At 66.8% G+C, this 228403-nt stretch carries 189 protein-coding genes, 4 pseudogenes and 1 riboswitch (2 of these 194 cut by a window edge); of the genes and pseudogenes, 98 read left to right on the top strand and 95 right to left on the bottom strand.

Annotated features, from left to right (window positions below; all coding sequences use genetic code 11):
- Both R1Z03_RS11750 and R1Z03_RS11755 read left to right on the top strand, forming a co-directional pair.
- Nucleotides 1–286, top strand: partial view of a GGDEF domain-containing protein gene (locus R1Z03_RS11750; RefSeq protein ID WP_317359859.1) — the final stretch only. 905 nt of this gene lie to the left of the window's left edge; the window shows 286 of its 1191 coding nt (coding positions 906–1191); the start codon falls outside the window, past its left edge; it ends in the stop codon at nt 284–286.
- Nucleotides 283–1062 (top strand): SOS response-associated peptidase family protein, encoded by a 780-nt coding sequence (locus tag R1Z03_RS11755; protein ID WP_317359862.1) that lies wholly within the window; start codon nt 283–285, stop codon nt 1060–1062. The genes R1Z03_RS11750 and R1Z03_RS11755 overlap by 4 nt, the downstream gene beginning before the upstream one ends.
- Nucleotides 1063–1115: 53 nt before the next feature.
- Here R1Z03_RS11755 and R1Z03_RS11760 read toward each other — a convergent pair whose 3' ends face one another.
- The 7 genes from R1Z03_RS11760 to R1Z03_RS11790 all read right to left on the bottom strand — a co-directional run bounded on the left by R1Z03_RS11760 (nt 1116) and on the right by R1Z03_RS11790 (nt 9972).
- Entirely contained in the window at nt 1116–2018 is a 903-nt protein-coding gene (locus R1Z03_RS11760) for an alpha/beta hydrolase (protein WP_317359864.1), read from the bottom strand.
- A gap of 165 nt (nt 2019–2183) precedes the next feature.
- Nucleotides 2184–3686 carry a M20 family metallopeptidase gene (locus tag R1Z03_RS11765; RefSeq protein WP_317359867.1) on the bottom strand — a complete coding sequence of 501 codons (1503 nt, stop codon included), beginning with the start codon at nt 3684–3686 and terminating at the stop codon, nt 2184–2186.
- 79 nt (nt 3687–3765) lie between these two features.
- Nucleotides 3766–4986 carry a GGDEF domain-containing protein gene (locus R1Z03_RS11770; protein ID WP_317359870.1) on the bottom strand — a complete coding sequence of 407 codons (1221 nt, stop codon included), beginning with the start codon at nt 4984–4986 and terminating at the stop codon, nt 3766–3768.
- Between the two features lie 159 nt (nt 4987–5145).
- Entirely contained in the window at nt 5146–7122 is a 1977-nt protein-coding gene (locus R1Z03_RS11775; protein ID WP_317359872.1) for a Cache 3/Cache 2 fusion domain-containing protein, read from the bottom strand.
- A 342-nt stretch (nt 7123–7464) separates the two neighbouring features.
- Nucleotides 7465–8049: a methionine biosynthesis protein MetW gene (gene metW, locus R1Z03_RS11780; RefSeq protein WP_284397602.1), complete on the bottom strand. Its 585-nt coding sequence runs from the start codon at nt 8047–8049 to the stop codon at nt 7465–7467.
- Nucleotides 8046–9245 carry a homoserine O-acetyltransferase gene (locus R1Z03_RS11785; protein ID WP_284430566.1) on the bottom strand — a complete coding sequence of 400 codons (1200 nt, stop codon included), beginning with the start codon at nt 9243–9245 and terminating at the stop codon, nt 8046–8048. Before R1Z03_RS11785 ends, metW begins: the two co-directional genes overlap by 4 nt.
- A 160-nt stretch (nt 9246–9405) precedes the next feature.
- Entirely contained in the window at nt 9406–9972 is a 567-nt protein-coding gene (locus tag R1Z03_RS11790) for a TMEM165/GDT1 family protein (protein WP_272566381.1), read from the bottom strand.
- A gap of 11 nt (nt 9973–9983) precedes the next feature.
- Nucleotides 9984–10179, bottom strand: a riboswitch (yybP-ykoY riboswitch).
- A 225-nt stretch (nt 10180–10404) separates the two neighbouring features.
- Between R1Z03_RS11790 and R1Z03_RS11795 the strand changes: the two genes are divergently transcribed.
- Both R1Z03_RS11795 and R1Z03_RS11800 read left to right on the top strand, forming a co-directional pair.
- Nucleotides 10405–10797, top strand: coding sequence for an RNA-binding protein (locus R1Z03_RS11795; protein WP_317359876.1), 393 nt, complete (start codon nt 10405–10407; stop codon nt 10795–10797).
- 250 nt (nt 10798–11047) lie between these two features.
- Complete coding sequence (locus R1Z03_RS11800; protein WP_317359878.1) at nt 11048–11599, top strand: RNA-binding protein; 552 nt, start codon at nt 11048–11050, stop codon at nt 11597–11599.
- A 126-nt stretch (nt 11600–11725) separates the two neighbouring features.
- Here R1Z03_RS11800 and R1Z03_RS11805 read toward each other — a convergent pair whose 3' ends face one another.
- From R1Z03_RS11805 to R1Z03_RS11820, 4 genes are read right to left on the bottom strand one after another with little or no spacing between them, the layout of a single operon-like run.
- Entirely contained in the window at nt 11726–12517 is a 792-nt protein-coding gene (locus R1Z03_RS11805) for an SDR family oxidoreductase (RefSeq protein ID WP_317359882.1), read from the bottom strand.
- A 47-nt stretch (nt 12518–12564) separates the two neighbouring features.
- Nucleotides 12565–13182, bottom strand: a complete 618-nt coding sequence (gene lptC, locus R1Z03_RS11810; RefSeq protein ID WP_317359884.1) for an LPS export ABC transporter periplasmic protein LptC — start codon at nt 13180–13182, stop codon at nt 12565–12567.
- Nucleotides 13179–13790: an HAD family hydrolase gene (locus tag R1Z03_RS11815; protein WP_284424555.1), complete on the bottom strand. Its 612-nt coding sequence runs from the start codon at nt 13788–13790 to the stop codon at nt 13179–13181. Before R1Z03_RS11815 ends, lptC begins: the two co-directional genes overlap by 4 nt.
- Entirely contained in the window at nt 13790–14791 is a 1002-nt protein-coding gene (locus R1Z03_RS11820) for a KpsF/GutQ family sugar-phosphate isomerase (protein ID WP_317359887.1), read from the bottom strand. The genes R1Z03_RS11815 and R1Z03_RS11820 overlap by 1 nt, the downstream gene beginning before the upstream one ends.
- A 58-nt stretch (nt 14792–14849) precedes the next feature.
- Between R1Z03_RS11820 and R1Z03_RS11825 the strand changes: the two genes are divergently transcribed.
- From R1Z03_RS11825 to R1Z03_RS11835, 3 genes are all read left to right on the top strand, one after another.
- Nucleotides 14850–16835: a monovalent cation:proton antiporter-2 (CPA2) family protein gene (locus tag R1Z03_RS11825; RefSeq protein WP_317359889.1), complete on the top strand. Its 1986-nt coding sequence runs from the start codon at nt 14850–14852 to the stop codon at nt 16833–16835.
- Between the two features lie 132 nt (nt 16836–16967).
- Nucleotides 16968–17522 carry an adenine phosphoribosyltransferase gene (locus tag R1Z03_RS11830; protein ID WP_092742468.1) on the top strand — a complete coding sequence of 185 codons (555 nt, stop codon included), beginning with the start codon at nt 16968–16970 and terminating at the stop codon, nt 17520–17522.
- A 436-nt stretch (nt 17523–17958) separates the two neighbouring features.
- Nucleotides 17959–20556: a sulfite reductase flavoprotein subunit alpha gene (locus tag R1Z03_RS11835; RefSeq protein ID WP_317360351.1), complete on the top strand. Its 2598-nt coding sequence runs from the start codon at nt 17959–17961 to the stop codon at nt 20554–20556.
- A 64-nt stretch (nt 20557–20620) separates the two neighbouring features.
- Here R1Z03_RS11835 and R1Z03_RS11840 read toward each other — a convergent pair whose 3' ends face one another.
- From R1Z03_RS11840 to rpmH, 8 genes are all read right to left on the bottom strand, one after another.
- A complete protein-coding gene (locus tag R1Z03_RS11840; RefSeq protein ID WP_317359892.1) occupies nt 20621–21478 on the bottom strand; it encodes a hypothetical protein in 858 nt (285 codons plus the stop codon).
- Nucleotides 21479–21595: 117 nt separating this feature from the next.
- Nucleotides 21596–22090, bottom strand: a complete 495-nt coding sequence (locus tag R1Z03_RS11845; RefSeq protein ID WP_317359894.1) for a cyclic nucleotide-binding domain-containing protein — start codon at nt 22088–22090, stop codon at nt 21596–21598.
- A gap of 85 nt (nt 22091–22175) precedes the next feature.
- Nucleotides 22176–23597 (bottom strand): tRNA uridine-5-carboxymethylaminomethyl(34) synthesis GTPase MnmE, encoded by a 1422-nt coding sequence (gene mnmE, locus R1Z03_RS11850; protein WP_317359895.1) that lies wholly within the window; start codon nt 23595–23597, stop codon nt 22176–22178.
- A 140-nt stretch (nt 23598–23737) separates the two neighbouring features.
- Entirely contained in the window at nt 23738–25327 is a 1590-nt protein-coding gene (locus R1Z03_RS11855) for an ABC transporter substrate-binding protein (protein ID WP_272566396.1), read from the bottom strand.
- A gap of 143 nt (nt 25328–25470) precedes the next feature.
- Nucleotides 25471–27177, bottom strand: a complete 1707-nt coding sequence (gene yidC, locus R1Z03_RS11860; RefSeq protein ID WP_317359897.1) for a membrane protein insertase YidC — start codon at nt 27175–27177, stop codon at nt 25471–25473.
- Nucleotides 27174–27470, bottom strand: a complete 297-nt coding sequence (yidD, locus tag R1Z03_RS11865; RefSeq protein ID WP_284430579.1) for a membrane protein insertion efficiency factor YidD — start codon at nt 27468–27470, stop codon at nt 27174–27176. Before yidD ends, yidC begins: the two co-directional genes overlap by 4 nt.
- Nucleotides 27467–27991: a ribonuclease P protein component gene (locus tag R1Z03_RS11870; RefSeq protein ID WP_317359899.1), complete on the bottom strand. Its 525-nt coding sequence runs from the start codon at nt 27989–27991 to the stop codon at nt 27467–27469. The genes yidD and R1Z03_RS11870 overlap by 4 nt, the downstream gene beginning before the upstream one ends.
- A 43-nt stretch (nt 27992–28034) precedes the next feature.
- Nucleotides 28035–28169, bottom strand: coding sequence for a 50S ribosomal protein L34 (rpmH, locus tag R1Z03_RS11875; RefSeq protein ID WP_005798102.1), 135 nt, complete (start codon nt 28167–28169; stop codon nt 28035–28037).
- Between the two features lie 310 nt (nt 28170–28479).
- On the opposite strand from rpmH, the gene dnaA reads away from it, so the two are divergent.
- The 8 genes from dnaA to R1Z03_RS11915 all read left to right on the top strand — a co-directional run bounded on the left by dnaA (nt 28480) and on the right by R1Z03_RS11915 (nt 38716).
- Nucleotides 28480–29901 (top strand): chromosomal replication initiator protein DnaA, encoded by a 1422-nt coding sequence (gene dnaA / locus R1Z03_RS11880; protein WP_317359944.1) that lies wholly within the window; start codon nt 28480–28482, stop codon nt 29899–29901.
- A gap of 131 nt (nt 29902–30032) precedes the next feature.
- Entirely contained in the window at nt 30033–31151 is a 1119-nt protein-coding gene (gene dnaN / locus R1Z03_RS11885) for a DNA polymerase III subunit beta (RefSeq protein WP_284397642.1), read from the top strand.
- A gap of 140 nt (nt 31152–31291) precedes the next feature.
- A complete protein-coding gene (gyrB, locus tag R1Z03_RS11890) occupies nt 31292–33910 on the top strand; it encodes a DNA topoisomerase (ATP-hydrolyzing) subunit B (protein WP_284409883.1) in 2619 nt (872 codons plus the stop codon).
- Between the two features lie 258 nt (nt 33911–34168).
- Nucleotides 34169–35209, top strand: a complete 1041-nt coding sequence (locus tag R1Z03_RS11895; protein ID WP_317359950.1) for a hypothetical protein — start codon at nt 34169–34171, stop codon at nt 35207–35209.
- Nucleotides 35210–35218: 9 nt separating this feature from the next.
- A complete protein-coding gene (locus tag R1Z03_RS11900; RefSeq protein WP_317359953.1) occupies nt 35219–35770 on the top strand; it encodes a helix-turn-helix domain-containing protein in 552 nt (183 codons plus the stop codon).
- A gap of 116 nt (nt 35771–35886) precedes the next feature.
- Nucleotides 35887–37002: an E2/UBC family protein gene (locus R1Z03_RS11905; protein WP_317359957.1), complete on the top strand. Its 1116-nt coding sequence runs from the start codon at nt 35887–35889 to the stop codon at nt 37000–37002.
- Nucleotides 36999–38384: a ThiF family adenylyltransferase gene (locus tag R1Z03_RS11910; RefSeq protein WP_317359959.1), complete on the top strand. Its 1386-nt coding sequence runs from the start codon at nt 36999–37001 to the stop codon at nt 38382–38384. The genes R1Z03_RS11905 and R1Z03_RS11910 overlap by 4 nt, the downstream gene beginning before the upstream one ends.
- Nucleotides 38384–38716: a DUF6527 family protein gene (locus R1Z03_RS11915; protein WP_317359962.1), complete on the top strand. Its 333-nt coding sequence runs from the start codon at nt 38384–38386 to the stop codon at nt 38714–38716. Before R1Z03_RS11910 ends, R1Z03_RS11915 begins: the two co-directional genes overlap by 1 nt.
- A 488-nt stretch (nt 38717–39204) precedes the next feature.
- On the opposite strand, the pseudogene R1Z03_RS11920 reads toward R1Z03_RS11915, so the two are convergent.
- The 5 genes and pseudogenes from R1Z03_RS11920 to R1Z03_RS11940 form a co-directional block, all read right to left on the bottom strand.
- A pseudogene (locus tag R1Z03_RS11920) lies at nt 39205–40178 on the bottom strand (IS481 family transposase).
- A 143-nt stretch (nt 40179–40321) separates the two neighbouring features.
- The gene (locus R1Z03_RS11925; RefSeq protein WP_317359965.1) at nt 40322–42355 is read right to left on the bottom strand and encodes an N-6 DNA methylase; all 2034 of its coding nucleotides are present in this window, start codon (nt 42353–42355) and stop codon (nt 40322–40324) included.
- 35 nt (nt 42356–42390) lie between these two features.
- Nucleotides 42391–44943: a DEAD/DEAH box helicase family protein gene (locus R1Z03_RS11930; RefSeq protein WP_317359968.1), complete on the bottom strand. Its 2553-nt coding sequence runs from the start codon at nt 44941–44943 to the stop codon at nt 42391–42393.
- Nucleotides 44944–44945: 2 nt separating this feature from the next.
- Nucleotides 44946–45134, bottom strand: a complete 189-nt coding sequence (locus R1Z03_RS11935) for a hypothetical protein (protein WP_317359971.1) — start codon at nt 45132–45134, stop codon at nt 44946–44948.
- 582 nt (nt 45135–45716) lie between these two features.
- Entirely contained in the window at nt 45717–46583 is an 867-nt protein-coding gene (locus R1Z03_RS11940; RefSeq protein ID WP_317359974.1) for a competence protein CoiA family protein, read from the bottom strand.
- A gap of 18 nt (nt 46584–46601) precedes the next feature.
- Between R1Z03_RS11940 and R1Z03_RS11945 the strand changes: the two genes are divergently transcribed.
- The gene (locus R1Z03_RS11945) at nt 46602–47669 is read left to right on the top strand and encodes a hypothetical protein (protein WP_317359977.1); all 1068 of its coding nucleotides are present in this window, start codon (nt 46602–46604) and stop codon (nt 47667–47669) included.
- 130 nt (nt 47670–47799) lie between these two features.
- On the opposite strand, the gene R1Z03_RS11950 is transcribed toward R1Z03_RS11945, so the two are convergent.
- Complete coding sequence (locus R1Z03_RS11950) at nt 47800–48441, bottom strand: hypothetical protein (protein WP_317359979.1); 642 nt, start codon at nt 48439–48441, stop codon at nt 47800–47802.
- Nucleotides 48438–48941, bottom strand: coding sequence for a helix-turn-helix transcriptional regulator (locus R1Z03_RS11955; RefSeq protein ID WP_317359982.1), 504 nt, complete (start codon nt 48939–48941; stop codon nt 48438–48440). Before R1Z03_RS11955 ends, R1Z03_RS11950 begins: the two co-directional genes overlap by 4 nt.
- Here R1Z03_RS11955 and R1Z03_RS11960 point away from each other — a divergent pair.
- The 8 genes from R1Z03_RS11960 (at nt 48940) to R1Z03_RS11995 (ending at nt 57700) form a co-directional block, all read left to right on the top strand.
- Nucleotides 48940–49218: a DNA-binding protein gene (locus tag R1Z03_RS11960; protein ID WP_317359985.1), complete on the top strand. Its 279-nt coding sequence runs from the start codon at nt 48940–48942 to the stop codon at nt 49216–49218. The genes R1Z03_RS11955 and R1Z03_RS11960 overlap by 2 nt on opposite strands.
- Nucleotides 49219–49605: 387 nt before the next feature.
- A complete protein-coding gene (locus R1Z03_RS11965) occupies nt 49606–50364 on the top strand; it encodes a TnsA endonuclease N-terminal domain-containing protein (protein WP_317359987.1) in 759 nt (252 codons plus the stop codon).
- Nucleotides 50345–52336, top strand: a complete 1992-nt coding sequence (locus tag R1Z03_RS11970) for a DDE-type integrase/transposase/recombinase (protein WP_317359989.1) — start codon at nt 50345–50347, stop codon at nt 52334–52336. Before R1Z03_RS11965 ends, R1Z03_RS11970 begins: the two co-directional genes overlap by 20 nt.
- Nucleotides 52333–53373 carry a TniB family NTP-binding protein gene (locus tag R1Z03_RS11975; protein WP_317359991.1) on the top strand — a complete coding sequence of 347 codons (1041 nt, stop codon included), beginning with the start codon at nt 52333–52335 and terminating at the stop codon, nt 53371–53373. Before R1Z03_RS11970 ends, R1Z03_RS11975 begins: the two co-directional genes overlap by 4 nt.
- Nucleotides 53373–54110: a TniQ family protein gene (locus R1Z03_RS11980; RefSeq protein ID WP_317359994.1), complete on the top strand. Its 738-nt coding sequence runs from the start codon at nt 53373–53375 to the stop codon at nt 54108–54110. Before R1Z03_RS11975 ends, R1Z03_RS11980 begins: the two co-directional genes overlap by 1 nt.
- A gap of 468 nt (nt 54111–54578) precedes the next feature.
- The gene (locus tag R1Z03_RS11985) at nt 54579–55931 is read left to right on the top strand and encodes a hypothetical protein (RefSeq protein WP_317359996.1); all 1353 of its coding nucleotides are present in this window, start codon (nt 54579–54581) and stop codon (nt 55929–55931) included.
- A 60-nt stretch (nt 55932–55991) separates the two neighbouring features.
- A complete protein-coding gene (locus R1Z03_RS11990; RefSeq protein ID WP_317359998.1) occupies nt 55992–56444 on the top strand; it encodes an HAD domain-containing protein in 453 nt (150 codons plus the stop codon).
- Between the two features lie 137 nt (nt 56445–56581).
- Nucleotides 56582–57700 (top strand): hypothetical protein, encoded by a 1119-nt coding sequence (locus R1Z03_RS11995; RefSeq protein ID WP_317360000.1) that lies wholly within the window; start codon nt 56582–56584, stop codon nt 57698–57700.
- Nucleotides 57701–58537: 837 nt separating this feature from the next.
- Here R1Z03_RS11995 and R1Z03_RS12000 read toward each other — a convergent pair.
- Nucleotides 58538–62203 (bottom strand): P-loop NTPase fold protein, encoded by a 3666-nt coding sequence (locus R1Z03_RS12000; RefSeq protein WP_317360002.1) that lies wholly within the window; start codon nt 62201–62203, stop codon nt 58538–58540.
- A 449-nt stretch (nt 62204–62652) separates the two neighbouring features.
- Here R1Z03_RS12000 and R1Z03_RS12005 point away from each other — a divergent pair, with 449 nt between their 5' ends.
- The 5 genes from R1Z03_RS12005 to R1Z03_RS12025 all read left to right on the top strand — a co-directional run bounded on the left by R1Z03_RS12005 (nt 62653) and on the right by R1Z03_RS12025 (nt 67348).
- A complete protein-coding gene (locus R1Z03_RS12005) occupies nt 62653–63747 on the top strand; it encodes a hypothetical protein (RefSeq protein ID WP_317360005.1) in 1095 nt (364 codons plus the stop codon).
- 20 nt (nt 63748–63767) lie between these two features.
- The gene (locus R1Z03_RS12010; protein ID WP_317360007.1) at nt 63768–64466 is read left to right on the top strand and encodes a hypothetical protein; all 699 of its coding nucleotides are present in this window, start codon (nt 63768–63770) and stop codon (nt 64464–64466) included.
- A gap of 795 nt (nt 64467–65261) precedes the next feature.
- Nucleotides 65262–65477: a hypothetical protein gene (locus R1Z03_RS12015; RefSeq protein ID WP_317360009.1), complete on the top strand. Its 216-nt coding sequence runs from the start codon at nt 65262–65264 to the stop codon at nt 65475–65477.
- Nucleotides 65478–65866: 389 nt separating this feature from the next.
- Nucleotides 65867–66886, top strand: a complete 1020-nt coding sequence (locus R1Z03_RS12020; RefSeq protein WP_317360011.1) for a hypothetical protein — start codon at nt 65867–65869, stop codon at nt 66884–66886.
- A 93-nt stretch (nt 66887–66979) separates the two neighbouring features.
- Nucleotides 66980–67348, top strand: coding sequence for a hypothetical protein (locus R1Z03_RS12025; RefSeq protein WP_317360014.1), 369 nt, complete (start codon nt 66980–66982; stop codon nt 67346–67348).
- A 682-nt stretch (nt 67349–68030) separates the two neighbouring features.
- Here the strand turns inward: R1Z03_RS12025 and R1Z03_RS12030 are convergent.
- Nucleotides 68031–68186, bottom strand: a pseudogene (locus R1Z03_RS12030) (transposase); the annotation flags it as partial.
- Between the two features lie 147 nt (nt 68187–68333).
- Here R1Z03_RS12030 and R1Z03_RS12035 point away from each other — a divergent pair.
- The 7 genes from R1Z03_RS12035 to R1Z03_RS12065 all read left to right on the top strand — a co-directional run bounded on the left by R1Z03_RS12035 (nt 68334) and on the right by R1Z03_RS12065 (nt 74157).
- The gene (locus tag R1Z03_RS12035; RefSeq protein WP_272566406.1) at nt 68334–68834 is read left to right on the top strand and encodes a DUF4365 domain-containing protein; all 501 of its coding nucleotides are present in this window, start codon (nt 68334–68336) and stop codon (nt 68832–68834) included.
- Nucleotides 68831–69964, top strand: a complete 1134-nt coding sequence (locus R1Z03_RS12040; RefSeq protein WP_284409874.1) for a hypothetical protein — start codon at nt 68831–68833, stop codon at nt 69962–69964. The genes R1Z03_RS12035 and R1Z03_RS12040 overlap by 4 nt, the downstream gene beginning before the upstream one ends.
- Before the next feature lie 234 nt (nt 69965–70198).
- Nucleotides 70199–70891 (top strand): hypothetical protein, encoded by a 693-nt coding sequence (locus R1Z03_RS12045; RefSeq protein WP_317360020.1) that lies wholly within the window; start codon nt 70199–70201, stop codon nt 70889–70891.
- Nucleotides 70891–71469 carry a hypothetical protein gene (locus R1Z03_RS12050; protein ID WP_317360023.1) on the top strand — a complete coding sequence of 193 codons (579 nt, stop codon included), beginning with the start codon at nt 70891–70893 and terminating at the stop codon, nt 71467–71469. The genes R1Z03_RS12045 and R1Z03_RS12050 overlap by 1 nt, the downstream gene beginning before the upstream one ends.
- Nucleotides 71470–71534: 65 nt before the next feature.
- On the top strand, nt 71535–71762 hold the full coding sequence (locus R1Z03_RS12055) for an ATP-binding protein (protein WP_272566411.1): 228 nt from the start codon (nt 71535–71537) through the stop codon (nt 71760–71762).
- A gap of 121 nt (nt 71763–71883) precedes the next feature.
- Nucleotides 71884–72321 (top strand): OsmC family protein, encoded by a 438-nt coding sequence (locus R1Z03_RS12060; protein WP_284409866.1) that lies wholly within the window; start codon nt 71884–71886, stop codon nt 72319–72321.
- Between the two features lie 411 nt (nt 72322–72732).
- Nucleotides 72733–74157 (top strand): homoserine dehydrogenase, encoded by a 1425-nt coding sequence (locus R1Z03_RS12065; protein WP_317360029.1) that lies wholly within the window; start codon nt 72733–72735, stop codon nt 74155–74157.
- Between the two features lie 41 nt (nt 74158–74198).
- Here R1Z03_RS12065 and R1Z03_RS12070 read toward each other — a convergent pair whose 3' ends face one another.
- Both R1Z03_RS12070 and R1Z03_RS12075 read right to left on the bottom strand, forming a co-directional pair.
- Nucleotides 74199–74477, bottom strand: coding sequence for a hypothetical protein (locus R1Z03_RS12070; RefSeq protein ID WP_284400525.1), 279 nt, complete (start codon nt 74475–74477; stop codon nt 74199–74201).
- Between the two features lie 255 nt (nt 74478–74732).
- Nucleotides 74733–75215, bottom strand: a complete 483-nt coding sequence (locus R1Z03_RS12075; RefSeq protein ID WP_272566414.1) for an OsmC family protein — start codon at nt 75213–75215, stop codon at nt 74733–74735.
- Between the two features lie 131 nt (nt 75216–75346).
- Here R1Z03_RS12075 and dinG point away from each other — a divergent pair, with 131 nt between their 5' ends.
- The 5 genes from dinG (at nt 75347) to R1Z03_RS12100 (ending at nt 80496) form a co-directional block, all read left to right on the top strand.
- The gene (gene dinG, locus R1Z03_RS12080; RefSeq protein ID WP_317360033.1) at nt 75347–77545 is read left to right on the top strand and encodes an ATP-dependent DNA helicase DinG; all 2199 of its coding nucleotides are present in this window, start codon (nt 75347–75349) and stop codon (nt 77543–77545) included.
- Between the two features lie 190 nt (nt 77546–77735).
- Nucleotides 77736–78245 carry a pyridoxamine 5'-phosphate oxidase family protein gene (locus tag R1Z03_RS12085; protein ID WP_284400527.1) on the top strand — a complete coding sequence of 170 codons (510 nt, stop codon included), beginning with the start codon at nt 77736–77738 and terminating at the stop codon, nt 78243–78245.
- Between the two features lie 64 nt (nt 78246–78309).
- The gene (locus R1Z03_RS12090; protein ID WP_284430586.1) at nt 78310–78513 is read left to right on the top strand and encodes a hypothetical protein; all 204 of its coding nucleotides are present in this window, start codon (nt 78310–78312) and stop codon (nt 78511–78513) included.
- 118 nt (nt 78514–78631) lie between these two features.
- A complete protein-coding gene (locus R1Z03_RS12095) occupies nt 78632–79051 on the top strand; it encodes a CopG family transcriptional regulator (RefSeq protein WP_284406565.1) in 420 nt (139 codons plus the stop codon).
- A gap of 215 nt (nt 79052–79266) precedes the next feature.
- On the top strand, nt 79267–80496 hold the full coding sequence (locus R1Z03_RS12100) for a PHB depolymerase family esterase (RefSeq protein WP_317360036.1): 1230 nt from the start codon (nt 79267–79269) through the stop codon (nt 80494–80496).
- A 25-nt stretch (nt 80497–80521) separates the two neighbouring features.
- Here the strand turns inward: R1Z03_RS12100 and R1Z03_RS12105 are convergent, their stop codons facing one another.
- On the bottom strand, nt 80522–81523 hold the full coding sequence (locus R1Z03_RS12105) for a tripartite tricarboxylate transporter substrate binding protein (RefSeq protein ID WP_317360039.1): 1002 nt from the start codon (nt 81521–81523) through the stop codon (nt 80522–80524).
- A 97-nt stretch (nt 81524–81620) separates the two neighbouring features.
- Nucleotides 81621–82715, bottom strand: a complete 1095-nt coding sequence (locus R1Z03_RS12110) for a tartrate dehydrogenase (RefSeq protein WP_317360041.1) — start codon at nt 82713–82715, stop codon at nt 81621–81623.
- A 144-nt stretch (nt 82716–82859) separates the two neighbouring features.
- Between R1Z03_RS12110 and R1Z03_RS12115 the strand changes: the two genes are divergently transcribed.
- Both R1Z03_RS12115 and R1Z03_RS12120 read left to right on the top strand, forming a co-directional pair.
- Nucleotides 82860–83819 carry a LysR family transcriptional regulator gene (locus tag R1Z03_RS12115; protein WP_317360043.1) on the top strand — a complete coding sequence of 320 codons (960 nt, stop codon included), beginning with the start codon at nt 82860–82862 and terminating at the stop codon, nt 83817–83819.
- Between the two features lie 102 nt (nt 83820–83921).
- Nucleotides 83922–84557, top strand: a complete 636-nt coding sequence (locus tag R1Z03_RS12120) for a 3'-5' exonuclease (protein ID WP_317360045.1) — start codon at nt 83922–83924, stop codon at nt 84555–84557.
- Between the two features lie 59 nt (nt 84558–84616).
- Here R1Z03_RS12120 and R1Z03_RS12125 read toward each other — a convergent pair whose 3' ends face one another.
- Nucleotides 84617–85771 (bottom strand): ABC transporter substrate-binding protein, encoded by a 1155-nt coding sequence (locus R1Z03_RS12125; RefSeq protein ID WP_317360047.1) that lies wholly within the window; start codon nt 85769–85771, stop codon nt 84617–84619.
- Nucleotides 85772–86205: 434 nt separating this feature from the next.
- Here R1Z03_RS12125 and leuA point away from each other — a divergent pair, with 434 nt between their 5' ends.
- Together leuA and R1Z03_RS12135 are read left to right on the top strand one after the other, a co-directional pair.
- Nucleotides 86206–87903, top strand: coding sequence for a 2-isopropylmalate synthase (leuA, locus tag R1Z03_RS12130; RefSeq protein ID WP_317360049.1), 1698 nt, complete (start codon nt 86206–86208; stop codon nt 87901–87903).
- A 39-nt stretch (nt 87904–87942) separates the two neighbouring features.
- A complete protein-coding gene (locus R1Z03_RS12135) occupies nt 87943–88617 on the top strand; it encodes an aspartate/glutamate racemase family protein (protein ID WP_317360051.1) in 675 nt (224 codons plus the stop codon).
- A gap of 40 nt (nt 88618–88657) precedes the next feature.
- On the opposite strand, the gene R1Z03_RS12140 is transcribed toward R1Z03_RS12135, so the two are convergent.
- Complete coding sequence (locus R1Z03_RS12140) at nt 88658–89854, bottom strand: MFS transporter (RefSeq protein WP_317360353.1); 1197 nt, start codon at nt 89852–89854, stop codon at nt 88658–88660.
- A gap of 444 nt (nt 89855–90298) precedes the next feature.
- On the opposite strand from R1Z03_RS12140, the gene uvrA reads away from it, so the two are divergent.
- From uvrA to R1Z03_RS12185, 9 genes and pseudogenes are all read left to right on the top strand, one after another.
- Entirely contained in the window at nt 90299–93319 is a 3021-nt protein-coding gene (uvrA, locus tag R1Z03_RS12145; RefSeq protein WP_317360355.1) for an excinuclease ABC subunit UvrA, read from the top strand.
- Between the two features lie 117 nt (nt 93320–93436).
- Complete coding sequence (locus tag R1Z03_RS12150; protein ID WP_317360053.1) at nt 93437–94330, top strand: DUF6402 family protein; 894 nt, start codon at nt 93437–93439, stop codon at nt 94328–94330.
- Nucleotides 94330–94752 carry a hypothetical protein gene (locus R1Z03_RS12155; RefSeq protein ID WP_317360055.1) on the top strand — a complete coding sequence of 141 codons (423 nt, stop codon included), beginning with the start codon at nt 94330–94332 and terminating at the stop codon, nt 94750–94752. The genes R1Z03_RS12150 and R1Z03_RS12155 overlap by 1 nt, the downstream gene beginning before the upstream one ends.
- Complete coding sequence (locus tag R1Z03_RS12160) at nt 94749–95153, top strand: hypothetical protein (RefSeq protein WP_317360057.1); 405 nt, start codon at nt 94749–94751, stop codon at nt 95151–95153. The genes R1Z03_RS12155 and R1Z03_RS12160 overlap by 4 nt, the downstream gene beginning before the upstream one ends.
- Before the next feature lie 184 nt (nt 95154–95337).
- Nucleotides 95338–95469, top strand: a pseudogene (locus R1Z03_RS12165) (DUF6402 family protein); the annotation flags it as partial.
- Complete coding sequence (locus R1Z03_RS12170) at nt 95469–95873, top strand: hypothetical protein (RefSeq protein WP_284406551.1); 405 nt, start codon at nt 95469–95471, stop codon at nt 95871–95873. The pseudogene R1Z03_RS12165 and the gene R1Z03_RS12170, both read left to right, overlap by 1 nt.
- Nucleotides 95874–95893: 20 nt before the next feature.
- A complete protein-coding gene (locus tag R1Z03_RS12175; RefSeq protein ID WP_317360356.1) occupies nt 95894–96316 on the top strand; it encodes a hypothetical protein in 423 nt (140 codons plus the stop codon).
- Nucleotides 96316–96714, top strand: a complete 399-nt coding sequence (locus tag R1Z03_RS12180) for a hypothetical protein (RefSeq protein WP_317360059.1) — start codon at nt 96316–96318, stop codon at nt 96712–96714. The genes R1Z03_RS12175 and R1Z03_RS12180 overlap by 1 nt, the downstream gene beginning before the upstream one ends.
- Before the next feature lie 16 nt (nt 96715–96730).
- Nucleotides 96731–97135: a hypothetical protein gene (locus tag R1Z03_RS12185; protein WP_372588259.1), complete on the top strand. Its 405-nt coding sequence runs from the start codon at nt 96731–96733 to the stop codon at nt 97133–97135.
- 26 nt (nt 97136–97161) lie between these two features.
- On the opposite strand, the gene R1Z03_RS12190 is transcribed toward R1Z03_RS12185, so the two are convergent.
- The 3 genes from R1Z03_RS12190 to R1Z03_RS12200 form a co-directional block, all read right to left on the bottom strand.
- Nucleotides 97162–98625, bottom strand: a complete 1464-nt coding sequence (locus tag R1Z03_RS12190; protein WP_317360062.1) for a DUF1501 domain-containing protein — start codon at nt 98623–98625, stop codon at nt 97162–97164.
- Between the two features lie 38 nt (nt 98626–98663).
- Nucleotides 98664–100568, bottom strand: a complete 1905-nt coding sequence (locus tag R1Z03_RS12195) for a DUF1800 domain-containing protein (RefSeq protein WP_317360064.1) — start codon at nt 100566–100568, stop codon at nt 98664–98666.
- A 239-nt stretch (nt 100569–100807) separates the two neighbouring features.
- Nucleotides 100808–101842 carry an alpha/beta hydrolase gene (locus tag R1Z03_RS12200; RefSeq protein WP_317360066.1) on the bottom strand — a complete coding sequence of 345 codons (1035 nt, stop codon included), beginning with the start codon at nt 101840–101842 and terminating at the stop codon, nt 100808–100810.
- A gap of 226 nt (nt 101843–102068) precedes the next feature.
- On the opposite strand from R1Z03_RS12200, the gene R1Z03_RS12205 reads away from it, so the two are divergent.
- From R1Z03_RS12205 to R1Z03_RS12215, 3 genes are all read left to right on the top strand, one after another.
- The gene (locus tag R1Z03_RS12205; RefSeq protein WP_317360068.1) at nt 102069–102824 is read left to right on the top strand and encodes a response regulator; all 756 of its coding nucleotides are present in this window, start codon (nt 102069–102071) and stop codon (nt 102822–102824) included.
- On the top strand, nt 102821–104209 hold the full coding sequence (locus R1Z03_RS12210) for an ATP-binding protein (RefSeq protein ID WP_317360070.1): 1389 nt from the start codon (nt 102821–102823) through the stop codon (nt 104207–104209). The genes R1Z03_RS12205 and R1Z03_RS12210 overlap by 4 nt, the downstream gene beginning before the upstream one ends.
- Before the next feature lie 176 nt (nt 104210–104385).
- Nucleotides 104386–105492: a serine hydrolase gene (locus tag R1Z03_RS12215; protein WP_317360072.1), complete on the top strand. Its 1107-nt coding sequence runs from the start codon at nt 104386–104388 to the stop codon at nt 105490–105492.
- A gap of 88 nt (nt 105493–105580) precedes the next feature.
- Here the strand turns inward: R1Z03_RS12215 and R1Z03_RS12220 are convergent, their stop codons facing one another.
- A complete protein-coding gene (locus R1Z03_RS12220) occupies nt 105581–107551 on the bottom strand; it encodes a methyl-accepting chemotaxis protein (RefSeq protein ID WP_317360075.1) in 1971 nt (656 codons plus the stop codon).
- A gap of 106 nt (nt 107552–107657) precedes the next feature.
- Between R1Z03_RS12220 and R1Z03_RS12225 the strand changes: the two genes are divergently transcribed.
- From R1Z03_RS12225 to R1Z03_RS12245, 5 genes are all read left to right on the top strand, one after another.
- Nucleotides 107658–107981, top strand: a complete 324-nt coding sequence (locus R1Z03_RS12225) for a metalloregulator ArsR/SmtB family transcription factor (protein ID WP_317360077.1) — start codon at nt 107658–107660, stop codon at nt 107979–107981.
- A gap of 77 nt (nt 107982–108058) precedes the next feature.
- Nucleotides 108059–108565, top strand: coding sequence for an arsenate reductase ArsC (locus R1Z03_RS12230; protein WP_317360081.1), 507 nt, complete (start codon nt 108059–108061; stop codon nt 108563–108565).
- 7 nt (nt 108566–108572) lie between these two features.
- Nucleotides 108573–109604: an ACR3 family arsenite efflux transporter gene (gene arsB / locus R1Z03_RS12235; protein ID WP_317360082.1), complete on the top strand. Its 1032-nt coding sequence runs from the start codon at nt 108573–108575 to the stop codon at nt 109602–109604.
- Nucleotides 109594–110307, top strand: coding sequence for an arsenical resistance protein ArsH (gene arsH, locus R1Z03_RS12240; protein ID WP_317360084.1), 714 nt, complete (start codon nt 109594–109596; stop codon nt 110305–110307). Before arsB ends, arsH begins: the two co-directional genes overlap by 11 nt.
- Nucleotides 110308–110557: 250 nt before the next feature.
- The gene (locus R1Z03_RS12245; RefSeq protein WP_317360088.1) at nt 110558–111508 is read left to right on the top strand and encodes an EamA family transporter; all 951 of its coding nucleotides are present in this window, start codon (nt 110558–110560) and stop codon (nt 111506–111508) included.
- 36 nt (nt 111509–111544) lie between these two features.
- Here the strand turns inward: R1Z03_RS12245 and R1Z03_RS12250 are convergent, their stop codons facing one another.
- The 4 genes from R1Z03_RS12250 to pyrF form a co-directional block, all read right to left on the bottom strand.
- Nucleotides 111545–112510 carry a succinylglutamate desuccinylase/aspartoacylase family protein gene (locus R1Z03_RS12250; RefSeq protein ID WP_317360090.1) on the bottom strand — a complete coding sequence of 322 codons (966 nt, stop codon included), beginning with the start codon at nt 112508–112510 and terminating at the stop codon, nt 111545–111547.
- 5 nt (nt 112511–112515) lie between these two features.
- Nucleotides 112516–113493, bottom strand: a complete 978-nt coding sequence (locus R1Z03_RS12255) for a tripartite tricarboxylate transporter substrate-binding protein (protein ID WP_317360093.1) — start codon at nt 113491–113493, stop codon at nt 112516–112518.
- Nucleotides 113494–113624: 131 nt separating this feature from the next.
- Entirely contained in the window at nt 113625–114518 is an 894-nt protein-coding gene (locus R1Z03_RS12260; protein WP_272550340.1) for a LysR family transcriptional regulator, read from the bottom strand.
- A 43-nt stretch (nt 114519–114561) separates the two neighbouring features.
- Entirely contained in the window at nt 114562–115386 is an 825-nt protein-coding gene (gene pyrF / locus R1Z03_RS12265; protein WP_317360097.1) for an orotidine-5'-phosphate decarboxylase, read from the bottom strand.
- Between the two features lie 76 nt (nt 115387–115462).
- Here pyrF and R1Z03_RS12270 point away from each other — a divergent pair, with 76 nt between their 5' ends.
- The gene (locus R1Z03_RS12270) at nt 115463–116362 is read left to right on the top strand and encodes an EamA family transporter (RefSeq protein WP_317360100.1); all 900 of its coding nucleotides are present in this window, start codon (nt 115463–115465) and stop codon (nt 116360–116362) included.
- An 85-nt stretch (nt 116363–116447) separates the two neighbouring features.
- Here R1Z03_RS12270 and R1Z03_RS12275 read toward each other — a convergent pair whose 3' ends face one another.
- From R1Z03_RS12275 to def, 6 genes are all read right to left on the bottom strand, one after another.
- Nucleotides 116448–117641 (bottom strand): phosphoglycerate kinase, encoded by a 1194-nt coding sequence (locus tag R1Z03_RS12275; protein WP_317360102.1) that lies wholly within the window; start codon nt 117639–117641, stop codon nt 116448–116450.
- A 101-nt stretch (nt 117642–117742) separates the two neighbouring features.
- On the bottom strand, nt 117743–118078 hold the full coding sequence (locus R1Z03_RS12280; protein WP_284406531.1) for an AzlD domain-containing protein: 336 nt from the start codon (nt 118076–118078) through the stop codon (nt 117743–117745).
- Nucleotides 118075–118896 carry an AzlC family ABC transporter permease gene (locus tag R1Z03_RS12285; protein ID WP_317360105.1) on the bottom strand — a complete coding sequence of 274 codons (822 nt, stop codon included), beginning with the start codon at nt 118894–118896 and terminating at the stop codon, nt 118075–118077. Before R1Z03_RS12285 ends, R1Z03_RS12280 begins: the two co-directional genes overlap by 4 nt.
- Entirely contained in the window at nt 118893–119960 is a 1068-nt protein-coding gene (locus tag R1Z03_RS12290) for a methionyl-tRNA formyltransferase (protein ID WP_317360108.1), read from the bottom strand. Before R1Z03_RS12290 ends, R1Z03_RS12285 begins: the two co-directional genes overlap by 4 nt.
- A gap of 16 nt (nt 119961–119976) precedes the next feature.
- Nucleotides 119977–120492 carry a hypothetical protein gene (locus R1Z03_RS12295; RefSeq protein ID WP_317360110.1) on the bottom strand — a complete coding sequence of 172 codons (516 nt, stop codon included), beginning with the start codon at nt 120490–120492 and terminating at the stop codon, nt 119977–119979.
- On the bottom strand, nt 120489–120998 hold the full coding sequence (def, locus tag R1Z03_RS12300; protein WP_284406528.1) for a peptide deformylase: 510 nt from the start codon (nt 120996–120998) through the stop codon (nt 120489–120491). Before def ends, R1Z03_RS12295 begins: the two co-directional genes overlap by 4 nt.
- A 201-nt stretch (nt 120999–121199) precedes the next feature.
- Here def and R1Z03_RS12305 point away from each other — a divergent pair, with 201 nt between their 5' ends.
- Together R1Z03_RS12305 and dprA are read left to right on the top strand one after the other, a co-directional pair.
- Nucleotides 121200–122408, top strand: coding sequence for a LysM peptidoglycan-binding domain-containing protein (locus tag R1Z03_RS12305; RefSeq protein ID WP_272566511.1), 1209 nt, complete (start codon nt 121200–121202; stop codon nt 122406–122408).
- 69 nt (nt 122409–122477) lie between these two features.
- Entirely contained in the window at nt 122478–123677 is a 1200-nt protein-coding gene (dprA, locus tag R1Z03_RS12310) for a DNA-processing protein DprA (RefSeq protein ID WP_317360359.1), read from the top strand.
- Nucleotides 123678–123732: 55 nt separating this feature from the next.
- Here dprA and argC read toward each other — a convergent pair whose 3' ends face one another.
- Entirely contained in the window at nt 123733–124665 is a 933-nt protein-coding gene (argC, locus tag R1Z03_RS12315) for an N-acetyl-gamma-glutamyl-phosphate reductase (protein ID WP_284430613.1), read from the bottom strand.
- Between the two features lie 170 nt (nt 124666–124835).
- Here argC and sucC point away from each other — a divergent pair, with 170 nt between their 5' ends.
- The 7 genes from sucC (at nt 124836) to R1Z03_RS12350 (ending at nt 131970) form a co-directional block, all read left to right on the top strand.
- Nucleotides 124836–125996, top strand: coding sequence for an ADP-forming succinate--CoA ligase subunit beta (gene sucC / locus R1Z03_RS12320; protein WP_272566514.1), 1161 nt, complete (start codon nt 124836–124838; stop codon nt 125994–125996).
- Between the two features lie 15 nt (nt 125997–126011).
- Nucleotides 126012–126908 (top strand): succinate--CoA ligase subunit alpha, encoded by an 897-nt coding sequence (gene sucD, locus R1Z03_RS12325; RefSeq protein WP_092742583.1) that lies wholly within the window; start codon nt 126012–126014, stop codon nt 126906–126908.
- Between the two features lie 127 nt (nt 126909–127035).
- Nucleotides 127036–127728, top strand: a complete 693-nt coding sequence (locus R1Z03_RS12330) for a TerC family protein (protein WP_284400617.1) — start codon at nt 127036–127038, stop codon at nt 127726–127728.
- Between the two features lie 192 nt (nt 127729–127920).
- Complete coding sequence (locus R1Z03_RS12335; protein ID WP_284430615.1) at nt 127921–128727, top strand: Stp1/IreP family PP2C-type Ser/Thr phosphatase; 807 nt, start codon at nt 127921–127923, stop codon at nt 128725–128727.
- Nucleotides 128728–128780: 53 nt separating this feature from the next.
- Complete coding sequence (locus tag R1Z03_RS12340; protein WP_284400623.1) at nt 128781–129443, top strand: FHA domain-containing protein; 663 nt, start codon at nt 128781–128783, stop codon at nt 129441–129443.
- Nucleotides 129444–129696: 253 nt separating this feature from the next.
- Nucleotides 129697–130188 (top strand): pilin, encoded by a 492-nt coding sequence (locus R1Z03_RS12345; RefSeq protein WP_284430617.1) that lies wholly within the window; start codon nt 129697–129699, stop codon nt 130186–130188.
- Nucleotides 130189–130302: 114 nt separating this feature from the next.
- On the top strand, nt 130303–131970 hold the full coding sequence (locus R1Z03_RS12350) for a Wzy polymerase domain-containing protein (RefSeq protein WP_317360123.1): 1668 nt from the start codon (nt 130303–130305) through the stop codon (nt 131968–131970).
- On the opposite strand, the gene moaC is transcribed toward R1Z03_RS12350, so the two are convergent.
- A complete protein-coding gene (gene moaC, locus R1Z03_RS12355; protein WP_317360126.1) occupies nt 131948–132460 on the bottom strand; it encodes a cyclic pyranopterin monophosphate synthase MoaC in 513 nt (170 codons plus the stop codon). The two genes, R1Z03_RS12350 and moaC, sit on opposite strands and share 23 nt — an antisense overlap.
- A 171-nt stretch (nt 132461–132631) precedes the next feature.
- Between moaC and R1Z03_RS12360 the strand changes: the two genes are divergently transcribed.
- Nucleotides 132632–134176: a M48 family metalloprotease gene (locus R1Z03_RS12360; RefSeq protein ID WP_372588276.1), complete on the top strand. Its 1545-nt coding sequence runs from the start codon at nt 132632–132634 to the stop codon at nt 134174–134176.
- Here the strand turns inward: R1Z03_RS12360 and R1Z03_RS12365 are convergent.
- The 4 genes from R1Z03_RS12365 to R1Z03_RS12380 all read right to left on the bottom strand — a co-directional run bounded on the left by R1Z03_RS12365 (nt 134144) and on the right by R1Z03_RS12380 (nt 138051).
- Nucleotides 134144–134500: a phage holin family protein gene (locus R1Z03_RS12365; RefSeq protein ID WP_317360361.1), complete on the bottom strand. Its 357-nt coding sequence runs from the start codon at nt 134498–134500 to the stop codon at nt 134144–134146. The genes R1Z03_RS12360 and R1Z03_RS12365 overlap by 33 nt on opposite strands.
- 161 nt (nt 134501–134661) lie before the next feature.
- Nucleotides 134662–136332 carry a hypothetical protein gene (locus tag R1Z03_RS12370; RefSeq protein WP_317360128.1) on the bottom strand — a complete coding sequence of 557 codons (1671 nt, stop codon included), beginning with the start codon at nt 136330–136332 and terminating at the stop codon, nt 134662–134664.
- A 361-nt stretch (nt 136333–136693) separates the two neighbouring features.
- Nucleotides 136694–137170: a hypothetical protein gene (locus tag R1Z03_RS12375; protein WP_284430621.1), complete on the bottom strand. Its 477-nt coding sequence runs from the start codon at nt 137168–137170 to the stop codon at nt 136694–136696.
- 122 nt (nt 137171–137292) lie between these two features.
- A complete protein-coding gene (locus tag R1Z03_RS12380) occupies nt 137293–138051 on the bottom strand; it encodes a TerC family protein (RefSeq protein WP_284406519.1) in 759 nt (252 codons plus the stop codon).
- A 526-nt stretch (nt 138052–138577) separates the two neighbouring features.
- On the opposite strand from R1Z03_RS12380, the gene R1Z03_RS12385 reads away from it, so the two are divergent.
- Together R1Z03_RS12385 and R1Z03_RS12390 are read left to right on the top strand one after the other, a co-directional pair.
- Complete coding sequence (locus tag R1Z03_RS12385) at nt 138578–139015, top strand: DUF3717 domain-containing protein (RefSeq protein WP_317360132.1); 438 nt, start codon at nt 138578–138580, stop codon at nt 139013–139015.
- Between the two features lie 100 nt (nt 139016–139115).
- Nucleotides 139116–139424 (top strand): putative signal transducing protein, encoded by a 309-nt coding sequence (locus R1Z03_RS12390; protein WP_284400636.1) that lies wholly within the window; start codon nt 139116–139118, stop codon nt 139422–139424.
- A 159-nt stretch (nt 139425–139583) separates the two neighbouring features.
- Here R1Z03_RS12390 and R1Z03_RS12395 read toward each other — a convergent pair whose 3' ends face one another.
- Nucleotides 139584–140144, bottom strand: coding sequence for a YaeQ family protein (locus tag R1Z03_RS12395; RefSeq protein ID WP_284400640.1), 561 nt, complete (start codon nt 140142–140144; stop codon nt 139584–139586).
- Between the two features lie 86 nt (nt 140145–140230).
- Complete coding sequence (purB, locus tag R1Z03_RS12400; RefSeq protein ID WP_272566529.1) at nt 140231–141610, bottom strand: adenylosuccinate lyase; 1380 nt, start codon at nt 141608–141610, stop codon at nt 140231–140233.
- Between the two features lie 104 nt (nt 141611–141714).
- Between purB and R1Z03_RS12405 the strand changes: the two genes are divergently transcribed.
- A complete protein-coding gene (locus tag R1Z03_RS12405) occupies nt 141715–142329 on the top strand; it encodes a glutathione S-transferase family protein (protein ID WP_272566531.1) in 615 nt (204 codons plus the stop codon).
- A gap of 336 nt (nt 142330–142665) precedes the next feature.
- Here the strand turns inward: R1Z03_RS12405 and R1Z03_RS12410 are convergent, their stop codons facing one another.
- The 7 genes from R1Z03_RS12410 to R1Z03_RS12440 form a co-directional block, all read right to left on the bottom strand.
- Entirely contained in the window at nt 142666–143271 is a 606-nt protein-coding gene (locus R1Z03_RS12410) for a glutathione peroxidase (RefSeq protein WP_284430625.1), read from the bottom strand.
- Nucleotides 143272–143421: 150 nt separating this feature from the next.
- Nucleotides 143422–144624 (bottom strand): HD-GYP domain-containing protein, encoded by a 1203-nt coding sequence (locus R1Z03_RS12415; RefSeq protein WP_284430626.1) that lies wholly within the window; start codon nt 144622–144624, stop codon nt 143422–143424.
- 174 nt (nt 144625–144798) lie between these two features.
- The gene (locus tag R1Z03_RS12420; RefSeq protein WP_317360138.1) at nt 144799–149535 is read right to left on the bottom strand and encodes a hypothetical protein; all 4737 of its coding nucleotides are present in this window, start codon (nt 149533–149535) and stop codon (nt 144799–144801) included.
- 182 nt (nt 149536–149717) lie between these two features.
- The gene (locus R1Z03_RS12425; protein WP_317360141.1) at nt 149718–152822 is read right to left on the bottom strand and encodes an efflux RND transporter permease subunit; all 3105 of its coding nucleotides are present in this window, start codon (nt 152820–152822) and stop codon (nt 149718–149720) included.
- Nucleotides 152823–152912: 90 nt separating this feature from the next.
- Nucleotides 152913–154112 carry an efflux RND transporter periplasmic adaptor subunit gene (locus R1Z03_RS12430; protein ID WP_317360144.1) on the bottom strand — a complete coding sequence of 400 codons (1200 nt, stop codon included), beginning with the start codon at nt 154110–154112 and terminating at the stop codon, nt 152913–152915.
- Between the two features lie 82 nt (nt 154113–154194).
- Nucleotides 154195–155670 (bottom strand): efflux transporter outer membrane subunit, encoded by a 1476-nt coding sequence (locus R1Z03_RS12435; protein ID WP_317360146.1) that lies wholly within the window; start codon nt 155668–155670, stop codon nt 154195–154197.
- Between the two features lie 24 nt (nt 155671–155694).
- Nucleotides 155695–156378, bottom strand: coding sequence for a CerR family C-terminal domain-containing protein (locus R1Z03_RS12440; RefSeq protein ID WP_284430631.1), 684 nt, complete (start codon nt 156376–156378; stop codon nt 155695–155697).
- A 201-nt stretch (nt 156379–156579) separates the two neighbouring features.
- On the opposite strand from R1Z03_RS12440, the gene R1Z03_RS12445 reads away from it, so the two are divergent.
- Both R1Z03_RS12445 and R1Z03_RS12450 read left to right on the top strand, forming a co-directional pair.
- Nucleotides 156580–158457: a methyl-accepting chemotaxis protein gene (locus R1Z03_RS12445; RefSeq protein ID WP_317360151.1), complete on the top strand. Its 1878-nt coding sequence runs from the start codon at nt 156580–156582 to the stop codon at nt 158455–158457.
- An 89-nt stretch (nt 158458–158546) separates the two neighbouring features.
- Nucleotides 158547–158813, top strand: coding sequence for a hypothetical protein (locus R1Z03_RS12450; RefSeq protein WP_317360154.1), 267 nt, complete (start codon nt 158547–158549; stop codon nt 158811–158813).
- Nucleotides 158814–158929: 116 nt separating this feature from the next.
- Here the strand turns inward: R1Z03_RS12450 and ssuD are convergent, their stop codons facing one another.
- Genes ssuD through R1Z03_RS12465 form a run of 3 tightly spaced genes read right to left on the bottom strand, consistent with a single transcriptional unit; the run spans nt 158930 to nt 162550 of the window.
- On the bottom strand, nt 158930–160120 hold the full coding sequence (gene ssuD, locus R1Z03_RS12455; protein ID WP_317360157.1) for an FMNH2-dependent alkanesulfonate monooxygenase: 1191 nt from the start codon (nt 160118–160120) through the stop codon (nt 158930–158932).
- Entirely contained in the window at nt 160117–161298 is a 1182-nt protein-coding gene (locus R1Z03_RS12460; protein ID WP_317360160.1) for a sigma-54 dependent transcriptional regulator, read from the bottom strand. The genes ssuD and R1Z03_RS12460 overlap by 4 nt, the downstream gene beginning before the upstream one ends.
- Before the next feature lie 40 nt (nt 161299–161338).
- Nucleotides 161339–162550, bottom strand: a complete 1212-nt coding sequence (locus R1Z03_RS12465) for an acyl-CoA dehydrogenase family protein (protein WP_284409747.1) — start codon at nt 162548–162550, stop codon at nt 161339–161341.
- 430 nt (nt 162551–162980) lie between these two features.
- Here R1Z03_RS12465 and R1Z03_RS12470 point away from each other — a divergent pair, with 430 nt between their 5' ends.
- Genes R1Z03_RS12470 through R1Z03_RS12480 form a run of 3 tightly spaced genes read left to right on the top strand, consistent with a single transcriptional unit; the run spans nt 162981 to nt 165682 of the window.
- Nucleotides 162981–163979 (top strand): aliphatic sulfonate ABC transporter substrate-binding protein, encoded by a 999-nt coding sequence (locus tag R1Z03_RS12470; RefSeq protein WP_317360162.1) that lies wholly within the window; start codon nt 162981–162983, stop codon nt 163977–163979.
- A gap of 7 nt (nt 163980–163986) precedes the next feature.
- Nucleotides 163987–164829 (top strand): ABC transporter permease, encoded by an 843-nt coding sequence (locus R1Z03_RS12475; RefSeq protein WP_317360164.1) that lies wholly within the window; start codon nt 163987–163989, stop codon nt 164827–164829.
- A gap of 7 nt (nt 164830–164836) precedes the next feature.
- Nucleotides 164837–165682, top strand: a complete 846-nt coding sequence (locus tag R1Z03_RS12480) for an ABC transporter ATP-binding protein (RefSeq protein WP_317360168.1) — start codon at nt 164837–164839, stop codon at nt 165680–165682.
- Between the two features lie 185 nt (nt 165683–165867).
- Here the strand turns inward: R1Z03_RS12480 and R1Z03_RS12485 are convergent, their stop codons facing one another.
- The 9 genes from R1Z03_RS12485 to R1Z03_RS12525 all read right to left on the bottom strand — a co-directional run bounded on the left by R1Z03_RS12485 (nt 165868) and on the right by R1Z03_RS12525 (nt 175077).
- Complete coding sequence (locus R1Z03_RS12485) at nt 165868–166530, bottom strand: methionine ABC transporter permease (RefSeq protein ID WP_272566552.1); 663 nt, start codon at nt 166528–166530, stop codon at nt 165868–165870.
- Nucleotides 166502–167716: an ATP-binding cassette domain-containing protein gene (locus tag R1Z03_RS12490; protein ID WP_317360172.1), complete on the bottom strand. Its 1215-nt coding sequence runs from the start codon at nt 167714–167716 to the stop codon at nt 166502–166504. The genes R1Z03_RS12485 and R1Z03_RS12490 overlap by 29 nt, the downstream gene beginning before the upstream one ends.
- Nucleotides 167713–168543, bottom strand: a complete 831-nt coding sequence (locus R1Z03_RS12495; protein ID WP_317360175.1) for a MetQ/NlpA family ABC transporter substrate-binding protein — start codon at nt 168541–168543, stop codon at nt 167713–167715. The genes R1Z03_RS12490 and R1Z03_RS12495 overlap by 4 nt, the downstream gene beginning before the upstream one ends.
- Nucleotides 168540–169355 carry a MetQ/NlpA family ABC transporter substrate-binding protein gene (locus R1Z03_RS12500; RefSeq protein ID WP_317360177.1) on the bottom strand — a complete coding sequence of 272 codons (816 nt, stop codon included), beginning with the start codon at nt 169353–169355 and terminating at the stop codon, nt 168540–168542. Before R1Z03_RS12500 ends, R1Z03_RS12495 begins: the two co-directional genes overlap by 4 nt.
- An 80-nt stretch (nt 169356–169435) precedes the next feature.
- The gene (locus R1Z03_RS12505; RefSeq protein ID WP_317360179.1) at nt 169436–170266 is read right to left on the bottom strand and encodes a MetQ/NlpA family ABC transporter substrate-binding protein; all 831 of its coding nucleotides are present in this window, start codon (nt 170264–170266) and stop codon (nt 169436–169438) included.
- Nucleotides 170263–171684: an LLM class flavin-dependent oxidoreductase gene (locus R1Z03_RS12510; RefSeq protein ID WP_317360181.1), complete on the bottom strand. Its 1422-nt coding sequence runs from the start codon at nt 171682–171684 to the stop codon at nt 170263–170265. The genes R1Z03_RS12505 and R1Z03_RS12510 overlap by 4 nt, the downstream gene beginning before the upstream one ends.
- A 20-nt stretch (nt 171685–171704) precedes the next feature.
- Nucleotides 171705–172529: a MetQ/NlpA family ABC transporter substrate-binding protein gene (locus R1Z03_RS12515; protein ID WP_284406496.1), complete on the bottom strand. Its 825-nt coding sequence runs from the start codon at nt 172527–172529 to the stop codon at nt 171705–171707.
- Between the two features lie 30 nt (nt 172530–172559).
- Nucleotides 172560–173825 (bottom strand): SfnB family sulfur acquisition oxidoreductase, encoded by a 1266-nt coding sequence (locus tag R1Z03_RS12520; protein WP_317351237.1) that lies wholly within the window; start codon nt 173823–173825, stop codon nt 172560–172562.
- A 10-nt stretch (nt 173826–173835) separates the two neighbouring features.
- On the bottom strand, nt 173836–175077 hold the full coding sequence (locus R1Z03_RS12525) for an SfnB family sulfur acquisition oxidoreductase (protein ID WP_317351239.1): 1242 nt from the start codon (nt 175075–175077) through the stop codon (nt 173836–173838).
- Between the two features lie 331 nt (nt 175078–175408).
- Between R1Z03_RS12525 and R1Z03_RS12530 the strand changes: the two genes are divergently transcribed.
- The 3 genes and pseudogenes from R1Z03_RS12530 (at nt 175409) to R1Z03_RS12535 (ending at nt 183363) form a co-directional block, all read left to right on the top strand.
- Nucleotides 175409–182074 carry a DUF3320 domain-containing protein gene (locus tag R1Z03_RS12530; protein ID WP_317351241.1) on the top strand — a complete coding sequence of 2222 codons (6666 nt, stop codon included), beginning with the start codon at nt 175409–175411 and terminating at the stop codon, nt 182072–182074.
- Nucleotides 182075–182256: 182 nt separating this feature from the next.
- A pseudogene (locus tag R1Z03_RS24955) lies at nt 182257–182403 on the top strand (DUF4236 domain-containing protein); the annotation flags it as partial.
- Between the two features lie 159 nt (nt 182404–182562).
- On the top strand, nt 182563–183363 hold the full coding sequence (locus tag R1Z03_RS12535) for a hypothetical protein (RefSeq protein ID WP_317351244.1): 801 nt from the start codon (nt 182563–182565) through the stop codon (nt 183361–183363).
- A 225-nt stretch (nt 183364–183588) separates the two neighbouring features.
- Here the strand turns inward: R1Z03_RS12535 and R1Z03_RS12540 are convergent, their stop codons facing one another.
- From R1Z03_RS12540 to glnE, 9 genes are all read right to left on the bottom strand, one after another.
- Nucleotides 183589–184359 carry an ABC transporter ATP-binding protein gene (locus R1Z03_RS12540; RefSeq protein WP_317351247.1) on the bottom strand — a complete coding sequence of 257 codons (771 nt, stop codon included), beginning with the start codon at nt 184357–184359 and terminating at the stop codon, nt 183589–183591.
- Between the two features lie 17 nt (nt 184360–184376).
- Nucleotides 184377–185705 (bottom strand): acyl-CoA dehydrogenase family protein, encoded by a 1329-nt coding sequence (locus R1Z03_RS12545; protein ID WP_317351248.1) that lies wholly within the window; start codon nt 185703–185705, stop codon nt 184377–184379.
- A 35-nt stretch (nt 185706–185740) separates the two neighbouring features.
- On the bottom strand, nt 185741–187072 hold the full coding sequence (locus R1Z03_RS12550) for an ABC transporter substrate-binding protein (RefSeq protein WP_284424465.1): 1332 nt from the start codon (nt 187070–187072) through the stop codon (nt 185741–185743).
- A 61-nt stretch (nt 187073–187133) separates the two neighbouring features.
- Nucleotides 187134–188189, bottom strand: a complete 1056-nt coding sequence (locus R1Z03_RS12555) for a branched-chain amino acid ABC transporter permease (RefSeq protein WP_317351256.1) — start codon at nt 188187–188189, stop codon at nt 187134–187136.
- A 4-nt stretch (nt 188190–188193) separates the two neighbouring features.
- A complete protein-coding gene (locus R1Z03_RS12560) occupies nt 188194–189090 on the bottom strand; it encodes a branched-chain amino acid ABC transporter permease (protein ID WP_284424463.1) in 897 nt (298 codons plus the stop codon).
- The gene (locus R1Z03_RS12565) at nt 189090–190007 is read right to left on the bottom strand and encodes an ABC transporter ATP-binding protein (RefSeq protein ID WP_317351259.1); all 918 of its coding nucleotides are present in this window, start codon (nt 190005–190007) and stop codon (nt 189090–189092) included. Before R1Z03_RS12565 ends, R1Z03_RS12560 begins: the two co-directional genes overlap by 1 nt.
- A gap of 123 nt (nt 190008–190130) precedes the next feature.
- Complete coding sequence (gene sfnG / locus R1Z03_RS12570) at nt 190131–191288, bottom strand: dimethylsulfone monooxygenase SfnG (protein WP_317351262.1); 1158 nt, start codon at nt 191286–191288, stop codon at nt 190131–190133.
- A 48-nt stretch (nt 191289–191336) separates the two neighbouring features.
- Nucleotides 191337–191915 carry an FMN reductase gene (gene msuE / locus R1Z03_RS12575; RefSeq protein WP_317351265.1) on the bottom strand — a complete coding sequence of 193 codons (579 nt, stop codon included), beginning with the start codon at nt 191913–191915 and terminating at the stop codon, nt 191337–191339.
- A 421-nt stretch (nt 191916–192336) separates the two neighbouring features.
- On the bottom strand, nt 192337–195156 hold the full coding sequence (gene glnE / locus R1Z03_RS12580; RefSeq protein WP_317351267.1) for a bifunctional [glutamate--ammonia ligase]-adenylyl-L-tyrosine phosphorylase/[glutamate--ammonia-ligase] adenylyltransferase: 2820 nt from the start codon (nt 195154–195156) through the stop codon (nt 192337–192339).
- Between the two features lie 102 nt (nt 195157–195258).
- On the opposite strand from glnE, the gene R1Z03_RS12585 reads away from it, so the two are divergent.
- The 4 genes from R1Z03_RS12585 to R1Z03_RS12600 are packed head-to-tail and all read left to right on the top strand — an operon-like array spanning nt 195259 to nt 203001.
- Complete coding sequence (locus R1Z03_RS12585) at nt 195259–199518, top strand: YhdP family protein (protein ID WP_317351270.1); 4260 nt, start codon at nt 195259–195261, stop codon at nt 199516–199518.
- Nucleotides 199518–200333, top strand: a complete 816-nt coding sequence (locus tag R1Z03_RS12590) for a carbon-nitrogen hydrolase family protein (protein WP_317360363.1) — start codon at nt 199518–199520, stop codon at nt 200331–200333. Before R1Z03_RS12585 ends, R1Z03_RS12590 begins: the two co-directional genes overlap by 1 nt.
- Nucleotides 200330–202372 (top strand): nitrogen regulation protein NR(II), encoded by a 2043-nt coding sequence (locus R1Z03_RS12595; RefSeq protein WP_284430663.1) that lies wholly within the window; start codon nt 200330–200332, stop codon nt 202370–202372. Before R1Z03_RS12590 ends, R1Z03_RS12595 begins: the two co-directional genes overlap by 4 nt.
- Nucleotides 202372–203001, top strand: coding sequence for a response regulator transcription factor (locus tag R1Z03_RS12600; protein ID WP_272566580.1), 630 nt, complete (start codon nt 202372–202374; stop codon nt 202999–203001). Before R1Z03_RS12595 ends, R1Z03_RS12600 begins: the two co-directional genes overlap by 1 nt.
- A gap of 86 nt (nt 203002–203087) precedes the next feature.
- Here R1Z03_RS12600 and R1Z03_RS12605 read toward each other — a convergent pair whose 3' ends face one another.
- The 4 genes from R1Z03_RS12605 to R1Z03_RS12620 all read right to left on the bottom strand — a co-directional run bounded on the left by R1Z03_RS12605 (nt 203088) and on the right by R1Z03_RS12620 (nt 205648).
- Nucleotides 203088–203735, bottom strand: a complete 648-nt coding sequence (locus R1Z03_RS12605; RefSeq protein ID WP_284430664.1) for an OmpA family protein — start codon at nt 203733–203735, stop codon at nt 203088–203090.
- Nucleotides 203736–203867: 132 nt separating this feature from the next.
- Nucleotides 203868–204344 (bottom strand): hypothetical protein, encoded by a 477-nt coding sequence (locus tag R1Z03_RS12610; RefSeq protein WP_317351281.1) that lies wholly within the window; start codon nt 204342–204344, stop codon nt 203868–203870.
- 78 nt (nt 204345–204422) lie between these two features.
- The gene (locus R1Z03_RS12615) at nt 204423–205367 is read right to left on the bottom strand and encodes a hypothetical protein (protein ID WP_317351284.1); all 945 of its coding nucleotides are present in this window, start codon (nt 205365–205367) and stop codon (nt 204423–204425) included.
- 128 nt (nt 205368–205495) lie between these two features.
- Nucleotides 205496–205648, bottom strand: a complete 153-nt coding sequence (locus R1Z03_RS12620; RefSeq protein ID WP_317351287.1) for a hypothetical protein — start codon at nt 205646–205648, stop codon at nt 205496–205498.
- Between R1Z03_RS12620 and R1Z03_RS12625 the strand changes: the two genes are divergently transcribed.
- On the top strand, nt 205647–206807 hold the full coding sequence (locus tag R1Z03_RS12625) for a murein transglycosylase A (protein WP_372588147.1): 1161 nt from the start codon (nt 205647–205649) through the stop codon (nt 206805–206807). The genes R1Z03_RS12620 and R1Z03_RS12625 overlap by 2 nt on opposite strands.
- Nucleotides 206808–206953: 146 nt before the next feature.
- The gene (locus R1Z03_RS12630; RefSeq protein ID WP_284430667.1) at nt 206954–208153 is read left to right on the top strand and encodes a hypothetical protein; all 1200 of its coding nucleotides are present in this window, start codon (nt 206954–206956) and stop codon (nt 208151–208153) included.
- A 16-nt stretch (nt 208154–208169) separates the two neighbouring features.
- Here the strand turns inward: R1Z03_RS12630 and R1Z03_RS12635 are convergent, their stop codons facing one another.
- The gene (locus R1Z03_RS12635; RefSeq protein ID WP_317351289.1) at nt 208170–209165 is read right to left on the bottom strand and encodes a hypothetical protein; all 996 of its coding nucleotides are present in this window, start codon (nt 209163–209165) and stop codon (nt 208170–208172) included.
- A 576-nt stretch (nt 209166–209741) separates the two neighbouring features.
- On the opposite strand from R1Z03_RS12635, the gene R1Z03_RS12640 reads away from it, so the two are divergent.
- The gene (locus tag R1Z03_RS12640; RefSeq protein WP_317351291.1) at nt 209742–210977 is read left to right on the top strand and encodes a hypothetical protein; all 1236 of its coding nucleotides are present in this window, start codon (nt 209742–209744) and stop codon (nt 210975–210977) included.
- A 30-nt stretch (nt 210978–211007) separates the two neighbouring features.
- On the opposite strand, the gene R1Z03_RS12645 is transcribed toward R1Z03_RS12640, so the two are convergent.
- The 4 genes from R1Z03_RS12645 to R1Z03_RS12660 all read right to left on the bottom strand — a co-directional run bounded on the left by R1Z03_RS12645 (nt 211008) and on the right by R1Z03_RS12660 (nt 216294).
- On the bottom strand, nt 211008–212171 hold the full coding sequence (locus R1Z03_RS12645; protein WP_317351294.1) for a hypothetical protein: 1164 nt from the start codon (nt 212169–212171) through the stop codon (nt 211008–211010).
- 248 nt (nt 212172–212419) lie between these two features.
- Nucleotides 212420–213802, bottom strand: coding sequence for a hypothetical protein (locus R1Z03_RS12650; protein WP_317351297.1), 1383 nt, complete (start codon nt 213800–213802; stop codon nt 212420–212422).
- 132 nt (nt 213803–213934) lie between these two features.
- A complete protein-coding gene (locus R1Z03_RS12655; protein ID WP_317351300.1) occupies nt 213935–215656 on the bottom strand; it encodes an MFS transporter in 1722 nt (573 codons plus the stop codon).
- Between the two features lie 137 nt (nt 215657–215793).
- A complete protein-coding gene (locus R1Z03_RS12660) occupies nt 215794–216294 on the bottom strand; it encodes an Lrp/AsnC family transcriptional regulator (protein ID WP_284409690.1) in 501 nt (166 codons plus the stop codon).
- Between the two features lie 182 nt (nt 216295–216476).
- Between R1Z03_RS12660 and R1Z03_RS12665 the strand changes: the two genes are divergently transcribed.
- From R1Z03_RS12665 to R1Z03_RS12690, 6 genes are all read left to right on the top strand, one after another.
- Entirely contained in the window at nt 216477–216635 is a 159-nt protein-coding gene (locus tag R1Z03_RS12665) for a hypothetical protein (RefSeq protein WP_284406471.1), read from the top strand.
- Nucleotides 216632–220204: an indolepyruvate ferredoxin oxidoreductase family protein gene (locus R1Z03_RS12670; RefSeq protein ID WP_317351308.1), complete on the top strand. Its 3573-nt coding sequence runs from the start codon at nt 216632–216634 to the stop codon at nt 220202–220204. The genes R1Z03_RS12665 and R1Z03_RS12670 overlap by 4 nt, the downstream gene beginning before the upstream one ends.
- A 284-nt stretch (nt 220205–220488) precedes the next feature.
- The gene (gene yajC / locus R1Z03_RS12675; RefSeq protein ID WP_284400752.1) at nt 220489–220824 is read left to right on the top strand and encodes a preprotein translocase subunit YajC; all 336 of its coding nucleotides are present in this window, start codon (nt 220489–220491) and stop codon (nt 220822–220824) included.
- Nucleotides 220825–220907: 83 nt separating this feature from the next.
- A complete protein-coding gene (secD, locus tag R1Z03_RS12680; protein WP_272566597.1) occupies nt 220908–222800 on the top strand; it encodes a protein translocase subunit SecD in 1893 nt (630 codons plus the stop codon).
- A 12-nt stretch (nt 222801–222812) separates the two neighbouring features.
- The gene (gene secF / locus R1Z03_RS12685; RefSeq protein ID WP_272566599.1) at nt 222813–223766 is read left to right on the top strand and encodes a protein translocase subunit SecF; all 954 of its coding nucleotides are present in this window, start codon (nt 222813–222815) and stop codon (nt 223764–223766) included.
- Between the two features lie 36 nt (nt 223767–223802).
- Complete coding sequence (locus tag R1Z03_RS12690; protein WP_317351313.1) at nt 223803–226130, top strand: DUF1631 family protein; 2328 nt, start codon at nt 223803–223805, stop codon at nt 226128–226130.
- Between the two features lie 51 nt (nt 226131–226181).
- Here R1Z03_RS12690 and recX read toward each other — a convergent pair whose 3' ends face one another.
- Nucleotides 226182–226646: a recombination regulator RecX gene (recX, locus tag R1Z03_RS12695; RefSeq protein WP_317351316.1), complete on the bottom strand. Its 465-nt coding sequence runs from the start codon at nt 226644–226646 to the stop codon at nt 226182–226184.
- 77 nt (nt 226647–226723) lie between these two features.
- Nucleotides 226724–227815 (bottom strand): recombinase RecA, encoded by a 1092-nt coding sequence (recA, locus tag R1Z03_RS12700; protein ID WP_284400760.1) that lies wholly within the window; start codon nt 227813–227815, stop codon nt 226724–226726.
- Nucleotides 227816–227955: 140 nt separating this feature from the next.
- Here recA and R1Z03_RS12705 point away from each other — a divergent pair, with 140 nt between their 5' ends.
- Nucleotides 227956–228403 carry the 5' portion of a MarR family winged helix-turn-helix transcriptional regulator gene (locus R1Z03_RS12705; protein WP_284430677.1) on the top strand. Its footprint extends 56 nt past the window's final position, so 448 of the gene's 504 nt are visible here — the first part of the coding sequence; the start codon lies at nt 227956–227958; its stop codon lies beyond the right edge, outside the window.

Here is a 228403-nt window from a genome sequence, read left to right on the forward strand (position 1 = left end):
GTTCGTGCTGATGCTGTGCAACACCCAGCCGGCCGATGCCAGCGCGCTGCTGGAGCGGGTGCGCCAAACCGTCTCGGCGCTGCGGCTCACGCATCCGGGCTCGGCGCCGATCCACCTGACCGTCTCCATCGGCCTGGCGCAGCACGTGGTGGGCGAGTCGATCGAGCAGACGCTGGAGCGGGCGGACCGCGCGCTCTATGCGGCCAAGGCGCAGGGGCGCGACCAGGCCGTGTGGGCACCCCTGTGCGAAGCGGCGGGCGAGGGCGCAGGTACGATCCCCGGATGACCACGCGCTACGAGACCCTGCCCCTGCCCGAAACCTACCGCGAGGCCTTCGGCGTGGAGCCGCCGGACACGCGCGGCGAACGCTACGTGAAGCCCCGCAAGCCCGGCTTTTTCATCCGCGCCGTGGCGCCGCCGCCGGGCACGCCCGGGCCGGTGCCCACCGATCCCCTGCCGGGCGATGCCGAATCGGCGGCCGGGACAGATCCCGATGCCGCTCCCGATGCGGACGGCGCCCCCCGGCTGGCGCGCGAACTGGTGCACGCCCAGTGGGGGCTGGTACCGCACTGGGTGAAATCGGCCTCCGACGGGCGGCTGCGCGCCCCCAAGCTGGTGAACGCGCGCTCCGAGACGGTCTCCACCGCCACGCCGTTCCGCGAGGCGTGGCTGAAAGGCCAGCGCTGCATCGTGCCCATGGCGGCGTTTTTCGAGGACGACTGGCGCAGCGGCAAGGCCGTGCCCACGCGCATCGCGCGCGTCGATGGCCTGCCGATGGGCGCGGCGGGGCTGTGGGCCCGCTGGACCGGCCCCGAGGGCGAGGAGCTGGTCAGCTACACCGTGCTCACCGTGAACGCCAACAGCCATGCGCTGATCCACCGCTACCAGCCGCCCGGCAGCGAAAAGCGCATGCCGGCCCTGCTCAACGAAGGCGCCTACGGCGCCTGGCTGTCGGCCCGGCCGGAGAAGGCGCGGGAGTTCATGCGCCAGTACCCGGCCAACTGGCTGCTGGCCAACCCGGTGGAAAGCAAGGCCGACAAGGGGCCTCCCGCTTTCCTGTGACCCGGCCCCGCCGGGGCTTCTGCAAATTGCTATTAAAAATGTAGCAATATGCCCTAGTGGTTATTGTGCTGGAGCCCGATTTTGCTCCAGGCCGCTGGCGCGGGGCAGCGGGCGTCCAGCCATTGCTGCAAGGCCGCGAACACCGGTGCGGCGTGCTCCGGGCTTTCCTTGAACAGTTCGTGGTACGCCAGGGCGAACTCCTGCGCGTGCACCACGCCCGGCGGAGCGGCGCGGGCGAAGGCCCGGCTGCCGGCGGGGTTGACCAGCCGGTCGGCGCCCGCCCACATCAGCAGCGTGGGCACGCTCCACTGCGCGGCGCGGGCCACGACGGCCGGGCCGGTGTAGGCGATGAAGCGCGCGAGCCCGGCACCGACGCGGTCGTGGCACCGCGGGTCGGCGCGGTAGGCCGCGATGACGGCGGGGTCGTGGGACAGGTGGGCGGGGTCGATCCCGGTGGCCAGGCGCAGGTTCGGCAGCACGCGGGGCAGGGTGGCCACCAGGAACTTCTGCGTCCAGCTCAGGCCCGGGTCCAGCGCGGGAGAGGAAAGCACCAGCGCCTCCACGGGGCGCAGCGCCTGCGCCACGAAGCTGGCGGCCACCAGCCCGCCCAGGCTGTGGCCCAGCAGCACCAGCGGCTGGCCGGGTGGCATGCGGGCCCGGGTGGCATCGACGATGTCGGCCAGGTCCACCATCAGCCGGTTCGGGGGCGTGAGGGCGCCGCGCAGCCCGCCCGATTCGCCATGGCCGTATTGGTCGTAGCCGCGCACGGCAAAACCCCAGGCGTTCAGCCGCCGGGCGAGCCGGTCGTAGCGGCCCACGTGCTCGCCCAGGCCATGCACCAGCAGCACGGTGGCGCGCGCGTCGGCGTGCGGCAGCGGCCAGTCCTGCAGCGCGAGGTTTTCGCCATCGGCGGCGGTGAAGGGGCTGAGGGTGGAGGGAGCGTCGGGATCGACCATGCGAAGGGGGCTAGGGCCTGTCGGAAAAGGCGCGCCATGTGGTGGCGCGCCCGGGAAAAGGGGTGGGCGCGGCCGGCGTCAGCAGCCCATGCGCTGCGCGCCGGGGCGCGGGCGGGTTCTGGCGATGGCCGCGGCCACGGTGGCGGCGGGCAGCGGGCAGCGGCTTCAGGCGGCCGCGGCGGTGGCCGTGCCGTCCTGGGCGCCGGCGGGCGGCAGGCTGGCGATGACCTGCGCCACGGCGGCGGTGAGCTTCTTGGCGTAGGGCACGTGCAGGAACTCGTTGGGGCCGTGCGCGTTGCTCTTGGGGCCCAGCACGCCGCAGACCATCATCTGCGCCTTCGGAAAGCCCTGGCTCAGCATGTTCATGAGCGGAATGGTGCCGCCCTGGCCGATGTAGCCGCACGGCGCGCCGAAGTGGGCCTGGCTGGCGGCATTGAGCGCACCCTCGAACCACGGCGCGGTGTCGGGCGCGTTCCAGCCGCTGGCCGCGCCGCCGCCCTCGAAGGTGACCTTGGCCTGGTAGGGCGCGTTGTCCTCCAGCAGCGCCTTCATCTCCTGCACGCACTGCGCGGCGTCCACCAGCGGGGGCAGGCGCAGGCTGAGCTTGAAGGCGGTGTAGGGGCGCAGCACGTTGCCCGCGTCCTTCAGGGCCGGAAAACCCTCGGCGCCGGTCACGCTGAGCGTGGGCTCCCAGGTGCGCTTGAGCAGGGCCTGCACCGGGTCGGTGGTGGTGGGCAGCGCGAAGGTGGTGGAGCCGCCGCAGTCGTAGTGCGCCCAGGGAAAGCGCTTGTACACCTCCTCGCCCAGGATGCCGGCGGTGGCGCGGGCCTGCGCCAGGCGGTCGGTGGGCACGTCGCAGTGGAAGCTGGCGGGCAGCAGGCGGCCGGTGGCGCTGTCCTCGAGCCGGTCCAGCACCTGCCGCATGATGCGGAACGACGAGGGCACGAGGCCTGACGAATCGCCCGAGTGGATGCCTTCGGTGAGGATCTCCACCTTGAGCGTGCCGCTGGCCATGCCGCGCAGGCTGGTGGTGAGCCACAGCTGGTCGTAGTTGCCGGCGCCGCTATCGAGGCAGATCACCAGGGCCACGCTTCCTAAGCGGCTGCGCAGGAGGTCGATGTAGGGCAGCAGGTCGCCCGAGCCGCTTTCCTCGCAGGTCTCGATCAGGCCGACGATGCGCGGGTGCGGCACGTTCTGGCGCTTGAGCTCCTGCACGGCGGCGATGCTGGCATACACCGCGTAGCCGTCGTCGGCGCCGCCGCGGCCGTAGAGCTTGCCGTCCTCGTACTTGGGCGTCCAGGGCCCCAGGTCCTTGCGCCAGCCCTCGAACTCGGGCTGCTTGTCCAGGTGGCCGTACATCAGCACGGTCTGGCTCGACTGGGGCTGCGTGGCGGCCACCTCGAAGAACAGCACCGGCGTGCGGCCGGGCAGGCGCACGATCTCGAGCGTGAGGCCCGCCACCTTCTGCGCTTCGACCCAGTTCGCGGCATTGCGCAGCACGCGGTCCAGGTATCCGAGCTGCTCCCAGTCGGGGGCGAAGCCGGGCGACTTGGCGGGGATCTCGATGTATTCGGTGAGCTGGCGCAGGATGTCGCCGTCCCATTGGCGGCTGACGTGGGCCAGGGCTTCGGCGGGTTGCAGGAGATCGGGGGCGGTGCGGGCGTTCATGGCGGTTCCTCGGGGGCATTCCAGGAAAAGATCCTGCCACCGGCCGCGGCATCCGGCGGGCGCGCCGGTGCGTTGCAGTTCACCGCTCCGGTGGAGGAAGGGTTTCCGGATTGTCGTGCAGTGCGGAGGCGGGCACCACCCCGCGCAGATCGCCCGCGACGGCAACGCGGTTGCGTCCGCTGCGCTTGGCCTCGTACATGGCGCGGTCGGCGGCGGCGATCAGCATGTCCCAGCTGTCACCCTCCTCGATGCGTCCGCCGAACACGCCGATGCTCAGGGTGACCGGCACGGTGTGCCCGCCCAGGTCGAAGCGCGTCTGCTCGATCGCCCGGCACAGCTGGATGGCCAGCTGCCGCGCGCCGTGCAGCGGCGTGTCGGGCAGCACCACGAGGAACTCCTCGCCGCCGTAGCGCCCGATCATGTCCTGCGCCCGCAGGCGCTCGCCCATGGCGTCGACCACGCGGCACAGCACCTGGTCGCCCACGAGGTGGCCCAGCCCGTCGTTGATGCGCTTGAAGTGGTCGATGTCCACCATCATGAGCGACAGCGGCTCGCGCGTGCGGATGGCCCGGGCGATGTCGCGGTCCAGCGCGGCGATGGCCGCGCGGCGGTTGGCCACGCCCGTGAGCGGGTCGCGCGCGGCCATGCGGCGGTTGGTGTCGTCGGCGCGGTCGCGCGCCATGAAGATGAAGCCGAACGACGAGGCCTGCACGGCGATGAAGGTGGACAGGAACGTGGCGTGCTGCAGCCAGCCGCCCTGCAGCAGCCCGTTCAGCGGCATGGCGCCCGTCGCCGCGGCCACGGCGCGCACCACCAGCACCGACATCTGCAGCACGATGCCCAGCGCCACCAGGCCGGCGCCGCGTCCGGGCGACGGATAGCGCCACAGCGTCCACAGCACCAGGGCCAGTTGCGCGGGAAAGACCACGCCCGCCAGCATCAGGCGCATTTCGTAGTCCTTCAGGAACGCCACGAACAGCGCCAGGGTCAGCACGACCGGCCCGATCAGCCGCCCCCAGGGCAGCGGCCGGCGGTGGAACTGGCACACGGCCGCCAGCAGGCAGGCGAACACGCTGGACAGCAGGCCGTTGGCGGCCACGATGGAGAGCATGTCCGGCACGCGGCCGCGCAGGGCCAGCAGCACGTAGGCCAGCGACTGCAGCACCAGCGCGGCGGCCCACAGGCCCAGGCCGTCGCGGCGGCGCTCGTGGCCGACCAGCACCAGGCAGGCGGCCATGACGACGGAACCGATGACGGTCATCGCCAGCAGCGTGGGCAGATCGATGGCAAATGTGGGCATGTCGGGTGCGGCGGGGCGTGCCGGCCAGGGCAGCTCGGGGGCCGCAGCATATACCACCGCACCGGCCGGCCGGTTGGCGCGGGTGGGTGGATGGGCGCGGCGGCGCAGCGCGGCGCCGCCGCCGTTGGTGCGCCGCTTGGCGCGGGGGGCGCGTTCCGCTCAGCCCGCGGCGAGGGCGGGACGTGCGGGCTGAGCGAGCGGCGTGGCCTGCGCCGTGGTCAGGCGGAACACCTGCACGGCATCCGCCAGCTGCGACGCCTGGTCGCGCAGGCTTTGCGCCGCCGCGGCCGATTCCTCCACCAGCGCGGCGTTCTGCTGCGTCATCTGGTCGAGCTGATTGACGGCCGTGTTGACCGTGACGATGCCGTTCGACTGCTCGGACGCCGCGGCGGTGATCTCCCCGATGATGTCGCCCACCCGCTGCACCGAGCCCACGATCTCGCCCATGGTGCGCCCGGCGTCCTCCACCAGCCGGGTGCCGGCCTCCACCCGGGCCACCGAACTGCCGATGAGCGCCTTGATCTCGCGCGCCGCCTCGGCGCTGCGCCCGGCCAGCGAGCGCACCTCGCTCGCCACCACGGCGAAGCCGCGGCCCTGCTCGCCCGCACGGGCGGCTTCCACGGCGGCGTTGAGCGCCAGGATATTGGTCTGGAAGGCGATGCCGTCGATCACGCCGATGATGTCCGCGATCTTGCGCGAGCTGGCGTCGATCTCGGCCATGGTGGACACCACTTCGCCCACCACGCGCCCGCCGCGCTGGGCCACCTCGGCGGCCGATCCGGCCAACTGGTTGGCCTGCCGCGCGGCATCGGCCGACTGGTGCACCGTGCCCGTGAGCTGCTCCATGCTCTGCGCCGTCTGGGCGATGCTGCTGGCGGCGTTCTCGGTGCGCGCCGACAGGTCCTGGTTGCCGGTGGCGATCTCGGCGCTGGCGGTGGTGATGCTGTCCACCGCCGTGCGCACCTGCTGCAGCACCTGCAGGTAGCGCTGGCGCATGCCCTCCACCTCGCGCACCAGGGCGCCCATTTCGTCGGCGCGGCGCGTCTCGAACGCCTGGGTGAGGTCGCCCTGCGCCACCAGCGTCACGGCGCCGGTCAGCTCGCGCAGCGGCTCGCTCACGCCGCGGCGCACCATCGCGAAGATGCCCGCGCCCACCACCGCCAGGGCGACGGCCATCACCAGCCACACCGCCCCCATCGCACGCCGCTGGCTGGCCAGCGCTTCGTGGTCGGACACCTCGGCCACCACCTGCCAGCCCGAGCCGGTGCGGGCGCTCAGGGCCCACGGGTCCGCGCCCTGGGCGGGCAGCAGCGCGGCGGCCTGCGGCACGGAGCCGTCGGCGCTGACGTTCAGGGCGGCGAGGAAATCGGCCGCGCCCGGATAGGCCTCCAGCACCTTCTTGCCGCGCGCCGTGGGGTGCGCGACGAACACCGCATCCTGCGGGCCCTTGCGCGGATCGATCACGTACATGCCGCCGTGCTCGTAGAACTGCATGCTGGCCACCTGCTTTTGCATCTGCTCCTGGAAGGCCGACAGGTCGTTGCCCACGAACAGGATGGCGATCACCTTGCCCGCCGCATCCTTCACCGGCGCGTAGTGCGCCATGTACGGCTTGCCGAACAGCATGGTGCGGCCCGTGTAGGGCTGGCCCGCGAGCACGGGCGCGTAGGCGGGGCTGGCGCGGTCGAGCAGGGTGCCCTGGGCGCGTTCGCCCTTTTCGTTCTTGACCGAGGTGGTGATGCGGATGAAGTCCTCGCCCTTCCTCGCGAAGACCGTGGCCACGCCGCCCGTGTCCTGGCTGAATTTGTCCACCGTGCCGTAGTCGTCGTTCACCGCGACGCCGAAGCTCGTCAGTTGCCCGCTGGCCTCGTCCAGTTGCATGCTGGGGTCGAAGCCGCGCTGGAACGCCTGGGCCGAGCGGCGCACCAGTTCGCGGTTGGCCTCATCCACCGCGTTGAGCGACTGGCCTACCGCATCCACCGCATCGCGCACACCTTCGGTGATCTGCGTGCGCGCGGCCTTCGTGGTGATGAGCGAGATCGCGATGCCCACCGCAATGAGGGCCAGCGCCACCAGGGACAGGGCCAGCAGGGTGACGCGGCGGGCGACCGATCGGGTGCGGACGGGTGGAGTCATGGCGGTTTTTGGGGTTCGGTCGCAGGGAAGGGAGACGGGGCGGATGCGCTGCGGAAGACGCCGCCCCCATCGTAAGCAACCGTAACTTTGGCAGGATGAAGGCATTCCTTTAAGGGAAAACCCTATGTACTGAGGGATTTAGTCTGCTTGGCAGCAGCGATTTCGGGGGCGAAAAATGCCTCCAGGGCATGTTTTTCTAGGGCGTATTGCTACATTAATAATAGCAATCGGATGTTCGAGTGTTTTGTAGTGCTCGTGACACTTCCACGGTGTTGGCGACCCGGTGCGGGGGAGCTTGGGCACGTGGGACAGCGCCCGACGCAGCCCCGTGCCCCGCGCCCGTCAGGCGTGCTCGAAGTGGAACACCGCCGTGCCCGCCAGGGCGTTCGGCAGGAAGCGCACCTCGCGCCCGTCCTGCAGGCCGAACGCGTCGATCACGCGCAGGGCGTTCTTGTGCGCCAGCACCTCGAAATCCTTGAACGTGCCCACGCGGATATTGGGCGTGTCGTACCACTGGTAGGGCAGCCGGCGCGTGACGGGCATGCGCCCGCGCAGCACCGACAGCCGGTTGGGCCAGTGGGCGAAATTGGGAAACGCCACCACGCCCGCGCGGCCCACGCGGGCCGTCTCGCGCAGCATCACCTCGGTGTTGCGCAGGTGCTGCAGCGTGTCGATCTGCAGCACCAGGTCGAACGAGTTGTCGCCGAACATCGCCAGCCCCTCCTCCAGGTTGAGCTGCACCACGTTCACCCCGCGGCGCACGCAGGCGAGCACGTTGGCGTCGTCGATCTCGATGCCGTAGCCCGTGCAGCCGCGCTCGCGCTGCAGGTACGACAGCATCGCGCCGTCGCCGCAGCCCAGGTCCAGCACCCGCGCGCCGTGCGGCACCAGCCGGGAAATCGCATGCATGGTGGCTTTCTCGGTCATGCGAACTCCTTGGCGATGCTGTCGAAATACGAGCCGACGACGCCCATGTAGCGCGCATCGTCGAGCAGGAAGGCGTCGTGGCCGTGCGGTGCGTCGATCTCGGCGTAGCTCACGTCGCGGCGGTTGTCGAGCAGCGCCTTCACGATCTCGCGGCTGCGCGCGGGCGAAAAGCGCCAGTCGGTGGTGAAGCTCACCAGCAGGAACCGGGCCGTCGCGCGCGCCAGCGCCAGCGTGAGGTTGCCGCCGTAGGCGAGCGCGGGGTCGAAGTAATCGAGCGCGCGGGTGATCAGCAGGTAGGTGTTGGCGTCGAAATACTCGCTGAACTTGTCGCCCTGGTAGCGCAGGTAGCTCTCGATCTGGAACTCGATGTCCTGCGTGCTGTAGCGGTAGCCCGGCCCCGCGCCGGGCGTGCCTGGGGCGGCCGGCGCACCGCCGGCGGTGCCTGCCGGCAGCGTCTCCTCCATCACCGTCTGGCGCAGCTGGCGGCCGAATTTCTCGTTCATCACGTCGTCCGACAGGTACGTGATGTGGCCGATCATCCGCGCGATGCGCAGGCCGCGCTGCGGGATCGCCCCGTGCCGGTAGAAGTGCCCGCCGTGGAAATCCGGGTCGGTCACGATGGCCCGGCGCGCCACCTCGTTGAAGGCGATGTTCTCCGCCGTGAGATTGGGGGCGCTGGCCACCACCACCGCATGGCGCACGCGCTCGGGGTACTGCAGCGTCCACGACAGCGCCTGCATGCCGCCCAGGCTGCCGCCCAGCACCGCCGCGAGCTGCTGCACGCCGATGCGGTCCAGCAGGCGGGCCTGCGCGTTCACCCAGTCCTCCACCGTGACCACGGGGAAGTCGGCGCCGTACACCTCGCCGGTGTCCGGGTGCGTGTCCATCGGGCCGGTCGAGCCGAAGCACGAGCCCAGGTTGTTGATGCCGATCACGAAGAAGCGGTTCGTGTCCACCGGCTTGCCGGGGCCGATCATGTTGTTCCACCAGCCTTCGCTCCTGGGCTGGCCCTCGTACACGCCCGCCACGTGGTGCGAGGCGTTCAGCGCATGGCACACCAGCACCGCGTTGGAGCGGTCGGCGTTGAGCGTGCCGTAGGTCTCGAAGGCAAGGGTGTAGTCGCGGATGGCGCCGCCGCCCTGCAGCGGCAGCGCGTCGGCGAAATGCAGGGACTGGGGCGTGGCAATGAAGGACATGAAAAAACCCGGCGTCGCTAAAAACGAGGCCGGGTCGGTGTGTCTGTCACTTGGCGGACGGGTCTTTAGCGGTATTTATAAAGCGCCCGCAAGCTATGCAAATCGGCGCGAGGGGCACTATACCAAAGCCCGGGCCCGCCGGCCATGGGCCCGTGCGCGTTCAGGCCGCGGGTGCGAAAAGCGCGATCAGCCCCAGCGCGAGGAAGATCACCGCCGACACCATGTGCACCGCGCGGATCGGCACCCGCCGCGTGATGCGCTCGCCCAGCCAGACCACGGGCGCGTTGGCCAGCATCATGCCCAGGGTCGTGCCGGCCACCACCCACCAGTAGGCGCTGTAGCGCGCGGCCAGCATCACCGTGGCGACCTGGGTCTTGTCGCCCATCTCGGCCAGGAAGAACGCGATCAGCGTGGTGCCGAACACGCCAAAGCGCGGCGCGCCGCCCGATGCGTCGTCGTCCAGCCGGTCGGGGATGAGCATCCACACCGCCATCGCGATGAACGACAGCCCGAGACCCCAGCGCAGCACCTGCGGGCCCACGACGGTCGTCACCCAGGCGCCCACGGCGCCGGCCAGCGCGTGGTTGGCCAGCGTGGCGACCAGGATGCCGAGCACGATCGGCCAGGGCTTGCGAAAACGCGCCGCGAGAACGAGGGAAAGGAGTTGGGTCTTGTCGCCCATCTCCGCGAGGGCGACGATGGCGGTCGAAACGAAAAAGGCTTCCATTGGGGGCAGGGAGTTGTCCGGCCGGACAGGTCGCAGAGCATTGACTGCACCCCGACGCCGGCCTTTGGGATCGGTGTGCAGTCAATGGTCTCGCCCAGTTCCGATGGAACCGCATGCACCACAGGCCGCGCAGGCCCGAGTTTGTTGATGCATGCCCCCGTGCGGTCTGTGCGCCGGGCGGGCTACTCCCCAAAGACGGGCCGATTGTAACGATGCGCTTCCAGCCTTCGGGTAAATACCCAACGAAAACGTTGCAGGCGCGCCAATTTTCGTGCTTGGACCCCGAATAGATGGTTAATAATGGGCCTTGCCTTTCTGCCAAGCAGGAACGCAAGTAGCGGTGATTGGTCGGTTTCGCGTCTTTGAAGTCGTCACAGGTTTGTTGATTGCGTCGGGCTCCATCGCGTTTTCTTGTTTTTTTAGGAGTCCTTCATGGGCAACAAACTCTACGTGGGCAACCTGCCCTATTCTTTCCGCGACGACGACCTGCAACAAACGTTCAGCCAGTACGGCACCGTGGTGAGCGCCAAGGTCATGATGGAACGTGACACCGGCCGCTCCAAGGGTTTCGGCTTCGTCGAAATGAGCAACGATGCCGAAGCGCAAGCCGCCATCCAAGGCGCGCATGGCCAAAACTTCGGCGGCCGTGACCTCGTGGTCAACGAAGCCCGTCCGATGGAACCCCGTCCCCCCCGCAGCGGTGGCGGCGGCTTCGGTGGCGGCAATGGCGGTGGCGGCGGCTACGGCGGTGGTGGCGGCCGCAGCGGTGGTTTCGGCGGCGGTGGTGGCGGTGGTGGCTACGGCGGTGGCCGCAGCAGCTACTAAGCTCACGCTGACAGCATTTCAAAAAAGGGTCCTTCGGGGCCCTTTTTTCATGGCTGAGCCAGCGCGTTTGGCCCGTGTCCGGCACCTTGCTTTTTTGCGGAATTTATGGCCCATAATGCATCGGCGAGATATTTTTCGCGTCGACGTTTGCGGGGATCCGTCAGTTTCGCGCATGGGACATCTTTGTGATTCACTGGCTGCGTTTTCGGGACTCCATCGCTTTATCAATGTGTTTTTGAGGAGTCCCGTGATGGGCAACAAACTGTACGTCGGCAATTTGCCGTACTCGGTGCGTGACAGTGACCTGGAGCAGGCCTTCGGCCAATTCGGAGCCGTGATCAGCGCCAAAGTCATGATGGAGCGCGACACGGGCCGCTCCAAGGGCTTTGGCTTCGTCGAGATGGGCAGCGACCCTGAAGCGCAAGCCGCCATCCAGGGCATGAACGGCCAGCCCCTGGGCGGCCGCAGCATCGTGGTGAACGAGGCGCGACCCATGGAACCCCGTCCCCCCCGCAGCGGCGGTTTTGGCGGCGGTGGTGGTGGCGGCGGTGGATACGGCGGCGGCGGTGGTGGTCGCAGCGGTGGCGGTGGCTACGGTGGCGGCCGCGGTGATGGCGGCGGCGGTGGCTACGGTGGTGGTGGCCGTGGCGAAGGCGGCGGCGGTGGTTATGGCGGCGGCGGCGGTCGCGGCGATGGCGGTTTCCGCAGCCCCTATGGTTCCGGTTCGCGCAATGGCGGCGGCGGTGGCCGCAGCGGTGGTGGCGGTGGCGGCTACGGTGGTGGTGGCAACGGCGGCTACTGATCCTCTCCCGCAGCGAGGGCCGTTCCCATCCGTGAAGGCTTCTCGCGCCCACAAAAAAGGCCCCTTGTCAGGGGCCTTTTTTGTGGGCGCCGCCGGCTGGAACCCTGAGGCGGGCCCCGTGCCCGGTCAGTGCGGAGCCCCGCTTTTTTGCCGGTGCTTTCTCGGGCGGCCCGACAGCAGGCGGTCGAAAAGCCCGTTCGGCAGCACACGCAGCAGCTTGGCCACCACGCCCATCTGCCAGGGAATGACGCGGTAGCTCGCGCCCGCGCGGATCGCGGCGAACGCGCGGTCGGCAAAGTCCCCGGGCTGCATCAAGAAGGGCATGGCGTAGCGGTTCTGCCGGGTGAGCGGGGTGTCGATGTACCCCGGGCACAGCGTGACCACCCGCACCCCCGACGAACGCAATTCGCCCCGCAGGCTTTCGCAGTAGCTGATGACCGCCGCCTTGCTGCCGCAGTAGGCGCCGTGGCCGGGCAGGCCCCGGATGCCGGCGACGCTGCCGATGCCCACGAGCGCCCCGCTGCCGCGCTGGGCCATCGCATCCACGAACGGCTGGAACGTGGCCGCCATGCCGATGTTGTTGGTGGCGAAGGTGCGGGCCATCACGTCGATGTCCTCGCGCACGGCAGTGTCCATGCCCACGCTGATGCCCGCGTTGGCGATGACGACATCGGGCACCCCTTGCCGGGCCATGCAGTCCTGGCCCGCCGCCACGATGCTGTCGGGCTGCGCCACATCGGCGCTATAAATTTGATAGCTATCTGCCGGGATGTTGCTTGCGCTGGCCCACGATTGCATCTCTGCCGTGCGGCGGGCCACCAGCGCAAGCCGGTACCCCGCCTGGTGAAAGCGCAGTGCGAGCGCCTGGCCGATGCCGCTGGATGCGCCGGTGATGAACACCAGGGGGCTGGAAGGCATGGGGGCTCCTGAGGGGTGGTTAGGCATCGTGCGCCGTCCGGTGCCGGTCACTTGCCGGGTGGCGGCATCAGCATGCCCTTCACGCGGCCCTGCAACTGCATGATCTGGCTGAGGTTGTTGTAGTCCATGGTGTCCGCGGTGAACTGGTCCTTGCCCCGCGTCAGCGTGACTGGCTGGTTCGACTGCACCCGTTCGTCGTTCAGCCACGCGTGCAGGAACTCGCCCCGGAACTGAAGGCGCGGCAGCGGCTCGCGCCCGGGACGCACCAGGGGCTCGCGGGTGACGATGGCGTTGCCGAACAGTTGCACCTCGGAACCGTCCGCATTGGTGAGCGCGCGGTCGGCCGTGGCGATGGTCAGGCGGCCATCGGGCGCGACCGAGCGCATGTGGGCCTTGTCGATCTCCAGCGTATCGGTGTCCAGGTAGTGGCGCGCGAAATCGCCGCGGACATCGCTTTGCAGCCGGCCGGTGGCATCGAAGCTCTTGACCGAGAAGGTCTTCATGAAATAGTCCGGCTCGTGCGTCAGCGGGCGCTCCTGCACGGGCTTGGCCGGTGTGGGCGCGTTGCGCACCAGCCACCACGTGCCCAGCGCCATGAGCCCCATGAGGGCCACGGGAAGGTAGATGGACAGCCGGTCCCAGCCCCGGCGCAGCGTGGCGATCATGCGGTGTAGGCCTCCAGCAGTTGGGCATAGCGGCCACTGGCCACCAGCAGCAGGTCGCAGAACTCGCGCGCCGCGCCGGCCCCGCCCGCTGCGGCGGTGACGTGGTGGGCCACCGCACGGGCCTCGATGTGGGCATGGCAGGGCGCGCAGGCGAGGGCGCAGCGGCGCATCAGGGGCAGGTCGGGCCAGTCATCGCCGATCACGGCGGCCTGCGCCCAGTCGAGTCCCAGTTCGGCCAGGATGGATTCGGCGGCCGGACGCTTGTCTTCGGTGCCGAAGCGGGCATGCACCACGCCCAGGTTCTTCAGGCGCAGGCGCAGCGCGGGGGCATCGCGGCCCGTCACCACGGCGGGGGTGATTCCGGCCTTTTGCAGCAGCTTGATGCCGTGGCCGTCGAGCGTGTGAAAGCGCTTGAGCGTCTCGCCGGCTTCGCTGAAGTACAGGCCGCCGTCGGTGAGCACGCCGTCCACGTCGAAAAACGCCACGCGCACGCCCTGCGCGCGCAGCAGCAGTTGCGCATCGAACTGCAGGGCGGGCCGCAGGGGCGGCAGCGGCTGGCTGGCGGGCGTTGCCGCCCCGGCCGTGGCGTGGGCGAGGGGCTGGTCCATCAGATGACCTTCGCGCGCATCAGGTCGCCGATGTGCACCACGCCGATGAGAAGGCCGTCGGGATGGGCCACCAGCACGCTGGTGATGGCGTGGCGCTCCATCATTTCGGCGGCGTCCACGGCCAGCGCGTCGGGGGCGATGGTGCGCGGGCCGGGGTGCATGACCTCGCCCGCGGTCGCGCCGCGCAGTTCCGCGCCGGCTTCGATGCGCCGGCGCAGGTCGCCGTCGGTGAAGATGCCGAGCACGCGGCCCGCATCGTCCACCACGGCCGAGGCGCCCAGGCGCTTGGCGCTCATCTCGCGCATGAGTTCGCTGAACGATGCGCCGGGCGCCACGCGCGGGATTTCTTCGCCCGAGCGCATGACGTCGCTCACGTGGGTGAGCAGCTTGCGGCCCAGGGCCCCGCCGGGGTGGGAGCGCGCGAAGTCTTCGGACCGGAACCCGCGGGCGTCCAGCAGGGCGACGGCCAGGGCGTCGCCCATGGCCAGCTGCGCGGTGGTGCTGGCGGTAGGGGCCAGGTTGAGCGGACAGGCCTCGCGGTCCACGCTGCAGTCCAGCACCAGATCGGCATGGCGCGCCAGGGTGGACTGAAGCCCCCCGGTCATGGCCACGAGCGGCACGCCCAGGCGCTTGAGCACGGGCAGCAGCACGGTGAGCTCGGCGCTTTCGCCGCTGTTGGAAATGCCCAGGACCAGATCGCCCGGCGTGACCATGCCCAGGTCGCCATGGCTGGCTTCCGCAGGGTGCACGAAAAAGGCGGGCGTGCCAGTGGAGGCCAGGGTGGCGGCGATCTTGCGGCCGATGTGGCCGCTCTTGCCCATGCCCATCACCACGACGCGCCCCGTGGTGGCGAGCACGCGCTCGACGGCACTGGCGAAGCTCGCGTCCACGCGGGCCGACAGGCCGGCCAGGGCGGCGGCCTCGATATCGAAGGTTTCGCGGGCCAGGCGCAGCGCCTGGTCGGCATGGAAGGGCGCAGGCGCGGCGGGGGCGGAAAGCATGCGCGGATTCTATCGGCCGGACCATGGGCCTGCGCCGCGCCTGGGCTAGCATCCGTGCATGTCCTCACTTGCCTTGACGTTGCTCTACCTGCTGGCTGCCGTGCTGGGGGTGGTGGCGTGCCGCAGCCTCAAGCTGCCGCCGATGCTGGGCTACCTGGCGGCGGGCATCCTGATCGGGCCCCATGCGCTGGCGCTGGCCCAGAACTCGGAAGGCGTGCGCCACCTGGGCGAGTTCGGCGTGGTGTTCCTCATGTTCGCCATCGGCCTGGAATTCAGCCTGTCCAAGCTGCGCGCCATGCGCCAGTTCGTGTTCGGCCTGGGGCTGATGCAGGTGGCACTCACCATGGCGGCCACCATGGCGGGTGTGCTGCTGCTGTCGCGCTACGTGGGCGGCATCTGGGACATGGGCTGGCAGACGGCGCTGGCCCTGGCCGGCACGCTGGTGATGAGCAGCACCGCCATCGTGGTCAAGCTGATGGCCGAGCGGGCGGAGCTGGAGAGCGAGCACGGCCGCCGCGTGCTGGGCATCCTGCTGTTCCAGGATCTGGCCGTGGTGCCGCTGCTGGTGCTGATCCCGGCGCTCGGCTCCCGGCCGGACCAGCTGTTCGTCGCGCTGGGCCTGGCGCTGCTCAAGGCCACGGTGCTGGTGGGCGTGCTGCTGGCGGGTGGCCAGCGGGTGATGCGCTGGTGGCTCACGCTGGTGGCGCGCCGCAAGAGCGACGAGCTGTTCATGCTGAACCTGCTGCTCATCACGCTGGGGCTGGCCTGGCTGACCGAGACGGCGGGGCTGTCGCTGGCGCTCGGGGCCTTCATCGCCGGCGTGCTGGTGTCCGAAACCGAATACCGCCACCAGGTGGGCACGGACATCCGGCCCTTCCACGACGTGTTGCTGGGCCTGTTCTTCATCACCGTGGGGATGATGCTGGACTGGCACATCCTGCTGGAGCGCTGGGCGCTGGTGCTGCTGCTCCTGGTGGTGCCGTTGCTGGTCAAGGCCGGTGTGATCTTGGTGCTGGCGCGCGGCATGGGCGCCACCACGGGCGTGTCGCTGCGCACGGGGCTGTATCTGGCGCAGGCGGGGGAGTTCGGTTTCGTGCTGCTGTCGCTCACGCAGGAGCACGGGCTGGTGCAGCCCGCGCTGATGAACCCCATCCTGGCCGCGATGGTGCTGTCGATGCTGGCGACGCCGTTCCTCATCCTGTACAGCAACCGCATCGTGATGAAGCTGGTCGCCAGCGACTGGCTGCAGCAGTCGCTGCAGATGACCACCATCGCACGCAAGTCGATCAACACCAGCAAGCACGTGCTGATCTGCGGCTACGGGCGCTGCGGCCAGAACCTGGCGCGGATGCTGGAGCGCGAAGGCATTCCCTACATGGCGCTGGACCTGGACCCCGACCGGGTGCGCCAGGCCGCGGCGGCCGGGGATTCCGTGGTGTACGGCGATGCCACGCGGCTGCAGGCCCTGATGGCGGCCGGGCTGGTGCGCGCCAGTGCCGTGGCGGTGACGTACCTGGACATTCCCGCCACGCTCAAGGTGCTGGCCAATACGCGCGAGCACGCGCCGCAGGTGCCGGTGGTGGTGCGAACGCAGGACGACCAATACCTCGACAAACTGCAGGCCGCCGGCGCGACCGAGGTGGTGCCCGAGGCCATCGAAGGCTCGCTGATGCTGGCCAGCCATGCGCTGGCGCTGGTCGGCGTGCCCATGCGGCGGGTGCTGCGCCTGGTGCAGGACCAGCGCGACGCCCGCTACAACCTGCTGCGCGGCTACTTCCACGGGGCGGACGACGACACCGTGTCCGAGCGCGACCAGGAGCGGCTGGCGTCCATCACGCTGCCCCCCGGGGTGCGGCCGCTGGGCCAGGCGCTGGGGCCGCTGGCCCTGCAGGCGATGGGTGTGCGGGTGGTGAACCTGCGCCACAAGGACGGCCGCATGTCCCAGCCGGACGATGCCACGGTGCTGGCCGAAGGCGACACGCTGGTGCTCTCGGGCCACCCCACGGCGCTGGCGCTGGCGGAAGACGCCTTGCTGCGGGTGTGAACGCCTGGCAGCCGCAGGCGGCTGCCCCGCCGATACACTGCATTCCTTCCCTTCTTTCCCTCCCCCTGGCGTGGTGGCACCTGTGCGGCCGTGCGCGGGCGGCCTTTTCCTTCCAGCCTTCTCCACCGCGCCATGCAAGCCCTCAGCGTCAACGAATACCTTCGCCAGCACATCCGCACGGTGCCCGACTGGCCCGCGCCGGGCGTGCAGTTCCGGGACATCACTCCGCTGCTGCAGGACCCGAAGGTGTTCCGCGTGCTCATCGATGCCTTCGTACACCGCTACATGGACCGGGCCCTGCGGCCCGATGTGGTGGCCGGGCTGGATGCGCGCGGCTTCATTCTGGGCGCGGTCGTGGCCTACGAACTGAACGTGGGCTTCGTGCCGATCCGCAAGAAAGGCAAGCTGCCCTTCACCACGGTCGAGGAAACCTACGAACTGGAATACGGCAGCGCCACCGTGGAGCTGCATGCCGATGCCGTGAAGCCCGGCGACCGCGTGCTGCTCATCGACGATCTGATCGCCACGGGCGGCACGATGATGGCGGGCAAGAATCTGCTGGAGCGGCTGGGCGCGACGGTGACCGAGGGCGCGGCCATCGTGGACCTGCCCGAGCTGGGTGGCTCGCAGCGCCTGCGGGACGCGGGCCTGCCGCTGTACACGCTGGTGGACTTCGCCGGCCACTGAGCGCGGGGCGGGCGGGGGGAAGGCGGCCGACCGGGCCCGCCACAGCCCCTGGATGGGCAGGCGCGATAAAATTAGCAATCATTCTCATCCGGCGGATTCGTTCCGGCGTTCGGCTGGAGACCGCCGCGGCGTGGGCCGTTGGCGCTGCTGCAGATGGAATGGCTTTTTCTCGTTCGCTTCTTTCCTGGGTTCCGTCCGCTATGTCCCGCCTTGTCCCGTTCGACCCGCGCCGCTCCGGCCTGCGGGCTGTCTCTCTTTCCGCCTCCGGCCTGGCTCTGGCGCACGCCGGACCTGGCGAAGGGGCGGGCCTGTGAACCGCGACGGCGCCACATCCCAGCCGCTGGCCCAGAGCGCTGGTGCATTGGCCCCTGACGGGGCTTGCCAGCCGCAGGGCGGAGAATTGGCGGATCGGCGCGCTCCATGGCGCCGGCTGTCGCTGCCCTCGCTGCGGCAGGCGTGGTTCCAGGTGCACTGGTTCCTGGGCATCACGGCGGGGACCGTGCTCGTGGTCATCGGCCTGTCCGGGGCGCTTCTGTCCTTCCATGAGGAAATCCTGGACGCCCTCAACCCCGGCGTGCGCCAGGTCACGCCGCACGCCGGGCCCATGCTCACCCCGCAGCAGATCATGGATGCCGTGGCGCACGTGCCCGGCCACCCGCGCATCAGCACCCTCACGGTGCAATCGCAACCCGGCGCGGCGGCTCGGGTGATCTTCCAGGCGCGTCCCGGCGAGCGCCGGGGCGACACCGTCTACGTGCACCCCTACACCGGCGCGCTGCAGCCGGTGCTGAAGGGGCAAGACGCCTTCGAATGGATCGAGGCGCTGCACCGCTGGCTGCTGCTACCGCGCGACTCCGGCCGCGTGGCCACGGGCGTGCTCGCGCTGTGCCTGCTTGCGCTGTCGCTCTCGGGCCTGTACCTGCGCTGGCCGCGCCACCCGCTGCGCTGGCGCACCTGGCTCACGTTCGATCCGGCGCTCAAGGGCCGCTCGTTCCTGTGGGCGCTGCATTCGGTGGTCGGCACGTGGGCGCTGGTGGTGTACCTCATGCTCACGGCCACCGGGCTTTACTGGGCGTTCGATGCGGTGCGCGACACGGTGGACGGCTGGGCCGGCATTCCGCGCCCGGCGCGCACGGCAGCCCCTGCCCCGCGCGCGGGCGGCAAGGCCGGGCCCGATGCCGCTGAGGCCGCGCCGCTGGACCTCACGCGCGCCTGGCGCACGTTCGAGCAGCGGGCAGGGCCCTGGACCCAGGCCAGCCTGCGCCTGCCGGCGCGGCCCACGCAGGCCGTGCAGTTCACCTGGCTGGCCACGGATGCAACGCATGATCGCCAGCGCAACCGGATGTCCATCGAGCCCTTGACCGGCGAGGTGCCGGTGGACGACCGCCATGCCCAGCGCAGCGCCGCGGCACGCGCGCTCGCCACCATCTATCCCTTGCACATGGGCACCTACTTCGGCCTGCCCGGCCGGGTGGCGGTGATGGTGGCCAGCCTGGCCATGCCGCTCTTCGCGGTCACCGGCTGGATGCTTTACCTGAGGCGCCGTCGCCAGCGCCGTGCCACGGAGGCCGCGCGCGTCGCCCACGGGCAGCCCGCACCACTGGCGGCAGGCGGTGCGGCGCAGGGCGCCGACACGCTGCTGGTCGCCTACGCCAGTCAGGCCGGCCAGGCCGAGCGCATGGCGCTGCAGAGCGCGGCCGCATTGCAGCGCGCCGGCTTGGGTGTGGCCATGCAATCGCTGCAGGCGCTCACGCCCGCGATGCTGGCCGGGCACCGCCGCGTGCTGCTGGTGGCCAGCAGCTTCGGCGAGGGCGAGCCGCCCGACAACGCCCGCCGCTTCGCCCGGTTGCTGGCGCAACAGCCACCGGACTCGCTGCAGGGCGTGCGCTACGGCCTGCTCGCGCTGGGCGACCGCAACTACACGCGCTTTTGCGGCTTCGGCCACGCCCTGGACGAAGGCCTGCGCCGGGCGGGCGCCGTGCCGCTGTTTCCGCTCATCGAAGTGGACGACGCAGATCCTGCGGCCCTGGCCCGCTGGAGCGAGGCCCTGGCCGCATTGGACGGCGTGGCGCATCTGGCCCTGGAGGGGGCGTTGGCGGAAGGCGGTATGGCGCCCGTCTACGCGCCGTGGCGCCTGGAGCGGCGCGATTGCCTCAATCCGGGCAGCCTGGGCCACCCCTTGTTCGAGGTGTCGCTCACCTCAGGCACCCCGGCCGAATGGCATCCGGGCGCCTTGGTGGAGGTGCTGCCGCGCCACGCGCCCGAGGCTGTCGCGGCTTGGCTGCAAGCCGCGGGTGCCGATGGCGCTGCACCGGTGCAGCATGGGGGCGTCAGGACCACGCTGGCCGAGGCCCTGGCGGTGAGTGTGCTGCCCCCGCTGCCGTCGGGCGCGGCAGAGGTCCATGCCCAGGCCTGTGCCGATGCGCTGGTGGCCCTGGCGCCCCGCACCTACTCCGTGGCCTCCCTGCCTGGCGACGGCGCGCTGCAGCTGCTGGTCCGCCAGGAGCGGCATGCCCAGGGGCTGGGGCTGGCGTCGGGCTGGCTCACCGCCCATGCCCCGCTGGGTGCCGAAGTGGCTTTGCGCCTGGTGGCCAATCCGCGCTTCGATGCCGCCCCGGGCGACGCACCTTGCCTCTTCATCGGCAATGGATCGGGCCTGGCGGGCTTGCGCTCCCACCTGCGGGCCCGGGTGCGGGCGGGCCACCGGCGCAACTGGCTGCTGTTCGGCGAGCGCCAGCGGGCCCATGACAACCTGTGCGCCGAAGAAATCGGTGGCTGGCAGAACCAGGGCTTTCTCGAACGGCTGGACCGGGTGTTCTCCCGCGACGGGGAGGCCCATCGCCATGTGCAGGACCGGCTGCGCGATGCGGCGGGCCCCTTGCGCGAATGGATCACGCAGGGCGCGGTGGTCTATGTGTGCGGCAGCGCCGAAGGCATGGCGGCCGGCGTGGACGCGGCGATGGTGGAGGTGCTCGGCGTCGATGCCGTCGATGCGCTGATCACCGAGGGCCGCTACCGGCGCGACGTGTACTGATCCGCTGCAGGCCGACACGCGGCGGCGGCTGGGGTGATGAGGCCCGTGCCGCCGCTGGTACGGCTCAGCGCAGGTCGCCGTACTGGGTGTTGCTCAGATCGGGCGAGCGGGCGTCGCTGCCCGGCATTTCCGTGTCTTCGAAGCCGGTGGGCGTCGAAGGCAGCAGCGGTCCCGAGCGCGTGGACACCCCCGTGCGCGGTGCCGGTGCGGGAGGCTTGGCCGCGGCGGCGTTGTCCAGGGCCCGCTTGAAAGCTGCCACTTCGTCGGCCTCGATCGGGTCGAACGCCTTGGCAGGGGCGCGGGTCGGCGGCGCTGGGGGCACCAGGGGCGCGCTGCGCGGCGCGAGCAGCGGATCGATGGGCGGGGCAGCCACGGGTGCGGGGGCCGGCGCGTGGACCGGAGGGCGCGCCACCGGGGCCGGCACGTGCGGCACGGAGGGGCCGGCCACGCCGTGGGGCGCAAGGCCCTTGCTGGGCATGCCGACGGCCACGTGGTCATTGATGCGCCAGTACACGGCGGTCACCAGAATGTCGAAGCGGGTCTTGGCGGTCTGGGCGATGAGCGCCTCGATCTCGCTCAGGCGGACGGTCTCGCCGCCGTATTCGCGGGCCAGGTCCATCATCACCAGGAACTGGCGGCCGCGCTGGTCCAGGGACAGCACCTTGAATTTGTAGCCCGCGGACAGCACGCCCGCGCGGACCATGGCATCGCGCACCACGGTATAGAGCAGTTCGCGCCGCTCCATGCGCTCGTTCTTGCGGTTGGCCGCGTGTTCGGCCGCAGGCTCGGCCGTCGGTTTGCCGGGGCCGCGTCCGGGCACCAGGGGCACCGTGGCGTCTGCATTCAGCAGACCGGAGGGCTCCACCGCCGGGCGCTGCCGGGGCGCAGGGGGTTTGCGGTTGAACCAACTGAAAAGTGACATGCCGTGCCTTTTTCGGATAGCGCCAAAAGTTCGAAAACGAGTGTAACGCGCGCTCCGGGAGCCAATGGCTTTCCCGCGTCCGCAGGCCCCGGCACGGGCCCGATGGAGGCTCAGGTGTCAGGTCGCAGCAACACGCCGGCGGCGGTTGCCGAGGCGCTTGGACAGCACCGAACCCATGGCCATGGCCAGGCTGAGGGCCACGGCCGGCTGGCGGTTGGAGAGCTCGGAAAACCGCAGCGCCGTCAGGTTCCAGAGCTTGGACGGAGCGCCTGCCTGCACGGTGGCGGTGCGGGGCTTGTGCGAGAAGAAGGCGCTCTCGCCCACGACGGAGCCGGGGCCGACGATCGCCAGGCGCAGGCGGTCTTTTTCGTCTTCGTAGTGCACGCTGAGGCTGCCGCTTTCCACGAAGTACAGCGTGCGGTCGCTGGCGCCTTGCGTGAACAGGGTGTGGCCGGTGGTGAGCGACATGGGCAGCAGGTAGCCCGACAGCAGGTCCCATTGCTCCGTGGTCAGCGGGTTCATCATGCTGTCTTCCGCTGGCGCCTGGGCAATGGCCTGCACGAGACCCGTGAGGTCCATTTTGGGGGTGTGGGATGACAGCACAGCATTCATAGTGGCGCGGAAGTTAAGCCCGATGCGTTCGGTGCACAAGCACTCTTTACCACTCCTTACAAAACGCCACCGTTCCGCGGGTGCGTCATTTTCCGATGCAGAAGCTGGAGAAGATCACGCCCAGCAGATCGTCGGAGGTGAATTCCCCCGTGATGGCACTGAGGGCCTGCTGCGCCAGCCGCAGTTCCTCGGCCAGCAGATCGAGCGCCGGGCCCGGCGAATGCAGCTGCGCCGCGGCCTCCATCAGGTGGCCGTCCACTGCCTGGAGCGCCTGCACATGCCGCGCGCGCGCGATGTAGATGCCCTCGGGGGCCGACTGCCATCCGGCCACGTCCAGCAGCAGGCGGCGCAGTGCGTCCAGCCCGTCGCCCGTGCGGGCCGAGAGGTGGGCCGCCGGCCGGTCCGCCATGGCGGCAGCCCTGTGGCCCGGTACCTGATCGGTTTTGTTCCACACGTCGATCACCGGCACATGGCCGGGCAGCGTCCGGGCGATGGTGCCGGCGATGTCGGCGTCGGCCGCCCGGTAGTCGGCCGCATCGGCGCGCGTGAGGTCGTGCAGGAAGAGCACGGCGTCGGCCGCGGCGATTTCGTCCCAGGCGCGCGCGATGCCGATCTTCTCCACCTCGTCGTCGCTCTCGCGCAGGCCCGCCGTGTCGATCACGTGCAGCGGCACGCCCTCGATCTGTATGGTCTGCTGCACCTTGTCGCGCGTGGTGCCGGCAATGGGCGTGACGATGGCCAGCTCGGCGCCGGCCAGGGCATTCAGCAGCGAACTCTTGCCGGCGTTGGGCTGCCCGGCGATCACCACCTTGATGCCCTCGCGCAGCAGCGCGCCCTGGCGCGTGCGCTGCATGACGGCGGCCAGCGTCTGCTGCAGATTCGACAGCTGCCCGCTGGCGTCTGCCTTGCGCAGGAAGTCGATTTCTTCTTCGGGAAAGTCGAGCGTGGCCTCCACCAGCATGCGCAGGTGGATGAGCGCATCGCGCAGGCGGTGGATCTCGTGCGAGAACGCGCCCGCCAGGGAGCGGCTGGCGCTTCGCGCCGCGGCTTCGGTGCTCGCATCGATCAGGTCGGCAATGGCTTCGGCCTGCGCCAGATCGATCTTGTCGTTGAGGAAGGCCCGTTCGGTGAACTCGCCCGGCTGCGCCAGGCGCAGGCCGGGCAGGCGGGCCCGGCCGCTGGCCGCATCGGCCTGGGCGGCGGCTTCCAGGCAGCGCGCCAGCAGCAACTGCAACACTACGGGGCCGCCGTGCGCCTGCAGCTCCAGCACGTCCTCGCCCGTGTAGCTGTGGGGCGCGGGAAAGTACAGCGCCAGCCCCTGGTCGATGGACTGGCCGGCCGCATCGCGAAAGGGCAGGTACGTGGCTTCGCGCGGGCGCAGGACGCGCCCGCACAGCGCCTCGGTGAGCGGTCCCAGGCCCCGGCCCGAGACCCGCACGATGCCCACGGCGCCGCGCCCCGGTGCGGTGGCGATGGCGGCGATGGGGTCGGAGTGGCGGGGCAGCATGCGATGGGGAAGGGGGTGGGGACGGGGCATGATAGCTGCGCTGTTCGCATGCCGCGGCCGCCTGCACGGGGCGCGGAACCGCGCCCGCAAAAAGACAAAGCCCGCCAGGGCGGGCTTTGCGTTCGGTCCGATCGGAGGGCTTACTTGATCGTGGTCCAGTTGGGCATCGGGCGGTCGTCCGCGCGGTGCAGCGTCTCCACGCCCTTGCGCATGGCCCAGGGGCGGATCTGGTGGTGCAGGGGCAGGTAGTAGTACTCGTCCTTGACCAGCTTGAGGGCATCGGCGATCAGCGCGTCACGCTTGGGCGCATCCATCTCCACCTTGATCTGGCTGATCATTTCGTCGAGCTTGGCATCGCTGAAGCGGCCGCCGTTGTAGGTGCCCGCAGCCGTCTTGCCGGCCTTGGTGGCCATCAACGAATCCAGCGAATAGAGCGAATCGAACGTCGCCACGCCCCAGCCGAACAGATAGGCGCTCACGTCGTTGTTCATCACGCGGCTGACGAACTGGGCCATGGGGGCGGCCTGCAGCGTGGTCTTCACGCCGATGCGCGTCCACATGGCAGTGACGGCCTGGCAGATCGCTTCGTCGTTCACATAGCGGTCATTGGGGCAGTCGAGCTTGAGCGAAAAGCCCTGGGGGTAGCCCGCGTCGGCCAGCAGCTTCTTGGCGGCTTCGACGTCGTACTTGGCGGCACGCTCGTCCAGGCTCTTGCTCCAGCCGTGGACCATCGGCGCGACCATGGTGCCGGCAGGCACCGACAGGTTGCGCATGGTGCGGCTGTGGATGCCGGCCGAATCGATGGCCTGGTAGAGCGCCTGGCGCACGCGCTTGTCCTTGAGCGGGTTCTTGCCCGGCGTGCCGGCACCCGGCAGTTCGTCGCGGAACTGGTCCAGGCCCAGGTAGATGGTGCGGTTCTCGGCGCCTTCGATCAGCGTGATGTCGGGGCTGGACTTCATGCGCGCCAGATCCTGCGTGGGCGGATCGACGACGAAATCGACCTGGCCGGAAATCAGCGCGGCCGAGCGCGTGGCCGCCGACTTGATGGGGGTGAACACGACTTCGTCGATGTTGCCCTTGGGCTTGTCCCACCAGTCCGGGTTCTTCTTGAGCGTGACCTTCACGTCGGGCTGCCAGCCCACCATGATGAAGGGGCCGGTGCCGTTGGCGTTGCGCGAGGCGAAGTTCTCTTCCTTGCCGGCATAGTCCTGCGCCTTGGTCGAGTTGTTCTTCTCGGCCCAGGCCTTGTTCATGATGCGGGCCTCGGTCAGCTCGCGCAGCAGCACGGGGTTGGGGCCCTTCAAGATCAGGTCCACGGTGAAGTCGTCGACCTTCTTCACTTCCTTGATGCTCTGCACGGCGGACTGCATGTTCGAGGGGGGCGTCATGGCGCGGGTGAGCGAGAACACCACGTCGTCGGCCGTGAACGGCGCACCGTCGTGGAATTTCACGCCCTTGCGCAGTTCGAAGCGCACCTGCGTGGGGGAGATCTGGGTCCACTTCGTGCCGAGCGCGGGCTGGATCTGGTACTTCTCGTCATAGCGCACCAGGCTTTCGTACACCTGCTGCAGGAAGGCATGCGTCGTCTGGTGGTTCTGGGCGTGGGGGTCCACGGTCAGGATGTCGTTGGCGCCGGCCCACCGCATCGTTGCGGCATGGGCCGATCCTGCTGCCAGCAGGACCGCGATGCCCAGTGCGCTCCATTTGAAAGTCGTACGCTGCTGTTTCATTGGCCAGGTCTCCTCGTCGGTTAACGAAAGTGGATGAAAGATGCCGCAGGGGGCAAGCAAGCATCGTACCCAATGAAAAACGGCCGCTGGATAGCGGCCGTGGAATGTGTCGCAAACGCAGCGCGTCCGCGCTGCATTGCGGGTCAGCGGAACTTCGGTAGGTTGAACTGCGGCGGCACGCCCATGCGCGTGTTGATGATCCACTGCTGCGCGATCGACAGGATGTTGTTCGTCAGCCAGTACAGCACCAGGCCCGCCGGGAAGAAGAAGAACATCACGCTGAAGATCAGCGGCATGAACCACATCATCTTGGCCTGCAGTGGATCGGGCGGTGCGGGGTTCAGCGCGGTCTGCAGCAGCGAGCTGGCGGTCATCAGCAGCGGCAGGATGAAGAACGGGTCGGGCGAGGACAGGTCCTTGATCCAGCCGATCCACGGCGCGTTGCGCATTTCCACGCTGGACAGCAGCACCCAGTAGAGCGCGATGAACACGGGGATCTGGATCATGATGGGGAAGCAGCCGCCCATCGGGTTGACCTTCTCCTCGCGGTAGATGCGCATCATCTCTTGCTGCATCTGCTGCGGCTTGTCCTTCAGGCGCTCGCGCATCTCCATGATCTTGGGGTTGATGGCCTTCATCTTGGCCATGCTGGCGTACGCCTTCGCGTTGAGCCAGTAGAACGCGATCTTCAGCAGGAACACCAGCGCCACGATGGACCAGCCCCAGTTGTTCAGCACCTTGTGCAGCTGGTCGAGCAGCCAGTACAGCGGCTTGGCCAGGATGGTGAGCCAGCCGTAGTCCTTCACCAGTTCCAGGCCGGGGGTGAGCGATTCCAGCATCGTCTCGACCTGCGGGCCGGCGAACAGGCGTGCGTCCACCGTCTTGGACTGCCCCGGCGCGATCTCGCCGACCGGGGTGATCATGCCGACCGAGTACAGGTTGGTGTCCACCTTGCGCACGAACAGGTCGCGCTGCACGTCGTTGCCCAGCAGCCAGGCGCTGGCGAAGTAATGCTGCACCATGGCCACGTAGCCGTTGGTGGAGGACTTGTCGATCTCGGCCTTGCCGGTCTCGATGTCCTTGAACTCGACCTTGTGGTACTTCTTGGCTTCGGTGTAGACCGCGGGGCCGGTGAAGGTCGAATAGAACGACGACTCGCCCGGCGGCTTGTTGCCGTCGCGCACCAGCTGCAGGTACAACTGGGGCGACACGGGCGCGGTGCCGGTGTTCACGATCTCGTGCTTCACGGCCACGTCGTAGGCGCCGCGCTTCACGGTCCAGGTCTTGGCCAGCTTCACGCCGCCCAGGTCGGCGGATTCGAAGCGCACGCTGATCTCGTTCTGGCCGTCCTGCAGCTCGCGGTTGCCGGCCACCACCGACATCGCCGTCTTGTGCGTGGGGTAGGCGCCGCCGATCAGGCCGGTCTGCGCCACGTACACGCGCTGCGCGCTTTCATCCAGCAGCATGAACGGCTTGGACTTGTCGGCCATGTCGGGGTACTTGAGCAGTTCGCCATGCGTGAGCGAGCCGCCTTCACTGTCGAAGGTCAGGCGCAGCACGTCGCTGGTCAAGGTGACGCGCTGGCGCTGGGCCGCCGCCGCAGGCTGCGGCACGCCGCCCGGCACTTGCTGCGCATTCGCGGGCGCCGCCGCGGCCGTGGGGGCCGGCACGGTGGAAGCGCCGGCGGTGCCAGAGGCGGCCGGCGCCGAAGACGCGGGCGCCACGGCGGCAGGCGTTGCACCGGGGAAGAAGGTGGCCTTGTGGCCGTTGTGCACTTGCCACTTGTCCCATAGCAGAACCATGGAAAAGCCAAATATCACCCACAGGATGGTGCGGCGAATGTCGTTCATGAAGACTTCTTCGGTGAGGAGGGGGTGGAGGACGTGGAAGGAGACAGGCGCGAGAACAGGCGCAGTGCGCGGGGCGGTTCTTCGGGCACCGGATCATGCCCTCCATCGCACCAGGGCTGGCACCGTGCCAGACGGTGCAGCGTCAGATAAGTTCCGGCTGCGGCGCCATGGCGTTCAAGTGCCTGCAGCGAATAGGCCGAACACGTGGGCTCGAAACGGCAGGCCGATCCGAGCCAGGGGCTCAGCACCAGCCGGTAGCCACGCACCAGCGCCATCAGCAGCGCGCGCATCATGACACAGGCGCCGGGGCGGGCTGGGGCGCCGCTGCCGTCGGTGCCCCAGCGGCCATTGCAGCAGCGCCGCCGCTGCGCCGCACGGCGTAGCCGAACAGCTGCAGCAGTTCGGCGCGAACCGCCTGCTTGAGGGCATCGGACGTGGCGCTGGTGAACTGCTTGCGGTCGAACGTCGCCCGCAGGCGCACCACGTGCGCGGCCTGCGGCAACTGGGACTCGAACGAGGCGGCCACGGCATGGATCTGCCGCTTGATGGTGTTGCGGGTGACCGCGCGGCGGGCCCAGCGCTTGGGCACCATGGCGCCCATCCAGACGCCGGGCGGCTCGGCCATGCCAAACAGGGCCTGCGGCCCTTGCACATGAGGCAAGGGGGCGGGCCCTGTGAGAGGTGCGGGAGGCGATGCGGCCGCTGCGCCGGTGGGAGCGAGACCCAGTCGGTGCAGTGCGAAGTGTGCGGTGCGGGAGACCGTTCCCCCGGCCATGGCGGCCTGGAACTGCGGACGGGTTTTCAGCCGTTGCATGGGAGGGTTCCCGCCCGGAACCGGGCCGAGTGCCGTGGCGGCCTTAGACGGCCAGGCGCTTGCGGCCCTTGGCGCGGCGTGCGTTGATGACGGCACGGCCGCCGCGCGTCTTCATGCGCACGAGGAAACCGTGGGTGCGCGCACGGCGCGTCTTGGAAGGCTGGTAAGTACGTTTCATGGTCAATGTCCTTGAGGGTTAGGTTCCGGGCGCAACTCGCAAGATGCGGGTTCCAGGCCCTCCGGATGCGGCACTTCGATCAAGATCAAAGCGCTTGGCCCGGGCGTTATTGCCCTGAACGCATTCAGGGAAACCGGCGATTATTGCAGGCTTGTGCCGGCGTGGCAATGGCGAGGCGGCAGTACAGGGGGTTTGCGGCGCGTGTGGCGCGCGCCGTGGGCGCCCTGGCCGAGGTTGTGGATAACCCTTTGAAAAGGTACAATCTGCGGCCCTGAATCGTTCCTCCTATCCACAACAAGAACCGCCATCAATGACCGAGGAACCTTCCCGCAGCCCCGACAACGACCCAGGCGCCGATGCCGGACAAGGACTGTGGCAAGCCTGCGTCGAGCAGCTTGCGCAAGACCTGCCGGAGCAGCAGTTCAACACCTGGATCAAGCCGCTCACCGCCCAGGTCGCACCCGACTTCTCCAAGGTCACCCTGCTGGTGGCCAACCGCTTCAAGCTCGACTGGATCCGTGCGCAATACGCCGGCCGCATCGCGGCCCTGCTGGAAGGCCTCTACGGCCAGCCGGTGTCGCTTGAGTTAGCGCTCGCTCAGCGTGAGACCATTGCCCGCACTTATGTGCGCTCCACGCCGACGGGGCAGGTGGTGTCGTCCGAGCCCACGCCCGCCGCGGCGCCCAGCGACGAGCCGGTGGCTGGTGCCTTCCGCTCGCGTCTGAACGCCGCTCTCACATTCGAGACGCTGGTCGAGGGCACGGCCAACCGCATGGCGCGCTCGGCGGCCATGCACGTGGCGGGCTCGCCCGGCCACCTGTACAACCCGCTTTTCATCTATGGCGGCGTCGGCCTGGGCAAGACCCATCTGGTGCACGCGGTGGGCAACAAGCTGCTGGCCGACAAGCCCGACGCGAAAGTTCTCTACATCCATGCCGAGCAGTTCGTGTCGGATGTGGTTAAGGCGTACCAGCGGCGCACGTTCGACGAGTTCAAGGAGCACTACCACTCCCTCGATCTGCTGCTGATCGATGACGTGCAGTTCTTCGCGAATAAAGACCGCACGCAGGAAGAGTTCTTCAACGCGTTCGAGGCCCTGCTGGCCAAGAAGAGCCACATCGTGATGACCTCGGACACCTACCCGAAGGGCCTGGCCAACATCCACGAGCGGCTCGTCTCGCGCTTCGACTCCGGCCTCACGGTGACCATCGAGCCGCCCGAGCTGGAAATGCGCGTGGCCATCCTGATCAACAAGGCCCGCGCCGAAAGCGCCGACATGCCCGAGGAAGTGGCCTTCTTCGTCGCCAAGAACGTGCGCAGCAACGTGCGCGAGCTGGAAGGCGCGCTGCGCAAGATCCTGGCGTACTCGCGCTTCAACCAGAAGGAAGTCTCCATCCAGCTCGCCCGCGAGGCGCTGCGCGACCTGCTGTCGATCCAGAACCGGCAGATCTCGGTGGAAAACATCCAGAAGACGGTGGCCGACTACTACAAGATCAAGGTCGCCGACATGTACAGCAAGAAGCGCCCGGCCAGCATCGCCCGGCCGCGCCAGATCGCCATGTACCTGGCCAAGGAGCTCACGCAAAAGAGCCTACCCGAGATCGGCGAGCTGTTCGGCGGGCGCGACCACACCACGGTGCTGCACGCGGTGCGCAAGATCGCCGGCGAGCGCCAGCAGCTCACCGAACTGAACCAGCAGCTGCACGTGCTGGAGCAGACGCTCAAGGGTTGATGCCGAAGTGGCCCCGCACCCCCACGGAGCGCGCCCGGTTCACGGGCAAAATGGCGTACTGGACGGCATGAGGGGGCATGGCCCATGCCGCCGTCCTGGCACGTTTCCCAAAACCACCAAAGGTTGACGACATGATTGTCCTGAAGGCAACACAAGACAAGGTTCTCGCGGTTCTGCAATCGGTGTCCGGCATCGTCGAGCGCCGGCACACCCTGCCCATCCTGGCGAACGTGCTGATCCGCAAGACGGGCAACGCGCTGCAGCTGACCACGAGCGACCTGGAGATCCAGATCCGCACCACCGCCGAGCTGGGCGGCGACACGGGCGACTTCACCACCACGGTGGGCGCGCGCAAGCTGATCGACATCCTGAAGACCATGCCTGGCGACCAGACCGTGAGCCTGGAGTCGAGCCAGTCCAAGCTGATCCTCAAGGGCGGCAAGAGCCGCTTCACGCTGCAGTCGCTGCCGGCCGAGGACTTTCCCCTGGTGCAGGAATCGGCCGCCTTCGGCCCCGCCTTCAGCGTGCCGCAGAAGGTGCTCAAGGATCTGCTGGGCCAGGTGTCGTTCGCCATGGCGGTGCAGGACATCCGCTACTACCTGAACGGCATTCTGTTCGTGGCCGAAGGCCAGCAGCTGAGCTTGGTCGCCACCGACGGCCACCGCCTGGCCTTCGCCAGCGCCACGCTGGACGTTGAAGTGCCCAAGCAGGAAGTCATCCTGCCGCGCAAGACCGTGCTGGAGTTGCAGCGCCTGCTGTCGGATGCGGGCGGCGAGAACCAGCCGCACATCGAGATGCAGTTCGCCAACAACCAGGCGAAGTTCACGTTCGGCGGCATGGAGTTCGTCACGAAGCTGGTCGAGGGCAAGTTCCCCGACTACAACCGCGTGATCCCCAAGAACCACAAGAACAGCGTGACCCTGGGCCGCGCCCCGCTGCTGGCCAGCCTGCAGCGCACCGCCATCATGACCAGCGACAAGTTCAAGGGCGTGCGCCTGAACCTGGAGCCCGGCACCCTGCGCGTGGCGTCCAACAACGCCGAGCAGGAAGAGGCCGTGGACGAACTCGACATCGACTACGGCGGCGACACCATCGAGATCGGCTTCAACGTCACCTACCTCATCGACGCTCTGGCCAACATGGGCCAGGACATGGTGAAGGTGGAGCTGTCGGACGGCAACAGCTCGGCGCTGCTGACCATCCCCGAGAACGAAACCTTCAAGTACGTCGTGATGCCCATGCGCATCTGATGCACCCGCCTTCCAGCGCCGGGGGTGAGTGCTATGCTTTTTGTAGCTACATGCCCTAGAAGAATATGCGCTGGAGGCCGATTTGACCCTTATTGAACATTCAGGAAACCCCCCGGTTTCCACGGACCCCAAGGCCATCCATGACCGCTGAGAACACCCTGCCCGAGCCTTCCTCCGACGGCGCGGGCGAAGCGCAGCCCTTCACCAAGATCGACACCCAGCAGGCGGGCGCCAGCGAAGGCTACGGCGAAGGCGCGATCCAGATCCTGGAAGGCCTGGAGGCCGTGCGCAAGCGCCCCGGCATGTACATCGGCGACACGTCCGACGGCACGGGCCTGCACCACCTCGTCTTCGAAGTGGTGGACAACTCCATCGACGAGGCGCTGGCCGGGCACTGCGACGACATCGTCGTCACCATCCACTCGGACAACTCCATCAGCGTGACCGACAACGGCCGCGGCATTCCCACCGGCGTGAAGATGGACGACAAGCACGAGCCCAAGCGCTCGGCCTCCGAGATCGCGCTGACCGAACTGCATGCGGGCGGCAAGTTCAACCAGAACAGCTACAAGGTCTCGGGCGGCCTGCACGGCGTGGGTGTCAGCTGCGTGAACGCGCTCAGCAAGATGCTGCGCCTGACGGTGCGCCGCGAGGGCAAGGTGCACGTGCTCGAGTTCAGCCAGGGCTTCGTGCAGAACCGCATCATCGAGACCGTGAACGGCGTCGAGATCTCGCCCATGAAGGTCATCGGCGACACCGACAAGCGCGGCACCGAGGTGCACTTCCTGCCCGACACCGAGATCTTCAAAGAGAACAACGACTTCCACTACGAGATCCTGGCCAAGCGCCTGCGCGAGCTCTCGTTCCTGAACAACGGCGTGCGCATCCGCCTCAAGGACGAACGCACCGGCAAGGAAGACGACTTCTCCGGCGCCGGCGGCGTGAAGGGCTTCGTCGGCTTCATCAACGCCAACAAGAAGGTGCTGCACCCCACCGCGTTCTACGCCACGGGCGCGCGCCCGGCCGAAACCTACGGCGGCATTCCCGGTACCGAGATCGGCGTCGAGGTGGCCATGCAGTGGAACGACGGCTACAGCGAACAGGTGCTGTGCTTCACCAACAACATCCCGCAGCGCGACGGCGGCACCCACCTGACCGGCCTGCGCGCCGCCATGACCCGCGTCATCGGCAAGTACATCGATGCGCACGAACTGGCCAAGAAGGCCAAGGTCGAGGTGAGCGGCGACGACATGCGCGAAGGCCTGTGCTGCGTGCTGAGCGTGAAGGTGCCCGAGCCCAAGTTCAGCAGCCAGACCAAGGACAAGCTGGTGTCCAGTGAAGTGCGCGCGCCGGTGGAGGACATCGTCGCCAAGACGCTGACCGACTACCTGGAAGAGCGCCCCAACGACGCCAAGATCCTGTGCGGCAAGATCATCGAAGCCGCCCGCGCCCGCGAAGCCGCCCGCAAGGCCCGCGAAATGACGCGCCGCAAGGGCGTGCTGGACGGCATGGGCCTGCCCGGAAAGCTGGCCGACTGCCAGGAAAAAGACCCCGCGCTGTGCGAGATCTACATCGTCGAGGGCGACTCCGCCGGCGGCTCCGCCAAGCAGGGCCGCGACCGCAAGTTCCAGGCCATCCTGCCGCTGCGCGGCAAGATCCTGAACGTGGAAAAGGCGCGCTACGAAAAGCTGCTGACCAGCAATGAAATCGTCACGCTCATCACCGCCCTGGGCACCGGCATCGGCAAGGCCGCGGTGGAATCCGGCAAGAGCGGCGTGGACGACTTCGACGCCGCCAAGCTGCGCTACCACCGCATCATCATCATGACCGACGCCGACGTGGACGGCGCCCACATCCGCACCCTGCTGCTGACCTTCTTCTACCGCCAGATGCCCGAGCTGGTCGAGCGCGGCCACATCTACATCGCGCAGCCGCCGCTGTACAAGGTCAAGGCCGGCAAGGAAGAGCTGTACCTGAAGGACGCCCCCGCGCTCGACACCTTCCTGCTGCGCATCGCGCTCAAGGACGCCAGCGTGACCACCGGTGGCGCCAGCCCGCAGACCCTGACCGGCGACACCCTCACCGCCCTGGCGCAAAAGCACCAGCTCGCCGAGGCCGTCATCCACCGCCTGTCCGCCTTCATGGACAAGGAGGCCCTGCGCGCCATCGCCGACGGCGTGAGCCTGAACCTGGACACCGTGGCCGACGCCGAAGCCAGCGCCGTGCAGCTGCAGGCCAAGCTGCGCGAGCTGACCACCAACGGCATCCCCGCCGAAGTGGCCGGCGAGTTCGACGTGCGCACCGACAAGCCCATCCTGCGCATCAGCCGCCGCCACCACGGCAACGTCAAGAGCAGCCTGATCACCCAGGACTTCGTGCACGGCGCCGACTACGCCGCCCTGGCCGAAGCCGCCAGCACCTTCCGCGGCCTGGTCGGCGAGGGCGCCAAGGCCCTGCGCGGCGAAGGCGAGAAGCAGAAGGAAGAAAAAGTGTCTGACTTCCGCCAGGCCATGGCCTGGCTGATCTCCGAGGCCGAGCGCACCACCAGCCGCCAGCGCTACAAGGGCCTGGGCGAAATGAACCCCGAGCAGCTCTGGGAAACCACGATGGACCCCGAAGTGCGCCGCCTGCTGCGCGTGCAGATCGACGATGCGATCGAGGCGGACCGGGTGTTCACCATGCTGATGGGCGACGAGGTGGAGCCGCGGCGGGACTTCATCGAGACGAATGCGTTGCGGGCGGGGAATATCGATGTTTGACGTTGTAGGTTCTCGTTGATCTTGCAAATATTCTCAGCACTTGCAAATAGCGCTAAACAAAACGCCCAATCATGTTGGGTGTTTTTTAGTTTGATCAACGAGAGCATCCCGCGTCCCGCCCAGTAGTACCCTCATCTGCAGGTTACCGGTCAATCCAACACGTCTTGCTTTTCCGCTCGCGAAGACCTTTATCATCGGAAGATGTGGTGGCACCTACTGACATATCTCGGCAAAAATCCTGGTACTAAAGCCAAGGATATGGCCGCCGTTCTGGGTCAGGAGAAAGCTGCAGTCAACAAGATCCTGTACGAACACAGCGACAAGTTTCTCCGAAACGATGACTTTGAATGGTCGGTGATTGGCTCTGAAGAGCTACAAATAGAGTTCCCCAAAGACACATGGCTGTCTTCCAAGGATTTCGAGGCCATCCTTTCTAGAAGCTGCACGCCTTGGCATGATGACTGCGAAAGTGTGGTCTTCGTGTTCAAAAAGGAGTCCAGGCTGCTGCTCGACGCGCTTGCCAGGCTGCTGGCACTATGTAATCAGCTTGACGCTGCGGGAAAGCGAGTGTCTCTGGATTTCAGTGAATGTCTTAGCACCCGCAGCTACCTTGATCGAATGGACTTCTTCGAAGTGCTCGGATCGAATATAGCGGTCCTTCCAAAGCGGCCGAATGCTCGACGCGGGGCACTCTATCAAGGCAAAAACGATGGCGTAATTGAGCTCCGCACCATCGACCCGGCAGAGCCGAACAACGAGATTCCACGTCTCCTAGAACGTAGCTTCGTAAATTGTGTCAGCGAGAGCTACTCGACGCTGGCCTTGACCGTCATCGGCGAACCGTTCAAAAACGTGTTGGATCACTCACACTCAAGTCTCGCAGGCTTCGCAGGATTGCAGGCCTATAGACAAAGAACACGTATCCAGGTGGTGATTTCTGACAACGGGCTGGGTATCGTCGGCACGCTTCAGCCTATCTTGCATAGGCGATATCCAGACATCGCGGCGCGCATCACAAGGTCAAACGAACATTCAGGCATCGCCTTGCTCAAGGAGGTGTTTTCCACGGGCCAAATCAGCCAAGTAGATGAGGATGGCCGAGGCACGGGTCTGAAGATGTCGGGCGACCAAGCTCGGAAATATCACGCTAGGATTTCTGTGCGACAAAAAGACTTTGAACTATGCATCGACCATCGGCCCGAACGTATGCGCTACACCCCATACACGAACCTAGTTCGTATTGATGGTACTCATATCAGCTTCGACTTCAAGCTTGACGGACGTACAATCGGCGATTAAATTAACTATATGAACCAGAACTCCATCGTTGTGAAGCTTCGGACATTCACGGATAGCGATAGGCCGTTCGGGAACAGCGAAGGTAGGGATACCTTCCGAAAGCTATCGGATTTTGTAGAGGGAAAGCATGGTGTGTGCGTCTTCGGCATCTCGTTTGATGGCATCACCGCAACGGACGCTTCCTTCGCACGTGACAGTGTTGTTTCGCTGGCTAAGCAGCTTAGAGGCGAGCGGGGCTTCTATCTCACCGACCTTAAGAACCGCGACCTTATCGACAACTGGAGCTATGCCGCTAAGGCGAAAGATCAGCCTTTGGTGATTTGGTCAGGCCAGCAGTTTGAGGTGATAGGCCCTGACCTCACGCCCGCGACTCGCACCTTAGTCGAGTACGTTCTAGGCAAAGGGGAAGCGCTTGCCTCCCAAGCTGCAGCTGACCTGGGCATTTCTGTTCCCAACGCAAGCACCCGGCTCAAGACGCTGGTGGCCCAAGGCTATCTTCTACGCGTCGAAGAAGGTGCCGAGTCGGGCGGCATCGAGTTCAAGTACAAGCCAATCCGCTGATTCTGATTAAACTGCTTGCATTAAGCAGAAGTTTTAGTGTACGATCTAACCCAGCTCGAGGCATCAAGTCGCGAGCGAAGTTAAACAGCTTCACTGAAGCAGAAAGGTCTACCAATATGGAAACGACTCTCCCCGCCGCAGCTCCGCTCGGCACCGCCAACGCTCAACCACACGATATTCACGTGATCCGTGATGAACTATGCGTAGTCGAGGCTGTCCCTGTGCCGCGCCACTCTCTAGAAGGGAAGGACATACTTGCCGCCGCAGGCCGTCCGGCTGACGCCGACCATATCGTGCTGCAGGTCCTCAAGACCGGCGGTCTCGAAACCATCCGCCTGCACGAGCAGGCAAATCTTGCGCTGGGCACCAAGTTCGTCTTGGCTACCGGCGACCGCCTCTACCGCTTCGGCGTCGGCGAAGACTCCTACGAGTGGCCCTATCGCTTCATTTCCGGCCAGTTGATCCGTGAGCTGGCGGCTGTGCCCGACAACCAGCAAATCGAGATCCTCCGCAATGGTGTTGCAGCCGTGGTGCTGCCAGCCGAGCGTATTGATCTCGCTGAACCCGGCGTTGAAAATTTCGCCAAGGTCACCAAGGTCTGGAAGCTCAAGGTCCACGGCGTGATACAGGAATGGGACAAGCCCGAGGTCAAGGTTGCGGACGCGCTGGCTCGCGGAGGTTACGACCCGAAGTCGTGGGACATCCTGCTAATCGTGCAGGGCGAGAAGACGAAGGTGACGCCCGACTACGTGGTCGACCTGCGCACCCCAGGGATCGAGAAGATCCGCCTGATGCAGCGCACTGTCATCAACGGCGACGGCCAGACGCTGGCGGCACGCCGTCAGTTCAAGGTGTTGGCCGACGACGAGAAGTTTCTCGACGACCTCGGTCTGCGTTGGGAGACTGTGCTCGAAGCCGAACGCCGCTGGCTGCTGATACACGACTACCAACTACCGGTCGGTTATGCGCCCTCGGTGGTCACCCTGGCTCTTGATATCCACCGAGATTACCCGGTCACTCAAATCGACATGTTCTACTTCACGCCGTTCGTGCGCCGCGCCAACGGCGCCGAGATCCCCAGCACTCAGGTGAGGGCCATGATTGGTGGCATGGAGTTCCAGGGTTGGTCGCGCCACCGTACGGAGGCCAGTAAATGGGATGAGCACACCGACAATGTGCGGTCCCACATGGTGCTGGTCGACACCTGCTTGGCCAAGGAGTTGGACGAATGATCCCGCGTGCGACTCTGACCCTGACGGTGGCCGCGCATGCGCAGCTGCTGGCTCACCTCTTCCCCGGCGACGGCAAGGAGGCAGCAGCTATCCTGATCTGTACGCGCGTGCCTGGCCCGCGCCTGCGGATCCTGGTCCGTGACGTTATCGAAGTGCCGCACGAGGCCTGCACCAACCGCACAGACCGCACGTTGGCTTGGCCGGGCAGCTATGTCGAACAGGCGATTGATGTCGCGGAACGCGATCGCCATGGCATCCTGCTCCTGCACTCCCATCCCGGTGGCTACGCGGCGTTCTCCGATACCGACGACGAAAGCGACCGCAGCATCATGCCCTGCATCTTCGATGCGTTCGAAGGGCTGCACGGTTCCGCGGTGATGCTGCCCAATGGCTGCATCTTCGCAAGGCTCTATGACCAGCACGGCAGCCACACGCCCGTGGACATGGTGTCGGTCGCCGGCGACGATATCCGCTACTGGTGGCGCGACGACCTCCTGAACTCAGCGCAGCGCCCGATGGCCTTCACGTCCGACATGACCAGCGAGCTTTCGCGGCTTACGGCCTGCATCATCGGCGTGTCCGGCACCGGGTCCCCTGCGGCAGAGCAGGTGTGCCGCCTGGGATTTGGGCGCGTGATCGGTATCGACTTCGACCGTATGGAGCGAAAGAACCTCAATCGGATACTGAATACCACTCTCGCCGACGCCGTCGCCGGCCGCTCGAAAGTGGTCACGTTCAGTGAACGCGCCAACCAGTACCGGGAGGTGCCCTACTTCGAGGGGGTAGATGCCAACGTCATGACAAGGGGCGCGGTGCTGGCCGCCGCGCAAGCCGACGTCATCTTCTGCTGCGTTGATTCGCTCCGGGGGCGCATGGTGGCCGACCGCATCGCGGCCGCCTTCCTGCTGCCGCTCATCGATATCGGCGTCGCAATTCCAACCCGGACAATGGGGGATGGTGTCGCCATCGCAGAGGTTTGCGGCCGCATCGACTACGTTTTTCCGGGCGGCAGTTCTCTGCGTGACCGTAGTGTCTACACGCCCGAGACGCTGCTTGCCGAATCGCTAGCCGAGGTGGATCCTGCGGCTCACGCCGAACAGGTGAAAGCAGGCTACATCCAGGGGCTGCCGGAGCAGGCACCGTCCGTCATCGCGCTCAACATGCGGGCGTCCAGCGCCGGGGTGCTGGAATTCATTGCGCGTGCGTACCCCTACCGCCATGAGCCGAATGGTCTCTACGCCCGGACGGACTTCATGCTCGCGGAAAACATTCAGGAATTTACGGCCGAAGATGCCTTCAAAACGAAGCCGACATCGCTGCTTGCCAGCGGTGCAGCCGAGCCGCTGCTGGGCCTGCCGGCGCTTAGCACGGAGGGCGTCTGATGCGCTGGGTCAGCGGTTTCTGGCAGGCGCTTAAGGCATGGGCCGCGCCAACCCGCCGGGTCGCGGTGGTCGTGGAGGGCGACACGCCCACCTCGCTGCCGCGACTTGACCTCGTGCTGCTCACCGAGGGGGGTGAGCCATGGTCAGCGGTCATGCTTTGCCCCTGCGGCTGTGGTCAGACTGTCGAGCTCCCGCTTCTGCCCCAGGTTAAGCCGAGGTGGAGTCTGGAGGTCGACGCCCAGGGGCTGCCGACACTACGTCCTTCGGTCTGGCTGACGGGCGGGTGTAGGTCGCATTTTTTTCTGCGCAAGGGGAAAATCATCTGGGTGTGATGCGCCGAGAAAAATATCTAGCGCTAGTTTCAACTCGGAGCCATTGGATTGGCCCCACCGAAAGTGGTGGTGAGCTTCTTTGCTTTGCTGGCGAGTGACCGGAGATGTCAGATTGCAGCAGTTCGTTCACCGAATCCAAAGAATGGGATGTGATAAGTCGAGTTCAATCAGCGAATTTCCTCTTCAACGGTTTTTGTTTATTGTTCTACCGATGGATGCAGAGCATCATTTCCTTGGCGAGATATTTGACTAAAGTGAAGGTGCCGTGAATGACGAAGTCACGCGGAATGCGGGCGTACCAGTTCTCGACCAGGTTGAACCACAACGAATATGTTGGGGTAACTTATTCAGCGTACCGACAGCAGCCTCTGCTACCGCTGCGCTCTACGAAAACTGGGGTGCAAACATGTAAACCGAACTGCCAGTTGCGTGCGTTGGAGAATGGCTTAGGTTGGCTCGCGCCCTTTCTCGGTTGCGGTCAAAAGTACCTAGCTGTCGCATACCGGACGGTTATATGGCCGCTTGAGAAACAGGTGCGGGTGAGATGCGTGCCACTCCTTCATGGCCTGCATCGGCGTACTGCGTTTGAGCGCTGACTGCGGCAACTGGTGGTTGTACAAGGCCACACAGCGCAGCAAGGTCTGCTCCATGTCTTCGCGGCTGTTGAACCTGTGGGTCTTCAGAACATAAGCAATGCGGCCGTTAAACCGCTCAACCACGCCGTTGGTTCTGGGCGTCCTGGGCTTGTGGTCAATCGGTGCTCTACGCCCAGCTCTTGGCACAGTTGATCTAACTCATGGTTGCCGCTGGGTTCGCGTTCCTTGCTAGCAAACAGACGGTCCGTGAACTCTTTGCCGTTGTCGGTCTGTAGTCTGGTGATCCTGATAGGACATGCCTTGTGCAATGCCTTCAAAAAGGACTGCGCACTGGCGGCTGTCTTGTTGGTCTTGAGTTACACGAACACCCATCGGGTAGCCCATTGGATGCCGACGAACAGGTAGCGCCGTTGCGATTCGTCCTGCATCTTGGGCAGATACTTCACGTCCATGTGCACATAGTCAGGCTCGTAGCTCTTGATGGCCTTGTAGGCCACCGCAGGCTCCTGGGGCTTGAGGGCCTTGATGCTCCCCACTCCATGGCGGCGCAAGCACCTGTCCAGCCCGGAGCGTGAGACGGGTTGGCGGAGAAACTCCCGTGTCACGGCCAGCGGGTCATCCAAAGGCAGCAGCAAGGTACGCCGCAAGTGAACCACCACTGTTTCTTGTGCTGGCGTGAGCACCGTCTGCGGGTGGTGGGCAGTGTGAGAGCGGTCTGCAAAGACGGAACGCGTCTTCCACTTGTAGACCCTCTGCTCAATGATCCCAAAGCGCTGAGCCAGGACGCTGGCGGGTTCATCACTGGGTGCGATCTCGGCACGCACGGCGGGCGTGGTGCGGGCGTTCTTGTGCAGGGCTATCAACATGGCTCCACTCCCTGGATGGATTGCAAGGACTCTATCAACTCTTGCAGATTCGCTCGGGCCATGAAGATTGGATAGCGTTTGGAGTCTATGCAATCGTCCGGGATGCGACACTTAACTTTTAACAGCGATCCAAAAAAAATTTATTATGAGATATTCAACGAAGGGGATACTTCTTGAATGGCTAGCAGTTTTCCAATCTGCTTCCTGATCTCCGATACAACATCCTCGGATGATGGAATGCCAAAATTGATCTCATCCCCAATGGCGCTCAGCTTATCGGCAGCTTCTTTCGCTAAAATTCCGCGGACTATTCTTCTTTGCTCGTCGATGTGTGGCAATGGAATGAGAATTTTTTTTAGCGCATTCTCGTCCAAGGTGACATTCGTGGCTCCGCACATCATCGGTACCAAGAGCTCATCTTTGAACTTGGATAAGTACTCATGGACGTATCTGATCTCTACTTCCTCAGCATTCATTGCTTCTAGACAGCACATCGTATCTGCTAGAGCAAATTTGCCTTCTTGATAATGTAGGCGCTTGATGTCGGCCTTACCATGACCCGAAGATGAAACGAGCGGGATGCAGCTAGCTTTGAAATCAAACGAATAATCTACCGACGCCTTCCTATCTGTTGCAGGAACCACGAGCGGAAATTCACCAGGAGGTGTGTTCATATTTGAATGTCTCCCCCTGTGAATATAGCAAAGCTTGCCGAGTTCTTTTGCCCCCGGCATACGTTTTCGAAGATCTTGAAATGTGCGTTCAAGCATGTACCACCTTCCAACTAGGTGACATCCAGCAGAAGCGAGAATATTTTCTCTGCTAACCATGATAAAGCTCGGTCGTGAAATTTGAGAGGTGTCTTCTAGTTTTCCTCGCCTGAAATTCTCTATCAGCTCTAGGGCCGAAGGAAGTTCGTTGTCCTCAACGGCTTGCCTTGTGTCTGTTTGCGTATACCCATCCGCACCAATGTTAATGAATAAAATTCTCTCCGTACTTTTGGCGAATTGTTTGTCAATGATAAGAATATGCGTTTTAACACTAGCGTACGGTTTGAAAACGCCGTGAGGTAATTCAATAACTGCGATCAAAGATTTTTCTTGAATTAATCGCCTCCGCATCCCGACGTAAGCCGATTGACCAACAAAGACAATGCCTTCAGGAACAATTACTCCGGCCTTCCCTATGGGTGACAAGTGTTCTGCAATATAGTCAAGGAAAAGTAACTCAGCGCGCTTCGACTGTAGGCTGAATTTTTTGTGCGGTTTGATCCCACCCTTTGGGGTCATAAACGGTGGGTTGGCTAAAATTGCGTCATAGCTCTCTTGCCAGTGATCCTCCTGAGTTAAGGAGTCATACTCTTCGACTAGTGGCGATCGGAAGCCGTGTAAATATAGATTTACTAATGAAAGCCTCACCATATCGGGTGAAATGTCGAAGCCTTTGATGTTTTGGTGAATTCTCTGACGCTCAACGGGAGTCAAAAGACTCCCGCTATAATGCATTGGGCTTTCAATTGATGTCTCCGCAACTGAAGCTCCTTGCTGCATTTGCCAGTTGTTTTGCTCTTTGATTGGCGAGTTCTCCCGGAGGATGTGCTTGTACGCCGAGATCAGAAATCCCGCAGTGCCGCAAGCGGGATCCAGAATCCTGTCATTCTTTTTCGGTCCAACGGCTTGGACTACGAAGTCAATGATATGGCGCGGCGTGCGAAATTGACCTGCATCGCCTTGGCTACCCAACACTGAAAGCAGATATTCAAAGGCGTCACCCAATCGCTCGGAATGGTCGTAGGAGAATCCATCGATTTCCTTCAAAAACGCCTTCAGCGTTTCCGGGTCGCGGTACGGCAGGTACGCGTTTTTGAAGATGTCTCGGAACAGCGCAGGCAGGTGCGTATTCTCGGTCATCTTGCCAATGGCCTCAGAGTAGAGGTTCAAAGTGTCCTGGCCGCCCAGGCTAGGCGCCAGCAGTTTGCTCCAGCTGTATTTCTCAAAGCCATTGACGAAGAAGCTGCGCTTGCCGCCGAACTCTTCTGACTGGGCATCCATGTCGTCCATGAACTTGTAGATCAGTGCGATGGTGATCTGCTCGACCTGACTTTTGGGGTCGGGCACCTTGCCGACGAGGATGTCTCGGCAGGAATCGATTCGGCGTTTGGTGTCGGTATCCAGCATGGTGTTGTTCTTCTAGCTCAGCCGCCTACGGCGGCTTACATAAATTGGTTTAGCGGTACGTAGTCTTTGACGTACTCAGGTATGCCTTCGCGCCACTCAGACGGCACAGCACGTAGGTCACCCACGCCGAAGGCCGGGTTGACGTTCAGCTCGCCAAAGCGCTTGTCGTCGATGATGGCCCGCAGTGCTGCATCGGTGGCATACGCCTTGAAGAAGTACTTCATGGCCAAGACCGCTGCACCCTGGTCTTCAGCCAGCTTGCTCTGGTTGGCCAGCAGGAACTCCTGGAATTCATCTTCCAGCAATTCATCTTTGCTCTTGAAGTATGGGATCAGGCCGAAGATCTTCTGCAAGATTTCCTTCAGACTCAGACGCCGATCTACTCCAGCTGCGCGACGCAGCTTTTCCAGGTTGAAGTACTCTGTCGGTTTGTCGAACAGATGGCTGGCCACATAGTCTAGGGCCAGCTCCCACTGCTCGTTTTCAACTTGATGTTGCAACACTGGGTCTGCCTTGACCTGCTCCTCGAATTTCTCGAAAAACATTCGATCGATTTTCATGCCTTCGTGGCCGATTTGGTGCTCGGCTACATGGTGCATGGCATCGACGCCTGTGTGCTCGTACATGCCAGTAGTTCGCGGAGGTGGTGGTGGCTCACCACCCTGTCCATCACCCTCAGCACTTCGGGCCGGGAGCTTCAGAACCTCGTCGTAGTCGAACTTTTCCTCGAAGTACTCGCAGTTGGCGAAGAAGTCGAAGAACTTGAACCGGGTCTTTTCAGGCTCGGTGATCAGTGGCTTCAGATCGTCATCGAACAACTGCTCAAGGAAGTTGTGCTTGCGAGTGCCGCGCCCTTTGATCTGCACAAAATCGGACGGCGAGTACACCGGGCGCATCAATGCCAGGTTCAAGATGTCCGGGCAGTCGTACCCAGTGGTCATCATGCCCACGGTGACGCAGACGCGTGCCTTGCTGGTCTTGTATGAGGCATTGAAGTTGCCCCAGCCCAACAGGTTGTTGTTAGTGAAGTTGATGGTGTACTGCTGTGCATCCGCCACGCTGGATGTGACCTGCACCGCAAAGTCTGACTGGTACTTGCCGGGCCAAAGCACTTCCGCCAGCTCGTTCAAGTCCTGGGTGAGCTTGGCTGCATGGTTTTGACTGACTGCGAACACCAGACCCTTGCCGAACTCGCCTGTCACAGGGTCACGCAGACCGTTCTTAATGAAGGTCTGGCAAAGCAGCTCGTTAGTTGCATTGGAGAAAAACTTTCTCTCGAAGTCCTTAGAAACGAAGCTTTGTTCCTGCTGCCCATCCTCGCCGACGGGAGCCATCACAGCATAGCCCTGCTCGGACAACAGCTTGGTGGTGATGTCGGTCCTGGCATCGACCACAACAGGGTTGATCAGGAAGCCGTCCTTGACGCCATCCAGCAGCGAGTAGCGGAAGGTAGGCTGCCCGGAATCGCAACCGAAGGTGCGGTATGTGTCCAGCAGCAGGCGGCGCTCGTGCTCGCGCGGGTCGCGGGTATTGGGCTTATTCGCGTCAAAGCTCTTCAGATAGTCGCGCGGTGTCGCTGTCAGGCCAAGCTTGTAGCCAACGAAGTACTCGAACACCGCGCGGGCATTGCCGCCGATGGATCGGTGGGCTTCGTCCGAGATGACCAAATCGAAGTCAGTGGGCGAGAACAGGCGCTTGTATTTGTTGTTGAACAACAGCGACTGCACCGTGGTGACAACGATCTCTGCTTTACGCCAATCGTCACGGCGTTCTTTGTAGATGACTGTGGCGTAGTCGTTCTTCAGATAGTCCTTGAACGCCTTGGCAGCTTGATCCTCCAGCTCTAGTCGATCCACCAGAAACAGTACGCGTCTGGCGTTGCTCGTGCGAAGGAACAGCTTGATGACGGCAGCAGAGGTCAGAGTCTTGCCAGTGCCAGTCGCCATTTCAAATAGGAAGCGGGTAGCCCCACCCGCTACGGCAATTTGAATTTCATTCAGTGCTTGCTTTTGATAAATGCGTAGAAAGCGGAGCTTGTTTTTCGCTATGAAGTCCTGACGTTCGTCAACATTGAGCCACCCGGCCTCTCTTTCGTAAGCAGGCATTTGGGTTTGGATAATGTAGTCGCACCCGATTGATTCAGCGACCAGTCGCTTCAGATCAGGCTCAAACTTCCGGTAACTCTGGAGGGAGTCAGGCGAAGGGAAAACAGTAATGACGTGCGGATTCCCCTGCTTTAAGTCCCAGAAGTAGTGAAGGTTACCGTTTGAAAGGATCACAAACCGGCAGTTCAACGACCTAGCATACTTGCGCGCCTGCTCCTTGCCCACTAGAGGATTCTTGTCTTCAGACTTGGCTTCCAGGACAACCTGCGGAAAGCTCTTGTTGTCCAGAAGCAGGAAGTCAACAAAGCCGTTTTTGGTTGACTCGAAGTTCTCGCCCAGATCGTTGATTTGGTCCTGGCTCAGCTTGACATTCGGCTCTAAAGCCACGTTAGCTTTACCCTTGGCATCCTCGAAAAAGCGCCAACCAGCGGACTCCAGCAGCCTATTGATCTTGATGCGCGCTTGCGCTTCGGCTTTCGCCATTCTTATGCGCCTCCGTCAGCTGGCTTATGTTGATTGCCCAGCTTGAGGTGGTGCGCACGGGCGTATTCCAGCACAAGGATTTCGATCATAGAAGCAACTGATCGACGCTCACGGTCAGCCGCTAAGCGCAAGAGCTTCTTGATATCGGCGGAGGTGCGGATGGAAAGGCTCTCGTCTTTCAGGCGTGACATGGAAGTTGTCTCCTCAATGGGGCCATGCAAATGTACTGCCTTTGCGATGGCCATAGCGCGTAGTGCAATTGGCGTGCGCAGGTTTGCGCAGCGGTGGAGTCCGCGAGAAATGTTCCTTGAATGCGAAATCCGGATTATTCGGACAAGGAGGCAAGCTGAGGCATACTTAACGCTGAACGAATGCAATCCGATGCGTCTTCCAGATCGTTGAAGGGTAGCTAGCTGCTAAGTCGAAAGCCGCGCTATGCTCCAATCGACAAGCAATTGGCCACGCCGAGCCTCAGGCGCGAAAACCGGCTGGCGCCGGCTTTCCCCTCGCGCGTCAAGTGGTATGCCACATGCCAAAGCAAATGAGTTGTTGCGCGTCATGTAGCACCTGCCATACGGCGCCTGGGCGTGGGGCAGGTGCGAACTACAGTGGCGTTGGGCCATGGCTTGTTGATTTCCACACAGAAGTGCTTCCCTAACCCAGTTCGCTTCTAGAAACAAATAGTTTATGCCGTTCATGGTGCGAAGCTCATTGCAGTAGGTAGGCTCGCCATGTGTTCACATGCCGCCAAGCGCTCCAAGTCATGTTCGGCACTATGCGGCTGAAGCAATGGTGCGCAGCTGCAACCGAGCCTCCTGCGCCCTGAAGCGTGGAATGACCCAGCTATGGTACGCCTCACGGTACCGACCAAAATGTGCGCGTGCGACGGTTCGTACAACAGAGACAACGTCTGGGTCATATCGCACCGCTTTGATGGCGATATCTCCGCTGGGCAGCTCTTTTACCGATATCCAACGTCCATAGATCGTCACGATTTCCTCCGGGAGGAAGCGTTGCGTAGGGGCGTTCTCAGCAGAAGCATCTACCGGCTGCTCGGCCTCAACGTTCTCGGGCCAGAGCCAAGCTTTTCCCGCAACATCTTCCAAGATGGCATGTTTGACTTTGGCAACATCAAAGGCGGTGGGGGTGAACGCACAGAGATCAATCTCCAAAGCAGGTAGTTTTAGTTGCTCATAGGCTAGGCACTTGTCCGCACCGCAAAAAGACGAGTAGGCGACTTCAATGGCCACCGTCACCCCTGCAGCCGTCGCCGCCAACAAGTCGGGCCGCAACTCTTTAACAACAACTTCCTCCTCGATGTCAGTGCATGCCAACAGGATAGATGGATCTAACCGTCCGCCGAATCCCAGCGCTTGAGATGCAGCGGGAGTCACTGGGACTACCAACCCTCGGGCTTCGATGACTACTCTCTTGGCAAAGCGGTGCAGATCTGATTCGTAGTTAGAAGCGCAGGGTTCAGCGTTCGAGCTGTGCGCAAAGTGATGCTCCCTGAGTTCGCCCTGCCGGGCAATAACCGGTTCACCGCAAACAGCACATCGGCAATCACAGGCCAAGCCACGCTCGACCTCGCTCACATGAACAAAGCGATTGGATTCGTGCAATGCGAATAGTGACAACATAGGGATTCCAAGAGTTGAGTGAAGGAAAACCAAGTGTTGCGATCCGAATCCCTGCCAACCAGCCCTGAACCGGTTGCCAACGGGTTGACCCAGCCCACTTTTCGCGATCTGTTGCTGTGTCTGCGCGACTGGCTGGACGTACAGCGCGATGAAGCCACGGCATCGAGGCTTGTGCGCGCATTGGTGAGCGAATCCATCACCCTAAGTGCCAATTCCAAGGGGGGACAGCCGCCTGAATTCGATGCACAGGAGCTCACCGAGGCTTGCGATATGCCGGAGCAGGAAGACTATGAAGCGTCCTCGACCAAGGTCAAAAACGCTAACTTGACCCGTTATCTCGAAAGTCGCCGATCAAGCGTCGAAGCCTTCTTTGAGGGACGAGGTTTCCGCCATGCGCTTCGACTAAAGAAACTGTCTCCCGGTGGTCGGCATCGTGCGCGATGGCTACTGGAGGTCTACTCAATCGAAAACAATGATGACGCTGCGGAGGGACGACCCGATGATCAACTGGTTGAAGTCCTCTCAGATACCGACAAACAACAGATCAAGTACGAGTACGCTGAAGCAGGCTTAGTGAAGTGCTCATTCATCGCTAAGCCACTGCTTGGCAAAGGATCGTTCAACATCAAATCAGTTCGGGGCTTGGCATTTGGGAGCACCATCCTCTTGCCCGCGCTGTGCGTACTGTCACTGGCAGGAGTTGGGTGGTTGCACCTTTTTGTCCATCGGCCATTGGCAACTTCCGACCTGGCTTTTGCCGTATTGGCAATTTTGATCAGTTGGATTTTGGGAAAAGCAATCCGCGATGGCTGGTGGCTGCTTTCAGATCGAATTGCTCCGGCGTCGGAGCTGCTGGTCAGTTGGAAGGAAGCTCCCGCTCAACTGGAAAGCTTCAGGGCGGGGGACGAACGCGTTATCGGTTTGGTTCGGTACACAGCCACTTGTCCCGAGTGCTCAGCAGCGGTTGAGTTGCGTTACGGGGAGGGTCAAGAACGGCGTCGGCTATTTGGCTGCTGCGTGGAGTCACCCCAAGAGCATGTGTTTACCTTTGATCGGGTTACCAGACGCGGCAGGCGTATTAGATAACCGTACTCAGCCAAGCCATTGAGTCCTGGTTGCAAACCGAACTGTGTCGGGCAGGGCGCGTATCACAAGGCAGGGTTCATCTGCACCATCCGTTTGTGAAGAGACCGCGTTAGTGAGAATCGTTGCAAAGCTAACGTTGATGCTGACGCTGCTCTTGCATTGAAATGACAGTAGCACTCTCAACGTTGTGCTGCACCCCAATGCGCTCAACGGTTTCGCCCGCGCTCGCTGCAGCATCAAGCGCTCGAGTCGTATACAAGCCCCATCCCGGCCAAATCAGCCAAAAGAAGAGCGTAACCCCCCCTGCGATGGCGGCCTTTATCTCCCATCTGGCAGGTGAGGAGGCGACTTGGGCCATCAGCATCAGCCAAATTGCCAGAAAAATCCCCAGAGCAGACATCGCGAGAAGCGTATAGCCCCAACCTCGACGAACCTGCACCTTGTGGTTGACCCGAACTACATCTCGATTCAGAGCCAGGACTCGAAGGTCAGACCTGGATGCCCCGGCCCGTTCGCTAGCCTCAAGGACGCGAATGACAACAGGATCGGAAGGTCTCCAGTACATGGCGCCCTTTACAAGCTTGCGATGCCGCTCAGTGAGCTGACGCACAGGCATTGAGTCCTCACCGAACTCCTCCAAAGCATCTGCCAGCTTTTTCTCATTGCGCCGAATTTGCCATCCTGTCCACCAGACGCCGGACCAAAAGCGATCACGCGCTTTAAGAAACCCTTTGGCCGCATCCTTCAATCTAGAAGCAACAGTCATCATCAAGTGCCCGTCAGCCTGCGTAGTTCATTACGCAAGGAATCCAGGCTCTGGTCTTGACCGCTTTTGTCCTTGAGCGACGCACACAACAATTGAAAGAAGCGAGCTCGAACCTCCAGTGGCAGAGGCGCGCCATCTTCATCTACGCAAAACTCATCCACGATCCGATAGATGTTCAGCAGCGCTGGGTAGCTGACCGTCAGTGTGTCGCCACCGGCAGCGGCCTGCCGCGAGCCGATGACCAAGTACGACACATCAACACCGATTCCGCGCAGCTTTTCTAGGTAAGCCACATCGGGGGATCGGATGTCGGTCTCATAGATGTGCTGAGTGGTGCGGGCAACACCACCGACGTCGGCAAATTGCGTCTGACTTAGCCCCAGCCGCTCTCGCTCTTCTCTTAGCCGGCTCCCGAACGATTGGGAGTTGACGCAGCCGGGCGGTTCGCTATGATGTCCTGAATTCAGAACAAACTTGCCCGTTTTCGAAACTTTTTGACCCGTCATGACGCAAATCGTACCAGTTTGTACCGTTGCTGACGTCCGCGCTGAGTTCAAGAAACGTGGGATCAGCGTGAGCGAGTGGGCACGTGTGCGCGGTGTTTCCGCCCAATTGACCTATCAAATCCTTGCCGGACGCAAGGCTGCCATCCGAGGTCAAAGCCACGAAATCGCAGTTTTACTGGGTCTGAAACCCGGTCTGCTTGGCAATGCCGATGAACTTCGGTTTGCTCACACTCCATCTATGACCGACTTGGCAGATAGCCAGTCCGAACAGCCATAAATTCATTTCTCGGCAGCCCAAGGCTGCATTCCCCGCAATGAAGAAACAACCAATCTCGTTCAAGGAGCCCAGCATGTCGCCGTAACTGCCAGCTGGGAAAGCACAACGCCCCGAAACCGTTCCAGCGGTAGCGGGGCGTTTTGACGTGCAAGCAAATGGTTCTGCTTGTCTGCATTGTCCAAACGTACAGACGCGCTGTCAAGCGCGAGCGCTGCGGGCCAACTCGCGCCTACGTACTGCTCTCCCACTCCCCAAAAAAGCTCAATTTCGTCCGCCGCACTGCGGCGGTGGCTATGTGCGCGCCCCTCCGGCGCAGTGGAGTGAAAACATGACTGCAAACCTATGACTTGAGACGGCCCTCGCCGTCACTTGACACCCTGCGAACCCATGGCCTACGTCCATAGAAAGGCAGCGGTTCGCAGTCCAGTTCATTTATTTCAGCGGCATTTGCCTCTCACTTTTTACAGGGGCAGGCCCGACCATTCCTCAAAGAAAAACATGAGAGCAAGAAAAGTCATAACCCGCAGCGGGCGCGGCATCCGGGGAAAGTTTCCCAGCAAAAAACTGCAAAAGCAGGTTCATTGGGAAACGCTTCTTGAGCGGGATGCAGCGCTGCTATTCGAGTTGCACCCGCTCATTGCGTGGTACCAGGAACAGCCGAGCAAAGAGACGTACTACGACGAATGCGGAAAAGTCCGCATCTGCTATCCAGACTTCTTGCTCCGCCTCGCCGACGGAAGCGAGGCGTGGATCGAAGTGAAGCGCAAAGTTGATCTTTCACGCACCAAGATTAAGCAAAAGCTCGAACTGATCGCCCTTCGGTTCGCCGAGCAAGGACGCAGCTATCGAATTCTCAGCGAGGACCAAATTCGCCGGGAGCCGCTACACACCAATCTAGAAGAGCTCTGGAAGGCCACGAGAGCCGTCCGGACTGACACGAGCGTGCATTCAATCGTGAACGGTCTGAGCAACCACCGGCTTTATACGACGGCGGAGCTATCGGTACTTTTGGGCGACGAACAAGTTGTCCTTGCGCTCATCGCGCGCGGCCAGCTGCGGACAAATCTGGAGCTGCAGCTCACCCCAGCGAGCAAAGTATGGACCGCACTGAACAAGGAGGCCGGCGATGGTGCGTTTCTCCTTTAGAAAGGGTCTTCGATTCCTGCAGGGCACGAAGATCTGGACGCTTCTCAAGCGTACGGCTACCTGCAAATTGCAATTCGAACACGAAGACTCTGGCGACATCGAAGTCTTGACGGAACAAGAGGTGTATCGACGCTGGTCCGATGCGACCTGGGTGGTGGACGAAACTTCACTGGGGCCGACCAAAGAGCTGATCTACCTCGCTACACCCCAGGATCTGCGATCGCTCAAACCCGACGAGCAAACAGAAGTTAAACGCAGGCTCGAATACCTGAACCGAGCGCAGAAGCTCATGATGGAAACGCCTAAAGGCTTTGTCTGCAGCCCGGAACGCCTAACCAGAGCAATACAGGTCATCGCCTCAGAACAGGGAGACAAAGCGCCTCCAAGTTGGTCTTCGCTCTGGCGCTGGTGGACTTCGTTTCGCGCGACCCGGTGTTATTCCAAATTGGTGGACGGCCGCTGCCGCAACCATTTCAAAACTGATCCTGTTCAGTTTAGCGTTTTTGAAGAAACGGTGAACGAAGTCTTCCTGAACAGACAGCGCATGCCCGGTAAGGCAGTGGCGGACGGTGTGGCAGATCGCTTTGCGCGGATGAACCGCAGCCTGCCGCTTGATCAACAGCTCAAGCCGCCATCCAAGTCCACCATATACAGATGGCTGAACACGCTATACCGGGCCGTAGTGGACAGGGCGAGGGAGGGCGGCTCCTACACAGAGCGGGAGCTCCGCATTGTCACAGGGACGATGCAGGTCAAAGACATTTTGGAACGATGGGAGATCGACCATACGCCGCTTGATGTCCTTGTCGTGTGTCGCATCACGCGGATGGTCTTAGGTCGGCCATGGCTCACCTTGGTGATTGATCGCAAGAGCCGCATGATCATGGGCTTCTACATCAGCTTCCATGCTCCCTCCGCCTATTCGGTTCTATATGCGTTGCGCATGGCAATCCGCCCCAAGGATGAACTGGTCGGATCCATCAAGGGGATCAAGAACCCCTGGCCCGCACGCGGTCTGCCCGGAAAAGTCGTGGTGGATAACGGCATGGATCTGCACTCCGATGCTGTCGATCTGTTCGGTTTGGAAGCGGGAATCGAGATTCAATTTTGCCCAGCTGCGCATCCCGAGTTGAAAGGTGCAATTGAGCGAGTCTTCGGCACCCTCAGCAGGGACTTGTTTCATCAAATGCCTGGTACCGTTTTTCACTGTGTTGACGAAAGGCGTGACTATCCGTCGGAGGAAACCGCGGCCTTGGACATCGACACCGTAACCCACATCCTCGTCAAGTGGGTTGTGGATGTCTACCACTGCACCCCTCATAAAGGCTTGCAGGGCAAAACACCTTTATTTGTCTGGCAAGAACTCGAAGGAAAACGAGCCTTTGATTTGCCTGCATACCCGAGACAGCTTGATTTAATGGTCGGTCAAATCGCTACTCGGACACTGTTTCACTATGGGGTTGAGTACGACCATGTTCGCTACAACTCTCCCATCCTAGGCTCGCTTCTTGAACGCTCGCGCGAAAAGCTTGTGGTCCAGATCCGGGTCTATGAACACGACATTTCGTACGTCGACGTACTGATGCCCAGCACGGATGAATACATCCGTGTCCCAGCGAATGACCAAGAGTACTGCGAAGGTCTGAACCGTCACTCTCACCTGCTCGTGCGGCGGCAGGTGGTCAAACGCTTTGGCGATGAATGGACCCAGCAACAGCTGCGTGAAGCCAAAGCAGAGATCCAGCAAATGATCGCCGACGCGTTACGCTGTCACAAAACTGCAAAGCGCAAAAAAGCCGCAGCCTTCTCGATGCAGGACAGCGATGGCGCAACCGCAGCCCGCGCAAGCGAGGCCATGGATCAGGCGCTCCAGCCTCTGATACTGGAGAAAGCTCCACCGCTTCCAGTCCTGGCTCAGTCTACGTTGCTCCCCAAATTCAACATCAGTACCCAAAGCCTGGAGATGGCATGAGCAAAATTGCTGAACTCCGCATGCTTGGGCTTACAGGTACTGCAAGGTCCAAGAACCAGGCCCACTACGTGTTCACGGTACGTGATCGCATCATTGAACACGACAGCTTTACCAAGGCAGTGCGAGCTATTGCGCTAGCGCATGAAAGATGGACGCTCGCCAAGGTTCCAGGGGCGCTGCTGATCTACGGCCAGAGCGGCTGCGGAAAGTCAACTGTCCTTCGATACTACGTGCAGCAGTTCCCACGCCAATCCACTCCTCGCAAAACGATCATCCCCGTGCTGAGGGTGGTGGCGCCCGAGTCCCCCACGGTGCGTTCGTTCACGGAAGCAGTGCTTGTAGCTCTGGGCGACACGGCCGCTGCCCGTGGTTCCGCTGCCGTGAAAACCCAGCGCATCATCCATTTCGTGAAAGAGTGCGAGATTCAGCTGTTACTGATTGATGAATTCCATCACTTCTGCGACAGCAAGCGCCCTGAGTACCGGCGAGTGACTGACTGGCTGAAAAACCTCATCAACGAATGCGGTGTACCTGTCGTGCTCTTTGGTTTGCCACGGGCAATTTCTGCGCTGAATTCCAATGAACAACTCAGGCGTCGATTCTCTTCTCCCATACATCTTGCGGAGTTCGGATTCGCTACTGCCGAAGAACAACTCACCTTCCGAAGCGTTCTTCAACACCTGCAGTCACTCATGCCCTACCAAGAGGGGTTGGATTTGAGCGATTCCGAGGTGGCAATGCGCTTTCACTTCGCCACCAATGGCTTGATCGACTACGTAGTCAAAATCATTGATGAATTGGTGATTGCATCGGCTCGTAATCCGCACCCCACTGTGGACTACAACGCCCTGCAACACGCATTCAAGGTCCAGGTTTGGGCGGATGTTCCTGATGCACTCAATCCATTCAATCCGGCCATCACACCGCGACGGCTGGACAAAGCAAACGAGCCATTCTCTATCTGGGATGACCCCACTGCCTACACACTCAGCCAGCGCGCAAGGGCTGCAACCGGTTCAGGAAAGCGGAATAAATAATGGAGAGCAGCCTCCCCAACCTGTTGCTGACACCACCACTGGAAGCAACAGAAAGCCTACGCGCCTACATGTACAAGGCGGCGTTAGTGAATGCATATCCACGTCTGTACGTTGGCAATGCGCTTGCACTCGCGCAGTGGTTTGTGAGTCTCGTTGAAAACCGAGACCATGAGCTAAGCCAGAAACTCCGTTATCGATTGACACCGGAGCCGACCACCAGCGGCAAAGCGTCTTTCTTCTACCTAGGAAAGGACCAGCTACCCATATCTGCGATGCGCACCAGTGCCCGCAACGTTTGCCCACACTGTCTCTCCGAGGAGCCGTGGTCTCGCGGTGAATGGGAACTGAAGGCATACATCGCGTGTGAAAAGCACGGCGTGCGTCTTCTGGAGAAATGCGATCAGTGCAAACGCAAGCTTTCTTGGGATCGAACAGAGCTCTTGCATTGCTTCTGCGGCCGATCGCTCACCGACGTACCAACGCAAGGCGCGCTGAGTTGGGAAACGAGGTGGTCCGTGCAAGTGGGGATTTCGGTCCGTGAATCTATCAACAGGATCCATCGCGCGGCATCGGATGGATTTATTGATCCCCCAATTCGCCTATTCAAGCTTTTGGAAATGGCCGATGTGATCCGGGCAGGTTATTACTACGCAAGTAACTATGGGGACGGATCGATACCAGACTTCAGCAAGTGCACGGACCATGCCGGGCTCAACAATCTTCGGGCTCTGACCTGATCGACCAGTGTGTCGATCAGGCGCCTTATGACTAGCTTACTGTTACGACCATCCCCGCTCGAAGCAGAGGGTCCGAGCAGCTATCGCATGAGACTGGCTGATTCGAACATGTTGCCGTTCAGTGCGATTGAGCAGGAGGACATGTACGGAGTCGAGGATGACCCAACCGCCACGCAGCTCTGTCTGCGATGGCTTTGTCTGCAAACAGACAAAGCTGTGTGGCTCCATCGCAGAGCCCGCTGGTGTCCGCGATGCCTGGGCGATCACGGCTTTGGGCGTGTAGGCTGGGAGCTGCTTTTTGCAGACGCGTGCGCCTCTTGCGGAAGTTGGCTCGTGGACGTTTGCCACCAATGCGGCGTCCCAGTTACGTGGAGTCGGTCATCCATGACACGTTGCCGATGCAACGCCAATCTCTGTGACGCTCCATCGAGCGCCGCGCCCCAAGCAGTTGTTCGATTGAGTCTATCCATGGAACAGCTGGTACGAGGCCTTCCGGAAACGGAAATGCCGGAGCTCAAGCGGCTGCTCCCACAGCAATGCAGCCGATTGGTTCGATTGCTTGGCGTATACGGTTCTTCCCAACATGCGCGGGCACCGCAGAAGATTGCTACAGCAGAAGCTCTCGATGTCTCCTGGACGGTAAGCACCGTCGCGGCCGAAATGCTGGCGACCTGGCCAGCAGGGCTTCACCATATGCTGGAGCGCCAGAGCGACCTGGCCGCAGGTCACGCGAACTCGGGACGATTGCCGGCCGTCTTTGGTGGGTTCTACCGAGCACTTTACGGGGCCTTCAAAGATCCGGAGTTCGACTGGGTGCACGCGGCATTCGAGGACTACATCGCTGGTCATTGGTCCGGCGCAATGGGCCGACGAAACCTTCGGATGCCTGAATCACTATGGTCAAGGTTGAACTGGGTGCCGATCTCAGCGGCCGCTTCGCAGACTGGTCTGTCGAAACGGCGGATATCGGAACTGATAGATCAGAACGATCTTCAATCTGCACGGCGAACCACGGCGTCAAGACGCGAGTTTGTGATGATTCGTCAGGCAGATATCCAAACCTTGGTCAGCGCCAGAACCGACGAAGTCTGCTTGGCGGAAGCATCTTCGGTTATGGGGGTAAAGCGACAACGGTTGAGCAGGCTATTACCCTTTCTCTGTACTGATGCCAAGAAGTCAACCTTGCATGGCACTCCGTGGCTCATTCCAAAGGATTGGGTTCACAAATGGACTGAAATGCTCGAAGCACTGGCCGAGCACGACACAGTCCCTTCCTGGGCAACTTCTCTGGATCAACTGCTGCGCTATGGCCCCTTGGATGAGCAGCGACTCTGCATTTTGTTGAGGGACGTTGAAGCCCGAGATTTCCAGCCCATCGGCCGCTACACAAAATCTGCTGGTTTGGCAGGGCTTTTGTTCCATCGCGGTCACCTTCTCGAAAGGTATGGAGGCCAGCGGAGCACCATCTTGCCCATCCCCGGCGTCGCTGCCCGACTTGGCGTGAAGCAGGAGGTGGCATATGCCTTGGTGAACCTCGGCCTCCTAGAGGTCGAGATATACACCTGCGGTCGTCGGCAGGCCCAAGGAGTGAGCATAAGGTCGCTTGAGACATTTCACACTGTCTACGTATTGGCCGCCAATGTGGCCAAGTCGTTGGGCCGTTCTTCTCGCGCGGTGATCAAGGCACTTACCGACGACGCCATCGAACCGATCGCAGGTCCTGCACTGGGGAACTGTAGACAGACCGTCTACTTGCGGAAAGACCTGGAGACGGTCCCATGGCTTGCTAAAGGGAGCGGGGCAAAGCCTAACCTTTGGTAGCGAAGCAACCGGTCCCCCGATGCGACGACCTTCATTGTCAAACGAAATAAGAGAAATCTCATGCCTATACTTTTTTTGGATTTCGATGGCGTGCTTCACCCTGAGCACTGCCATGAATCTAAACACTTCTGCCTCCTACCCGTGCTGGAGAATGTCGTACGACAGGTCCCGGAGCTTGGACTGGTCATTGCGAGCACCTGGCGCTTGCAAGTCTCGCTAGACGAGCTGCGCATGCACTTCACCCCTGACGTAGCAGCCCGAATCGTCGGTGTGACGCCGCAGTTTTGTAGCTTGAATGATGTCCCAAGCACCTTGGTCAGCTACGAGAGGGAGGCAGAGTGTCACGCATGGTTGTGGGCCAACCATATTCCGCACGTTGGATGGCTTGCTGTCGATGATCGCTCTTGGCTCTACAGGCCGTTTTGCAAGTCGCTTTTTTTAGTGAATGGCAAAGAGGGGCTGACTCGATCCACTGCAGAGCAGCTGTTGGTCAGACTACAGCAGTTGTTGTAGTGCAATGCCGGCAGGTCAATCTCGATGAAGGATTTTCCCAGTGTGGTGGGGCATATATGCCAGTCGAAGCATCTACGGTATTTGGTTACCGTGAGAACGACTCGCTCGAGGATAAGCGACACGGCGTTGCTTGAACAATGTCCGGCTCTTCTCAATATCTCACACCAATGACAACTAAGCCTGCCTCAAATCCACCAGAGTTCTACCTCGAAGTGTCCATAACGAATGCGCTACTGGGCCTCAATGCCACGCCAGCGGTCAAGCCAAGAGACGCTACCCCTTCGCTCTGGGACATCTCTAAAGCGCTTCACGACGTCGCGGACCAGATGCTTGAGGGCGCACCAATTGGACACACCGCGGTCAGTGATCGTTACGTTGCCAACTGGCAATTCAGTGGAACTTTTGACAACCCTGGCCTGCCAGAAGGCCAACCAGCGCCTCAGTCTATGAGGGAACCGAATCCGGAGCTAGAAGGCGACGGGGAGCGAGATACTCGCCCCTTTGATGAGTTTGAAGAATCCGAGATCACGCACGTGAGTGGCTTTCGCATTCCGGACCCGCAGCCGGTAGCAAAGGCGTCTAGAAAGAAGAACGCACGACCCATCTATCGCTATATGCCCTTCAAGCCCGGTAGCCTCGCTGGGGAAGGAAGCTGGCAGGCAGCTGCCAGAGCGCTCAATGTCTTCGCGGTGCTACACGCAGCCCATCGCGGCCCTGAGAAGCTCAAAGTCAAAGATCTCCGGCCATTGTTTTTCCGTAGCAGCAGCGACCTCATTACATATCGTGAGGGCTGGAAGGCCGGTCGGTTCTGGAGTGTCGAAGCGTTTAAGAAGGCAGTGTGCGCGCGCGAGAAACACACAGGGGGCCTCATCAGCGAGCACGTGATGCCACGCAGCCAGACTTTGATGAGGGCTCTCAAAATTGAAGACGCTGGGGAGGCTGCGGAATTCGTCTGGAATAGCAGCTTCGAATGCGTGGTGACTTCTGCGGAAAATAATGAGCTTACACGTCAGGATGTCACGCGCCCGAGGAGCGAGATATGGCTGTTCGAGAACGGCCCGTGGCAGCGGTACGCTGGAACAACCATTCGCATCTTAGATGTTGCATGCAGTGGGCAGAGATGGCTGACACCGGAGGATCGTGAAACGCTACAAAGTCTGGATCTCCTCGCGGAATGGGATGCGTCGCTTCTCAACCATGCCGACCCCGAGATCCTCGCTCAGTGGGGCACTTACGTTCCCGTGGAGAAGAGGTAGAAGCCACCAGCTACAACGTTCCCTAGGGAATCCGCGCGGAATGGCCGCCATCTTTCGAACCTGCAGTGAAGCCTGCGGGCAACCCGGCTATATCCGAAGACTACTGGCGGCTGCGCACCAACGGTATCTGAGTTTCAGAGCCTGTCAGGGGGCATGAATCCATAAACCTATCGAGCGCTCGCTGGCTCGCCCGCTGGGGAGTTAACTGGCCGAAACGAGCCAATGTGCATTGCACCACTCATGCCGCTACCTAGTACCACGCCCGTTAGCAGTTGCTCAACGACTGGATGGCGACCAAAGTGAGTTTGGTGCTTGACCGCCACCTGCAGCGGTCGCTGCAAAGTTAGCTTCCACCAAACTACAGGCACAGGCTGGTTGCAGACAGTGGCCCTAGCCGCTAAGAGTGGCTGCTACCGACCCATTCCAGCCCTTTGAGTTGCTTGGACTGGACGCCTAAAACCAGCCGTTCATAGATAAGCATCACGCTGATGCGCGCCGCGGAAATGACAGTACGCTCGCAGTTTAAGGCGGGCTTCCGGTACGCCAAGGCCGGGGCTATCCTGTCGGATCTTTTAGGCCGGTCATGACTAGAGAGCTCGACCGGTTCTCAGCCGCCGAAGAGCCTGTCGAGACCCCGCCGCGCCGCGCCCATGCTAATGGCGGCGATGGACGCGCTGAATCACCGCTACGGGGTGCGACTCGGTAAGGCTCGGCAGCACCGGAATGGACACTAACGGCGCCGAGCCCGTGGTGTGGGCCACAAGCGGGAACGCCGCTCTCCGCGCTACACAATGATGTGGAACAAGATGCCCACTATTGGCACCTGAGGGACTGGCTTCAGGTCCTGCGACGCGTGAGATCGAACGAGAATCGGCCGACGATGGTCAGCCAGTGCTGGACTCGTTCGATGGGCAGGTCCCGGGCATCGTCGGTGATCAGACCTCCCAGTGCTTCCTTAATTCCGTTAGCGACATGATGCCGGCCCTCCGGCGGGTGTAGCAGCGCGTCGTGCAGACGTCCGTCGGAGGGCTGTTGCGCGAGGAACTCGAACCACTGCGCCGCGCGATGCGGCGACGAGATCTGCTGGGCCAGCAAGATCATCGCCATCCGGAACTCGCCAGGGAAGTTCGCGGAGCCTTCGAAGCGCGCCAGCTCGTTGGCCGGTACCGTGGCCTTCATGATGCGATAGACGTTGCTGAATCGCTTGGCTGCCCGGGGCGACGGGATGAACGCGTGCAGACGCTTGGCGTACTCGGTTTCCCAGGCCTGAATCGTCAACGCGGCCTCGTCCAAAATCGTGTCCGGCGACTCGTCGCTGGTGCCGGCCTGCTGTGGCGCCGGCGTGAACGCATTCTCGTCCTCGGTGACCGCCTTGGATACTAAGGAGGCCGAGGTGACATTCGGCTGTTGGGCCAGCCAGCTGGCCTGATCCTCGGGGACGGTCACGTCCCGCGGAATCGTCGGACCGGCCGTCGGGGCTTTCGGCTCCTCAGGTGTCGCCTCGGGCGCGGCCGGGGCCAAGACGTCACCGTCGCCGGCCGGCTTAAGCAACGCGTCCATCATCTGCCCGAAGCCGCCATCTGTCATCGGCCGCAGGGCGTAAGGAATCTGGAAGATCTTCTCCAGGTAATGCTGCGGCGTGGCCGTCCAGTGCTCGGCACCGTCATCCCCCTCCTGCTCCTGCTCCTGCTCCTGTGCCAGCTTCGCGACGTGGTCGTCGAACTGCTTGAAGTGGCTGGACAGGGAGTGCAGGAGCCAACGCGAATCCACGCCCACTACCACCACGAACAGCGGATAGGCCAGCAGCAGGTGGACGGCCTGCAGCACTTCGACCACCTTGTCGGCTGGGCAGCGGTCCAGATCGTCGATGTACAGCACAATGCGATCAAGCTGCGCAGCCTCGCCCTCCTTGGGCTTGAGCCGGTCGACCAGGATCTCGAAGTCGCGCCGGATCGTCGTGAAGATGCCCAGCTGCTTGCGGTAGTCGTCGGACTTGTGTCGGTCGCTCAGGAAGCGCGCCAAGCTGATCTTCTCGCGCTCGGTCTCCAGCCGTGTGATCTCCACCTGAGCCGCGGCGACCTGTTCGTCGGCGGCGACCTTGGCGGCCTTGGCCTTGTCGACGTCCCCCTGGAGCTGCGTCTCCGATGTAGGGACTTCCTGGCGCTTGGCCTGTAGGAGCTGGTTCACCCAGTCGCGCGCTGACTCCAAGTCCTTCCTGCGTTCGCTGAAGCTCGCCATGGCCTTGCGCAGCCAAGTGGCGGAGCCGGCAAGCACGGCGGTGATCTGCGCGGAGATCGCGCCAAGCTTGACGAGCCACGTCTGGTCCGCCGTCACCCACCGGTTCACTGCCACAGAAACCAGCGGAATCACGATCACGGCGGCCAGCAGCGCCAGCCACAGAGGCCTGCGCGATTCCGTGGTGACCGACCGCGCGAGGCTGACAGTGACATCGGCCTGTGACCGAAGTTCCGACAACGCGGACTGCCAACTTTCTGCGGCGTCGGTGAGATTCTTAATTCCCACGCGTGTCGCAATCTCCTTGATGGCCTTCTTCGCCGTGTCGTCCTTGTCGATCAGGCGCTTCCAGTCCTCCGCACCCAACTCGGTGACCTTGACCGGGCGTTGCTGGCGCTCGGCTTCCGCCGTCGCCAGTTGTTCGCTCTTGATGCGCAGCTCCTCGCCGGCCTGATCCGCCTTGAGCATCGCACTCTGCTGGTCATGCACCGCCTGAAGCATCTGCCGGTCGATCTCCTCACGCTGTTCGGCCGGTGACTTGAGCCCCTGCACGCGGTTGTGCAGCTTCTCCAGCATGCAGCTGACCAAGCTCGCCCACAGATTGCTGTCGGCGTAGTGCCAGGCGTTGAACTCGATGTGCTCCACTTCCTTGCAGAAGGGCGAGTTGCTCCCCTGACGCTTCGCCTGTAGGGAGAAGGCTTTGGCTTGGCGCCGCATCTCGCCCATGAAGAAGCTCTTGCCCGAGCCCCAGTCCCCGAACAGGCCGATGGCCAGTGGTGGGCTCACGTCGTGGGCCGTCATGATGGCGGCGAGTGTCCGGGCCTCGGCGGTGATGCCCAGGCGATCGGTGACTTCGTCCGCCTTGTCGCTGTGGAACCCCGGTCGGTGCCGCGCGCGGCTGGGCGTCTCTTCGTTCAGGCGACGCAGCTGGTTCAGCAACTGTTCGGCCGAGTACCGCAGCTGCGGGTCGGACAGGCACTGCTTGAGCGCCCCGATCGTCTCCGCGGGTGGCAGCAGACTCAGCAGATGCACGAAGTGCTCGCCCGCCTGGTAGGCCGAGCCGGCCGTCGTCGTGACGATCTCCCGCGTGACGCGGGCCGATGTCCACCGATCCAATAGGAGGGGCGCCGCGGCCTTGGCCATCGGCGGCGGGGTGAAGGCGTAGAGCACGTCGTACGCGAGTGCCGTATTGCTGGCCGACGAGAACAGCATCTCGGTTAGTACCGGTGCCAACGGTGGCACCGGGACGATCCGCAGGGGTCGTAGCACCTGCCACAAGTCCCCAAAATCGCTGGATTGAAGCCGATTTGTGAGCTCCTCAATGAGCTCGGGCTCGGACGACCGGAGCATGAGCTCGGCCAGCAAAAGGATCTCGGGTTCCTTGTCGCCCTGGGCGAGATCGATCGCGTCATTCGCGAAGCTCACCTCCCGGCCGTAGAGTCCCGCCAGCGTCCAGAATCGCACATCGCGATCAGGCTCTACGGATTCCTGCAGGTGCTGAAGGATCAGATCGGCGTTGCCTTCGGCATCCAGTTGGATCAGCGCGCTCAGCATCCAGCCCCGGATTGACGCCAGTCGCTTTGGTGAGCGGACGGCGGCTGCGAAGTTTTCCTCGGTCCCTACGGCGAAGTCGCCGCGCAGATGCCTGCGAAGGATGTAGGCGACGGCGCTGCGGTCATTGGCATGCAGGCTGTTGAGCTGCCTCAGCGCGTCCAAGCGCTCCCGATCGCTGCCGTCCTTGAGGATGTGCAGCACATGGGCGATGCGGGCGCTGGTCAGCGGCTCGTCAGACCGGACGTTGGATGTCAGGGAAGAATCGCGCCCAGTGCGAGAGAGCGGTTCCATTTCGTTCGGGCTCTCGTTGGCTTCGCGGATCGCTTGGACCAGTTGCGCTAGCTTCGTGTCGTCGTGCTTGGTGAGGTCGACGTAGAGCAATCGGCTGAAAAGCCCGCCGAGTTCGCGCCCGGCGGCTTCGGAGACGACGCCGATCCGGACGGGGAGAATCCGCCGCCCGGTAGTCTGGAAGGTCGCAACCTGCTGCAGCTGGGTCTCGCCCCACCCTCTGTCGCCAAGGAACACCACCATGCAGCGTGCGTCGCTGAGCGCAGGTCCTTCGTCGATCGGATCGCCCGGCTTGACCTTGTCATGGAAATAGTGGGTCCGAAGTCCGTACTGCTTGAGCTGCTCGTTGATCTCCGAGACTCGGGTATCGCCTTCCCGGTACGAAAGAAAGGCGTCAATCGGCGCGTTGTCCTGGATCGCTTGCACTGTGTACTCCCTGTCGTATGGTCTACCGCTGCGGTCTCGACTTTATCGGTGCAACGCTGCGTGTGGGGCAGGGATTCCGCCAGAGCCACTGGCCGGCTACGCAGCGTCTGCGTCGTCGGCTTCATCGAACACCACGCGCAGCGCATACGCCTGCAGGATAGCTGCTCGCCTCTCCCGCCATCTTCGTAGCAGTGCCCCCAGCGCCACTGGACACGTCGATACCCGAATGGGTGACCACATGCAAGACATTGTTTGCTGATGACCGGGCCTTGCGCATGATCGAGTTCGTTTCAGAGCGGACGAGCCCAGATTTCCACGGCGACATGTCGGCGAAACGGATGCACTCTATGCATATGAGCAGTCACGCTTACCAGCGTATTCTTTGCGACCATGGCCATCCACTCGACCTTTGCCAGACTTCATAATTGCGGCCAAAAGGAGGGAAGGAAATGCCGGTTGAACTTGGTGTTTGGCGAGTTGATCAGGGGTTGCAAGCCGTGCTGCATCAGCCCATGGCTAACGAGAAGAAGCTAGAAGACCTGATTGAGGCGAACATCGCGGTGGTTGCGCCGCACCTCATGGTCATCGGCCGGCAAGTCCAGACCAGCTATGGGAAGTATGTCGATCTTCTGGCGATTGACCGGGCCGGAAACCTGGCAATCATTGAACTCAAGCGCGACATGACACCGCGCGATGTAGTAGCCCAGGTGCTGGATTACGGCTCTTGGGTCATTGGCCTGCAGAGCGATCAGATCGCGTCCATCTGGGGTAACTACGTCGAGAAGTACCGCCCCAGCGACAAGGGCATGAGTCTCGATCAGGCGTTCTGCAAACGGTTCGGCTTGAAAGAAATGCTTGATGAGCTAAACACCGAGCATGAGCTGATCATTGTCGCCAGTGCTTTGGATGACAGCACCGAGCGAATCGTGGAGTACCTCGCTGGCTACCACGGAATCAACATCAATGCTGTTTTCTTTCGGATGTTCAAGGACGGTGATCGTGAGTACCTCACACGCGCCTGGCTTCGTGACCCGACGGAAGATGCGTCCGATTCGCCCGATGCACCAGCCAACAGTCATTGGAACGGTGAGTACTACGTTTCCTATGCCGGCGAGAATCGCGAGTGGAATGAGGCCCAGAAGTACGGCTTCATTGCGGGCGGAGGCGGGACCTGGTACAGCAACACCCTACAGATGCTGTCTCCTGGAAATCGTGTTTGGGTAAACATCCCGGGCACGGGATATGTCGGCGTTGGAGAGGTGACAGGTCTCAGGGTGCCTGTAGATGACTTCACGTTTGACGAGAACGGCTACACCAAAAAGATCACCGACACCGATGCCGTCATCGCCACCCGGACCAAGTACGCGGAAAGTCCGGAGAACGCGGAGTACCTAGTGCCTGTGAAGTGGATCAAGACTGCGCCTGTCGCCAACGCGATCAAAGAAAAGGGCTTCTTCGGGAACCAGAACACCGTTGCGAGGCCAACCTCACCCAAATGGCTACATACCGTGGCGCGGCTCAAAGAACGTTTCCAGATCGACTAGATATCGCTGGAGACTGCACTTTGACAGGTTCTTCTTCAGCTCCGCAAGACTCTCCTTGCAACGATCCTGTAGTTGCGCTCGCTGATCGATCCGACGAGTTCGAGGACGCCATACTGGCCTGCTTTCCTTCTACAGGTGTGGTCCTGGCCATTGAGTCCGAACAAAACCAATTGGCCTTGAGCGCATGCCACCTGTGCATTGAGCATTCCAAGGTAGTAAAAACTGCATTTGCCATTGACGCCCCGAGCTCTGCATGCGGAGTTCTTCGCCTTCAATATGAGGCGCTGCTGCGGGCCTCATGGCTCCTCTTCGCGGCAACTCCAGCACAGATCGAAAAGCTAGGCAGGGAACTGACGCCGGAAGCCGAGCTTGCAGCCAAAACTCTCCCGACTGCTGGTGAGATGCTCTCAAAGGTGTTGGCAGCAGCCCCGGCAGGGTTGACTGCGCATCTGGCGGAGTTCAACGAGTATTCACGACACGCCTTGAACTCGTATGTCCACAGCGGGATTCACCCGCTTCGCCGAGTGCGTGAGGGATTTCCGGTGGAGATGGCGCTGAATCTGATTCGAATCTCCAATGGGCTCATGCACATGGCTTACCGAATGCTTGCCATGCTCATGGGGTTACAGCGGCGAATGGACAAGGTGACGCACTTGTATCAACAGTTCACCGATTGCTGCCCAATGGCCCCATCGGGTGAAGCGTCTGCAAAAAGCTAGGTCCTGCGAGCTAGATTTTCCCGGCTGTGTTTGGATAGAGCTCAGGGCGTCCCAGCGATCCTTATTCAATTACCCATACAGTGTCCACTCCGCTTGTCGAGAACATGCATCAGCAGCATGCCCTAGAGCGTTGAGTTCAGTTAAGAAGTGGCCCTCATCCGCTAGACGGCCAGTTTTACGAGGAATTGACACTCAAAGCATCCACCCTGAAATTAAATCTCCCTTCCTGTTCTGACTGGAGGTTCACCATGGAAAAGCGCTGGTGCAATGCGTGCGGGGAGTCGTTTGAACCCCGACCCCAAACCCCTCACCAGTTGTACTGCGCGAAGCCAGAGTGTCAGCAGTCACGCAAACGCTTGTGGCAAAAGACAAAGCGTAAGACTGACGAGGACTACCACGAGAACCAGGCTCAGGCCCAGTCTAGTTGGCGCAGGGACCATCCAGATTACTGGCGCCGTTACCGTGAATCACACCCCGAATACACCGCGGCCAATCGGCAACAGCAGAAGCAACGCAATGCTCGGCGCTCCTCTTCTTTGCACGCGTCCCCAATTGCAAACAGTGACGCGTCACTAAAAACCTTGCCCGTATTGGGCATATTCAAACTCATCGCAATCGCCCCAACCACGTTGGCAGGAAAACATGAATGGATTGTCCAAATCAGCTTGGCGCCTTGATTCAATTCTGAGACGTGTGATTGCAAAGAGAGGACTTCATCGCCAACAGATGATGACGCTGGTAGTGTGGTGTTGCCGTTACTGACCAGGGAGATGTTTCCAGGTATCCGCCAACACGGTGACTGCCAGCTACACCCGTGCGATGCTCGCAGCGACACCCGAAGAAATGCTGGTCGGCGGCAAGAAGACGGTTCGCAGCGCCGCGATGTCACAAGAGCAGGTGGCACGGATGGAAAACGAGATGACCAACCTGTTTGGGGCAGTACAAGCTGGCCGAGCAATCGCACAGCGAGGACATGCTGAACTTGATGATCGCCCGAGGCTACATCGTTAAGCTCGTAGACAACGCGCGCGTGCTGAGGTACATGCAGACCCACTTCCCAGAGGTCTTGGAAGAATTCGCCAAGATCGTGGAGATGACGACCGTGGAAACGTGAGCGCGTTACGCTTGTCCCCGCGAGGGTGGCGCTAGCATTGGCCCCGAGGCAGCGATCAGCTTCTGCTGCCAATTTTCCCGAACCGCGCAAAGTCCTCCAACTTCTGTTTTGGAAAACACATCTATTGACAGCTAGCTCGTCTAGCTGATAATCGAGATGTGGACCTTACGCTTGATCGGGTCTTGTCCACGTTAAAACAGCTTCACATACCACTCTCACAGGACTTCCTGGGCGTGTGCGGGATGCTTACCGGTCTGTCGCACTCGCTCCAATTGGAATTCCTGTCATGCATTGCAAATTGCAATCAGGTGGCGGTGCGCCGTCGTCTGAAACCAAGCGATTACTCAAGCCTATCGGTGAGGCTGTACTCGCAGAACTAGTTGGTCGTGGTCACACTCTTGTGCTTTCTCATGCCCAAGAGCTCGTAGCGGCTGGGTTTGGGTTCCACACGCAAAAACTGTTGCTTCAGAGCGGAGCACGTTTTGTCTCATCTTCAACTGCGCATACGGACGGACACAGTCAGATCCGAACTGCAGCGATTGAGCGCCGCTGCCGTGCCCTCATGCCTGGCATCAGCGAAGTTGAGGTTCTGTCAATTGGCATGCGTGTCACTGATCACCTGTGCCAAAGCAATCTTGTGATTGATGCACAGGATGCCTTTCTGCATCCTTCCACGAAGTCACAAACAATTTTGTGTTCGCTTGCAGCCGACTACGACACGTTCAGGCCGGTGAATGCTTCGGTGGCAATCCACGCAGGCATCCTGCCAAAGTTCGAACTTGCAGGATTTCGGTCTATTGATGTTCACAGGCTCAAGAGTAGCGGCGCTCTTTTTGGTGACGCGACGCATCTTGCAGACGGTGTTGTGTCAAAAATGGTTCGTCTTTGGATGTCGGCACCGCCGGACGCTGCACGATTCCCAGCGCCATATGAAGACCACTACCAGGGCCATGATCTGAGGCTCATGCCAGACGCGCGGGACTCAACATTCGCAAGACTCGGTGCCGGTTTCTGCTTGGTAATGCAATCGCAATTTGGTAGCCGCAGGCAACACGGACCGGACGCGACCGTAAACACCACCTTTTTCACACCGGTCGCCGAGTTCGCGGCTCGTTCTGGTTGGTATTTCACTTGGGTGATGTCGTCATCGATGACACATCTTTCGCAGACAAAATGGCGCGACAGAGGTGCCCCACTGTTGGACTTGGGCAATTGCCCCCTCGTCGAGTACTGCGCGAAGTGCGATCAGCTCCATAGCGCAGATAGTCCACCGTTCTTCGCCCATACGGGCTGCAACCGACACTAGTTGCCTGTAGCGTACTGCTGGTTGCGCTATGAACAGGCGCACGTAATCGAACTAAGAATTTTTACCCGCATTGCCCTCCCCAAGGAGACCCAAATGACAACTAAACTTCCTGCAAACATCAACAACAATGCCCCCGCTTTGCCTGTGTCGGCTGACCTACTTTTGAGTCAGTTCGGCAGCATCAATGAAGCGTTCAAAAACATGAAAATCCGAAACGCTGAACTGGAGGATGGCACTCGGTTTGATCGCGACATAAAGACAGGTAAGACCATTCTCATTAGCAATGGCGTCGCCGTAGTCGAAACACCAGAATCGATCCAAGTCATCATTGCAAAGCCCGATGTGCCTCGGACTCAAGCAATACGCGCACTAGATACCCCCCCTACCTTCACTCAAGAACAACAGGGCGCTTTTGTGGAGCGCTCCCAAGCATGGGTCTCGACGAATCAGAACCAAGAATAGCTACCCCAAGGCTTGCGGGACTTCCGACAAGGTAACGCTCAACCCATCGGAGAATGCCGCCTGCTTTGGTCGAGAATAGCCCTCTGACGCCTGCTCTAGAGAAGCAAAAATCGGAGGTTTCGAGGGGGCGGTGCGGGAAAATTGGCAATTCGACCCCGGTGCCTGCGAAGGTATATAGGATCTTCGCAGGTTTGTGAGAATGCTTCTTAGATCCGTTCCTACTGGACCTGCAAATGTCATTGGTTCGCAAGGCTCTGGGTTTGCAGGTTCAGTGAGAACCTACAGACGTTTGTGTGGACGCGAGCAACGTTTTGCCGTTCTGAACGCAAAGCTCTGCCGGTCGTCGTGGTATCTGAGGCTCGCATCGGGCATTCAGCCACTGAAAAACATGACGCATGAAGGTCCGGCATTGCCGGGCTCTTTTTTTCGCGTGCTCCTAAATGGCCCGGTACGTCATCCGCGACAAATACCGCGACTACACCGAGCACACCCCGCTCAATTAGCGATCACTCCAACGTCGGCACCCATTCGGTGGCTGAAGTGCCCTCCATCGAGCTGATTCGCAGCTACGAAAAGCTGGAAAAAGATCCGACCTTCCGCTGGTCGATGCGTATCCCGTAGGGGGACCTTCGACGCCCTACTTCGCGGAGACATCTACAGCCTAGGTGTGTTGCTGTATCAACTGCTGACCGGACACCGCATAGGCCTTGATCCACTTGTACAGGCTGTGCTGGCTCACGCCGATTCGGGTAGACACATCGGCCACCCGATGGCCTCGCTCCGTGATCTGCTTGACCGCTTCGATCTTGAATTCTTCGGGATATGGCTGCTTTGTCATGGCACCTCCTATTGGGCCTCAGGTTTGAGGCTCGAAGGTGTTTAGTTCAGCCGGGGCGATTCAGTCTCAGATAAACCGGCAGAAGCTTAGGCGTGCCTCAGGCTAATATCTCGCTACGGCCCGAAAAGAGGCCGCAGGAGCGCAGGGATGGAGATCGGTAAACGGAAGGAGCTGTTCAACGTCGCGTATGTCTGCGCCCTGGCGGCGCAAGCTGGGTTGAACTACGAGTCGCTGTTTGTGGATGACGATAGCGTTGACATCACGCTCGTCGCAAGGAACTTCCCGGGTGGGCTGCTGAGGAACCCAAAGATCGACCTTCAGCTCAAGTGCACCTCCGGGCACTACCTGAGCGGAGAGGTCATCAAATTTCCTCTCAAGAAAAAGAACTACGACGACCTCCGTGGCGAGAACGTTGTTAGTCCCCGCTACCTTGCGGTTCTACTGGTACCTGAGACCCCGGAGGACTGGCTGCATCATCACGACGGGCACATCTCACTTCACAACTGCTGCTATTGGACCTCAATTCGGCACGCCCCTGACAGCACCAACACGTCGCAGGTCGTGGTGGAGGTGCCGCTTGCCCAGCGTTTGACGACGAGCGCGTTGATCGAGTTGATGAAGCTGGCCAGCAACGGGGAATCGGCATGAACGGCGGCGTCGCTCGTAAGCGTGAGCCGGTCTCACTTTCGCAGCTGCAGTCCTATCTTGTTTCGAAGCAATGGGGCATGGAGGGCGCGCTTCGGCAGGTCGCCACCATCTGGCGTCGCTCAGACGACAGCAACGCGGAGGTCGTGCTCCCGGCCGCGGAATCGCTGAAAGACTTCGAGCAACGGATCTCAGATGCTCTCAACTCGATAGCCGAGCATGAGAGACGGCCAGTTGGCGAGGTGCTCATCGATGTCAGACGAGCCTTCGCCGACCTGATTGCGGTCCGCGTCATTCATGACGACACCAGCGAGGGGACGATTCCAATCAACGATGGCGTCCTGCTTGTGGCACGCGCACGGGACATGCTTAAGTCCGCTGCTCTGGCCTTGTACGCGAAGCGGCGGCAGTTTTCCGGTCACCCGACCGACGAAGCCAAGGCCTACCTCGACTCGCTGCTTCTTGGTCAGACTGAGATTGGCAGCTATGTCATCAACGTTTTTGCACCGATCCCGCCCGCCTCAGCCAGCTCAACCCCGGAGGGCGTTCCGACCGTGCCATTAGCGACCGCAGTCACGGCAAGTCTTGCCTCAGGCCTTGAAGCTCTGTCTGCTGCAACGACCGATTACGGCCAGCGCCATGACCTGACTGCCTTCGATTCAGCGGTACAGCGCGGGGCAAGCTCGAACTTGTGCGACGCATTGCTTGGACTCAGCGGGCAGGATCGTAAGAGGGCCTTCGAGATACGCATCTCGGCGGCCCGAAGCCCCATGTTTGAAGGCGAGAACAAAGTTTTCGCATTTGACGCGAAGCAGGTGACCGCGCTCGCGAAGGCGTCGGAGTACTACAAGGACAATTACGTCTTACCTGATCGAACGGTCACTGGAGTTATCAAACGGCTGGACCGACCGGTAGGCAGTGAGACTGGTACGGTGATGGTGGCCACAAAGGTCACGGACCAAGACAAACACGTCGCGATTGAACTTGGCGTGACCGACTACGACCTGGCCATCATGGCGCACCGGCAGCACGAGGTCGTTAGCTGCGCAGGCGACATTCATGTGACGCCTCGGACCGCCAAGCTGCTGAACCCGAGGGACTTTCGTGTGCTTAAAAGCGGAAGCCTGTTCTGATTTCGACTGTCGGCGCTCAGATCGCGCTAGTGCAAGTTCAAGGCGGGGTTTCCGCGCTGGCGCCAGATCTGGCGATGTGATGGGAAGCATCGAGTGGGCATGTGGTGGGCCGAAGGACTGCTTTTACCCGAGCCAGAAGGTTATTCCAAGAAACGAGTTGATCAAAAGTTGTATGACGCGCTGGTTAAAGTCCGCGTCAATTGAATGACCAAAAAACACAGGGAGGTAGACGAAATGAAAGACCCCTACGAAAACATCCTGATCGGCAATTTCCTCTACAGCCTGGGGCTCGTGATCGGGCGGCGGTTTCCGGACAAGCCGTTGCCGGGGGTGGTGAACCTGCTCCAGCAGACGCCGCTCGACGGTCCCTTGGGGGATGTGCTGCTCCGCTATCCAGGCGTCATCCGGCTGATCGAGTTCAAGCGGGCGTCCAACGACAGCGACAAGGAGTCGGACAAGCTCGACACCCTCAAGCTGTCGCTTGAAAACGAGCCGGCGCTGCAGCAGGTGTCCCGCGCCATCCATTGGTACGTGGAGTCCTCCAAGGGGCCCTTGGACTGGCGCACCCGGGTCTGCCCCTACCTGGACTTCGCCGGGGGCCAGAGCCCTCCACTCGACTTTCAAGCATTCACGCAATCGCTGGCGGAGACGGTGGGAAAGGCGCAGGCCGAGGAGTTTCCCGATGCCCTCATCCAGCGCTATCTGGACGCGGTGGCCGCTTTCTCCGGCAAGTCGGGCACGTCCTCATCGGGGCTGCTGGTGTCCGTGGGCCAGGACGGGACGCTGCACTACATCGCGCTCGAAAGCATCCGGGAGCTGCGCCAGGAGTTGCAGGTCCACCGGCAGCAGGCGGACGAGCGGAGCGCCAGCATCGCGCAGGAGCGCGCCCTGGAGCACAAACCCCAGGGGAAAGGCCTGTCTCTGTGATGAACGATGCACAACGCAGCGTGGAGCGCATCCACCAGCTGTCCGACATGCTGCAGTCGCTGATGCAACAGGCGGCGGTGCTGCAGCAAAAGGCCGATGCCTCCATGGTCCAGTCGCGCCAGGCCTCGGACGCGCTGAAGCGGGCCAGCGACCGGCTGCCCTTGACCGTGGGCGCCACCATCGAAACGGTGCTCGAGCCGGCCGCGGAAAAAGCCGCGGCGAAGATGACCGCCACCTGGGCCCAGGCGAACGCGGCGGCCGCCGAGGCCACGAGGACCTTCGCAGCGGCGCAGGAAACGCTGCAGTGGAAGATGCTGGCGTATGCCTGCACGGGGGCACTGGCCGTGGTGGTCCTGATCGCGGCGGCGATGGCCTACCTGTCTCCGACCGAAAGAGAGCTGAAGGCACTGCGCGCCGAGCGGCAGACGTTGTTGGCCGACATGGATCGGCTCAGGAAGGCGGGCGCGGGACTGGAGGTCGCGCAGTGCACTCACCAGGGTCGGCCGAGGACCTGCGTGCGCGTGGATGCCCAGTCTCCCCGATTCGAAGGGGGCTACCTGCTTGTGCCTGCACGGTAGGAAGCGGCAAGATCCCGAACGTCCCTTCCGCTTCTTCTCCGTTTTCTTTTCTTCTTCGTTTTGCGATGAACGCCCCGCGCAAGGCCCTGCCCCGCATCGATCCCGCCCGCTGCACCGGCTGCGGCTGGTGCGTGGCCGTGTGCCCGCCGCATGTCCTGTCGCTGCAGGTGCCGGGCCCGCAGCCGTGGGGGCGCAAGCAGTCGGTGCTGCACGATGCGCCGGCCTGCACGGGGTGCGCGCTGTGTGCGGTGCGCTGTCCGTTCGATGCGATCGGCATGGTGCGCACCGGTTGAGGGCTGCCCGCGGGTGCTGTAGGACAAATCGCGTCAGGCGTCGGGGCGCTGGGCCCACCCGCGATCGGTTCCATGCATGTTGTGATCGCGTCTTGTTTGTTCACCGCACAAGGAGCACCGCATGTCCGAAAAATCCGCATCCGTCCATTGGGAAGGCGCTGGCAAGACCGGCCAGGGCCAGATCAGCACCGAGACCGGCGCGCTCAAGCAGCACCCCTATGGCTTCGGCAGCCGCTTCGGCGACGACCGCAAGGGCACCAATCCGGAAGAGATCGTGGGCGCGGCGCACGCGGCCTGCTTCACGATGGCCTTCGCGTTCGCCTGCGAGAAGGCCGGTATCTCGACCGAGACCCTCGACACCACCGCCAAGGTGCGGCTGGCCAAGGAGGGCGAGGGCTTCAAGATCGACCGCATCGCCCTCACGCTGACGGCCAAGGTGCCGGGCGTGGACGAGGCGCAGTTCCAGAAGATCGCCGCCGAGGCCAAGGCGAACTGCCCGCTGTCCAAGGCCCTGGCGAGCGTGCCCGAGATCACCCTGACCGCCACGCTCCAGGCCTGACGGCAGGCGCCGTGCCGCCGTGCCGCCGCGCGGCCGGCGCCGCGCATTGGAGCCGAAATGGCCTCCAGCACAATCGATGCTAGGGCATTGTGCTATCAATTAAATAGCATTAGGGCGGTGGTTGTGGGGCGTGCATCGCGTCCTGTACACTTGCCGCCCATGTCGTGCCGTTCTTCCTTTGCCACCGTCGCTCGCGTTGCCCGCCCGGGTCGCGCTGCGGTGTCGCCCGCCACCGCGCGGGCCCGGATGAACGCACGAATGATTACCACCATTACCACCGCGGCGACCTAGCCTTGGTGCAGGGTGGCCGTCCCGGCGGCCACCTGGTGTCATTCCCTCCCCGAACGAACCCAGCCTGGCAGCTGGGTTTTTTGTTGGCCGTTTTGTGGCCCGTTTCTGGAGAGAGTGAGCATGTTCAACGACCCCCACCTGAGTCCCTGGTCCGCCAGCCCTGGCGAGGCCCGCGCGCCCATCCCCACGCAGCGTCCGCTGCGCGTGGGCATGATCGGCATCGGCACGGTGGGCACCGGCACCTGGCGGGTGCTGCGCCGCAACCAGGCCGCCATTGCGGGGCGCGCGGGCCGGGGCATCGAGATCGTGGCCGTGGCGGCGCGCAACCTGGCGCGGGCTGCCACCGTGCTGGACGGCGCCGAGGGCGTGGAGCTGACGGACGACCCGCTGCGCGTGGCGACCCACCCCGGCGTGGACGTGGTGGTGGAGGCCGCTGGCGGCACCGGCCCGGCGCGCGATTGGGTGCTGGCGGCCATCGCGCACGGCAAGCACGTGGTGACGGCCAACAAGGCGCTGCTGGCGGTGCACGGCAACGAGATCTTCGCGGCGGCGCAGCAGCGCGGCGTGGCGGTGGCCTACGAGGGCGCGGTGGCGGTGAGCATCCCCATCGTCAAAGCGCTGCGCGAGGGCCTCACGGCCAACCGCATCGAGTGGGTGGCCGGCATCATCAACGGCACCACCAATTTCATCCTGACCCAGATGCGCGACGAGGGGCTGGACTTCGCGGCGGCGCTCGGCCAGGCGCAGGCGCTGGGCTATGCCGAGGCCGACCCGTCGTTCGACGTGGACGGCGTGGACGCCGCGCACAAGGCCACGCTGCTGGCGGCCAACGCGTTCGGCATGCCGGTGCGCTTCGAGCGGGCGCACGTGGAGGGCATCCGCGGGCTGCAGGCGATCGACGTGGCGTGCGCCCAAGCGCTGGGCTTTCGCATCAAGCTGCTGGGCATGGCGCGGCGGAATCTGGAGGTGGGCGAGGGCGAAGACCAGGGCGTGGAGCTGCGTGTGCACCCCGCCCTGGTGCCCGCACGGCACTTGCTGGCGCAGGTGGACGGCTCGATGAACGCGGTGCTGGTCAAGGGCGATGCCTGTGGCGTGACGATGTACTACGGCGCGGGCGCAGGGTCCGAGCCCACCGCGTCGGCCGTGGTGGCCGACCTGGTGGACGTGGCGCGCCTGGCGGCCGACGGCAGCGCCGCGCACCGCGTGCCGCACCTGGCGTTCCATCCGCATGCGCAGCAGGACCGGGCGGTGAAGTCCATCGGGGATGTGCGCACGCGGCATTACCTGCGCGTGCCGGTGGCGGCGGGGCGGGCGGATGCCATCGGGGTGGTGTCGGAGCACCTGGCGCGCGCTGGGGTGGCGGTGCAATCGCTGAAGGTGCACGCCGTAGTGGCTGCGCAGGGCGATGCGGCCGTGGACCAGGTGCTGGCGCTCACGCACGAGGCCGCCGATGCGCAGGTGCAGGCGGTGCTGGAGCAACTGCGCGAGGTGCCGGGCCTGTGCGTGCAGGCGCCGGTGCGGCTGCGGGTGGAAATGCTGGAGTGACGACGGCGGCGGCGCGCGTGCGCGGCCCCGCCGCCGTCCGCTCAGCGCTTTTGCTTCTGGTAGGCCTCGTGGGCCGGCTTGCCGCGGTCGGTGTCCTGCAGGCCGCGCTGCACGTCCTTGTAGGCCTGCTGCATCTCTTCGGATGGCTCGCCGCCGGTCATTTCCACCGCCTGATCGCGCTCGTGCGGCAGGCGGGGCTCGGGGCCGTCGGGGTTCTTGCTGTCGGCGTCGGGGGCGGGGTGCGACTGCGTGGTGTCGACGCGGCGCTCCTTGCGCTCGGGCACCGGGGTCTCGGAAAGGGAATCGCGGGGGGTGGACATTGGGGGGGCTCCTGTCGTGTGGCTGTGCCGGAAAGGCATGGCCTCGATGCTAGGAAAGCCCCCCGGTGGCGTCTGTAGGCGGGTGCGCACAGCCGGCGACGGCGGGGGCGATTTGAAGCCTTTCAGGCCGCTGGCGCAATCAATACTAGGGCGTATTGCTATTAATTGAATAGCAACCGGGTGGTGCTCCGGCAAGCGGCCGCCCGCCGCGGCGGTGGCGGCCCCGCGCGCAATCCACGGCGGGATCGAAGCCCCTCAGGCCGCGTCCGCCGTTTCCAGCACGGGCGCGCAGTCGATGCGCGTGCGGACCGAGTTGGCGAGAAAGCACGCCGCGTGCGCCCGGTGGTGCAGCGCCTCCAGCGCCTCCTGGCTGGGCGCGTGGGCCGGGTCGAAGCGGGTGACGGGGCGCAGCTGCACGTGGGCGACCACGGGGCGGCCCTGGTCGTCCGGCGCCATGGTGCCCACGGCGTCGTCGCGGTAGTGGTCCACGCGCCAGCCGTCGCGGCAGGCCAGGTCCAGGAACCACAGCATGTGGCAGCTCGACAGCGCCGCGACGAAGGCCTCCTCCGGGTCCACCGCGGCTGCGTCGGAGTAGGGCAGGGGCACGACGTGCGGCGAGGACGACGCGGCGACGGTGGCCCCGCCGTCGAACTGCCATTGGTGGGCGCGGTGGTAGCGCCGGTCCAGGAAGGCGTCGCTGCCGCGCTGCCAGGTGATGGAGGCCAGGTGTTCTGCCATGGGGGTCTCGTTTCGGTCGGTTGGAGGGATGGGGAACGAAGGGACGCCCCGGGAGTTTAGGGACCTCCGGCCGTGCCCTGTCGAGAACCCGAACCGTTTCCGGGGCCGGCCCGGGCATGCCACACTACTGTATGTCTCAACAGGAATGGGCCGCGCAGGCCCTGCAGTCTTTCGATGCGGTGGTGGGCGCCACCGAGGGGTTCCGCAGCCGCGCCGGCCAGCGGCGCATGGCCGAGCAGGTGGCGCACACCTTCAGCGTGGCGCAGCTGGGCAAGGTGGAGGAGGGGCCCGACGGCGAGGCGCCGCCGCCCACGCGCTCCATCGCCGTCGTGCAGGCGGGCACGGGGGTCGGCAAGTCGCTGGCCTACAGCGTGCCGGCCATCGCCATGGCGATCTCGCGCGGCACGCGGGTGCTGATCTCCACGGCCACGGTGGCGCTGCAGGAGCAGCTCGTCAACAAGGACCTCCCGGCCCTGGCCGCGCGCATGGAGCAGCCCTTCAAGTTCGCCCTGGCCAAGGGCCGCGGGCGCTATGTGTGCAAGCTCAAGCTGGAGCGGCTCGCCGGCACGGGCGAGGCCCATTCGCCGGAGGAGGAGGACCTCTTCGCCGAGGAAGAGGCCGCCACCCGCGCCGCCCGACCACGCCAGGAGACCGAGGCGCGCATGAAGTTCTACGCCACCATGGCCGACGTGCTCGCCAAGGGCGCCTGGGACGGCGACCGCGACAGCCTGGAGGTGCCGCCCGAGTCCGAGGTGTGGAGCCCCGTGGCGGCCGAGGCCAGCTCCTGCACCGGCAAGCACTGCCCGGCCTTCAGCCAGTGCACCTACTACGACCGGCGCAAGGCGCTGGTGGCCGCGCAGGTCATCGTGGCCAACCACGATTTGCTGCTGTCCTCGCTGGGCGCACGGCTGCTGCCCGAGCTGGACAACTGCCTGCTGGTGCTGGACGAGGCGCACCACCTGCCTGCGACCGCGCTCGACCAGTTCGCGTGCGAGGCCGACCTGTCCCGCCTGACCTGGATCGACCGCCTGGCCAGCCGCGCGCTGCGCATCGGCGCGCTGGTCGAGGTGGAGGAGATCGCCGACATCCCCAACCATTCCGCGCGCCTGCGCGCCGCGCTGCAGGACGTGGCCCGGCTGGTGATGGACGTGTACGGCGAGCAGCTGCGCGCCCCCAGGCCGGCCTGGGGCGGCCGCGCCCGCCCGCAGGCGCCCGGCATACCCACCCGGGCCCGCGTGGCCGGCGGCGTGCTGCCCGAGGCGCTGGTGGAGCCGCTGGGCCAGATGGCGCACCACGCCGAGGGCTTTCTGAACGCGCTGCGCGCCATCGCCAAGGCCCTGCGCGCCGAGATCCGCGACAAGCCCGACGAGGCGCGGCGCCTGTCCACGCTCTATGCCCAGGTCGGCGCGCTCGCGCCCCGGCTGGAGGGCGTGCACGCCACCGCGCAACTGCTGCTGCAGGACGCACCCGAGGGCGCCGTACCCGCCGCCAAATGGTTCACGCTGGAGGTGGAGGGCGATTTCATCGTCGTGAAGGCGCACGCCAGCCCCATCCTGCCGGGCAACACGCTGCGCCACCACCTGTGGTCGGCCGTGCGCGGGGCGGTGCTCACCTCGGCCACGCTGACGAGCTGCGGGCAGTTCGACTTCTTCCTGCGCGAGGCGGGGCTGTTCGGCGACGAGACCGTCACCACCCTGGAGGTGCCCAGCCCGTTCGACTACGCGCTGCAGGGCACGCTGATCGCCACCGAGACCGTGGCCGACCCGCGCGAGGCCCAGGCCTTCACCGCCGAGATGGTGGATGCGCTGCTGACCGACCTGGCCATGGTCGAGTCCGGCGCGCTGGTGCTCTTCACCTCGCGCGACCAGATGCGCCAGGCCGTCGATGCGCTGCCCACCGCCATGCGCGGCAGCGTGCTGGTGCAGACCGCGCTGCCCCGCACCCAGCTGCTGGCGCGCCACCGCGAGCGCGTGGCAAGCGGCGAGCCGTCCATCATCTTCGGCATGCAGTCGTTCGGCGAGGGGCTGGACCTGCCGGGCGCGCTGTGCGAATCGCTGTTCATCACCAAGCTGCCGTTCGCCCCGCCCGACGACCCGGTGGGCGAGTCGCGCGCCGAATGGCTGCGGGCGGCGGGGCGCGACCCGTTCAGCGAACTGGTGGTGCCGGCCACGGCCATCCGCCTGGCGCAGTGGGTGGGCCGCGCGATCCGCACGGAGGAAGACCGCGCCCACGTGTACTGCTACGACAAGCGGCTGGTGCGCACGTCGTACGGGCAGCGGCTGCTGAAGGGGTTGCCGCCCTTCGCGCTGGAGCGGCGCCCGGCGGCCTGAGCCCGGCCCGCAGGCGCGGGCCGGCCGGCCCCGGCGGCCCGCGCGGAGATGTCGGACATGCCCCACAGGGCCCCGGGCCGCGAGCCGACCGTGGGCGCAGCAGGGCCCCCCTACATTGGGACCTCCCTCCCGCGCCGAGCGCCCTGTGCGCGCGGCGTTCGGCCTCCTTCCCTGCTTGCCGGAGACACCCATGAGCAACGACGACACCACTTCCCCCCACGCCACGCTGTGGCGGCTGATCAAGGACATCCGCTTCGGCATGCTCACGCACCGCGCCGCCAGCGGCATGCTGCATGCCCACCCGCTGACCACGCAGAACAAGGACATCGACGAACAATCGCAGCTGTTCTTCTTCATCCCGCGCGACGGCGAGCTGTTCGAGCGCCTGCGCTCGGACAGCCAGGTCAACGTGACCTACTCCAACCCCGAGAAGGACAGCTATGTTTCGCTGTCCGGCGCGGCCGGCTTCATCGAAGACATCGCCAAGAAAGAGGCGCTGTGGTCGCCCATGGCGAAGGCCTGGTTTCCGGACGGCGTGAACGACCCCAACCTCGTGCTGCTGGCCATCCACATCAGCCACGCCGAGTACTGGGACGTCAAGGAAAGCAAGATGACCCAGCTGTTCAAGATGGCCAAGGCGGCCGTCACGGGCAACCCGCCCAAGGACATGGGCGAGCACAAGGAACTGTCGCTGTCCTGAGCGCAGCCGTTCGCTCCCCCATCGATCCCATCGTTTCATTCCCCCGTTCGCAAGGAGACACACCATGGCCAACGACAAGCAGGAGCCCGGCAAGGGCAAAGTGGAAAACGACCACAACCGCCAAGGCAACCAGGAGCCCACCCAAAAGAACGAAGCCCAGCGCACGCCGGAAAGCCGGCACGACCGTGATGCCCACATTGGCAGCGGCAACCAGGTGCAGTCGCGCCAGGGCGCGGCAGGCAGCGGGGGCGGGCGCGGCGCCGGCTGAAGCCGCTGCACCCCGGCAACGACAGGGGCCTTCGGGCCCCTTTATTTTGGGCGGATGCCCTTGAAAGATTCCATAGACCATCCATTTACCATCCAATCGGATGGAAAAACGAGGTTTTATGGCAACGACGGCACTCGAGCGCAGCAACAAGGTTCCCGATTCGGAAAAGGTGACGATCAACCTGGGGTATGTGGACCTCGGCCACATCGACCTGCTGGTGTCCGAGGGGTTCTATTCGAACCGCACGGACTTCATCCGCACCGCGATCCGCAACCAGCTGGTGGCCCAGGCCGATGCGGTGCGGCAGGTGGTGGCCCGCAAGACGCTGGTGCTGGGGCTGCAGCGGTTCGGCCGGGCCGAACTGGAGGCCGTCCAGGCCGCAGGGCAGACGCTGGAGATCCGCGTGCTGGGCCTGTGCACCATCGACGACGACGTGCCCCCTGCATTGGCCCAGGCGACCATCGCCTCGGTCCATGTGCTGGGGGCGCTGCACGCCAGCGCGGCGGTCAAGGCCGCGCTCGCCGGCCGCATCGGCTGACACCCACCGGCACGCGCCGGTGGACACGACGACAAGGGACGGACCCGCGCCTTCGGCGCTGGCGACCGGACCACCATGGCAGACCGGCCCGATTCGAAGGCGGCGGCGAGACAAGAGACACGACGAGACGAACGCGGCACGCATCGCCCCCGGGGGCACCGGTGCCGCCCCCGCACGCCAGGGCCCCCGCGGCCCGCTTTTCGAAAGGATTCCCCATGGACTGGAACAAGAAGGTCAAGCAGCTTCTGAACGAGGTCACCCCGCTGATGCGCACCGGCCAGCTCGCCGATGCCACCCGCGCCATCCAGCAGGCCCTGGCCGGCCAAGGCACGGCCGCAGCCACCGCGGCGGGGAGCGCTGCCGCCGGCCGTGTGGCGGCCTGGCGCGAGCGCTTCGGCGCGGCGCCCAGCAGCCCCGCCGCGGCATGGAAGGCCCCCTTCGGCGCGCCCGACGTGGAAGACGCGGTGGTCGTCGACCGGCCGGCCGCCCCGGCGTCGGACGCGCACCGGCCATCGCCGTCACCGTCGCCTCGCAGCGCGAGAGCCGAATCCCCTGGCAGTTTCACGCGGGTGGCCTTCGCCGGCCCGGCCGGCGCGCCGCAGGACCACTACTACCTCAGCGTGCCCCCCGGCGCGGCCGCGGGCACGCCGATGCCGCTGGTGCTCATGCTGCACGGCTGCACGCAGAACCCGCAGGACTTCGCCCTCGGCACCGGCATGAACGAGGCCGCCGCGCCCGCGAACGCGCTCGTGCTGTACCCCGCGCAGGCCCAGGGCGCCAACGCCCACGGCTGCTGGAACTGGTTCCGCCCGCAGGACCAGCAGCGCGGCCACGGCGAGCCCGCCACGCTGGTCGCCATGGTCCGCGATGCGATGGCGCGCCACCCCGTGGATGCCCGCCGCGTGTACGTGGCGGGCCTGTCCGCCGGCGGTGCCATGGCCGCGCTGCTGGCGCGCGAATACCCCGATGTGTTCGCGGCCGTGGGCGTGCATTCGGGCCTGCAGGCGGGCGCCGCGCACAACGTGATGGGCGCGCTGTCGGCCATGAAGAGCGGCGCCAAGGGCACGCCCGGCCCGGCATCCCCCGCCCGCGAGGACGGGGCCGGCGCCCCGCCGCTCATCGTGTTCCACGGCGATGCCGACGAGACCGTGCACGCCCGCAATGGCGAGCAGCTGCTGGCCGCGGCGCTGCGGTCCGCGCCCGGTGCCCGGCCCGAGGCCGAAACCGGCCAGAGCCCCGGCGGCCAGCGCTACATGCGCACCGTGTACCGCGCCGCACCGGGCAGCGGCCCGGGCGCGGTGGTGGCCGAGCACTGGCAACTGAACGGCGCGGGCCATGCCTGGGCCGGGGGCCACGCGCGGGGCAGCTACACCGATCCGCGCGGGGTGGACGCGACGGCGCAGATGCTGCGGTTCTTCCTGGAGCACCCCCGCGCCGCCGGATGATCGGGCGCGAGGCGCGGCGGCGGCGTCAGTCGATCACCACCTTCGCGTCCGCCACCAGCCGGGCGAAGCGCTCGGTTTCGCTGCGGATCTGCTGGGCCATCTGCTCGCGGGTGTTGCCCACCGGCTCGGCGCCGATGTCGGCCATGCGCTTTCGGAACTCCGGTGACTGGATCACCTTCACCATCTCGGCGTTCAGCCGGTCCAGGATGTCCCTTGGCGTGGCCGCCGGGGCGAGCACGCCGAACCACGTCCCCAGGTCGAAGCCTTTCAGGCCCGCCTCGTCCAGCGTCGGCACGTCGGGCAGGGCCGAGGAGCGCTGGAGGGTGGAAACCGCCAGCGCCCGCAGCTTGCCGGCCTTGATGTGCGGCAGCACGGGCGTGATGGTGTCGAACGACAGGGTGATCTGGCCGCCCAGCAGGTCGGTGGCCAGCGGGCCGCTGCCCTTGTAGGGAATGTGGCCGAGCGACGTGCCGGTGAGGCCCTGGAACTGCGTGCCGATCAGGTGCTGCGCGGTCCCGTTGCCGTTGGAGCCGAAGGTCAGCTTGCCCGGCTGCGCCCTGGCCTGGGCCACCAGGTCGGCCACGGTCCTGGCCGGGTTGTCGGCGTGCACGACCAGCACGTTGGGCACCAGCGCCACCGTGGTGATGGGGGCCAGGTCCTTCTGGAAGTCGTAGGGCAGTTTCTTGTACACGCTGGTGGCGATGGTGTGGTGCACCGCGCCCATCAGCAGGGTGTAGCCGTCGGGCCTGGACCGGGCCACGTAGTCGGCGCCGATGGTGGCGCCGGCCCCCGGGCGGCTTTCCACGATGACGGGCTGGCCGAGCGACACCGTCAGCTGGTCGGCCAGCGCCCGCGCCAGCACGTCGGTGGTGCCGCCGGCCGGAAAGGGCACCGTCAGGCTGATGGTCTTGGTGGGCCAGGCGGCCTGGGCGAGGACGCTGCCGCTGGCCAGCACCGGGAGGGCGGCCGCGAAAGCGTGCAGCAGCACCTGCCGCCGCTGGCGCGCGGGGAAAAGTTTCGGGGCCATGCTGGTCTCCTGGGAGAGCGCTCTGCGGCGCCTGGGGGATGGCCCGCCGCTACGCGGTCGGGCGAAGGACGGAACGGATGAATGAAAGAAAAGGATTTCAGGCGGCCAGCCGCTGCGCCTGGCGGGTGCCGGCCAGGTGGTCGCACACCGCCTGCGTGACCTGGGCCGTGGTGGCCTGGCCGCCCAGGTCCCGCGTGTGCAGGGCCGGGTCCGCGGTGACGTGTTCAATGGCCCGCATCAGGCGCCGGGCGGCGTCCGCCTCGCCCAGGTGTTCGAGCAGCATCACGGCCGACCAGAACGTGCCCACCGGGTTCGCCAGGCCCTGGCCCATGATGTCGAAGGCCGACCCGTGGATGGGCTCGAACATCGAGGGATAGCGCCGCTCGGGATCGATGTTGCCGGTCGGTGCGATGCCCAGGCTGCCCGCCAGCGCGGCGGCCAGGTCGCTCAGGATGTCGGCATGCAGGTTGGTGGCGACGATGGTGTCCAGCGTGGCCGGGCGGTTCACCATGCGGGCCGTGGCGGCGTCCACCAGTTCCTTGTCCCAGGCCACGTCGGGAAAGTCGCGCGAGACCTCCAGCGCGATCTCGTCCCACATCACCATCGCGTGGCGCTGGGCGTTGCTCTTGGTGATCACGGTGAGCTGCCGGCGCGGGCGCGACCGGGCGAGCTGGAAGGCGTAGCGCAGGATGCGCTCCACGCCCACGCGGGTCATGATCGACACGTCGGTGGCGGCCTCGATCGGGTGGCCCTGGTGCACCCGGCCGCCCACGCCGGAGTATTCGCCCTCCGAGTTCTCGCGCACGATCACCCAGTCCAGCTGCTCGGGCGTGCAGCGCTTGAGCGGTCCGTCGATGCCCGGCAGGATGCGCGTGGGCCGCACGTTGGCGTACTGGTCGAAGCCCTGGCAGATCTTCAGGCGCAGGCCCCACAGGGTGATGTGGTCGGGAATGTGCGGATCGCCCGCCGAGCCGAACAGGATGGCGTCCTTGCCGCGCAGGGCGTCCAGCCCGTCGGCCGGCATCATGGCGCCGTGCGCGCGGTAGTGGTCGCCGCCCCAGTCGAAGTCTTCGAACTCGAAGCGCAGCGTCTCGTCGGTGGCGGCCAGGGCCTGCAGGACCTGGCGGCCGGCGGGAATCACTTCCTTGCCGATCCCGTCTCCGGGAATGGTGGCGATGGCGTAGGTGGTCATGGGTGGTTCGGTCGAAAAGCGTTGGGGACCGCGCCACTCTAGGCACCGCCGGCCTTTCGGCGCGGGGCTATAGTGAAACCATTGTTCACCTGGATTCAACAATCCAGCCGCCCGCCCACCCGCTTTTTTTCCTGCCGCCTGCCCATGCCTGCCGCCCACGCCCTTCCCGCCATCCAGCCGGCCGACCTGGGGTTTTTCTCGGTGCTGGCCAGTTGCGGCAGCCTGAGCGCGGCCGCGCGCGAGCTGGGCATCACCACGCCGGCCGTCAGCAAGCACCTGGCGCTGATGGAGGCGCGCGTGGGCGTGCCGCTGGTCAACCGCACGACGCGCCGCATGGGCCTCACGCCCGAGGGCGAGCTGTATCTGGCGCACGCGCGCCGCATCCTGGGCGAGATCCACGACCTGGAAGAGCTGCTGGGCCTGTCGCGCGCGACGCCGAAGGGCCTGCTGCGGGTGAATGCCACGCTGGGGTTCGGGCGCCGCCACATCGCGCCGCTCATCTCGCGCTTCGCGCGCCTGCACCCGCAGGTACAGGTGCAACTGCAGCTGTCCGTGAACCCGCCCGCGCTCACCGACGATGCGTTCGACGTGTGCATCCGATTCGGCGCGCCGCCCGAGGCGCGCGTGATCGCCAGGCACCTGGCGCACAACCGGCGGCTGCTGTGCGCATCGCCCGACTACCTGGCGCGGCACGGCACGCCGAAGGTGCCCAACGACCTGGTGCACCACAACTGCCTGGGCATCCGCCAGGGCGAGGAGGCCTACGGCGTGTGGCGGCTCACGCGTGGCCGCGGGCGCCGTGCGGTCACCGAGTCGGTGAAGACGCGCGGCAGCCTCACCACCAACGACGGCGAGATCGCCGTGCGCTGGGCCCTGGAAGGGCACGGCATCCTGATGCGGGCCGAGTGGGACATCGAGCGCCACCTGCGCAGCGGGCAACTGGTGCCGGTGCTGCCCGCCTACAGCACGCCCGATGCCGACATCCACGCGGTGTACCCGCAGCGCCACCAGTCCGCGGCGCGGGTGCGGGCCTTCGTCGATTTCGTGGCGCAGGCGCTGTCGGACCGGGGCCGGGCCCGCGGCGGGGAAGGCGACACGGAGTGAGCCCCCTGCTGCGCGGCCTTGGCGGCGCCTTCGCGCCGGCCGGTCCGGGCACTTCGCCGAAAATGCGGGCATTCCGCACGCCGACCCCTTTGCCGCCCCGCCATGTCCCTCATCGCCGTCATCGATTTCGAAACCACGGGCATCTCGCCCGGCCAGGGCGCGCGGGCGACCGAAGTGGCCATCGTGCTGCTGGACAACGGCCAGGTGGTGGACCGCTTTCAGAGCCTGATGAACGCCGGCGCGTGGATTCCGCCGTTCATCACGCAGCTGACGGGCATCACCAACGCCATGGTGGCCGCCGCACCCGATGCGGCGCAGGTCATGCGCGAGGCGGCGCGCTTTGTGGGCGGCACGCCCATGGTGGCGCACAACGCATCGTTCGACAGCAAGTTCTGGGCGGCCGAACTGGGCTGCGCGGACCTGCCGGCGCCCCATGCCTTCGCGTGCACGGTGCTCCTGTCGCGGCGCCTGTACCCGGAGGCGCCCAGCCACCAGCTGGGCACCATCGTGGGCCACCTGGACCTGCCGCGCGCAGAGCGGGCCCACCGGGCCCTGGCCGATGCGGAGATGGCCGCGGCGCTGCTGGGCCGCATCCAGCACGACCTGCGCACCCGCTGGGGGGTGGCCGACCCCGCGCATGCCCTGCTCATGGGCCTGCAGCGCTGCGCGCGGCCCGCGTTGGGCAAGTGGTTCGCGCAGCACGGCGCGGCGGTGGCGAAGGCCACCGCGGGCGTTTAGCACCGCTCCGGGCCCCGTTTCGCGGGGATGCCCTGGGGCTCAGGGGGGCCCGGCTTTGGTCAGTAGCGCGCGCGCCCGAAGCTGTCGAGGATGGCGATTTCCGTGAACAGGCTGCCTTCGCGTCGGTTGTTCAGGAACGACACCTCGTAGCCGCCCAGATCGATGCGCGGCAGGCGCGACAGCGTCTCGGCCAGCGCCCGGCCATCCACGCCCCCGCTGCCGCTGCGCGGCACGGCCTTGATTCCCTGGCCGATGGTCTTGGCCACGAGGAAGCCTTCGAACGCCGCCAGCGAGGCGATGCTGGCGCTCTGCTGCGCTGCCTGCATGGCCTGGCGGAATTCGCGCACCACCGGAATCGACTGGTTGGTGAGCGCCGGGAACACCTGCGTCATGCCCACGCCGCGGGCGTTTTCCGCACCCACGGCGTCCACCAGTTTCACGGGGTCGAGGTCGGAGATGCCGACCACCTGCGCATGCCCGCCGGCCGCGCGGTAGGCCTTCACGAAGGCGCTGCCCGCGGCTTGGCCCGCCACCATCACGATCACCTGCGCATCGGCCTTGAGCAGCTTGGCCAGCGCGGGCTGGATGTCCGACGAGGTGCGCTCGTAGGGCTCCTTGGCGACCAGTGCCAGCTTGCGCTTCGACAGGGCCGCCGTGAGCGCCTCCAGGCCCTTTTCGCCATAGGCGTCGTTCTGGTAGAGCGCCGCGAACTTGGTCATGCCGATGGCGTCGCCCATCTGCGCGACCAGCTTGGTCAGCTCCGTGCTGTAGCCGGCGCGCACGTGAAAGACGTAGGGGTTCACCGGCTCGCGGATGACCTGCGAGCCCGAGCGCGTGGGAAACAGCGGCACGCCGCTGTCCTGCGGCAGCTTCGCCTCGATCAGCGCCTGGGTGTTGCTGGTGGCGAAAGAGATCAGCGCGGCGGGCTTCATGGCCAGCAGCTTGCGGGCGCCGGCCAGCGTCTTCTCGGGCTTGAATTCATCGTCTTCCACGACGAGCCGCACCTCCAGGCCGGGAAATGCCTGGCTCTTTTGCGCCTCGGCAAAATAGGTTTCCACCCCCAGCACCACCTGCTTGCCCACTTCGGCGGCATTGCCTCCGGTCAGCGGCGCCACCATGCCGACGATGACGGGAGGGGCCGCGCGGGCGGCCGAGCCGATCCAGGGAAGGGCCAGCGAGGCGCCCAGGCGGGTGGTGAATACACGGCGTTTCATGGAACGTGCTCCTGTGGAGGGCAGACAGCAGACAAGGGCGCCAACGCGCCCGGACGAACCGATGCAGAAGAACCGGCACGCCCTTTGCAAATGCAAGAACGTGCGAAATGTATGACCCATTGTTAATCAGTTTTTGTGGCGTTTTGGCGCCTGTGGACGTGATTTGATCGTCCTGTGCTAGGATTTGCCGCTATGCAACGCAATCTGCTGCTATCCCCACTATCGCTAGGCCTAGTGCCTGGCCGGGGTCTGCCTGCGTTCGCCATCACCGTTGCCTAAAAGCGCAACACCGATTTCCCCCTGACCCCGGCCCGCGAACCAGCCTCCACCCATGGTGGAGGGCTGCAGGGGATGTCGTTCACCGTTCACCGTTGATTCGACCCGTGCCCCAGTGCTGCCTTGCAGCACGGCACACACCGTTCGTGGAGCCTCTCATGATTTCCAAGCCCGCTACCAAGTACCAGCCCATCGCCCCCATCGCGTTGGCCGACCGCACCTGGCCTTCCAAGACCATCACCCGCGCCCCCATTTGGTTATCCACTGACCTGCGCGACGGCAACCAGGCGCTGTTCGAGCCCATGAACGGCGAGCGCAAGATGAAGCTGTTCCACGAACTGGTACGCATCGGCTTCAAGGAAATCGAGGTGGGCTTTCCCGCCGCATCGCAGACCGACTACGACTTCGTGCGCCGCCTCATCGACGAGGGCCTTGTGCCCGACGACGTGACCCTGATGGTCATGACGCAGTCGCGCGCCGACCTCATCGAACGCACCGTCGAGGCCGTGCGCGGCGCGCCGCGCGCCATCGTGCACCTGTACAACGCCACCGCGCCCGTGTGGCGGCGCGTGGTGTTCGGCATGAACGTGACGCAGGTGATGGCGTTCATCGACCAGCATGTGTCGCACCTGAGGCGCCTGACCGATGCCCAGCCCGAAACCCGCTGGACGCTGCAGTATTCGCCCGAAACCTTCAGCGCGACCGAGCTGGAAGTCTCGCTCGAAGCCTGCCAGACCGCCATCGCCGCCTGGGGCGTGGGCCCGGGTCGCGAGATCATCATCAACCTGCCCACCACGGTGGAAAACGCCACCCCCAACGTGTTCGCCGACCAGATCGAGTGGATGCACCGGCGCCTGAGCCCCCGCGAGCACATCGTGCTCTCGGTGCACCCGCACAACGACCGCGGCACCGGCGTGGCGGCGGCCGAGCTGGCCATGATGGCCGGCGCCCAGCGCGTGGAAGGCTGCCTCTTCGGCAATGGCGAGCGCAGCGGCAACCTCGACGTGGTGACGGTGGCGCTCAACCTCTACACGCAGGGCGTGCATCCGGGGCTCGACTTCTCCGACATCAACGCCGTGGCGCGCGTGGCCGAGGAATGCACCGCGCTGCCCGTGCACCCGCGCCACCCGTACGTGGGCGACCTGGTGTTCACCTCGTTCTCGGGCTCGCACCAGGACGCGATCAAGAAGGGCTTCGCCGCCCACGACCCCGAGGGCCTGTGGCAGGTACCCTACCTGCCCATCGACCCGGCGGACCTCGGCCGCACCTACGACAGCGTGATCCGCGTCAACAGCCAGTCGGGCAAGGGCGGCATCGCCTTCCTGCTGGAGCGCGAGCGCGGCGTGGTCATGCCGCGCCGCATGCAGGTGGAGTTCAGCGCGGTGGTGCAGCGCCAGACCGATGCCAGCGAGACCGAGATGACCGGCGCCACGCTGTGGTCGCTGTTCCAGGCCACCTACCTCGACACATCCGCGGGCGTGCCCGGCGCCATCGTCTGCCATGCCCACCGGCTGGCCGACGATGGCCGGGGCATCGAGCTGGACGTGACCATCGACGGCACGCGCCAGACCCTGCAGGGCCAGGGCAACGGCCCGATCGACGCCACGGTGGACGCCCTGGGCCTGCCGCTGCGCGTGCACGGCTACGAGGAGCGCGCGACCGGCTCCGGCGCCGATGCGCAGGCCCTGGCCATCGTGGAGGCGGCCCTCGACGGCGTGCCCGGCGCGACCTTCGGCGTGGGGCTGCACCACAACATCGTCACGGCGTCGGTGCATGCGGTGGTGAGCGCGGCCAACCGGCTGGCGCAGCGTCGGCAGGCAGTGCCGGCTGCGGCTGGCGTTCCGAGCGAGGCGTGAGGCTTAGCCGGGAAAGCCAGCCCAGCGGTGTCCGTCGCCATGTGCCCATCACCTACCAAGCCCAACCCCCCGCGCATCGCGCTGATCCATGCCCTGCCGCATTCCGTCGAGCCCATCAACGCCGCCTTCGCGCAGCAGTGGCCCGAGGCGCTGCGCATGAACCTGCTGGACGACAGCCTCTCGGCCGATCTGGCGCGCTCGGGTGCGGGGCTGGATGCGGCCATGCACGACCGGTTCCTGCGGCTGGCGGACTACGCCGTGGGCACGGGCGCACACGCGCTGCTGTTCACCTGCTCGGCCTTCGGGCCGTGCATCGAGGCGGTGGCGCGCCGGCATGCGGGGCTGCCGGTGCTCAAGCCCAACGAGGCCATGGTGGACGACATCGCGCAGGCCGCCGGCGAAGGGGCCGTGGGCCTGATCGCCACCTTCGCACCCACGCTGGCCTCCATGCCGCCGGAGTTTTCCGCGCACGTGGCGCTGCACACGGCCCTGGCCGACGGCGCGCTCGACGCGCTGAACCGGGGCGATGCGGCGCTGCACGACCGGCTCATCGCCCAGCAGGCACTTGCGCTGCAGGCGCAGGGCTGCCGCCGCATCGCGCTCGCGCAATTCAGCATGGCGCGCGCCCGGGGCGCATGCGAGGCGGCCACGGGGCTGCCGGTGTTCACCACCGTGCACAGCGCCGTCGCGCGGCTGCGCCAGCGGCTGGGCTGAAAAGAAAAAAAGGTGGACACGCCGGGCGGCGCAGGCGCGCTCAGTGCCCCGCCGGTGCGCCGCCCGCCTGCCGGCCCACCGGCCGCAAGCCCCAGCTGGCGGCCAGCCATACCGCGCACAGCAGCGCCGTCACGGCAAAGAGCTGCGGCGTGCCGGCCCACTTGGCCAGCGCGCCGCCCAGGGCTCCCCCGGCGAACAGGCCCAGCGACTGCAGCGTGTTGTAGGTGCCCAGGGCCGCGCCGCGCAGGTGCGGCGGCGCCATGCGCGAGACCAGGCTGGGCTGGCTGGCCTCCAGCGCGTTGAAGCCGCAAAAGAACACGAACAGCAGCAGCCCCAGCGCCCACAGCGCGGGCACGGCGCCGGCCGCAGCCGCGCCGCCCAGGCCCAGCTGCACCAGCAGCACCAGGCCGATGGCGGCCAGCAGCGATTCGCGCAGGCGGCCGCGCCGCTCCAGCGCGAACAGCCCGCCCATCATGGCGAACGACAGCACCACGGCGGGCAGGTACACCTGCCAATGCGCGGCCTTGGGAAGTCCCGCCTGCACCAGCAGCGCGGGCACGGCGACCCACATGGCCATCTGCACCGTGTGGAGAACGAAAACGCCCAGGTTCAGCCGCAGCAGGTCGGCATGGCGCCACACCTCGGCCAGGCGCCCGCGCGGGGCGTCGGCATGGCGCGCGGGCTCGGGCGGCACCACCCACAGCACCACGGCGATGCCGCCCAGCGCCAGCGCGCAGGTCAGCCCGAACAGGCCCGCCAGGCCGATGTGCGCGGCCAGCACGGGGGCGGCGACGAGCGCCACGGCGAACATCAGCCCGATGCTGCCGCCCACCAGCGCCATGGCCTTGGTGCGCACGGCATCGCGCGTCTGGTCGGCCAGCAGCGCCGTCACGGCGGCCGACACTGCGCCCGCGCCCTGCAGCGCCCGGCCGGCCAGCAGCCCGGTGAGCGAGTCGGCCAGCGCCGCCAGCAGGCTGCCGGCGGCGAACACGGCCAGGCCCAGCACGATCACGCGCTTGCGCCCGAAGCGGTCGGACGCCATGCCCAGAGGCAGCTGCAGTACCGCCTGCGTGAGGCCGTAGATGCCCATGGCCAGGCCGACGAGCGCGGGATCGTCGCCGCCCGGGTATTTGCGCGCTTCGAGCGCGAACACGGGCAGCACGAGGAACAGCCCCAGCATGCGCAGCGCGAAGATCAGCGCCAGCGCGAGGCTGGAGCGGCGCTCCAGCGGCGTCATGGCGGTGGCGTTGGACGGGGGCGAGGCGGTGGCGCCTGGACCTGGAAGGTGGGTGGAGGAATCCGGCACGGTGGGTGCGCTGAGGGCCTGAAGCCAAAGCCGCGATTCTCGCCCATCGCCCGCAGGCCGGAACCGGCGCCACCGCGCAGGCATTGACGGCCTGGCGAACCCGTTTTCGCCGCTGCGGGCAAAAAGGCCACCATGCCGGCGGATTCATTGCCCTGATTGCTATTAAATAAGGAGCAGATGGTTTTCCGGCCCGCCGCCGGACCGCCCCCCGCCCGGCAGCAGGGGCCGGGTGGCCCTGCGGACGGCCCGCGCCGGGGGCGTGGCCTATCATGGTGGGTTTCCCCGCCCAGAGCCGCGCCCACCGTGAACCACTCCCCCTTCTCCCGGCCCGCCGACGATGGCGACGCCCCTGCAGCGCCGGCCGCCGGCCGCTACCTGGGCGCCGCCCTGCAGCAGGCTCGCATCAGCATCCGCGGGGCGCGCACGCACAATCTCAAGAACATCGACCTGGACATCCCGCGCAACCAGCTGGTGGTGATTACCGGGCTGTCGGGCTCGGGCAAGTCCAGCCTGGCGTTCGACACGCTTTATGCCGAGGGCCAGCGCCGCTATGTGGAGAGCCTGTCGGCCTATGCGCGGCAGTTCCTGGGCCGGCTGGACAAGCCCGACGTGGACCTGATCGAGGGCCTGTCGCCGGCCATCTCGATCGAGCAGAAGGCCACCAGCCACAACCCGCGCTCCACCGTGGGCACGGTGACCGAGATTCACGACTACCTTCGCCTGCTGTACGCGCGCGCCGGTACGCCGTACTGCCCCTACCACGGCCTGCCGCTGGCTGCCCAGACGGTGAGCCAGATGGTGGATGCCGTGCTGGCCCTGCCCGAGGACACCCGCCTCATGGTGCTGGCCCCGGTCGCGCGCGACAAGAAGGGTGAGTTCACCGAACTCTTCGCGCAGATGCAGGCGCTGGGCTATGTGCGCTTTCGGGTGGACGGCACCATCTACGAATATGAAAGCCTGCCGCAGCTCAAGAAGACCGAAAAGCACGACGTGGACGTGGTGATCGACCGCCTGAAAGTGCGCGCCGAGATGCAGCAGCGCCTGGCCGAAAGCTTCGAGGCGGCCCTGCGCGTGGGCGGCGTGGAGGGCAACGGCCGCGTGCTGGCGCTGGAGATGGATGGCGGCCAGGAGCACCTGTTCTCCAGCAAGTTCGCCTGCCCCGTGTGCAGCTATTCGCTGGCCGAGCTGGAGCCGCGCCTGTTCTCGTTCAACTCGCCCATGGGCGCCTGCCCAGCCTGCGACGGCATCGGGCAGCAGGAGGTGTTCGATCCCGCGCGCGTGGTGGCCTTTCCGTCCTTGAGCCTGGCCAGCGGCGCCATCAAGGGCTGGGACCGGCGCAACGGCTACTACTTCGCCATGCTGGAGAGCCTCGCCAGGCACTACCGCTTCGATGTGGAGGCACCCTACGAATCGCTGCCCCCGCCGGTGCAGCAGGCCGTGCTGTACGGATCGGGCGAGGAGGAGATCGCCTTCAACTACGTGCTGGACAGCGGCGCCAACAAGGGCAAGGCCATCGTCAAGAAGCACCCCTTCGAAGGCATCCTGCCCAACATGGCGCGGCGCTACCGCGAGACCGATTCGGTGGTCGTGCGCGAAGAACTCGCGCGCTACCGCAGCACCCAGCCCTGCCCCGAATGCCACGGCGCACGGCTGCGGCTGGAGGCGCGCCACGTGAAGGTGGGCGAGGGCGAACAGGCCCGTGCCATCTACGAGGTGAGCCACGCCACGCTGGCCGACGCGCACGCCTGGTTCTCGCAGCTCAAGCTCACCGGCGCCAAGGCCGAGATCGCCGACAAGGTCGTGCGCGAGATCGGCACGCGCCTCACGTTCCTGAACGACGTGGGGCTGAACTACCTGAGCCTGGACCGCAGCGCCGAAACCCTCTCGGGCGGCGAGGCGCAGCGCATCCGCCTGGCCAGCCAGATCGGCTCGGGCCTGACCGGCGTCATGTACGTGCTCGACGAGCCCAGCATCGGCCTGCACCAGCGCGACAACGACCGCCTGATCGCCACCTTGCAGCACCTGCGCGACATCGGCAACAGCGTGATCGTGGTCGAGCACGACGAGGACATGATGCGCGCCGCCGACCACGTGATCGACATGGGCCCCGGCGCCGGCGTGCACGGCGGCCGCGTGATGGCGCAGGGCACCTACGACGCGGTGCGCGGCCATCCCGATTCGCTCACGGGCCAGTACCTGTCGGGCACGCTGTCCATCCCCGTTCCCCCGCGCCGCACGCCGTGGCTGCCCGTGATGGAAGGCACCCCCGCGGCCCCCGAAGCGGCGAAGAAGGGCAAATCGCGCTTCCCTGAAACCGAGGCCAGCAAGCGCCGCGCGGAGCAGCGCGCCGAGCGCCAGGCCGAGCACCGCGCCACCCAGGGCCGGCTGCAGGCCCTGCGCGTGGTTGGCGCCACGGGCCACAGCCTGAAGAACGTGAGCGTGGAGTTCCCCGTGGGCCTGCTCACCTGCGTGACCGGCGTCTCCGGCTCCGGCAAGAGCACGCTCGTCAACGACACGCTGTATGCCGCCGTGGCGCGCCAGCTCTACCGCGCGCACGACGAGCCCGCGCCGCATGAGGCCATCGAGGGCATGGAGTATTTCGACAAGGTCATCAACGTCGACCAAAGCCCCATCGGCCGCACGCCGCGCAGCAACCCCGCCACCTACACCGGCCTGTTCACGCCGATCCGCGAGTTGATGGCCGAGGTGAACACCGCCAAGGAACGTGGCTACGGGCCCGGGCGCTTTTCCTTCAACGTGGCCGGCGGCCGCTGCGAGGCCTGCCAGGGCGACGGCGTGGTGAAGGTGGAGATGCACTTTCTGCCCGATGTGTACGTGCCCTGCGACATCTGCCACGGCCAGCGCTACAACCGCGAGACGCTCGAAGTCCTGTGGAAGGGCAAGAACATCGCGCAGATCCTCGACCTCACGGTGGAAGACGCCTTCGCCTTCTTCAAGGACGTGCCGACCATCGCGCGCAAGCTGCAGACGCTGCTGGACGTGGGCCTGTCGTACATCCGCCTGGGCCAGGCCGCCACCACGCTCTCGGGCGGCGAGGCCCAGCGCGTGAAGCTCGCGCAGGAATTGAGCAAGCGCGACACCGGCCGCACGCTCTACATCCTGGACGAGCCCACCACCGGCCTGCACTTCGCTGACATCGACCTGCTGCTCAAGGTGCTGCACCAGCTGCGCGATGCGGGCAACACCATCGTCGTGATCGAGCACAACCTGGACGTCATCAAGACGGCGGACTGGATCATCGACATGGGCCCCGAGGGCGGCGCCGGCGGCGGCACCGTGGTGGGCGAGGGCACCCCCGAAGACCTGGCCGCCAACCCGGCCAGCCACACCGGGCGGTACCTGGCGCGCTACCTGCCGTCCACAGCGCAGGGCTGATCGATAGTTACGTTACTTTCGGTGGCAAATCAGTTGCCCCGAACCGCGCCGTGCGCCGGTTTTTACCCCCAGAATCCGCGGTTCTAAAAACAACCGAAGACGGAACGGGGAGGTCCCATGAACAAGGGCATGGTCCAAGTGGACCAGGAGCGCCTGCGCGCGCAACTGGAGAAAAAACTGCCGCCCAAGGTGCGGCTTTTTCAACTGGATGACATCCCGGTGGTGATGCGCTCGCGCATGGGGTGGCCAGTGGCGGCGGCGTTGATGGAGCGGTGGTTTCGGGGGGCGGCGTTTGAGATGCCGGGTCCGATGAAGCGGGGTGAGGTTGTCAACCGGCCCAGCACTCTCAGTGCGGCGCAATTGGATGAGAACACCGTTTCCATGGCCTGGGCGCGTGGTTTCGCAAGGGTGAACGCCGCCATGGCAAAACTGCAATCCCAGTGGGCCACTCCAGCTGGCGTGGTGCAACTGAAAAAAATCGTCAGGGAACAAGGCTTGGGTCGCCTGGGAACGCAAGAGTGGCGGTTGGGCGACCTGTCAAAGCCCGCGAAAATCCTGGACGAAACCTGCCAAGTGAATTACCTGGGGTTTGGCCGACTCAGCGATCCTCTGGACGATTTCTATGGGGCCATGGGCGAGGCCACCCTGAAAGTGGCCGTATCAGGCATGGTGACGCCGAAAGGAACTGGAAAAACTTCGATTGCCATCGACGAATTGGGTTTCTATCTGCGAGACGCCTACGATTTCAACGATGGCGAAAATTCCTTTCTTTCGCAGCCCCTGGGCTTCTGGGGTTTCGGGGGCGTCGAACGACTCCAGTGGGGTTCAGGCGTCTCCATCTCCGAGCAATGGGTTCAGGAGACAGATGCTCAAGTACGAAGCCACACTTACCTAGTGCAGAACACGGACTTTCGTCGCTGGCGTGCGTTACACGGCAGGGGTGGCGATTTCATCGTCCTTTCGAACGTGCACCGTGTGCAGCTTCCTTTTCCGATTCACATGGAGTGGTGATGCCCTGGAAAGATTTGAAAAAAGTGCCATGCATCGCGTGGTGTCTGGCCATCAACGCATTGCTCTTCGTAGGGTGGCATGTCTATGCCCCGACTTTTTTGTACAGCGACAACAGCCCGCACATGACCTATCGCGTGGATGTTTACAACGCCTCGATTCTTCAGAGAATCATTCACTACAACTTCGGAATGCCTGCGATCGTGCGGCTGTACAGGGTGGAGCCCAGGGCGCTACTGGCCGAAAGCCATGTCGTTGATATGAGCGCAGGAAATGGCAGTATCAGTTGGCATACCGCTCCTCCGCTCGATTTCAATGAGGTGTATGCGGGCCATGGCGTGCTGTTCGAAAACATACCCTCTGAATGCCCCACCCAGGCACCGCCGCCGAGCTGTCCGAACCGGCCAGAAACGGAATCACGATGAAGCACTTCGCCTGGAGCAAGATCCCTTGCATCGTCTGGTGCCTGGCGTTGAACGCTGCGCTGTTTCTGGCGTGGTACTTGTCTACGCCGGCGCTCTACAACCGCTACAACAGTCCTCTGCATACCTATCGACTGGAAATCTACGATGCATCCTGGTGGCAGCGTGTGCAGCACCTGGATTCAAAGAAGCCTTCTGTAGTCCGTCTCTACCATTCCGATTCTCAGGCGTTGTTGGGGACCAGCCCGGTGGTCGACCTTTGGCGCAACGATGCCATCGTCTGGAGCGTTAACTCGCCGGGAGACGACAACCATGTGCGTGTGGGGAAGGACGTGCGGTTCGACAAACTTCGGTCCGAGTGCGCGCCGCCGTCTCCCCTACGCATCTGCGAGCAACAGCAATAAGCCATGCGCCGCAGCGGTGATGAATTCATTGGATGTTGGCCCCACTCCAAGAACCCCATGCTCACCGGATACGCCGCCCCACCAAGATTCCCCAGGCAACACCCAACCTCTCCATATTTGCTACCAGCGCGCCATCGTCGCGGCCTGCCCGCGATGGGCACATGAGAGCGAGACCAAAGCGCGTGGTCACACTTACCTTGTGCAGAACGAAGACTTTCGCAAATGGCGAGCAAAGCATGGGCGCGGCGGCGACTTCATCGTCCTGTCCGATGTGCACCGTGTGCGCCTTCCTTTTCCGATCAAGCTGGAATGGTGATGAAACTGTCAGATCTTCGTAAAGTCCCTTGTATCGTTTGGTGCCTTGCACTGAATGCGATTATTTTTTTGGTCTGGTACGCGGCGACCCCCACTTTTTTCGATAGTGAGAACAGTCCTCACCGCGTTTACCGCCTGGAGTTCTACAAGGCATCAATCGTTCAGCGTGTCATCCATTACGACTACAAGATGCCTTATGTGGTGCGTCTTTACCGGGTTAATTCCAGGACATTGCTCGGTGAAAGCGAAGTGGTCGATCTCTGGATGAATGGCGAGACCAGTTGGCATTTGGATGCGCCGGTAGCCACTAACAAAGTTTACGTAGGGCGGGATGTGTTCTTCAACAACATTCCTTCCGAATGCACGGACCCTACTTTGCCACCAGATTGCCCTGCCAAGAAGTGAAGCAGATCAATGCCGGACCCATGATTTTCTCTTGTAGAGATGGTGAAAAACCTGTTTTCAATAGAGGCTCGTGCTTCGTCCGGTGCTTGGCGGTGACGGCCCTCTTTGTCATGGCTTGGTACGCCATGACGCCCACATTTTTCGACAGCGAAAACAGCCCGCATCGCGTTTACCGCCTGGAGTTCCATAAAGCATCTCCCTTGCAAAGAATCGCCCATCTCGATTTCAAGATGCCCTATGTCGTGCGCTTGTACAAAATCGAGCCCAAGACGCTGCTGGGTGAAAGCGAGGTGGTCGATCTCTGGCTGAACGGCGAAATCACGTGGTATCTGAATTCTTCGGTGGACCGGAACGAAGTGCGCGTCGGCAGGGATGTCTTGTTTGAAAAAATCCCAGCGGAATGCACACCTGCGTCACCGTTGGTCAGTTGTCCCAAGCCTTGATGCGCCCTTTGAAAAAAATCCCGTGTGTCGTGTGGTGCCTGATGCTGGGTGGTTGTGTTGTTTTGGGGTGGCGCGCCACTTCCCCTACGTTCCTGTACAGCTACAACAGTCCTCATGAAATCTATCGCCTTGAGTTCCATCGGGCATCGATCCTGCAGCGCATCGTCCACCACGATTTCAGGATGCCTTTCGTCGTCCGGCTATATCGTGTTTCGCCCAAAACGCTGTTGCGAGAAAGTGAAGTCGTGGACCTTCAAGGTGGTGGGCAGTTCGACTGGCACCTTGATCCACCAGTCGCTACCAACAAGGTGTATGTAGGCAATGAAGTGGTGTTTGAGGGCATCCCCTCGGAATGTGGCGACCCACCGCTTGCCAGTGGGTGTCCCGCCAAGCCTTGATGAAAGCGCGCCGGCCGTGAGCGAAACTGTGCAAATCAGGAAAACCACCCTCGGATGGGGTACGGCCCTGGTAGCCCTCGCTGCTTTCGCTTGGTATGCCTCAACACCGACTTTTTTCGACAGCGAAAACAGTCCGCATCGGGTTTACCGACTGGAGTTCTACAAAGCATCGATCCTCCAGCGCGTCTTTCACCACGACTACAAGATGCCTTACGTGGTGCGGTTGTACCGCGTGGATTCCAGAACTTTGCTGGGTGAAAACAGCGTGGTCGATCTATGGCTGAATGGAGAGACCTACTGGTATCTGGACCCGCCGATGGACATGAAGAGAGTGCGTGTGGGGCGCGATGTGCTTTTCGACAACATCCCCTCCGAATGCACGGACCCGACACGGCCACCGGATTGCGGCCCCCACAACTGACGCTTGCTAACCCACCGCGCCACCCATCACCCCAAGAATCCCAGATTCACCGGATACGCCGCTCCCCCGAAATTCCCCAGCCTCGGCAGCACGCCGGTCATCTCGGTGTTCGCCACCCCGAACCACCGCGCCATCGTGGCCGCGTACTGGTCCACGGCGGTGCTGGGCAGCAGGCGGCCCTGGCCCACGTGCCACTGGTCTTCGCTGCCGCTGCCGTTGCCCACGCTGATGGGTGGCGGCGTGCCGTAGAAGGCCGCGCCGCGCACGGCGCCGCCGACCACGAAGTGGTGGCTGCCCCAGCCGTGGTCGGAGCCGTCGCCGTTGGACGTGAGCGTGCGCCCGAAGTCCGATGCGGTGAAGGCGGTCACCTTGTCGGCCACGCCCAGCTCCACGGTGGCGTTGTAGAACGCGGTCATGGCGCTGCTCACGCGGTCCATCAGCACGGCCTGGCCCGAGACCAGGTTGTCGTGCAGGTCGAACCCGCCCATCGACACGAAGAACACCTGCCGCCGCGTGCCCAGCGCGCCGCGCGCAGCGATCAGCCGCGCCACCACCTTGAGCTGGTCGGCCAGGGGGTTGCCCGTGGGGAACGCGGTGGACACGCCCGCGCCCGCGAGCGCGGCGGAGATCTGCCCTTCCGAGCCGATGGAGCGCTGCGTCACGCGCGCGTATTCGGCCTCCATCGCGTGGGCGCTGGCGGCCTGCACCAGCTCGCTCAGCACGCCGCGCACGGCGCTCGATCCATAGACGTTGTTCTTGACCCCGTTGATGGGCACGGCGCCGCTGGTGCTGATCTGGTATTGCAGCGCCTGGTCGCCCGAGAGGAACACCGCGTTGCCGCTGGCCGAGATGCAGGTGAACAGCGAGTTGGTGTTGGCCGACAGGGCGAGGTCGCCCAGGTTGCCGCCCCAGCCCACGGTGGAGCCTTCGGCGCCCTGCGATTGCCACACCGACTGCTGGTCGTTGTGCGAAAAGAGCTTCGGGGGCAGCGGGTAGGTGCGGCGGTCGGCACTGGCGTACTGCGCCCGCGTGAGCGGCACCACCAGCGGCCCCACGTTGAGCTGCACCGCCGCGCGCCCGCTGTTGAAGAGGCCGGCCATGCCGGTCATGGCGGGGTGCAGCGCGTACTGCAGGCCGCCCGCGAGGACGCTGGCCGGCTGCAGCACGGTGCCGCCCAGCGCACTGCGACCGAGCGCGATGCCGCCCGCGGCACCGTCCGCGCCGCCGCCGCGGATGGTGGCGTACTGGGCGTAGCGTGCGCTGTCGTAGGGCACGACGGTGTTGGCGTAGTCGTTGCCACCGTACAGGAAGACGCACACCAGCGCCTTGTAGTCGTTGGCTTCGAACGCCGCGGCCTCGCCTAAAGCGGCGAGGTTGAGGGCGAACGGCAGCGCGGTGCCGGTGGCGGCCAGCTGGGCCGAGCGCCGCAGGAAGGCGCGGCGCGTGTGGCGGGCCGGGTCGATGAAGGGGGTGGACGGGTTCGTGGGCATGGGCGTGTTCCGTAGGCGTGTCCGTGGGGCAGGGGCGGTCACTTCTGCACGAGGTATTCGGGGCTGGCCATCACCAGCAGCACGGCCGCGGCGACGCGGTTGAGCTGCACGGCGGCGGTGCTGCTCGCCGTGACGGGCGTGGTGTTCAGCGCGGCGGCGATGCGGCCCTGCGTGGCGGCGGACACCTGGCCCGCCGACAGCAGCAGCGCTGCCTTGCGCACCAGGGCCGTGGCGTCGGCCACCAGCGGCAGCAGGTTGGCGTAGGTGCAGGCGATGTCGAAGCCGTTGCTCGCGTTGCTGACGTTTTGCGGCAGGTCGGGCGCGTTCACGAAGATGCCGTTGCGGATGGCGTTCTGCATGAAGTTCAGGTAGCCGCTCACGCTGGTTTCGTTGACGATCTGGAACTCCGGCGCGACCTGGCCGTTGGCGGCCATGGCGGTGGCCGGCGGCACGTAGCCGGGGCGAAAGAAGTTGAACACCGACCCCGCGCGCATCGGGCTTTGCCCCAGGCGCGTGGCGGGGTCGCTCAGGTCGCCGATCTTCCAGCTGCCCTGCGCGGAGCGCAGCCCGAAGGTGCGGCCCCATTGCACGAAGCGCACCATGGGCTCGCGCAGGCGGCCGAACTGCGGGTTCGCCAGCCCCGTGGCGCTGCGTGCTTCGGTGTCGAGCAGCACGGCGGCCACCACCGCGCGCAGGTCGCCCCGGGTGCCGCTGCCGTTGTTGGCGAACGCCGCCGCCACGCGCGCCACGTAGGCGGGGCTGGGGTTGCTGGTCACCAGGCGCTGGATGAGCTGGCGGCCGATGAAGGGGCCGACGTTGGGGTGGTTGAAGAGGGTATCGAGCGCCGTCTTGAGCGCCGCCTCGCCGGGCGTGCCGGCCCCGACGGTGGTGCCCAGGAACGTGGCGGCCAGCGTGGAATGCCGGCTGGCGGTGAGCACCATCGGCAGCCGGGCCTGCTGCGGGCTGGGCACGGTGCTGGTGCCCACGGTGGTGGGCTGGTTCTGGCTGCGGTCGTAGTCGTAGCCGGTGAATACGCGCGCCAGGTTGCTCACGTCGGCGGCGGTGTAGCTCTCCAGCCGGTTGCCGCTGCCGTCGCGCTGCTCGGTGCCGTCGGCGTTGAGCTGGTACAGGCCCAGCGTGAACAGCTGCATCACTTCGCGGGCGTAGTTCTCGTCGGGCTGGCGGCCGGTGCGGGCGTCTTCCTTCTGGTTGCCGCGCGTGTTCAGGTACACGCCCATGGCCGGGTTCAGCGTCACGGCCTCCAGCAGCGCGCGGAAGTTGCCGAGCGCGTGCGTGTTGAGGACGTCCCAGTAGCCGGCGGCCAGGAAGGCGTTCCAGGTCTGGTCCAGGCCGTTGACCGAGACCACCATGATCTCCGACAGGGCCAGCGCCACGCGCTTGCGCACCGCGTCGCCCGCGGTGAACAGCTGGTTCCACAGCATGAAGTCGGCCGGGTAGGCCGCGTTGTAGAAGCGCGTGTCGGCATTGGCCACGCCGTAGCCGCGCTGGGTGAGCCAGTCGGTGCCTGTGGTGCCGATGGGCTGGGCGAACTGGTTGGCCAGCCAGGCGGCGTAGCCCTGGCCGCGCACCTCGGCGATGGATTCGTCGGTGGCCGAGAACTGCGCCTGCAGCAGAAACCGCGCGGCCTCCTCGTCGGTGGCCGGGGCGTTCACGGCCCCCGTGCCGCCGCCCGAGGGCGCCGGGCTGGGGGCGGGGCTGCCTGTCGCAGGCGGCGCGCTGGTGCCGCTGTCTTCGCTGCCGCCTCCACCGCCACCGCAGGCGGCCAGCAGGGCGGCCGCCAGCGCGGCGGCGCCGGCGGCCGGGGTGTTGGAAGGCAGCGAGGGGGCGGGGGACGGGGCGGGCTGCGGGGCCGGCGATGGGCCTGATGAGTGGGGCGCAGGGTGGTCGGCGCCGGGGGCGGGTGCCGCGGGGGTCAGCATCATGGGCGTCTGTCCCGGGCGAACGGGAGCGTGGCGGATGGGGACACGGGCATCGCCGGGGCGTCGGGGCGACGGCGGCGCGCGAGGAGGGGCAGGAATTTTTGGGAACGGCGCGCCCGCCCATTCCGATGACAGGCCGATGCAGCTGTTACATCCGGTCTGTGTCCGGTTGTTACCGCCGCAGCGGGGCGCGCCGGTCCGCTTCCTCGGCCGCCATGCCCGGCCGGCGCCCGGCCGCGCCGTCAGCGCCCCAGCCGCCGCGCCACTTCGCCGTCGAGCGAGGCCATGAACGCTTCCACGGCGCGCGTGTAGTCGCTGTCCAGGCCGAGGGTGCCGTTGATGTCGCCATGCGAGAGCGCCTGCGGCAGCACCTCGGCGCGGCTGCCGGCCTCGCGCACGCGGCGGGCCATGTGCACGGCCTGCTGGCACGGGTGGTCCGGGCGCACGGTCGAGCACACGAACTGGAACGGCGCCGCGCCCGGCACCAGCTGGTCGTAGGGCGACAGTGCCGCCCAATAGGCCGGGTCGTCGCCGAAGGCCTCGTCGTAGAGCGCGGCGTGGTGCGCCCCCATGAGGGCGGGCAGGTCCAGCACCGCGCTGTCCAGCGACACCGCGCCCAGCCAGGGCGCCGCGCCCGCGCGCTGCGCCAGCGCCGGCTGGGCGTTCAGCAGCGCCACCAGGTGCGCGCCCGCCGAATGGCCCATGAGCACGGTCCGGGTGCCGTCGGCCCCCCACTGCGCCGCCCGCTGCTGGACCGTGGCGAGGGCCGTGGCCACGTCGTGCGCCTGCAGCGCCACGCCCGTGTCCGGCAGCAGCCGGTAGTTGACCGACACCAGCACGAAACCGAGCGGCACCCAGCGCGCCACCTTCTCCTGCACCACGCGCTCCATGGCCTTGTCGCCCGTGCGCCACGCGCCGCCGTGGACCATGAAGAGGATCGGCGCCCGTGGCCCGGCGGCCGGCCGCGCGGAGGCGGGCGGCAGGTACACGTCCATGCGTTGCAGCGGGTCGTTGCCGTAGGGCACGTCGAAGAGGCGCTGCACGCCTTCGGGCAGCCGCGAAATGCTGCGGGGGCTCTGCTCTCCCAGCCACCCGACGGTCTTCAGGCCCCCGCCCCCGGCCCAGCGCCCCTGCCAGGGCCCCTGGGCCTGCGCCGGCAAGGCCCATGCGGCGCCGGCCAGCAGCAGCGCGGCCACGAGCGGGTGGCGCAGCCCAAGGGGCGCAAGGCGGTGGGACGGCGAGTGGGTGGCGGTATGGGCGGGGGCGTGGGCGGTCATGGCATCGGACTCCTGGGAGGGCAGTGGCGGTTGGGTGGGGCGCCGTGCGCGGATCGCTGCGCCCTCGCCTCCACTGTGCCGCGCCACCGTTCCAAAACGATGGCCCGCGCATTCCAAGTGATGACAAACCATGACCGCTGCGCCAGCCCTGTCATGGCCTGACACGGGCATGCCGATGGCGCCGCGGGCCGGCCCTACCATCGCGGTCAATCACAGGGGTTTTTCCATGACCGATGCGCTGGCCCGGATTCTGGTGGCCGATGACGAACCCGACCTGCGGGCGCTGCTGGAGCGCTATCTGGGCGACCACGGCTACGCCGTGCGCACGGTCGACGGCGCCGGCCCGCTCGACCGGCTGCTGGCGCGCGAGCGCTTCGACGTGCTGGTGCTGGACGTGATGATGCCGGGCGAGGACGGCCTGGCCATCTGCCGCCGCCTGCGCGCGCAGGGCGAGACCATTCCCATCCTCATGCTGACCGCACGCGGCGACCCGGTGGACCGCATCGTCGGCCTGGAGATGGGCGCCGACGACTACCTGCCGAAACCCTTTCAGCCGCGCGAACTGCTCGCGCGCATCCAGGCCATGGTGCGGCGCCAGCGCATGCTGGGTGCGCACGCCGGCCCCGCGCCCTCGGCCGGGCGCGTGGCGTTCGGCGATTTCACGCTGTGGCTGGACGAGCGCCGGCTCGAGCGCGCGGGGCAGGACCTGCCCATCACCACCGCCGAATTCGCGCTGCTGCGCGTGCTGGCCGGCTACCCGCACCGCCCGCTGGGGCGCGACCGGCTCATCGCGCTCGCCCACGGGCCGGCGCATGCCGCCACCGACCGCAGCATCGACGTGCAGGTCATGCGCCTGCGCAAGCTGATCGAGGCGGACCCGGCCCGGCCGCGCCACATCCGCACCGTGTGGGGCGTGGGCTACGTGTTCGTGCCGGATGCCACGGCGCCGCCGCCCGCCGATGGCGCGGAGGCCGCCCCATGAGCGCCCCGGCCGGGTCCGCGACCGGGGCGCGCCGCGCGCGCTGGCCGCGCAGCCTGCTCGGGCGGCAGTGGCTGCTGGTGGCGGCCCTGGTGGTGCTGGGCCAGCTGTGCGCGGCCTGGGTGGCACGGCAGATGGTCCTGCGCCCCCGCGCCGAGCAGGTGGCCGAGGGCGTGGCCCGCCATGTCGATGCGCTGCGCGCCGGGCTGGCCGCGCTGCCGCCTGCGCAGCGGGCGGCCTTCACCGACGCCTTCAACCGCCGTGCCCGGCAGCTGGCCGGCACGGCCGCTGGCGCCGCGCCCGGCGCGCGGCCCTCGCCCGTGGAGCGCACCTTCATGCAGGCCGTGGAGCGCCGCCTGGCGGCCGATCCCGACCGCGCTGGCGCCGCCACCGCCCCCCGCTGGCGGCGCGACGAGGCCGGCGGGCTCGTGCTGCGCGTGTCCTTCGACGGCGCGGACCACTGGCTCGGCCTGCCCGGCCTGTTCCCCACGCGGGAGGCCACGGGTGCCTGGCTGATGGCCACGGTGGCCGGCATGCTGCTGGCGCTGGCCGCGGCCTGGTGGCTGCAGCGGCACCTGCACCGGCCGCTGGCGCGCGTGGTGGCGGCGGCCCGGCGCATCGCGCGCGGCCAGCCGCCGCCGCTCCTGCCCGAGGAGGGGCCCGAGGAACTCGCCACCGTCAGCCGCAGCATCAACGCCATGGCGCTCGCCCTGGCCCGTGCCGACCACGACCGCGCGCTGATGCTGGCCGGCGTGTCGCACGACCTGCGCACGCCGCTCACCAAGCTGCGCCTGGGCGTGGAGATCGCGCAGCCCCGGCTGGACGGCGACCTGGCCGCCAGCATGGCGCGCAGCATCGACGAGATGGATGCCATCGTCGGCCAGTTCCTCGATTTCGCCCGGGTGGGCGAGGCCGAGGCCCCGGTGCGCGAGTCGCTCGACGCCCTGGTCGACGCCGTCGCCCAGGCCCAGGCGGACCACGGCCGCACGGTGCGCGTGGAGCCGGGCGGCGCCCCGCCGCTGCCCCTGCGCCCCCAGGCCCTGCGCCGCGCCGTGGACAACCTGGTGGAGAACGCCTGGCGCCACGGCGCCGCCCCCGTGGTGCTGCGCACGGGCGGGGCTGCGCAGGGGTCGGCCGCGTGGATCGAGGTGCAGGACGGCGGCCCGGGCATCGCGCTGCAGGACCTCGCCCGCGTGCGCGAGCCGTTCGCGCGCGGCGGCGCGGCGCGCTCGGGGTCGCCGGGGGCGGGGCTGGGCCTGGCGATCGTGGAGCGCGTGGCGCGGGCGCACGGGGGCACGCTGGAACTGCATGCCGCGCCCGGGCAGGGGCTGCGGGCGCGCATCGTGCTGCCGCGGGAGAACGGCGCTGGCGGACTGGAAAAGGATTAGCGCAAAATAGGGCGCCAGCGCAATCAGTACTAGGGCATATCGCTATTTAATTGATAGCATTTCCCGGGCCGATCTGCACCGGCCCGGCGGTTTCGGTTCCTGGCGCCGGCAGGGACCGCTGAACCCATTCCGCGCCCCACCACGCTGCCCCTTCCATTCCATTCCATTCCATGCCGATGCCTTTGCGAACCCTGTGCGGCGCGGCCCTGCTGCTGCTCGCCAGCGCGTGCACGTCCGTCCCACCGGCTTCGACGGCGCCCGCGCCCGCCGCCTTTCCCGGCGCATCGTGGGAGCCCCAGCCCGTCGCGGAGCAGGGGCCGGCCTGCCGCCGCGGTCTCGCAGCCACCGGCGACTACCTTCGCACCCTGGACACGACCGCCCTGATGGCGGTGCAGGACGGCCGGGTGCTGTTCGCGTACGGCCCGGTGGAGGCGGTCAGCATCGTGTTTTCGGTGCGCAAGAGCGTGCTGTCGATGCTGTACGGCCCGCCCGTGGCGGACGGCACCATCGACCTCGACCGCACGCTGGCGGACCTGGGCATCGACGACACGGGCGGCCTGCTGCCGATCGAGCGGCAGGCGACATTGCGTGACCTGCTCACCGCGCGTTCGGGCGTCTACCATGCGGCCGCCAATGGGGGCGACGACGCGGCGGCTGCGCCGGCGCGCGGCTCTCAGGCGCCGGGCCGCTATTTCCTCTACAACAACTGGGACTTCAACGCGGCCGGCACCGCCTTCGAGCGCATGACGGGGCGCAGCATCTACCAGGCCTTCGCGGACGATCTGGCCGCGCCGCTGCAGCTGCAGGACTTCGACCCGGCACGGCATGTGCGCAGCGGCGATGCCCGGCGGTCGGAGCACCTGGCCTATCCCTTCTTCCTGTCCACGCGCGACATGGCGCGGCTGGGCCATCTGATGCTGCAGCAGGGCCGCTGGCGCGGGCGGCAGCTCGTTCCCGCGGACTGGGTGGCGCGGATCACGCAGCAGACGACGCCAGCCTCGCAGATGCACCCGGCGCACACCGCGCGGCGCGGCTTCGGGTACGGCTATTTGTGGTGGCTGCTGCAGGAGCCGCCGGACTCGCCCCTGGCAGGCGCCTACATGGCCTGGGGCGTGCACGGCCAGTACATCCTGGTGGTGCCGAAACGGCAGATGGTGATCGCGCACAAGCGCCAGGTGCCGGTGGCGGGCGACTGGAACGTCAGCTGGGTCGGTCCGAAGGCGTTCCTGCACGCTGCCCGCCTGCTGGCGGCCGCGCCCTGCCGGGCCGGCGAGGCGCCCTGACCGGTCCGCGCTGCCGCCGGGGTCGGCAGGGAGGGCCGGAAAGGGCCGCGAAAAATGCCACCAGCGCAATCAGTACTAGGGCATATTGCTATAGAATTTGTAGCGTATCGCCCGGCTGTACCACCGCGTCCCCGGCCCCCAGCCGGAACACTCCCGCCGCCCGCACCAGTTCCTCCGCCTGCGCCCGCAGGCTGTTCGCCGCGGCGGCCATCTCCTCGACCAGCGCGGCGTTCTGCTGGGTGGCCTGGTCCATCTCGGTGACGGCCTCGCCCACCTGGGAGACGCCCAGCGACTGCTCGTGGCTGGCCGCGCTGATCTCGCCCATGATGTCCGTCACGCGGCGGATGGCGGTGACCACATCGGTCATGGTGCTGCCCGCCTGGTCGGCCAGGGCGCTGCCCTGCGCCACCCGTTCCACGCTGGCGCCGATCAGCGCCTTGATCTCCTTGGCCGCCTCGGCGCTGCGGCCGGCCAGGCTGCGCACCTCGCCGGCCACGACGGCGAAGCCCCGGCCCTGCTCGCCCGCGCGGGCGGCTTCCACCGCGGCGTTCAGCGCCAGGATGTTGGTCTGGAAGGCGATGCCGTCGATCACGCCGATGATGTCGCCGATCTTGCGCGAGGCGGCGTGGATGCCCTGCATGGTCTCCACCACGCGCGTGACCACGGCGCCGCCCTGCACGGCCACGGTGCTGGCGTGTTCGGCGAGCTGGTTGGCCTGCCGCGCGCTGTCGGCGTTCTGGCGCACGGTGGCGGTCATCTCCTCCATGGAGGCGGCGGTTTCCTCCAGCGCGCTGGCCTGGGCCTCGGTGCGGGCCGACAGGTCCATGTTGCCCTGGGCGATCTGGGCGCTGGCGGTGGCCACGCCCTCGGAGCCGCTGCGCACCTGCGCCACCATGGGCTTGAGGCGCGCGCGCATCTGCTGCTGCGCGGCGATGAGCCGGCCCACCTCGTTGCTGCCGTGGGTGGTGTCCTCGCCGCTCAGGTCGCCCGCGGCCACGGCGCTGGCCAGGTCCACGGCCTGCGCCAGCGGCCGGGTGATGGAGCGCACGAAGACCGCCGCCAGCCCGCCCGCGAGGGCCAGCGCCAGCGCCATGGCCAGCGCGGCGACACCCAGGGCGCGCTGGTGGCGGGCCACGCGCTGCTGCAGCGCGGCCTCCAGGCTGGCCATGGCGGTGGCGTTCAGGGCGCTCAGCGCCTCGATGGTGGCCGAGAGGTCGTCGAAGTAGTCCTTGGCGGGCAGGGTGATCTCGGTGGCCTGGAGCAGCCCCCGGTCGGCCAGGCCGCGCGATGCAGCCACGCGCTGGCGCACGGCCGGCACCTGGGCGCCCAGCGCCTGCCGCAGGCCGGCATCGCCGGCCATGGCGCGGTCGAAATTGCGGAAGGTGCTTTCCTCCAGCTCGCCCACGCGCTGCTGCAGCGCCTGCAGCGAGCCCTTGCCTTCGGGCGGCAAGCTGGCGCGCGCCAGATAACCGGCACCCTGGCCGCGCAGCAGGCCGATTTTTTCGCCGAGCAGCGGGGCGTAGACCAGCGAGGCCTGGATCAGGTCCTGCGTGGCGGTGTCGGGATCGGTCTGGAAGCCGTAGGCGTGCAGCAGCTCCTCGCTCACCCGCAGCAGGTCGGCCACCAACTGCGTGTGCCGCGCCAGGGCCTGCGCGGCGGGCAGCGCACGGGCCGCCACGGCCTGCTCCAGCGCGCGCCAGGCCTGCGCTGCGTCGGCCCAGGCCTTGACCTGCGCCGCGGGGGCCGCGGCGGCCGCCATCTGCCGGTCGGCCTCGGCCAGGGCCTGGTTCATCGCATCGCGCACGGCGGGCCGGCGCGCGCCCAGCACCTCGTCCCCGTTGAGCATGGCGGCCGACAGGCCCCGGTGCACCTGCAGCCACTGCGCGGCCTGGTTGACCGCGATGATGGCCGGCGCGCCCACGCTCTCATGGCGCGCATCGCCGATCTCCTGCAGCGCGCCGCGCACGTACAGCCCGGTGGGCAGCGCGGACATCAGCACGGCGATCACGCCGAGGATCAGGAATTTCTGAAGCAGGGTGAGGCGGTGGAGGAGGGGCATTTTGTGTAAACAAATGTTTGGCTCTGGGGTCTAGCAAGACATGTGCCTTTGCTCTTCTCGAAGGGCTTTCGTTTTAATAATTCAATGATTGTTGTATAGTCGAATCATGAATGAATCCGATGTGGTCCAAGCCCTGGCTGCCCTGGCGCAGGCCGTGCGCCTGCGTGTCTTTCGGGCGCTGGTGGTGGCGGGCGAGGACGGCCTCACGCCCGGCGCCCTGGCCGAGCGCCTGGAGATCGCGCCCAACACCCTGTCGTTCCACCTCAAGGAGCTGACGCATGCGGGCCTCATCAGCCAGGAGCGCCAGGGCCGCAACCTGATCTACCGCGCCGCCTACCCCGCCATGAACGCGCTGCTGGCCTATCTCACCGAAAACTGCTGCCAGGGCGCGCCGTGCCTTCCCGCCGGCGCCAACGCATGCCTGTGCTAGCCATGCCGGCCACGCGCGGCCTTCAGCCACTTCGAGCCCTCCCGCCCCATCGCACTGCCGGCCATCCGGAGCCCTCCATGATCCACACCCCACGCGCCCTCAACGTCCTTTTTCTCTGCACCCACAACTCGGCCCGCAGCATCCTGGCCGAGGCCCTGCTCAACGACCTGGGCCAGGGCCGCTTCCATGCCTATTCCGCCGGCAGCCACCCGCGCGCCCACCAGCGGCCCAATCCGCTGGGCATCCAGGTGCTGCGCAGCGCAGGCATTGCGACCGACGGCCTGCGCAGCAAAAGCTGGGACGAATTCGCCGCGCCGGGGGCGCCTGCCATGGACCTGGTCATCACCGTCTGCGACAGCGCGGCCGGCGAGGTGTGCCCGATCTGGCCGGGGCACCCGGCCACGGCCCACTGGTGCCATGCCGATCCCAGCGAAGGTGGCGGCACCGATGCCGAGAAGCTGGGCGCGTTCCGCAACACGCTGCACGCCATGAAGCGGCAGCTGGAGCGGCTGGTCGCCCTGCCGCCGGACCGGCTGGACCGCGCCGTGCTGCAAGCCAGCGTCCGGCAGCTGGCCACCGATTGAGGACGCCATGCAGAAATCCGGCATGGGCGCGTTCGAGCGCTACCTCACGGTCTGGGTGGCCCTGTGCATCGTGGCGGGCATCGGCCTGGGCCAGGCCTTTCCCGGTGCGGCCCGCACCCTGGGCGGCTGGGAAGTCGCCCGGGTGAACCTGCCGGTCGGGCTGCTGATCTGGGTGATGGTCGTTCCGATGCTGCTCAAGGTGGACTTCGCGGCCCTGGGCGAGGTGCGCCGCCACCTGCGCGGCATGGGCATCACCCTGTTCGTGAACTGGCTGGTCAAGCCGTTTTCCATGGCCTTCCTGGGGTGGCTGTTCATTCGACAGTGGTTTGCGCCCCACCTGCCGGCGGACCAGATCGACAGCTACATCGCGGGGCTGATCCTGCTGGCCGCGGCGCCCTGCACGGCCATGGTGTTCGTGTGGAGCCGCCTGGCCGGCGGCGATCCGCTGTTCACGCTGTCGCAGGTCGCGCTGAACGACAGCATCATGGTCGTGGTCTTCGCGCCGCTGGTCGCCTTCCTGCTGGGCCTGTCGGCCATCGCCGTGCCGTGGGACACCTTGCTGGCCTCGGTGGTCCTGTACATCATCATTCCGGTGGCGCTGGCCCAGTGGGGGCGCCGGGCCTTGCTGGCGCGCGGGCCGGCCGTGTTCGAGGCGGCGCTGCAGCGCATCGGGCCGTGGTCCATCGCGGCCCTGCTGCTCACGCTGGTGCTGCTGTTCGCCTTCCAGGGCGAGGCGATCCTGGCGCAGCCGCTCGTGATCGCGCTGCTGGCCGTGCCGATCCTGATCCAGGTGCTGTTCAACTCGGCGCTGGCCTACGGGCTCAACCGGGCGGCCGGCGAAACGCACGCCATCGCCGGCCCGTCGGCCCTGATCGGCGCGTCCAACTTCTTCGAGCTGGCCGTGGCCACTGCCATCGGCCTGTTCGGCTTTCACTCGGGGGCGGCGCTCGCCACCGTGGTGGGGGTGCTCATCGAGGTGCCGGTGATGCTGCTGGTGGTTCGGGCCGTGAACGCGTCCAGAGGGTGGTATGAATCCTGATCTTCCGAACGTCGACGCCGCGCTGCTGCACCCGGTCGATCCGGAGCGGCTGTTCCCCGCGCAGCGCGCCACCCATGCCCCGCGCATCCTGCTGCTGTACGGCTCGGTGCGCGAGCGGTCCTACAGCCGGCTGCTGACCGAAGAGGCGGCGCGGCTGCTGCGGGCCCTGGGCGCCGAGGCGCGCATCTTCGATCCGCGCGGCCTGCCGATGCCGGACGCGGCGCCCGACGATCACCCCAAGGTGGCCGAGCTGCGCACGCTCGCCCAATGGGCCGAAGGCATGGTCTGGACGTCCCCCGAGCGCCATGGCGCGATGACCGGCATCCTCAAGATGCAGATCGACTGGATTCCGCTGTCGGTCGGCGCGGTGCGCCCCACCCAAGGCAAGACGCTGGCGGTGATGGAGGTCTCGGGCGGCTCGCAGTCGTTCAACGCGGTCAACCAGATGCGGGTGCTGGGCCGCTGGATGCGCATGGTCACCATCCCCAACCAGTCCTCCGTGGCGAAGGCGTTCCTCGAATTCGACGAGGCCGGCCGCATGAAGCCGTCGAGCTACTACGAACGCGTGGTGGATGTGATGGAAGAGCTGGTGAAGTTCACCCTGCTCACGCGCGGCGGCGCGGCCTACCTGGTGGACCGCTACAGCGAGCGCCGGGAAAGCGCGCAGGCCCTGTCTCAGCGCGTGAACCAGCGCAGCCTCTGAGCGGCCAGCGGGAGCGAGTGCCGCAGGCGGTGCCGCGCAGGCCACGCTGTCCCGTGCGGCCACACGCCAGTCGGGGCCGTGCGGAATAATCGACCGCTTCGCCCCCTCCCCCCTCCCCCGCCCCCTTTTTCTGCGCCGGCCTGCCGGCGAACCGCCGCATGCCCAGCCCCGCGTTTTTCTCCACCTTCGCCGCACCGCGGCGCCCTGGGCGGCACCGCCCCACCCGCCAGCCGGGCCGCAGGGGGGCCGCATGAGCGCGGTGGCTCGGGCGCCGGTCGGCGATGCCATGGCCACGCGCGACGTGCTGGCCGCGATGGCCGTGGTGGTCATCTGGGGGATCAATTTCGTGGCGATGAAGTGGGGTCTGCGCTACTTCACGCCGTTCCAGCTCGGGGCCGTGCGCTACCTGTTCGCCGCGCTGCCGCTGGTGTTCTTCCTCAAGCCGCCGCGCATGCACTGGCGCTGGGTGCTGCTGTTCGGGCTGTTCCAGGGCGTGGGGCAGTTCGGCTTCGGCTTTTTCGCCCTGAAGCTGGGGATGACGGCAGCGCTGGCCAGCGTGCTCATGCAGACGCAGGTGTTCTTCACCGCGCTGTTCGCGTTCGGCATCCTGCGCGAGCGGCCCGGGCGGCCGCTGGTGGTGGGCATGGCGATCGCGGCGGTGGGCCTCGGATGCTTCGCCATGAACTTCATCGGGCCGGGGGCCACCGGCACGGGCGTGGGCGGGGCGACGATGGTGGGCATCTGCCTCACGCTGTGCGCGGCCGCCTCCTGGGCGGTGTCCAACATCGTCTCGCGCATGGTGCAGCGGGCATCGCCGGGCTACAAGCCGCTGTCGTTCGTGGTGTGGAGCAGCCTGGTGCCGGTGCTGCCGTTCGCGGCGCTGTCGGCCCTGACCGATGCGGACGCAGGGCGCTGGCTGCACTGGGACGCCTGGGCCGCGCTGCCGCCGGTGGCCTGGGGCGCGGTCGCCTACCTGGGCTGGGTGGCCACCATCGTCGGCTACGGCCTGTGGACGGGGCTGCTCACCCGCTACCCGGCCAACCGCGTGGCGCCCTTCAGCCTGGGCGTGCCCGTGGTGGGGCTGGCCGCCGGGCTGCTGGTGCTGGGCGAGGTCGTCACCGCCTGGCAGTGGGCCGGCGTGGCCTGCGTGGTGCTGGCGCTGGGGTGCGTGGTGCTCGGGCCGCGCTGGGCGCGGCGCTGACCGGGCCTGGTGCCGGGTCAGCGCCGGTTCAGCGCGCTACAGCGGCCGGCGGCGGGCGTAGCGCACCACCGTCACCCCCGCCCGCGCCTGGCGCGTGGAGGGCATGACGAGCACGCAGTCGTCGTACGGCGTGGTGACGGGTTCGCCGTCGTTGTCGCCGATCACCGTGCCGGCCTTGGGGATCACCTCCAGGCCGGTGAACGGCTGCGTGAAGCGGAAGGCGCTGCTCTTGGCGACCACCGGGCCGGTCACCTCCAGCACCCACTGGCGCGGCGCATCGGGCTGGCGCCAGCCGGGCAGCAGCGCGGCCAGCGCCTCGGGGTGGAGCACCTGCGCCGCCGCCAGGAAGCGCACGCACTGGTCGTAGGCCACGGTGCGGCTGGACAGCGCGCCATGGAAGCCGCATTCCACCAGCAGCGAGTGGCGGTCGCCCGCCTGCGCGTCGGGCAGTCCGAAGTGCCCGTAGTCGCGCATGCGCACACCGTCCTGGTGGCCCGCATCGGCCACGATGTGCTCGGGCGCGCCCATGCGGCGGGCCAGCTCCAAGTTGCGCGGGTGCAGGCCGGTCAGCAGGAGCGGCGCCCCCGGCTCGTGCATCGAATGCAGGTCGAGCAGCCAGTCGGCGCGCGCCACGAAGGGCCGCAGCGCGGCGGCGCGGCGGCGCTCGCGCGTGTCGCCCGCCTCCATGCGCTCGTCGGTCCACTGGCGGTTCATGTCCTGGTCGGTGAAGCGCGAGGCGTCGTGGTCGGCCGGATCGAAGCGGTCGAAGGCCTCCAGGTTGCAGAACGCCAGCGTGAGCGCGCCCTGCTGCGGGCGCAGCCCCGCCGCCAGCAGGCCCTGCAGCGCCCAGGCGCCGCACAGCTCGTTGCCGTGCACCAGGGCGCTGATGAGGACATGGCGGCCGGGCAGGCCGGAATCGAAGTGCCACACGCCTTCGGTGCCGGTGTTGCCGGCGCGCCAGGGCGTGAGGTCGGGGGCGGTGAGTGCGAAGGTCCGGGGCATCAAGGTCACTCCTCGATCTTGGCGAATTCGACGATCTTCTGGTATTTGGCCACTTCCGAGGCGATGAACTGGTCGGCGTTCAGGCTGGTGGAGGCCACGATCGAGCCGGAGGCTTCCATTTTCTTGCGGAAGTCGGGCGACTGCAGCGCCTCGTTCAGCGCCTTCTTGAGCTTGTCGTGCACGGGCTTGGGCAGCTTGGCCGGGCCCATCAGGGCGAACCACACGCCGATGTCCACGTTCTTGTACTGCGGCAGCTCGGCCAGCGCGGGAATGTCGGGCGTGATGGCCGAGCGCTTGGCCTCGGTCGTGCCCAGCGCGACGACCTTGCCGCTCTTGATGTGGGGCAGGCCGCTGGAGAGCACGAACACGCCGAACTCCAGGTTGTTGCCCAGCAGGTCGTTGGTGAGCGGGGCCACGCCGCGGTAGGGGATGTGCGTCATGAACAGCTTGCCCTGCTCCTTGACCATCTCGCCCGCCAGGTGCAGCGAGGTGCCCACGCCCGAGCTGCCGTAGCTGTACTTGCCGGGGTTCCTGGACACGCGCTGCGTGAATTCGGCCGCGTTCTTCACGCCCGAGCCGGTGGATGCCACCAGCACCAGCGGCTGCGAGGCGATCACGCCGATGGCGGTGAAGTCCTTCACGTCGTACTTGACCTTCTTGGTCACCAGCTTGTTGATGGCGATCTCGTTGCTCGCGCCCACGAGCAGCGTGTAGCCGTCCGGCGCGGCGCTGGCCACCTTCTGCGCGCCGATGGCGCCGCCGGCGCCGCCCACGTTCTCGATCACGACCGGTACGCCCAGGCGCGCGCCCAGTTCCTGCGCCACCGTGCGCCCGGTGAGGTCGGTGCTGCCGCCGGGCGGGTAGCCGACGACGATGGTGATGGGCTTGCTCGGGTAGCTGTCCTGCGCGGCGGCGGGGCCGGCGGCCAGCAGGGCGAGGCCGCACAGCAAAAGCGTGCGGCGGAAGGCGGGGTGGGCATGCATCGGAGTCTCCTGGTGGGGTGTGGGCCGATTGTGCGAAGGCAGGCAGGGCGCGGGGGTGCCGAGTCGGCACGCCATGGTGCTGTTTCGGCACGCGGGCGCCAAGGGGGCGAACCCGATGACGGCGCGGGCCGTCACCGCGTGGCGATGGCGTGCCAGATCGCCTCGGCCTGCGTGCTCAGCCGGCGCTTGGGCCGGTACAGCCGCACGTCGAACTTCGCCTCCATGCTGCGGTCGCCCGCCTTGGCCAGCCGGCCGGCCTTGCAATCGGCATGCACCATGGACCACGGCAGCCAGGCCACGCCCAGGCCCTTGTGCACGTATTCGTATTGCGCATCGGCCGAGTCGCACTCCACCGTGCGCTGCAGGCGCTGCGTGACCGGGTGGTGCGCCAGCTGGTCCTCCACCAGCCGGCCCAGCGCCAGCGTGCGCGCGTAGGCCAGGTAGGGAATGGGGCCCGCGCCCGCCAGCGGGTGCAGCGCCGCGCCCTGCGCCGTGGCGCGCGACACCGGCACCAGCCGGTCCGAGGCCAGCGTGATGTGCGAGAACTGGCGCGCATCCAGCCGGATGGCCAGCGCCGGGTGGTGGTAGGCGATGGAAAAATCCGCCTCGCCGCGCTCCAGCAGGGCCACGGTGTCGGCCAGCGCGCGGGTCAGGATGCACAGCTCGCAGTCCTTCATCACCGGGCGCAGCCGCACCAGCAGGTCGGCCACCACGGTGCGGGCCAGCGTGCGGCCCGTGGTGAGCGTCACGGTGCGCGCCTGGCGCCCGGCCACCGCGCGCAGTTCCTCGTGCGACTGCGCGAGGTTGCGCGCCATCTGCTCGGCCGTGTCCAGAAAGACCTGGCCCGCCGCCGTCAGCCGCACGGGGCCGCTGCCGGGCTCGACCAGCGGCGTGCCGGCCCAGGCCTCCAGCGCGCGGATGCGGCGCCCGAAGGCTGGGTGCGTCACGTGGCGCAGCTCGGCCGCGCGCGTGTAGCTGCGCTCCTGCGCCAGCACGATGAAGTCTTCCAGCCACTTGAGCTGCATGGCCGCCGGTGGTTGAGCGAAGGGGCTGCGGGGCGCGCGGCGCTCAGGCGCGGGCGGCGTTCAACGTGTCCCGCGTGGCCAGGGCCACGGCGCGCGCGGCTGTGGCGAAGCCCTCGCCCTCGGCCGCGTACAGGATCGCGCGGGACGAGTTCACGAGGATCGGGCCGCCCTCGCGCCGCCCGGCACGCACCGTGGCCGCCGCATCGCCGCCCTGCGCGCCCACGCCGGGAATCAAGAGCGGCAACGTGGGCGCCAGGGCGCGCACGCGCTCGATCTCGGCGGGGTAGGTGGCGCCCACCACCAGGCCCAGCTGGCCGTTGGTGTTCCACGGGCCCTGGGCGAGGCGCGCGACGTGCTCGTACAGCAGCGGCTGCCCGTCCACGCTGGCCAGACGCTGGCTTTGCAGGTCGTCGCCGCCCGGGTTGGAGGTGCGGCACAGCAGGAAGGCGCCCTTGCCGTGGTAGGCCAGGTAGGGCTCGATGGAATCGAAGCCCATGAAGGGCGAGAGCGTCACCGCATCGGCGCCGTAGCGCTCGAAGGCCTCGCGGGCGTATTGCCCGGCGGTGGAGCCGATGTCGCCGCGCTTGGCGTCCAGCACCACCGGCACGTGCGGCGCGGTGGCGCGCATGTGGGCCATCAGGCGTTCGAGCTGGTCTTCGGCGCGGTGCGCGGCGAAATAGGCGATCTGCGGCTTGAAGGCGCAGGCCAGGTCGGCGGTGGCATCGACGATGGCGGCGCAGAAGTCGTAGATCTTGCGGGCGTCGCCGCGCATCGCTGCGGGAAACCGGTCCGGTTCGGGGTCCAGGCCCACGCACAGCATGGAGTCGTTCTGCGCGGCCGCGCCCTGCAGCATGTCGATGAAGGTCATGGGGCGCGATTTTAGGGGGCGGGGCCGCCGGTGGCGCCGCGAGCGCCGCCGTGCCCGTCCCGGCACAATGCCGCGCATGCCTGCCCTGTCCCCCCGCCAGCTCGTCGCCCTGATCCTCGTCACCCTCATCTGGGGCTTCAACTGGCCGGTCATGAAGCTCGGCGTGGCGGGCTTTCCGCCGCTGGCCTTCCGCGCGATCTCGCTGTGGCTCGGCCTGCCGGTGCTGGCCCTGGCGCTGGTGCTGCTCAAGGCCCCGTTCGCCGTGCCGCGCAGGTACTGGCTGCCGCTGGCGGGCCTGGGGCTCGTCAACATGGTGCTGTGGCACGCCTTCAGCATCACGGCCATTCCGTCGCTCTCCAGCGGGCGCGCGGCCATCCTGGGCTACACCATGCCGATCTTCTCGGCCGTGCTGGGCGCGCTGTGCTTCGGCCACCGCCTGGCGCCGCGCGCCTGGGCGGGCGTGGCGGCGGCGGCCGGGGGCGTGCTGCTGCTGCTGTGGCACGAACTCAGCCAGCTCGGCGGCCGGCCCGTCGGCGTGGGGCTGATGCTCACCGCCGCCGCCTGCTGGGCGCTGGGCACGCAACTGCTGCGGCGCAGCACCCTGCCGCTGCCAGTGCTGACCCTGTCGTTCTGGATGACGGTGCAGAGCACCGTGGTGCTGAGCCTGCTGGCGCTGCTGCTGGAGCACGACCGCTGGCACGCCCCGTCCGCCGTGGGCTGGGGCGCCATCGCCTTCAACGCGGTGCTGGTGCTCGGCTTCGCGCAGCCGGCGTGGTTCTTCCTGGTGCGCGGCCTGCCGCCCGTGGCGTCCACCTTGAGCGTGATGATGATCCCGGTGCTGGGCGTGTTCAGCGGCGCGGTCTGGCTGGGCGAGCGCCTGCACTGGCAGGATTGGGCGGCCGTGGCGCTGATGGTGCTGGCGATCGCCTCGGTGCTGTGGCCGCAGCGCCCCGCGGCCACAGCGGGTGCGGCATGAAAAGTGCCTCCAGCACAATCATCACTAGGGCATATTGCTATTAATTCAATAGCAAAAGAGTGGCGGGCGTGAACCCGCCGCCGGCTCAGCCCTGGGCGCGCTTTTGCAGGATCTCGAAGGCCGGCAGCGTCTTGCCCTCCAGCACTTCCAGGAAGGCGCCGCCGCCGGTGGAGATGTAGCCCACGTCCTTCTCGATGCCGTACTTGGCGATCGCCGCCAGCGTGTCGCCGCCGCCCGCGATGCTGAACGCGCTCGATTCGGCGATCGCCTGGGCGATGGCCCGGGTGCCGTTCTCGAACGCGGCGAACTCGAACACGCCCACGGGCCCGTTCCACACGATGGTGCCGGCCTGCTTGAGTTGCGCGGCCAGCTTCTTCGCGGTCTCGGGGCCGATGTCCAGGATCAGGTCGTCGTCGGCCACGTCGGCGGCCGCCTTCACCGTGGCGGGCGCATCGGCCGAGAAGGTCTTGGCCACCACCACGTCGGTGGGGATCGGCACCTCGGCGCCGCGCGCCTTCATGGCGTCGATCACGGCGCGGGCCTGGTCCAGCAGGTCGGGCTCGGCCAGGCTCTTGCCGATCGGAAGGCCGGTGGCCAGCATGAAGGTGTTGGCGATGCCGCCGCCCACGATGAGCTGGTCCACCTTGTCGGCCAGGCTCTTCAAGATGGTGAGCTTGGTCGAGACCTTGCTGCCCGCCACGATGGCCGCCAGCGGCCGCGCGGGGTGCGCCAGGGCCTTGGTGATGGCGTCGATCTCGGCCGACAGCAGCGGGCCGGCGCAGGCGGTCTTGGCGTATTCGGCGATGCCATAGGTCGTGCCCTCGGCGCGGTGCGCGGTGCCGAAGGCGTCGTTCACGTAGATGTCGCAGAGCGCGGCCATCTTCCTGGCCAGCGCGGGGTCGTTCTTCTTCTCGCCGGGGTTCACGCGGCAGTTCTCCAGCAGCACGACCTGGCCGGGCTGCACGGCCACGCCGTCCACCCAGTCGGCCACCAGCGGAACCTCGCGGCCCAGCAGTTCGCCCAGGCGCTTCGCAATGGGGGCGAGCGAGTCGGCGGGCTGCAGCGTGCCCTCGGTCGGGCGGCCCAGGTGGCTCGTCACCATGACGGCGGCGCCGGCGTCCAGCGCCATCTGGATGCAGGGCACCGAGGCGCGGATGCGCGTGTCCTCGGTGATGTGGCCGGCGTCGTCCTGCGGCACGTTCAGGTCGGCGCGGATGAACACGCGCTGGCCACGGGCCTGGCCTTGGGCGCAGAGGTCGGAAAAGCGAAGGATGTGCATGGATCGATGGGGCCGGCGGGCGGCGCGGGGAGGGTGGAAAACTGCGCCGCATTGTAGGTGCGGCCCCGTGCCCGGCCGTGTCGGCCGGCGCCGCCCGTGGGCTACCAGCCCAGGCCGATGTGCAGCGGCAGGTACACCACCATGCCCACGACGATGGTGCCCAGGATCCCGCGGCGCCAGAAGTAGTAGCCGGCGGCGCACAGCACGGACGGCAGGCGCGCGTCCTGCAGCGTGCCGATCAGCTCGCCCTGCGCCATGAAGATCTCCGGCGCGATCACCGAGGCCAGCGCGGCCAGCGGCGCGTACTTGAGGCCGCGCTTGAGCCAGTCGGGCAGGGGCAGTTCGCGCTCGGGAATCATGAAGAACGCGCGCGACACCACCGTGATCGCGGCCAGGCCCAGGATGGCGATGGTGGGTTCGACCCAGGACCAGTTCATGGGTGGCGCTCCTCGCGCAGCGGCACCACGTCGCCGTCCTGCACGTGCTTTTTCTCCTCGGGCGGCAGCGCGCTCTCGGCCGGCACCAGCAGCACCTCGGGCTTTCGCAGGTGGCGGTCTACCGTCTCGATGATGAGGCCCACGGCCACGGCCGCCGCGATCGCCACCAGGATGTTCAGCTTGAGCGGCAGCGCGAACGCCGCGATGGCCGCCGTCATGGCCACGCCCGTGGCCAGCCAGGTGGCGCGGTCGAACAGCATGGACAGCATCACGCCCAGCAGCGCCAGGACGCCCGCGAAGCCCAGGCCCCACGACAGCGGCACCACGTTGGCCAGCAAAATGCCCGTGATCGACGGCACCTGCCAGGACAGCCAGTTGATCGACGCGGCGCCCCAGAAGTACGGCACCTGCTCGGGCTGCGGCGTGGGCTGGGGGTAGCGCTTCATGAACGCGACGAAGATCACGTCGCCGCTGAAATACCCCACCGCCAGGCGCCGGCGCAGCGGCAGGTGCGCGAAGTAGCTGCGCCATAGGCTGCTGAAGATGACGAAGCGCAGGTTCACGCACGAGGCCGTGAGCCACACCACCCACAGCGGCGCGCCGACGGCCATCAGCGGGATCACCGTGAGCTGCGCGCTGCCCGCGTACACCGCGAGCGACATGAAGATCGCCATCGGCACCGACATGCCGCTCTTGACCATGGCCACGCCGGTCACCAGCCCCCAGGCGCCCACGCCCACGCTGGTGCCGAACATGTCCAGCACGCCCTGGCGGTAGGCGGGATCCCGGACGAGCGCGCCCAGTCCCCGGGCGCTCATTCCCGCGCCCCGGCCGGCGCGCCGCCCCCCAGCACCATGCCGGGCGCGAGCGCGAAGCCGCGCAGGAAGTCGGCCACCGGCAGGCGCTTGCCGCCCGCGCGCTGCAGCGTGGTCAGGCGCAGCGCGCCGTGGCCGCAGGCCACCGTCACGCCGGCATCGTTCACGGACAGAATCTGCCCGCAAGGCATGGAATCCGCCGGCATCGTGCTATCGATTTCGTAGCTCCACACCTTGATTGACTCGCCGTCCAGCGTGGTCGATGCGCCGGGAAACGGGTCGAAGGCGCGGATGCGCCGGCCGATCGCCTCGGCGGGCAGGGCCCAGTCGATGGCGCTCTCGGCCTTCTCGATCTTGTGCGCATAGGTCACGCCCTCGGCGGGCTGGGGCGTGGCGGCCAGGCCGCCGCGGGCGGCGCGCTGCAGCGCCTCGACGACCATGCGGCCGCCCAGGTCGGCCAGCCGGTCGTGCAGCGTGGCCGTGGTGTCGCGCGGGCCGATGGCGGTCTTTTCGATGAGCAGCATGTCGCCCGTGTCCAGGCCGGCATCCATCTGCATGATGGTCACGCCCGTTTCGGCATCGCCCGCTTCGATCGCGCGGTGGATGGGCGCGGCGCCGCGCCAGCGCGGCAGCAGGCTGGCGTGGATGTTCAGGCAACCCAGTCCGCGGGCCCCCACGCTCCCCGCTGCGCGGGGTTCGCTGCCCCCCGAGGGGGCCTTCGCGCCTTCGGGCGGCCGGGCGGCGCTCATCCTGTCCAGCACCCACTGCGGCAGGATCAGCCCGTAGGCGGCCACCACCATGGCATCGGCCCCGGCGGCGACCAGCGCATCGCGCGCGGCGGCCGCGTCCTCGGGGTACTTGCCGTCCAGGCGCAGGCTGCGCGGCTGCGCCACGGCGATGCCGTGCTCCAGCGCGCATTGCTTGACGGGCGAGGCCTGCAGCTTCATGCCCCGGCCGGCGGGGCGGTCGGGCTGGGTCAGGACGAGGGGGACGGTGAAGCCGGCGTCCAGCAGGCGCTGGAGGGCGACGCGGGCGAAGTCGGGTGTGCCGGCAAAGACGATCTTCATGAAGGCGGTCGCGGCGTCAGAATCCCAGCAGATCGCGGGGATCGGGCTCGTCCGTGAACATCACCTTCACCACCACGCCGCGCGGGTCGATGTGCACGTGGCCGAAGCGCCGGGTGCCCAGGTCGTCGCGGAAGCGGTAGGTCCAGATGTCGCCGTCGAAGCGCGCTACCTGCTCCACGCGCATCGGCGGGCCGAAGGTGCGGCGCACGTCGTCCACCGTCCAGCCGGCCGGAATGCCGGCCAGGTTGTTGAAGGTGAGCACCTGGTCGGTGCGCACGAGGCGGCCGCCGGCATCGAAGTCCATGTGGTACACCTGCCGGCCCGCGGGCTGGGTGGTGTACAGCAGCCGTTCGCCGCCACCGGGCAACGGCGTGACGGACACCGGCGGGCCCAGGTTCTGCAGCACTTCGGCGCGCGAGGCGCCGGGCTTGACGAAGTCGGGCGACGCGCACGCGGTGAGCACGGCCGCCAAGCCGATGGCGGCCACGCCGCGTGCCACGGAGGAAAAGGAAAGGGAGCGCCAGGCGATCATGATCGTGCCTCACGTTGCTGCTTGAGCATCTTGGTCTTGATGCGGTTGCGTTTGAGGGGCGAGAGGTACTCGACGAACACCTTGCCCAGCAGGTGGTCCATCTCGTGCTGGATGCACACCGCCAGCAGGCCCTCGGCCTCGACCACGCGGGACTGGCCCTGGGCGTCCAGCGCCCGCACGTGGACCGCGGTGGAGCGCGCCACGCCATCGTAGATGCCGGGGACCGACAGGCAGCCTTCCTCGCCCACGGTCTTTTCCTCGCTGGCCCAGATGATCTCGGGATTGATGAAGACCTGGGGCTGGTCGTGGTCCTCGGAGACGTCGATGACCACGATGCGCTCGTGCACGTCCACCTGTGTGGCCGCCAGGCCGATGCCGTTGGCGTCGTACATCGTGGCCGCCATGTCGTCCAGCAGGGCGCGCACGCGGTCGTCCACGGCCTGGACCGGCTTGGCCACCGTGTGCAGGCGGGGATCGGGGTAACAGAGAATAGGAAGAATGGCCATGGCGAACCCGGAAAGATGTCGCTATTTTCGCCACTTTTGATGAGAGCAGCCGCCGGCCGCCGCAATAATCGTTGCCCAATCAAGGGCTTGGGCTGAGAATCCGAGAAGATTTGTAACGTATCAACCGGCGGGTTTTGTAACCGACAAACACGCGCTGGCGCCAGCGAGGGGCGTTTCGCAATGCATGACAAGAGGAACAACATGACGGCATCCACAGGCTTGCGGCCCACGGCGCTGGGAGCGCTGGCTTTTCTGGCCGCAGCCCTGCTGACCGGCCCCGCGCATGCCCAGAACTACCCTGTCACCACCGATCAGCGGGCCACCGCCCAGCAGGTGGCCTCCCGGGGCGTGCCGATGTCGGAACTGGCCGCCAACGCGCCGGACACCTATGTGGTCAAGCGCGGCGACACCCTCTGGGGCATCTCGGGCATGTACCTGCAGCGCGCCTGGCGCTGGCCCGAACTCTGGGGCATGAACCTGCAGGCCATCCCCAATCCGCACCTCATCTTCCCCGGCCAGACGCTGTACCTGGAAAAGGTGGACGGCTATGCCCGCCTGCGCACCAGCCCGTCGGGCCAGGTGCCCAATGACACGGTGCGCGTCTCGCCCCGCACCCGCACCGACAGCCTGGCCGGCACCGCGCTGCCCACCCTGCAGCCCCACCTGATCGAGCCGTTCCTCGTCGAGCCGCTGGTGGTGGACGAGCTCACGCTGCAGCAGGCCCCGCGCATCGTCGCCACCGTCGATGAACGCGTGCTCATGGCCAGCGGCGACCGGGCCTACGTGCGCGGCGCCACCGGCAATCCGCTGCGCCTGGGGCCCGGCGTGCCGCGCCAGTACCGCGTGTTCCGCAATGCCATCCCCATGAAGGACCCCGAGTCCGGCGAGATCCTGGGCTACGAAGCCCAGTACGTCGGCAAGGCCGAACTGGTGCGCGGCGAGACCACCGAGGAAACGCGCGATCCCAAGGGCGAAGTCACGCTCGACGTGGTGCCCGCCACCGTGGACCTGAGCAGCGCCAAGGAAGAAATGCGCGCCGGCGACCGCCTGCTGCCTGCCCCCGCGCGCGGCTACGCCAGCTACACGCCGCGCGCGCCGCAGGCCCCGGTGGATGCGCGCGTCGTGTCGCTGTACGGCAGCTCGGCCGTGGCCTATGCCGCGCAGAACCAGGTGATCGCCATCAACCGCGGCACCCGCGACGGGATCGAGGCCGGCCATGTCCTCACGCTGCTCACCAAGGGCGAGCGCATCAAGGACAAGACCGACGAGAACAAGGCCATGATCAAGCTGCCGAGCGAGGCCAACGGCGTGGGCATGGTGTTCCGCACGTTCGATCGCGTCTCCTACGTGCTGCTGCTGCAGGTGCAGCAGGGCGTGCGGGTCGGCGACCGCCTCGTCAATCCGCAGTAAGCCCTGCGGCCCTCTCCAGGGGCGCCTTGGCGGGCGCCCCGTGGCCTCGGGATGCCTGCTTTGACCTCCATGGATCGGGACGAATTGGCCGCCTGGCTGCGGCTGGCGCTCACACCCGGCGTCGGCAATGGGGCCGCGCGCCGGCTGCTGGCCGCGTTCGGGCTGCCGCAGAACCTGTTCACCGCATCGCCAGCGGCGCTGCAGGCCTGTGCCACGCCCGCCCAGGCGCGGGCCCTGGGCACCGTGCCGCCCACGCTCGAGGCGCTGGTCGAGACCACGTGGCAGTGGCTGAACGGTGCGGCGCCGGGCCAGCCCGCCCGCCAGATCGTCACGCTGGGCGATCCGGCCTATCCGCCGGGCCTGCTGGCCACCGAAGACCCGCCCCTCATGCTCTACCTCATGGGGGCACCCCGGTTCCTGGCGCAGAGGACACCCTGGACGACCGAGCGTTGCATCGCCATCGTGGGCAGCCGCAATCCCACGGCGCAGGGCGCCGACCATGCACGGCAGTTCGCGCGGGCGCTGCGCAGCGCCCGCCTGTGCATCGTCTCCGGCCTGGCGCTGGGCGTGGATGCCGCGGCGCACGAAGGCGCGCTGGATGGCGGGGTGGACGGTGCCGACGACCTGCCCGCGACCCTCGCCGTGGTGGGCACCGGGCTGGACCGCGTCTACCCGCGCAAGAACCTGGACCTCGCCCACCGCATCGCGCAAAACGGCGTGCTGGTGAGCGAATACCCGCTGGGCACGCCGCCGCTGGCGGGCAATTTCCCCAAGCGCAACCGCATCATCGCCGGGCTGTCGCAAGGCACGCTGGTGGTGGAGGCGGCGCTGGCCTCGGGCTCGCTGATCACCGCCCGGCTGGCCGCCGAGCAGGGGCGGGAGGTGTTCGCCATTCCCGGCTCCATCCACGCGCCGCAGTCCCGGGGCTGCCATGCGCTGATCCGGCAGGGGGCCAAACTGGTCGAGTCCGCGCAGGACGTGCTGGAAGAGTTGCGCTTGGTGCCCTCCGAGGCACCGAGGACCGCGCCCGCATCGCTGGCGCCCTTGCCGCGCAGCAATGGCGATGGCGACAGCAGCGAGGGGTTGCCGGCGGGAGAGCACGCGCCACTGCTGCAGGCGCTGGGGTTCGACCCGACCGGCCTCGATGCGCTGGTGGCGCGCACCGGCATGGATGCCGCGTCGCTGCAGGTCGCGTTGCTCGAACTGGAACTGGACGGGCAGGTGGCCCGCCTGCCCGGCGGGCTCTTTCAGCGCATGGGGCGCGCCTGAGGCCGGGCGCACGGCATTGCGGTGGCGGCGCCTCCGCCCATCACGCCACGGCCCATCACAGGCCCAGCATCAGCTTCAGGTTCTGCACCGCCGCGCCGCTGGCGCCCTTGCCGAGATTGTCCAGGCGGGCCACCAGCACCGCGTGGCGGTAGTTTTCATTGGCGAACACGCGCAGTTCGAGCTGGTTGGTGTCGTTGAGCGCCAGGGCGTCGAGCTTGCCGTCGTCCGTCGGCGGCAGCACCTTGACCCACTGGTCCGGCGTGTTGCTCTTGGCGTAGTGCGCGACCAGGGCGTCGTGCAGGTCGGCCGCCTTGGGCGCGCCGGGCAGCAGGTCCAGGTGCAGCGGCAGCTGCACCAGCATGCCCTGCTGGAAGTTGCCCACGGCCGGCACGAAGATCGGCCGGCGGGTCAGGCCGGTGTACTTCATGATCTCGGGCAGGTGCTTGTGCGACAGGCCCAGGGCATACAACTCGAAGGCCGGGGCGGCGTTTTGCTCGTAGGCCTCGATCATCGTGCGGCCGCCGCCCGAGTAACCGCTCACCGAAGGCAGGGCCAGCGGGAAATCGACCGGCACCAGGCCGGCCTCCACCAGCGGGCGCAGCAGCGCGATCGCCCCGGTGGCATAGCAACCGGGGTTGGCCACCCGCGTGGCCGATGCCACGGCATCGCTCTGGCCCGCGGCCAGTTCGGGAAAGCCGAACACCCAGCCCGCCACCGTGCGGTGCGCCGTGCTGGCGTCGATCACCTTGATGCGGCGGCCACTGGCCTTTTCGATCTCGTCCACCATGGCCACGGTCTCGCGGGCGGCATCGTCGTGCAGGCACAGGATCACCAGGTCCACGCCGGCGATCAGTTCGCGCTTGGCGGCCGGGTCCTTGCGCCGCTCGGGCGCGATGCTGACCACCTGCACCTGCGGCATCGCCTGCAGGCGCTCGCGGATCTGCAGGCCCGTGGTGCCGGCTTCGCCGTCGATGAAGACTTTGGACATGGAATGCTCCTGCAAAAGATGGCCGTGGCGGCCCGCCGTGGTACGTGACATCCGCAAGGGGATGGTGCATCGCAGCATGATACAGTCGCCGGTTGCCATGTCACCCGCCCGCGGCCAGACATCTGCTCATGGCAAACGGGTTACCAACATCCTTCCCTGAGAGAGACCTCATGAAGATTCACGAATACCAAGGCAAGGAAATCTTGCGCAATTTTGGTGTGCCCGTTCCGCGCGGCATCCCTGCTTTCACGGTGCAGGAAGCCGTGGAGGCTGCCCAGAAGCTCGGCGGCCCCGTGTGGGTGGTCAAGGCCCAGATCCACGCCGGTGGCCGTGGCAAGGGCGGCGGCGTGAAGGTCGCCAAGACCATCGACGATGTCAAGCGCATCTCGGGCGAAATCCTGGGCATGCAGCTCAAGACGCACCAGACCGGCCCCGAAGGCCAGAAGGTCCGCCGCCTGTACATCGAAGACGGCGCCGACATCAAGAACGAACTGTATGTCTCGCTGGTGACCGACCGCGGCACGCAGAAGGTGGCCTTGATCGCTTCCAGCGAAGGCGGCATGGACATCGAGGAAGTGGCGCACTCCACGCCCGAGAAGATCATCACCGAGATGATCGATCCCCTGACCGGCATCACCGCCGAGCAGAGCAAGAAGGTGGCTGCAGCCATCGGCCTGACCGGCGCGTCCATCGACCAGGCCGTGGACATCTTCGCCAAGATCTACAAGTGCTACATGGAGACGGACGCTTCGCTGGTGGAAATCAACCCGCTGAACTGCGACTCCAAGGGCAACCTGATGGCGCTGGACGCCAAGTTCAACTTCGACGCCAACGCGCTGTTCCGCCATCCTGAAATCGTGGCCTACCGCGACCTGGACGAAGAAGATCCGGCCGAAGTGGAAGCCTCCAAGTTCGACCTGGCCTACATCAGCCTGGACGGCAACATCGGCTGCCTGGTGAACGGCGCCGGCCTGGCCATGGCCACCATGGACACCATCAAGCTGTTCGGCGGCGAGCCGGCCAACTTCCTGGACGTGGGCGGCGGTGCCACCCCCGAGAAGGTCACCGAAGCCTTCAAGATCATGCTGAAGAACCCCAAGGTCGAAGGCATCCTGGTCAACATCTTCGGCGGCATCATGAAGTGCGACACCATCGCCACCGGCGTCATCACCGCCTGCAAGGCAGTGAACCTGAACGTGCCGCTGGTCGTGCGCATGAAGGGCACCAACGAAGAGCTGGGCAAGAAGATGCTGGCCGAATCCGGCCTGCCCATCATCGCCGCAGACACCATGGCCGAAGCTGCGACCAAGATCGTTGCTGCCGTCAAGTAAGCCCGGAGAACACACATGTCGATCTACATCAACAAAGACACCAAGGTCATCACCCAGGGCATCACGGGCAAGACCGGCCAGTTCCACACCGAAAAGTGCCAGGAATACGCGAACGGCAAGAACGCCTTCGTGGCGGGCGTGAACCCGAAGAAGGCCGGCGAGTCGATCTTCAACATTCCGATCTACGCCTCCGTCAAGGAAGCCGCATCGCAGACCGGCGCCACCGTGTCGGTGATCTACGTGCCGCCCGCAGGCGCCGCCGCTGCCATCTGGGAAGCCGTGGAAGCCGATCTGGACTTGGCCATCTGCATCACCGAAGGCATTCCGGTGCGCGACATGCTCGAAGTGCGCAACAAGATGAAGGCCAAGGAAGCCGCCGGCGGCAAGAAGACGCTGCTGCTGGGCCCCAACTGCCCCGGCCTGATCACGCCTGACGAAATCAAGATCGGCATCATGCCCGGCCACATCCATCGCAAGGGCCGCATCGGCGTGGTGAGCCGTTCCGGCACGCTGACGTACGAAGCCGTGGCCATGCTGACGGAAGTGGGCCTGGGCCAGTCGAGCGCCGTGGGCATTGGTGGCGACCCCATCAACGGCCTCAAGCACATCGACGTGATGAAGGCCTTCAACGACGATCCCGACACCGATGCCGTCATCATGATCGGCGAAATCGGTGGCCCGGACGAAGCGGAAGCCGCCCAATGGTGCAAGGCCAACATGAAGAAGCCGATCGTGGGCTTCATCGCCGGCGTGACCGCGCCTCCCGGCAAGCGCATGGGCCACGCGGGCGCGCTGATCTCCGGCGGTGCCGACACGGCCGATGCCAAGCTCGCCATCATGGAAGAGTCGGGCTTCATCATCACCCGCAATCCTTCCGAGCTCGGCAAGCTGCTCAAGGCGCAGCTGAAGTAATCCGTAAGCAAAACTACGGACGAAAGGGGTTTGCAGCCCCGATAAACTGCGCTCTCCCATAAAAGAAGAGGCGCCCGAAACCCTGGTTTCGGGCGCCTCTTTCATTCATAACACGGAGATACCTCGCATGGAATTCCTGCACACGGCCGACTTCTGGATCGGCCTCGTCAAGATCGTCTGGATCAACATCATCCTGTCCGGCGACAACGCCGTGGTCATCGCACTGGCCGCGCGCTCGCTCCCCCCGCATCAGCAGAAGAAAGCCATTTTCTGGGGCTCCGGCGCCGCCGTGGTGCTGCGCATCGTGCTGACCGTGGTGGCCGCCAAGCTGCTGGAGCTGTCTTTCCTGCAGATCATCGGCGGCTGCCTGCTGCTGTGGATCGGCCTGCAGCTGATGACCGACAGCGACGAAGACGGCGAAGGCTCCCAGTCCGGCGGCGGGCTCATGGCGGCCGTCCGTACCATCCTGATCGCCGATCTGGTGATGAGCCTGGACAACGTGATCGCCGTGGCCGCCGCGGCCCACGGCAACATGGTCCTGTTGATCCTCGGCCTGGCCATCAGCATTCCGCTCGTCATTTTTGGCAGCACGCTCATGATCAAGCTCATGGAGCGCTTTCCCATCATCGTTCTGTTCGGAGCCGGCCTGATCGGCTGGGTGGGGGGCGAGACCATCGCCAGCGATGCATCGCTGCACGATGTTGTCCTGGCCCATCCTTCCTTGCACTATGTGGCGGCCGCTTTGGGCGCCCTGTTCGTGGTGGGCGCCGGAAAATTCCTGCAGGCGCGGGCGCAGCAAAACTCGGCGGCGGCCGGTTGATGCGGTTGTACCTCCGGTAGCCCGATGAAAACTTGGGGTCGGCCGACCCCGAGGCCCTCTCGGCGGCGGGTCCGTCGTCTATGATGCGGAACGCGACGCAACAGGGCACGACATGGGGGATTTTCAAAAAACTGCAACAGGGACTGCGCACACCGCTGGCGCAGCTTTGCTTCTCCCTGCGCCGGGTGAAGCATGACCTTGGGAATCAAGCTGAACTATCAGTTTTGCGCCCGCACCGACCAAGGCCGGGTGCGCTCGAACAATGAAGACGCCGTGATCGCGGACGCCAGCGCGCAGCTGGCGGTGCTCGCCGATGGCATGGGCGGGTACAACGCGGGCGAAATCGCAAGCGGCATGGCCACCAGCCTCATTCACGACGAAATGACCCAGTGGCTGGCGCAAGCCGGCCCCCGTGCCGCGTCGACGGAAGTGCGCCGAGCGCTGGAAGACTGCGTGGAGCGGGCCAACCACGCCATCTTCGATGCGTCGCTCTCCCATCCGCAGTATTCGGGCATGGGCACCACGGTGGTGGTCGGCGTTTTTCTGGGCGATCGCCTGATCCTCGGGCACATCGGCGATTCACGGTGCTATTGCCTGCGCGGCGGTGTGCTCAGGCAGATCACGCGCGACCACTCCTGGCTGCAGGAACAGGTGGATGCCGGCATCCTCACGCCGCAAGAAGCGGCGATATCAGGGCAGCGCAACCTGGTCACCCGGGCCCTTGGCGTGGAAAGTGCTGTACTGGTCGAAATCAATGAGTTTCCCGTGGAGCCGCAGGATCTGTTCGTGATGTGCTCGGATGGCTTGACCGACATGGTGGACGACGATCAGATTCAAGCGCTGGCCCTGGTACAGGAACCCCTGGAGGACAAAGCCGCCCATCTGATCGAAGCCGCCAATGCCCGGGGCGGCCGCGACAACATCAGCGTGCTGCTGGTGCAGGCGGGATCCATTGAGAGGAAGCGCGGCTTGATGTCGCGATTTTTGCGTGCCGATTGAAGTTGAATCAGCCACCTGGCCGACCATCGCAATGAAAGAATGAGGAATTGATCATGCCGAAAATGATCGTGTCGATCGACGGAGTCGTCATCAAGGAAGTCCAATTGACGAAGGAGCGTACGACCCTCGGCCGCCGCCCCTATAACGACATCGTCATCGACAACCTGGCCGTCAGTGGCGAACACGCCGTGCTCCATGTCTCGCCCGACGAGGTGGAGATCGAGGACCTCGGCAGCACCAACGGCACCTACGTGAATGGGCAACCCGTCAAGCGCCAGCCGCTGCGCAACGGGGACACGGTGGAAGTGGGCAAGTACAAGATCCGCTTCCTGCAGGAAAACGAGGGCGAAAACTTCGAAAAGACCATGGTGTTCAAGCCCGGCATGGTGCCGCCACGGCCTTTGACCTCCCGTTCCGCCCCGCTGTCCGCCGCCGGGTCGACGCCCGCTCCGGTCTTGAGCGCGTCCATCCGGGTCTGCTCAGGGGCGGCTGCAGGGCGCGAGGTGGCGCTGGTCAAGGTGGTAACCACCATCGGCAAGCCGGGTGTGGCGGTTGCGTCGATCACCAAGCGGCACCATGGATTTGTGCTGTCGCACGTGGAAGGCGCGCAGCGGCCTCAGTTGAATGGCGCCGTGATGGCGGATGAACCGGTGCTGTTGAAGAGCGGGGACCGCTTGGCGCTGGCAGGGACGGAGATGGAGTTTGTCCAGGGCTGATGGGTTGGTATCAGTCGGCTAGAGATGCAGCGGGATTCGTAACTCACGCATCTGCTTGTGACAGGGGTGGTGGACAAATTTGTCACAAGTGCCAGGGATGGAGCGATTCAGATGGGGTTCCCTGGCCTGTTCCCCTGGGGTTTCTCTGTTTTGACGGATAGGCCGCGTTGGCATGGAACCTGCTGAGTTGATGGCGGACCTGGAGAATTCTTCTGCAGGTTTTTATTTGCAATCGACCTCCTAGGAGAGATGTATGAAGCGCAATCTGCAAAAGGGTTTCACCCTGATTGAATTGATGATCGTGGTGGCGATTATCGGTATTCTGGCTGCTGTGGCCCTGCCAGCTTACAAGGACTACACCATCAAGGCGCGCATGGCCGAAGTGGTTCTGGCCGCTTCCCAGTGCCGCACGACCATCAGCGAAACCATCCAGAGCATGCGCACCGACGCGACGCTGTCGGGCACGAATGCCTTCGGTTGTGATGCCACTGGCCCCACCAAGATGGTGGCTTCGATCACTACCGATGCAACCACTGGCATCATCACTGTCGTGCCGCATGCATCCAACCTGGGTGTGACGATGGCAAGCACCGACACCATCACGCTCACGCCTAAGAAGGACAGCGGCGGTAACAACTTTGCACTGGGCACGGCCACCACTGGCGGTCAAGGCTTGCAAGTTTATGAGTGGATCTGCAAGAGCACGGGCGTGGCTTTGAAGTACGCCCCTGGTTCTTGCAAGTAATCAACGAACGCTTGGCGTTTTTACTAGAAAAAGGGGGCTTCAGCCCCCTTTTTTCATGGTCTTGAAGATTTTATGGCTCCGACCTCGTCCTCCCGTTCTATATCGCTTCCTGCATTGGGTGCGTTGATCTACGCCTTGTGCTGGCTATTGCCCAACCACCACGAGCCTTGGGTTGACTTCTACGCCGATGCTTGGGCGGCCTGTGCGATGTGGGGCCTCGGCGCTATGGTGCTCTGGCGGATCAACAAAACGCAGCCGGTGGCTTGGCACGTCCTTCCTCTAGCGGTTTTGGCGTGCTGCGTGATCGTATGGGCGCAATACGCGGCGGGTCTGGTGGAAGCTAGAGGGGTGGCGTGGACCAGTTCCCTGTATTTGATAGGGTTGGCCCTGACCATGCTGGTGGGGGCTGCGCTGGAGCGGTGGCGGCCTTCGCACGGTGCCGATTTTCTGTTCATGGCGGCGCTGGTGGGGGCGTTGGGATCGCTGCTGATCCAGTTCCAGCAATGGCTGCAAATCGACCCCGGCAGCGCGTTCTGGCTCTTCCTTCCTGCCCCTCCCGAGCGCTTTCATGCCAACCTGGGGCAACCGAACCAATTGGCCAGTTTGCTCTGCCTCGGCGTGCTGGCGTGCGCGTGGCTGCATCAGCGCAGCCGATTGCCTGGCCTTGTGGCCTGGTTCCTGGCCGTTTTGCTGGCGGTCGGACTGGCGCTGGCGGAGTCGCGCACGACCTGGCTGGTCGTGTTGTTGTCCTTGGCGATGCTGGCCCTGTTCCGCAAACGCCTGGCCATCACGCGGGGCGTCATGGTGGGCGCGTTCACCTGGACCGGCATGTTCGCGGTTTTCCTCGTTGCGTTGCCCCATGTCGATGTGTGGCTGGGACGGGCGTCCCAGCTGCGACCCGTGCGGAGCATCTCGAACCTGGAACTGCGCCTGGACGTCTGGATGCACCTGTGGGAAGCCGTATGGAGCCGCCCCTGGTTTGGTTTTGGCTGGATGCAAACCAGTTTTGCGCAGTTCGCTCCGAACCCCTACGACATGGTCACGGCGGGGACGCACCGGCATGCCCACAACCTGCTGATGGATCTGCTGGTTTTCACAGGGATTCCGCTGGGTCTGGCTTTGTGCACAGTGCTGGTCTTGTGGACCGTTCTTGCGATCCGTCGCATGGCCCAGCCAGAGCACCTCTGGATGTTCCTGTTCGTGGCCGCGCTGGGTGTGCACGCCATGCTGGAATATCCCCTCTACTACGCCTACTTCTTGCTGCCATGCGGCCTCATGCTGGGCGCGTTGAACGAGGCACTGCGGTTCAAGCCCGTCGGGCAGACGGGGCGTTGGCCGATCGCCATCATGATGGGAGTGGCTGGCGTGGGATTGGCCATCACGATCCATGACTACCTGCGAATCGAAGACGATTTCTTCTCTCTCCGCTTCGAGCGCCAGCAATTGGCCGCGCCCTCGGATCGCCTGGCCCCGGAAGTGGTTTCCCTCACGCAGTTGCAGGACTTGATGTGGCTTATCCGGGTCAGCCCCGGCAAGGCGCACTCCGAGCAGGATCTGGTCCGCGCTTCACGGACCACGAAACTATTGCCCAGCACCATCACCCTCTACAAGCTTGCCGCAATGTACGGTGCGGCCGGCAAAACCCAGGAGGCGGAATATTGGGTCGTGGTGATGACGCGCTTGAACCAGCCCAGCCAGAATCTGGTCGCCGAGTTGCGCCGCCAATGGGATGAACAGGCCGCGGTCTATCCGGAGATGGCTAAGGTGGCGTGGCCGAAGTAGGGGGTGTTTTCCAGTCGGATTTGCCGCCGAGTTTTTTCGCCACCCTCACGCCGCTGATCTCCATGTGCTTGTCCACTGCCTTGCACATGTCGTACACCGTGAGCAACGCGACCTGGGTGGCCATCAACGCCTCCATCTCCACGCCCGTCGGCCCCACGGTTTCCACGGTCGCCGTGCATTCGATGCCGACCCCCTCGGATGCGGTCGCAAACGTCACGGCGATGCGCGTCAGCGCCAAGGGATGGCACAGCGGAATCAGATCGCTGGTCTTTTTCGCCGCCTGAATACCCGCGATGCGGGCGATGCCCAGCACGTCACCCTTCGCAGCGGTGCCGGACTGGATGATGGCCAGCGTTTCCGCCTGCATCTCGATGCGGCCGGTGGCGACGGCAACGCGGTGCGTGGCCGGCTTGGCGCCCACATCGACCATGTGGGCCTGGCCCAGGGCGTCGAAGTGGGTCAGGCTGGAGGGAGTGGGGGTATCGCTCATACAAGTACTGGGGATTGCACGCGGGTCATTCGCCGGCAGGGAACATTCGGGGGCCAGGGCATCATACGGTCATGTGTAGCGGCCAGGGCCGGGGTGGCGTGGCTGAATCAGTGCAGGAGACTTTGCGTGCCATTTGATCGAAAACGGCCTCTGGTGCTTGTGCGTCAGGCGGTGGCCGCTTCCCTTTTCATCGTGAGCGGTGTGTGCGGCACGACCGCCGTGCATGCGCAAGCGGGCCTGCCCACGCTGGGCGACAGCTCCGACCTCACCACCGCCCAGGAGCGCCAGCTCGGCGACCGCATCATCCGCGAGCTGTACCGCGATCCGGATTACATCGACGACGCCGTGCTCAACGAGTACGTGGACAGCATCTTCCAACCCCTGGTGAAGGCGGCGCGCGAGCGCGGGGAGCTGTCCCCCGAACTGGACGAGCGCTTTGCCTGGGAGATCCTGCTGGGCCGGGACCGCACGGTGAATGCCTTCGCGCTGCCGGGCGGCTATTTCGGCGTGCACCTGGGATTGATCGGCGTGGTGTCCACGCGCGACGAGCTGGCGTCGGTGCTGGCGCACGAGCTGAGCCACGTCACGCAGCGCCACATCTCGCGCCTGATCACGCAGCAGAACCGGCAGACGCCGCTGATGCTCGGGGCTCTGGTGCTGGGCGCGCTGGCCGCCAGCAAGAGCCCCAATGCAGCCCAGGCGCTGATGATCGGCGGGCAGGCGGTGGCGGTGCAGAACCAGCTGAACTTCTCGCGCGACATGGAGCGCGAGGCCGACCGCATCGGCTATGGGCTGATGGCGCCGGCCGGCTTTGCGCCGCAGGGGTTCGTGGCCATGTTCGACAAGCTGCAGCAGGCCAACCGCATCAACGACAACGGCAGTTGGCCCTATTTGCGCAGCCACCCGCTGACCACGCAGCGCATTGCCGACATGCATTCGCGGTTGCCTCCAGGGGGCGCCGCCGCCGCACCGGCCACGCCCACGCTGGAACACGCGATGATGGCCGCGCGCGCCCGCGTGCTGTCCCGTCCGGGCGTGGATGTCTGGCGGCAGTGGACGACCGAGCCGCTGGGCACCGGTTTCGCCGCCCAGCCGTTGCCCCGCCGGGTGGCGGCCTGGTACGCGGCGGCGCTGAGCGCCAGCCAGCTGCAGGACGTGCCGGCGGCGCGCACCGCACTGCGGGGCTTGATGGAGGCGGTGCGCGGCGATGCGCCGGCGCTGCGGCAGGCGAAATTGCTCAGTGCGGAAATCGAATTCGCGGCCGGAGACTTCCAGGCCGCATTGCTGCAGTTGCCAGCGCAGGCGACCCTGGCTTCTTCAGCGAGCCCTGCAGTCCAGTCCGCTGCGCCGACGGGGCGGCCGGAGATGCTGCTGCGCACGCAGGCCCTGCTGCGCACGGGCAATGCCCAGGAAATGACCGGCCCGCTGCAGACGCGGGTGGCGACGCATCCGCACGATGCCACCGCATGGCATCTGCTGGCGGCGGTGTGGCAGCAGCAGAACCACCCGCTGCGCGCGGTGCGGGCCGAGGCCGAGGCGCATGCGGCACGCTACGACTACCAGGCGGCGGTGGACCGGTTCAAGGCGGGCCAGGACCTGGCGCGCAAGAGCGGCAGCCGGGGCGGCGACGCGGCCGACTACATCGACGCGTCGATCATCGAGACGCGTCTGCGGGCCGTCGATTCACTTCTTAAGGAACAGGCCGCCGAGCGCTGATTCGATGAGCACGCCCAGCACCGAATAGATCAGCGAGCCGACCAGCGCCGCCGCGAAGCCCCGTACCTGGAAGCCGTCGCCCAGCACCGTGGCGGCGGCCCAGAACATGAGCGCGTTGATGACGAAGAGAAACAGCCCGATGGTGAGGACGGTGACCGGCAGCGTCAGCACCACCAGCACGGGCCGCAGCACGACATTGAACAGGCCGATGACGAAGGCGGCAATGAGCGCGCTGGTGAAGCTTTTCACCTCCACGCCGCTGTACACGTAGGCCACGAACAGCAGCGCCGCAGCGCTGAGCAACCACTTGAGGATGAGTTTCATCATGGCGCGGGAGCATAGCACCCGCATGCCACGGCTCGGCGGATTCGCTGGCCTGTCCCCGGCCCGCGAATGCGCTCAACCGCTGCGTTCAGGCGCCAGCGAAGCGATGGCTTCGTGGGTTCTTCGGGCGAGGCTTGCTGTCCGGCAGCCTGACCCCCGCTTCAGCCATGCGTTGCGGATGACGTTAGCAACGGTTCCCTGGCCTGGCTTTCCTGGGCGACCGCCCGGAATGGACGCGTCAGCGAACTCATGGCAGACGAGGCGCTTGAGGCAGCGACCTGTCCGACGAAGCCCACGCTGTCGAGCACCCCCGCCATGGCGGTGAGGGCCGCGCCTCCGACGTGACGCAGCAATTCGTTGTGAGGCGCGAGCCTCGCGACGATGGCCTCCTCGTCGATGGTCGGTTGCAGGCCGCTCGTCTCACCCGCTCCGCTCTCGAGGTCACCGATGTTTGCAGCAGAGTGTTGGAGCAAGTCCCCGATCACATTCGCGAAGCGCTGGTGATCGCTGGACACGATACCCGGGACGCCGGTCTGAGAGATGGCGGCAATGACATTCATGCCAATCATCTCGATCGGTGCAAAAGCGGTGCTGCGCAGGATGCGCAGCGCCGCTTCTGGAAGCGCACCGGTGACCATGCCACCGAGGAGGAAGGGCACGAGCCCCACCGCGAGTGCGACGCCCATCGACTTCTTGCCGATCACCGTACTGGGCTCCATCTTGAGTGCCAGTTCGGTGGCCAGATGGATGGCTTCGTCTTGTGCGACGCCCTCGGGCAGCTTCATCACGCCGCTGTGGACCGCGTGCTCGACGGCCTCCTTGACCGACTCACGGATCTCAGCAATCTCTCCAGGCACGCCCGCCGCCGCCGAGAGGATGGCGACCTCGGTCGTCCCCACGCCGATCAGCGCAGCGACAGCTCTCGGTAGACGAGCGGCGTTGTACTCGAGCAAGTTGTTCGGCAACGCGCCGATGGCCGACACGACCCCGGCAGTGAGCGCCTCGCCGAGCTTTTGCATGAATGGGAAGGGATCGCCACGGTCATTGGCCATGCGCTTCTTGACCGTCATCGTGTCCGCCGCCTCGATCGCGACCATGGGCGCCGCGTCGATCACGGACGCCGGCAGGCCCCACGCCACGGATGCGAAGCCAGAACCCAGCAGCGCGAGCTTGGCCTTTGGTGCCGCCACGAGCTCCCACAGCGAGCCCAGCCCCGAGCTGACGGCCAGGCTCGAGCCAAGCAGCTTGAGGTCGATGCTCTTGGCCGTAGCAAGCTGCAGCAGTCCTGTGGCAGCCATCTTCAGCGACAGGTCCGGCCGTGCGGCAAGCCGGTCCTCGATCAAGGATTTCAGTGCGGGCAAAGACGATTCCATCCTCGGACGTGCCTCCCGCAGCAGCGGGATGATCCGGCCGCGAAGGTCATCGCCGATCGCCTGCTCACCGCGAGCAATCACGCCGAGTAGCAGCGGGATGGTGGCGTGCTCCATCGGGGCGCTGAGGTCTTCGCCAAGCGCCGCCTTGAGGCTGTCCAATGTGTTTCCACCGTTGGCGCCCAGGCGAAGCGATAGCGTCGGCTCCTTGCCAGCCAGGGCCATGAATTTCAGGCCGGGCACTTCGGCAGGATCGATCGCCAGGGACTCCAGCAGCTTCTGGGTCACCGGGTTTTTGGACGTGAGTTGATTCCCCTCCACGCGAACAGTGCCCTGATAAGACGGGCCGGGACGGCTGTCGGATTGCAGATCGGCAAGCCGATCCGCTTCAATGCGAGGGCCCAGGCTGCTCGTGGAGGTCAGCGACTGACCTTTGGGCCGAATCGGAGGTCCGGACTCCATGGTGGACGGACGGGGCGAGCCGGGACGCGATGAAGGCTGACTCGCCGGCTGCTCGGGCACGGAAGAGGTAGAGGCGACGGAGGTGGAGACCAAGGGAGCAATCTGCATGGGTAATCTTGAGGCTGGAGGTGAGTGAAAAAACCTCCACCATCGCGTAGCCGCGCCAAAAATAACCCAGGGATCGCGAAGTCCAGTCTCCTTTCACGAAGTGCCTCGCTGCAGCAAGATCCCCGGTTGTCGCGGGTACCCGGAACCTCCGCGACGCACCGGACGCAACAGGTCGTCAGCCAGCACAACTACGTCATGTGTGCAGGACAGGCCCTTGCGCGTCACTGCTGGGCAGCAAGGCCGTGGGGGAGGATCACTCCGCCACGAACATGAACATCGCGCCCAGGCCGGCCAGCGTGCCCGGCAGGGACCAGCGGCGCGGCGATGGCTTGCGCGTGATGTTGACGGGGGCGGCCACCGCCTGGACGGGCGCCGGCGCGGCCACTTCGTCCTGCTTGGGGCGGCGTGCGTCGATCACGGGCACGGCGCCGTGTTCGGCCTGCAGCTGGGTGAGCAGATCGGCCAGCGGGCCCTTGGCCAGCACGGTGCTGGCCTGCACCCCCTCAGCCTGCAGCCAGGGAACGATCTGGCCGAACAGCTTGTCGGCCCACTTGGTGCGCCAGTTCTCGCGGGCGCTGTGGCTGACCCACTTGCTGATGCGGTGGGTCATGCGCGGCGCGCAGGCCACCAGCACCCATTCCGTTTTCTCGGCCGAGGCGCGGTGAGACAGGGGCGCCAGGACCTGCCGGGCCTGCTCGGCGTCGTCCACGTAAACGATGACTTTGTTCATGAGGCTTCCTTGTGACCTGGCAGGGGTGCCGTTAGCAATGGGGAGAGGGCCGGGCGAAATGGCCGGACGCCTGGCGGCGCCCGTGCCGTTTCGCCCAACGTTCGTCGTCAAGGCCTGCCCGCTCAGCCGTGGGCGGCCGGAGCCGCTGCGGCGCGGCGCGAGGCGATGGCCTTGCCGACCACCAGCACCAGCAGGGCGCCGGCGATGTGCGCGGCCCAGTACAGGGTGTCGGAGATCACGGCCAGGCCTTGCGCGTCGAGCGTGCCCAGCTTCGGTGCCCAGCTCCAGCGCTCGGTGTTGACGAAGATCGGGTCGGTGACCAGCATGCCGCCGGCGATCCAGCCCAGCAGCATGCCGCCGATGGTGATGATGATGGGGAAGCGCTCCATGAGCTTGATGACCAGCTGGCTGCCCCAGACGATGATCGGGATCGAGATCAGCAGGCCCAGGACCACGAGCAGCATCGAGTGCTCGCCGGCATTCTGGGCGGCGCCGGCGATGGCGATCACGTTGTCCACGCTCATCACCAGGTCGGCCACGATGATGGTCTTGATGGCCGCGAACAGCTTGTCGCTGCCTGCCACGTCGCCGTGGCCGTCTTCGTCGGGTGCCAGCAGCTTGATACCGATCCACACCAGCAGCAGCGCGCCCACGAACTTGAGGAACGGCAGCGCCAGCAGCGTCATGGCGAACGCGATCAGGATGACGCGCAGGATGATGGCGCCCGCGGTGCCCCAGATGATGCCCTTGGTTCGCTGGGCGGGTGGCAGCTTGCGGCAAGCCAGCGCGATGACGACCGCATTGTCGCCACCCAGCAGGATGTCGATGATGATGATCTGCCCCAACGCGACCCAGAACTCGGGTGAAGTCAAGAAGTCCATAAATTCCTCAAAAGCAATGGCCGGGAGGAGGAGCCCGCTACCCCTGTAGCGCCGGGCCCCTCCGGGAACGGGGGCTGACTGCGGAGGTGACCTGAGGCACGCCCGCGTTGCGCGGAGCGTTGTTCGATAGGGACGGCCTTGATCAGCCCGCGCAGGGCCCATCAAAGGTCTCGCTCGGTCCGCCATGCCGTGCATGGATGGACCCGGCCTGCCGGAAGCTTGCGCTTCGTACTGACGACAGGACCGACAAGCCCAGCCGCCCCGGGCGGTGTGCCTGCCGGATGTCTGCTGGGTTGGGAGCTACTCCCCTTCGAAGCCGGCATTGGAACACAGGGGCGAGCGGCCGTGCAAGCGAACGTGTCCCGCGCGCCGGGACGGTTTTGAGCCAAACAGGCCCCACGCCGGCGTTTTCATTGCCTTTGCTGCTATCAATTCGCGAGTGTTCTGCGGGGCAGCTCGGAGGCCGTCGGGCGCCGCGGGAGCGCACCCGGGCAGCGGTATGATCGCGGCCCCCTTTCGCACACCCATGGCCGTCCTGCACATCACCGACATCGAAGCCGCCATCAACCATTGGCGCGCCCGGTCGCCGTCGCCCGACGGCGTGACGCTGGCGCCCGAGCTGGTGGCGCTGGCCGAGGTCTACGCGCTGATGGTGTACTGGCACGAGGACGAAGCCGACGAGGCGGGCTTTCCCCCGGCGGCCATGGCAGCCTGGCGCGCCTGGTACGAGACCACGCCCGACACCCCGTGCATCGCCATCTGCTCCACCAGCCAGGGCGACGAGCAATGCAAGGGCTGCGGCCGCAGCTTCGCCGAGGTGCAGCACTGGCTGGCGATGACGCCGGTCGAAAAGCGCACCGTGTGGCGCCGCATCACGCTGGAGAGCTCGGCATGGCGTTTCAACCGCTACGCCGAACGCGCGGCGGAAGGCAGCGCCCCGGCCGAGGCCAAGGCGCCTGCCTGAACGGCGTCGGGGGGCGTTGCGGCCCCCGGTGCGGGGGGATGGGCGGCGCCATGGCTTTCCCGCCCTTTACGGGCTGCGGGACAGCGGCTATGGTGGGTTCATGCTCCGTCTGACCCAGGCCCCCAACATCGCGATCGCCACCCTGTGGGCCGACCTGCTGCGCGAGGGCGGCATGCCGGCGTCGGTGCAGCGGCAATACCTGGGGGCCGCCGCCGGGCACCTGCCGCCCGACCAGTGCCTGCCCGAGATCTGGCTGGAGCACGATGAGCACGCCGCCCGCGCGCGGCAACTGCTGCAGGCGTTGCAGAACCTGCCCCAGCGCCGCTGGCTGTGCGGGTGCGGCGAAATGGTGGAGGGCGGGTTCGAGCAGTGCTGGCAGTGCGGCGCGCTGATGCCGCAGCCGGCTTGAGCTCAGATAGCGCCGCATGCCATCGGGCGGGCCGGCGCGGCGTGTGGCCGGCCGCACGCTGTGATGCTCACTTATTGATAGCAATAAGCCCTAGTCGATCATGCGCTGGAGGCCCATCAGGCTTCAAACCCCACCGACCTGGCACCCCCCGTGGCCGCGTCACTTCCAGCGCTGGGGCTCCACGTGCACGCTGCCCAGGTTGCTGCTCAGGGTGAGCGCGCCCTCCTGCACCGTGGCCTGCAGCTGCATGCTGCGCTCCGCGAGCGCGGCCAGGGCCTGCGAGGCCTCGGCGGGCAGGCGCCACACCTGCAGCTTGTCCAGGCGCGACAGCTTGGTCTGGATGCCTTTCCACCACACCTCGGCGGCATGGTGGAAGCAATACACGATCACGGCGTCCGACTTGCTGCAGGCCTTGGTGAGCGGCTTGTCCTCGGGCTGGCCGACCTCGATCCACAGGCGCTTGCGGCCGGTGAAGTCGGTCAGGGAGACGTCCGGGTCGTCCGGGTCGGACAGTCCCGCGCCGAAGGCCAGGGTGCCGTCGCCCTGGCACACGGCCTGCAGCTGGTGGGCGTGGAGGGCCAGCGCCGCCAGCCGCACCATCATGCGTTCGTCGGTTTCGCTCGGGTGGCGGGCCAGCGTGAGCGAATGGTCGGCGTAGTAGCTGTTGTCGATGTCGGCGATCTGCAGGTTCGCCTTGAAGATGGTGGACTTGATGGCCATGGGCTGGTGCTCACAAAAATATAGCAGTCCGCGCCCGATGGTGGGGCACGGACCGGCAAAAGGGCTTCAACCCCGGCGGTGGGCGGTCAGACGCGGCGCGCCAGCTCGGCGGCCTTGCCGATGTAGCTGCCGGGCGTCATGGCGAGCAGGCGCTCTTTTTCGGCCTCGGGAATCTCCAGGCTGCGGATCAGCCCGTGCAGGGCCTCGGCCGTCACGGTCTTGCCGCGGGTGACTTCCTTGAGCTTTTCGTAGGCCCCCGGCACGCCGAAGCGGCGCATCACCGTCTGGATCGGCTCGGCCAGCACTTCCCAGGAGGCGTTCAGGTCGTCCGACAGCGCCTCTTCGTTCAGTTCCAGCTTGTTCAGGCCGGTCATGAGCGAGGTGTACGCCAGGGCCGCGTAGCCCAGTGCCACGCCGATGTTGCGCAGCACGGTGCTGTCGGTCAGGTCGCGCTGCCAGCGGCTCACGGGCAGCTTCTCGGACAGGTGCTTGAGCAGCGCGTTGGCCAGGCCCAGGTTGCCTTCGGCGTTCTCGAAGTCGATCGGGTTGACCTTGTGCGGCATGGTCGAGGAGCCGATCTCGCCGGCCTTGAGCTTTTGCTTGAAGTAGCCCAGGCTCACATAGCCCCAGATGTCGCGCGACAGGTCGATGAGGATGGTGTTGGCGCGCGCCACGGCGTCGAACAGTTCGGCCATGTAGTCGTGCGGCTCGATCTGGATGCTGTAGGGCTGGAAGGTCAGGCCCAGGCCCAGGGGCTCGGGCGTTTCCACCACGCGCTTGCTGAAGGCTTCCCAGTCGAAGTCGGGCCAGGCGGACAGGTGGGCGTTGTAGTTGCCCACGGCGCCGTTCATCTTGCCCAGCATCTTGACCGAGGCCACGCGCTCGCAGGCGGTCTGCAGCCGCACGACCACGTTGGCCAGTTCCTTGCCCACCGTGGTGGGACTGGCGGTCTGGCCGTGCGTGCGGCTCAGCATGGGCACGGCGGCGTACATGTGGGCCATCTCGCGCAGCTTGAGCACGATGCGGTCCAGGCCCGGCAGCACGACCTGGTCGCGGCCGGATCGCAGCTGCAGGGCGTGGCTGGTGTTGTTGATGTCCTCGCTGGTGCAGGCGAAATGCACGAACTCGGCCGCCTTCTCCAGCTCGGGGCGGGCCTCGAACTTGCCCTTGAGCCAATATTCCACGGCCTTCACGTCGTGGTTGGTGGTCTTCTCGATGTCCTTGATGGCGGCCGAATCGGTTTCGGAAAAATTCTTCACCAGCCCCAGCAGGTAGGCGCGCGCGCCGGTGGTCAGGGGCTTGAACTCGGCGAAGCCCGCATCCGACAGCGCGATGAACCAGGCCACTTCCACCTGCACCCGGCGGTGCATGTAGCCGTGCTCGCTCATGATCGGGCGCAGGGCGGAGAGTTTGGCGGCGTAGCGGCCGTCGAGGGGCGAGAGGGCGGTGATGGTGGACAGGCTCATGGGCGGGGATTGTAGGTGGCGCTGCCTGTAAGCTATCCAAGGCAAGACTGCCCATAAAATCAAGCGGCCTTGTCCCCGTCCCCTGCCGTGCCCGGAAGAACACCATGAAATTGATCGGATCCTCAGCCAGCCCCTATGTGCGCAAGGTGCGTATCGTGATGGCCGAGAAGAAGCTGGACTATCGCTTCATCGAGGAGGACGTCTGGGCCGAGGACACGACCATCGCCACCTCCAACCCGCTGGGCAAGGTGCCGTGCCTGGTGATGGAAGGCGGAGAGGCCGTGTTCGATTCACGCGTCATCGTCGAATACCTGGACACCCTCTCGCCCGTGGGCCGGCTGATTCCCACGCAAGGCCGGGAGCGCGCCGAGGTCAAGACCTGGGAGGCCCTGGCCGACGGCGTGATGGACGCGGGCGTGCTCGCCCGGCTCGAGTCGCGCTGGGCCGGCCGCCAGGAGGGCGAACGCAGCCAGGCGTGGATCGACCGGCAACTCGGCAAGGTCGAGGCGGGCATCAAGGCCATGGCCCAGGGCCTGGGCGAGAAGCCCTACTGCAGCGGCATCCACATGAGCCTGTCCGACATCGCCGTGGGCTGCGCGCTGGGCTGGATCGGCTTTCGCTTTCCCGAAATCGAATGGCGTGCCGAGCATGCCAACCTCGCCCGGCTGCTGGACAAGCTGGAGCAGCGCGTGAGCTTCGCCGACACACGGCCTGCCTGATCGATCGCCCCGGCCCTGAGGCGCTGACTGACCAAAAAGCAGCGCCCACAAAGCCAAAAGCGCGCAACCTGCGAAGGTTGCGCGCTTTGTTTTTGGCGGAATAAAAAAGTTGCGAAGCGTCCCGAAACGAATTTAGAGAGGGAGGGAGGAGAAGCGCTTCAGGGTTTCAGTTGAACCACCAGGGTTCAAAAGGCTTCGCAACAGTAAGGGGTTGATCGGGGGGCAAGCGTCGCCGCCTGCACTGGTTACTAGAGTAGTGACGATCCCGGGAAGTTCCAGAGGGAAGGTGGTTAAAACCATCAGAAAATGTAACTATTTCCATATCACGGAACTGCTTCAGAACGGTGACGTTTTCGGGCGCCCCGCGTCCAGTTGCTGCTCGATCGCGCGCACCAGCCGGGGGTCGCCCGGCTCCACCACGCTGGCGAAACTGCCGACCACCTTGCCGTCCCGGCCCACCAGGTACTTGTGGAAGTTCCAGCGGGGCGCCTCGCCGGCCTGGGCTTTCAATTCCCGGTACAGCGGCGAGGCGTCGGCCCCGACGACCCGGCTCTTGGCGAACATCGGAAACTTGACGCCGAAGGTGTTCTCGCAGAAGTCGGCGATCTGCGCATTGCTGCCGCCCTCCTGGGAGAAATCGTTGGAGGGGAACCCCAGCACCACCAGCCCCCGGTCCTTGTAGCGCGCGTGCAGGGCCTCCAGCCCCTGGTACTGCCCCGTGAAGCCGCAGTAGCTGGCCGTGTTGACGACCAGCAGCACCTTGTTGCGGTACTGGCACAGTGGCTGGGGCAGTTCGTCCTGCAGGCGCAGGGGGGTGTGGCGCAGCAGGGGCGGGCAGGTGCCGTCTTCCGTCGCGGCCGCCGGGCCCGCGGCCCGCGCGGGAAGGCCGGACAGGGCGAGCGGCGCAGCCGCCAGGGCAAGGCAAAGGACTCGGCGCAGCATGAAGGTCTCCTTGTCGATGGGGCGCCACAGGCAGTGGATCACGCAATGGGGGGCGGCCCACGAACGAGTTTGGCGCAAATCGGCGGAAAAGTCCCGCCCCCGCGCGCGCCAGGAGGCCGCCGCTGACAGGAGCGGCCCTGGGAAACGTTCTCAGACCAGGCTGAGCAAGCGGTTCAATTGCAGTTGCACGCGCACATCGCGCTGGGCGATGGCGCCGGTCACCTTCCAGGCGGGCTGGGCGGTGTCGCGCGGAATGAGCTCTCCGGTGGGCATGCCGTTGCGGTTGAGCACCACGGCCACGCGCGGCGTGGTGGCGCTGCCGCCGCGGCGCAGGGTGACGGCGATCTCCTGGCTCACCAGCCGCACGAACGCGCCCGGAGGGTACACGCCCAGGGTTTTCACCAGGGCCGAACCGGCTTCATCCACCTGGTGCGATTCGTCGTAGTAGCTCGCCTGCATCGCCGCGGTGACGGGCATCGGCGCGCGCGAGGCGCGCGGGGCCAGGCGGGCGCCGAACACGTCCGCCCGCTGGATCAGCCGGGCGATCTGCTGGCCTTCGCTTTTGTCGGCCAGCGGGCCCGGCGAGCGGTGGTGGTGGCAGCGCACGGCTTCCAGCCATACCGGGTCGTGCACGCCCAGATGGCGCAGCAGGGTTTCGGATCGGGTGGCATGGCTTTCCACCGCGGCGATCTGCTCCGAGGTGAGCGGCTGGGCCTGCACGGCCAACTGGTCCTGCAGCGCGGTCATGGCGATGTTCATGGACAGCGCCGCGCGCCCGGTCTGCATCACGCGCTCCACCGGCCAGCGCAGCTGCTCGACGGCGACCAGCATGCACACGCAGGCCACGAGCATGGCGTGGGTGCCGCTGTACTGCCGGGTTTCGTGGCCGGACAGGTAGATGAGGGCCAGCAGGACCGCGTCGGGGCTCTGGCGGCAGTGCAGGGCGAGTTCGCGGTGCAGCGCATCGAAACGGTCGGGAAAGTCATGCGCCTGCGGCGCGCGCAGCAGCTGCGTGGCCCGCAGCTGCAGCCCTGGCCAATCGGGCGGGCCGCCTTCGACGCGGTCGCGCGAGGCCTGGGCGCCAGCGCTGATCTTCATGGAGGCGATCTGCCCGAGCGAGGTGTCGGACATCAGCATTTGCTGCAGCTGCGCCAGATAGGCGCGGTGGCTGTCGCCCGATTCGTCGGTGTCCACGCACAGCTGCAGGCCGCGCGACAGGAGGACGTCCAGCTCGTTGCGCGTGCGGATCACGTAGCCTTTTTGCGCCAGCAGCACGCCATCGGCCCCGCGCAGGATGAAGGGAAGCGGGGAGCCGAGCTGGATCGATTCGATGTTCAGCGCAACGAGGTTCATGGTGAGTCGCCGCATTATGGGCGCACGGGTGCGCCTTGAAAGCCGGCGCAATGGCGGGAACCCATCGTTGTTCGCCGGTTCCTGGTGGCCACCCGGGCGGTGGCGTGGGCAGCGGAAGGGGCTGTGCGGGGTCGTGGAGGCCGCCGGGAATCCGCGGGTGGAGGGGCGGTGGTCTCAGAAGGGTTCCTTGAACAACTGGCCCAGCGTCGGTCGCTGTTGCTGGACGGGGGGGTCCACGGCCTGCGCTTCGGGTGTCTGCGGGGTCGGTTCGTCCTCCACCGGCACTTCGGGCGCCGGCGGCTTGTTCACGCCGTCGTTGGCCCGGGTGAAGAGACCCTGCGCTTGCTGTTGCGCCTGGGCCGCGAGCTTGGTGGCCTGGGCTTCGGCGCGTGCGCGCCAGACCGCCTGGGGATCGGCGGCGGCCGCCGGCTTCCGTTCGATTTCGACTTCCGTTTCAGGATCGGGCCTGGGCTCGGGGTTCTGTGCCACCGGGGAGAATTTCGGCGCCCATCGGGCCGAGTGGTCATCCGGGGCCGCGGCGTGCTGCTGCGGGGTGCGGCCCACCTGCTGGGAGCCTGCCGGCAGGAATTCGTGCAGCCGGGTGGACTCCGACGCCGCCTTGCCCTGCAGCATGCCGAGGGCAGCGCTCTGCGATGCCTCGTCCTTGGCCTTCGTCTTGAATTGCAGGTTGTTGGCGGTCCAGGCGTCGTGGCTGTCCAGCAAGGTGCGCACCTTGGCCCGGTAGCCGTCGGCCTTGGCCTGCTGTGCCTGCGCAATCGCCTGCTGGCGCGCTGCCTCGGCCTGCTGGGTGGCCGCCAGGTCCCGCAATCGTGCCGCGGCCTCTTGCTGGGCCAGTGCCTCGGCGGGCTGGCCCGCGGCAGCGGCCCGCCGGATGGCGGCCTGGGCCTGCTGGCTTTCCATGGTGGCTCGCCGGGCGGCTTCGGTCGCCTGCTGCGCTGCGGCGGCGGCTTTCTGGCCCGTCTCGGTGGCTTGCTGTGCCAGGCCCTGCAGCTTGTCGTAGGCCTCAGCCGCCTGGGGGCGCAGCTTGGTCACCACGGAAAACGTCATGCCAGGCGCGCTGGCCTGTGCGGCCTGGACCAGGGTGTCCTGCAGGCGCAGCCAGGCGCGGCCGGTCTTTTCTTCCGCCGAGGCATGCGGCACGCCGTCGCGTGCGGCCATGACCGAAACGAACTCGTGCATCCGGGGTTCGAGCTCGGCCAGAAAATCATCCAGGTCTTCGAACTCGCGGATCATCTGGGTCTGGTCGGCCCAGGTTTCGCCATGGCGGGTCGTCATGCGCAGCGTGGTATCGACCCCGCTGTTGGCCAGCTGCTTGCGAAAATCCAGCCCGGCCCCGCGCGCCTGGGCGGCCCTTTCCGGATCGTGCCTGGATGCCGGCACCAGCCCCAGGCTGGCGTTGGCGCTCGCACGGACATCGGCCCGGTGCTGCGCTGACAGCTTGTATTCCTCCACATTCAGCCCCGAACGGCTTTCCGTCTGCACCGAGCGCGAACGCTGGTTGCTGCTGGCGACCCCCGCCTGCACGCCGACGCCGATGGCGCGCCGCGTGGCCTTGCGGTCGTGCTCGTCGCGGTCCCGCGGCCCGCGCGCGCGGACCATGGCGTTGGCGCCGATGGCCATCTCGGACGTGCGGCTGCGTTTGGTGTTGGACAGCTCCGCCACGGCCAGCGCAGGAAAGTGCTCCAGCAGGTGGGCCAGCGGGTCCATCTCCAGGGCCCCTTCCGTCGATGCGCCGCCCCCGTGGGCCATGGCAATGAGCGCATCGGCGAAGTGCCGCCGCAAGGTGTCCTCATGGGAGGCGGTGCGCTGCATGCGCAGGCTCACGCCCTCGGTGCGCGAGATTTCGCCGCCGGCCTCCAGGCGCATGTCGAAGCGCAGCGCGATGCCTGCTTCGTCATCGCCCAGGTTGAACTCGTGGTCCTGGTTCCCCAGCTCGCGCCGCAGGCCCACGCTGAGCCCCACGTTGGCGTTCTTGGAGTCCGCCGTGGCGATCTGCATCTGCATGGCCGCACCGACCATGTTCAGGTCCATCGAGCGCTCGTGCCCCAGGCCGATGCCCGCGATCGGCGTGACGAGTTCCGGCGTGGCGGTGGTCACCGACACGGCCTTGCCCAGTTCCAGCCGGGCCAGCCGCGCATCGCTGCTCTTGATCTTCTCGCCCAGGCTGATGCGCTGCGACAGCGATTTCATCACTTCGGCCGCGTCGGCCGGGCCGCGCAGGTCGTTGAACAGCGTGATGGTGTCGGACACGCACAGCTCGAAGCGGTTCACGTGCACGTCCCGCTGCAGGGCCTGCAGCGCGGGCGCCGCCGTTTTCACGGTATCGGCCACTGTGCGGGGCGCGGTGCTGCCGGAGGCCGCGCCGGTGGTGGCCGCAGGCGGGCTCCATGGCACGGCCAGGGCCGCATCGACCAGGGTGCGCATCAGCCGGCCCGCATCGTCGCCCGATTCCTTCATCTGGGACCAGGCGCTGCGCACCGAAGCGGGCCAGGCGTCCTGCACCTGGTCCAGGGCCTCTTCCCGGGACGGCCGCTCGCCCTCGGGCAGGGTCTTGAGCCAGTCCTGGGTGAGCTTGCTTTCGATGGCCTCGAAGGTGTCGATGCGCAGGGACCGCAAGGCGGCCGCGGGCTTCACCTTGGCCAGCAGGTCGGCCGACACCACCATCAGGTCGGCCAGTGCCCGGGTCTGCGGCGCTTCCACGCCGGCCGCGGCCCTGGCCGCTTCGGCAATCTCGTGGAAGCCGCCGATGGCTTCGTGGGCGATGGCATCGGTGCGCAGGCCCCGGGCGACCTGGGTGGGGCCCACCGTGGGCGACAGCGTGCCATCGGCCAGCGCGCGCAGATCGGTGTGCTCTCCCAGCACCCTCAGGATGTGCCCGACATTGGGGCGGCTGCCGCGCAGCGATTGCCAGTCGGCGGCCAGGCCCGGGGGCAGCCCGGCCATGCCCTCGGCCCCCAGGTGGGCCTCCACTTTCTGGAAAAAGCCCTTGCCCAGGTGCTTGAGCGTGTTCTGCGAAGGGGCCGGCGCGCTCCCGCCCAGCCCCAGCTCCTTCAGCACCCCGAGCATCAGGGTTTCGGCCGGCAGCGCGCCGGCCCCTGCGCGCGCTTGGAGATCGATGCGCAGGTCGGTGGCGGTGCGGTGCAGCGATGCCACGGCTTCGTCGCGGCGCGGCAGCATGCCGTTCTCGCTGGCGGCGGCGGTCATCTTGCGCATGACCGATTTGCGCCACATCGTCGGCTGCGCGCCAGGCAGCCAGGACGCGATGGCGGGCAGCGCAGGCGCGAGCAGCCCTTCCATGCCCGCCGAGTTCTTGACGATGGCCTTGGGCAGCCCGCCCGTCAGCCAGTTCTGGAACCGCCCCATCCGCCCGGACGCCGCGCGCGCGTTGCGCTGGCTGGTCTGGTCGAGCGCGCCGTCGCTGAACTGCAGCAGCCGCTGGCGCACGCGGTCGTAGCTGGATCCCGGCGCCTTGGTCGTGAACCCGTTCTGCAGGCAATGGAACGCGGTGCGCTGCGCCACTGTCCGCTCGGATTCGGGCACCGGGTGGTGCCGTGGCTGGGCCAGCTCGACCGCATGCGCCACTGCGTCGCGCAGCAACGCCATGTCCGCCGGGGCTTCGGCCGACCCGGGGCCCTCCTGCTGCCGGGACGACTGCAGATGCAGCATCGCCGACATGGCCACTTGCAAGGCATCCTGCCGGGTCCCGGCGGCGGGAGGGTCCGTCATCCTGGCCAGCAGGCGCATGCCGCCTGCCGGCCTGGCGATGGCGCACGCCAGGCGCGACAGCGGCTGCAGGTCGGCGCGGGTTTCGTGGTCCGGTGGGGAAGGCTGCAGGGCGTCGTGCACCAGGCCGACCAGCCGGGCCGGCGAGCTGTGCGACAGGTTTTCCATGGCCGTCGCCAGCCCCTCGGGATCCCCGGCAAAGGTGTCGCGGGCGGTGTTGATCAGCAGCTCGACGGCCAGCACGTCGGGCACCTTGGTGCCGTGGTTCAGGGCCGCGACCAGCGTGTCGGTGGCTGCTTGCAGCCGGGGCTGCAGGGGCTCGGGCACGCCCGAGAGCAGTTCGGCGACCATCCTGGCGTTGGCGGCGGTCGCCGCGTCCTTGGAGCGCTGCTCGGCGGCCTTGGCGGCGTCGGTCAGCTGCTGCAATGCGCCTTCCGTGTTCACGCGCGCGCCACCGGGCAACGCGGCCTGGGTGGCCAGGTGGATGGTGGCCTTGGCCTTCTCGGCATGGACCAGGCCTTCCAGATGGCCCAGCACGATGGACTTCGTCTCCGCCGTGGCGCTGCCCTGGCTGCTCTGGCCCCTTGCCTTGAGGCCCCCGGCTTCATAGAACATCTCCAGCGCGTCGCTGGGCACGCTGGCAGGGCCCTTGCCCAGCGACAGCACGGACAGCGCCTGCTGGGCCCAGTGCGCCGCCGTGCCCGCGATGCCGCCGTCCCGGCCCGATCCTTCGGTACCGGGCGACTGGCCGGTCTCCACCTGGTGCAGTGCCTCCTGCACGGCCTGCGCCAGCCCGGTCTTGGTGGCGTTGGGCAGTGGCACCCGTCCGTCCGCCTCGAACCGCGGCGCCTGCACCTGGTTGTGCCGCACCACCGGGTGCTGGGTCTGCGTGCCCACCGCCAGCGGGCCCAGGCTGGCGTTGGCCGTGGTCTTGCCGCCCTTCCAGAGGCTTTTGAGCTTGGACAGGACGGTCCGGTCCGAGCGCTGCGCCATGTTGGCGGTGGTGTAGACCGCCGCCGATCCGCTCTTGCCGCGCGCAGCGAGCCCCTCCGGCCCCTTCAGGCTGGCGCTGCGCTCCGGGGCATCCGGGACCGGGGACGCAGGCCGTGCGGGCGTGGACGGAGGCCGTCCGGCCGGCTGGATTTCCCCTGAACTGGTGGCACGCATGGTCTTGTCTCCCTGGAATTCTTCTGGAATCCCATGGTTGTATACAAGTCCTGGCAGCCTTCCCGGTGATGCGAAGCCGTGCATCTGCACGCGAAAAGGCCGCCGCGCCTTGGGCGCAGCAGCGCAAACCCTGTGCTAGAGGGGCGGGCGGCACCGATGGCAGGGCGCCGCCGCGCCGCCACTCACAGCGGGTGCGGCGCTTCGGGCGCGCGGGGTGCCTGGGGGGCTGGTGGGGGCCGCCGCATCACCCGGCGCTGAAACCACTGCGCGAAGTCGTCCACGTAGGTGAACACCGCCGGCACCACCAGCAGGCTGAGCACGGTCGAGGTGATGAGCCCGCCGATCACCGCCACCGCCATGGGCGAGCGAAAGCTCATGTCGGCGCTGCCCAGCGCCAGGGCGATGGGCATCATGCCGGCGCCCATGGCGAGCGTGGTCATGATGATGGGCCGCGCGCGCTTGTGGCAGGCATCCAGCAGCGCGTCCCAGCGGCTCATGCCCTGGTCGCGGCGCGCCACGATGGCGTACTCCACCAGCAGGATGGAGTTCTTGGTGGCGATGCCCATCAGCATGATGAGCCCGATGAGCGAGGGCATCGAAAAGCTCTTGCCCGCCACCAGCAGCGCCACGAACGCCCCGCCCAGCGACAGCGGCAGCGCCGCCAGGATGGTCACCGGCTGCAGGAAGTCCTTGAACAGCAGCACCAGCACGAGGTAGATGCAGATCACGCCCGTGAGCATCGCCAGGCCGAAGCTGGCGAACAGCTCGCCCATCATCTCGGCATCGCCCACGTCGATCAGGCGCACGCTCGCGGGCAGCTGGGCGACGGCGGGCAGCTGCTTGACGGCCTCGGTCACCTCGCCCAGGCCGCGCGCGCCCAGCTCGATCTCGAAGTTGACGTTGCGCGAGCGGTCGTAGCGGCTGATGACGGCCGGCCCGCCCGCCACCTCCAGCGTGGCGACCTCGCCCAGGCGCACCGGCCCGCGGGTGCCGGGCACCGTGAGGCGCTCCAGCACCGACAGGTCCTCGCGCGCCGCGTTGTCCAGGCGCACGACGATGGGCACCTGGCGCTGCGCCAGGTTCAGCTTCGGCAGGTACTGGTCGTAATCGCCCACCGTGGCCACGCGCAGGGTCTCGGCGATGGCGCTGCTGGTCACGCCCAGGTCGGCGGCGCGCGCGAAGTCCGGGCGCACGGCGATCTCGGGGCGCACCAGGCTGGCGGTGGAGCTCACGCCGCCGATGCCCGGGATGGTGCGGATGCCGCGCTCGACCGCCTGCGCGGCCGTGGCCAGGGCCTGCGGGTCTTCGCTGGCCAGGGCCAGCACGTACTTGTCGTTGGAGCCGCCCAGCCCGATCTTCACGCGCACGCCGGGCAGGTCTTCCAGCGCGGCGCGCAGCTGCTGCTCGATGACCTGCTTGCGCGGGCGCTCGCCGCGCGGGTCCATGCGCAGGGTGAGCGTGGCCTTGCGCGGGTCGCCCACGCCGGCCCCGGCGAACGGGTCGGCGCCGGCCGAGCCGCCGCCGATGGTGGTGTAGATGCTCGCCACGTGGCCCACGCGCTGCACGCGCTCGGTGGCCTGCGCCACCGCCACGCGGGCATCGGCCAGCAGGCTGCCGGGCGGCAGCTCCAGGTTGACCTGGGTCTGCGCGTTGTCGTCGGCCGGGATGAAGCCCGAGGGCAGCAGCGGGATCAGCGCGATCGAGCCGGCGAAGAACAGCAGCGCGCCCAGCAGCGTGATCACGCGGTGGCGCAGGCACCAGGCCGAGGCGCGCATGTAGGTGCCCAGCCAGCGCGGCTCCTTCTCCTGCGCCACCATGGGTTTCATGAGGTAGGCCGCCATCATGGGCGTGAGCAGCCGCGCCACCACCAGCGAGGCGAACACCGCCAGCGCCGCCGTCCAGCCGAACTGCTTGAAAAAGCGCCCGGCGATGCCGCTCATGAACGCGGTGGGCAGGAACACCGCGATCAGCGTGAAGGTGGTGGCGATCACCGCCAGGCCGATCTCGTCGGCCGCCTCCATCGCCGCCTGGTAGGGCGACTTGCCCATGCGCAGGTGGCGCACGATGTTCTCCACCTCCACGATGGCGTCGTCCACCAGGATTCCCACCACCAGCGACAGCGCCAGCAGCGTGATGATGTTGATGGAAAAGCCCAGCAGGTGCATGCCGATAAAGGCCGGGATGACCGACAGCGGCAGCGCCACGGCCGAGACGATGGTCGCGCGCCAGTCGCGCAGGAAGAGCCACACCACGACCACGGCCAGGATGGCGCCTTCGTACAGCAGGCGCATGGAGCTGTCGTACTCGTCGCTGGCGATGTCCACGAAATCGACCGTGCGCGTGAGGTGCAGGTCGGGCCGCTCGGCCTGGAGCTTGTCCAGCGCCCGCTGCACGCCCGCGCCCACCTCGACCTCGCTGGCGCCGCGGCTGCGCGAGACCTCGAAGCCGATCACCGGCTTGCCGTCCAGCAGCGCGGCGGTGCGCTGCTCGGCCACGGTGTCGCTGATGGTGGCCACCTGGTCGAGCCGGATGTGGCGGCCGTCGGTGAGCGGGATGTCCATGGCGCCGATCTCCTGCGCCGTCTGCACGGTGGCGATGGTGCGCACGGGCTGCTCCGCGCCGCCGAGGTCGGCGCGGCCGCCCGCGCTCTCGATCTGCACCTGGCGCAACTGGCGCGACACGTCCGCGGCCGTGGCCCGCAGGGCCTGCAGGCGCAGCGGGTCGAGCGACACGCGCACCTCGCGCGACACGCCGCCCACGCGGTTCACCGCGCCCACGCCCGGCACGGCCAGCAGGCGGCGGGTGAGGGTGTCGTCCACGAACCACGACAGCGCCTCGTCGTCCAGGCGGTCGGACGCGATGGCGAACGCCAGGATGGGCTGGGACGACAGTTCGAGCTTGGCGACGATGGGGTCGCGCAGGTCGGCCGGCAGGTCGGCGCGCACGCGGCTCACGGCCGAGCGCACGTCGTCCACCGCTTCCTGCACCGGCTTTTCGAGCTGGAACTCGGCCGCGATGGTGGCCGTGCCGTCCACCAGGGTCGAGGTGATGTGCTTGAGGCCCTGGGTGGTGGCGATGGCGTTCTCGATCTTGCGCGCCACGTCGGTTTCCAGCTGCCCCGGCGCCGCGCCCGGCAGCGACGCGGTGACCATGACCACGGGCAGGTCCATGTCGGGAAAGTTCTGCACCTTCATCGCGTGGAACGACAGCATCCCCGCGAAGGAGAGCAGCACGAACAGCATCGCGGCCGGAATCGGGTTTCGGATGGACCAGGCGGAGAGGTTCATGGCAGGTCCTTGCGGGCGGCAGCGGGGCCGCGGTGGCAACCGGGCAAAAGCATGTTTTGCTCCTTATTTAGTAGCATGATGCCCTAGTGCTTATTGTGCTGCAGGCATTTTTGATGTGGATGCCGCGGGCCGGGGCGCCGGCGCGGACGCCGCTGCTGCGGGCGCTGCGGCCTGCACGCGCACCAGGTCGCCGTCGTTCAGGAACGCGCCGCCGCGCTCGACCACCGTCACGCCCGGCTGCAGGCCCGAGACGATCTCCACCCGGTCGCCCGTGCGCTGGCCGGTCTGCACGCGGCGCATCACCACGCGGCTGCCCTCGCCGATCTCGAACACGCTGCTGAAGCCGTCGCGCACCACCACCGACGACTGCGGCACGCTGAGCGCATCGCGCTGCCCCAGCAGAAAATCGCCGCGCGCGAACATGCCTGCGCGCACATCGGGGTGGATGGGCAGGTCCACATAGACCAGGCCGTTGCGCGTCTGCGGATCGACGGTGGGGGCGATCATGCGCACCGTGCCCGGCACCTGCGCGCCGCTGGCGGCCGTCACGATCACCTGGCTGCCGGGGCGGATGCGCGGCAGGTCGTTGGAGGTGACCTCGGCGCGCCATTCCAGGCGGCCCTTGCGCACCATGCGAAAGAGTTCGGTGCCCGCGCCCAGCACCGCGCCCACGGTGGCCGTGCGCGAGGAGATGACGCCGCTGTCCGGTGCCAGCACCTGGGCATGCTTGAGCCGCAGCTGCTGCGCGTTGAGGGCCGCCTGCGCCGCCTCCACGCGGGCCTGGGCGGTCTCGCCGGCGGTCGAGTACTGCTGGATCTGCTGCTGGCTCAGGGCGCCGCTGGCCTGCAGCGTGCGGGCGCGCTCGGCGTTGGCGGCGGCCTCGGCGGCGCTCGCGCGGGCCTCCAGCAGGCTCGCCCGGGCCTGGGCCACGTCGGCCTGCAGCGTCTCGGGCGCGAAGGTGGCCAGCACCTGGCCGGCGCGCACCGTGTCGCCCACGTTCACGCGCACGTCGGTCAGGCGCAGGCCGCTGCTTTCGGTGCCGATGCTGGCCTCCTGCCACGCGGCGACGTTGCCGTTGGCGGGCAGGCGCTGCGCCAGTGAGGTGCGCGTGGGCTGCGTGGTGGTGACGGTGAGCGCGGGCCGGGGCTCGCCGGCCTTGGCGCTTTTGGCATCGTCCGCCGCGCGCGAGGGGCCGGCGGCCATCAGCGCGCCGGCGGCGGCGAGCACGCACACGGCCAGCACGGCCAGCGCCGCGGGGAGGGAGGAGGGGGTGAATTTCATGCGCTGCATGGGGGTTCCATTCATGCGGTCAACGACGGCGACTGAAGACAAAGCGGGAGATGGGGGCGAGTGCGCGGAGGTGCATGGCGGCTCACTGGGCGGGCGTGGCGGAAGGGGCCAGGGTCGATGGGGGCAGGGGCGCCGCAGCGGCGGCCTGCGGGGTGGCCTCGGCCTCCCAGCCGCCGCCCGCCGCGCGGTACAGGCCGATCCAGGCTGCCATGCGCTCCTGCCGCAGGGTGATGAGCGCGGTCTCGGAGGCCAGCGCCGTGCGGCGCGAATCCTCCAGCTCGACCAGGCTGGCCAGCCCGCCGCGCCAGCGCGCCTCGGTGGCGGTGAACGAGGCGCGGTAGCCGTCCGCGGCGCGCTGCGCATCGGTGCTGCGCGCGGCGGTGCTGGCCAGGCGCACCAGCGCCTGCTCGACCTCGCTCACGGCCTGGCGCACCGTGCCGCGGTACTGCTGCACGGCCGCGTCGTACTGCGCCTGGGCGGAATCCACCTGCGCCGCGCGCCGGCCCGCATCGAAGATCGGCAGCGACAGCCCCACCGGCCCGATGGACCAGGTGTTGGAGGTGATGCTGGCCTCCCCCGTGCGCACCCAGCCGCGGCCCACCGAGCCGCTGAGCGTGAGGCGCGGCAACTGCTGGGCGCGGGCGCTGCCCACGTCGGCGCTGGTGGCCGCCACCTCGCGCTCGGCCGCGTACACGTCGGGCCGCTGGGCCAGCACGCGCGCCGGCAGGGCCTCGATGGCGAAGAGCGCGTCGGGCGCCGGTGCCAGCGGCGCGGCGGCGGCGCGGGCGCGCAGCGCGGATTCGTCCCGGCCGGTGAGGGCCACCAGGGTCTTGAGATCGATCTCGCAGGCCATGCGCTGCTGCTCGGCGCGCACGCGGCCCTCGGCCTCGCTGGCCTGCGCCAGGGCGAGCGTGGCGGGGGCGGTGAAGCCGGCCCGCTCGCTCAGGCGCGACAGCTGCGCGGTCTGCCCGCGCGAAGCGGCATCGGAGGCGGCCACCTCCGCCAGCGCCAGGCACTGGCGCCAGCTGCTGTACTGCGTGGCGACCTCGGCCGCGACGGAAACGCGGGCCTCGTGCCACTGCGCCTGGGCGCCGGCCAGCCGCTGCAGCGCGGCCTGGTTGGCGGCGGCGTTGCCGCCGAACAGGTCCACCTCCCAGCTGGCCTGCAGCGCGGCCTGGGCCGTGCTGGCCAGGCCGCCCACCTGCTCGTTCACGCCGCGGCTGGCGCTGGCCTGCCCGTCCAGCGAGGGCAGCAGCGCGGCGCGCGCGCTCACCCGGGCCGCGCGGGCCTGCGCCAGGCGCGCCCGGGCCTGCGCCACGCTCGGGCTGATGTCCTGCGCCGAGGCGATCAGCTCGGCCAGCAGCGGGTCGCCGGCGCGCTCCCACCAGCGGGCCAGGTCGGCCACGCTGCCCTCGTGGGGCAGCGGCGCCTGCCAGCCGGCGGGCGTGGGGGCCTCCACGCGCGGGGCGGGGCTGGGAACGGCGCAGGCGGCCAGCCACAGGGGCAGGGCGAGGGCCAGCAGGGCGCGGGAGGGGCGGTGCGTTGGGGGTGTTTTCATGGGCAACCAGAAAAAGGCATGGCGCTAGCGGGGGGCCGCGGCCGGCGCGCGCAGCGCCTGCTCGGCCGCCACCATGGCGAGCGCGTATTCGGTGAGCCGGCCGGTCCAGGCGTCCACGGCTTCGGGGGTGGCCAGCAGTTGCGGCTCCATCGCGGCCAGCACCTCCTGCTGGCACCAGATCTGGAAGGCCAGGCCGGTGATGGCCAGCACCAGCCGGTGCAGGTCGTCGTCGGGGCCGGCCACGCCCAGGTGCCGGCCCAGCAGCCGCACCATGGCGTCATGGGGCTGGCGCACGTCCTGCTCCAGTTCCTTTTCCCACTGGCTGGTGGGCTCCAGCATCTCGCGGATGTGCAGCCGCATGAACTGGCGCGCCATCTCGCCGTGCTGCAGCGGGGCCAGCACCCCGCGGAAGTAGCGCTGCATCGCCTCGCGCAGGTCGAGCCCGTCGCGGGTGAAGTCCGCCACCAGCGAGGGCATGTCGCCGAACGGTTCGGAAAACAGCGCGGCATACAGCGCTGCCTTGTCGCCGAAGTAGTAGCTCACGGCCGCCACGTTGGCCTGGGCGGCCTGCGCGATGGCGCGGATCGACGTCTTGGCGTAGCCGTGCTCGGCGAACAGCCGCAGCGCCGCATGCAGCAGCCGCAGGCGGGCCGTGGGGGTGCCGGCGGCGGCGTCGGCCGGGGCGGCGGGAGGGTGGGGGGGAGACATCGCGGCGGATTAGACCACGATAAATCAAACGTTTGTTTTAAATCTCGGGGCCGCCGTGGGCGGCGGGCGTGGCCGAGCCGACACACCGGTCGAAATCAACCGGGTAGCCGACATTTTTTGTCGGCTTTTTCTGGCAAACTTTTTGTTGCAAACGGTGTGGGGTTGTGGTCCGCCGTGGACCGGTTCAATCAAGGGGTTGGCATGTTCAGGAATCTTTCCATCCGGGTGGCGCTGCTGCTGGTGCTGCTGTTCTTCACCGGCGCGCTGCTGGTCTCGGTGGGGGTGGGCTGGGTGGGCACCCGCGCCGGCGTGATGGCCGGCGAAGTGCAGGACCGCACGACCCGCGACATGCTCGCGCTCAAGCAGGCCGAGATCCGCATGTGGGACAACCGCGTCGCCCTGGCCGTGGGCCACCGCAACGTGCTGCGCGGCGACCCGCCCGACAGCGTGCGGTCGCAGACCACGCGCGCCGAGAAATCCATGCAGGAGGCGCGCCCCATCCTGCAGTCCGTGGCGCAGGGCCTGCCCGCCGACTGGGCGCAGGAGCGCCAGCTCGCCACGGCGATGGTCACCGCCTTCGACGCCTACGCCGCCCTGGTGCAGCGCGGCGCCGTGGGCCTGGCCGGCGGCAACGAGGCCGAATACAGCGGCAAGGAGATCGTCGCCCAGCGCAACAAGCTGCTGGCGGACATGGAGGGGCTGATGAAGCAGCTCTTCGATGCCGAAGGCCAGCGCGGCAATGCCCTGCAGGCGCAGTCGGTGCGGCTGCTGCAGATCGCCGAGATCGCGGCCGGCGTGCTGGTGGTGGTGGGCGTGGTGCTGGCGGTCCTGTGCTGGGTGTTCATCCGCCGCAACGTGCTGGCGCCGCTGGACGACGCCGGCGCGCTGCTGGAAAAGGTCGCCCAGGGCGACCTCACCACGCGCATCGAGGTGCGCTCGTCCAACGAGATCGGCCGCCTGATGGGCGCCGCGCGCACCATGCAGGAGGGCCTGGCGCGCATGGTCACGCAGGTGCGCCAGGGCGTGGAGGAGATCCACACCGGCTCGCGCGAGATCGCGCTGGGCAACGGCGACCTGAGCGGGCGCACCGAGCAGCAGGCCGCGTCGCTGGAGGAAACCGCCGCCAGCATGGAGCAGCTGTCGTCCACCGTGAAGCAGAACGCCGACAGCGCGCGCCAGGCCAACCAGCTGGCCGCCAGCAGCATGGCGGTGGCCCAGCGCGGCGGCGCGGCGGTCGGCGAGGTGGTGGCGACGATGCAGGAGATCGCGGGCAGCTCGCGCCGCATCGCGGACATCGTCGCGGTGATCGACGGCATCGCCTTCCAGACCAACATCCTCGCGCTGAACGCGGCCGTGGAAGCGGCGCGTGCCGGCGAGCAGGGCCGGGGCTTCGCCGTGGTGGCCAGCGAGGTGCGGGCCCTGGCCCAGCGCAGCGCCACCGCCGCCAAGGAGATCAAGGGCCTGATCGACGAGTCGGTGGGCAAGGTGGGCGCGGGCTCGGCCCAGGTGGAGCGCGCGGGCGCGACCATGCAGGAGATCGTGGCCTCGGTGCAGCGCGTGACGGACATCATGGGCGAGATCTCGGCCGCGTCCACCGAGCAGTCCTCGGGCATCGACCAGGTGAACCAGGCCGTGGTGCAGATGGACCAGGCCACGCAGCAGAACGCGGCGCTGGTGGAAGAGTCGGCGGCGGCGGCCTCGTCGCTGGAAGAGCAGGCCAAGCGCCTGCGCGAGGCCGTGTCGCAGTTCCGCGTGGACGCCGGGGCGGTGCCGCTGGCGGCGGTGGCGGCCGCGCCTTCGCGCAGTGCGGCCCCGGTCGCGGCACCCGCCCGTGTGGCGGCCCAGCCGGTGCCGCCGCGCCCGGCCGTCTCGGCCACGCCTTCGCCCGCTGCGGCCGCATCGCCGGCACCGAAGCCGGCTGCGAAATCCGCGGCTCCCTCCACCGCCAAACCCGCCGCGAACGCGCCCGCGCTGTCCGCCCCCGCCACCAAGTCCAAGGCGCCTGCCGCGCCGGCACCGGCGGCCCCTCGGGCCACTGCGCCGTCATCGCGGTCGGACGATGATTGGGAAACCTTCTAGGACGATCTAGCACCCTCCGTGCATGCTTTGGGTGCCGAAGCGGGGGGCTGTCAGCGCAAGCGGGCCGTGGGTGCAATTTCAGGAAACCGATGAAATCCTCCAAGTACGAACGACTGGGCTACTGGACATGCGTGCTGATCCTCGCGGGTTTTGCTTTGGCATGTTCGATGGGCATTGCCAACAGCTTGAGTTCGGGAAAAGTGCAGGCGCTTTCAAAAGCGGGTGCTGGGCGCACCATTTTTCAGTCTTCAGATCCCGTCGGGTTTTACGCCGCGCTGGTGCCGTACATGCTCATCTGCGCGGCTTTCGCATGGGGGGCGCATTGGATTTGGTCAACGTACCTTCGCCGACAGTAATGGTCGCCGACACGCGTTGGACTCGCTTGCGAAAGAGGCGTGGCCGTTCCGTGAATCGCCATCGGATCTTGGTGTTTGCTATTAATTAAATGGCTGATATGGCTTTTTCCAGCGGTTTATAGAGCGGTCTCCGGCACAGGCGCTGCCGCTGATTCCGCCGCCGGCCGGCTCGCCCGGATGTCGAACGCGCCGCCGGTCAGCGACTGGTCGCGCAGCGTCACCGCCTGCCGGCCGGGCAGCAGCGGAAACACCAGCTCGGCGAAGCGGATGGCTTCTTCCAGGTGCGGGTAACCCGAGAGCACGAAGCGGTCCACGCCCACGTCCACGTATTCCTGCAGCCGCTCGGCCACCTCCTGCGCATTGCCCACCAGCGAGGTGCCCGCGCCACCGCGCACCAGGCCCACGCCGGCCCACAGGTTGGGGCCCACCACCAGCCGGTCGCGCCGGCCGCCGTGCAGCGCGGCCATGCGGCGCTGGCCCTCGGAATCCATGCGCGCGTAGTTCTGCTGGGCGCGGGCGATGTCGTCGTCGGTCAGCCGGCTGATGAGGCGGTCGGCATCGGCCCAGGCCTCTTCGCTGGTCTCGCGCACGATGACGTGCAGGCGCACGCCGAAGCGCAGCGGGTGCCGGTCGAGGTCGCGGCCTGCGGCGGCGGCGCGGGCGCGCACGTCGGCGATCTTCCCGGCCACGGCGGCGGGTGGCTCGCCCCAGGTCAGGTAGGCATCGACATGGCGCGCGGCCAGCGCGTGCGCGGCAGGCGACGAGCCGCCGAAGTACAGCGGCGGGTAGGGCTGCGTGGCCGGCGTGAAGAAGTTCTGCGCGCCCTGCACCTTCAGGTACCGGCCTTCGAAGTCGACCTTCTCGCCCTGCAGCAGCCGGCGCCAGAGGGTCAGGAACTCGTCGCTGGCGGCGTAGCGCTCGTCGTGGCTGTAGAACACGCCGTCGGCCGCCAGCTCGGTCGCATCGCCGCCGGGCACCACGTTCAGCAGCAGGCGGCCGGGGCCCAGGGCCTGATCGAGCGAGGCGGCCTGCCGCGCCGACGCGGTGGGGTTGCCCAGCGAGGTGCGCAGGGCCACCAGCAGCTTGATGCGCTGGGTGACGGGCACCAGGCTGGCGGCGGTCACCCACGGGTCCAGGCACGAGCTGCCGGTGGGAATGAGCAGGCCGTCGTAGCCCAGCTGCTCGGAGGTCACCGCGATCTGGCGCAGGTAGGCATTGGTGGGCGCGCGGCCGAAGTCGGAGGTGCCCAGGTAGCGCGTGTCGCCCGAGGTGGGCAGGAACCAGAAGAGGTCGGGGGTCGGACTCATGGGGAAGGGCTTTCGGAATCGGTGTCGGATGGGAATTCGGCGGGTGGCGCGCCCGCATCGGCGCCGGCGCGGCGCGGCGCGCCGACCTCGCCCAGGCGGATGAGCCGCGCGCGCACCACGTTGCGGCTCAGGCCCAGCACGCGTGCGGCCTCGCTCTGGCTGTAGTGGCACCAGCGGAAGACTTCCAGCAGCACGGCGTCTTCCACCGTCTGGTAGAGCGCGGGCACATGCGCTTCGCACAGCTGGCGCACGGCCTGGCGCAGCAGCGGCAGGCCCGGGGGCGAGGGGTTCGGCGCCTGCGGCGGCGCCGCTGGCGCCGCTGGCGCCGGGGCTTCGGGCTCGGTGCCCGGCCGCGTGGTGCCGGACAGCCGCAGATCGGCGGCGTCCAGCGTGCGGCCATCGCCCAGCAGCAGCGTGCGGTGGATGGTGTTTTCCAGCTCGCGCACGTTGCCGGGCCAGGGCGCCTGCTGCAGCGCGCGTTCGGCGGCGGGTGTGAGCTGCGGGCGCGGGTAGCCCAGGCGCCGGCTGTAGGCGTCGATGAAATGGCGCGCCAGCGGCACGATGTCGCCCGGGCGCTCGCGCAGCGTGTGCACCTCCAGGCTCACCACGTTCAGGCGGTAGTACAGGTCCTTGCGAAAGCGCTGCTGCAGCACCAGCGCCTGCAGGTCCACCGACGCGGCGGCCACGATGCGCACGTCGATGGGAATGGGCTGGCGCCCGCCCACGCGCACCACCTCGCGCTGCTGCAGCACGCGCAGCAGCTTGTTCTGCACGGCCAGCGGCAGGTCGTTCACCTCGTCCAGGAAGATGGTGCCGCCATGGGCTTCCTCGAACCAGCCGGGCTGCGCCCCGAAGGCGCCGGGGAAGGCGCCGCTTTCATGGCCAAACAGCTCCGAGTCCACCAGCGCTTCGGAGAACGCGCCGCAGCCCACGGCCACGAAGGGCGCGGCGCTGCGCGGGCTGCGGCTGTGCAGGTAGCGCGCGATCAGTTCCTTGCCGGTGCCGCTCTCGCCGGTGATCAGCACGCCGGCGTCGCTGGGCGCCACCTGCTCCACCTCGGCCAGCAGCGCCTTGGAGCGCGGGTCTTCGAAGATCCACGCCAGGCCGGCCTCGGGGGCGGCGGGCGTGGCGGTGGCGGTGCGGGCCGGTGCGGCGGGCCATGCGGGGAGGGTCGCCATGGTCTTCAGCCTGGAGTTTGAAAGCGATCGTGCCGGGCGATCACGAATAGAACGACGGCGCCGGCACCCTGGCGTGCAGCGCCCAGTCGCCCAGCTCCTGCAGCTTGTAGTCCACCGGGTCGTGCAGCGTCTGCGTGCGCAGGTTGCGCCAGAAGCGGTCCAGCCGCAGCGCGCCGTGCGTGGCGCGCGCGCCGGTGGTCTCGAAAAGCCGGCTGGTCACGTCCAGCCCCACGCGGGTGGAGGCCACCTTGGCCGTTGCCACGGCCACCGCCACGCGGCCCCGGCCTTCGGCGTCCAGCGCGTCGCCTTGCGCCCAGGCCGCATCGAACGTGGCGGCGGCCTGCGCGGCCAGCAGGCGCACGCTCTCCAGCCCGACGAAGAATTCGCCGTAGTGCGACTGGATGTACGGGTCTTCGCTGGCGCGTTCGGCGGGCGAGCGGAACCAGGGGCGCGACTCGTTCAGCGTGTAGTGCCGCGCCTGCGCGAACGCGCCCTCGGCCAGGCCCAGGAACAGGTGCACGAACACCAGCTGCGCCAGCAGCGGCCGCAGCGACGAGCGCGGCGTGGTCAGCGGGCCGGGGTCGCGCAGCAGCTCGCTGCCCTCCACGCGCACGTTCTCGAACAGGGCGCTGCCGCTGTCGGTCTGGCGCTGGCCGAAGCTGTTCCAGTCGCCGTTCAGGGTGATGCCTGCGCGGGCCGTGGGAATGGCGGCGATCAGCAACTGGCCGGTGTGTTCGTCGATGCCCGAGGCGACCAGCATCTCGGAATCCAGCGCGCCCGAGCAAAAGCTCTTCTTGCCCGAGAAGTCGTACCAGTCGCCGATGCGGCGCACGGCGGTGCGCGTGTCCAGCGGGTTGAGCGCGTTGCCCCAGAACCATTGCTTGCGCGCTGTCTGCTCCAGCCATGGCACCCACTGTTCGGGCCGCGCGAACAGGCGCACGGTGGCCAGCAGCAGGTGGTGAAAGCCGTAGACGTGGGCCAGCGAGCTGTCGGCCTGCGCGAGGGTGCGCACGGTCTGCAGCGTGGTCGCCCAGTCGGCGCCCTGGCCGCCCTGCGCGGTGGGGATGGAGAGCGACAGCAGGCCGCTGGCGCGCAGCGCATCGCGCTCGGCCTTCGGCGTGCCGCCGCGGGCATCGCGCTCGGCAGCGGTGGCGGCGAAGCGGTCGGCCAGCGCCTGGGCGGTGGGCAGGGGCGAGGCGGGTGCCGTGGGCGGGGCTTCGGGCGGGTGCAGTTGGGGGTCGCGTGAGGACATGGGTGGGGCGCCGGCAAAGGGGTGGGGGCGGTCAGGGGCCAGGGGCGCCCGCCGCCGCGAGTGGGTCCAGTGTGCGCAGGCGCGCGGGCTCGCCACATGCGGAATTCGCGCGTGCTTATGCGGTTTTTGGCCGATGCGCGCGCCGCGGCCTGCCGGGCGGGCATGGGGCGCGGTGCAACCCGCGTCGCCGTGGGTTGCACCGGCCCGCCGCGCCGTGCGCGCAGCGGCCTGCTGGGTGATTCGTGCGCAATTTGCTGCTTGCCTGCGGCGGCTGGTGCAGGCCAGCCGGCCGGTTTTCAGGGGCGCGTCAGGGGCACGCCAGGGGCGGCAGGTTTCTCATAAAAATAGACGAATAACGTTCTTGGCCGTGCGGCAAGCCGCGCCCGATACTGCGCCGCACCCTCACCGCATTCACCGGGAACCCACCACCATGCAACGACGCACCCTGCTGTCGGCCGGCGCCGCAGCGCTGGCCGGGCCCCTGGCCTCGCACACCGCGCACGCCGCGCAGCCGCTCAAGGAACTGCGCCTGGACTACGCCACCTATTCGCCCTCCAGCCTGGTGCTGCGCCGCTTCGGCTGGCTGGAAGAGTCGTTCAAGCAGGACGGCACGGCCGTGAAGTGGGTGTTCAGCGCGGGCAGCAACCGCGCGCTGGAGTATTTGAATGCGGGCAGCATCGACATCGGCTCGTCGGCCGGGCTGGCCGCGCTGCTGTCCAAGGCCAACGGCAACCCGATCCGGGCACCGTACATCTTCTCGCGCCCTGAATGGACGGCGCTGGTGGTGCGCAAGGATTCGCCCATCCAGTCGGTGAAGGAACTCAAGGGCAAGAAGGTCGCCGCCACCAAGGGCACCGACCCGTACCTCTTTTTGCTGCGTGCGCTGCAGGTGGCCGGTTTGAAGCGCAACGACGTGGAGATCGTCGCGCTGCAGCACGCCGACGGCCGCACCGCGCTGGAGCAGGGCCGCGTGGACGCCTGGGCGGGGCTCGATCCGCTGATGGCCGCCAGCGAGCTGGATGCGGGCTCGCGCCTCATCTACCGCAACGTGGCGTTCAACACCTACGGTTTTTTGAACGTGCGCGAAGAGTTCCTGGCCCAGCGCGCCGCCGAGACGCGCCGCGTGCTGGCCGGCTACGAGCGCGCCCGCCAATGGATCCTGGCCCACACCACCGAGGCGGCCAGGATCCTGTCGGAGGAGGCCAAGGTCAGCCTGGAGGTGGCGCTGCTGCAGCTCAAGCTGCGCACCGATCTGTCCAACCCGCAGCCGTCGCAGGAACACATCGCCGCGCTGCAGGGCGCCGCCCCGCTGCTGTTGTCCGAAGCCCTGGTGCGGCCCGGCACGGCGTTGAACCAAGTGGTCACCGACCTGGTGGACACGCAGTTCGCGCGCAGCGTGACGAATGCGCCGGCGGCGTCGCCGGCCTGACCGCGCCATGTCCGCCCACCCGCAGGAATGGTCCGGCATCGGCCCGGCCGTGGAGACCGCCCGCACCGCACCGCGCCGCCGGGGCTGGAGCGTGCTGGGCACGGGCTGGATCCTGCCGGCCGGGGTGGTGGCCGTGTGGGAAGGCGCCGTGCGCGCCGGCTGGGTCAGCCCGCACCTGCTGCCCGCGCCCACCGAGATCGTGCAAACGTTGATCGCCTTCGGCGGGCAGGGCCTGGCCGGCCATGTGCTCGCCAGCAGCGCGCGCGTGGCGGCGGGCTTTGCCATCGGCACCGTGCTGGCCATCGCCATCGGTGCGCTGGTCGGGCTCTCGCGCCGGGCCGAAGGGCTGCTGGACCCGACCTTCCAGGCGCTGCGCGCCATTCCGTCGCTGGCCTGGGTGCCGCTGCTGCTGCTGTGGCTGGGCATCGACGAGGCGTCCAAGATCGCGCTGATTGCCATCGGCGCGTTCTTCCCGGTCTACATGGGCGTGGCCTCGGGCTTTCGCGACGTGGACCGCAAGCTGGTCGAGGCCGCCCGCATGTACCGGCTGGGCGCCGTCGCCATGGTGCGCCGCGTGCTGCTGCCGGCCGCCCTGCCGGCGGTGCTGACCGGGCTGCGCAACGGCCTGAGCCTGGCGTGGATGTTCATGGTGGCGGCCGAACTCATCGCCGCCACGCGCGGCCTGGGCTACCTGCTGACCGACGGCCGCGAGATGGGCCGCGCCGACATCGTGCTGGCCGCCATCGTGCTGCTGGCGCTGCTGGGCAAGGTCACCGACACGGGCATGGCCTGGCTGGAAAAGCGCCTGCTGGCCTGGCGCGACACCTATGACAGCACTGCGCGGGACTGAACCAACGATGACTGCATTGCAAGACGCCATCGCTCCAGCGTCTCTCGCTGTGGACGGCCCGCTGCTGCAGGCCCAGGATGCGCAGGGCGGCCCGCTGCTGCAGGCCCAGGATGCGAAGGGCGGCCCGCTGCTGCAGGTCCGCGTGCGCCGCAAGGCCTACGGCGACAAGCCCGTGCTGCAGAACGTGCCGCTGGACATCGCCCCCGGCGAGGTGGTCAGCCTCGTGGGCGCCAGCGGCTGCGGCAAGAGCACGCTGCTGCGCATCGTCGCGGGGCTGGACACGCAGTACGACGGCCACGTGCGCCTGGCCGGCGAGCCGCAGCAGGGCATCACGCAGGACATCGGCTTCATCTTCCAGGAGCCGCGCCTGTTCCCCTGGCTCACCGTGGCCGAGAACGTGGCGTTCGATCTGGGCCGCGCCGGGCGCAGTCACCCACAGGTGCGCGAGCTGCTGGCCGAAGTGGGGCTGGCGGGCTTCGAAGACCGCTTGCCGAAGCAGCTGTCCGGCGGCCAGGCGCAGCGCGTGGCCATCGCCCGGGGCCTGTTCACGCGGCCGCGCCTGCTGCTGCTGGACGAACCCTTTTCCGCCGTCGATGCCTTCACCCGCGCGCGGCTGCAGCAACTGCTGGCCGAGGTGGCGCGCCGCCACGGCCTGGCGCTGCTGCTGGTCACGCACGACGTGGACGAGGCGCTCCTCCTGAGCGACCGCGTGGTGGTGCTGGAGGCGCGCGCCGGCGCCGAGCTGCAGGTCATCGACAACCCGCTGCCCCGCCCGCGCCGGCGCGAAGACGAATCGCTGGGCGCCCTGCGCGTGCGGGTGCTGGATGCGCTGCGGCACGCCCACGCGTTCTGACGAACGAGCCGGGGCGCGGCGGCACATCCTCGCACTATATTTTTGATAGCAATATGCCCTAGTTGATCATGCGCTGGAGGCCGATTTGGCTTGTAAATCCCTGGAAGACGGGCTGCTGACGCGCATCCCGTTTCCCCAGGCGTGCAGCCAGCGCCACGGCGGCTCCACCGGTCACCCGCCACGCGCTACCGGCTGCGCAGCCAGCGCACCCACCGGTCGCCGCTGAACTGCACCAGCGACACCAGCGCGATCAGCACGGCGATGACGATCAGCATCACCTGCGTGTCGAAGCGCTGGTAGCCGTAGCGGATAGCCAGGTCGCCCAGCCCGCCCGCGCCCACCGCGCCCGCCATGGCGGACGAGCTGATCAGCGCCACCAGCGTGATGGTGAAGCCGCCGACGATGCCGGGCAGCGCCTCGGGCAGGTACACGTGCCAGACGATGTGCCACTTGCGGCAGCCCATGGCCTGCGCGGCCTCGATCAGGCCGGGGTCCACCTCGCGCAGGCTCACCTCGGCGATGCGCGCGAAGAACGGCGTGGCACTGATGGCCAGCGGCACGATGGCCGCCCACACGCCGATGGTGGTGCCGGTGACCAGCCGCGTGAACGGAATCAGCGCCACCAGCAGCACGATGAAGGGCGTCGCCCGAAAGCCGTTGACCACGCTGCCCACGCCGCGGTGGATGCGCGGCGAGGCGAGGAACCCGCCGGGCGCGGTCACGATCAGCAGCACCGCCAGCGGAATGCCCGCCACGAAGGCGATGGCGGCCGACGTGCCCACCATCGTCAGCGTGTCGAGAAACGCCTGGGTGTAGCGCTCAAAGGGAATGCTCAACGTCAGCGACATGGCCGATCACCTCGATGGAATGGGCAATGGCGCCAGGGCCTTGCACCAGATGGACGAAATCAGGCAGCGTCACCGTGCCGGGCAGCGACACGATGAGCCGGCCCTGCGCATGGCCGCGAATGCGGTCCACGCCGCCGTGCACCAGCCTGACGGGGCTGTGCAGGGCCTGGGCGATGCGCGCGAAGTCGGGCTCCAGCCCGCCCTCGCCGGTGTAGCCCAGGCGCAGGATGCGCTGGTAGCCGCCGTGTGCCGGTGGCTCGGCCTGCAGCCGCCCCTGCAGATCGTCGGGCAGGCCGTGCTGCAGCGGCGCCAGCAGCGCGCGCGTGGCGTCGTGCTGTGGCGCGCCGAACACCTTCCACACCTCGCCCTGCTCGGCGATGCGGCCCTGCTCCAGCACCAGCACCTGGTCGGCGATCTCGCGGATCACGCTCATCTCGTGCGTGATGAGGATGACGGTGATCCCTAAGCGCCGGTTGATGTCGCGCAGCAGCTGCAGGATGGCATGCGTGGTCTCCGGGTCCAGCGCCGAGGTGGCCTCGTCGCACAGCAGGATCTCCGGCGCCGTGGCCAGCGCCCGGGCAATGCCCACGCGCTGCTTTTGCCCACCCGACAGGCGCGCGGGGTAGGTGCGGTGCTTGTCCGAGAGGCCCACCAGGGCCAGCAGCTCCTCGACCCGCTGGTGGATGGCGGCGGGCCGCCAGCCGGCCACGCGCAGCGGCAGGGCCACGTTGTCGTACACCGTCTTGGCGGCCAGCAGGTTGAAGTGCTGGAAGATCATGCCGATGCGCCGGCGCAAGGCCACCAGGCCGTCGTCGTCCAGCGTGGCGATGTCGGTGCCATCCACCCGCACGCGGCCCGAGGTGGGCGATTCCAGCCGGTTGATGGTGCGCAGCAGGCTCGATTTGCCCGCGCCGCTGCGCCCGATGATGCCGAAGATGCTGCCGGCCGGGATCTGGAGGCTGATGTCCTCCAGCGCCGCCACCGGCCCGGCGGACGACGCGTACACCTTGCCGAGCTGCTCGAAGATCACGGAGCCTGATGCAGCGCCGGCCTCCGCCGATGGCGCAGGCGGCGGTGCCGCCCCGGCGCGGGGCTGCGGTGCCCCGGCAGGCGCCGTGGCGGGCGAGGGGGCCGTGCCGGCAGCGCTGCGCCAGACGGGGGAAGGGGAGGCGGCGGTCAGGCTCATGGCGTCTTCCAGGGCAGCGTGTACAGCTTGGGGTCGTTGTTGAAGCGCGCGGACACCACCTCGCGCACCTTGGGCGACTGCTGGAACAGCTGCACGAAGCGGGCGATCTTCGGGTCCTGCACCTTGTCCTTGCGCGCGACGAAGCCCATGGCATAGAACGAGTCGTCAATGCCCGAATACAGCAGCGCGCGGCTGGCCTGCTCCTTCTTGCCGGCGTTGACGAAGTAGCTGGGCCACACCACGGCCAGGTCCACGTCCTGCAGCGAGTGGATGAGCTGCGGGCCCTCGATCTCATAGAAGCGCAGTTTCTTCGGGTTCTCGACCACATCGTTCACGCTGGCACCCACGGCGTTGCCCTGGCGCAGCTTGATGAGCCCGGCCTTCTGCAGCAGCAGCAGGCCGCGCCCCTGGTTCACCGGGTCGTTCGCCACCGACACCTTGGCGCCGTCGGGCACGTCCTGCAGGCGCTGGATGCGGTTGGAATAGATGCCGATGTTCTGCAGCAGGCCCAGGCCCACCAGCTGCAGCGCATAGCCGCGCTCCTGGATGGCGTTGTTCAAAAACGCCTGGTGCTGGAAGAAGTTCAGGTCGATGTCACCGTTGTTCACCGCCTCGTTGGGCAGCGTCCAGTCGGTGAACTCGACCAGCTTCACCTCCAGGCCCTGGGCCTTGGCCTCGGCCACCACGGCCTCCACCGCGTCGGAGGTGACGCCGGGCGTGGAGCCGATGCGGATCACGTCGGCCGCGTGCGCGGTGAGGGCGGAGGCGGCCAGCAGCCAGCCCAGGGCGGCGGCCTTGAAGTGGAAGAAGCGGGGCGCGCGCATCATTGCTGGGTCCAGGTCAGCACGTACAGGCGCTTGTCGCCCGCGAAGGCGCGGTCGATGGCCGCCTTCACCGCGTCGGAGTTCTGGAACACCTTCACGAACTTCTGGATCACCGGGTCCTGCGTGCGGTTGGCCTTGACCACGAACTGGATGGCGAAGCGCGCGTCTTCCACGCCCGAATACGCCAGCCCGCTGGACGGATCGAACGCCTTCGACGCCACGATGAAGTGCGGGTAGCCCTGGGCGAGGTCCACGTCCCCGGTGATGCGCACCAGCTGCGGGCCTTCCACCTCGACGAACTTCAGCTTCCTGGGGTTCTGCACGATGTCGTCCACCGTGCCGACGAAGCCCACCCCGGGCTTGAGCTGGATGAGCCCCGCCTTTTGCAGCAGCAGCAGGCCGCGGCCCTGGTTCACCGGGTCGTTGGCCAAGCCGACCTTGCCACCCACCGGCACCTCGTTGATGGTCTTGTGCTTGAGCGAATACAGGCCGATGTTGGCCAGAAAGCTCGTGCCCGCGCTGGCCAGCTTGAAACCGTTCTTCTGGATCGCGTTATCGAGGAACGGCTGGTGCTGGAAGAAGTTGATGTCCAGGTCGCCCGAGTCCACCGCCACGTTGGGCGTGGTCCAGTCGGTGAACTCGGTCACCGTGACGTCGATGCCCTGCGCCTTGGCGTCCTTGGCGGCGGCCGCGATGGCGTCGGCATAGACGCCCGGCAGCACGCCGATGCGCAGCTTGTCGGCCGCATGGGCGGGCAGGGCGCCCAGCACGGAGAGGGCGAGGAGGGGGGCGAGAAAGAGGCGATGGAGTGGCATGTCAGGGGCCGCGGCAGGCGGTCGTTGGGGTGGGAGGAATCGAAGGTGAGGAAGGCGTCGGGGGCGAGTCCAGGAATGCGTCAATGCGCGGCCTTGGCGAGCCACGGCAGGCTGTAAAGCCGCTCATTGCCGGCGAAGGATTTGCCGATCTGCGCGCGCACGGCGGGCGAGTCTTGATAGACCTTCACGAAGCGCTGGATGCGCGGGTCCTGCGCGTTGTCCTGGCGCGCGACGAAGCGAATCGCATAGGCCAGATCGTCGATGCCCGAATACAGCAGCGCGCTGCCCGCCACCTGGGGCTTGCCGGCATTGACGTAGTGCGCCGGGTAGCCCTGCGCCAGGTCCAGATCGTCGAGGGCGCGCACCAGCTGCGGGCCTTCGATCTCGGCAAAGCGCAGCTTCTTCGGATTGGCCACGATGTCGTTCACGCTGCCGCGCGCGCCCACCCCGGGTTTGAGCTGAATGAGGCCGGCCTTTTCCAGCAGCAGCAGGCCGCGGCCCTGGTTCACCGGGTCGTTGGCCACGCCCACGCGGGCGCCGTCCTTCAGGTCGGCAAAGCGCTGCACCTTGAGCGAATACAGGCCGATGTTGGGCAGCAGCCCGGTGGCCACGCTGACGAACGCATAGCCGCGCTCGCGGATGGCGTTGTCCAGAAAGGCCTGGTGCTGGAAGTAATTGAGGTCGATGTCGCCCGCGGCCAGCGCGGTGTTGGGCGCGGTCCAGTCGGTGAACTCGATGACCTTCACGTCCAGCCCCTGCTGGCGCGCCTCCTGCGCGGCGACCTGCACGGAATCGGCCAGCGAACCGGGCGTAACGCCGATGCGCAGCGGTGGCGCGGGTGTTTGCGCGGTTGCCGTCGCGGCAGCGAAGGCCGCGAGCCAGGAAAGAAGGCGTTGGACCAGGCGTTTCATGGCTGTGCTTCCAGGGCAGGATGGGGTTGGGGCGGCCGGTGGGCGGCGGCGCTGGGGGCCTGGCGCCGAAACGCATCCGCCGCATGCCGGGCCGGCAGCCGGTCGCCCTCGCCGAACAGGCGGCTGCGCAGCGTGCCTTCGGCGTAGGCGGTCTTGTAGACGCCGCGGCTCTGCAGCTCCGGAATGACGAGGTCGATGAAGTCCTCGTAGCTTTCGGGCACCACGGTGCGGCTGAGGTTGAAGCCGTCCACGCCGGTCTCGGCCACCCACGACTGCAGTTCATCCGCCACCTGCTGCGCATCGCCCACGATGGCGGGGTAGCGGCCGCCCAGCGAGAAGAGTTCGAGCAGCTTGCGGCGCGTCCAGCCGTGCTGCTGGGCCGTGCGGGTGGCCGATTCGATGGCGTTGCCGGGCGAGTAGTCCACCGGCGCGTCCAGGTCGTACTGCGCGAAGTCGATGCCGGTGCTGGCCGCGAAATGCGCCAAACCCGCTTCGCGGCTGGCGTAGCGCAGGTAGTCCGCGTGCTTCTCGCGTGCCTCGGCCTCGGTGCGGCCCACCACCACCGCCGCGCCCACGAAGACCTTCACGTCATCGGGCCGGCGGCCGGCCCGCACCAGTTGCTCGCGCAGGGCCTGCACGGTCTTGCGCGCAGCCTCTTTGTTGGGGGGCGAGATGAACACGCACTCGGCATGGCGCGCCGCGAACTGCTGGCCCCGGCCCGAGCTGCCGGCCTGGAACAGCACCGGCGTGCGCTGCGGCGAAGGCTCGCTGAGGTGGTAGCCCTCCACGTCGAAATAGCGGCCGTGGTGCTGCACTGGGTGCACACGCGCCGGGTCGGCGAACACGCGTGCGGCCTTGTCGCGGCGCACCGCGCCGTCTTCCCAACTGCCCTCCCACAGCTGGTAGAGCACCTCCAGGTATTCGTCGGCGCGCTCGTAGCGCTCATCGTGCGGCAGCTGCTGCGGCTGGCCCATGGCGCGCGCGGCACTGTCGAGGTAGCCGGTGACCACGTTCCAGCCGATGCGCCCGTTTGTCAAATGGTCCAGCGTGGAAAAGCGCCGCGCCAGCAGGTAGGGCGCCTCGTACGACAGGTTCACCGTCACGCCGAAGCCCAGGTGCTGCGTGGCGGCGGCCATGGCCGGCACCAGCAGCAGCGGGTCGTTCACCGGCAGCTGGATGGATTCGCGCAGCGGCACGTCCACGTTGCCCTGGTACACGTCGTAGGTGCCCACGATGTCGGCCAGGAACAGGCCGTCGAACAGGCCCCGCTCCAGCGTGCGGGCCAGATCGGTCCAGTAGGCCAGCGTGCGGTAGTCGGTGCTGCGGTCGCGCGGGTGCGTCCACAGGCCGTGGTTGATGTGGCCCACGCAGTTCATGTTGAACGCGTTGAGCAGGATGTGGCGCTTCGCTTGTGTCACGGTCGGTCCTTGTGCCGGTCTCAGCGCTTCAGCCAGGTCAGGCGGTAGAGCTTGGAATCGTTCAGGTAGAAGGCGTGGATCGCCTTGCGCACGGCGTCGGAGTTTTGGTAGATGGTCAGGAACTGCGCGATGCGCGGGTCCGCCGCCTTGTCCTTGCGCGCCACGAACTGGATCGCCCAGGAGTCGTCCTCATAGCTGGTGTAGGCCAGCCCCCGCGTCGCATCGAACGCCTTCGACGGAATGATGAAATAAGGAAAGCCCTGCGCCAGGTCCACGTCCTGCGTGGCGCGCACCAGTTGCGGGCCTTCGATCTCGATGAACTGCAGATTCTTCGGGTTGGAGCGGATGTCGGCCTGCGTGCCCAGCAGTCCGGTGTCGGGGCGCAGCGTGATCAGCCCGGCGTGCTGCAACAGGCGCAGGGCGCGGCCGATGTTGACGGGATCGCTGGCGATGGCGACCTTGGCGCCGTTGGGCACGTCGGCCAACGATCTATGCTTGGTGGAGTACAGCCCCAGGTACGACAGGATGCCGGGCTGCACGCTGACGAAGTTGAAGCCCTTGCTGCGCACGGCGTTCGCCAGGTAGTTGCTGTTCTGGTAGTAGTTCAGGTCGATGTCGCCCGACTCCAGCGCCACGTTGGGGGTCGTCCAGTCGGTGAACTCCACCACCTGAATGTCCAGTCCCTGGGCCTTGGCCTCCTTGGCCGCCACCTCGACCGAGTCGGCAAAGATGCCCGGCACCACGCCGATCTTGAGCGGTGCGGCCAAGGCGCTGCCGGCAAACAGGGCCGCGCCGATGAACGTGGAGAACGTGAAAAGAGCGTGCAGAAAACGGCGTGGCTTCATGGTCGTCGCTGGGTCTTTGAAAGAAAAAAATCAGATCGCGCCGTGGCGCGGCGGAATGCGGCCGTTGAGGTGGAAATTGCCGATGGCGTGGTACTTCCAGCGCACCGGGTCGTGCAGCGTGTGGGTGCGCGCGTTGCGCCAGAAGCGGTCCAGGCCCTTCTGGCCCGTGGTGGCCGAGGTGCCGCCCAGCTCGAAAAGGCGCGTGCCGGCATCCAGCGAAGCGGTGGTGGTGAGCGCGCGCGCCTCGGCCACGGCAATGGAGGCCTCGGCCACGCTCTGCTCGGTGGGGTCGGCCTGGGCCGCATCGACGAAGCGGCCGGCGCGGCGCACCAGGGCCTCGGCCGCGCGCAGCCGCACGGCGGTCTCGCCCACCTGCTGGATGAGCAGCGGGTCGTCGGCGGCGCGCTCCACGCGCGCATCGATCCAGGGCCGGGCATGCTCGCGCACGAAGGGCAGCGTGGCCGCGAGGGCCCCCCGCGCCAGCCCCAGGTCGATGGCCGCGTGGAGAATCTGCGCCAGCGGGCCGATGGGGGTGGGCCGCTCGAAAGATGCGAGGAACGGCACGACCCATTCGGCCTCGACCCGCACGTCGTCGAACTGCACCGAGCCGCTGCCCGTCACGCGCTGGCCGAAGCCGTCCCAGTCGTCGGTGACGTGCACGCCCTCGGCGGTGCGTGGAACGAAGGCGAGGTAGGTGACATCGCGCCCGTCTTCCCTGGCCACGACCAGCGTGGGAATCCAGTGCGCATAGAGCGCCCCGGTGCAATAGAACTTGCGCCCCTGCACCCGAAAGCCCTCGCCATCCGGCACCAGGCGGGTGCGGCGCTGGAAGTCCTGGTGGCCGATCTCCGCCAGCGCATTGCCGAAGCGATCGCCCGCCAGCACGCGGCCGTAGAAGAAGCGCTTTTGCGCGTCGGTGCCGCCCACGCGCAGCACCTCCAGTGCGTAGAAATGGTTCTGCGGAATCTGGCCGATGGAGCCGTCGGCCGCGCTGACCAGCGCCGTGACCTCGGCCAGCGTGCCGGCCGATACGCCCGGGCCGCCGTACTCGCGCGGCACCGTGATCGCCCACAGGCCGGTGGCGACGAAATCGTCCAGCGCGTCCCAGGGCAGCAGGCGCTCGCGGTCGCGCTGGGCCGCGCCGGGGGCGATGCGCGCGGCATAGCGCTGCGCGGCGGCAAGGGCCTCGGTGTCGGTGGCGATGCGATGCGGCGGCCGCGCCGCGGGCAAGGCCGGGGCGGGCTCGGCCGGCGTGGGCGCGGCTGCGAGCGGTTCAATGGATTGCAACAAGGCCATGGGTTCGCTCTCAGTTCCAGGAATGCCGCGCGGGCAGGGCGCCGTTCAGGCGGTGGTTGCCGATCAGGTGCAGCTTCCAGCGCACGGGGTCGTGCAGCGTGTGCACGCGCGCGTTGCGCCAGTGGCGGCCCAGGTTGGGCGCAGCCCGCGTGGCGGCTGAGCCGGCCAGCTCGAACAGCTTTTCGCTCGCCTCCAGCGCGATGCGGGTGGTCAGCACCTTGGCCTCGGCCACGGCCACCGAGGCGCGGGCGCTGTCCTCCGCGCTGAGGGTGGCCTGCGCGGCCAGGGTGTCGAACAACTCGCCGGTCTCGCGCAGCACTTCGCGCGCGGCATGCAGGTCGATCTGCAGGCGCCCCACGTCGGCGATCACGTAGGGGTCGTCGTGCGCATGCTGCACGCCCGAATCCACCCAGGGCCGGGCGCGCTCGCGCACGAAGCGCTGCGCATCGGCCACGGCCGCTTCGGCAATGCCCTGGTCGATGGCCGCCTGCAGCAGCTGCGACGAGGGGCCATAGAGGCCCGGCCGGTCGGCCAGCTGCCACAGGGGCAGCACATCGTCGGCATCCACCGGCACGTCGTCGAACACCACGGTGCCGCTGGCGGTGGTGCGCTGGCCGAAGGCGTCCCAGTCGTCCACCACGGCCACGCCCGGCGCATCGCGCGGCACCCAGGCCTGCACGGCGCGGCCCGCGTCGTCGAGCGCCCGCACGGGAATGCGGTGCGCAAACAGCGCGCCCGTGGAATAAAAGCGCTTGCCCGTCAGGCGCAGGCCGTGCGGCGTGGCGCGCAGCCGGGTGCCGCTTTGCAGGATGGTGGCCGCGCCGTCCACCTTGCGCTCGGGCCCCGCATTGCCCAGCCGGCGGCCGGCCAGCACCTCGCCGTAGAAGCGCTGCTTCTGCGCCTCGGTGCCGATCTCGCGCAGCACGCCCAGCACGCCGAAATGGTTCTGCGGAATCTGCCCGATGGACGGATCGGCCGCGTTCAGAATCACAAACACCTCGGCCAGCGTGGCGTAGGACACCTGTGGGCCGCCGTAGGCGCGCGGCACGGTGATGGACCCTAAGCCGCTGGCGGACCAGCGTGTGAGTTCGTCCCAGGGCAGGCGGCGATCGCGGTCGCGCTCGGAGGCGCCGGGGGCGAATTCAGCCGCCAACCGGTGGGCGGCGGCGATGGCTTGCGCATCGGTGGCGATCCGCGCCACGTCGGTGGGAATCTCGGGCAGGTGTTGTTGCAGTGCCGGTCTTGCAGTCATGCCCCGATTGGAGGGCGAGAGGCGGCTGCGTGGTGCGAAGGAATCGGCGCATCGATATGCGGGATTCGTTGGGGGGATTCGCTGCTGGGGAATGCGTTGGAAGAGTTGTCGCTGATGGGCGTTAGGCCGTGTTCGTTGCGGTGGGATGCCACGACACACTGTGGGATTGAGGCGGAAGCGGCCAAGCTCCCGTAAGCCGCTATAAGCGTAAGTCCGCCAACGGCCGCTATGGACGTACCCCATCAACCTGTCATTTGACCAGTAACAGTCAATTAATATTTGTTACAACGTTACCCACGCTTCACAATATGCGGAGCAAAGGAGAACGTACATGACAAGGGAGTCAGGTCCATTGAAAGAGGCTGGTACGCCTGAAAATTCTGTTGTTACAGAGGCGCCACCTCCCACGGTTCGATTGCAGATCAGCGCTGCGAAAAAACTAAACCTCGCAGCCTTCCAGAACGCGGTACCCGCGTTGCACGAGTTAGTGATCGTCAATGAGACCTTGTCGCTGATCAGCGAGTTGACCGTTCAATTGATTTCCGAGCCGGCCTTCGTAAAGCCTCGCGTCTGGAATGTGGAATCGGTCGGCGCAGGCGAGAGCTATCACCTGCGTGATCTCGACGTTCAGCTGGATGGCGCCCTCCTTTCGCGCTTGACGGAAGCTGAAACAGCTTCTCTGCGCTTCGAATTGCGCAGTCGCAAGCAATCGGATGAAGTTCTTGCAAGGCACGAGTCTGCTGTAGAACTTCTGGCGCGAAATCAATGGGGCGGTATTGGTCACCTGCCAGAGATGGTGGCGGCATTCGTGCAGCCGAACGACCAAGCTATCGACCGGTTGCTCAAAAGTGCCGCCTTGGCATTGCAGACGGGAGGAAGGTCAGGGTCGATCGATGGCTACACCCATGGCTCGAAACGGGCATGGGAGCTGGCGTCGAGTATCTGGGCTGCAGTGCTGCAGCGCAAGCTCAACTACGCGCTGCCGCCCGCCAGCTTTGAGCACGCTGGGCAGAAGGTTCGCAGTCCTTCACAGGTGCTTGATGGTGGATTAGCCACCTGTCTTGATCTTGCGCTGATGTTCGCCGCATGCCTGGAGCAGGCACACCTCAACCCCTTGCTGATATTCACACATGGTCACGCATTTGTCGGTGTATGGCTACGGGACGAAGAGTTTTCTACGTCTGTGGTCGATGACGTCACAGCGGTGAGAAAGCGCTTGAAGCTACAGGAAATGTTGGTCTTCGAAACAACCCTCGCGGCTCAGGGAAAAGCTGTGAGTTTCAGCCAGGCCATCGCCAATGCAAACCGTCAGTTGTCAGAGGAGGAAGAAGACAAGTTTGAACTGGTCATCGACGTGAAGCGCGCGCGCATGTCACGGATCAAGCCGCTGGCTCAGGCGCACGCTACAGCAGAGGCGGTATCAGTTGAGGCGGAACCAGCGGGAACGATCAGTATTGAGGATGCCCCGGACCTACCAGACGACGCCATCACAGATACGCCGACATCTGAACTTGATCCCAAAGACCGACTGGCCCGGTGGCAACGCAAACTGCTCGATCTGTCTCTACGAAACACACTACTGAACTTCAAGCAGGGTAAGAGAGCTTTGCTGCTGGACGTGGCAGCACCAGAACTGGAAGACACCCTGGCAGAAGGGCAAACAATCAAGCTGCTGCCCAGCCCTGCACTCATGCAAGGGCAGGACCCTCGCAGCCAACAACTACACGAGGCCAGAAGCCTTGAAGACCTCCGCAAAGCGCATGCAAAGGACGCCCTGAAGCGCCGTGAGGTATGCATTCGGCTGGAAGATCAAGAACTGGAAGGACGCTTGGTTGAGTTGTATCGAGGCGCCCGCAATGCGATGCAAGAGGGTGGTTCCAACACACTTTTCATCGCGCTCGGGTTCCTGGTCTGGACCCGCCCTGAAAAGACGGACTCTCGGGTCAAAGCCCCCTTGATCTTGTTGCCCGTCACTCTGAACCGCAAAAGCGCCCGGTCGGGGTTCACGCTACAAGAACATGAAGATGAAGCGTTGTTCAATCCAACGTTGGTCGAGATGCTTCGGCAGGATTTCCAATTGGAGTTGGGTATTGCCGCTGGGGACCTGCCACGTGATGAGTCTGGTCTGGACATCGCTGGTATCTGGAAGCGCGTTCGCAACGCCATCAAAGACATCCGGGGCTGGGAGGTCAGCGAAGACGTTGTACTGTCGATGTTCTCCTTTGCTAAGTACCTGATGTGGAAGGACTTGTCAGATCGCACCGAAGACTTGCGCAAGTCGCCAGTGGTGGCACACCTGATCGACTCGCCGCGCGAACCATACCCATCCACAACGCCCTTCCCCGAGGCCCGGAGGCTGGACACCGAATACCCACCTCAGCAGGTATTCAGCCCACTCCCCGCAGATTCGTCCCAGCTGTCTGCCGTGATGGCTGCAGCCAGAGGCAAGGACTTTGTTTTGATCGGTCCGCCAGGAACCGGCAAGAGCCAGACCATCGCCAACCTGATCGCCCAATGTCTGGCTGAAAACAAGCGCGTACTTTTCGTGGCTGAAAAGATCGCTGCGCTGGATGTCGTCTTCCGCCGCCTGCGCGAAGTCGGGCTGGGGGAGTTCTGCCTCGAATTGCATTCAAATAAGAGTCGTAAGCTCGACGTACTGAGCCAGCTCCAGAAGTCCTGGGAGTCCAAAGGTGAGGTGGACGCTGCCACCTGGGAAGCCAAGGCGCGGCAACTGGGTCAAGTACGCGAGCAGCTGTCCACCTATGTTGAGCGCCTTCACCACCGCCATAGAAACGGTTGGACGATCTTCAAAGCCATCGGGTGTGTCGTTGGAGGCGATGCGTTGCCGGACCTGCGATTCGGCTGGGCATCTCCGCGTGCGCACGACGAGGCTGCACTGACCGAACTGCGCAATCTCGCCGGTAGGTTGCAGGCCAACGCGGCGGCGGTTAATCCTGATCGGTTGCTGACCGGCCCACTGGTGCCTGTGCACGTCACGGAATGGTCCGCCAAGTGGCAACAGGAAATGGTCAGATCCGCGCAAACACTGCAAACCACTTGCCGTGACTTCCAGTCGGCAGTACAAGCCCTCGGGCAAATGCTCAGCTTGGAATGGCCAGCACTGCATCGTCAAACCCGTTCGGCGCTCGGTGTACTCGTCAAGGCCTTGCCTCAAGCATCGGCTCAAGATTGGAGTTTCTGCGCGCTGCCTGAGAGTGAAACCATCTGCGCTGCCTTGAAAACCGGCAATGATCTGCTCGGGCAACACCGGGAAATCTCGTCGAAGATGTCCCCTCCGTGGCAGGCAGAGCTGCAGAATCGCTTGTCCCGAGCGCTCGCCTTGCTCGACACGCACCGAAACCTGCACTCGGAACTCGGAACGCCCTGGCCACCTGCCGTCAGCGATGAAATCGAACGCGGGGTGCAGTTGATTGAGGAAATGAGCCAACTGCGCGCTGGTCTTTCCGTGAAGTACGGATCAGGTGTGGGACAGCTCAATGTGTCGCAGCTGCAGCGCGATTGGGCTAAGGCTGAAAAGGCGCTATGGCCAATGTCTTGGCTGGGCAAGCGAAAAGTGCGCAGCTTGCTTGAAGGGGTCATCGACGGCACCGGTGAGCCACGTGTTGCCGATGATTTGGCTGCGCTCGTGCGCATCAAGGGCCTACGTGAAGAAGTCCAGCAACTGAATCCGGGTGCTGCTGCTGAAGGCTTGTGGGCTGGCATCAAAACTCGGGTTGATCACGCCCGCAGCGCCTTGAAAGCTAACACGGCTCTGCATGCCGCACGTATGCGCAAGCCATTCACGCTGGAGGGCCTGGGCGCAGCTTCAGAGGGGTACTGCGGCGAGCGTTGGACACGCGAGGTCCAACGCCTGAAGAGTTTGTTGGACCTGGATCATGGTTTGGCCGAGTGTGCATCGCTCTCGGAAAGCAGCCATGGACTTTGGCAAGGGCACTACACCGATTCCGCACTTCTTCGCTCAGCGCTCGCATTTGAACGCGAGCGATTGGCCTTGCTTCAAAGGGGCATGTTGCAGGCACCGCATCAGGAGGTGGCCGAAGGGCGATGTGGCCCCGCCCTAAAGCAGCAGCATGAGTGGTTGCAGAGACGCGGTGCGGTGGAGGCACGGCTGCTTTCCATGGCTGGTCTCGCTACCGAATGCCCTGGGGTCTGGAGTGCATTGGATACCGACAGCGACGGGATCGAGCGAGCAATGAAGTTCCATGCTTCACTGAAGACTGGCTTGACCGGTCTTGGTCTGGATCCTTCTGCCGCTGCCGAGGCGTATCGCAGCTTGCATCAGGTGCTAGCAACGCGCCGCTCTGATCTGGGTGACTCTGGAGTGATTGGGCAAGCCTGTCACGGGGTCATAGCGAAGCTCACTGACCTCAACCGCGCGACAGAACAGTTTTGCGACAACGCCGCGCAGCCAGACACCGTCCGTCTTGTGATCGCAGGCCTTGAGCCTGTAGAGTTGGTTGAGATGGCGGTGCAATTGGAGTCTCATCACCACGGCCTGCACGCGTGGTGCGCTTGGCGCCACGCACAGGTCGATGCGCGCAATGCAGGACTCCCTGCACTGGTGGGCGCTATCGAGGTGGGTGACGTGACCCCAGCACAGGTGCCCGCCGCGTTCGAAGTGAACTACGCTCGTTGGTGGCTGGCCGAAGCTGCGGATGAAGACGAGGTTCTCAAGCGATTTGTCTCCGCTGAGCACGAGCTTCGTATCCAGGAGTTCCGCGCCTTGGATGACGAGTTCACCAAAGTGTCCCGCGAGTGGATTCGCGCCAAACTGTGCGCCAACCTGCCGGCAACCGACAACATCCAACGCAACAGCGAGTGGGGCATCCTGCGCCACGAGATCACCAAGAAGAAACAGCACAAACCGTTGCGTCAACTGCTGCAAGAGATTCCGTCGGTGGTGTTGCGGCTGACCCCTTGCCTGCTGATGAGCCCGTTGTCGATTGCGCAGTACCTCTCAGCCGAGGCCAGCAACTTCGACCTAGTTGTGTTCGACGAGGCGTCGCAGATTCCGGTGTGGGACGCCATTGGCGCCATGGCCCGTGGTAAGCAGGTTGTGATGGTTGGAGACCCGAAGCAACTGCCGCCCACCAACTTCTTCGGCCGCAGCGAAGGCACTGACGGTGACGACGACGTCGTGGAGGGCGATCTGGAGAGCATCCTCGACGAGTGCCTGGGTGCCAGCCTGCCCACGCGCAACCTGTCATGGCACTACCGTTCGCGCCACGAAAGCCTGATCGCCTTCAGCAACCACCGTTACTACGGGGGGGGCCTCGTCACTTTTCCGTCTCCCGTCACCGACGACCGCGCCGTCAGCTTTCACTTGGTGACGGGACGCTACGAGAAAGGGGGAGCCCGAATCAATCAACCAGAGGCACAAGCCCTAGTGGCGGATCTAGTCGGTCGACTCAAGCACCAGGGCTTTCGGGAGTCAGGTCTGACCATTGGTGTCGTGACATTCAACTCTGAACAGCAGGGACTAATTGAAGACTTGCTTGATGCGGAGCGCCGAAAAGACCCTGGCTTGGAACCCTACTTTTCTGAAATGGAGCTCGAACCGGTGTTCGTAAAGAACCTGGAGAGTGTGCAGGGAGACGAGCGAGACATCATGTACTTCTCGATCACCTACGGGCCAGACATGGCAGGTACCGTGTCGATGAACTTCGGCCCACTGAATCGCGACGGTGGTGAACGGCGCTTGAACGTGGCTGTGACCCGCGCCCGGCATGAGCTACGGGTTTTCTCCAGCCTTCGAGGGGAGCAAATGGACCTGTCTCGCACCAAGGCGGCTGGCGTGCGTGATCTGAAGCACTTCCTTGAGTTTGCAGAATTCGGGCCTCGCGCATTGGCAGAAGCGCACCACGGCAGTCAGGGTGATTTTGAAAGTCCTTTCGAAGCCGTTGTGGCCACTGCGTTGGGACGAAAAGGTTGGCAGGTGCACAGCCAGATTGGTGCTTCGTCGTTCCGCGTTGACCTGGGCGTGGTGCACCCGGACTTTCCGGGTCGCTATCTAGCGGGAGTTGAATGCGACGGTGCAACCTACCACCGCTCTGCTACCGCACGCGATCGGGACAAATTGCGCGAACAGGTTCTACGTGGACTTGGCTGGGAAATCGTGCGCATCTGGTCTACTGACTGGTGGGTGAATCCGGGCGGGACCCTGGAGCGTGTTCACGCAGTGCTAACTGAACTGCTTGAGAAAGAACGGGGACAGCGAGCCAGTGAAGCCATCGAGCGACCTGACGATGCAGCCATCGAGCCGAGTGGTACAGATATCAAGCCTAGCCTTGACGTGATCAACGAGACCGAAGCAGCTATTGCACGCGCTGCATCGGGCCTTCGGCTGCCCGCTGTTAGCGCTCCGTTGGAAGCCGCAGCGCAGCCAGAGGTGGTCTATGCGCGCGCGGCATCGCCTTCACCAGTTGCGGAAAACAAGGCCCCTGACGACCAAACAGATCACCGTTTTCAGGCATCGCAACCCAGCGATGCGGTACCCGCCAACACCATCTCTGCTGACTTGTTCTACGAGCCCAGCTATGACGCGGTGTTACAGCAAATGGTCGATTGGATAGTCACCCGTGAGGGACCAGTATTAGATACAGCTCTGGCCCGACGCATCGCGCGGGCCCATGGTTTTCAACGAACGGGTAGCCGGATTCAGGAACGGATCGAGAGGGTCGCGCAACAGCGCTTTAAAGCCACAGAGGAAGCCGGTGGAACCTTCTACTGGCCTCGCGAACTTGAGCCATGCGAGGAAATACCTTTCCGTCGTCCAACAGACGATGAAAGCGCTCGCAGCGTAGAAGAAATCTGCACGGCGGAGCTTTTGTCGCTCGCTCGCTGGGTATTGCACCGAGGGCTCTCAGAACAAGAATCTGTCATAGCAATGGCTCGCGAGTTGGGTATGCAGAGGCTTCGCGAGGCAAGCCGCATTCGACTTGAAACCGCACTCCTGATGGGACGCGAATTCAAGTAGTTTGTAGATGCTTCAGGACATTTCGGAGCTGTGTTAATCCAGAGGGCGTTGTTGCACAAACAGGCGTCATTGCGCTGGTGGCTACGTGCAAAAGAGCAACATGTTTGGCGATTGGACGCGAACAGGTGAAGGACGTAGCCACTGGCCTATCTTTCGCTACAAATCATCAAGAGAGGGACTATATGGGATTGAGTTTTTCGCGCAGCGTCCGATTTGGAGGGGTGCGCTTCAATTTTTCTGGTTCGGGCATAGGGGTTTCGGCGGGCATCAAGGGCTTGCGCGTTGGCACAGGGCCCCGTGGGGCGTACATCAGTGCAGGTGTTGGCGGGTTCAGATATAGAACCAGCTTGGGCGGAAATCGCAAGTCATTTGCGGCGTTAGCTGCGACCGACCAAATGCGCACACCCATGCCGCACGTGTCGCCACCATCTACGCCAGACTCGAACATCGTTCATTCTGTGGAACACGATGTGCAAAGCGTTCTAACCTTGGCCGATTCCAACGGTGACGAACTGCTCGATGCCATGAACGAACAGGCGAAGAAAGTGCAACTCTGGCCATTCGTTGGTGTAGGGCTTCTGCTTCTCTTCATCTGGGGTCGGCAGTTCGTGCAAGGCTGGCCGTCGTGGATAGTGTGGACTCTTTTTTTGCTCGGAGTTGCGCTAACTGCATGGGTACGCCATCGGGATCATATGAAGCGATTGACGGTTCTTTTCTTTGAGCCGGACGACAGGACGACACAGGCGTTCGCTGCCGTTGTCGAGGCAGCAGAGCGGACAGGCTCCATTCACAAGCTTCGCTCCGTTCTAGAAACTTCCATGTACGCAGACTCAAAGTACACAGGTGGTGCGGCGCACGGGTTGAAGTTCGGTAAATCGTACAGTGTGGTAGGTCAAGCGCCGGGGGTCTTGGCCAATGTGGACGTGCCCGTCTTGACAAGTGGCCGAACGACATTGGCTTTCTATCCGGACCGCGTGCTTGCCTTCCAGGGAAAGGCGGTCGGTGCCATCAGCTATGTAAATCTGAATGTAGAGAGCTTCCCATCACAGTTCATTGAGCATGAATCAGTACCTCGCGATGCGACTGTCGTTGAGCACACATGGCAGTACGTGAACAAGAAGGGCGGGCCTGACCGGCGATTTAAAAACAACCGACAGCTCCCTGTCTGCCGATACAACAGACTGCACCTTTCTTCGGGCCACGGCCTCGACGTTCGGCTGATGGGGTCCCGCGATGGCGCGTTCAACGATTTCGCCCAGGCAATTCAACAGCTCGCGCGATTACATTGAAGTGGCTACAGGCAAGAATGGCCTCTTGCCTAAGCTGCTACTACGACAGCAGTTGGCAGATAGCACACGCTTGACGACCAAGGTTGGATGACTGCAATCAGCCTTCAGCAGACTTCGAGGTGAGCTGGGCGTCCTTGATGGACTTGTCCATTCAGCCGGCTGCGCCGCTCCAGTCCGCCTCCACGCCATTAATGATCACGCTGCCCGATTCGGTCAACCGGCAGCTCACGCTGCGAGTGCCTGCGCGCCCTGACCGAAGTAAAAGTGCCTTATTTCGTCCCGCTCCCGCAGCGCATCCGCAGGCCCCGACAGCACCGCCTTCCCCGCATCCAGCACCGTAGCGCGGTCCGCATACTGCAACGCCACCGCAGAGTTCTGCTCCGCCACCAGCAGCGTCAAACCTTCCTCGCGGTTCAGCTGCTTCAACTGCGCGAAGATCTCCTGCACCACGCGCGGCGCCAGGCCCATGGAGGGCTCGTCCAGCACCAGCAGGCGCGGGCGCGACATCAGCGCGCGGCCGATGGCGGTCATCTGCTGCTCGCCGCCGGATGCCAGGCCCGCGGGCGTGCGGCGCTTGTCGCGCAGGCGCGGGAAGAGGGTGTACACCCGCTCCAGGTCGTGCGCGATCTCGCCGCGCCGGGCGCTGCGGCCCAGGGCGCCGGTGACCAGGTTGTCCTCCACCGACAGGCTGGGAAAGCAGTGCCGGCCTTCCAGCACCGGCACCAGCCCGGCGCGCACCAGGGTGGCCGGGCTGGCGTGTGCCACGTCCTGCCCGTCGTAGGTGATGCGGCCGGCGGTGACCTGTCCGCGTTCGGCCGGCAGCAGGTGCGACACGGCCTTGAGCGTGGTGGACTTGCCGGCGCCGTTGGCGCCCAGCAGCGCGTGGATCTCGCCGGCACGCACCTCGAAGCCCACGCCGTGCAGCGCGGCGATGGCGCCCTGGTACACGGCCTGCACCGCATCGACCTTGAGCAGTGCGGGGGCTGGGCTTGCCATGGCGTTCACTCGCCCACTCAGGCCGCGCGGGCCAGGGGCCGCGCCTGCGCTGCATTGGCTGCGCCGGCATCGGTGGCCGGTGCGGGCGCCACCGCCGCGGGCCGGCCGGGGCCGGCGCCGATCTGCCACACATAGGGCGGCTCGGTGCCGTTGATGTGCCAGTCGCCCACGATGCGCGCCTTGTAGATCACCGGGTTGTGCGACGCCACGGTGCGCGCGTTGCGCCAGTGGCGGTCCAGCGACTGTGCGCTGCTGGCGGCGGAGGCGCCCAACCCGTTGAAGAACTGGCTGGCCGCGCGCAGCACCAGGTCGGTGAGCGCCACCTGGCCCTGCGCGGATTCCAGCTCGGCCTCGATGTTGGCCTGCTTTTCCTGCTCGGGCGTGCCGTGCCAGTGAGCGTCGTAGGCGCGCTGGGCGGCAAACGCGGCGCGCACGGCGGTGGCTTCGGCCGCATAGGCGATGGCCGAAACCTCGCCCACCACCTGCTGCACCTGCACGTCCTGCGCCACGCTGGGCGCGTTGCCGGTGCTGAAGATGCGCTTTCGCCCGCGCACCTGGGCGGCCGCGTCGCGCGTGATGGCGCGGGCGATGCCGGCCAGCGTGGCCAGGTGGAACAGCTGGTAGAAGGCCGTCTGGTACTTGAACCGGTCGGTGAACAGGAAGATGTTCTCTGGCTCCACCTCGGCGTTGTCGTACACCGAGGTGCCGCTGCCGGTGGTGCGCTGGCCGAATCCGTCCCAGTCGTCGTGGTGCGTCACGCCGGGCTGGCGCGCGCGCACGGCGGCGATCACGTCCAGTCCGTCGCCGTCGCCCGGGCCGTCGCGGCGGGCGTACAGGTCGATCCAGTCCGCGAAGATGCTGCCGGTGCTGTAGAACTTGCGGCCGTTGACCACCCAGCGCCCGTCCGCCTTTGGCGTCACGCGCGTGATCACATCGCCGATGGCCACGTTGCCCACTTCGGTCCAGGCGTTGCCGGCCAGGTCGCCTTCGGAAAATCGCCGCAACCACACGATGTTGGCCGCGTCACGCGGCGCGTTCAGGCGGTCTTCGACGAAGGCGAAGTGCCCGCGCAGCGCCTGCACGATGTTGGAGTCGGCCTCGGCCAGCTCCACCAGCAGCTGAAAGAGTTGCGGCAGCGTGGCGCCGTCGCCGCCGTGCTCCACGGGCACGCGCAGGGCGCCGAAGTGTGCGTCCTTGAGCCACTGGATGGCGTCGTGGCCCAGCTGGCGCTGCTGCTCGCGCTGCAGCGCCGTGGCCTGGATGCGCGCAAAGATGGGGCGGTATTTTTCGGCAATGGCTTCGTAGCCGGGGCCGAGGATGGAAGGGGTGCGGTAGAGGTCGGTCATGGCGTCGCTCCGGGTGGGGTGAAGAAGGGGGCGGGTCAGTCGTCGATGCTCTGGCGCACCTTCACGTTCTTTTCCTTGGCATAGGCCAGGGACGACTTTTCGATGATCGGGCGCAGCAGCTTCCAGTCCGGCGCGATCCAGTCGGAGACGACCTTCCACTGCGTGCCGTCCCACTGCTGGAAGGCCACCCGGCCGTCGCCTTCGTGGTTGTCCCAGGTCACATGGATGGAATGGAACAGGCCCTTGGCGCCCAGGGCGGCGGCGCGGGCTTCGTCGATCTTCAGGTTCTCCAGGCCCCAGCGCACTTCGTCGCCGGTGAGGGTGCGCTTGCCGAACTTCGCCTGCGCGATGCGGATGGCCTCGACGTTCAGAATGCCGTTGAGCACGCCCAGGTTGTGGTACACGCTGCCGATGCGTTTCTTGTCCTGCAGGTTGCCCTTGCCGGCGTCATAGACGGTCTTCACGATGTCCTGCAGCACGGGGTATTGCGTGCCGGGCGCCACCGAGGTGATGGCGACATAGCCCTTGGCGGCGTCGCCTGCAGGAATCACGTCTTCCTCGGAGTTGGACCAGATGTTGCCCACGATGCGGTCGGCCGGAAAGCCGGTCTTCTGCGCGGTCTTGAGCGCCACCGGGTTCATCACGCCCCAGCCGCGCAGCACCACGAAGTCGGGCTTGGCACGGCGGATGGTCAGCCACTGCGACTGCTGCTCGTTGCCGGGGTGCGGCACCTCGATCTGCTGCACCGTGAAGCCGTACTGCTTGGCCAGCAATTCATAGATTGGAATGGTCTCCTTGCCATAGGGCGAGCCGTGGTACAGCACCACGATCTTCTTGCCTTTGAGCTTCTCCGTGCCGCCCGCCTTCGTGCCCAGGTAGTTCACGATGCCCGAGGTCTCGCTGTACGGGTTGACCAGCAGCGGGAAGATGTACTTGAACACGCGCCCGTCGGTGGTGTCGGTGCGGCCGTGGTTGATGGTGAGCAGCGGCACCTTGTCGGCCGTCACCCGGTCGATCAGCGCGTAGGCGATGCCCACCGACAGCGGGTTCCACGCGGCGATGCCGGGGCGGGTCTTGAGGCGCTCGTACACCTCCACGCCGCGCTCCACCTCGTACTGCGTCTCGCCTTCTTCCCACGTCAGCTTGACGCCGCCCACGCCGCCGTCGCGCGTGTTGACGAGGTTCAGGTAGTCGATGAAGCCTCCGAAGAAGCCCGTGCCGCCGGCTGCATAGGGGCCGACGCGGTAACTCTGCAGCGGAAAGAACTGTTCCTGGGGTTTGGCGGCCTGGGCCTGCGCGGCCTGCAGCCCGGCGAGTGCCAGCGCGGCGGCCAGCAAGGCGGTTTTCAAATGGCGGACGAGGGACATGCGATGCGCTCCTGTGGAGAGAAAGGAAGAGGGGAATGGCGGGGTGCGGGAAAGGAACCGGTCAGGCGCCCTGCGGGGGCGGCGGCCGCGTGCGCTGCAGCCGGGCGACTGCCCGTTCCCACAGCGCCGCCAGCCCGCGCGGCTCGGCGATGAGAAAGCCCACGATGAGCGCGCCGAGAGCGATGCGCTGGCACAGCTCCAGCACGCCCGAGTCGAACCACGCGCCCAGCAGCAGGCTGCCCAGGCGCGAGAGCAGCAGCGGGAACACGACGATCAGCGCCGCGCCCAGGAAGGCGCCGCGCAGCGTGGCCAGGCCGCCGATGATGATGATGAAAAGGATCTGGAAAGAACGGTCGAGGTTGAAACCCGCCGGCTCCACCGTGCGCAGATAGACGAAGCCCCACAGCACGCCCGCCACGCCGATCACGAAGGAAGACAGCGCAAAGGCCAGCAGCTTGGCGCGCAGCACCGGCACGCCGATCACGCGGGCGGCCAGCTCGTTGTCGCGCACGGCGATGAAATGGTGGCCGGTGGGCGTGCGCGTCACACGCCAGACCAGCGCGGTCAGCACGGCCACCACGGTCAGCGCGAAGAGGTAGCGGCCTGTGGGCGTGCCGAAGGCCACGCCTGCCACGGCGATGGGCGGTGCGTCGATCACGCCCGAGGGGTTGTGGTTGCTGAACCAGCCGAACTTCGTCAGGGCCCACTGCACGAAGAACTGCGCTGCCAGGGTCGATACGGCCAGGTAGAAGCCACGCAGCCGCAGGCTGGGCAGGCCGAACACCACGCCCACCACCGTGGCGGCCACGCCGCCCAGCGCCATGGCCGCCAGCAGCGGCAGGCCCTCGACGCGCAACTGGAAGTTGTAGGCCGCATAGGCGCCCACCGCCATGAACGCGGCCGAGCCCAGCGAGAGCTGGCCCGCGTAGCCGGTCAGCAGGTTCAGCCCCACGGCGGCCAGCGACAGGGTGAGGAAGGGAATCAGCAGCGCGTCGAACACGTAGTCGGTGGCGAGCAGCGGCACCACGCCGTAGGCCAATGCCAGCGCGATGGCGGGCGTGGCCCACAGGGGCCAGGGGGTGCGATGGGTGCCGGGTTGAAGGGTGGGGGTTGCCATGGCGTCAGGCCCTTTCCACCGGCCGCTGCCCGAACAGGCCGCCAGGCCGCACCAGCAGGAACAGCAGCGCGGCGGCGTAGGCGAACCAGCTTTCGATGCCGCCGCCCACGTAGGCGCCCAGGTACACCTCGGCCAGCTTTTCCAGCGCGCCGATGATGAGCCCGCCCACGATGGCGCCCAGGATGGAGTCGAAGCCGCCCAGCACCAGCACCGGCAACGCCTTCAGCACCACCAGCGACAGCGAGAACTGCACGCCCAGCCGCGCACCCCACAGCAGCCCGGCCACCAGCGCGATCACGCCGGCGGCGGACCACACGGTGGCCCAGATCACCGGCAGGCGCAGGCCCACAGCCAGGGCGGCGAAGGTGTCGTCGGCCACCGCGCGAAAGGCCAGGCCCACGCGGGTGTAGCGAAAGAACGCAGACAGCACCGCAACCATGACCGCCGCCACGCCGGCCGCGAACAGGTCGAAAGTGGAGACCAGCACGCCCGCGATCTCGATGGGCGCATCGGAAACGCCCAGCTCCAGCGAATGCACCTGCGTGCCCCACACCAGCTGGGCCACGCCCTCGATCACGTACGACAGCCCCAGCGTGGCCATGAACAGCGTGATGGGCGGCTGGTTGACCAGCGGGCGCAGCACCACGCGTTCGATGGCCAGGCCCAGCGCCACCATCAGCGCGAAGGTGATCGCCAATGCCAGTGCGAACGGCAGGCCGCGCTCGACCAGGCTCACGAAGGTCAGCGCCGCGAACAGCAGTTGCGCGCCCTGCGCGAAGTTGAGCACGCCCGAGGTCTTGTAGATCAGCACGAAGCCGATGGCCACCAGCGAATACATCACGCCGGACAGCAGCCCGCCGATCAGCACCTCGGCAAGGAAGGCGAAGTCGAAGCCTTCCATCACGGCGCCTCTGTTTCGGGTGGGGAGGTTTCCTGGTCGTGCGCCACGCCCAGGTAGGCGTCGATCACGGCTGGGTCCTCGCGCACCTCGGCGGGCGTGCCGTCGGCGATCTTGCGGCCGTAATCCAGCACCGCCACGCGGTCCGACAGGCCCAGCACGATGCCGATGTCGTGCTCGATCAGCACCACCGCCGCGCCGTGCCGGTCACGCGCGGCGCGGATGAGCGCGGCCATCTCGCTCTTCTCGCCCGCGGTGGTGCCGGCCAGGGGTTCGTCCAGCAGCAACAGGCGCGGGCGTGCCACCAGCGCGCGCGCCAGCTCCACGCGCTTTTGCAGGCCGTAGGGCAGGCCGCCGGCCAGCCGGTCCTGCACGCTGCCCAGCCCCAGGAAGTCGATGGCCTCGCGCGCCTGTTCGCGCGCATCGCGCCACTCGCGGCGCGCCCGGCCCCAGCCCAGCACCTGCTCGGCAAAGCTGGCGCGGGCGGCGTGCACGCGGCCCAGGGCGATGTTGTCGCGCACGGAGAGGCCCTTGAACAGCGCCAGGTTCTGGAAGGTGCGCGCCACGCCCAGGTGCGCCAGCCGGGGCGTGGGCACCTGGGCGAAGGAATCGCCGCCGATGCGCACGCGGCCGGCGTCGGGGCGGTACAGGCCGCTGATGATGTTGACCAGCGAGCTCTTGCCCGCGCCGTTGGGCCCGATGATGGCGCGCAGCTCGCCCGGGGCCACGCGCAGGTCGATGCCGCGCAGTGCGTGCACGCCGCCGAATGACAGATCGATGCCCTGCAGTTCGAGCGCGGGCGGGGCGGCCGGTGGCGGGGTGCCGCCCGTGACCGCGCCGGCGCGCTCGGCGCTGCGGCGCGGTGCAGCGGGTGCCGTGGCGGGCGGGGCCAGGGTGCCGTCGAACAGGGTGCTGGACATGGTGGTTCAGGGCTTTCCGGGCCAGGCTGCGCCCGGCGCCGCGTCGCGCAGGCGAGCGGCGGGAGGGCGGGGGCGCCAGTTGGAGGGTGGGCGGCGGCGGGTGGGGCGTTGTGCCTGTGCGGGTCAGGCGGCCACGGCCTCGGCGGGCTCGCCGATGGCGGCCCTGGCGGGTGCGCCCAGCCCCCGCGCTTCCAGCTCGCGCACCAGCGGCAGCACCTTCTCGCCGAAGTACTCGACTTCTTCGATGAAGTGCAGGAAGCCGGCCAGGATCAGGTCCACGCCCACGGCCTTCAGTGCCACGATGCGCTCGGCGACTTGGCGCGGCGTGCCGATGAGGTTGGTGCGAAAGCCGTCGTTGTATTGCACCAGGTCCTCGAAGGTGGATTTGGCCCAGTTGCCCTCGCCCTCGGGCGAGGCCTGGCCGGCCTGCTTGGCCGCGTCGCCGAAGGCGTGCACGGCCTCCACATGGGCGTGGTCGATGATGTCCTTGAGCACGGCGCGGGCCTCTTCCTCGGTGTCGCGGGCGATGACGAAGGCGTTGATGCCGATGCGCACGCGGTGGCCCGTCTCGGCGGCCTTGGCCTGGATGTCGTCGATCTGCTTTTTCACGCCCTCGGGCGTGTTGCCGTTGGTGAAGTACCAGTCCGACACGCGCGAGGCCATGTCCCGCGCGGCGCGCGAGCTGCCGCCCTGGAAGATCTCCGGATGGGGCTTTTGCACGGGCTTGGGGCTCAGCGTGTAGTTATTGAAGCGGTAGAAGTCGCCCTTGAAGGTGAAGTTGTCCTGCGTCCAGATGCCCTTGAGCGCGCGGATGAATTCCTCGGAGCGGCGGTAACGCTCGTCATGCTCCAGCCACGGCTCGCCGATGGCCTGGAACTCGCCCTTGAACCAGCCGCTCACCACGTTGATGGCGATGCGCCCGGCACTGATATGGTCGATGGTGGCGATCTGCTTGGCCACCACGGCCGGGCTCCACGGCCCGGGCAGGATGGCGGCCAGCACCTTGAGCTTGGTGGTGGCGTGCAGCAGCGCCTGGCTGAACGACACCGACTCGTGCTGGTATTCGGCGCCATAGCCCGCGGTGAAGCGGATCTGGCTCAACGCGTAGTCGAAACCCGCCTTCTCGGCCGCCTGCGCCAGGCGCTGGTTGTATTCCAGGCTCCAGTCGGTGCGCTGGGCGATGGTGCTGACCACCAGCCCGCCGCTGACGTTGGGCACCCAGTAGGCGAAGCGGATGCCGGCGGCGGAGGAAGAAGAAGCGGAAGTCGTGTCGTGGCTCATGGCGATGCTCCTGGACAGAGGGAGGGGGAATGGGGTGGCCGGCGGGGTTCAGGCCGCCCGCGCCAGGCGCAGCGCGGGCGCGGCCTGCGGCGCGATGCCGACCAGGGGCGCCGCGCGCTGCACCGCCAGCACGATGCGCTCGCGCAGGGCGGCGCTGGCGATCTCGTAGCCCTGGAAGTCCTGCTCCGAGGCATACACCCCCAGCGGCAGCGTGCGCGCCTGGAAGAAGCTGAACAGCGGGCGCAGCTGGTGGTCGATCACCAGCGCATGGCGGTCGCTGCCGCCGGTGGCGGCCAGCAGCACGGGCACGTCGATCAGCGCCTCGTGGTGCACGAAGTCGAACAGGTGCTTGAACAGGCCCGTGTACGAGCCGCGGTAGACCGGGCTGGCCACGATCAGCAGGTCGGCCGATTCGATGGCGGCCAGCTCCGCTTCGACGGCGGCCGGCAACTGGCTGCGGTAGAGCGCGCCGCCGATCTGCGGGGCCAGCGGCCCCAGCTCGATGGTGTGCGCCTCGATGGGCAATGCCTCGCTGAGCGCGGCGATCAACTCTTCCACCAGCACCAGCGTGCGCGAGGGGCGCTGCACATTGCCGGAAACCGCCACTACCTTGAATTTGCGCGTCATGGGATCGAACCTTCCTGGTTTGCCCGGCGCGACCATCGCGGCGGGGGGATGGAATGGATTGAAGACCCAGCGGCGCGCCAGCGCTGCAAAGGAATCGGCGCATGCTTATGCGGAATCCGTGCGTGCCGGCAAGTGGTTGATTGGCAAGGGAAAACCCGGAAATCCGGGCCGATGCGCGGGGCGGCGGCGCCACGTGGCGGCCGCACCGCGTGCCGGGCCCGCCTGCCCGCCCAGCGGCAAATTGCGCAGTTTGCTGCTGCCGTGCTGGCCCGGGCGCAGGCCGGCGGGACAGAGGGGGGCGGGCCGGCCGGGCGGCGCGTGCCTGCCGCGCCGTTGGGGCCGGTTGCTATTATTTATATAGCAATCAGGGCATATTCCACTACGGCGTCGGGGCGAAAAGACCCCGAATGCCGGTGGGGGATCAGCCGGTGAACACCGCCCGCCACAGCGCCAGCACCGCGTCGCGCTCGGCCTGCAGCGTGGCGGGGTCCACGCGCGTGGGCTGCTCGTTCAGGCGGGCGCGGTGCTGCACCTGGCGCAGCGTGCGGTAGGCCGTGGCGGCGGCCGTGCCCACGCCGTCGGGCAGGAAGCCGGCGGCCTCGGCGCGCTGCAGCAGGGTGATGTTGCCCCGGTTCTCGCGCAGGCTGGGGTGGGTGGCGGACTGCGACAGCACCAGGTACTGCAGGGCGAATTCGACATCCACCATGCCGCCCACGCTGTGCTTGACGTCGAACTGCCCGGCCGGCACCGGGTGGGCGGCGCGCACGCGCTCGCGCATGGTGACGATCTCCTCGCGCAGCGCGGCGGGGTCGCGCGGGGCGGTGATGACGGCCTCGCGCACCGCGTCGAAGCGCTCGCGCAGGTTGCGGCCGCTGCCCGCGGGCGCCTCGCTGCCTTCGGGCAGGGGCGCGAGCGGGCCGGCCGGGGCCAGGTCTTCGGTGCCCAGCAGGAAGCGCGCCCGCGTCATGGCCTGGTGCTCCCAGGTCCAGGCGGTGTTGCTGCCGCGCCGTTGCTGGTAGTTGGCGTACGCGGTGAAGCTGGTCACCAGCAGGCCCGAATTGCCGTTGGGCCGCAGGGCGGTGTCGATCTCGAAGAGGTCGCCCTCGGCGGTCTTCACCGTGAGCCAGTTGATGAGCTTGCGCACGAAGGCCGAATACACCTCGGGCGCGCGGTCGTCGTCGTCGTCGAACACGAAGACGATGTCCAGGTCGCTGCCATAGCCCAGCTCCTTTCCGCCCAGCTTGCCGTAGCCGATGATGGCGAACTGCGGCACCTCGCGGTGGCGGTTCTTCAGGCGGCTCCAGCACCACTGCGCGGTCACGCGCAGCACGCTGTCGGCCAGGGCCGAGAGGTCGTCGGCCACCTGCTCCACGGTGATGCGGCGCTCCACGTCGCGCGCCAGCGTGCGGAAGGTCTCGGCATGGTGGGCGCGGCGCAGCAGGTTCAGCAGGGTCTCGTCGTCGTCCTCGCCGGTCGATTGCAGCGAAGCGATGCGCAGCCCCAGTTCGTGCTCGAAGTCCTGCGGCACGAAGCGTTCGGCCAGCAGCGCGTCGCCCGCCAGTTCGTCGATCACGCCGGGGTGCTGCAGCATGTAGCGGGCGGGCCACTGCGCGGCGCCCAGCAGGTGCAGCAGGTGCTCGTGGACCGAGGGGCGCTCCAGCAGCAGCGCCAGGTAGATGTCGCGGCGCAGCAGCGATTCGAGCCAGCCGATCAGCCGCACCACGGCGTCTTCGTTGACCTGGCCCTCGGCCAGCCAGCGCGCGGTGCGCTGCACCAGCCGCAGCAGCCGCTCGCGCGACTCGTCGCTCAGGGACTGCACGCGCGGGTGCGTGCGCCATTCGGCGACGCGGGCACGCACGGTGGGCGGCAGTTGCTCCAGCACCGCCTCCAGCTCGGGCGCGGCGGGCGCGCGGGCGCGCGGGCCGCCGCAGCCGCCCTTGGTGCACTGCTTCTTGCCGGCGCCGCCCAGCAGCGTGTCGAACTCCTGCGCCACCAGTTCGCGGTGCGCATCGAGCTGGTGCAGGAAGGCGCAGGTGCCCAGGCCCAGGGTCTGGGCGATCCAGGCCAGGTCGTCGTCGCGCGTGGGCAGCACGTGGGTCTGCTGGTCGTCCAGGTACTGGATGCGGTGCTCCACCTGGCGCAGGAAGGTGTAGGCCGCGGCCAGCGCCTCGGCCGTCTCCTGCGGCATGAGGCCGGCGCGCGCGATGCGCTGCAGCGCCTCCAGCGTGGGGCGGCAGCGCAGCTCGGGGAACTGCCCGCCGCGCACCACCTGCAGCAGCTGCACGGTGAATTCGATCTCGCGGATGCCGCCGCGCGAGAGCTTCACGTCGTTGGCGCGCTCGGGGTGGCCGGCGCTGCGCTTGGCGGCGTGGTCGCGGATCTGCCGGTGCAGCGAGCGCAGCGCGTCGAACACGCTGTAGTCCAGGTAGCGCCGGAAGACGAAGGGCAGCACCACCCCGCGCAGGGCCTGCACCGGCTCGCCGATGACGCTGCTGCGCGGCGCGACCACGCGGCTCTTGAGCCAGGCGAAACGCTCCCATTCGCGGCCCTGCACCTGCAGGTATTCCTCCAGCGCGGCCAGCGACACGGCCGCCGGGCCGGAGTTGCCGTTGGGACGCAGCGCCAGGTCCACCCGGAAGACGAAGCCGTGCTCGGTGGTGTCGCCGATCAGGCCGTAGATGGCCTTGACGGCATGGCCGAAGTATTCGTGGTTGGAGATGCGGTTGCGGCCCTCGGCGTTGCCTGCGGTCTCGCCGTCGTGTTCGTACACGTAGATCAGGTCGATGTCGCTGGACACGTTCAGCTCGCGCGCGCCCAGCTTGCCCATGCCGATGATCCACAGCTCGACCGGCTGGCCCTCGGGGCCGCGCGGGGCACCGTGGCGGGCGTCGAGCGCTTCGCGGGCCTGCACGCAGGCCTGGTCCAGGGCCAGTTCGGCCAGCTCGGTGGTCGCCCGCGTGATGTCGGCCAGCGGCGCGCCCTGTTCGCAATCGAGGCGCACCAGCCGCTCCATCACCACCTGCCGCAGGATGCGCAGGGCCGTGCCGGTGTCGTGCCCGCGGGCCCGCAGGGCGGCCAGCGCCTCGGCCATGGTGGCCCGCGTGGGGGCGCCGGGCGGCAGCACGGCGAACGCGTCGGCATAGCGCCGGTGCAGCCGCTGGTGGAAGCGGGAATGGCTCGCCAGCGGGCCGTCGACGGCGGCGCTGGGGATCTCTGGAACGTCAGTGCAAGACAGCGGCATAGCAAGGGCCCGGGGCCTGAAAACCGTACATAACGACACCGTTTGATGCTGAACCCGCACAGCGGGCGCGGGTCATAATTCCCTTCGCATCCCAACCCACCAATGATTGAACAGCCACCGAACCCCTCACGCCTGCTCCGATGCCTGGCAGGTCTTGCGCGGTGGTCCCTGGGCCTGCTCATCGCCTTCTGGCTGCTGGTGGCCGCCGCCTGGGGGGTGCTTCACGGCTGGATTGTGCCGCGTATCGGCGACTTCCGTCCGCAGCTGGAAGCCCATGCCACACGGGCGCTGGGGGTACCGGTGCGCATCGGTGCGCTGTCGGCCCGCTCCGAAGGGCTGGTGCCCACCATCGAGCTGAACGACGTCGCCCTGCTGGACCCCCAGGGCCGCGAGGCCCTGAAGCTGCCGCGCGTGGTGGGGTCGCTGTCGCCGCGCTCGGTGCTGCGCATGGGGTTCGAGCAGCTGTACATCGAACGCCCCGAACTCGACGTGCGCCGCATGGCGGACGGCCGCATCTTCATCGCGGGGCTGGCGTTCCGCCAGAGCGCGGGCGGCGACAGCGCCGGGGCCGACTGGCTGTTTTCGCAAAGCGAGGTCGTGCTGCGCGGCGGCACCGTGCGGCTGACCGACGAGCAAAGCCAGGAGCCGCCCCTGGCGCTGGGGCAGGTGGACCTGCTGCTGCGCAACCGGGGCTGGCGCCACGGCATGCGGATCGAGGCCACGCCGCCGCCGCAGTGGGGCGACCGGTTCAAGCTCACCGGGCAGTTCCGCCAGCCGTTCCTGACGACGCACGGCGGGTCGTGGCAGCAGTGGACGGGGCAGCTGTTCGCCGATTTCTCGCGCGTGGACGTGTCCCGGCTGCGCCACCATGTCCACATCGACGGCGTGCAGGTGGCCGAGGGCCGCGGTGCGCTGCGCGCGTGGGTCGATTTCCAGCGCGGGCAGTTCGTCGGCGGCACGGCCGACCTGGCCCTGGCCGGGGTGAACGCCCGCCTGGGCGAGGGGCTGGAGCCGCTCGCGCTGCAGTCCGTCGCCGGCCGGGTGGGCGGGCGGCGCCTGTCCGACGGGTTCGAGTTCTCCACCGAGGGCCTGCAGTTCACCACGCAGGATGCATTGCGCTGGCCGGGCGGCAACCTCACGGTGCGGCACACCGGCGTGCAAAGCGGCCGCGAGCAGGGCGAACTGCGCGCCGACCGCCTCGACCTGGCCGCGCTGGCGCAGATCGCCAGCCGGCTGCCGCTGGATGCCGCCGTGCATTCCGCCCTGGCCGACTACACGCCGCGCGGGCTGGTGGAGGAGGTCAAGGCCACCTGGCGCGGCCCGCTGCAGCAGCTGCAGCAGTACCAGGCGCGCGGCAAGGTGACCGGGCTGGCGGTGGCCGACCAGCCGCGCGCCGAGGGCGCGGCCTCGCACGTGCCCGGCCTGCGCGGCGCGAGCGTGGAGTTCGACGTGTCGCAGGCGGGCGGCAAGGCCACGCTGGCCCTGGCGGACGGCGCCCTGGTGCTGCCCCACGTGTTCGAGGAAGGCACGGTGCCGGTGGACCAGCTGTCGGCGAACGTGCGCTGGCAGATCGAGGGCGAGCGCATCGCGGTGCAGGCCAGCGACCTGCAGTTTTCCAACGCCGATGCGCAGGGCGAGGCCCGGCTGAACTGGCACACCGGCGATGCCGAGCGTGGCGGTGCCCGGCCGCGGTTTCCCGGCGTGCTGGACCTGTCCGGCAGCCTGAGCCGCGCGGACGGCACCCGCGTGCACCGCTACCTGCCGCTGTCCATCCCGCAGGAGACGCGCCACTACGTGCGCGACGCGGTCACCACGGGCACGGCCAGCAACGTGCAGTTCCGCGTCAAGGGCGACCTGCACGACATTCCCTTCAACACGCCCGGGCAGGGCGACTTCCACATCGCCGCGCGCGTGAAGGACGTGACCTATGCCTATGTGCCGCCGCGCCTGCAGCATGCCAACGAGGCGCCCTGGCCCGCCCTCACCGAACTCACCGGCGACCTGATCTTCGACCGATCCACCATGGCCGTGAAGGGTGCCAGCGGCAGCTTCGCCGGCACGCCGAAGCTGCGCGTGAACAAGGTGGAGGCGCGCATTCCGGACCTGGCCCACACGGTGGTCGCGGTGAACGCCGATGCGCGCGGCCCGCTGGCGGACATGCTGTCGTTCGTCACCACCTCGCCGCTGGCGCGCCTGACCGGCAATGCGCTGGACAAGACCACCGCCAACGGCACGGCCGACCTGCAGCTGGCCCTGTCGCTGCCCGTCAGCCACATCGACCAGTCCAAGGTGCAGGGCAGCGTGACCCTGGCGGGCAACGACGTGCGCATCGCACCGGAGGCCCCGCCCATCGGCCGCGCGCGCGGCACCGTGCAGTTCACCGACACCGGCTTCACCCTGGCGGGCGTGCAGGGCCGCGCGCTGGGGGGCGACCTGCGGCTGGAGGGCGGCATGCGGTCCCTGCCCGCGGGGGCGTTGCCGGTGGAGTCCGCCGTGCAGGTGCGCGGCCAGGGCGTGGCCACGGCCGAGGGGCTGCGCCAGGCGTCGCAATGGCCGGGCCTGGCGCAACTGGCCCAGCGCGCGAGCGGCAGCACGCCCTACACGCTGGCGCTGGGCGTGCGCCGGGGCACGCCGGAGGTGCAGGTGACCACCACCTTGCAGGGCATGGCACTGGACCTGCCGGCGCCGCTGGGCAAGACCGCCGAGGCCCTGATGCCCGTGCGGTTCGAGACGCAGCTCACGCGCGAATCGCTGGCGGCGGCAGGGAGCGGCAACGGCAGCGGCGGTGGCAATGGCACCGGTGCGGCGCCCCTGCACGAACACATGGCGCTGGACCTGGGCGCGCTCGGCTCGGTGACCTATGTGCGCGACATTGCCAACGCCGCCCAGCCCCGGGTGCTGCGCGGCGCCATCGCGCTGGGCCTGGCGCCCGGCGAGGCGGCGCCCCTGCCCGAACGCGGCGTGGTGGCCAATGTGCAGATCGGCGAGCTGGACGTCGATGCCTGGCAGGCGGCGCTGATGGGCAATGGCCCCGCGCGCTCGCCCCTGCTGGTGGCGCCACCGGCTGCCGAGTCCGCATCGGCGGCCAGCACACCGGCGAGTGCCGCGCCCGCTGCGGTGGCGGGCAACGGAACGGGCGCCGCTCCCGCGCCTTCCGTCTCGCCCATGCAGGACTACCTGCCCACGCAACTGGCCGTGCGGGCCCGTCAGGTGGACTTCCAGGGCCGCACGCTGCACGGCGTGGTCATGGGCGGCTCGCGCGAGGGCAGTACCTGGCGCACCAACGTGGACGCCCAGGAGTTGAACGGCTACGTGGAGTTTCGCCAGGGCGCCGGCAGCGGGCCCGATGCGGGCTCCGGCCGGGTGTTCGCCCGCCTGTCGCGCCTGGCGGTCCCGCAGAGCGATGCCAAGGAGGTGGATGAACTGCTGGCCGAAGAACCGGCCGCCGGCGCCGGCACGCTGCCGTCGCTGGACATCGTGGTGGACGATTTCGTGCTGCGCGGGCGGCGCCTGGGCCGCATCGAGATCGAGGCGCAGAACCGCGGCGGCGACGGCGCTCCGCGCGAGTGGCGGCTGTCCAAGTTCAACATCGTCACGCCCGAGGCCACGCTCACGGCCAACGGCAACTGGGCGTTGCTGGGCAGCGACGGCGCCGCCGATGCGCGCCGCCGCACGGTGATGAACTTCAAGCTCGACATCCGCGACTCGGGCGATCTGCTCACACGTTTCGGCATGGCCGACGTGGTGCGCCGCGGCAAGGGCCGCATGGAAGGGCAGGTCGCCTGGATGGGCGCGCCGCTCACGCCGGACTACCGCACCATGTCGGGCCAGATGAACGTCAACGTCGAATCGGGCCAGTTCCTCAAGGCCGATCCGGGCCTGGCCAAGCTGCTGGGCGTGCTCAGCCTGCAGTCGCTGCCGCGCCGGCTCACGCTCGACTTCCGCGACGTGTTCAGCGAAGGCTTCGCGTTCGACTTCGTGCGCGGCGACGTGCGCATGGAGCAGGGCGTGGCCACCACCAACAACCTGCAGATGAAGGGCGTGAACGCCGCCGTGCTGATGGAGGGCAGCGCCGACCTGGACCGCGAGACGCAGGACCTGCACGTGGTCGTGGTGCCCGAGATCAACGCCATGACGGCCTCCCTCGTGGCCACGGCCATCAACCCGGTGGTTGGCCTGGGCAGCTTCCTCGCGCAGGTCTTTCTGCGCGGGCCGCTCATCCAGGCGGCCACGCAGGAGTTCCGCATCGACGGCACCTGGACCGATCCGCGCATCGAGCGCGTGCCCCGGCGCAAGCTGGGCAGCGCCGACCCCGCCGCCCGGCCGCCCACGGCCGAGTCCCCCACCGGAGACAAATCATGATGAAAGCCGCCGCATTGCAAATGGTGTCGGGCCTGCACGTGCCCGGCAATCTCGAACAGGCACGCCACCTGCTGGAGCAGGCCGCCGCCGAAGGTGCCGAGCTGGCCGTGCTGCCCGAGTATTTTTGCGCCATGGGCGCGCGCGACACCGACAAGCTCGCGCTGCGCGAGCCCTACGGCGAAGGCCCCATCCAGCGCTTTCTGGCCCAGGCGGCCCGGGAGCTGGGCCTTTGGGTGGTGGGCGGCACGCTGCCGCTGCAGTGCGAGAGCCCGCACCACGTGCGCAACACCTCGCTGGTGTTTTCGCCGCAGGGCGAGTGCGTGGCCCGCTACGACAAGATCCACCTGTTTCGCTTCGACAACGGGCGCGAGCGCTTCGATGAAGCCGCGGTGATCGAGGCGGGCAACACGCCCGTGCGCTTCGAGCTGACCGCGCGCGACGGCACCCTTTGGCGCGTGGGCCTGTCCGTCTGCTACGACCTGCGTTTTCCCGAGCTGTACCGCCAGCATGCACGGGCCGGGGCCGACCTGCTGCTGGTGCCCAGCGCCTTCACCCACACCACGGGCGAGGCCCATTGGGAGTTGCTGCTGCGCGCCCGCGCGGTGGAGAACCTCGCCTATGTGCTGGCGCCGGCGCAGGGCGGCCTGCACGAGAACGGCCGCCGCACCTGGGGCCACAGCATGGTGGTCGATCCGTGGGGCGCCGTGCAGGCGCAGGTGGCCGAAGGCCCGGGCGTGGCCCTGGGCGTGCTCGATGCGGCGCGGCTGCAGCAGGTGCGCCAGCAGCTGCCGGCGCTGGACCACTGCATCCTGTGACCGACGGCGAGCCGTTCCTGTGGCCCTGGCACCGCTGGCGCAGCGCATGGAAGCGCTGGTCGCTGTGGGCCCTGCTCGTGCTGCTGGTGGCGGGCATGCTGGTCACCCAGGTGTGGCTGGCCGGCCGCTACGAGGCGAGCGAGGTGCAGAACCGCCTGGACCGCGACGCCGCCGATGCCGTGGCCGACATCCGCCAGGGCTTCGCCCACAACCTGCAGAACCTGCAGGCGCTGCACGTGGGCACGCCGGACCTGGCGAGCTGGGAGTCGCGCGCGGCGGCCTTGCTGAGCGTGCGCCGCGAACTCGTGCGGCTGGAATGGCGCAGCCCCACGCTGGAAGTGCGGGCCCATGTCGAGACCCCCTACCGCCCGGTGCAGTGGGACGCCGAGATGCGCAGCGGCATGCATTCCAACATCGCGCTGGCGTGCGCCAACGCGCGCCGCGTGTCGGGGCCGTCGTACTCCGGCAGCTACTTCCAGCCCCAGGGCGACGGCCGCGGCTCCGAAATGATGGAGCTGTGCCTGCCCCTCATGCAGGATGGCCGCAACGAAGGCTTCGTGGTGGCCACCTACTCGCTGCACAACGTGCTGATCGACCTGGTGGTGCCCAGCCTCAAGCGCGGTCAGGAGGTGTCGTTCACCGAAGCCGATGGCACCCGCCTGGCCATGGTGGGGGCCAGCCGGCGCGGCACGCGCCTGTTCAGCGCGCAGCAGCTGTTCGACCTGCCGGGCGCCACGCTGGTCCTGCGCATGGACAGCTGGCACAGCGCGCCCAGCGTGTTCCCCAATGTGCTCACCGCGCTAGTGACCGCCATGTCGATCGCCCTCGTCACCGTGCTGGTGGTGCTGGTGCGCGACAACCGGCGCCGGCTGCGCGCCGAGCGCGACCTGGGCGACGCGCTGGCGTTCCGCAAGGCCATGGAGGACTCCCTGGTGACCGGGCTGCGCGCGCGGGACCTGCAGGGGCGCATCACCTATGTGAACCCGGCCTTCTGCGAGATGGTGGGATTCACCGCGCAGGAGCTGCTGGGCCAAAGCGCCCCGGTGCCCTACTGGCCGCCCGAGTTCGCCGACGAGTACCGCCAGCGCCAGGCGATCCGCCTGTCCAGCCTGCACCCGCCGCCGCGCGAGGGCTATGAATCCACCTTCATGCGCAAGGACGGCGTGCGGTTTCCGGTGCTCATCTTCGAGGCGCCGCTCATCAACGCGCAGGGCCTGCACACCGGCTGGATGAGCGCGTTCCTGGACGTGAGCGAGCAGCGCCGCGTCGAGGAAATGTCCCGCGCCTCGCAGGAGCGCCTGCAGGCCACCGCGCGGCTGGCCACCGTGGGCGAGATGGCATCGCTGCTGAGCCATGAGCTGAACCAGCCGCTCGCCGCCATCTCCAGCTACGCCTCGGGCTCGCTCAACCTGCTGCCGCCGGGCGGCGGGCCGCCGCAGGAGCCGCTGCACGATGTGCACGTGGCGCTGCAGCGCATCGCGCAGCAGGCCGAGCGCGCGGGCCGCGTGATCCGCAGCGTGCACGACTTCGTGCGGCGGCGCGACCAGTCGCGCGAGGTGGTCTCGGTGCACGACCTGCTGGAGGCCGTGATGCCGCTGATCCGCCTGCAGGCGCGCAAGCTCGAAGTCTTCGTGAAGATCTCGGTGGACGCCGACCTGCCCCCGGTGCTGTGTGACCGCACCATGGTCGAGCAGGTGCTGCTGAACCTGGCGCGCAATTCCATGCAGGCCATGGACGACCCCGCCACGCCCCAGCGCATCCTGGAGCTGCGCGTGCGCCGCGCCGCATCGAATGCGCACAATGCCTGGCTGGAGTTCATGGTCATCGACCGGGGCTGCGGCATCGCGCAGGACGTGGGCGAGAAACTCTTCACCCCCTTCTTCACCACGCGGCCCGAGGGGATGGGCCTCGGCCTGAGCCTGTGCCGCACCGTGGTCGAGCAGCACGGCGGATTCCTGGGCCACGCGCCCAACGAGCCCCGTGGTACGGTATTCACTTTCACCCTGCCTGCTGCCAGCGCGGACAGCAGCCACCCCTGATGGAACCCGTCTCCAACGCCACCGTTTACATCGTCGACGACGACTCGGGCGTGCGCGAAGCGCTCGCCTGGCTGCTGCGATCGCGCCGCCTGCCCAGCGAGTCCTTCGACAGCGCCGAAGCCTTCGAAGCCATGCTCGACGAGCGTCCGCCCGCGCGCCAGCCCTGCTGCCTGCTGCTGGACGTGCGCATGCCGGGCATGAGCGGCCTGGCGCTGTTCGACCGGCTGGCCGAGCGCCGCCTGATCGATGCGATGCCGGTGATCTTCCTCACCGGGCATGCCGACGTGCCCACGGCCGTGGCCACCGTCAAGCGCGGGGCCTTCGACTTCTGCGAGAAGCCGTTTTCCGACAACCTGCTGGTGGACCGCATCGAGCAGGCCCTGGCCCAGTCCGCGCAGCACATGGAGCAGGTGCGCCAGCACAGCGACCTGCAGGTGCGGCTGTCGGAGTTGACGGAGCGCGAGCGCGACGTGATGCGCCTGGTGGTCGAGGGCCTGCCCAACAAGCTCATCGCCGACCAGCTGGACATCAGCGTGCGCACGGTGGAAGTGCACCGCGCGCGCGTGTTCGACAAGATGCAGGTCAAGTCGGCGGTGGAACTGGCGAACCTGCTGCGCGCCGCGCACTGAATGAACGCCACAGGGCGCCGAAGCGCCCTGTGAAAGCCACTCCCGCCGCGGTGCACGGGCGGGGCGGCGGCGGGGCCGGCCGGCGGTCAGCCCGGCTGGCGTTCGCCCACGAAGATTTCCACCCGGCGATTGCGCGCGCGGCCGTCGTTCGTGTCGTTGGTGGCGATCGGCTGGTGCGAGCCGCGGCCCTCGACCTGGATGCGTCCGCCGTTCACGCCCCGCGTCGTCAGGAAGTTGCGGGTGCTGGCCGCGCGGTCCATCGACAGGGGGTTGTTGATGGCATCGCTGCCGGTGGAGTCCGTGTGGCCCACGATGCGCACTTCGGTGTTGGGGTTGTTGCGAAGCCCCTCGGCGAAGCGCTCCAGCACGGGGGCGAAGTTGGACTGGATGTCCGAGCGGTTCGTGGCGAACGAGATGTCGCTCGGAATGTCGAGCTTGAGCTGGTTGTCGGCGGTCTGCGTCACCACCACGCCCGTGCCCTGGGTGACCTGCTGCATCTCGCGCTTTTGCCGCTCCATGTGCTGCGACCAGATGTAGGTGCCCAGGGCCCCCACACCCGCCCCGACGACGGCCCCCGTGCCCGCCCGGCCGCCGGTGGCGGAGCCGATGACCGCCCCGGCCACCGCGCCCACGCCGGCGCCCGTCGCGGTGCGCCGCTGGGTATCGTCCATGTTGGCACAGCCGCTCACGAGCAGAACGGCGGCAGTGGCGCCGATGAGAATCTTGTTGCGCATGGGATCTTCCTTTTCCAGGTGATGGGCTGCCAGCCAGTCGTGTTTGAAGGAGAGGCCCCTTTGAGCTCAGGCCCGGCCGGCGGCTCCGAACGAAATTGAGAGGCCCTGATTCTTTGCACGGATGGCGCAGGATCAGGGTAGGACCAATTCGTCAGGATCTTCGCCCAGGCCTGCCCGGCTTTGAAACGCAGGCCCCATCTGGGAGAAAGGCGCTCCGATACAGGAGTGCTGGCCGACCATCTCGCCGTTCTTCCACACCATGACCCCGGCTTTTTCCCCCCAGCGCGCACCGAAGGCGCGGTACACCACATAGGAAAAAGGCGGTTGATTGAACCGCAGGTAATTGCCCCCGCCTGCGGAGTACCAAAGCCTTTTGGCCACGACGGTCTGCCGCCATGCGGGATCGTCCTTGGCGCGTGGGAGCGCCATTTCCACTTTTCCTGGCTTCCCGAAGCGGTATTGCAGATGGCCCTGGCTGGTATCCAGCGATGGGGAAGCGCAGGCGGAAACCACGCGCCTGGATTGAAGTCTGCAGGCGAAGATGACGTCTTCTTCCGGCAGGCACAGGCCCCGGTCGTTGGGCGGTGCCGGTGCGGGCACCTGGGACATCGAACCGGTGCACAGCAGCAGGCCCAGCAGGGGCAGCCACCTTGAAGCTCCAGGAGGAAGCGATTGCATGGCGACTCCTTATGGCTTCGCTTTGGCGGCCGTTTTGGCCTTCTTCGGAATGGCCATTCCCAGGTATTTCCGGCCCGCGGCGAACGCGTCCGTGAATTCCTTGAGGCCGTGCGTGCCGCCGTTCACCAGTTTGCGGGCATGGACCAGGTTGTTGGTCTTCAGCGCGGCCCGAATGCCGCCTTCCTTGTTCTTGATGAATTGGGCCAGGATGGCTGCTGCGGCGGTGCCTTCGTTGGCCTGGTCCGGGTTGTCCAGCAAGTTCAATCCCAATTGCTTGCCCATCTGCTCGTAGTTGGCTCGGCCGGTCAACTGGACAAATCCACGGCCCTTGTACAGCGCGCCATCGCCCAGCTGATGGTTTCCCAGGCTGTCCGGCCGGAAATCGTATCGATCGAAAGGGTGCCGGCCCTTGGTGCCCACGGGGCTGGTGTTGTATCGGGATATCCCTTCGTCGACCGGCTGAAAGCTCGCGCTCTCGGCGCGGATGGTGGCCAGTGCCATCATCAGCATTTCCGTGTCGTTCAGCGAACGCTTCGTCATCGCGCCGAGAATCTCGGGCAGGTAGTTCCGGATGTTTCCGGTGATTTTTGTTTCCTGGATGGTCTTTTTGACGACGGGCTTGCCATTGACCATTTCCCGGGTCTTGAGAGTGGTGCGCTTGATCCGGTCGATCCCTCCCGGCACCATGGTGGACGCCAGCACGTACACCTCGTTCGACAGCGACGCGACCAGTTTCTTTTCTTCCAACTGGGTCTGAACCAGGAACTGGAACAGGGTATCTGCAGTGTTCAGTTGGTTGTCCGGGTCCGCTTCGCCGTAGAAGAAGGTGTTTTCGATGCTCTGCAAGGCGGTGGCGAAGGGCTGATCCCATCCGCCTTCTTCGGGCAATTCGGCCTTCTGGGGCAGATACCCCTTCCGGATGAACGCATTCAGATGCCGGCGCAGCAGCCGCATGTCTTGCGGATGGTTTTTCTGGCCAGGTCCCACGGTGGATCGGAGAACCGCTGGTTCACTCATTTTCTGACTCCCCTTTTTGAATATTCTTGTTTTGCATTCCTGCCGCGCGCTGAGGCGGGTGGATGCTATTTTCTGGTGTCCGTGTCTTCTGGTTCCGAAGCCGGCGGTTGCGGCGCGGGCGGCGGCTCCCCCCCCTTGCGCCCCGAGAACATCGTCCACCACACAATGGCGACGAGAACGACCAGCGCCAGCAATGCTTCAAGCAAAATCAGCCCCATGAAATTCCGTCTCCTGCGCCTTGTGACAACGGCGCTGATTGTAGGAACCCTGGTGGCCTGCTCCACCACGCCCCTGCCGCCTTCCACGCCTTTGCCTCCCGGTGCCTCGCTGCCGGGCTTGCCGGGTGCCCCCCTGCCGCCCGAACCGCCCGGGCCGCTGCCGCCCCCGATGGCGCAGCCGAAAAGCCGCTGGATACCGGTGCATTGGGCGGAATTGCCCGGTTTTGCCGAAGATTCCCTGCACGAAGCCTGGAACGCCTGGATCAAGAACTGCGAGCGTCCCGCGCCGGCCTTCGCGCCGCTGTGCGGCGAGGTGCGCCGCCTGTCCATCGCCAGCGCCGACGAGCAGCGTGCCTGGATGGTGGCGCGGCTGCAGCCCTACCGCATCGAGGCCGCCGACGGCGCGGTGGACGGCATGCTCACCGGCTACTACGAGCCCTATCTGGACGCGGCGCGCCAGCCCGGCAACGGCTTCAACGTGCCGCTGTACCGGCTGCCCGCAGGGTACGGCGCGCGCAAGCCCTGGTACACACGCCAGCAGATCGACACGCTGCCCGAAGCGCAGGCGGCGCTGGCCGGCCGGGTCATCGCGTGGGTGCGCGATCCGGTCGAGGCGCTGGTGGTGCACATCCAGGGCTCGGGCCGGCTGCGGGTGCAGGAGGCCGATGGATCGGTGACGCTGCTGCGCGTGGCGTTCGCCGGCACCAACGACCAGCCCTACCAGAGCGTGGGCCGGTGGCTGCTCGACCAGGGCCTGGTGCGCGATGCGACCTGGCCCGGCATCCGCGCCTGGACGCTGCAGAACCCGCAGCGCGTGCAGGAGATGCTGTGGGCCAATCCGCGCTATGTGTTCTTCCGCGAGGAGCCGCTCAACGCCATGGATGCCGGCTTCGGGCCCAAGGGCGCGCAGGGCGTGGCCCTCACGCCCGGCCGCTCGATCGCGGTGGACCGCCAGAGCATTCCCTACGGCACGCCGGTGTGGCTGGCCTCCACCGGCCCGCAGGTGCAGTTGCAGCGCCTGGTGATGGCGCAGGACACGGGCTCGGCCATCGTGGGCGCGGTGCGGGCCGATTACTTCGCGGGCTGGGGCCCGGAGGCGGGCGAACTGGCGGGGCGGCTCAAGCAGGGCCTGCGGCTCTGGGCGCTGTGGCCGCGCTGACACCCGCGCGTTCACGACGTTTCAGCACGTTTCAGCCGGCTTCCCTGCGGCCGGCCGGGAAGGCCCTCCACAATGGGACGTGACAGTCCCTTCGTGGCCTGGCCAGGATGGTGGCCTCACCTCACTCAACTCCCAAGGAGAACCGCATGACCGCTGACCGATGGCTGCGCACTGCCGCGCATGGCACCCTTCCTTTGCTGGCCGCCCTGCTGGGCGCCTGTGCGCCCCTGGGCACGACGCACGCCCAGGCTCCTGCGGGGCCGGACCTGCGCGCCGACACCGCGGCCCGCTTCCTGGCCTTCGCCCCGGCCAGGAACCCGGAACCCGCGATGGCCGACGCCCCCGCGCTGGCCTTCGGCGTGCGGGTGCCCGGCACGTCCGCCGCGGCGCCGTTCACCATGACGATGGACACCGGCTCGACCGGCGTCGTCGTCTCGGCCACCGACCTGCCCGGTTTTTCCGCGCAGGAGGCCGAGTCGGGCGTGAAGGGGTGGGAGTTCCTGTCCAGCAGCAAGCGGCTGTGGATCGGCCGCTGGGTGCCACGGGAACTGGTCTTTCGCGATCCTGCCGGGGGCGAGGTGGTGGCGCGCGTGCCCGTGCTGGCGGTGCAGGAGGAGATCATCTGCCCCGGCTGGAGCGAAAAGGCCAACGTGCCCACCTGCGAAAAGCCCGAGAAGACCACCGCCCAGCCGCGCGGCATCGCCTACATGGGCGTGGGCTTCGGGCGCGAGCACGACGGCCAGCCGCAAGGTACGCCGGACAAGAACCCGCTGCTGAACATCGTCTCCATCGACGGCCAGCCCGTGGCGCCCGGCAGCATGCGCAGCGGTTTCATCGTGACGGCCAAGGGCGTGCACGTGGGCCTCACGCGCGCCAACACCGCGGGCTTTTCGTACGTGAAGCTCCAGGGCCGAAGCCTGAACGCCGCGGGCCAGCCGGCCTCCAGCGACCCGCGCGACTGGCCCCAGGCGAGCATGGCCGTGTCGGTCAACGGCGCGGCCTCGCAGACGGGCGCGGTGCTGGTCGATACCGGCATTGCCCAGATGTACCTCACGGTGTCCAACCCGTCGGCATTGCCGACCACGGCCATTCCCAACCCGAGCCGCAAGGGCGCCATGGCCACGGGGCTGGTGGCCGGCACGTCGGTGCAGGTGTCGTTCCCCGACGATGCCGCGCCCGTGGCGCAGTACACCTTCCAGGTGGGAACGCCCCAGGCCCCCACGGCGGTGATCGTCACCCGGCCCTCGGCGCAGGCGTTCGTCAACACCGGCCGGCACCTGCTGCGCCAGCATGACGTGCTGTTCGATGCCGATGGCGGCTGGTTCGGGCTGCGCCGCAGCCAGTAACGTGGCGATGCCGGGTTCAAGCCTGGCGCGGACCGGTGCCAGTGGCGGCACGCTGCATGTCGAATCGCAGCGGAAAGTCGGTCAGTTGGTGGCCCGATGCATCCCGGACCTCGTAACGGACGTTGGGATTGCCGCTGAATGGCACATCCCAGCGGTCGCCAGCGTACTTAACACCGTCCCTGATGACATCATCGGGAGCGCGGAGCCTCTGGGCTTTGAACTGCTCCACGATCGGCAATCGATTGTCGATCAGGGCTTGTTGCCGCAGTGCCTCGATGTCCAGCGCTGCGGCCTGCGTGCCCGCAGGCTTGGTGTGGGCGACGCCACCACCTGACGCACCCAGCAACTTGCGGTGCATGGGAAGTGCGTCCCGCACGAGGGTGGGTGAGGCAAAGGTCGCCCATGGGTCCACGACGATATCCTGCTCGGATTTCTGCCCCCGGATCACGACGAACACGTGATTTCCCTTCGGCCTCCCATCCACGATGTCGATTCTGGCGTTCTTGAGGGCGGGATTCTGCGAAAGCAGTTGATAGGTCAGACCGGCGTGTTCATCACAGTTGCCACTTTGATATTGAATGGCGTTGGTCGCACGGATGGTGGGATTTTTGGTATTGGAATGCGAGAGGGTCGACCGCAGGACGCTGTCTCCAGCAGTGGCCGCGATGTCTTTGATCTGGTTGCCGGCACCGTCGGGCATCAGCGCTTTGACCAGGTCGATGGCCTCCCGTGCTGCGGCCAGGTGCGCGGCAGTTTCAGGCGATATCGACCGCAGTTGGTGCTTCATATCGGGCATCTGCGTTTTGACGCCAGGATGCGTCGTGGACAGCGCATTGGCTTGGCTCAACTGGTCTGGTGACAGCTCAATGAATTGGTCGGAGCGCAACAGTCCCGGGAGCAGTTCCTTTGCTGGAACCAGGACGGTGTTCTGGGCATCATCGAACGTGATGTAGGTATCGAGCCGATGAGGTTCTGATGAAAGAGGCGACGCGTTATCGACTTGCTTGAGCAACGGGGTCGCGCTGTCAAGCAGCCGTCTCCTGGCGGCTTTCGCCTCGGAGATGGCTGTCGAGCCATGTTCTGGGCTCAGGCTCTGGCACTTTGCTGGATGAACCCCACCCCATGAATCCCCGCATGGTGCCGAGCATGGAGGAGTGCGACGACGAAGGCGGCCTGGACGGTAGGTTGTCGCTGCGGGGCCGGATGCCGCCACCGGAACTGGGATGGCGCGGGCTCCCGCCTGCCAGGGCGTGGGGTGCATTCCCGCTGGACGACGCGCCGCGCTGCGACGTCTTGGGTGGGGCCTCTTCCTGCGCAGTCGCGCCTCGGGGGCTCTTGGCGTGGGAAAGGTGGTTGAGCTTCATGGATCTCTTCCCTTGGCGATCCTGCCACCCACCGTCAGGCGGCAGTTTGCCAGTGAGGCCAGGATAAAGCGGGCGCCAGAACGCGAAGCGGTGCCCACCGAAGCATTGCAAGGGCGTGCGAACCGATTCGCCCGGGCTTGCAGTGGCCTGCGGGGTGCGGCACGGCCCGAAGGATCGTGTAGCCTGCTCTTCCCATCAAAACTCTCGCCAGGCAAGGAGATCCCATGCCCATTCCGCTTCGCGCAGCGATCGCCTGCGCCGCCGCGCTGCTCGCCTGCGGTGCCGTACCCGCGCAGACGACGCCGTTGCCCGCCACCGCAGCGGCCACCGCCGGCCCCTCGCTGCGCCCGGGCACCGAATCGCGCTTCATTCGCCTGCATTCCCCGCCGGGAGAGGGCTGGTCTTCCCCCATGACGGATGCGCCGCGGCTGCGGTTCGAAGTCCGCATGCCGACGGACACCGGCGTGCTCGCGCCCCCCCGGCCCTTCATCGTCACCCTGGACACGGGCTCCACCGGCGTGGTGATTTCCGCGGTCGATCTGCCTGGCTATTCGCGCAACGAGGAAGCGCGCCAGGCCAACGAAGGCTGGGAATACCGCTCCAGCAGCCGGCAGCTGTTGATCGGCCACTGGGTGGTGCGCGACGTCGTGCTCAACAGCGGCTGGAACGAAGTGATTGCCCGGGTGCCCGTGCTCGCGGTCGAAAAGGAAATCATCTGCCCGCGCTGGGACGAGAAGGCCAACCGGCCCGACTGCGAAAATCCCACGGACACCACGGAAAGCCCGGGCGGCATCGCCTACATGGGCGTGGGCTTCGGGCGCGAGCACGATGGCCAGCCGCAGGGCACGCCCGACAAGAATCCGCTGATCAACATCGCCGAGATCGACGGCAGCCCCGTCGCCCGGGGCGCGGTGCACGGGGGCTACATCGTGACCAAGCACGCGATTTACGTAGGCCTCACGCCCGACCAGGCCAAGGGCTTTCGGTTCATGAAGCTGCAACCCGGCAGCCTGCTCGCGAGTGGCCAACCGGCCTCCAGCGATCCCCGTGACTGGCAGCAGGCCACCGTGGCCGTCTCGGTGGACGGCGGCGCGCCCGAAACCGGTCCCGTGCTGGTGGACACCGGCATCGCGCAGATGTACCTCACGGCCGCCGACCCGTCGGCCCTGCCCACGGCGCAGATCGCCGATCCCACCCGCCGGGGCCGGCCGGTGACGGGCTTGAAAAACGGCACGCGGGTGCAGGTGATGTTCCCCGACGCGCAGGCGCCCGTGGCGCAGTACGATTTCCGAGTGGGGGATGCGGACGCGCCCCAGTCCGTGTTCGTGAACGCGCCGGGCCGCTTCAACTTCGTGGGCCGCCCCGCCTTCATGAACACCGGGCGCTACCTGTTGAAGCAGTTCGACCTGCTCTACGACGCCGAGGGCGGATGGTTCGGCCTGCGGCCCTCGCGGCGGTGAGCGCCTGGAGGGCGCGCGAGCGTTGCGTCCTCAGCGCTCCAGCGGTTGGCGCAGTCCGGTGCGCTGCATGTCGAATCGCAGCGGAAAATCAGTCAGCTGTTGGCCGGATTCATCCTGGACCTCGTAGCGGACGTTGGGGTTGCCGCTGAACGGCACATCCCAGAGGCTTTTGCCATGGCCCAGATAAATGGCGAGCCCCAATTCGCGATCAAAGCCCATCGCATGAAGGTACTGCTCGGAGAGCGGCGGATTTTCTTCGACCGTTCCTTGTTCCCTCAGTGCTTCATCGATATCCAGCGTTGGTGGTGAAACGGTGCCGGCGGGCTTCGTATGCCTGATGCCCTCCTGCCCTGCGTTGAGCAGGTCCCGGTGCATGGGAAGTGCGTCGACGACGAATGTCGGCGTGGCGAAGGGGGCCCAGGGGTCGACCACGATGTCCTGCTCGGGCGTCTGACCGCGGATCACGGCGAATACGTGATCGTGTCCCCCACCGGCACCATCGTGAACCATGTCGATCCTTGAGTTCTGGAGATCCGGGTTCTGTGAAAGAAGCTGAAAAGCCAGGCTTGCCTGGGCATTGCAGTTGCCGGCCTGGTACTTGATGGCGGCGCTCGCGCAGGTTGCGGGATCGCCCTTCCCCCGATATGCCATCGTTGAGCGAAAGCAGCTTTCTGCCCCTGTGGCAGCGATGTCCTTGATCTGATTGCCCGCGCCTGCGGGAAGAAGCGCCTTGACCAGATCGATCGCCTCCCGAGCCAATGCCAGATGGGTGGCCGCTGCGGGTGATATCACGCGCAATCGGGGCTCCATGTCGGGCATCAGGGGGGTGACGCCAGGGTGCGTTGTGGAAAGCACATTGGCTTGTGTCAGCCGTTGCGATGACAGCTCGATGAATCGATCGGCGCGCAAGAGTCCGGGGTGCAGTTCCTTCGCGGGAACCACAACGGTGTGCTGGGCCGGGCCCTCCCCGGTGATGTAGGTATCGAGCGGGCAAGGCGTTTCTGGACATCGGAGCGTGCCGTGGACCTGCTGCAGCCCGGTTGCGCTGTCGAGCAGGCGGCTTCTGGCGGCCTTTGCCTCGGAGGCACTGCTGTCGAGCCATGCACCGGGCTCGGGCGGTGGCGCGATGCCGGATGAGCCCGTTTCCACCGGGCCGGGCACGCGCGACGGCGATTGGGTGGGGGAAATGGGCATTCCGCTGTCGCTGCGCGGGCGGATGCCGGCGCCGGGATTTGAAAGGCGTGAGACCCGGGCTGCCAGGCCCTGGGGTGCATGCCCGGCGGACGGTGCACTGCGCCGTGTTGCAGCGGCTGGGGGCTCTTTTTGGGCCGTCGGGGTTCTTCGGCCATCGGCGCCGGTGAGAGGGCTTGGCTTCATGGATATCTTTGCTTGGCAGTTCGTCTGGCGGATCAAAGCCACTGAATGGAGCTTTGCAACGGCGGTCATCGCGTTCGCGCTGGCGTCTCACTGCCGGACTCCCGTTCCGCCGGTGCCCGCTGCATATCGAACCGGATCGGAAAATCAGTGAGCGCACGCCCGGAGGGATCTCTGACTTCATACCGGACGTTGGGATTGCCGCTGAAAGGCACATCCCAGAGATTCTCTTTTTCGATCAGAACTTGTGTGATCGCAGCGTCAGGTTCATGGTGGGCATGAAGCCGAAACGCCTCGGAAAGCGACGAGTGTTTTTCGATCGCACTTTGCCATTGGCTGTGCCGTTTCAGCGCCTGTTCGATGTCCATTGCGGGTGCAACGGTGCCAGCGGGTTTGGAGACCCTGATCTTTCCGCGCTCAGCGTCCAGCAGGGTCCGGTGCATGGGAAGCGCGTCTTGAACGAACGTTGGCGATGCAAAGGGGGCCCAGGCGTCCACGACGATGTCCTCCTCGGGCCTATCTCCTCGAATCACGGCGAACACGTGCGCGACGTTTTGACTGACCTCGACGATATCGATCTGGTAATCCTTGAACGCAGGATTCTGTGCAAGCAGGTGGAAGGCCAGGCTCGCATGGCCGTCGCAGTCGCCCCCCTGGAATTGGATGATGGAGTGCGCAAGATCTGCGACGCCGCGATGGTATTTAAACGACAGGCGGGAGCGAAGATGGCTTTCCCCTGCCGTTGCCAGCAAATCCTTGACCTGATTGCCGGCTCCGCTGGGAACAAGGGCTTTGACGAGATCGATCACTTCCCGTGCCGATGCCAGGCTGGCCGCTACGGCCGGCGAGATCACATGCAATCGCGGTTGCATGTCCGGCATCTGTGTGTCGATGCCAGGATGCGTGGTGGACAGGGCGTTGGCTCGGTCCAGTTGCCCGGGTGAAAGTTCGATGATCTTGTCGGAGCGCAAGAGCCCCGGGATCAACGCCTTGGCGGGAGCCAGAATGGCGTTTTGTGCCTGGCCGTCGGCGGTCAGGTACGTGTCAAGCTGGTAAGGCTGCGCAGCCAGGGGTGACGCGATGTGGAAAAGCTTGAGCAATGGGATCGCGCCGTCAAGCAGGCGTCTTCTTGCGGCGCTCGCTTCGGTGGCATTGGCGTTCAGCCAGGCTTTTGGGTCGGCCTCGATCGCGATCGGGTTGCGGGACGCACGGGCTGTCATCGCGCCGAGCACCGGGGATCGCGATGCAACCGGCGGCATCGGCAATGGATTGCTGCTGCGTGGGCGGATGTCTGCCCCGGCGTTTGAAAGGCGTGGCCCCCCACCTGCCAGGCCTTGAGGCGCATGCGTGGAAGAAGACACAACGCGCCGCGCGCCACCGGGTGCGCGCATGCTTTCCTGCCCGCCTGTGGTTCTGCGATGGTCGGCACGGCTCAGTGTGCTCGACTTCATGGACGACTCCTTTATGGATCTACCTGAGCAGGCCCGAGGCGACCGTTTCAGCGTGGACCGAGGATAGGGAGCGCTTGCGTCGGCAACGGCTTGCGTGCCGAAGCCCTTTCACGGTGTGCGAACCGATCCGCGTCAGCGCTCGAGCTCGACCAGGTAGCGCGACACCACCGGCGGCGCCTCGCCCGTGTGGAAGGCCAGCTTGCGGTCGCGCAGCGCCACGTCGGAGCCGGTGACGCGGTCGAAGCGGCGCAGGTGCTCGGTCCACGATTCGTCCACGATGCGCTCCACATAGCGCGAGGGGTCGGCGATGTCGTGCTGCAGCTGCCAGTCGAGCGCGCCCTGGCGCAGGCGGCTGCGGCGGCTTTCCTGCATCAGCGCCCGGAATTCGGCCGCCCGCGCGGGGTCGATGTGGTATTCGATGGTGACCACCACATGGCCGCGTTCGGGCGTGGTGGGTGCCACCGGCAGCTTGAAGGCGGTCGAGGGGCTCAGGTCTTCCTCCATGGTGCGGTCCACCACCCAGCGCTGCACCAGGGCCATGGCGGCGGTGCCGGTGAGCGCGGCCAGCGCCAGGCTCATGTGGACGGTGGTGAGCGAGGCCACCTGGCCCCACAGCGCCGCGCCCGCCGCGGTGGCGCCCATGATGGCCATCTGGTAGATCGACATGCCGCGCGCACGCACCCAGTTGGGCAGCGCGAGCTGGGCCGACACGCTGAGCGAGTTGGCCGTGGTGATCCACGCCATGCCGCCCAGCACCATGGCGGGCACGGCCACATACACGTTGGGCGCGATGGCGATCACGGCCGTGGAGGCGGCCTGCAGCAGCGCCCCGCGCGACACCAGCGTATCGCGCGACATGGCCTGGCGCAGGCGCGGCAGGAACAGCGCCGCTGCGATGGCCCCGGCGCCCATGGAGGCCAGCAGCAGGGTGAAGGTGCCGGCGCCGCCGCCTTCCAGGTCGCGGGCCACCAGGGGCAGCAGCGCCAGCAGCGCGGTGGCGTGCAAAAAGAAAACCGAGATGCGCCACAGCACGGCGCGCATGCGGGGCGACTCGCGCACGAACTGCACGCCCACGCGCATGGCGCTCGTGAGCCGCTCGCGCCCCAGCGGGCTGGGCACGTGCGTGCGGCGCCAGCGCATGATGGTAAAGCCCGCCACCACCGACAGCAGCGCGTTGAGCACGAACACCCAGGCGCTGCCCACGCTGGCGATGATGGCGCCGGCCAGCAGCGGGCCGATGATGCGCGAGGCGTTCATGGCCACGCCGTTGAGCGCCAGGGCCGCCGGCAGCTGCTGGCGGCTGACCAGCTCCGGCACGATGGCGGCGAACACCGGCCAGCGCATCGCCAGGCCAATGCCGTTGGCGAAGGTCAGGGCGAGCAGCAGCGGCGCCGTCATGCCGCCCATCAGGATGGCCACGCACAGCACCAGCGCCACCACGGCCACCCAGAACTGCGTGGCGATGAAGTAGCGCCGCCGGTCCAGGATGTCGGCCAGCGCGCCGCTGGGCAGGCCCAGCAGGAACACGGGCAGGGTGGAGGCCGTCTGTACCAGCGCCACCAGCACAGGCGAGGTGGTGAGCGTGGTCATGAGCCACGCGGCCGCCACGTCGTTCATCCACATGCAGGTGTTGGCGGCCAGCCAGGTGAGCCAGAGCATGCGGAACACGGGCACCTGCAGCGGCGCGAACGGCGAGAGGCTGGCGCGCCGGGCGGCGTCCTGGTCCAGCTGCGCGGCGGCCGCGGCCTCGGCGGTGTGCGCCTGGCCTGCGGCGGCGGTGGCCGGGGGGCTGTCGTCCAGGGGCGGGAACGGGGTGGGGCGGGGCGGGCTCTCGTGGGGCGGCAAAGGGGGCATAGATGGTCTCGATTGTGCGCAGTGCGGGCGGGGCGTGCCGGGCGGGGCGCCGACGTCCCGGATGGCGGCGCGGAAAAGCGAGCCGACGGGCTTGAAGCCGAAAAGGCCTCCAGCGCAATCGGTACTAGGGCGTTGCGCTATTGTTTTTGTAGCTTATTGCCGGTGGGGCCGAGGTGCGCCAGCGGCAGGGCGCCGCTGGCCTTGACCTCGCCCAGCGAGAAGCTGGTGTGCATGTCCTTCACGTTCGGCAGGTTCAGCAGCACGTTGCGGGCGAAGTGCGAGAAGCTGTCCAGGTCGCGCGCCACCACCTGCAGCTCGAACGTTCCCGTGCCGCTGATGTAGTGGCAGGCCACCACCTCGGGGATCTGGGCGATGGCGGCCTCCATCTCGCGCGTGAGGCCCCCGGTGCTGCGGTCGGCGTCCAGCCGCACGAAGGCCAGCACGCCCAGCCCGATCTTGTGGCGGTCGATCTCGGCGTGGTAGCCCTTGATGAAGCCCGACTCCTCCAGAGCGCGCACGCGGCGCCAGCACGGCGCGGCCGACAGGCCCACCCGCTGGGCCAGCTCGGCATTGGTCAGCCGGGCATCGGCCTGCAGCTCGCCGAGGATCGCCAGGTCGAATTTGTCCAAAGTATTCATCCCTGGATTATTTTGCGAAAGATCCTTTCTAGAACGAGGGTAAACACGGCATGAAAACGAAAGGACATATCCGGCCGTCCTGCCTACACTGCCCTGACAAGGCGGTGCGTCCGAGCCCAGGGCACCCCGCTGAAACCGCGCTCACGAGGCGACGGCCAACGACCCCACTGGAGATTCCCCCGATGAACGCCCCCCTGCCCGAGCCCATTCGCCGCGCCATTGAAACGGTCATGCTGGATGACAACCCGCACTGCGGGTTGCGCCACAAGTACGTGGGGGGCGGCGCAGCCGCACGCTGCGGATTGGGCATCGAGCGTGCTGGCGAAGGAGCCGTGCTATGAACGCCCCCCTGCCCGAGCACATCCGCCGCGCCATTGAAACGGTCACGCTCGATGACAAATACGCCTTGCCGGAGGGCCGTGCCTTCATGAGCGGCGTGCAGGCCCTGGTGCGCCTGCCCATGCTGCAGCGCCAGCGCGATGCGATCGCGGGCCTGAACACCGCGGGCTTCATCAGCGGCTACCGCGGCAGCCCGCTGGGCACCTACGACCAGGCGCTGTGGTCGGCCAAGAAGCACCTGGCCAAGAACCACATCGTGTTCCAGCCCGGCGTGAACGAAGAGCTGGGCGCCACCGCCGTGTGGGGCACGCAGCAGCTCGACCTGTACCCCACGACGAAGAAATACGACGGCGTGTTCGGCATCTGGTACGGCAAGGGCCCGGGCGTGGACCGGTGCTCGGACGTGTTCAAGCACGCCAACATGGCCGGCACCTCCAGGCACGGCGGCGTGATCGCCATCGCGGGCGACGACCACATCAGCAAGAGCAGCACCGCGCCCCACCAGAGCGACCACATCTTCAAGGCCTGCGGCCTGCCGGTGTTCTTCCCGAGCAGCGTGCAGGACATCCTGGACATGGGCCTGCACGCCTTCGCCATGAGCCGCTTTTCGGGCGTGTGGTCGGGCATGAAGACCATCCAAGAGGTGGTGGAGTCCTCCAGCAGCATCTCGGTGGACCCGGACCGGGTGAAGATCGTCCTGCCCGAGGACTTCGCCATGCCGCCCGGCGGCCTGCACATCCGCTGGCCTGACGCGCCGCTGGAGCAGGAGGCGCGCCTCATGGACTACAAGTGGTATGCGGCGCTGGCGTACATCCGCGCCAACAAGCTGAACTACAACGTGATCCAGGGCCCGCAGGACCGCTTCGGCATCATCGCGAGCGGCAAGGCGTACAACGACACGCGCCAGGCGCTCATCGACCTGGGGCTGGAGGACGACGTCTGCCGCCATCTGGGCATCCGGCTGCACAAGGTGAACGTGGTGTGGCCGCTGGAGGCCACCATCACCCGCGACTTCGCCCAGGGGCTGCAGGAGATCCTGGTGGTGGAGGAAAAGCGCCAGGTCATCGAATACCAGATCAAGGAAGAGCTCTACAACTGGCGCGCCGACGTGCGCCCCAACGTGCTGGGCAAGTTCGACGAGGTGGAGGGCGACAACTCCGGTGGCGAGTGGAGCATGCCCAACCCGAGCCAGAACTGGCTGCTGCGCCCCAAGGCCGACCTCACGCCCGCCATCATCGCGCGCGCCATCGCCAAGCGCCTCAAAAAGCTGGGCGTGCCGGCCGACATCGTGGCCCGCATGGACGCGCGCCTGTCGGTGATCGATGCGCGCGAGCGCGGCCTGGCCGAATCCAAGGTGGACACGGGCGACCGCACGCCGTGGTTCTGCAGCGGCTGCCCGCACAACACCAGCACCCGCGTGCCCGAAGGCTCGCGCGCGGTGGCCGGCATCGGCTGCCACTACATGGTCAACTGGATGCCCGACCGCAACACGTCCACCTTCACGCAGATGGGCGGCGAGGGCGTGACCTGGGTGGGCCAGCAGCCCTTCACCACGGAAAAGCACGTGTTCGCCAACCTGGGCGATGGCACCTACTTCCACAGCGGGCTGCTGGCCATCCGCCAGAGCATCGCGGCGGGCACCAACATCACCTACAAGGTGCTCTACAACGACGCCGTCGCCATGACGGGCGGCCAGCAGGTGGGCGAGCGGCCCGAGGGGCACTCGGTGCTGCAGATCATGGCCAGCCTGAAGGCCGAGGGCATCGCCCGGCTGGTGATCGTGACCGACGAGCCGGGCAAGTACGACGGCGTGGCGCTGGCCGAGGGCGTGACGGTGCACCACCGCGACGAGCTGGACCGGATCCAGCGCGAGTTCCGCGAGATCCCCGGCTGCACGGCCATCATCTACGACCAGACCTGCGCGACCGAAAAGCGCCGCCGCAGGAAGCGCGGCACCCTCGCCACGCCCAACAAGACCGTGGTCATCAACGAGCTGGTGTGCGAGGGCTGCGGCGACTGCTCGGTGCAATCGAACTGCCTGTCGGTGGAGCCGCTGGAGACCGAGTTCGGCCGCAAGCGCCGCATCAACCAGAGCACCTGCAACAAGGACTACTCGTGCGTGAAGGGCTTTTGCCCGAGCTTCGTCACCGTCGAGGGCGGCACGCTGAAAAAACCCAAGAAGGAAAAGAAGGGCGACCTCTCCGCGCTGCCCCCCATTCCCGAGCCGGTGCTGCCCGTGGCCGAGAGCGCCTGGGGCATCGTCGTGGCCGGCGTGGGCGGCACGGGCGTGATCACCATCGGCTCGCTGCTGGGCATGGCGGCGCACCTGGAAGGCAAGGGCGTCATCACGCAGGACGCGGCGGGCCTGGCGCAAAAGGGCGGTGCGACCTGGAGCCACATCCAGATCGCCAACCGGCCGGACGCCATCTACACCACGAAGGTGGACACGGCCAAGGCCGACCTCATCATCGGCTGCGACTCCATCGTCGCCTCGCACAAGACCACCATGGCCGCGATGCAGCCGGGCCGCACCTTCGTGGCGCTCAACACCCACGGCTCGCCCACCGCGTCGTTCGTGCACAACCCCGACTGGCAGTTTCCGGGCACCGATTGCGACACGGCCATCGCCTCCGCCGTGGGCGAGGACCTGCTGGCCAGCTTCGATGCCGAGGAAGTCGCCATGCAGATGCTGGGCGACAGCATCTACACCAACCCCCTGATGCTGGGCTACACCTGGCAAAAGGGCCGCGTGCCGCTGTCGCATGCCGCGCTCATGCGCGCCATGGAGTTGAACGGCGTGCAGGTGGACAACAACAAGGCCGCCTTCGAATGGGGCCGCCGCTGCGCGCACGACCTGGCCGCCGTGCAGGCCCTGTTCAAGGCCGCGCAGGTGATCCAGTTCGTCAAGAAGCCGGGCCTGGCGGAAGTGGTGGCCAAGCGCGAGCAGTTCCTCACCGGCTACCAGAACGCGGCCTATGCGGCCGAGTACAAGGCCTTCGTGGAGAAGGTGCAGGCCGCCGAGGCGCGCACGGGCGGCAAGGGCACGCGCCTGTCCGAGGCCGTGGCCCGCTACCTGTTCAAGCTCATGGCGTACAAGGACGAGTACGAGGTCGCGCGCCTGCACACCGACGCGGCGTTCACCGCCAAGATCGAGGGCATGTTCGAAGGCGACTACAAGCTCGTGCACCACCTGGCGCCCCCGCTGACCGCGAAGAAGAACGACAAGGGCGAACTGCTCAAGCAGCCGTTCGGCCCGTGGATGCGCAAGGCCTTCGGCGTGCTCGCCAGGCTCAAGGGCCTGCGCGGCACGGCGCTCGATCCGTTCGGCCGCACCGAGGAGCGCCGCACCGAGCGCGCCCTGATCGCCGAGTACCGCGCCTGCATCGACGAGCTGCTGGCCGGCCTGACCGCCGACAACCTGCCGCTGGCCGCCGACATCGCCCGCATTCCCGAGGACATCCGGGGCTACGGCCACGTGAAGGAGCGCCACCTGAAGGCCGCCCGCGCCAAGTGGGCGGTGCTGATGAACCAGTGGCGCCACCCGCAGGAGGCGCTGCGCCAGACGGCCTGAAGCGCCGAAAGCGCCTTTTCCCGGCACGCGAGAGGAAATAGTGTGCTATTGAAAATATAGCAATATGCCCTAGTGGTTATTGTGCTGAGCGGTGTTTTCATGCCCCATCGAAGGCCGGCCCTTGGGCCGGCCTTGCCACGCCAAGACCCCCGCGGACGCGGGTTTTGGCATGGGCTTTGCCAGGGGGCGCCGCATACAATCGCCTGTTGCCCTCCCGGCTGGCGCCGCGTCGCGCCGTGGGCGGGTGTCTGAAACGACCATCCATTTGAATGGAGCCTGTTGCCGTGTTTATCTCTTCCGCTTTCGCCCAGACCGCCCCTGCCGCCGCCGCCGGTGGCAGCGACATCATGTCCTCCCTGACGGGCATGCTCCCGCTGGTGCTGATGTTCGTGGTCCTGTACTTCGTCATGATCCGCCCCCAGATGAAGCGCCAGAAAGAGCATCGCAACATGATCGAGGCCATCGCCAAGGGCGATGAGGTGGCCACCGCCGGCGGCATCGTCGGCCGGGTCACGCGCCTGTCCGAAGGCTTCCTGCACATCGAGATCGCCTCCGGCGTGGAAGTGCAGATCCAGCGCAGCGCCGTGGCGCAGGTCCTGCCCAAGGGCACGGTCAAGTAAGTCCAAGCGATGGCGCGAGCCGTTCCGATCTGGCGGCCGGCCCTGCGGGCCTGCGCCGCGACCTGAGAGTTAAGAGCGCGATCATGAACCGTTACCCGGTCTGGAAGTACGCGATCCTCGTGATCGCGCTGCTGGTGGGGGCCCTGTACACCCTGCCCAATTTCTTTGGCGAGGCCCCTGCCGTGCAGGTGTCGTCGGCCAAGGCGACGCTGAAGGTCGATGCCGCCGTGCAGCGCCGCGTCGAAGAGGCCCTGAAGGCCGCGGGCGTCGTGCCCGATGCCGTGAGCTTCGATGGCAATTCGGTGCGCGCGCGCTTCGACTCGCCTGACAGCCAGCTCAAGGCCAAGGACGCGATCCAGAAGGCCCTGGTGCCCGATCCGGCCGACCCGCCGTACATCGTCGCGCTGAACCTCGTCTCGCGCTCCCCCGACTGGCTCAGCGCGCTGCATGCGCGCCCCATGTACCTGGGGCTGGACCTGCGCGGCGGCGTGCACTTCATGCTGCAGGTGGACATGCAGGCGGCCCTCACCAAGAAGGCCGAATCGCTCGCCGGCGACCTGCGCACCACGCTGCGCGACAAGAACATCCGCCACGGCGGCATCAGCCGCGACGGCCAGGCGGTGGACATCCGCCTGCGCGACGAGGCGACCGCCACGGCCACGCGCAACGTGATCACCGACCAGTTCCCCGACCTGGTGGCCACCAGCAGCCCCGACGGCCAGGGCGTGCGCGTGCGCGCCACCATCAAGCCCGAGGCGCTGCGCAAGGTGCAGGACCAGGCGCTCAAGCAGAACATGACCACGCTGCACAACCGGATCAACGAACTCGGCGTGGCCGAGCCCGTGATCCAGCAGCAGGGCCTGGACCGCATCGTGGTGCAGCTGCCCGGCGTGCAGGACACCGCCAAGGCCAAGGACATCCTGGGCCGCACGGCCACGCTGGAAGTGCGCATGGTCGACGAAAGCGCCGAGGCGCGCTCGGCCGAGCTGGGCTCCGGCCCCGTGCCCTTCGGCGACGAAAAGTACCTGGACCGCAACGGCCAGTCCATCATCGTCAAGAAGCAGGTCATCCTCACGGGCGAGAACCTCACCGACGCGCAGCCCGGCTTCGACGGCCAGACGCAGGAGCCCACGGTCAACCTCACGCTCGACGCCAAGGGCGCCCGCATCTTCAAGGACATCACCCGCGAGAACGTGGGCAAGCGCATGGCCATCGTCCTGTTCGAAAAGGGCAAGGGCGAAGTGGTCACGGCCCCCGTGATCCGCAGCGAGATCAGTGGCGGCCGGGTGCAGATCTCCGGGCGCATGACCACGGCCGAGGCCAACGACACCTCGCTGCTGCTGCGCGCCGGCTCGCTGGCCGCGCCCATGGACATCATCGAGGAGTACACCATCGGCCCGAGCCTGGGCGCCGACAACATCGAGCGCGGCATCCACAGCGTGGTGTGGGGCTTCGTGGCGATCTCGGTCTTCATGTGCATCTACTACGCGCTGTTCGGCGTGATCTCGTCCATCGCGCTGTCGGTGAACGTGCTGATGCTGCTGGCCATCCTGTCGATGCTGCAGGCCACCCTGACCCTGCCCGGCATCGCCGCCATGGCGCTGGCGCTGGGCGTGGCCATCGACTCCAACGTGCTGATCAACGAGCGCATCCGCGAGGAACTGCGCGCCGGCGTGTCGCCGCAGGCGGCCATCCACGCGGGCTACGAGCGCGCCTGGGCGACGATTCTCGACTCGAACGTGACCACGCTGATCGCAGGTCTCGCGCTGCTGGCCTTCGGCTCCGGCCCGGTGCGCGGCTTCGCCGTGGTGCACTGCATCGGCATCCTGACCAGCATGTTCTCGGCCGTGTTCTTCTCGCGCGGCCTGGTCAACCTCTGGTATGGCCGCAAGAAGAAGCTCAAGAGCGTGTCCATCGGACAGGTGTGGAAGCCCGAACCCGACAGCACCACGTCCGCCGTGGTCAAGTCCAACTGAAGGAGAGGGACCATGGAATTCTTCCGCATCCGAAAAGACATCCCGTTCATGAAGTACGCGTTGGTTCTCAACGCGATCTCCTTCATCACTTTCGCGCTGGCCGTGTTCTTCCTGATCACGCGGGGCCTGCACCTGTCGGTGGAGTTCACCGGCGGCACGGTCATGGAAGTGGCCTACACCCAGAGCGCCGACATCGGCAAGGTCCGCAGCACCGTGTCCGGGCTGGGCTATTCCGACGTGACCGTGCAGAACTTCGGCACCGCGCGCGACGTGATGATCCGCCTGCCGGTGCAAAAGGGCGTGACCTCGGCGCAGCAAAGCGAGCAGGTCCTGGGCGCCCTCAAGGCGGCCGACCCCGACGTCACGCTGCGCCGCACCGAGTTCGTGGGCCCGCAGGTGGGCGAGGAACTGGTGCACGGCGGCCTCATGGCGCTGGGCATGGTGGTGATCGGCATCGTGATCTACCTGGCATTCCGCTTCGAGTGGAAGTTCGGCGTGGCGGCGGTGATCGCCAACCTGCACGACGTGGTGATCATCCTGGGCTTCTTCGCGTTCTTCCAGTGGGAGTTCTCGCTGGCGGTGCTGGCGGGGGTGCTGGCCGTGCTGGGCTACTCGGTGAACGAGTCGGTCGTGATCTTCGACCGGATCCGCGAGGCCTTCCGCAAGTACCGCAAGATGAGCACGCACGAGGTCATCGACCACGCGATCACCAGCACCATGAGCCGCACGATCATCACCCATGCCTCCACGGAGGCCGTGGTGCTGTCGATGTTCTTCTTCGGCGGCCCCAGCCTGCACTACTTCGCGCTGGCGCTGACCATCGGGATTCTGTTCGGCATCTATTCATCGGTGTTCGTGGCGGCCGCCATCGCCATGTGGCTGGGCGTCAAGCGCGAAGACCTGGTGAAGGCGCCGCCCAAGAAGGACGGCGACCCGAACGATCCGAACGCCGGCGCAGCGGTCTGACCGCGACGCCCCGGGGCGCCCCATAATCGACGGCGTATGGAAGAACTCCGCCCTCCCACCGCGCCCCGGCGCCTGGCCCGCCTGGCCCGGCAGCGGTTCGTGGAGGGCCTGGTGGCGGGGCTGCCCGGCCTCGACAACGAACTGCAGGATTTCCTGACCCAGCTCATGGGCCTGACGGCCACGCAGCGCGAGATGCAGACGCGCCGCGACCTGTGGATGCGCTACCAGCAGCGCCACCAGGCCTGGGTCAGCGGCTGCGCCCGCGCCCTGTCAGAGGCCCTGCTGCCGCTGGTCAGCACCAGCCGGGGGGCGCTGCCCGCCGGGGGCGGGTTCGAGCTGCTCAGCGACGACGTCGTCGAGAACCAGATCATCGCCTCGCGCATGGCGCTCACGGTGATGGAGCACACGGGCAACGCCTTCGACACCCTGCGGCAGTTCATTCAGCACCTGGAAGGCCAGGAACTGGACGGCCGCGACATCCTGCGCCCCGAAACGGTCTGCCTGCTGTTCGTCGACCAGTGGGTCGAGGCGGGGATGGAGCGGGGCGACCTGCAGACCGCCATCGATCCCCTGCAGCGCCAGCTGGGCGACCTGGTCTTGCGCCAGTACCAGTCCGTCAACGCGTTCTGCACCGAGCAGGGCGTGAAGCCCGACAACGACCTGCGCTCCAAGGTGCGCCGCACGGCGGGGGGCTCGTCCTCCCCCGCGGGCCTGGCGTCGCAGGCCCTGCAGCAATCGGCCCAGGCCTTCGCCCGGGAATCCGCCCAGGCGAGCATGCACGGCATGCCGTCCCAGGGCGGCGTGCCGCCAGGGCGCATGGGCGCGCAGGGAACGGCCTTCGGTGCCGGCATGCAGGCGTTCATGACGCCGCTGGCACGCGCGCGCCAGCGTGCGCAGGGCGTGATGGGCCAGTTGCGCCGCCTGCTGGTACAGCCTGCCACGGGCTTTGACATGGTGAACGCACCACCGGCCTCCGCCGCGCTGGCGCAGGCCCTGTCGGCCCACCGGGCGCAGGCACAGACGTACTACAGCGGCGTGGCCACGCTGGTCGAGGACTACAGCCCGGCCGCCGTGGTGCAACTGGTGGGCGCGGTGCGCGAGCGCTCGACCGAACTGAAGGCCAAGGCCTCCACCCCCGGCGAAAAAGCCATCATCGAGGTGGTGGCGCTGATGTTCCAGAGCATCCTGAGCGAAGACCGCATTCCGCCGGCCGTGCGCGTGTGGTTCGCGCGGCTGCAGGTGCCGGTGCTGCGCGTGGCGCTGGCCGAGCCCGAATTCTTCAGCGACGTCGCCCACCCGGCACGCCGCCTGATCGACCGCCTGGGCGGCGTGGTGATGGGGTTCGACGCCACCGCCATCAACGGCAGCGCGCTGGAAGGCGAGATCCGACGCGTGGTGCAGGTGATCGAGCAGTACCCCGAAACCGGGCAGCGCGTCTTCCAGCTCGTCTATGACGAATTCGAGAAATTCCTGGCCAAGTTCCTCACCGCCAAGCAGGCCACCTCCAAGCTCGTCAGCGTGGCGCAGCAGGTCGAGCAGCGCGAGACGCTGGCCATCCAGTACACGATCGAGCTGCGCACCATGCTGCGGGACATGCCGGTGCGCGAGGAGATCCGCGATTTTCTCTTCAAGACCTGGGCCGAGGTGCTGGCCATGTCGGCGGTGCGCGACGGCGCGCAGCACCCGGACACCGTGGCACTCAAGCGCACGGCGGCCGATCTGGTCTGGGCCGCCAGCGCCAAGCCCCACCGGGCGGACCGCGCCAAGGTCATCCAGAGCCTGCCGCCGCTGCTGCAGCACCTGCGCCAGGGCCTGGCGCTGCTCGGCGTGAACGGGCCGGAGCAGGATGCGCAGGTGAAGGTGCTGACCGACACGCTGGCCGATGCCTTCCTGTCCAAGACGGCGTCCATCCCGCAGGCGCACATCGATGCCATGGCGCGTCGCCTGGCCAATCTGGAGGACTACATCAGCGATGCGACGCTGGGCGAAATGCCGCTCAACGCCGACAACATCGAGCTGATGCTGGGCATCGATGCCTCGTCCATCCACGTGATCGCCGACAACGGCGCGCCCGTGGAGCCGGGCATGGTGGCCTGGGCGCAGGAGCTGCAGCCCGGGGCCTGGTTCACGCTGGACCACAACGGCGCGTCGGCGCAGGTGCAGTACGTGTGGCAAAGCCAGCGCAAGCAGCTGCACCTGTTCGCCGCGCCCGATGGCAGCAGCTACCTGCTGCAGCTCAAGCGCCTGGGCGCCTACCTGCAGTCCGGCCTGCTGGTGGCGCAGGAAGAGGAAGCGCTCACGATGCGGGCCACGCGCGACGCGCTGGCCAAGATCGACGCCAACCCGGAACGGTTGCTGGACTGAGCCAGCCGGCCTCGCGGGCCCAGGATCGGCGCGGGCCCGGAATCAGCGCCATCAATCGCCGTCGTCGTCCCCGCTGCCGTCGCCCCGCACCACGCGGCGCACGATGTCGCCGGCAAAGCCCCGTGCGGCCATGAAGCGCATCTGGCGCGCGCGCTCCTGCGGCGTCTCGCCCGGGGTGCCGAAGCGCTGGCGCCACACGGCCTGTGCGCGCTCCAGCTCGGTGGCGCGTAGGCGCTCCGCGGTGGCGCGCACCAGGGCGTCGTCCAGTCCCTTGCCACGCAGCTCCTGCACCAGGCGCTGCGTGCCCAGGCGGGCGGCGCGGCGGTTCACCACCGAATCGGCCACGCGCTGCGCGCTGATGAAATCCTTGGCCTGCAGGTCGTCGAGCACGGCGTTCAGGTCGTCGCCTTCCTGCACGTGGCGGGCCAGCTTGGTGGCCAGTTCGGCGCGGGAGTGTTCGCGCTGTGCCAGCAGGCGCAGCGCCCGGCCCTTGAGCGAAAGCGTCGCAAATCCCATGGTGCTATGACAGTAGAAGCGTCCAGCGCCTGTCAATCAAGCGCTGGAGCCGGGCATGGCCTGCAATCGGCCAAGGCTTACTTCTCGGCCGCTTCCTTGGCCGGGGCGGCGGCGGGGGCTTCCAGGCTGGCGGGCAGCAGGGCGATGCCCAGGCTCTCGCGCACCTTGTTCTCGATCTCGCGGGCGAGGTCGGCGTTCTCGCGCAGGAACTCCCGCGAGTTGTCGCGGCCCTGGCCGATCTTCTCGCCGTTGTAGGCGTACCAGGCGCCGCTCTTTTCGATGATCTTCGCGTTCACGCCCATGTCGATGATCTCGCCCTCGCGGCTGATGCCCTCGCCGAACAGGATGTCGAACTCGGCCGTTTTGAACGGCGGGCTGACCTTGTTCTTCACGACCTTGACCTTGGTCTCGTTGCCCACGGCCTCGTCGCCCTTCTTGATCGTGCCGGTGCGGCGGATGTCCAAACGCACCGAGGCGTAGAACTTGAGCGCGTTGCCGCCCGTGGTGGTTTCGGGGCTGCCGAACATCACGCCGATCTTCATGCGGATCTGGTTGATGAAGATGACCATGCAGTTGGTCTTCTTGATGGTGGCGGTGAGCTTGCGCAGCGCCTGGCTCATCAGGCGGGCCTGCAGGCCGGGCAGCGCATCGCCCATTTCGCCTTCGATTTCGGCCTTGGGGGTGAGCGCGGCGACCGAGTCGATCACGATCAGGTCCACGGCGCCCGAACGCACGAGGCTGTCCACGATCTCCAGGGCCTGCTCGCCGGTGTCGGGCTGGCTGATCAGCAGATCGGACAGCTGCACGCCGAGCTTCTGGGCGTATTGCACGTCGAGCGCGTGCTCGGCATCGACGAAGGCGCACTGGCCGCCCTGCTTTTGCATCTCGGCGATCACCTGCAGCGTGAGCGTCGTCTTGCCGGACGATTCCGGGCCGTAGATCTCGACCACTCGGCCGCGGGGCAGGCCGCCCACGCCCAGCGCGATATCCAGGCCCAGCGAGCCGGTGGAGACGACCTGGATGTCCTCGATCACCTCGCCTTCGCCCAGGCGCATGATCGTGCCCTTGCCGAACTGCTTTTCGATCTGGGCCAGCGCGGCCTGTAGGGCCTTGGCCTTTTCGGTGTTGACGGGCTGGGCGGGGTGGGTCCCCTTGACGGCGAAGTCCATGGAAAGTCCTTGAAAAACAATGGGTTGGGGTGTGTCTGTCCGGCTGTGGGTAGTCACAGGCTGGATGCTTGAACAGTAGTTTATGCGAGCCGTCTCGGCGCGTAAACGGTGTTTTAAGTCAGTTTCCCTGACAATGTGCCATGGCCGAAACCCCACCTTCTCCCCCCCTCGACGATGGCTGGCGCCAGACCCACCTGGGCCGCCTGCTCGGGCATGCCATGCGCCGGTTCGATGCGCGGGTGCTCGAACTCATGGCCCACAACGTGGAAGTGCCGCTGGCGCTTTCCAACCTCGCCGCGCGCGATCAGGTGAGTGCGGCGCACGTCCACATCACGCGCCACCTTTCGCTGGATGGCGACCGGCTGACCGATCTGGCGCAGCGGGCCGGCATGACGAAGCAGTCGATGGCCGATCTGGTGGACCAGTGCGTCGCCTGGGGCCTGGTGGTGCGGGAACCCGACCCGCGCGATGCCCGGGCGCGCCGCGTCTGCTTCACTGCCGCGGGCTTGGCGTGGCTGCAGGCGTTCCGCGACGCGGTGGCGCAGGCGGAAGCGGAATTCCGCATGGAGGTGGGCGACGAGGTCGCCA

Source organism: Acidovorax sp. BLS4, from assembly GCF_032929295.1.
Classification (GTDB): domain Bacteria; phylum Pseudomonadota; class Gammaproteobacteria; order Burkholderiales; family Burkholderiaceae_C; genus Paracidovorax.

Bases quoted from the DNA above. Each gene is read 5' to 3' on its own strand.
- R1Z03_RS12205 (WP_317360068.1), top strand. From the start codon at position 102,069: ATGACCGATGCGCTGGCCCGGATTCTGGTGGCCGATGACGAACCCGAC.
- leuA (WP_317360049.1), top strand. From the start codon at position 86,206: ATGATTTCCAAGCCCGCTACCAAGTACCAGCCCATCGCCCCCATCGCG.
- R1Z03_RS12505 (WP_317360179.1), bottom strand. From the start codon at position 170,266: ATGAAACGCCTGGTCCAACGCCTTCTTTCCTGGCTCGCGGCCTTCGCT.
- R1Z03_RS12475 (WP_317360164.1), top strand. From the start codon at position 163,987: ATGTCCGCCCACCCGCAGGAATGGTCCGGCATCGGCCCGGCCGTGGAG.
- def (WP_284406528.1), bottom strand. From the start codon at position 120,998: ATGGCCATTCTTCCTATTCTCTGTTACCCCGATCCCCGCCTGCACACG.
- R1Z03_RS12585 (WP_317351270.1), top strand. From the start codon at position 195,259: ATGATTGAACAGCCACCGAACCCCTCACGCCTGCTCCGATGCCTGGCA.
- R1Z03_RS11755 (WP_317359862.1), top strand. From the start codon at position 283: ATGACCACGCGCTACGAGACCCTGCCCCTGCCCGAAACCTACCGCGAG.
- R1Z03_RS12020 (WP_317360011.1), top strand. From the start codon at position 65,867: ATGCATTGCAAATTGCAATCAGGTGGCGGTGCGCCGTCGTCTGAAACC.
- R1Z03_RS12385 (WP_317360132.1), top strand. From the start codon at position 138,578: ATGGCCGTCCTGCACATCACCGACATCGAAGCCGCCATCAACCATTGG.
- R1Z03_RS12055 (WP_272566411.1), top strand. From the start codon at position 71,535: ATGAACGCCCCGCGCAAGGCCCTGCCCCGCATCGATCCCGCCCGCTGC.
- R1Z03_RS12155 (WP_317360055.1), top strand. From the start codon at position 94,330: ATGCCCTGGAAAGATTTGAAAAAAGTGCCATGCATCGCGTGGTGTCTG.
- R1Z03_RS12305 (WP_272566511.1), top strand. From the start codon at position 121,200: ATGACGGCATCCACAGGCTTGCGGCCCACGGCGCTGGGAGCGCTGGCT.
- R1Z03_RS12435 (WP_317360146.1), bottom strand. From the start codon at position 155,670: ATGAAAACACCCCCAACGCACCGCCCCTCCCGCGCCCTGCTGGCCCTC.
- R1Z03_RS11830 (WP_092742468.1), top strand. From the start codon at position 16,968: ATGCAAGCCCTCAGCGTCAACGAATACCTTCGCCAGCACATCCGCACG.
- R1Z03_RS12650 (WP_317351297.1), bottom strand. From the start codon at position 213,802: ATGAAGTCGAGCACACTGAGCCGTGCCGACCATCGCAGAACCACAGGC.
- gyrB (WP_284409883.1), top strand. From the start codon at position 31,292: ATGACCGCTGAGAACACCCTGCCCGAGCCTTCCTCCGACGGCGCGGGC.
- R1Z03_RS12365 (WP_317360361.1), bottom strand. From the start codon at position 134,500: ATGAAACTCATCCTCAAGTGGTTGCTCAGCGCTGCGGCGCTGCTGTTC.
- R1Z03_RS12025 (WP_317360014.1), top strand. From the start codon at position 66,980: ATGACAACTAAACTTCCTGCAAACATCAACAACAATGCCCCCGCTTTG.
- sfnG (WP_317351262.1), bottom strand. From the start codon at position 191,288: ATGAGCCACGACACGACTTCCGCTTCTTCTTCCTCCGCCGCCGGCATC.
- R1Z03_RS12085 (WP_284400527.1), top strand. From the start codon at position 77,736: ATGAGCAACGACGACACCACTTCCCCCCACGCCACGCTGTGGCGGCTG.
- metW (WP_284397602.1), bottom strand. From the start codon at position 8,049: ATGACCGAGAAAGCCACCATGCATGCGATTTCCCGGCTGGTGCCGCAC.
- R1Z03_RS12470 (WP_317360162.1), top strand. From the start codon at position 162,981: ATGCAACGACGCACCCTGCTGTCGGCCGGCGCCGCAGCGCTGGCCGGG.
- R1Z03_RS12245 (WP_317360088.1), top strand. From the start codon at position 110,558: ATGAGCGCGGTGGCTCGGGCGCCGGTCGGCGATGCCATGGCCACGCGC.
- R1Z03_RS12495 (WP_317360175.1), bottom strand. From the start codon at position 168,543: ATGATGCGCGCGCCCCGCTTCTTCCACTTCAAGGCCGCCGCCCTGGGC.
- R1Z03_RS12040 (WP_284409874.1), top strand. From the start codon at position 68,831: ATGAACGGCGGCGTCGCTCGTAAGCGTGAGCCGGTCTCACTTTCGCAG.
- R1Z03_RS12110 (WP_317360041.1), bottom strand. From the start codon at position 82,715: ATGACCACCTACGCCATCGCCACCATTCCCGGAGACGGGATCGGCAAG.
- R1Z03_RS12225 (WP_317360077.1), top strand. From the start codon at position 107,658: ATGAATGAATCCGATGTGGTCCAAGCCCTGGCTGCCCTGGCGCAGGCC.
- R1Z03_RS11970 (WP_317359989.1), top strand. From the start codon at position 50,345: ATGGTGCGTTTCTCCTTTAGAAAGGGTCTTCGATTCCTGCAGGGCACG.
- R1Z03_RS11935 (WP_317359971.1), bottom strand. From the start codon at position 45,134: ATGTCACGCCTGAAAGACGAGAGCCTTTCCATCCGCACCTCCGCCGAT.
- R1Z03_RS12525 (WP_317351239.1), bottom strand. From the start codon at position 175,077: ATGACTGCAAGACCGGCACTGCAACAACACCTGCCCGAGATTCCCACC.
- R1Z03_RS12500 (WP_317360177.1), bottom strand. From the start codon at position 169,355: ATGCCACTCCATCGCCTCTTTCTCGCCCCCCTCCTCGCCCTCTCCGTG.
- R1Z03_RS11785 (WP_284430566.1), bottom strand. From the start codon at position 9,245: ATGTCCTTCATTGCCACGCCCCAGTCCCTGCATTTCGCCGACGCGCTG.
- R1Z03_RS12105 (WP_317360039.1), bottom strand. From the start codon at position 81,523: ATGGCCCCGAAACTTTTCCCCGCGCGCCAGCGGCGGCAGGTGCTGCTG.
- R1Z03_RS12090 (WP_284430586.1), top strand. From the start codon at position 78,310: ATGGCCAACGACAAGCAGGAGCCCGGCAAGGGCAAAGTGGAAAACGAC.
- R1Z03_RS12440 (WP_284430631.1), bottom strand. From the start codon at position 156,378: ATGTCTCCCCCCCACCCTCCCGCCGCCCCGGCCGACGCCGCCGCCGGC.
- R1Z03_RS12645 (WP_317351294.1), bottom strand. From the start codon at position 212,171: ATGCCCATTTCCCCCACCCAATCGCCGTCGCGCGTGCCCGGCCCGGTG.
- R1Z03_RS12420 (WP_317360138.1), bottom strand. From the start codon at position 149,535: ATGCGTGCCACCAGTTCAGGGGAAATCCAGCCGGCCGGACGGCCTCCG.
- R1Z03_RS11820 (WP_317359887.1), bottom strand. From the start codon at position 14,791: ATGCTTTCCGCCCCCGCCGCGCCTGCGCCCTTCCATGCCGACCAGGCG.
- R1Z03_RS12610 (WP_317351281.1), bottom strand. From the start codon at position 204,344: ATGTCCCAGGTGCCCGCACCGGCACCGCCCAACGACCGGGGCCTGTGC.
- R1Z03_RS12050 (WP_317360023.1), top strand. From the start codon at position 70,891: ATGAACGATGCACAACGCAGCGTGGAGCGCATCCACCAGCTGTCCGAC.
- R1Z03_RS12335 (WP_284430615.1), top strand. From the start codon at position 127,921: ATGACCTTGGGAATCAAGCTGAACTATCAGTTTTGCGCCCGCACCGAC.
- R1Z03_RS12065 (WP_317360029.1), top strand. From the start codon at position 72,733: ATGTTCAACGACCCCCACCTGAGTCCCTGGTCCGCCAGCCCTGGCGAG.
- pyrF (WP_317360097.1), bottom strand. From the start codon at position 115,386: ATGACCTTCATCGACATGCTGCAGGGCGCGGCCGCGCAGAACGACTCC.
- R1Z03_RS12660 (WP_284409690.1), bottom strand. From the start codon at position 216,294: ATGAATACTTTGGACAAATTCGACCTGGCGATCCTCGGCGAGCTGCAG.
- dnaA (WP_317359944.1), top strand. From the start codon at position 28,480: ATGACCGAGGAACCTTCCCGCAGCCCCGACAACGACCCAGGCGCCGAT.
- R1Z03_RS12210 (WP_317360070.1), top strand. From the start codon at position 102,821: ATGAGCGCCCCGGCCGGGTCCGCGACCGGGGCGCGCCGCGCGCGCTGG.
- R1Z03_RS12380 (WP_284406519.1), bottom strand. From the start codon at position 138,051: ATGGACTTCTTGACTTCACCCGAGTTCTGGGTCGCGTTGGGGCAGATC.
- R1Z03_RS12625 (WP_372588147.1), top strand. From the start codon at position 205,647: ATGAAATTCCGTCTCCTGCGCCTTGTGACAACGGCGCTGATTGTAGGA.
- argC (WP_284430613.1), bottom strand. From the start codon at position 124,665: ATGTCCAAAGTCTTCATCGACGGCGAAGCCGGCACCACGGGCCTGCAG.
- R1Z03_RS12060 (WP_284409866.1), top strand. From the start codon at position 71,884: ATGTCCGAAAAATCCGCATCCGTCCATTGGGAAGGCGCTGGCAAGACC.
- lptC (WP_317359884.1), bottom strand. From the start codon at position 13,182: ATGATCGCCACGCTGCGCCGGGGCTGGGACCGGCTGTCCATCTACCTT.
- sucC (WP_272566514.1), top strand. From the start codon at position 124,836: ATGAAGATTCACGAATACCAAGGCAAGGAAATCTTGCGCAATTTTGGT.
- mnmE (WP_317359895.1), bottom strand. From the start codon at position 23,597: ATGCTGCCCCGCCACTCCGACCCCATCGCCGCCATCGCCACCGCACCG.
- R1Z03_RS11790 (WP_272566381.1), bottom strand. From the start codon at position 9,972: ATGGAAGCCTTTTTCGTTTCGACCGCCATCGTCGCCCTCGCGGAGATG.
- R1Z03_RS11770 (WP_317359870.1), bottom strand. From the start codon at position 4,986: ATGCCCACATTTGCCATCGATCTGCCCACGCTGCTGGCGATGACCGTC.
- R1Z03_RS11965 (WP_317359987.1), top strand. From the start codon at position 49,606: ATGGCCTACGTCCATAGAAAGGCAGCGGTTCGCAGTCCAGTTCATTTA.
- R1Z03_RS12555 (WP_317351256.1), bottom strand. From the start codon at position 188,189: ATGGCAACCCCCACCCTTCAACCCGGCACCCATCGCACCCCCTGGCCC.
- R1Z03_RS12330 (WP_284400617.1), top strand. From the start codon at position 127,036: ATGGAATTCCTGCACACGGCCGACTTCTGGATCGGCCTCGTCAAGATC.
- R1Z03_RS12035 (WP_272566406.1), top strand. From the start codon at position 68,334: ATGGAGATCGGTAAACGGAAGGAGCTGTTCAACGTCGCGTATGTCTGC.
- R1Z03_RS12425 (WP_317360141.1), bottom strand. From the start codon at position 152,822: ATGAACCTCTCCGCCTGGTCCATCCGAAACCCGATTCCGGCCGCGATG.
- R1Z03_RS12615 (WP_317351284.1), bottom strand. From the start codon at position 205,367: ATGCGGCTGCTGCGCCGGCATCTGAATGCGTTCATCCGGAAGGGGTAT.
- R1Z03_RS12160 (WP_317360057.1), top strand. From the start codon at position 94,749: ATGAAGCACTTCGCCTGGAGCAAGATCCCTTGCATCGTCTGGTGCCTG.
- R1Z03_RS11915 (WP_317359962.1), top strand. From the start codon at position 38,384: ATGCGCTGGGTCAGCGGTTTCTGGCAGGCGCTTAAGGCATGGGCCGCG.
- R1Z03_RS12590 (WP_317360363.1), top strand. From the start codon at position 199,518: ATGAAAGCCGCCGCATTGCAAATGGTGTCGGGCCTGCACGTGCCCGGC.
- R1Z03_RS11900 (WP_317359953.1), top strand. From the start codon at position 35,219: ATGAACCAGAACTCCATCGTTGTGAAGCTTCGGACATTCACGGATAGC.
- R1Z03_RS12515 (WP_284406496.1), bottom strand. From the start codon at position 172,529: ATGAAGCCACGCCGTTTTCTGCACGCTCTTTTCACGTTCTCCACGTTC.
- R1Z03_RS12405 (WP_272566531.1), top strand. From the start codon at position 141,715: ATGAAATTGATCGGATCCTCAGCCAGCCCCTATGTGCGCAAGGTGCGT.
- R1Z03_RS11825 (WP_317359889.1), top strand. From the start codon at position 14,850: ATGTCCTCACTTGCCTTGACGTTGCTCTACCTGCTGGCTGCCGTGCTG.
- R1Z03_RS12270 (WP_317360100.1), top strand. From the start codon at position 115,463: ATGCCTGCCCTGTCCCCCCGCCAGCTCGTCGCCCTGATCCTCGTCACC.
- ssuD (WP_317360157.1), bottom strand. From the start codon at position 160,120: ATGAGTCCGACCCCCGACCTCTTCTGGTTCCTGCCCACCTCGGGCGAC.
- R1Z03_RS12180 (WP_317360059.1), top strand. From the start codon at position 96,316: ATGCGCCCTTTGAAAAAAATCCCGTGTGTCGTGTGGTGCCTGATGCTG.
- R1Z03_RS12485 (WP_272566552.1), bottom strand. From the start codon at position 166,530: ATGTCGCTGACGTTGAGCATTCCCTTTGAGCGCTACACCCAGGCGTTT.
- R1Z03_RS12275 (WP_317360102.1), bottom strand. From the start codon at position 117,641: ATGCACATCCTTCGCTTTTCCGACCTCTGCGCCCAAGGCCAGGCCCGT.
- glnE (WP_317351267.1), bottom strand. From the start codon at position 195,156: ATGCCGCTGTCTTGCACTGACGTTCCAGAGATCCCCAGCGCCGCCGTC.
- R1Z03_RS11990 (WP_317359998.1), top strand. From the start codon at position 55,992: ATGCCTATACTTTTTTTGGATTTCGATGGCGTGCTTCACCCTGAGCAC.
- R1Z03_RS12445 (WP_317360151.1), top strand. From the start codon at position 156,580: ATGTTCAGGAATCTTTCCATCCGGGTGGCGCTGCTGCTGGTGCTGCTG.
- R1Z03_RS12150 (WP_317360053.1), top strand. From the start codon at position 93,437: ATGAACAAGGGCATGGTCCAAGTGGACCAGGAGCGCCTGCGCGCGCAA.
- R1Z03_RS12560 (WP_284424463.1), bottom strand. From the start codon at position 189,090: ATGGAAGGCTTCGACTTCGCCTTCCTTGCCGAGGTGCTGATCGGCGGG.
- R1Z03_RS12200 (WP_317360066.1), bottom strand. From the start codon at position 101,842: ATGACCGCCCACGCCCCCGCCCATACCGCCACCCACTCGCCGTCCCAC.
- R1Z03_RS12410 (WP_284430625.1), bottom strand. From the start codon at position 143,271: ATGCTGCGCCGAGTCCTTTGCCTTGCCCTGGCGGCTGCGCCGCTCGCC.
- dprA (WP_317360359.1), top strand. From the start codon at position 122,478: ATGGATCGGGACGAATTGGCCGCCTGGCTGCGGCTGGCGCTCACACCC.
- R1Z03_RS12390 (WP_284400636.1), top strand. From the start codon at position 139,116: ATGCTCCGTCTGACCCAGGCCCCCAACATCGCGATCGCCACCCTGTGG.
- R1Z03_RS12620 (WP_317351287.1), bottom strand. From the start codon at position 205,648: ATGGGGCTGATTTTGCTTGAAGCATTGCTGGCGCTGGTCGTTCTCGTC.
- R1Z03_RS12290 (WP_317360108.1), bottom strand. From the start codon at position 119,960: ATGAAGATCGTCTTTGCCGGCACACCCGACTTCGCCCGCGTCGCCCTC.
- R1Z03_RS12395 (WP_284400640.1), bottom strand. From the start codon at position 140,144: ATGGCCATCAAGTCCACCATCTTCAAGGCGAACCTGCAGATCGCCGAC.
- R1Z03_RS12480 (WP_317360168.1), top strand. From the start codon at position 164,837: ATGACTGCATTGCAAGACGCCATCGCTCCAGCGTCTCTCGCTGTGGAC.
- rpmH (WP_005798102.1), bottom strand. From the start codon at position 28,169: ATGAAACGTACTTACCAGCCTTCCAAGACGCGCCGTGCGCGCACCCAC.
- sucD (WP_092742583.1), top strand. From the start codon at position 126,012: ATGTCGATCTACATCAACAAAGACACCAAGGTCATCACCCAGGGCATC.
- arsH (WP_317360084.1), top strand. From the start codon at position 109,594: ATGAATCCTGATCTTCCGAACGTCGACGCCGCGCTGCTGCACCCGGTC.
- R1Z03_RS12125 (WP_317360047.1), bottom strand. From the start codon at position 85,771: ATGAAACGCCGTGTATTCACCACCCGCCTGGGCGCCTCGCTGGCCCTT.
- R1Z03_RS12005 (WP_317360005.1), top strand. From the start codon at position 62,653: ATGCCGGTTGAACTTGGTGTTTGGCGAGTTGATCAGGGGTTGCAAGCC.
- R1Z03_RS12520 (WP_317351237.1), bottom strand. From the start codon at position 173,825: ATGGCCTTGTTGCAATCCATTGAACCGCTCGCAGCCGCGCCCACGCCG.
- yidD (WP_284430579.1), bottom strand. From the start codon at position 27,470: ATGATGCGCGCGCTGCTGATGGCGCTGGTGCGTGGCTACCGGCTGGTG.
- R1Z03_RS12540 (WP_317351247.1), bottom strand. From the start codon at position 184,359: ATGGCAAGCCCAGCCCCCGCACTGCTCAAGGTCGATGCGGTGCAGGCC.
- R1Z03_RS11985 (WP_317359996.1), top strand. From the start codon at position 54,579: ATGGAACAGCTGGTACGAGGCCTTCCGGAAACGGAAATGCCGGAGCTC.
- R1Z03_RS11960 (WP_317359985.1), top strand. From the start codon at position 48,940: ATGACGCAAATCGTACCAGTTTGTACCGTTGCTGACGTCCGCGCTGAG.
- R1Z03_RS12345 (WP_284430617.1), top strand. From the start codon at position 129,697: ATGAAGCGCAATCTGCAAAAGGGTTTCACCCTGATTGAATTGATGATC.
- yidC (WP_317359897.1), bottom strand. From the start codon at position 27,177: ATGAACGACATTCGCCGCACCATCCTGTGGGTGATATTTGGCTTTTCC.
- R1Z03_RS11765 (WP_317359867.1), bottom strand. From the start codon at position 3,686: ATGAACGCCCGCACCGCCCCCGATCTCCTGCAACCCGCCGAAGCCCTG.
- R1Z03_RS12230 (WP_317360081.1), top strand. From the start codon at position 108,059: ATGATCCACACCCCACGCGCCCTCAACGTCCTTTTTCTCTGCACCCAC.
- R1Z03_RS12100 (WP_317360036.1), top strand. From the start codon at position 79,267: ATGGACTGGAACAAGAAGGTCAAGCAGCTTCTGAACGAGGTCACCCCG.
- R1Z03_RS12140 (WP_317360353.1), bottom strand. From the start codon at position 89,854: ATGACGCCGCTGGAGCGCCGCTCCAGCCTCGCGCTGGCGCTGATCTTC.
- recX (WP_317351316.1), bottom strand. From the start codon at position 226,646: ATGGGATTTGCGACGCTTTCGCTCAAGGGCCGGGCGCTGCGCCTGCTG.
- R1Z03_RS12250 (WP_317360090.1), bottom strand. From the start codon at position 112,510: ATGCCCCGGACCTTCGCACTCACCGCCCCCGACCTCACGCCCTGGCGC.
- R1Z03_RS12640 (WP_317351291.1), top strand. From the start codon at position 209,742: ATGCCCATTCCGCTTCGCGCAGCGATCGCCTGCGCCGCCGCGCTGCTC.
- R1Z03_RS12170 (WP_284406551.1), top strand. From the start codon at position 95,469: ATGAAACTGTCAGATCTTCGTAAAGTCCCTTGTATCGTTTGGTGCCTT.
- R1Z03_RS12280 (WP_284406531.1), bottom strand. From the start codon at position 118,078: ATGAACTGGTCCTGGGTCGAACCCACCATCGCCATCCTGGGCCTGGCC.
- R1Z03_RS12340 (WP_284400623.1), top strand. From the start codon at position 128,781: ATGCCGAAAATGATCGTGTCGATCGACGGAGTCGTCATCAAGGAAGTC.
- secD (WP_272566597.1), top strand. From the start codon at position 220,908: ATGAACCGTTACCCGGTCTGGAAGTACGCGATCCTCGTGATCGCGCTG.
- R1Z03_RS12655 (WP_317351300.1), bottom strand. From the start codon at position 215,656: ATGCCCCCTTTGCCGCCCCACGAGAGCCCGCCCCGCCCCACCCCGTTC.
- R1Z03_RS11930 (WP_317359968.1), bottom strand. From the start codon at position 44,943: ATGGCGAAAGCCGAAGCGCAAGCGCGCATCAAGATCAATAGGCTGCTG.
- R1Z03_RS12220 (WP_317360075.1), bottom strand. From the start codon at position 107,551: ATGCCCCTCCTCCACCGCCTCACCCTGCTTCAGAAATTCCTGATCCTC.
- R1Z03_RS11855 (WP_272566396.1), bottom strand. From the start codon at position 25,327: ATGAAACAGCAGCGTACGACTTTCAAATGGAGCGCACTGGGCATCGCG.
- R1Z03_RS11955 (WP_317359982.1), bottom strand. From the start codon at position 48,941: ATGACGGGTCAAAAAGTTTCGAAAACGGGCAAGTTTGTTCTGAATTCA.
- R1Z03_RS11895 (WP_317359950.1), top strand. From the start codon at position 34,169: ATGGCCGCCGTTCTGGGTCAGGAGAAAGCTGCAGTCAACAAGATCCTG.
- R1Z03_RS12045 (WP_317360020.1), top strand. From the start codon at position 70,199: ATGAAAGACCCCTACGAAAACATCCTGATCGGCAATTTCCTCTACAGC.
- R1Z03_RS11905 (WP_317359957.1), top strand. From the start codon at position 35,887: ATGGAAACGACTCTCCCCGCCGCAGCTCCGCTCGGCACCGCCAACGCT.
- R1Z03_RS11845 (WP_317359894.1), bottom strand. From the start codon at position 22,090: ATGAATGCTGTGCTGTCATCCCACACCCCCAAAATGGACCTCACGGGT.
- R1Z03_RS12195 (WP_317360064.1), bottom strand. From the start codon at position 100,568: ATGATGCTGACCCCCGCGGCACCCGCCCCCGGCGCCGACCACCCTGCG.
- R1Z03_RS11840 (WP_317359892.1), bottom strand. From the start codon at position 21,478: ATGTCACTTTTCAGTTGGTTCAACCGCAAACCCCCTGCGCCCCGGCAG.
- R1Z03_RS12295 (WP_317360110.1), bottom strand. From the start codon at position 120,492: ATGATCGCCTGGCGCTCCCTTTCCTTTTCCTCCGTGGCACGCGGCGTG.
- R1Z03_RS11760 (WP_317359864.1), bottom strand. From the start codon at position 2,018: ATGGTCGATCCCGACGCTCCCTCCACCCTCAGCCCCTTCACCGCCGCC.
- R1Z03_RS12095 (WP_284406565.1), top strand. From the start codon at position 78,632: ATGGCAACGACGGCACTCGAGCGCAGCAACAAGGTTCCCGATTCGGAA.
- R1Z03_RS12530 (WP_317351241.1), top strand. From the start codon at position 175,409: ATGACAAGGGAGTCAGGTCCATTGAAAGAGGCTGGTACGCCTGAAAAT.
- R1Z03_RS12370 (WP_317360128.1), bottom strand. From the start codon at position 136,332: ATGGAGTCCGGACCTCCGATTCGGCCCAAAGGTCAGTCGCTGACCTCC.
- dnaN (WP_284397642.1), top strand. From the start codon at position 30,033: ATGATTGTCCTGAAGGCAACACAAGACAAGGTTCTCGCGGTTCTGCAA.
- R1Z03_RS12075 (WP_272566414.1), bottom strand. From the start codon at position 75,215: ATGGCAGAACACCTGGCCTCCATCACCTGGCAGCGCGGCAGCGACGCC.
- R1Z03_RS12190 (WP_317360062.1), bottom strand. From the start codon at position 98,625: ATGCCCACGAACCCGTCCACCCCCTTCATCGACCCGGCCCGCCACACG.
- R1Z03_RS11925 (WP_317359965.1), bottom strand. From the start codon at position 42,355: ATGCTGGATACCGACACCAAACGCCGAATCGATTCCTGCCGAGACATC.
- R1Z03_RS12430 (WP_317360144.1), bottom strand. From the start codon at position 154,112: ATGCAGCGCATGAAATTCACCCCCTCCTCCCTCCCCGCGGCGCTGGCC.
- recA (WP_284400760.1), bottom strand. From the start codon at position 227,815: ATGGACTTCGCCGTCAAGGGGACCCACCCCGCCCAGCCCGTCAACACC.
- R1Z03_RS11910 (WP_317359959.1), top strand. From the start codon at position 36,999: ATGATCCCGCGTGCGACTCTGACCCTGACGGTGGCCGCGCATGCGCAG.
- R1Z03_RS12070 (WP_284400525.1), bottom strand. From the start codon at position 74,477: ATGTCCACCCCCCGCGATTCCCTTTCCGAGACCCCGGTGCCCGAGCGC.
- msuE (WP_317351265.1), bottom strand. From the start codon at position 191,915: ATGACGCGCAAATTCAAGGTAGTGGCGGTTTCCGGCAATGTGCAGCGC.
- purB (WP_272566529.1), bottom strand. From the start codon at position 141,610: ATGAGCCTGTCCACCATCACCGCCCTCTCGCCCCTCGACGGCCGCTAC.
- R1Z03_RS12690 (WP_317351313.1), top strand. From the start codon at position 223,803: ATGGAAGAACTCCGCCCTCCCACCGCGCCCCGGCGCCTGGCCCGCCTG.
- R1Z03_RS12285 (WP_317360105.1), bottom strand. From the start codon at position 118,896: ATGAGCGCCCGGGGACTGGGCGCGCTCGTCCGGGATCCCGCCTACCGC.
- R1Z03_RS11795 (WP_317359876.1), top strand. From the start codon at position 10,405: ATGGGCAACAAACTCTACGTGGGCAACCTGCCCTATTCTTTCCGCGAC.
- R1Z03_RS11805 (WP_317359882.1), bottom strand. From the start codon at position 12,517: ATGCCTTCCAGCCCCCTGGTGTTCATCACCGGCGCATCCAGCGGCATC.
- secF (WP_272566599.1), top strand. From the start codon at position 222,813: ATGGAATTCTTCCGCATCCGAAAAGACATCCCGTTCATGAAGTACGCG.
- R1Z03_RS12215 (WP_317360072.1), top strand. From the start codon at position 104,386: ATGCCTTTGCGAACCCTGTGCGGCGCGGCCCTGCTGCTGCTCGCCAGC.
- R1Z03_RS12175 (WP_317360356.1), top strand. From the start codon at position 95,894: ATGATTTTCTCTTGTAGAGATGGTGAAAAACCTGTTTTCAATAGAGGC.
- R1Z03_RS12450 (WP_317360154.1), top strand. From the start codon at position 158,547: ATGAAATCCTCCAAGTACGAACGACTGGGCTACTGGACATGCGTGCTG.
- R1Z03_RS12490 (WP_317360172.1), bottom strand. From the start codon at position 167,716: ATGAGCCTGACCGCCGCCTCCCCTTCCCCCGTCTGGCGCAGCGCTGCC.
- R1Z03_RS11975 (WP_317359991.1), top strand. From the start codon at position 52,333: ATGAGCAAAATTGCTGAACTCCGCATGCTTGGGCTTACAGGTACTGCA.
- R1Z03_RS12415 (WP_284430626.1), bottom strand. From the start codon at position 144,624: ATGAACCTCGTTGCGCTGAACATCGAATCGATCCAGCTCGGCTCCCCG.
- R1Z03_RS12120 (WP_317360045.1), top strand. From the start codon at position 83,922: ATGTCCCTCATCGCCGTCATCGATTTCGAAACCACGGGCATCTCGCCC.
- R1Z03_RS12135 (WP_317360051.1), top strand. From the start codon at position 87,943: ATGTGCCCATCACCTACCAAGCCCAACCCCCCGCGCATCGCGCTGATC.
- R1Z03_RS12255 (WP_317360093.1), bottom strand. From the start codon at position 113,493: ATGCATGCCCACCCCGCCTTCCGCCGCACGCTTTTGCTGTGCGGCCTC.
- R1Z03_RS12600 (WP_272566580.1), top strand. From the start codon at position 202,372: ATGGAACCCGTCTCCAACGCCACCGTTTACATCGTCGACGACGACTCG.
- R1Z03_RS12545 (WP_317351248.1), bottom strand. From the start codon at position 185,705: ATGACCGACCTCTACCGCACCCCTTCCATCCTCGGCCCCGGCTACGAA.
- moaC (WP_317360126.1), bottom strand. From the start codon at position 132,460: ATGAGCGATACCCCCACTCCCTCCAGCCTGACCCACTTCGACGCCCTG.
- R1Z03_RS12605 (WP_284430664.1), bottom strand. From the start codon at position 203,735: ATGCGCAACAAGATTCTCATCGGCGCCACTGCCGCCGTTCTGCTCGTG.
- R1Z03_RS11815 (WP_284424555.1), bottom strand. From the start codon at position 13,790: ATGGACCAGCCCCTCGCCCACGCCACGGCCGGGGCGGCAACGCCCGCC.
- R1Z03_RS12460 (WP_317360160.1), bottom strand. From the start codon at position 161,298: ATGGCGACCCTCCCCGCATGGCCCGCCGCACCGGCCCGCACCGCCACC.
- R1Z03_RS12630 (WP_284430667.1), top strand. From the start codon at position 206,954: ATGACCGCTGACCGATGGCTGCGCACTGCCGCGCATGGCACCCTTCCT.
- R1Z03_RS12550 (WP_284424465.1), bottom strand. From the start codon at position 187,072: ATGTCCCTCGTCCGCCATTTGAAAACCGCCTTGCTGGCCGCCGCGCTG.
- dinG (WP_317360033.1), top strand. From the start codon at position 75,347: ATGTCTCAACAGGAATGGGCCGCGCAGGCCCTGCAGTCTTTCGATGCG.
- R1Z03_RS11800 (WP_317359878.1), top strand. From the start codon at position 11,048: ATGGGCAACAAACTGTACGTCGGCAATTTGCCGTACTCGGTGCGTGAC.
- R1Z03_RS12465 (WP_284409747.1), bottom strand. From the start codon at position 162,550: ATGTCCTCACGCGACCCCCAACTGCACCCGCCCGAAGCCCCGCCCACG.
- R1Z03_RS12665 (WP_284406471.1), top strand. From the start codon at position 216,477: ATGAACGCCCCCCTGCCCGAGCCCATTCGCCGCGCCATTGAAACGGTC.
- arsB (WP_317360082.1), top strand. From the start codon at position 108,573: ATGCAGAAATCCGGCATGGGCGCGTTCGAGCGCTACCTCACGGTCTGG.
- R1Z03_RS12565 (WP_317351259.1), bottom strand. From the start codon at position 190,007: ATGTCCAGCACCCTGTTCGACGGCACCCTGGCCCCGCCCGCCACGGCA.
- R1Z03_RS11940 (WP_317359974.1), bottom strand. From the start codon at position 46,583: ATGTTGTCACTATTCGCATTGCACGAATCCAATCGCTTTGTTCATGTG.
- R1Z03_RS12260 (WP_272550340.1), bottom strand. From the start codon at position 114,518: ATGCAGCTCAAGTGGCTGGAAGACTTCATCGTGCTGGCGCAGGAGCGC.
- R1Z03_RS12375 (WP_284430621.1), bottom strand. From the start codon at position 137,170: ATGAACAAAGTCATCGTTTACGTGGACGACGCCGAGCAGGCCCGGCAG.
- R1Z03_RS11870 (WP_317359899.1), bottom strand. From the start codon at position 27,991: ATGCAACGGCTGAAAACCCGTCCGCAGTTCCAGGCCGCCATGGCCGGG.
- R1Z03_RS11775 (WP_317359872.1), bottom strand. From the start codon at position 7,122: ATGACTCCACCCGTCCGCACCCGATCGGTCGCCCGCCGCGTCACCCTG.
- R1Z03_RS12670 (WP_317351308.1), top strand. From the start codon at position 216,632: ATGAACGCCCCCCTGCCCGAGCACATCCGCCGCGCCATTGAAACGGTC.
- R1Z03_RS12115 (WP_317360043.1), top strand. From the start codon at position 82,860: ATGCCTGCCGCCCACGCCCTTCCCGCCATCCAGCCGGCCGACCTGGGG.
- R1Z03_RS11995 (WP_317360000.1), top strand. From the start codon at position 56,582: ATGTCCGGCTCTTCTCAATATCTCACACCAATGACAACTAAGCCTGCC.
- R1Z03_RS11980 (WP_317359994.1), top strand. From the start codon at position 53,373: ATGGAGAGCAGCCTCCCCAACCTGTTGCTGACACCACCACTGGAAGCA.